Below are 230686 nucleotides of genomic sequence, written 5' to 3'. Positions count from 1 at the left end.
AACGGCTATCTGTGATACAGCATACGCCCGATGGTATTCATGAGGATCTGGGCGGCAAGCGTTGATGTGCAACCGGTCATGTCGTAGTCGGGTGCAACCTCAACCAGATCGACCCCTACGATATCGCCGCGCTGCGCCAGGCCGTCGATCAGTTCCAACACCTCATAGTATAAGAAACCACCGTGGCTCGGTGTGCCGGTTCCCGGTGCGATTGATGGGTCAAATGCGTCGATGTCAATCGTCAGATAGTAGCGCGCGCCCTTTGGAATACGCGCCAACATGCCATCAACACCCAGTTTGCGAAACTGGCGTACCGAATGAATGTCAGACCCCATCTTGCGGGCATCTATATAGCCATCGCGCGCAGTCGAAGAGACGTTGCGAATGCCGATCTGGCTGAGCCCGGTGACATAGGGCTTTTCGGCGGCACGACGCATCGGATTGCCATGGCCGAAGCTGACGCCATGGCGTTCATCCACAAAATCGAGGTGGGCATCGATTTGCACAACATGAATGGGGGCGTGGTCGTCGAATGCGTTGATACAGGGGATGTTCACCGAATGGTCACCGCCCATAACAACCGGCACGGCACCCGCGGCAAGGATCTTGCGCACACCATACTCGATATTGGCATGGCTTTGCATTGTATCCGTGTGGACGATGTCGGCGTCGCCAATATCGACAATCTTGACCTCTGAGGGGTCCAGATAGGTGATATCATCTTCAAAGTCATACGCCCCAGCATGACCGAAGGAAAAAAGTGTCGAAGCTTCGCGGATTGCACGCGGTCCCATGCGCGCACCAGCGCGCCATTGGCAGCCAAAGTCATAAGGCGCACCGAGAACGGCCACATCCGCGTCAATAGAATCCCAATCTTGTATGTAGGGGTACTTGCCAAACGTACAGATGCCAACAAAAGGGAGGTTTAAACGTCCACTTTCATATCCGTGTTCTGACATCTCAGACATCCTTTCGCAGTATTGCTTCGGTGCCCAGCCCGAACGGGCATAGAATCCATATTCTACGCCCTAAAATGCTTGGACAGCTTCAACCCTTGCCCTTGGTAATTCGACTTGATCTCACGCCCATAAAGGGCGGCGGGCAGCGCGGCCATGTTCTCGTACACCAGACGCCCGACAACCTGACCGTGCTCCAGCACAAAGGGCGCTTCGTGGCAGCGGACTTCTAACACCCCGCGCGACCCTGATCCGCCAGCCTCGGCATAGCCAAAGCCCGGATCGAAGAAGCCAGCGTAGTGCACCCGGAATTCGCCGACCATCGCTAGGTACGGTGCCATTTCCGCGGCCTGCATAGGCGGGATCACAATTGCTTCGCGGCTGACCAGAATATAGAACGCTCCGGGGTCGAGGATGATCCAGCCATCTTTGGTATGGACCTCTTCCCAGAACTCTGCCGGATCGTAGTGGTTCAGCTTGGACAGGTCCACGACACCGGTGTGCGGTTTAGCGCGGTAGCCGACCAAGGTGCCTTCTGTGGGCTTAAGATCGACCGAAAAACCAAGGCCATCTGAGATTATTGGTTCACCGGAAACAATGGGTGTCGTCGCGTGAAGTGTGCGTAAATCATCGTCTGACATCAACGTCTTGCCTTGGCGAAAGATGATCTGGTTCAGCATCTGCCCGGGGCTGGCGACAACCGAGAATGACCGGGGGCAAATCTCGACATATAACGGGCCGTTGTAGCCTTCGGGTACGCGGTCGAACTCGACACCTTGGTCTGTGATAATACGGGTCAGTAGATCAAGCCGACCAATCGATGACTTTGCACTTGCAGCGGCGGTCATGCCCTTCGGTAAGGTCAGGCGCTCCATCAAAGGCACAACGTAGACGCAACCTTTTTCCAGCACGGCGCCACCGTTCAGATCAACGGCGTGCATCTGGAACTCTTTCAGCCGTTCTCTCACGCTGCGCTGACGCCCGGCGAGAAAAGAGGCACGCACGCGGAAGGCGGTTTGGCCCAAACGCAGATCAAGCGAGGCGGGTTGAATCTGACCGTCTTCGATCGGGCTCTCAGCCGCGATACCGCCCGAGGCGATCATGTCGCGGATTTGATGGTCGGCCAAGACACCTGCGTTTGTCATTTGATCCCCCAATGGCATGTCAAAACGCCCGCCGTGCTGTTGCAACGACGGGCGGTTATGATTGGTCGGGCTAGCAGGACTCGAACCTGCGACCTTCCGTCCCCCAGACGGACGCGCTACCAGGCTGCGCCATAGCCCGACTGGCAGCGTTCATACCCCAAAACCGTGCAAGGGCAAGCCCGAAAAACACCTACTAGCCGCGCATCCGGGCGCGGACTGCTTCCAGCCGGGCCAAGAGCGGTGCAATCTGCCCTGCACTTGCTTGCAGTGCCGTGGGATCACTGGGCGCGCATCCGATAAGACGTGGGGCCGCCGTTGGCAGGTCGTGCGGCGGCAAAGGCAGATCAATCACAAAGGCGGGTGCTGCGGCTGGTGCAGGCGCGTCGAAGGGAAAGGCGTCTTGTTGTGGGACAGCGGCAGGTGTTGGTGGTACTGGCTGAGGTGCTGATACGGTAGGCGTGGCCTCCGGCGCTGGCTCAGATAAGGTCATCGACTGACCTAAACCTGCCACGTGTTTCACGCCCTTTTCACGCAAGAGCTTTTGCGTGCCTTTTATGGTCAACCCGTCTTCATGCAGGAGCTTCTTGATCCCCCCCAGCAGGTCCATATCGGTGGGGCGGTAATAGCGCCGCCCGCCCGCGCCTTTGACGGGTTTGATCTGGCTGAACTTACTTTCCCAGAAACGCAGCACATGGGTCGGCGTATCCAACCAGTCAGCCACCTCGCTGATTGTGCGAAATGCGTCTTTCGCCTTGGCCATGATCTAGCGTTTGTTCCCTGCCGCCACGCGATCTTTCATCAGATGCGATGGTCGGAACGTCAAGACGCGGCGGGGGTGGATCGGCACCTCTTCACCGGTTTTTGGATTGCGGCCAACGCGGGCCGCCTTGTCACGCACGGAGAATGTACCAAAGGACGATATTTTTACCGTTTCGCCGGACACCAGACTGTCTGAGACATGGGACAGTACGCTTTCAACCAAATCGGCACTGTCGTTGCGAGAAAGTCCAACCTGACTATGCACTGCATCTGCCAAATCCATCCGCGTCAAAGTCTTATCGGTCATCAAACAAACCCTTTACAATTTCCGTCCGAGCATAGGCCCCCGGTAAATTCAGAGTCAATAACAACGGCTTGGCAAACGGGGTTAACAGTGCGTTTCCGCATACCAGATTGGATTTACCAGCGGATCACCACAGCACCCCATGCCAATCCACCTCCGATTGCTTCGGTCACGACCAGATCGCCTTGCTTGATTTGGCCATTTGCGACGCCTACTGACAGGGCGAGGGGAATCGATGCAGCCGATGTATTGCCGTGATCCTGAACCGTGACAACAACCCGGTCCATACCGACGCCCAGTTTCTTGGCGGTCGATTGAATAATGCGGATATTGGCCTGATGCGGGACAACCCAATCCACATCATCGGCACCTAAGTTGACTTTTTCCAAAGCCGCATCAGCCGTCTTTGCTAGTTTTTCGACCGCATGGCGGAAGATTTCTTTGCCTTCCATGCGCAGCATGCCGGTATTCTGCGTTGAGACCCCGCCATCGACATAGAGCAGGTCTTTGTAGCGTCCGTCAGAGTTCAGATCTGTTGAGAGTACGCCGCGGTCTGTATTTTCGCCGGTGCCCTCTTGTGCCTCCAAGATCAACGCGCCCGCGCCATCTCCAAACAGCACACATGTTGACCGGTCTGTCCAATCCATGATCCGGCTGAATGTTTCCGCCCCAATCACCAAAACACGGTCCGCCTGACCTGATATGATCAGCGCATTGGCATTCGACAATGCATAAACGAAACCGGCGCAAACAGCCTGAACGTCGAAAGCATATCCAGTTGTGTTCCCAATTGCGTGCTGCACCATGGTTGCTGCGGACGGAAAGGTCAGATCGGCGGTTGAGGTGGCCAGGACGATGGCGTCAATGTCTTCGCCGGTCATACCCGCCATCTCCAGAGCCGCCTTGGCAGCTTTCGCTGCAAGGTCTGAGGTGGTTTCGCCTTGGGCTGCAAAATGGCGCCGTTCAATCCCGGATCGGGATTTGATCCATTCATCCGACGTATCAAGCGATTTTTCGAATTCAGCGTTGGGGACGACTCTTTCGGGCAGGTAATGACCAACCCCTTTGACCACTGCGCGACGCATCATGCCTATTTGCCTGTGTTTGTATTGAGACTGTCCGTCTCACTTTCTATTGCGGTATCTTGGGCAAGTGACGCAGCGGAAGCAACCCTTGCCGCAAGTTTATCTGAGAAACCGCTTTTCGCGAGGCGATAGGCGAGGTGCAAGGCTGCCGCAACACCTGTGGCATCGGCTGATCCGTGGCTTTTGATGACGGTTTGGTTCAGCCCCAAAAAAACACCGCCGTTCACCCGACGTGGGTCGATCCGCTTGCGCAGGCTCCGCAATGACCCCCGAGCGAGCAGGGCCCCCAGGGCCGACCACGGCGTTTTTGTCAGCGCGCCCCGCAGGAACTCGCTGATCAGGGTTGCGGTCCCTTCGCCGGTCTTCAGCGCCACATTTCCCGTAAACCCGTCGGTGACAATGACATCAACTTTATCTGAGGGCAGGTCGCCGCCCTCGATGAAGCCAACATACTCAAAGTCACCAATTATTGCAGCATTTCCAATAAGTTCATGGGCGACTTTCAACTCGGCCCGGCCTTTGTGCTCTTCTGTCCCCACGTTGAGCAGCCCGACACGCGGGCGTGCTATGTCCAGCCCATTCCGCGCATATGACGCCCCCATAAGGGCATAGGTCAGCAGATCATCCTGATCGGCGCGAATATCTGCCCCGGCGTCAAGCATGACATTAAAACCTGACGGATTGCGCGATGGCCAAAGGCAAGCAATGGCAGGGCGGTTCACCCCTTCCGCCTTGCGCAGACGCAGCATCGACATGGCCATCAGCCCGCCGGTGTTGCCGCAGCTGACGGCAACGGCAGCCTGCCGTTCGCGGACCGCTTCAATGGCTGACCACATGGATGTTTTCTTGCCGTTACGCAGCACATGGCTGGGCTTGTCCGTCATTTTCACGACTTCGGCGGCGTCGTGAATGCTCACGCGATCTGCAATGCCGCTTTTGGCAACAAGCGCTTCAAGCTGCGCCTTGGGTCCGTGCAAGATGGCACGCGCGCCGGGTGTCTTGCGCAAAAACTTGGAAAGGCCCGCAACAACAGTTGCAGGCCCTTGGTCTCCGCCCATTGCATCGACAGAAAGCACGTCGCTGGCAGCATGTCCCTGCATCGGAGCAGTGTCCGTCTGGGATGGTGTCATGCCAGGTGCTTTCTCAGATCGCTCTATGCGGCGTCGTCTTCGAGATCGATTTCAGTTGTGTCTGTGATGACTTCGCGCGACGCATAGTGGCCGCAGGATGGGCACACATGGTGGGGGCGCTTCAGCTCGCCACAGTTGTCGCATTCGTTTGGGTTTGCCGCGACAAGCGCGTCATGTGCACGCCGGTTGTTGCGGCGGGATTTGGATACTTTGTTCTGCTGGACAGCCATGTCTCAACCCTATGTATAAAGGGGCGCTGCCCCAGATTTCTGTGCGTCTGGCGGGGTCCTAAGCCATTGTGGCAGCCCTGTCGAGACACGATGTAAGAGAGGCCGCGAACATACTGCGATTCCCCTTTTGTGCAACCCTTTTTCGCCCTTGTTTCAGAGGGGTTATTTGTCTTTGTTTTCAAGGCTTTCACGTAGTGCGCCCAGACCAGCAAAGGGCTTGGCTTCATCATCAGACATGGGGGTAACACCGGGTTCGGCGAAAACAGCCTGTGACAGATCTGCGCCTTCAACACGTGGATAGGGGGGCAGGGCCAGCGACAGCGCCTCGATCATAACCTGCGCCAGATCCAGGGTCTCCGGCAGGGCTTCAACCGTGTCATCTTCGGGCATTTCGACCTCAGATGCCTCAATCTCCGGGGTGTCGGCGACGTAGCTGCGGAGGATCGCCTCATCGATGCGTGCGGTCACCGGGTCCAGTGTCACCACGCAGTCCTGCACGACAGTGGCGCCCAATTCAGCAGATAAGGTCCAGTCTTGGCGGCCTTGCGGGGTTAGCTTTCCCGAAAAACGCAGCTTCTTGATACCGACAATGTCCAGCGCCGCGGCAACCGCTTTGCGCTCATCCGCGGTTGGAACCAGTTCAAACACGGTCGGTTTGCGCGTTGCAAGGTCGGCTAAACGCAGATGTGACTTCGGTAACTGAGGCATTGCTGTTTTCGATTCTTGAACAGGGGCGGGGTGTGCTGTATCGGGGATAAAAGGCGCGTGGCGCCAAGGCAAGAGGGCGAGCGTGATGAGTGGAACGACAGGCAATCTGCGCAAAACGGTGAAAGCTGTGGGTTTTGTGTCAGTGCTCGCGATTGCGGCTGGCTGCGCGCAGATGGACCGGTTCCATGGCTTCATTCCGCCCGAAGAAGAGCTGGCCACACTGAGCGTCGGTTCGACCACCAAAGACGAAGTGATCGCCCTGTTCGGACCGCCAAAATCCGAACGCGGCTTGCAGAACAACACGGTCTACTATGCCTCCAGCCAGTTCCGGCGGTTCGGCCCTTTTGCCCCGGAAGAGGTAGACCGGCAGGTGCTGGCCATTGATTTCGACGGCAATGATCGGGTCCGCAACATTTCGCGCTATACGCTTGAAGATGGGCGGGTGGTTGTCCTCGATCGCCGTGTGACGGAGGACGGGATCAACGATGTGACCTTCCTCGCACAGTTGTTGGGGTCCTTCGGGCGGATTGATGCTGGACAGTTCTTGGGTGAACCTTAGGGTTGCTTACAGCGGCTGGAGTCACATTGAGTGACTGCTTTGCGGACAAAACCGACCTTGAGCTATTTGAGAAATGAAGGCCCCAATGAGCTTTGGTCCCAACGTTTGTTTAATTCAACAAGTTCTTTGTGCGGAAAACTGTCTCTTCCTTTTTGATAAGACGGTTGCCGCAAGTTCACATGGGTTTTCCATAATTCCGCGAGCAGCATTCCTACCAGCCTCTGCCGCCTAATTCTCGTCGACAAGACAAACTCACCTTCTTGGTCAGCACCAAAGCCACTTAAGGATTTTTTGATCTCGTATATCGATAAAATTACAGTATGCTGTTGTTTTTTATCTGTTTCTATTTCGACAGTGGCCCCACCCGGTTCATCGCATAGCGCTACGCGTATAGAAGAGTTTTCGATAATTGCGCGACAGATCTTCAAAATCTCATGAGGTAGGTCGGTGAAAATACCGCTTACCCTGAGAACGGTAGGTTGCCCTCGGAATACAACAATAAGCTCTGCCCAGCCATGGCAGCCAATATCACAATAAAATTGGGTGACGTCGTCTAGTGGTAAGACTTGAGCGCTCATTTTATTCCACTTAACAAGAGAACAAGTGCGCCACAACTTTTGGTAGGTCAGGGCTCAAACCAGACATTCCGACATTTACGAAGAAGAAGCTAATCTTCATTCCTCCGGCTCAAATTCCAGCGCCACCCCATTGATACAGTACCGCAACCCCGTTGGCTGTGGCCCGTCTGGAAACACATGCCCCAGATGCGCGTCGCAGCGGTTACAATGCACCTCGGTCCGTTTCATGAAGAAACTGCGGTCTACGCTTTCGCCCACCATCTCCCCATCAACAGGTTGATAGAACGAGGGCCAGCCGGTGCCACTTTCGAACTTGGCGTCTTGATCGAAGAGCGGGGCACCACAGCAGACACACATGTAAGTCCCTGCATCTTTTGGGAAGTCCTCATGTGTACCAGCACGCTCAGTGCCGTGTTTGCGTGTCACCTTATAGGCCATGTCGGAAAGTTGTGCGCGCCATTCGGCGTCTGATTTTACGATCTTGTCCATCAGTGCGATGTCCTTTCACTTGTGCTGCCGCATAACGTAGGCGTGCAGAACGTTTTCGCCAAGATGGCAGAAGATGACATTTCCGTTGCGCAGACCGTGGCACTGTCTTAGCAGGCGCATATGGCCAAAACACCGCTTCTCCAAGTCTCTGATATCGCGCTGACCTTCGGCGGCGATCCTGTGTTCGAAGACCTGTCTTTGATTGTGCAGCCGGGTGACCGCGTGGCGCTTGTTGGGCGCAATGGGTCCGGTAAATCGACGCTGATGAAGGTGATGGCAGGGCTGGTGCAACCTGACAGCGGCACGCGCGTCGCGGCGCCGGGTGTGCAGGTCGGCTATATGGAGCAAGACCCCACAATGGCGGGCTTCGCGACCTTGGGCGATTATGCGGCCAGCGGGTTGGACATTGATGAAGCCTACAAGGTTGATATGGTCGCAGAGGGTCTGAAATTCGACCCCGCAGGCGATGTGAACACAGCCTCCGGCGGGGAACGCAGGCGCGCGGCGCTAGCCAAACTGATGGCGGAAGCGCCAGAGCTGATGCTGCTGGACGAGCCGACCAACCACCTCGATATCGAGGCGATTGCCTGGCTGGAAAACGAGCTGAAATCCACACGTGCGGGTTTTGTGTTGATCAGCCACGACCGGGCTTTCCTGCGGGCGCTAACCCGCGCGACCCTCTGGATTGATCGGGGTCAAGTCCGGCGCGCCGAGCAGGGGTTTGAACATTTCGAGGCGTGGCGCGACAAGCTTTGGGAAGAAGAAGACCAACAGCGCCACAAACTGAACCGCAAGATCAAGGCCGAGGCGCGATGGGCTGTCGAAGGTATCTCAGCCCGCCGCAAGCGCAACCAAGGACGCGTGCGGGCCCTACAAGAGCTGCGTGCGCAAAGGGCGGCCCAAATCACACGCCAGGGTACGGCAGCGATGGCTTTCGATGGTGGAACGACTTCGGGTAAAAAGGTGATGGAGGCTTTCGGGCTGACCAAAGCCTTTGATGGAAAATCGATTGTAAAGTCCTTCGACCTGACGGTGCAACGGGGCGATCGGATCGCCTTTGTTGGGCCAAACGGTGTGGGTAAGACGACGCTGATCAAGATGCTGCTGGGGCAGGAGGCGCCTGATGCTGGATCGGTCAAATTGGGCACCAATCTGGATATTGCCGTGTTCGACCAGACCCGTGCCGCGCTGAACGAAGATATGACGCTTTGGGAAAATCTCGCCAATGATCCTGAACTTGGCGTGTCCGGCAAATCCGATCAGGTTATGGTGCGCGGCACCCCCAAACATGTTGTGGGCTACCTGAAGGAATTCCTGTTCAACGAGGCGCAAGCGCGCGCACCCGTCCGGTCACTTTCAGGTGGTGAAAAAGCGCGGCTATTGCTGGCGCGGCTGATGGCGCGGGAAAGCAACCTGTTGGTGCTGGACGAACCAACCAACGATCTGGACATCGAAACGCTGGATTTGTTGCAGGATATCCTCGGCGACTACGAAGGCACAGTGCTTCTCGTCAGTCACGACCGTGACTTTCTCGACCGGGTCGCGACCACCACGATTGCGATGGAAGGCAATGGGCAGGCCGTGGTCTATGCGGGTGGTTGGTCTGACTACCGTGCGCAACGCGGTGGCGATTTTGTTGAGGCAAAAGAAGCCAGCAAGCCGTTGGCCAAAAAGGAAAAACAAGCCACTACGAAGGTTGCGACGGGCTTGTCTTTCACCGAAAAACACCGGTTGGAAGAATTGCCCGGCGTGATCGACAAGATCACAGCCGAGATCGCGAAACTGGAGGAATTGCTTTCCGACCCTCAACTTTTCACCAAGCAGCCCGTGAAGTTTCAAAAGGCAACCGATGCGCTGGTTGCGCGGCAAACGGCGCTCTCTGATGCCGAAGATGAGTGGCTGATGCTGGAAGAAAAAGCGGCAGGTTAGGGCATTCGCAACGCCCCATCCAACCGAATGGTGGTGCCATTCAAATAGTCGCATTCCACAATGAACTTTGCCAACGCGGCAAACTCTGCCGGATCACCTAAACGGGCCGGGTAGATCACGTCCTTCGCTAACCCGTCCATCACCTCTTCGCCCAGACTTTCCAGCATTGGCGTGCGGAATATTCCCGGTGCAATGGCCATCACCCTGATCCCACTGCGGGCCAGGTCACGCGCCATAGGCAGTGACAACCCGGCAATGCCTGCCTTTGAGGCCGCATAAGCGGTCTGGCCTTTCTGCCCATCGAAAGCAGCAACGGAGGCCGTGTTGATGATCACGCCACCTTCCGTCATCCGAGCGGCAGCTAAACGGGCCACGTTGAAGGTCCCATTCAGGTTGATATCGACGGTGCGGGCAAAGCTGTCCTGTCGGTGCGGCCCATCACGGCCCAGTGTTTTCTCGGCCGTGGCGATCCCTGCACAGTTGATTGCGACATTGACAGCACCCGCCTGATCAAGACCCCCGGCAACACTTGCCTCATCGGTCACATCCACTTCGGCAAAATCTGCGCCAATCTCAGCGGCAAATGTGGCGCCAGCCGGATCGCGATCAAAAATCGTCACCTGCGCCCCTGCCGACACAAAAGCCCGCGCCGTTGCAGCGCCCAAGCCCGACGCCCCACCTGTGATAACAGCAATCGCATTTTCTATTTGCATGACACCCTCATCTTCTTATGTTTCCAAATACCTTCGGGGACCCGCCAGGGCGGGGGCAGACCGCCCCGTCGGCACCCGCTTCAAGTGCCTTTCTCAGCGGCTTTTATCTGATCCCAAAGGGCGTCCATCTCGGCCAGATTGCTTTCTGCCGGGGTTTTGTAAGCCGATGCAAGGGCATCTTCAACAGCCGCAAACCGGCGGGTAAACTTGGCGTTCGTGCCGCGCAGGGCCGCCTCAGGGTCGATATCCAGATGCCGCGCCAGATTGGCGACTACGAATAGCAGATCGCCAAACTCTTCCTCGACCTGTGCTTGCGTCAGCTGGTCGCGGGCCTCGACCAATTCACCGGCCTCTTCCACGATCTTGTCGATCACATGGGCTGTGTCCGGCCAATCGAACCCGACGCGGGCGGCCCGCTTTTGCAGTTTGACCGCGCGGGTCAGGGCAGGCAATCCGGCAGCGACGCCATCAAGCGTACGGGTCTGTTCTTTGCCGAGCACGCTCGGCGGCCTTGATCTTTTCCCAATCCGCGGTTTGCTGCTCGACCGATTTGTCGCGCGACTCATCACCAAAGACATGCGGATGACGCGTCACCATCTTGTCGCTAATGGCGCGGACCACGCTTTCAAATGTAAAGTGCCCGGCCTCTGCCCCCATCTGCGTGTGATACACCGTCTGCAACAGCAGATCGCCTAACTCGCCTTCCAGCTCGTCCCAATCACTGCGGGCGATGGCATCCGCGACCTCATAGGCCTCTTCAATGGTGTAGGGGGCGATTGAGTTGAAGTCCTGCTCAATATCCCATGGGCACCCTGTTTGTGGATCGCGCAAACGACGCATGATTTCCAACAGGCGCGGCATGCCGCCATTGGGGTCGTGGATCAACGGGTTTTCGGTCATGTGGCCTCTCACAGATTGGCGCGACGCTAGCGAATTGCGAACGCCGCGCCAAGATGCAAGAGCGATGTTAGAAGTTGAAGGCCGCGCGAATGCCAAATGACTCAATCGAGCTGTCAACGCGGGCGGCAATAGTGTCACCAAACTGGGTGATTTCGTCTTCTGCTGCCAAATCGCGGATCAGATATTCCGCGCCAACAGTGAATTGCGCGTTGATCTGGTAGTCGACGCCGAAGCCATAGTTGACACCGGTTGATGTATCCAAATCGAGCCCGAGGAAGTCCTCTTCCTGGTCAACATCAAGCAGACGCGACTGGGAAAAACCTGCAACACCATAGATCAGCGTGTTGCCCAGATCGTAGCCCACACGCGCTTTGACGTCGATCAGGCGGGCATCTGTTGTGATACCGTCAAAGTCATCAGCCGTCAGGCCGTTGGCTTGTCCAAGCGCGAGTTCACCACCGATCACAAAGTCACCTTGCTGAATTTGATAACCTGCAAAACCCGAAATGACTGAGTCCACGTCAAGCGAGTCCTCTGGCACGGCGATGCCGCCATCGAAGACGGGCGCGATGAAAATGTCATCACCAACCAGCGCATCCAATTGGACACCCGCATAAGCACCGCTCCAGTCGGCTGCCGCAACCGTTGGCGCGAGCAAAATTGCACCCAGGACGGTCTGTTTGAGTGTTCCGCGCAATGTAGTTTCGGCTGTTTTTAGGTTTGGCATAATATACCCCTTTGATATGTGTCTCAGGGTAGCAAAAATGCCGCCCTCAGAAGGCACTACGCGCTGGCCAAGGTATTATTCTCAGCAATGGGAAACTTTTTGCGAGCTGCCGGACGGATCGCCCATTGCGCGCGCGCCTCTGTTGCAGTCAACTGAGGGCAAAAGCAAAAGGATCACTGGAACCACCATGCCCATTATCAACCGCATAGCCGACTACGCCGACGATATGACGGCATGGCGCAGACACCTGCACGCCCATCCCGAATTGCAGTTTGAATGCTTCGAGACGGCAAAGTTTGTCGCTGAAAAATTGCGTGCTTTTGGTGTTGATGAAATTCACGAAGGGATCGCCACATCCGGCGTTGTCGCCATTATTAACGGGCGTGCGGCGGGACCAACAATTGGCCTGCGGGCCGATATGGATGCCTTGCCGATGCAAGAGGAAACCGGCCTGCCTTATGCGTCAACCATTCCCGGAAAGATGCACGCCTGCGGGCATGACGGGCATACGACGATGCTCTTGGGTGCCGCACGCTATCTGGTGGAAACCCGGAACTTTGCGGGCCGGGTCGCGCTGATCTTTCAACCCGCCGAAGAGGGCGGCGGGGGCGGGCAGGTGATGGTGCATGAAGGTGTGCTTGACCGGTTCAATGTGGCAGAGGTTTATGCATTGCACAGCGGTCCCGGCGACCCGGTCGGATCGTTTTATACAACGCCGGGCCCAATCCTTGCAGCGGTTGATACGATGCATATCCATATTACGGGCATTGGCGGTCATGGCGCCTACCCATATGAGACTGCTGACCCTGTGGTAGCCGCTGTCGGCATCGTGAATGCGATCCAGACGATCGTCAGCCGTAACAATCGGGCCTATGACGATCTCGTTGTGTCTGTAACGCAGATCCATACCGGGTCTGCTGATAACATCGTTCCTGAAAAAGCCTATATCAATGGCACGATCCGCACGCTGTTGAAAGAGACCCAAGCAATGGTCCATAAGCGCCTGACAGAGATCGTTGCAGGCCATGCAGCGGCCTATGGTGTCGAAGCGGAACTGACCTATGAGTATGGCTATCCCGCAACGATTAATGACCCAGTAAAAACAGCCTTTGCCGCGGATGTCGCACGTGAAATCTCGCCCGATGTCGATGATGCCCGACAATATGAGATGGGGGCAGAAGACTTCTCTTACATGCTGAATGAACGCCCCGGCGCCTATGTCTATGTGGGCAACGGGGAAAGTGCGGGCTTGCATCATCCGGCCTATGATTTCGCTGATGGGGCGGCACCCGCTGGTGCCTCATATTTTGCGCGCCTGGTTGAGCGGGCATTGCCACCAGCGGACGCGTGATTGGATGAAGAAGAACAAGAGGTGGTTGCATGACACTTTCTAAAGCAAGAGACACCATTGATCGCGCATTTTCGGCGACGGATCGCCGTGGTTTGGCCTATGAGAACGCCTTTGGTGGCGCGACATCGTTCCTGCGCCGGACCTATACCAAGGACCTGACCGGGTTTGATCTGGCCGTGACCGGTGTGCCGTTTGATCAGGCCGTCACGCATCGCCCCGGCACGCGCTTTGGGCCGCGTGCCATTCGGGAAGCGTCGAGTTTACAGCCTTTCGATCCGCCTTATGGATGGGATGGTTTTGATCCTTTGAGTGAATTTGCCATCGCAGATTTTGGCGATCTGGCGTTCGACTATGCCGATGTACCGGGCGTGCCAGACCTGTTGCAGGCGCATATCGCCGGGATTTTGGCACAAGGTTGCGGAGCGATTACCTTGGGCGGTGATCACTTTATCACGCTGCCGATATTGCGTGCCTATGCCGAGAAGTATGGGCCCCTATCAGTGGTCCAGTTTGATGCCCACTCTGATTTGTGGCCTGACGACGATATGAACCGCATTGATCACGGGACGATGATGTATAAAGCGGTCAAGCTGGGCGTTGTTGATGTGAGCCGCTCTATTCAGATTGGTATCCGCACAGAATGCGAAGATTATCTTGGCATGCCATACATCGATGCGCGGACCTGCCATGAAAAGGGCAGCGCTTGGGTAAGCGATCAGATCAAGGCGCGTATTGGGGATCATCCAACTTATGTCAGCTTCGACATTGACGCGCTGGACCCGGCCTTTGCACCCGGTACGGGGACACCTGTTTGGGGTGGGCTGGCCTCTTGGCAGGCGGCGGCAATGCTGCGCGATATGGCAGGGATGAACATGGTCGGGGGTGATGTGGTCGAGGTATCGCCACCTTATGACACGACCGGGGCGACAGCGATTGCGGGTGCACATGTCGCGATGGAGCTGTGTTGCCTTGCGCTTTGGAACAAAAGGAAAAAGTGATGCCGAACCAACCTATATCTGGGAATGATCTGGCGCGGTTTTCGGGGCCGCAAACCTTCATGCGTTTGCCCGAGGTTGATAGCGCCGAGGACTTGGATGTTGGCTTTATCGGGATCCCGATGGACATTGGCACCTCTTGGCGTTCTGGCACCCGCATGGGGCCGAAACAACTGCGCGAACAATCGGCGATGATCCGGCCCTACAACATCCAGACCGGTGCCGCGCCCTTTGACGCGCTACAATGCGCCGATCTTGGCGATGTGGCGATCAACACGTTTTCATTGAGTGACAGTGTCCGTATTATTACAGAGACTTACGCAGCACACCTCAAGCATGATTTCATTCCGATGACGCTTGGTGGGGATCATACTTTGACGTTGCCGGTCTTGCGCGCCATTGCGCAGAAACATGGGCCGGTTGCCCTGATCCATGTCGATGCCCATGCCGACGTGAACGATGAAATGTTTGGCGAGCGTGAAACCCATGGCACGGTGTTCCGCCGTGCTTATGAAGAAAAGATCATCACGCCAGACAAAGTGTTCCAGATTGGGCTGCGCGGCACAGGATATACTGCCGATGACTTTACCGAAGCCGCAGGTTGGGGGTTTAATCAATATCTTGCCCCTGATCTGTGGCATAAGTCACTCTCACCCTTAGCTGCTGATATCAAAGCAGAAATCGGTGATCAGCCATGCTACATCACCTATGATATCGACAGCCTTGACCCGGCCTATGCCCCCGGCACGGGCACGCCAGAGATCGGTGGTTTGACGACCCCGCAGGCGATGGAATTGATCCGTGGCTTGCGCGGGCTGAATATCGTGGGCTGCGATCTGGTTGAAGTTTCCCCGCCCTATGATACGTCAGGTAATACGGCGCTCACGGGGGCCAATTTGATGTTCGAGATGCTCTCGATCCTGCCGGGTGTCCCGTACCGGTAGCGCGCGGGACCTGTACCAACGATTTACTGACAGAAGCGGAGAAACGCATTGCGTATACTGATCACTCTTGCCGTCTTGGTCGCGGCGTTGATGGCCTACATCCGGTTTGCGCCGACTGATACAGCCACATGGCATCAGATGCCTGATACGGCTGCACCGGGCGACACCACTGAAGCGGGGTCGTTTCTCGCGGTGCGACGCATCACTGCCCCGTCCGATCAGGTTCTTGCGGCGGCCGAACAACGCGCGCTGGCGACACCGCGGACCACCTTGGTGGCTGGCAATGTGCAAGAGGGGATGATCACCTTTCAAACACGGTCCCTGTTTTGGGGGTTTCCTGATCATACAACCGTCGGCGTTAAGGATGATCATTTGGTGATCTATGGGCGTCTGCGCTTTGGCCGCTCTGATCTGGGCGTCAACAAGGCGCGTATCGAAAGCTGGCTGGAAACGCTTGGCCCCTTGACCGAGCCGCTCTGATCGGCCACTTCCAAGCCCATGATCGCATCTGACAAAATTGAACAACTCATCGACCGGTTCCAGTTTCTGGAGGCGAAGATGGCAGATGGCTCAGCCGGTAACGAAATTGCAGCCTTGGGCAAGGAATACGCAGAACTGCGGCCTGTTGTTGAAACGGTGACAGCCTACAAAAACCTTGTCACCCAGATCGCCGACGCCGAGGCGATGCTGGACGATCCGGAGATGAAAGAGCTTGCCGAGATGGAGCTGCCTGACTTGAAGGCGGCTTTGGAGGCCTCGGAACATGATGTGCAATTGGCGTTGCTGCCAAAGGATGCCGCCGACGGGCGGCCCGCGTTGTTGGAAATCAGGCCGGGAACGGGTGGCGATGAAGCGGGATTATTCGCCGCTGACCTGTTACGGATGTACCAGCGTTACGCCGAAGGGCAGGGTTGGCGGTTCGAAATTCTGGAAGAAAGCCTGAGCGAACTGGGTGGCGTGAAAGAGGTTGTCGCACGCATCGTCGGCGACGGCGTCTTTGCCAAGATGAAATACGAAAGCGGTGTGCACCGCGTGCAACGCGTGCCTGAAACAGAAAGCGGCGGGCGTATTCATACCTCTGCGGCGACAGTGGCTGTGCTGCCTGAGGCCGAGGATGTAGATATCGAGATTAATCCGGCGGACATTCGGATTGATACGATGCGCGCCTCGGGGTCTGGTGGGCAGCACGTGAACACGACTGACTCGGCGGTACGTATCTTGCATGAACCGACAGGCATTATTGTCGTGAGTTCCGAGAAATCGCAGCACCGCAACCGCGAGATTGCGATGCAGGTTCTGAAGACGCGACTTTTTGATCTGGAACGGCAGCGGGTCGATGATGAACGCTCTGCTGATCGCAAAAGTCAGGTGGGATCGGGCGATCGGTCCGAACGGATCAGAACCTATAACTTCCCGCAAGGCCGCATGACCGATCACCGCATCAACCTGACGCTCTATTCGCTTGGGCAGGTGATGCAGGGTGATCTGGATGAGATTGTCAGCGCTTTGCAAGCCGATGCGCAGGCGACGCTGCTGGCGGAAATGGGCGCGTGAGTGACCGGGTGACGGGCAGCCAACTGCTGACCGCTGCGTCCAAGACATTAACCAAGGCCGGGGTGCCAGACGCGGCGCGCGACGCGCGCAGGCTTTTTGCGTTTGCCTCTGGCGTGGGGGCAAGCCGTCTGACCCTGATCTTGCCCGATCCGGTGACCGAGGAGGTAGCGGCCCGCTTTCATGGGTTAATCGCCCGACGATCCCGGTTTGAGCCGGTATCGCATCTGACGGGCACGCGGGCGTTCTACGGTCGCGAATTTGAAGTGACAAAAGACGTGCTTGATCCGCGGCCCGAAACCGAGACCCTGATCGAAGCCGCACTGCGTGACCCGTTCGCGCGGGTGTTGGATCTTGGAACAGGGTCAGGCTGTATTCTGGTCACCTTGCTGGCCGAAGCTCCAGAAGCGGTTGGTGTGGGGGGCGATGTGTCGCCAGCTGCGTTGGCGGTGGCCTTGCGTAATGCGCAACGGCATAAGGTCGACGATCGCGCGACTTTTGTCCAAAGCGATTGGATGGGCGCGATCAAACGGCGCTTTGATCTGATTGTGGCCAATCCACCCTACATCGCGGCGGACGAAATGGCGGCGCTGTCGCGTGACGTGCGCGCGTGGGAGCCGCGCATGGCCTTGACCGATGAGGCCGATGGCCTGTCGGCCTATCGCACAATTGTCGGTCAGGCGCGTGATGCGCTGATACCCGGTGGACGTTTGATGTTTGAGATCGGCGCAACCCAAGGCCCGGCGGTGGCAAAATTGGTGGCTGCGGCCGGACTGCGCCGGGTCTTTGTGATTCCCGATCTGGATGGGCGAGATCGGGTTGTGAAGGGGCAGATGGCAGATTTTGACGATGATACGCCACGATAACAGGCGAAATGCGCCTTTTTCGCACTTTTGACTTGTCTTGGACCCACCCGAATGGTTATGCAATAGACATCGGATGGGACGAGGCTCGCCACTGACCTCCCCCCGATCAGTCGCCAAACATTGCAAGGCCATCAGATTTTACCCGCGCGAGATAGCGCGACATGGCCCAGCGTAACGACAGCCAAAGGCTTGAAAGCACTTACATGAGATCATCGAAGTCACGGTCGCGGAATAAGAACCGCAACAACCGGCCCTCGGGCGGAAACATCATTAACCGGGTGTTTGATAGCTCCGGTCCTGATGGCAAGGTGCGCGGCACCCCGCAACAGATTATTGAGAAATACAACCAGCTCCACCGTGACGCCGTTTTGTCGGGCGATCGCGTGGATGCAGAGAACTTTGCCCAACACGCAGAGCACTACACCCGCATGCTTGCAGAAGCGCAGCGCGAGGTTGAGGCGAAGCGTGAAGAACAGGAAGAGCAAAACCGCCAGCGTCAGGCCGAACGTGACCGCGAACGTCAGGAGCGTTTAAAAGCGCAAGAGGCGGCAGCGAATGATCCGGCGCAGATGGATCAGCCCGATATACCTGTGGAAGCTGGCGAGAGCGGATTGGTTGAGACCCCGGAAGAAAAGCCGCGCAAGCCACGCAGGCCCCGCAAGCCGCGTCCGAACCCTGATGAGGGAACCAACGAGGGCAATACGCCAGAGGCTGCTGAATGATTTTGAAGCCCTCCGATTTCGGGGGCTTTTTATTTGGTGCGGGTAGGATAGCCTTTGGTGGAGGTTTGAGGCGATATGAAAAACGCTAAGGTCAATCCGCGTCCACTGCGCGCGCCAACGCACAGAATGCTTCTAGGTCAACTTGTTCGGCCCGCTCAGTCGGTTTGATCCCCGCGGCGAGCAGGTGGCCTTCGATATCCGGGCTGACCGACTTGAGCGCCGAGCGCAGCATCTTGCGTCTTTGGTTGAAAGCGGCGGCGACCACCTTGTTCAGCGTGCCGGGCTCTGCGGGGTAGCGCGGTGCTAGGCAGCGCCGTCAGGTGGACCACTGCAGAGTTCACTTTGGGCGGTGGGCTAAAGGCCTCGGGCGGCAGGTCCATCACGATTTTCGGGTTCGTGCGCCATTGTGCCAGCAGCGCCAATCGTCCGTAGGCCTTGGTTCCCGGAGTGGCGACAATCCGTTGGGCAACTTCACGCTGGAACATAAGTGTCAAGCTTTCCCAGAAGGGCGGCCATTGCGGTGGCGTGAGCCAGCGGACAAGCAACTCGGTGCCAACATTATAGGGTAGGTTGGCGGCAATCTTGATCGGTTGGCTCAGATGTTCCAGCGGATTCACGGTGAGCGCATCACCGTTGATGGTTTGCAGCCTGCCGGGATAGGCGGCGGCGATCTCGGCCAAGGCGGGGATGCAACGCGGGTCCTTTTCGATGGCCAGAACACGGCGCGCCCCCTCGGCCAGCAGACCACGCGTCAGCCCGCCGGGACCCGGACCGACTTCCAGTACGTCGGCGCCAGAGACATCACCGGCAAGCCGCGCAATCTTGGCCGTCAGATTGAGATCCAGCAGAAAGTTTTGGCCGAGCGATTTCTTGGCCGCCAGCTCGTGTTGCGCGATGACGTCGCGCAATGGTGGCAGATCATCAATCACGGGCATCGGCCATTTGCGCGGCCATGCGGATGGCGGCGACCATGGAGGTCGCGTCCGCTTTGCCTTGCCCCGCAATATCAAAGGCGGTGCCGTGATCAGGCGATGTGCGGATGAAGGGCAGGCCAAGGGTGACGTTCACACCACCCGAGAAATCTAGCGTCTTGATCGGAATCAGCGCCTGGTCGTGATACATACAGACGGCAACGTCGTAGCGCATGCGCGCGCCAGCATGGAACATGGTGTCGGCTGACAGTGGCCCCGAGATATCCAGCCCTTGCGCGCGGAGGGCTTCGAGAACGGGCGTGATCATCTCAATCTCTTCCTGTCCCATCTTGCCGTCTTCGCCCGCATGCGGATTCAATCCGGCAACAGCAATGCGTGGCTTGGCGATGCCGAAGTCGCGGCGTAGGGCGGCGTGCGTGATCAAAAGCGTATCTGTCAGCAGGCTGGCCGTCAGGGTGTTACGTACCTCGGCCAGTGCGATATGGACCGTCGTGGGCACGACACGCAGTGCATCGCAGGCCAGCATCATCACCACCTGATCCGTACCCGCAAGTGCAGCGAGGTATTCTGTATGGCCAGGATACGCAAAATCCGCACCGTCGATCAGGGCGGCCTTGTGGACGGGTGCGGTGCACAGCGCGCGTGCAGCGCCCGATTGCACCAGTGCGACACCGTCAGCAATGGCGTTAATGACACCTTCAGCGTGAGCGGGGTTTGGTCGGCCAGGTACGGCAGGGCCACCAAAGTCTCGGGCCAGCACGGTTAACTTGAAAGGATGGATGTCTGCGGGATCGGTTGCGGTGTGATAGTCGGTTCCGGATGGCAGGTGACGTGGATCACCCAGCCACAAAAGCGGGACTTCGTTTTTCAGTTCCTTCCAAGCGGCGACAGCGATTTCTGGCCCGATGCCCGCAGGTTCCCCACAACTGATTGCAAGCGGGCGCATTAGGGGCGGATAATCGCAGCGGCCCGCAAATCTTCCAACAAAGCGTCTGCAAGCGCTGTCAACCGCTGACTGCGGATTTGGCCGCGAATGGTGTCACGGTTGACCGTGTCGGATGCAACATTGTTGCGGGCACAAAGCATCAAAAATACCAGCGTTTCGCCATTGTCGCGCGTCAGATTGTAGGAAACTTCGCCGGGATCAAGCCGCGCCAGTTCAAGGGCCACATCATTTGAAATCTCGGCAGGGGCCAGCGTGAGCCTGTCCAGCACTTCGGTTGGTTGATTGCGAGCCACGCCGTAAAGGTCATCACAGGTGTCGACCTGATCGCGTACCTCAGCAGCTTGGCTAAGGCCGGAATCTGTGCGTCCGCCGGGGATGTAATAGGCCGCGTATTCGATGCTGACCGGTGTCTGGGCTGGTCGCACTGCTTCACGGATACCGCGCAATTGGAACAAGGCAATAGCGTTGGGGATTTCGATCGGTTCAGTTACCTCACCGCGCTCCAGATCAAGGATGACGCCACGGATCTGGGGCGGAAAGTTGTTGACCGGGGTCCAGTCCAACCGTCCGCCATTTTCGCGCGAGGGCAGGGCCGAGACCTGACGCGCGGCCGCTTCAAATTCAGCAAACGAGCGCATACGCGAAATCTGATTGGCGGCGTCGGCTGCTGCGGCCTCGCGACCGGGGGGCGGTGCGATAATGATTTCGCTCAGCAGAACTTCTAGTTGTGACGTCGTATTTCCGCGTTGAGCGATCGCCCGTTCAATATCGGCGTCAGTGATTGTCACTTGACGGCTGAACCGCGAACGCACGAAATCCCGCCACAGGATGCCGATCTCGACAAAGTCGCGCAACGTGCTGATATCAACACCATTCTGGGCCAGAACCTGAGTGAATTGCGGAAGTGTCAGATTTGCCCGACCCGCGAACTCCTCCATGGATTGTTGCAGTACGGCTTCGGGCACTGTCACGCCAAAACGCGCCAGTTCCTGCTGCTTCAGTCGGTCCTCAATAAGCGCATTGCGGGCCGCTTCGTTCAGGTCACCGGGCGTGCGGAACACTTCAAGTAGGCGGATCCGTTGTGTCAGCTCATATTGTGTGATGACCCGGTCATTCACCGTAATGACCGGCGTCAACTGGCCTTGCGCCGTTGCGCTGTGTCCGCCCCCCAAGCCTATGCAGAGCGCTACAATCGTGCTTAAGCTATCTGGCGTTTTAGCATCCCAAAACTCTTCATTCGTATCACTGTCCGCATCCTGTTGCGTGGTTCCCAGCTCTTTGCCCTGTCGTAAAGCTGCCGATAGAGCCGGTTACCCCGAAAGTTGTCGTCGCATCAACCGTACTGGAAGACGTAAAGCGGCGCGAGGCCGAAACGGTCACGGTCACGCATTCGTTTTGCCATTGCAGGCTAAGCACCGGCGCGCAACGGCTCATCTGCCGCAATATCGTAGCGACCGTCAATCTCAAAAGTCCAAGCCTGATTCAACACAAAGGCCGCATCGATGGTCCATTCGGATATGGTGCTGGTGCGATCCTCGCCTGAGTCGGGGCCAAGCCAGACATAATTGGCCCCAAGCGACACCCTGTCATTTTGCCAGGCCACCCGGCTGTCCGCGACAGTCAGGCCATCGTTATCATCCCATAGGCTGCGTGCATCAATCAGGAAACCACCAGGCGCGATGACTTGGGCTGCGACAAGCCAGTCGGACTGCAGTCCGTCCAACCCTGATGTTGCCGTGAACCCATCTTGCGCTTCCTGCCGGATCACGCGCCCAAAGCTCAAGGTCGATGTCAGCCCGCTTGGCGCCGAACCGGGTCCAAGTCAGCCCGGCGGCCGCCTGAGGGCCGGTTTCAATGCGGTCTTCACCTGCGAAGCGGGAGGCAGCGGTCAGGTTGGCCCGGTCCAATTCGGTGCGCAAACTGTCCTCGTTCGGTGGCGTGCCGCCATAGCTGTCGGACCAGCTGAGGCTGATGACGGGTTCCAGCAAATGTGACGTTCCATTTCGGCCCATGCGTGCCAATGGCCAGCGCAACGTCAGCCCCGCTGTGGGGGCAACGCGTAGGTCTTCCTGCGCAAATGCGGCATCGTTGTTGACGACATAGACGTCAGCTTGCAACCCGATCTGCGTATCGGCCAGCACACCGTTTGGTAGGACCCAATTGTCCGACCAGTCAATATCGGCGCCTAGTCTGGCCACATCGCGCCCCGCGTCTCCATCGGCGTCGCTGGTGCGATAGGCCAGATCAAAGCTTGTCCCATACCGCAGCAAACCGCCAAAACGCGGCGCAAAGCTGGCCTCATAGGCAATATCGGCAATAAAGGGCGGCAGCGATGCGCTGGGTTCATCGTCGCGCAGCGTTTGATAGTATGTCAGTCGGGCGTTGTAGAGCTCAGTATCGCTGACCCGCAGCAATTGGATCGCGCTGTCCAGCCGGTCTTTGTCAGCATAGCCATAGTCCAACAGATAGGCTTTGTCGCTGACGGTTTCGACGTCAAAGATCAGTTGATACTCATCGCCCAATTCAAAGCGCCCATCTGCAAAAAGGTAAGAGCGGTTGCTTTCGGTGAGCGTGTCGTCACTGATAGCACCTTCGGCTGTGATACGCCCGTTGGTAAAGGCCTGCCGGTAGCGTAGTTCGACAGTGGTTGTCTCGGGCGAGATGTAAGGGGTTACCGTGAGATCACGGTGATCGCCCAAGGTAAAGAAATACGGAAGCTTCAGGCCGAACCCAAGTTGGGTGGTGTTTCGCTGTTCGGGGACCAGCAATCCTGACGAACGTTCCAATGCCGGATCCGGCAGGCGCATGTAAGGCAGCCAAAGTAACGGAACGCCGCGCATCCGGAAAGTCGCGTTGCGAAAGTAAATTTGTTGTTCCTGCGCGTCATAGACAACGCGTTCCGCCCGGATTTCCCACAAAGGCGGGCCTGTGCCACAAACCCGGCATGAGGTGGCGGTTGTCTTATAGAGCTGAGAAAAACGGCCATTGCGCTGGTCAATCTGGGTTGCCGCCAGTTGTAACTGCTGATCCAGCACAATGCGGGCGCTTTGCAAAATTCCATTTTCAAGCCGAGGGTCGAGTGTGGCGCGCTCGGCGGTCAGGATCGTGCCATCGCTGGACTGAATAACGATTGGCCCCTGGATGCGCAAAGTATCACTGGGTTGATCATAGATGATCTGGCTGGCGGTCAGGCGGCTGCCGTCATACAGCGCCGCGACATTGCCGCTGGCGATCAGCTGATCTTCGCCATTCAATTCAACGCGATCAGCCACCAGTGTGGCCGCTCCTTGGGCGCTACCCAGCACGGGGGCAAGCAGCAGAAACAAAACAAGAAAGACGCGCATTATCCGTCCTCATTGTGCAGTAGGAATCCCATCGAAATTCCAATCGCTGCAAAAGGGGGCGCCCATGCCGCCAGAAGCACCGGCAGTTCTCCGTTTTCGCCCAACACCTGCGCAAAGTTACGGATAAAATACGTGACGAAGGCCAAAAGAACGGCAAACATCACCATCAGACCGGTACGCCCGCCACGTTGATGCCGCAGGGTGAAGCTGGCGCCAATCAACACCATAGAGACCAAAAAGATCGGCAAAGCCAGTTCCGTATGAAACCACACCAAATGGCGTTGTGCCGAAAAACCGGCCGTTTGCAAACGATCGATAAAAGCGGGCAATTCCCAGATCGGGATGGAGGATGGTGTCCCAAAGCTGTCTCTGATCTGGTCGGGAGTCAGTGTGGATTGGACTGTGCGATCGGGGGTTAGCTCCGCGTTCGCCTCTGGCGTTGTGACACCAGCCAATTGCCATGACTTCACATCGCGCAAGACCCATGCGCCAGTGGTCAATTCGGCAGAAGCCGCATTGATCCGTGTAGTCGGGCTGCCATCAGGTGCAAAGGTCAAAAAGGTAACGTTAGTCAGGCGCGTACCATCCAGATTGGCGTTCTGGGCGCGAATGACAGTCTGGCCTTCGCTGTTGCCCTGTCGCAACCACAATCCGGACGAGCCAAATGACAGGACCGAGCTGTCGCCGCGCAGCGCGTCGCTGCGGGCCTCAAACTCTTTTGATGTACCAGCCACAATCGGGTTCATCACACCTACGGCAAAGATACCTATCAGCAGCGCAACGAAGAGTGGGGCCAATAGGGATTTCAGCGCCGATCGCCCGGCGGCCCGTGTCACAACCATTTCGGACGAGCGCGACAGGCTGAGAAATAGTGCGATTGTCGCCAGAATCATAATCAGTGGCAGGATGGCGTAGAAGGCCTGCGGAATGTTCAAAAGACTCAGCATTACAAGATCGCCAAATGTTGCGTCTTGGTTGCCAAACCGCCGCAGCTGATCGACCAGATCGACAAACAGCATGATCAAAAAGAACACTGTTGCGACACCCAGAAACGTGCGCAGAAAGCGACCGGCGAAATAGCGGTGCAGGATCATGGGGTGCTCCCCTCGGCCTGTCGGCGCTTAAACAGATAGGGACGACTTGCCCAGAACAGCAGGAACCAGATCATCACGAAGCCCACAGCGCTTTGCAGATAAGCGACCATCCAAAGCTGAGGGTCACTGCGTGCGATGCGCAGCCCGCTGGTTTCCACGGCTTTCACAACGATAATCAGGAAAATCGCACCGACGATCTGTTTCCAGACCCCAAAGCGGCTGTAGCCGCCGACCATCAGGGCCGAAAAGCCCAACAAGGCGGCCACAATACCCAAGATGGATTGGCTGAAGCGGTCATGGCCACGCGCAATCAGCCGGGCAGCGTCGCGTCGGGTTTCTGCCTCTAGCGCGGGCGTCGGGCTTAACAATTCCCATGTAAACAGATGCGAGTCTCTGCGTCCTCTGTTGCGTGGCTCTTCGATGAGATTGCTGATATTATAGGCAAAATCCGCAAAAGTGGTGGTGAACAGGCGCTGATTTTCAGTACGCAAGGTCTGCACCATCCCATCCAGCATCACCAATTGTGTGGCCTCATCATCGCGCACCAGAAACGCCTTTGCCGCCGTATAGGTGATCTGCTCGCTTTCCGAGCGTTTGTCGGACAGAAAAATATCCTGCAATTCACCGGCTGGTGTAATTTCACGGATATAGAAGGTGACACCATTGATCGGCTCCAGAAACTGGCCCTCAGTCAACAAACGTGCGGTGATGTTCTGCGCAATCTCGGCCTGCCGTTCGGCCAGACGTGCGCTGCTCATCGGCACCAGGAAATGCATCAGTGCGGACATCATGAGGGCGACGATGATCCCAAAGTACAGGACCGGCTGGGCCAACCGAAACGGTGAATAGCCTGTGGCCTGCACGACCGTCAGCTCCGACTCTGTCGACATGCGGTTGGTGACATAAACAGCAGCGGCAAAGGCCGCCAAAGGCAAGGCGAGACGCATGACCGATGGCAGCGACAAAGCAGTGAATTCCAGAAAAACTCCCGCCGATTGACCGTCTGCAATCAACTGGTCAAACAGGACAACCGCCCGGTTGATCCAGTAGATCAGGATCAGCACAAGACTGAAGAAACCGAAAAGCACCATAAGTTGCGACAACATATATCTGTCAAATCGCGCCAAATTTTGTGTCCTTTGCGGTGCCTGCCGGTCTCTTTGCGTGCAAACTAGCCTAACGCGGCAGCGGACCCAACAGCTATCTGGTCAATAGCGCGGTCGCGGGCTACCTATTGCTGCAAAGCCATTTACGCGAGAGGAAACCACATGACCACACCCGCCGAAATCCAGTTTAAAGACGTTGATCTTGATGCCGTTGCACAGGCCGCCTAAGCAAGGTGGTTGTCTTTGTCGACGCCGATGGCAAGCTGGATGCAGGTGCGCGCAAGGTGAACACACTGACGCGCAAGGCACTAACGCGGTTCTTGGAAAGCGAAGCTTTCGGAAAAATGTCTGCGGGCGATGTATCTTCGCTCGGGTATCCGGCTGGTATGGCGGCCGTCGCTGTGTGCGTGGTCAAGCTGGGCCGTCGCCCCAGCAGTCAGGAGGCGCGCAAAGCCGGTGCGCAGCTGGCGAAGGTGCAGGCAGGAAAGGACTTTCTTGTGATGGCCGGGACGATCGCGCGTGCTGACGAGATCGCCCTTGGACTGGCGTTGCGCGGTTACCAGTTCGATGCCCACAAGACGGCCGATAGCAAACCCGCTGCTGGTGTCACGTTCATGGTGTCGAAACCCGAGGAGGTGGCGAAATCCGCAACACCGATGGCCGCGATTGCGGAAGGTGTGTTTTTCACACGGGATCTGACAAATGAACCGGCCAATGTTCTGACGACAGACGATTTTGCGGCCCGTTTGGCGGCCATGCAGGAACTGGGGTTGGAGGTCGAAATCCTTGAAGAAGATGAATTGGCCAAGCTGGGGATGCGGACTTTGCTGAGCGTCGGACAAGGCTCTGACAGCCCATCCAAAGTGGTTGTCATGTCATGGAAGGGCGGCGGCAAAGAAGCGCCATTCGCACTGGTTGGCAAAGGTGTTGTCTTTGATACGGGCGGGATCAGCCTGAAACCCGCCGCCGGTATGGAAGACATGACCATGGACATGGGGGGCGCGGGTGTAGTGGCCGGTGTGATGCGCACGTTGGCGTTACGTAAGGCAAAAGCCAATGTCGTCGGCCTTGTCGGACTGGTCGAGAATATGCCGTCAGGTAATGCGACCCGACCCGGCGATGTGGTCAAATCGATGAAGGGTGACACAGTCGAGATCATCAACACCGACGCCGAAGGACGTTTGGTGCTGGCCGATGTGCTTTGGTACGCCCAAGAGCGGTTCAAACCTGTGGGGATGATCAATCTGGCAACTTTGACGGGCGCAATTTTGGTGGCGCTGGGGCATGAGAATGCGGGCCTGTTCTCGAATTCAGATGAGTTGAGCGATGCGATCTTGAAGGCCGCCAAAGCGGAAGGCGAGGGCGCGTGGCGGATGCCGATGGGGCCTGCTTATGATGAGCTTCTGAAATCGCGCATTGCCGATATGAAGAATGTTGGCGGGCGCATGGCAGGCTCGATTACAGCGGCGCAGTTTTTGCAGCGGTTTGTGAAGGAAGATGTACCTTGGGCGCATCTTGATATTGCAGGCACTGCAAGTGTGAAGAAAGAAACCGGGCTTGCGCCTGCCGGGGCGACCGGGTGGGGTGTCATGGCGCTCAACCGTTTGATTGCTGACAAATACGAGGGCTAAGCGTGGGCGCTGCTTTCTTCTATCACCTGACCGACAGTCCGCTTGAGGCGACCTTGCCGATGCTGATCGGTAAGGCCCGCGGTGCGGGTTGGCGCATTCTGGTGCGGGGACGGGATGAAGCACTATTGCAGCGGCTGGATGACGTGCTGTGGCAGGGTCCTGAGGATCAGTTTTTGCCGCATGGGATGGCCGGTGGGCCGCATGATGCCGATCAGTCGGTCTTGTTGGGTGATGGGCCTAGCGACGGGTTCTGTTGCGTGATGAGCGTGGGTGGGGCGGAGGTCAGAGCGGATGAGGTGACGACACTGGAACGCACCTGCATTCTGTTTGACGGGCATGATGGTGCCGCGCTTGAAACGGCGCGCGGTCAATGGAAGGTGCTGACGGACGCCGGGTGCACTGCACAGTATTGGGCGCAAGAGGGTGGCCGTTGGACGATGAAAGCCGAGAAGTAACGCGCCGTTTTTGGCCGATTTCGGCTCTATTCGCATAGGACGTTACCGTTCGAACCCTGCGGCGCTAGACGTGAAACCAATGTAGTTGAAAGGCGGGTTCTATGACCAAAGTTATTCTGACCACCGGGTGTTCTTCTGGGTTGGGCGTCCAATTGGCCGTTGATGCGGCCAAGGCCGGGCACAATGTTTTTGCAACGATGCGGAACCTTAGGAAGCGCGCCGCCCTTGATACTGCGGCGGTCGAGGCTGGCGTCGCGCTGAAGGTCTTGCCGCTGGATGTGCAAGACTTCGATTCAGTGGCGGCCTGTGTGGATCAGGTGCTTGACGATGCCGGGCGCATTGATGTTTTGATCAACAACGCTGGCGCGGGTTTTGTACGATCAACCGAGCAGGCGAGCGAGGCAGATATCTCTTGGGTGATGGACGTCAATTTCATGGGTGTCGTGCGCTGTGTGAAAGCCGTGATCCCGCATTTCCGCAAGCAACGTAGTGGGCATGTGATTAACATCTCTTCTGTCGGCGGCCTTGTCGGCCAACCTTTCAATGAGATTTACTGCGGCGCGAAATTTGCGGTGGAAGGCTACACCGAGGCGATGGCCTCCTACATTTCGCCGAATTTCGGCATCAATTTTACCATCGTCGAACCCGGCGGTATTCAGTCAGAGTTTGCGGCCAGTGTCCTCAAACAGGTCGAAGAAACTGGCGGGATGCTGGATGACGAATACCTGCCGATCCTGCAAAAATACGTAGGTGGGTCGCAGACCCGTCAGGCCGGGTCCGATATCTATCAGACGGCCGCCGAGGTCTCGGCTGTTGTGATGGATTGCATCGCATCGGATGCGCCGCCGATCCGCACCCGGACGTCAAAATGGGGCGAAGCGTTTTGCGCGCTTAAGACCGACCTCGATCCGGATGGAAAGAAGCTGCAGCAGCAGGTTTTTGATCAGTTCCTGAGCGACTAGAATGGGAACGTTGCATCGAAATCTTCGGGCAATTCGGTTGGCTGCGGTGCGCAGGCTGCCAGAAGCAGAAGAACGGCGAAAGCTCTGATCATCTGTTCAACACCAATTGCCCGTTCGAGATTTCGATCCGGTCATAGAGCCCTAGATAGGTCATACCAAGCAGGGACACATCCATCTCGCCGCCGTTAACAACGGCGGGAATACCGCTATCGGTGATGCCGCCTAGAACGACGTCCTCAAGCATGACAGGGGCGGTGCGCACCACACCATTCGCCGTATTGGCAAAGCTGGAGTAGTTCAAAGATGCCAGATCAATCCCGATCCGTGCGGCGTCTTGTTGCGACAGGACCACTTGGCTGGCGCCCGTATCGACCACGAAATCCACGGATGCACCGTTGATTTCGAGCGTCAGGTTGTAGTGGCCATCGTTCCCGCGCGGCACGGCAATTGTGCTGTCATCGATGATGGCTTGGCGTGGGTTCACATCATTGCTGATGTCTTCCCACAGCCCGTAGGCCCCGATGACGCCAACAAAGATCAGCACCCAGATCGCGGCCTGTTGCGCCATTTTCCCCATATTGCTGCGCCCGGCCACGATGGCAGAGCGGCTATCGCCGCCCCCAAGAGGACCAGATAGGTCAATTGCATGATTTGGTCTGTACTCATGGGATTGATATAGGCACTAACCGCCGATCCCAAAACCCCGCAGGCCATCCAGAACAAATTGCACGGCCAACGCGGCCAGCAGCATGCCCAAAACCCGGGTCACGATGTTGAGACCGGTTTTGCCCAAGGCCCGTTCGATTGCAGGGGCGGCAAGAAAGGCCAGAAGAACAATCAACAGCACCGCGATGATCACGCCAGCAATAGCCCCCATATCGGCGACCCCCTGCGCTTCGCCAGCCAGCAGGATCACCGTGGTGATCGCACCGGGGCCGACGATCAATGGCAGCGACAGAGGAAAGACGGACGGGTCGTCGTGGTGTTCGGCCTGGCCTTCGGCAGCGTTGTCTTCGCGGCGGGCTTGCCTGCGTTGAAACAGCATGTCGAGCGCGGTGAGGAATAGCAGAATACCCCCGGCGATGCGGAAGGCGTCCATCGAGATGCCTATGAAACCAAGAACAGCCTCGCCGAGGATCAGGAAGATCATCATCAACCCACTGGCCACAAGGAACGCGCGGATCGCGATGGCGCGCCTCTGGGCCGCATTCATGCCTTGCGTGAGGGCGATGAAAACAGGCGCCAGACCCGGCGGGTCGATGATGATAAAGAGCGTCGTGAAGGCCGCAATCAGGGCAGGGAGTTCGGTCATGATGTTCTGTCTGACAGGGATGGCTTCAAATTTGCAAGACCTTTGATGCCTTTGGTGAGAGTTTCGTGAAGCCGAGAAAGGCCAGTGTCAGCCTTTCTCGGCTTTTTCCAGTTTTTCCAAAGCAGTCATCCACATGGTTTCCGCCCGCTCCAGACCGTCCATGACTTCCGCGTACTTCTTGTTCCAGGTCGCCAATTCGCTTAAGCCTTGCCGTCTTCGTAGAGCACGGGATCGGCGAGCTTTTTGGCCAGTTTGTCGCGCATATCGTTGATTTTTTTGACCCGTTCTTCGTTTTTGCGCACGTCGGAGCGGAGGGCCATGAGTGCTTCGCGCGAGGGTTTTGCGGATTTGACAGGCGTTGGTTTGTTCTTTTCGCGCGGCTTTTCTGGGGTCAGCAGCATTTTGCGATAGGCTTGCAGGTCTTCTTCGTAAGGGTTCACGTGCCCGTCTTTGACCAGCCACAGGCGGTCGGCGACCATGCTGAGCAGGTGCATGTCATGGCTGACGAGGATCACCGCGCCGGAATAGGCAGTAAGCGCTTCAACCAGCGCCTCGCGGCTTTCGATATCGAGGTGGTTGGTCGGCTCATCAAGGATTAGCAGGTGCGGCGCGGGCAGGGTGGCCAGCAGGAGCGACAGGCGTGCTTTTTGTCCACCCGAAAGGCGGCCTACTTCAGTGTCGGCTTGGTCTGCGCCGAGGCCGAACCCGGCAAGGCGGGCGCGGAGTTTGGCTTGGCCTTCGCCGGGGCGTTCACGGAACAGGTGATCAAGCGGGGTTTCTTCGATCCGCAGTTCATCGACCTGATGTTGGGCGAAAAAACCGATGCGCAGCTTATTGGATGTCACCATTTTCCCACGAGCGATGGGCAAGCGGTCGGACAGCATTTTCGACAGCGTCGATTTGCCTTCGCCGTTGCGGCCCAGCAGCGCGATGCAATCGTCCTGGTCAATCCGCAGGTTCAGATCATGCAGGACGATGTTGTTGCCATAGCCTACCGCTGCACCCTCGGTCGCAATGATCGGCGGCGAGAGCTCTTCGGGTTCGGGGAAGGTGAATACGGTGCGCGCAGCATCTTCGGGCGCGCGGATGGTTTCCATCTTTTCCAGCATTTTGACACGGGATTGCGCTTGCTTGGCTTTTGAGGCTTTGGCTTTGAAACGGTCGACAAAGGCTTGCAGGTGCTGGCGTTGGGCGTCTTGTTTCTTGGCCGCTGCCGCCTGCACCGCACGATTGGCCGCGCGTTGTTTGGCAAAGGTGTCGTAGGGGCCCGTGTAGTAGATCAGCCCCTTGTCTTCGAGATGCAGAATGCCACCGACCGAGCGGTTTAGTAGCTCTCGGTCGTGGCTGACGATCAGAACGGTGTGGGGGTATTTGACGAGGTAGGCTTCGAGCCAGAGCGCGCCTTCGAGGTCGAGGTAGTTGGTCGGTTCGTCCAGCAACAAGAGATCGGGTTCGGAAAAGAGAACAGCAGCGAGAGCAACGCGCATCCGCCAGCCGCCAGAGAAGGCGGAGCAGGGCATTTGCTGTTCTTCATGGGTGAAACCCAAACCGCGCAGGATGGTGGCGGCGCGGGCCTCGGCCGACCATGCTTCGATGTCAGCCAGCCGGGTTTGCACCTCGGCAATGCGTGCAGGGTCCGTGGCGGTTTCTGCCTCGGCCAACAGGGCTTCGCGCTCCGTATCAGCGCGCAACACGGTTTTGATCAGCGAGACTTCGTTACCCGGCACCTCTTGGCTGACCCCGCCGATCTTCCAGCCCTTGGGAATGCTGACAGTGCCGGTATCCAGCACCATCTCGCCCCGGATCACCCGAAAGAGCGTCGTCTTGCCCGAGCCATTGCGCCCCACGAGCCCCACCTTATGACCGGTGGGAATGGTGACTGTCGCATGTTCGACCAGCGTGCGGCCATCGACGGAGTAGGTGATGTCAGAAATCTTGAGCATGAGCGGGCTATGATTGATCCTTTGTGCGGGGTCAATTGGGTTTTGGTGGCGCTTTGTTTTGGGTGTGTTTAAGCACGCAACATGGACAACACACGGACCACTTTTCTGGCGAGCATGATCGTCATCGGCTTTGGCGTCCTTTGGGGCTTTTACTGGCTGCCATTGCGCAAGATCGATGCGCTCGGCCTCATTGGTCCGTGGGGTACCGTGTCAATCATGATTGTGGCCGTGGTTTGCTTGCTGCCTTGGGGGTGGACGGGGCGCAAGACGCTTTTTTCCTCACATCCGATGGCGATAGCCTCGCTCATTCTGGGCGGCTGTTCGTTGATGTTCTATTCGCTCGGGCTGCTCTATGGCCGGGTCGCGATTATTGTGATCCTGTTCTATCTGACGCCGGTCTGGAGCACCTTGATCGGGCGTTACCTTCTTGGCTGGCCCATTACATGGCCGCGGGTTGCGGCCCTGCTGGCGGGGGTGACCGGGCTGGTGCTGATGTTGGGCGCCGATGGCGAAGTGCCGCTGCCGCGCGGATTAGGCGAATGGCTTGGTCTGGCCAGCGGATTCTGTTGGGCGGTGGCTTCGATTGGGATCAAGGTGAAATCGACGGCAGGGACGAAAGAAAGCACCTTTGTGTTCGCCGTCGGTGCATTGCTGGGCGGGCTGATCTTGTCGCCCGCATTGGCACCGCTGCCTGATGCGGCGAAACTTACCGATCCGTTTGCCGTTGTGTTCTGGGTGGTATTCACCGGTGCGCTGTGGTGGGTGGTGTCCATCATCGGCTTGCTCTGGGCGACGACCAAGCTGGAACCGGCACGTTTGGGCATTTTGCTGATGTCAGAGGTGCTGGTGAGCGTCGTATCGGCGGCGGTGATCGCGAAAGAACTCTTTTCTGTGACGGAACTGATTGGTGGAACCCTGGTGCTTTTGGCAGGTGTGTTGGAGTTTTTGCCAGCACGCAGAAGCCGTCGGCTGGCTAGCCATGCGTCGGCCACGCGTGATGTTCATCGTCAATGATGAAGGCATGTGCGTGGGCGTGGCCATCTTTTTGCAAATGCGGATGATCGGCGGGCAGGTCGTCATGGGTATGCGGGATCACAACCGGATCGCCTTCTGGCCAGAGCTTCAAAGCCAGTGCGACGCCCATCGCCCCCAGAACACCCAGTATCCCCAACGTTGGGCCCATACCCCAGGCCGTCATCGCTTGTCCCGCCAAAGGGTAGGTGATCAGCCAACAGGCGTGGGACAATGCGAATTGCGCGGTAAAGACAGCGGGTCGGTCTTCGGCATGGGCGGACCGGCGCAGCAGGCGGCCTTGCGGTGTAAGCGTGGTGGCATAGCCGACGCCGGTAAGCGCCCAAAGGATCAGGAACATGGGCCAGCCGGGGGCGACAACGGCTTGGCTGAGCATCAGTAGCGTCAAAAGGCACGCACCGCTGAGCATGACGGGCCGATCACTGAGCCGTTTCAGCAGACCGGGCAAGGCGAGCGCGGCAATCATTGAGCCACCACCAAAACAGGCCAATGCGATGGCCACGTCTCCGTCGGTGCCGTCAAAGCCACTGCGGACCACCACAACCGTATTCACAATGACAAAGGCGCTCGCGGCTGCACCGGTAAGGGTTAGCGCGAGCAAACCGCGTAACCGTGGCGTCGCAAGATAGATGCGAATGCCACGCGTCAGGCGGTTGCGAAACGGGCGGTCCTTGGTGGGTCTGCGTGTGGGCAGGGTAGTGCCAAAGATCAACAAGGCCGAGATCAGGAAACCGATGACCGTGCCACCAAAGAGCCAATGATAACTCATGACCAACAGCAGGACCCCGGCAAGTGCCGGACTTATCAGGTTTTCGAGGTCATAGGCGAGGCGCGAAAGCGAAAGCGCGCGGGAATAGTCATCCTCATCCGGCAGGACGTCGGGGATTGTCGCCTGAAAGGTCGGTGTAAAGGTGGCCGAGGCGGTTTGCAGCAGAAAGATTGCCAGATAGATCTGCCAGATCTCGGTAATGAAAGGCAGCGATAGAGCGACGGCGGCGCGCACGAGATCAGCACCAATTAGAACCGGACGGCGTGGCAGGTGCGCCACGAGTGCGCCAGCGATGGGCGAGAGGCCGACATAGGCGAGCATCTTGATCGCATAGGCCGTCCCAAGAACAGCCCCTGCGGAAGCACCCGCCAGATCAAAGGCCAGAAGGCCCAGAGCGACCGTCAGCAAGCCCGTGCTCAACAGCGCCATGACCTGCGCCGAGAACAGGCGGCCAAAGACCGGGTGTTTGATAAGGGCCCACATGATCCAAGGCTAGCCCAGCAATGGGGTCTGCGTAAATCACTGCTTTTCATGGCCAGATGTGCATGGTAGGGCGCAGCCATCATTTCACCGGGCCCAGACGCCCGCAAATTCCAAGAGGCTTCACATGGCTATCCAGCGTACTTTCTCCATCATCAAACCCGATGCCACCAAGCGTAACCTGACCGGTCAGATCGTGGCCAAATTCGAAGAGGCAGGGCTGCGTATCGTCGCGTCCAAGCGCATTCAGCTGACATTGGCGCAGGCGCAGCAGTTCTACGGTGTGCACGCTGAACGTCCGTTCTTTGGCGAGCTGTGTGAGTTCATGATTTCCGAGCCCATCGTCGTGCAGGTGCTTGAAGGTGAAGATGCGATCGCAAAGAACCGTGAAGTCATGGGGGCGACCAACCCGGAAGACGCCGCACCCGGCACAATCCGCAAGGAATTTGCGCTGTCCATCGGCGAGAACTCCGTGCACGGATCTGACGCGCCTGAGACAGCCGCAGAAGAGATCGCATTCTTCTTCTCAGGTCTTGAGCTTGTAGGCTAAGCCAACAGGTTTGGTTGATCCCAAACAACCGATTTCGAAGCCGTCCGCACCGTTTTGGCGTGGGCGGCTTTTTTGTTAAGATTGCGCTCTAGCGCACGATAGTTACGGATATTTGCGTTGTAGATGACGTCAAAGATGTCACCAATGACCGGCACCATGCCGACAAAAAAGTCGAGAACCGTATTCAGCGTCATATAGGCCAATGTTCCGGGCGAGGCGCCCAGTTTACGTGCTTCATTGATGAGCCAAAGCGAGGGCAGCGTCGTCAGCGCGTCGCCCACAACGGGGACGAGACCGACAATGTTATCCAGACCCACCGAGATATTGGTGCGTGGGATGAAGAAAAGGGCGTCCATGCGCCACGCGACTTTGCGCAGCTTTTCAAGCTCATAATCAATGTTCTGTTGTATGTTCATACCATTAACATACACGATTCTCGCGACCATGTGAAGGGTGTTTACTTTGAAGATCAACTACGGAGACTGTTGCTAAGCGGCGCGGCGGCGGTGCTAGACTTGTCGGGTCAGATCTAATCCAGCGGTGATCGAAAAGCGCCGGACTTTTCAAATGCCGCAATATGAGGCGGCTTGCGCTTCTTAAACCAGATGCTCGACGCCTAGCGATGTGAGTGTGGACGTTTAGTTTAGCGTGCCAAGAACAATCACCATAACGATTGAGTAAAGCGCAACGCCGCCACCGATCAAATAGAGTGGCCAGCTTTTCATTACCGTAGCCGTTGCGATTGAGCGCATCTGGTAGATCAGGTCAGGCCATGTGTAGGAAACGAAATCACCTTGCGTGAACACCGCCTTGATGTGTCCGTTTTCATCAACTACTGGAAGTCGGCGAAACCGCTCATTCGACATGATCCGCAGCCAATCGACCATGTCGTCGGTCTCGTTGGCCAGCCTCGGATTTGAAGTCATGATATCCGACAGTTTGGTTGTCTTGGGATCAAGACCACCACCAACCAGTTTGTTCATGACATCGCGCTCGGTCACGACGCCGGTCACTTGCTGATCTTCATCTGTGACGATGACGCAGCCATAGTTTTTCTCGGACATTTTCGATACCGCCTCAAACACCGTCATGTTGGGTGGGCCGGTCAGAGGCTGTTGCTTAGATTTGTATTCGGGACGGTCCATCAGGCGGTTACCGGGACGTTGGGCTGGCTGTGGCATGTGTTTTCTCCTTTTGTCCTTGATTTGAGGTAGTTCGGAAGATCACCAAGGCGAGCGTGGCCCAAAAAGGACCCTGTCTTCTTTCTTTATACTGTGAGCCAAACCGCCGACGCGACATCCAGTCAGACATGAATTGTGACAGCCGGAAGACTTATGAAAATAGCATTGTTACTCTTCTTGAAGTCGTCGGTGTTCATATGATCGAACATCTCATTGGAGTAACTGCTGCGTTAGCAACGTGCACAAAGCAGCCGACCGCATTTTCCGCGTGGCAAACCGTAGAGGAACCGCAGCGAATAGTGTTTTTTACACTGGTCGTTCTTCAATCCGCGCTAAGAGCCGACGTCGACCACGCCGATCTGGTTGAGAAACCGTTCCAGTTCGGAGCGCTTCTCGTCAAAATTTCCCGCTTTGATCTTATCGAAGCTCTTACGCAGGGCCTTCTTTTCATCGCCTTTACAATCGTTCCAAGGGCGTCCTTGGAGCGCCATATGCAGCACGTAATAGCCAATGAAATGAGGTTTCGAGCCGCCTTCAAGCAGTTTGGCATAGGCGGCATCCGCCCCGAGTTCGCGGAGTTCCTCGGCTGTATTGATGCCGACGGCTTTCAGCGATGCCTCGAAAGCTGGCCCAATATTTCTGATAGAGGTGAGTTCTGTCATGCGCCAAGTTTATCGGCGTTGTGAAAAAAGGCCAGTGAGGTCAGTGGCGGATCGGGGAGGGCGATCCTGCGGCAGCGGCCTCACCGGCCGATAGGCGTCTCGTCAACCTTAGATACTCGCGAAATCGGTATAAACGGGTGTCTGCGGTTTGCCTTGCGTCTGCGGTGCCGGTTGCGCGGGTTTCGGCGCGACGGGCGCTGGCGGGGGTGTTGGTTTTGCTGTGGCCATGTGTCTGGTCCTTTAGCTTGCTCGTGACTTTACACTAGTGAACGTAGGGGCAATTTGACGAGAGCGCTGTGCCGTCAACATGCTTGTGACGTGACAAAAATGTGACCAACTGGTTTGTTTTTAAGGCTTTCGACGCCGAGGGGTCGCATTGCCACCTTTACCTAACCCTTTGCGTGGCTTGGATTTTCCGCCCGGCGGCACGAACCGTTTTGAGGTGTCTTTCGCGTTACCGGCAGGTTTCCCGCCTGGCTTGCCGCCCCCCGGTTTGCGCGGTTTTGTGTCAGAGTTGTAACCTGATTTGCCCTTATGCGGCGGTTTTTTCCCGTCGGATTTGCCTTTGTAAGGTGGCTTGCCGCGCTTTTCAGTCAGTGCTTCACCGTGGTCGCGACGCTCCGGCTTGTGACGTGGCTTGCGCCCCTTGTAGTCATCCGCAGCACCGGGGATCGGCTGGATCGCCGCGATGTCATCTTGTTGCGAAGGAGGGGGCGCGGCTTGATCACGGGGCGCATGGCGCTTTGGCTTGCTGTCGCGCTTCGGTTTTCCGCCATGATCCCGCTTGGGGCCGTTGTCATAGTCGCGTTTGGTTTTGCGCGGCCCACGCTCGCCCAGTTGTGGCGGGCCGTCGAGGGCTGTCAGCGTGCCTTGGTTTTCAAGCGTCATATCGCTGCCCACGGATTTCAGGAAACCGGGGACGGCGGGCGCAGAGATTTCAACGAACGTCTCATTCGGCTGAATGCGGATTGCGCCGATCTCGTTTTTGGTGATCCCACCTGCCTTGCAGATCATCGGGAGCAGCCAACGCGCCTCGGCCTTGCCCTCGCGCCCGATATCGACGCTGAACCATTTGGACGGGCCGAAGCTCTTGGTTTCGCGTGGTTTGCGCTCTTTGGCGGCGGGGCCGTCTTTGTATTCGGAGATGAATTCAGGTGCCGACTGTTTGCCTGCATATAGGCGCAGATAGGCGGCAGCGATTTTCTCGGCGTCGTGTTGTTCGAGCAGGCGTTTGGCGAAAGCTTGTTCATCCTCAGTGAAGTCGGCGGACCATACTTCGTCGGTCAACAAACGCTCTTCATCCTTCGCGCTCACCTCCTCGGCTGTAGGCGGTGTCGACCAGGTTGCGGTCAGCTTCCCCCATTTGAGCAGGTTTTCACCGCGCCGCTTCATCTTGGCCGGGACGATCATCGCCGAAATTCCCTTGCGCCCGGCCCGACCCGTGCGGCCTGAGCGGTGCAGGAGCGTTTCGGCGTTGGTAGGCAGTTCCGCGTGGACCACCAGTTCAAGGTTCGGCAGATCGATACCACGTGCCGCAACATCTGTTGCTACACAGACCTTGGCGCGCCCGTCCCGCATCGCTTGCAGCGCGTTAGAGCGTTCGGATTGGGTCAATTCACCGGAGAGCGCAACAACCGAGAATCCGCGGTTCGACAGCCGCGTTGTCAGGCGGGTGACCATCGCGCGGGTGTTTGCGAAGACGATGGCGTTGGGCGCATCGTAGTAGCGCAACACGTTGATGATCGCGGCGTCGATATCGTGGTTGGCCACAGACAGGGCGCGGTATTCGATATCGCTGTGCTGCTTTTCCTTGGTCGCGGTGGCGATACGCATGGCGTCGCGCTGGTAGGACTTTGCCAAGGTGGCAATCATCGGCGGCACGGTGGCCGAGAACAGCAGGGTGCGGCGGCTTTCGGGCGCTTCGCCGAGGATGAATTCGAGGTCTTCGCGGAAACCCAAGTCCAGCATTTCGTCGGCTTCATCCAGCACGACAGCCTTGATATCAGACAGATCAATCGTGCCGCGCATGATGTGGTCGCGCAGACGGCCCGGGGTCGCGACGACGATATGGGCGCCACGCTCAAGGGCGCGCCGTTCGTCGCGGAAATCCATGCCGCCGACGCAAGAGGCGAGGGTTGCACCAGCGCCTGCGTAAAGCCACTGCAACTCGCGTTTGACCTGCAAGGCCAGTTCACGTGTTGGGGCGATGATCAGCGCGTGGGGGCGACCGGCGGGGCCGAATGTGCCGTCTTCGGCCAAGATCGTCGGCCCAATCGCCAGACCAAATCCCACGGTTTTGCCTGACCCGGTTTGCGCCGACACGAGAAGGTCTTGACCGACAAGCGCCTCGTCCGTCACGGCCTCTTGCACAGGGGTCAGGTCGGTATAGCCTTGTTTGGCAAGGGCATCGGCGAGGGTCGTGATCATGGGTCAGGGCTTTCTGGCGGCGTAAGCCTGCGCCCTACGCCTGTGGTGCGCGTTTGTATAGAGGGAATAACGGATACCACTGTGTTTGCGCCACCTGCGCACCGGCTCAGTCGTCCTTATGCCCTTTAAGATAGGATTGCATCGTCGGGAACTGTGGCAGCCAGTCTTCGCGACGCTTGGCTCATATCTCATAGGCTGGCACAAATTGGTTTGAGGCGGCGAGCGTGCCGAGATGCAATTCGATCTCGTCTTCACTTTTGGCAAAGACGGATGATCCACAATTAGGGCAGAAATGCCGTCCCTTATGGTGATGTGTTTCACCAGTGACTGTCACGTTCGTACTGTCAACGATCGCCGCTGCAAAGAAGACTGCGCTATGATGCTTGCGGCAGTCCAAACAGTGGCAGATGCCAACGCGGATCGGCGCGCCTTTGTGCAACGACGTGGATTTGCCGCAAAGACAGCTACCCGTCGTCTGCGTCGTCCGGCCTCACTAGCGCGTGGCGTTTTGTGAAAACCAATCGTCAATACGTGTTTTGAGTGTGGTCCAAAGCGCGGGGGCACCCCTTTGGACTTTGGTGCCGACGCGGGTTTCGACCTGATCTCTGGTAACGTTGTAGTCGACCCAGCTACGGCCGCCTGTTTCAAGGTTCGCGACTACCGGCTGCACGCGGTCAAGTGATTTGGCAAAGATCGCATCGTCGGTTGCGGCCGCTTCGAATTCGTCCCACAGGGCGCGAAACGCGCGCCCTTGATCTGCGGGTAACAGGCCAAAGATGCGGTCTGCGGCAGCAGCCTCGATGGCCGCCATCGCGGCGGTATCATGATTGCCGTGGATCGGATTATCGCCTGCGTCAATCTCGACCAGATCGTGGATCAGTAGCATCTGGATGACACGGTCAATACGGACGGGGCGTTTGGCATGCTCTGCCATCACCATCGCGTAAAGCGCGATGTGCCAGCTATGCTCGCCCGAGTTCTCGTGCCGCGATCCATCGCACAGCATCGTCGCCCGCAACGTCGATTTCAGCTTGTCGGCTTCGGTCAGAAAGGCGAGTTGGTCATCGATACGTGACATGACCGGACCTATCACGTCCCTTTTTTGTCGTCGCTTTGCAGGAATTCGTCCAATGTGTTGAGCACATCTGCGAATGCGGCGTCTTCTTCGGTTTGCGGCGCAGCGGATTCTTGTGGTTCTTTGGGCGTGGATGATGCGTCGCTTCCCATCTCGATTGGTTCGCTTGTCTCTGAAGCCGCGTTCTCATCTGACAAAAGGCGCGATTTTGCCTGGATCGGTGTCTTAAGCACGTTTGGCCAGAAGTTCACGAGCACGTGCTTCAGCGCGCCTGACCCGCACGGCCGTCAGATAGGCTTCCTGCAGGGTTTGCGAAGATGAGCCCAGGATTTCGCCGATCGTGTCGACGATTTTTTCGTCACCGGTCGCTTCTGCGTCTGCCAATGAAAGATCGGCCAGTTCGCCGGCGACGCGTTCGAGGTAGCTGTCTGCCATGGCTAGCGTGTGTTCTCTGTCAGGCGACGACGCACGTAGGTGCGTACAGTGTCGATCATTGGGTCCATATGCGGGTCTTCGAAGAAGTGACCGGCACCTTCCATTTCGTCATGGGTAATGGTGATGCCTTTTTGTTCGTGCAGTTTGTTGACAAGGCTGACGGTGTCGGCAGGCGGGGCGACGCGGTCATTTGAGCCGTTGATGATCAGGCCGGACGACGGGCAGGGGGCCAGAAAGCTGAAATCGTACATGTTCGCAGGTGGGCTGACCGAGATGAAACCCGTGATCTCAGGGCGACGCATCAGCAGTTGCATGCCAATCCATGCGCCGAAAGAGAAACCCGCGACCCAACAGTGCTTGGCGTTGTTGTTCATCGATTGCAGGTAGTCGAGGGCCGAGGCGGCATCGGATAGTTCGCCAACGCCCTGATCGTATTCACCCTGTGACCGCCCCACACCCCGAAAGTTGAAGCGCAACACGGTGAAGCCCATGTTATAGAAGGCGTAGTGCAGATTGTAGACCACCCGGTTGTTCATCGTCCCGCCGAACTGCGGATGCGGGTGTAACACGATGGCAATCGGCGCGTCCCGGTCTTTTTGCGGGTGATAGCGGCCTTCAAGGCGACCTTCGGGTCCGGGAAAGATGACTTCGGGCATACGTATTTCCGTTGCTGCTATTGGTCCGGTCGCATTCTTGACGAAAATGCTTGGACACCTTAGAAAGATTCTAAATTAGGACAAAAGCCATAATTGTTGTGGTCACGGTGGAGTAATGATGCAGCACCGCGCCGTCAATGAATTTACGCCTGTATTCCGGGGGGATGCTGATGAAATTGAGCACGAAAGGCCGCTATGCGATGGTCGCCTTGGCTGATCTTGCGTTGCAAGAGGAAGGCGCGCTGGTGAATCTGACCGAGCTTTCGAAGCGTCAGGATGTGTCCTTGCCGTATTTGGAGCAGCTTTTTGTGAAACTCCGCCGGGCCGGATTGGTGGACTCGGTGCGCGGCCCGGGGGCGGATACCGTTTGGCACGCCCCCCATCCGATATCCGCGTGGCCGAGATATTAGGCGCCGTCGATGAGACGGTATCCGCCATGCACAAAGGGGCAGGGGCGTCAGGCGCGACGTCTGGTTCGCGTGCGCAATCCATGGCCAACCGTTTGTGGGAAGGGCTGAGCGCCCATGTCTACGTGTTTCTCCACCAAGCGCGCTTGTCAGATGTTGTGAGCAATGAGCTGGCCCCTTGTCCGGCTGTGCCTGCCTTGTTCGAGGTTGTTGACGACGCGACTTAAGGGGCGCTGCCCCCGCCTTCGGCTCCCCCGAGGTATTTTGGAACATGAGAAGATATGAGAGCTTATCTGGATCATAATGCAACCACGCCTTTGCGGCCGCAGGCCCGTGACGCGATGATTGCGGCGATGGATGTTGTGGGTAATCCGTCGTCGGTGCATGCGGAAGGGCGCGCGGCGAAAGGGATCATCGAAACGGCACGGGCCCAAATTGCCGAGGCTGTGGGCGCTTCTGGCGCAGATGTGGTGTTTACCTCTGGTGCGACAGAGGCTGCGGCGCTCGCTTTGGCAGGGCGCGACTTGAAGGCCGCGTCGATTGAGCATGATGCTGTGCATGCCTGGGTTGACCCGTGTTTGCCGCTAGTGAATGGCGCGGTGCAGGTGAGTGATCCTGCGGGATCAACGATGCAACTGGCCAATTCGGAAACGGGTATTGTTCAGGAATTGCCGCAAGGTTTGGCGGTCAGCGATATCACTCAGGGATTTGGCAAGGTACCTTTTGCGTTTTCCTGGTCCGGCGTGGGGATGGTCTTTCTTTCGGCCCACAAGTTTGGCGGCCCCAAGGGTGTTGGCGCGCTCATCTTTCCGCAAGGCACTGATGTTGCTGTGCAAATCAAAGGTGGCGGGCAGGAAATGGGCCGTCGTTCCGGGACCGAAAATGTCGTTGCCATTGCCGGAATGGGCGCTGCTGCGGCGGCTGCGCAAGCCGATCTGGCAGCCGGAAAATGGGACCGAATTGAGAAACTTAGAAATATTCTAGAAACAGCCATTGAGGCCGCCGAAAAGAGTACTATTTTTGTCGGGAAAGGCGTGAAGCGCCTGCCAAACACCAGTTGCTTCGCCTCACCGGGGTGGAAGGGCGAAACGCAGGTTATGGCGATGGATCTGGCGGGTTTTGCTGTTTCGGCGGGGTCTGCTTGCTCCAGCGGCAAGGTCAAGACAAGCCGGGTGCTGCAAGCACTGGGACTAGAGGATGAAGTGGCATCAAGCGCGATCCGCGTGTCACTGGGTATCGAGACGACGGAAGATGAGGTCATGCGCTTTGTGCAGGCCTGGAGCGAAAAACGGGCGCGGCGTAGGGCCGCTTGAGAGGATGAAGAAATGACTGCTTTGGATACGATGGAAGTCAAAGACGGCGTTGATCAGGACACTGTGGATGCAGTGAAAGAACTCTCGGGAAATTACAAATATGGTTGGGAAACCGAGATTGAGATGGAGTATGCGCCTAAGGGTGTGACCCCCGATATTGTGCGCCTGATTTCCAAGAAGAATAACGAGCCTGAATGGATGACAGAGTGGCGTTTGTCCGCATTTGAACGTTGGGAAAAGATCGAAGAACCCACATGGGCGATGGTCAACTATCCTGACATCGATTTTCAGGATATCTACTACTATGCACGTCCCAAGAGCATGGAAGAAAAGCCGAAGTCGCTGGATGAGGTCGATCCGAAACTGCTGGCGACCTATGAGAAACTGGGCATCCCGCTGAAAGAGCAGATGATTCTGGCTGGCGTTGAAGGGGCTGAGGATGCCCCGGCTGAGGGCCGCAAGGTTGCTGTGGACGCGGTGTTTGACTCGGTGTCGGTCGGTACGACCTTCCAGAAGGAACTGGAAAGAGCGGGGGTGATCTTCTGCTCGATTTCCGAGGCGATTGAGAACCACCCTGAGCTGGTGAAGAAGTATCTTGGCACCGTAGTGCCGCCATCTGACAATTTCTACGCAACGCTGAATTCGGCTGTGTTTTCAGATGGGTCTTTCGTCTACATCCCACCGGGTGTCCGCTGCCCGATGGAGCTAAGCACTTATTTTCGCATCAATGCTGAGAACACCGGCCAGTTTGAGCGCACGCTGATCATTGCTGACAAGGGGTCTTACGTCTCTTATCTGGAAGGTTGCACTGCGCCCAAGCGTGACACAGCACAGCTGCACGCGGCGGTTGTTGAGATCATTGTCGAGGAAGACGCTGAGGTGAAATACTCCACCGTGCAGAACTGGTATCCCGGTGATGAAGACGGCAATGGTGGTATCTATAACTTTGTGACCAAGCGCGCCGATTGCCGTGGCGATCGCGCCAAAGTGATGTGGACGCAGGTGGAAACAGGCTCCGCAGTAACGTGGAAGTACCCAAGCTGCATCCTACGCGGGGATGATAGCCAGGGTGAGTTTTATTCCATCGCGATTGCCAACAATATGCAGCAGGCCGATACCGGCACGAAGATGGTGCATCTGGGCAAGAACTCAAAGTCGCGAATTGTCTCCAAGGGGATCAGCGCGGGTAAGGCCCAAAACACCTATCGTGGATTGGTGTCCATGCACCCCAAGGCGAAATCTTCACGGAACTATACCCAGTGTGACAGCTTGTTGATTGGCGACAAATGTGGCGCGCATACCGTGCCGTACATCGAGGTCAAGAATAACTCATCCCGGGTCGAGCACGAGGCTACAACATCCAAAGTGGATGATGACCAGCTGTTCTACTGTCGCTCACGCGGGATGGACGAGGAAGAGGCGGTCGCTTTGGTGGTAAACGGGTTCTGTAAGGAAGTGCTGCAGGCGCTGCCGATGGAATTTGCGATGGAAGCGCAGGCGCTTGTGGCGATTTCGCTGGAAGGCTCCGTCGGCTAGTGATGCCTCGCCCGTATCATGATATTTGTCGTGTCTCTGTCACGTCACGGCCCATTTCTTGCCCCAGTTCGATGCGATTAAGCATTGATAAGGCAATTGATGGGATTGTGACGCATGGCAATGGTAAAACAGGATATCAACGATTTTCGCGCGCGCGTGAAGAATATCCAAAACCCGCGCAACAAGTCGTATTACGATCCCGACCTGGGCATGCATATCCCCAAGCGCGTTTCACGCGACAAGATCAAGAAAAAGGTGCAGCGGGACGAAGACTCTTTTCTGGCCAAGTTCATTGTCGCCATGGTCATCGGCGCCTTCGCAATGATGATCGCACAGGTCGTGCGGATCAGGTTCTTTGGTCTGTCTCTGGATGGCGACGTCGTGATGGCGTTAGAGTTGTTCATGGCGTTTTGGGCGATGCTGATGCTGTCCGTCCTGTTGGGCAAACGCGGGGCATTCGACCGGGTTGGTCAGATTGTAGGGATTGCCGCGATGCTGGTCGCCGGGCACAATCTGATCTGGCGCTGGCCAGACCAGATGGCTTATATCTACACCGCAGAGCATGTCGAACAGGTGATGGAAGCAACGACACAGCATTCCGTCGTGTATCGCGGAACCGTCTACGGCCTTTAAGTCTTAACTCAATGCGCAACAGTTGCCCCGGCGGAAAACTCCGCACCGGGGTATTTGACGTTGTTGCTCCCACTTTTCTTTAGGAGAAACTCATGTTGGAAATCAAAGGCCTAGAGGTCAAACTGGAAGAAGAAGACAAGCAAATCCTGAAAGGTGTCGATCTGGAGATCGCGCCCGGTACTGTGCATGCGATCATGGGGCCGAATGGATCGGGCAAATCGACACTGTCTTACGTGCTGTCCGGCAAGGATGGCTATGAGGTTACGGGCGGGTCTGCTGCTTTGGAAGGTGAAGACCTGCTAGAGATGGAACCGGAAGAGCGCGCGGCGGCGGGCCTTTTCTTGGCATTCCAGTACCCCGTGGAAATTCCCGGCGTCGGCAACATGACGTTCCTGCGCACGGCGGTAAACGCGCAGCGCAAAGAGCGTGGCGAAGATGAGTTGAGCGCGGGTGATTTCCTGAAAGAGGTGCGGGCAAAGGCGAAAAGCCTGAAAATCGATGCTGATATGCTCAAGCGTCCGGTCAATGTGGGTTTCTCTGGTGGCGAGAAGAAGCGCAATGAAATCTTACAGATGGCGATGCTGGAACCAAAGATGTGCATCCTGGACGAGACGGATTCAGGTTTGGATGTTGATGCAATGAAACTGGTCTCAGAGGGTGTGAACGCGCTACGGTCCGAGGGCCGTTCATTTTTGGTGATTACCCATTACCAGCGTTTGCTGGATCACATTAAGCCTGACGTCGTGCACATCATGGCAGACGGTCGCATTGTGAAATCAGGTGGGCCCGAATTGGCGCTGGAAGTCGAAAACAACGGTTATGCTGATATTCTGGCAGAGGTGGCCTGATGGCACTTGCAAAGCTAAAGTGGATACCACAGCGGCGCGACTAGCCGATGTGGAAGTGCCGCAAGGGGCGGCATGGGGCAATGCAGCACGGGCCGATGCAATGGCGCGGGTTTACCATATGGGCCTTCCCACGAAGCGCGATGAGTATTGGAAGTACACTGATCCAACCTCGCTGACCACCGTGGACGCGCCAGAGGCGGCGCTGTTTCACAATGACGAAGGTCCGCTTTTCGATGCGGTAGACCGCGTGAAGATTGTCTTTGTCGATGGGGTGTTTGATGCAGATGCGTCTGATGACCTGACCGCCGAAGGCGTCAAAATCGAGCGCCTTGCAGACGCGATGACGACAGATATCCACTGGGCCAAGGATATCTATGGTGTGCTGGAAGCGCGCGGACAAAGACCTGTTGAGCGTCCTTTAGCGGCGTTGAACACGGCGCTGGCAACCGATGGCGTTGTGATCCATGCGACTGGCAAGGCATCAAAACCAATCAACTTCATCTATTTGCACAAGGACGTGTCCTCGGACGCGATCTTGCACAATGTGGTGAAAGTTGACGCTGGCGCTGAAGTGACGTTGTTAGAAACCGGGCCAGCTGCGGCCCGGTTCTCCAAACAGCTAGAGGTTGAAGTGGCCGAAGGCGGCACGTTTCATCACGTCCGTGCGCAGGGCCGTGATCATGAGCGTCGCGCTGTAACCCATTGTTTTGCAAGGATAGCGGCGAATTCAACGTTCAAGTCATTCACGCTGACCTTTAATGGTGTTCTGACACGCAACGAATGTGTGCTGGAAATCACGGGCGATGATGCCGTGGCCCATGTGGCCGGTGCATGCGTCGGCGACGGCAAGGATTTCCATCATGATGACACGGTTTTCATCACACATGACGCCGTGAACTGTGAAAGCCGTCAGGTGTTTAAGAAGGTTCTGCGCAACGGGGCCACCGGTGTTTTTCAGGGCAAGATCCTGGTGAAGGAAGGGGCGCAGAAGACGGATGGTTATCAGATCAGCCAGTCGTTCTTGCTGGATGATGACAGCGTCTTCCTCGCCAAGCCCGAACTTGAGATTTATGCCGATGATGTGGCGTGTTCACACGGGTCCACCTCTGGGGCGATTGATGAAACGGCCCTGTTTTACTTGCGGTCCCGCGGTGTGTCTCTGCATGACGCGCGCAATCTGTTGACACTGTCTTTTCTGGCAGAGGCTTTGGATGAGATTGAAGACGAGGGATTGGCGGGTGATCTCAGGGACCGGCTGGAAGGCTGGTTGTCGCGCCGCAGCTAATGCCTGTTACCAATGACATAATGCGCACATGGCGCAGGCCGCGTCATGTCATGCGCGACCTGCTGGCGCAGGGGCGGCGTGAAGACCGTGCGATAATGTATCTGATGGTCAGTTGTTTTCTGATCTTCGTGGCGCAATGGCCGCGTTTGCGGCGGGTCGCCGACGGGTATGAGCCTTCACCATGGCCATCCGAGATGAATTTTGAAGGGATGATGACCTATACGTTCTTCAGTGCGGTTATCATTCTGCCATTGTTCATGTACGGTGTGGCCGCCTTATCGCATATGATTGCCAAGGTTTTGGGTGGTTCCGGCACGTGGTTTGGCGCGCGGCTCGCATTGTTCTGGACGCTTCTGGCAACCTCTCCTTTGTTCTTGTTTTATGGATTGGTACGCGGGTTAATCGGGCCGGGCAGTCAGGCCACGCTTGTCAGTGTGATCGGCGCGGTTGTGTTTCTGATCATATGGGTTCAAACCTTGCGCGAAGCTGAAAGCAGATCATGACCGTAGATTTTCAAACATGGATGCGTGCCGTCTGGACCAGCATCATGGAACCGACAGACAGTGCGCGCAAGGTCATTGCAATGGATCTGCCGCGCGATGCGCTTTGGACAGGTCTTGCACTGGTTGCTGTGCTGAACGTGATCCTTGTCGTGCTGCTGCAGATGATATCGCCAGCGCCAGTCGCGTTTCAAGAACAGGCATTCGCGGTGTCGCCGTTCGGATTTGCCGGGATAATCGGTGTGTTTCTGGTGCTCTTTGTGTTTGGTATCTACTACGCTGGCCAGATCATGGGCGGCGAAGGGACGTTACAGGGTTCGTTGGCCATCCTTGTCTGGTTCCAATCCATCAGCCTGACGCTTGAAGCGATCCAGGTCGTGCTTGTTTTGATCATACCAGCAATCGGGGCGATCTTCGGGCTTTTGTCATTGGGTGCGCTGATCTGGTGTTTTCTGAACTTTATCAACGTTTTGCATGGGTTTAAGAACCTCGGGAAATCGCTTGTCGCGATCTTTCTGGCTTTGATGGGCACAGCCCTTTTGGCGGGTATCGCCTTGGCAATTCTGGGCATCGGACCAGCAGGAGGCGTGGCATGACACTTGATGTAACGGGCATCCGTAGGGATTTCCCCATCCTCTCACGCGAAGTGAATGGCAAACCGTTGGTCTATCTTGATAACGGGGCTTCGGCGCAAAAACCACAGGTTGTGATTGATGCGGTCACGCGTGGTTATGCCGAAGAATATGCCAATGTGCATCGCGGGCTACATTACCTGAGCAACCTTTCAACCGAACGGTATGAGGGCGTGCGGGGGATCATTGCCGGTTTTCTGAATGCACCATCCGAGGATGAGATCATCATCAACTCGGGCACCACCGAGGGCATCAATATGGTGGCCTATGGGTGGGCGATGCCACGGTTTGAGGCAGGTGATGAAATCGTCCTATCGATCATGGAACATCACGCCAACATCGTGCCATGGCACTTTTTACGTGAACGTCAGGGCGTGGTGATCAAATGGGTCGATGTGGACGCCAATGGTGATCTGGATCCGCAAAAAGTGATCGACGCTATTGGGCCGAAAACAAAACTGGTTGCTGTCACGCATATGTCCAATGTGTTGGGCACGGTTGTCGATGTGAAAACCATCACTGCCGGTGCCCAGGCCAAGGGCGTGCCTGTGCTGATTGATGGCAGCCAGTCAGCGGTGCATATGCCGGTGGATGTCTCTGACATCGGCTGTGATTTCTATGCCATCACGGGGCATAAGCTGTATGGCCCATCCGGGTCCGGGGCGATCTATGTGCGCAAAGAACGTATGGCCGAGATGCGCCCCTTTATGGGCGGCGGTGATATGATCCGCGATGTGACGCGCGATGCGGTTACATGGAACGACCCGCCGATGATGTTTGAGGCTAAGCACTCCGGGCATCGTGCAAACGATCGGGCTGGGAGTGGCGCTTGAGTACATGATGGACATCGGCATGGCGCAAATCGCAGCCTATGAACAAAGCCTAAGAGATTACACGCGGGATCGCCTAAACGGCTTGAACTGGCTGAACGTGCAGGGACAATCCGCAACCAAAGGTGCGATCTTTTCGTTCACACTGGATGGGGCGGCACATGCCCATGACATCTCGACCGTTCTGGACAAAAAGGGCGTGGCGGTGCGTGCCGGGACCCATTGCGCGATGCCATTGATGGAGCATATGGGCGTTGGGGCCACGTGCCGCGCATCATTTGGGATGTATAACACCACCGATGAGGTCGACGTTCTGATCGATGCATTGGAGCTGTGTCACGATCTTTTTGCCTAAGATCGCTCATTGCCGTTGCGAGGGGCAGGGCGCACAGCTATAGAACGTTTCAGGCACCCGTAGCTCAGCTGGATAGAGCGCTGCCCTCCGAAGGCAGAGGCCAGAGGTTCGAATCCTCTCGGGTGCGCCAACAAAATAACGATATCGTAACCTTGAATTGTTGGTCGGGGTCCCGTTTGGGTCCCGTTTCCGTCGGATTCGGCTACCTTCCGAGCCGATTGATCGCCTCGATAACGCTCTTCTGGTGATCCGGCGAATGGTGTCCGTACACGCGCTGGATTGTCTCCGGACTCGTCCCGAAGTAGCCTGCGGCATCCCAGACAGTGGCACCCGACTGCAAGGCCCATGTGATCGCCGTGTGCTTAAGTGTGTGGGGCGTAACCCCCCTAACTCGGCGTCCCGAACCGCCTTGGCGAAAGCTCGTTTGATGTCTCCCACGCGCGCGCGCCTGTCCGGTAAGCGATGCGCGCGTGGTCGCACCAACCGTTTCTCAAGAGTATCTGCTTTCTCTTGCCAGTTTGGGCTGGCAAGGCTTTTCGCTGCGCTTCTTGGCGGGTCGATACATATGCTTTGGTCCCTCTCAGATTTGCCTTTGAAGGCTAGCCCGGACAGCTAAACGACTTGTTCTGAACGACGTCGTCAGCCCGTCAGATATTGCTGCAATAGCGGGCGGTTATTCTTCTGATGACGTTCAACAATCACTTTTTGGGTCGATCCAGGTGGCATTGTACAGGCGCTGCTTGGCTGGTGTTCGGAATTGCGTAGTTCAGGAAAGATAGTCAGGATTTCGTTTCGCGCTTGTGATGAGAGGGATTTCATCGCTTCAGGCCCGGTAAACAAACTCTCGCTAGGCGCGCCCTCCGCGAAAACGATCTCGTGTCGATCAAAGAGCATGTGATAATACTCAACCTCTTGCGCATTCTCATCAACAAGTATGCCTCGGACCTTCGTCAGCTTGATGGCGGCAATTAGTGCTTCAGTTGTCCCGCAGACTCGCTCTACGATCTTTGATGAAACCAACATCCAGTGTTGTCGCGAGACCCACAAATCGCGCAGAGGAAGACCATGCCCCAATGCCCCGGCACAGATACGTATGGGCAGAAGTTTTGGGTTTTCTGACAAGGCTACCGCACCATACTTGCGTGAACCAATCCAGCGTATCCGGGCGATCCCATCCTGCGTCTTCACAGCGTCGCCTTCGCAAAGTACCTCTATTGGTTTTTGACCTTCGGGCGTTTCTATGAGCGTCCCTTGTGTGAAGCACACCGCTCCGACAATGTCGTCATAGAGCGTTTCATTGCCGGGCCCGGGAACGGTGTTCGATGCGACGTAGGAATAGACCACGCCGGGAACCAATGGTGTTGTCGGTAAGAAACCAACCAACTGTCCCTCAATTTCGATCTGAAACAACATAATTGTCGTCTGCCCCGGGGCCGTCAGCTCGAATTCTGTCTCGGAATAGACGGTTGTTTCACTCCCCGGCTGCAGAGAGCCAACAGTGCCGCCACCCGCAAAAGTCGCCACACCAAACTGGTCGGGATCGATCCCAACTTCGTTGGCCGAGAAATCCCCGTCCAGAACATCGTCATTTAGCAGGGGACCATCTTCAATGGTTAGTATGACGTTGTTTGATGCGTCGTAGCTTAGCGACAAGTGACGCCGTGGTGTTGGTGGCGTCGAAATCCGAAAGATTATATAGTTGGAATACCGGCATTGCAGCTTCCTGAGGATGAGCTTTAAGTCCGTTCTGATCACCGGTCGATATCGGTGCCGGAAGAAGCTGTTCCGGAAATCGTAAAAAGAACATCCGCTATGGTAGTTGTTAGATGTTGGGGGTTCTACCTTTGCGTGTGCCGCGCCGCGAGCTTAAGCTAGGCGAAGTCCGAGGCTAATCTTTGCCAACCAGGTCCGCCGTTAGAGAAGATACGCGATGGGCAAACCTTTACAACGCCTCGATTGTACCAAGAGCCTTCAGCTGTAGGGCCTGCCGTGTTGCCAACGCATCTACCTCTTTCTTTGTCGCGGCACTCAGTACGCCGCCGGGGCGGCGCACAGTGTCATGCGTGATCACGCCCCGCTGCGCCAAAGTGTATTTGCGGATGGCCAGACCCAGCCCCGGCTGCGCCTCATAGCGCACCATGGGCATGTAAGCGTCAAAGATATCGCGCGCATGATCGATGTCGCCGTCGCGATGGGCATTGACGACCTGCGCCATCATTTCGGGGTAGGCAAAGCCGGTCATCGCCCCATCGGCCCCGCGTATCATCTCTTCCAAAAGGAAAAGCCCGCCATTTCCGCAGAGGATCGAGATCCGCCGGGCGCCCGCGTCGGATGCCGCGCGCAGGGCGCTGATCTTTTCCAGCCCCGGCCAATCCTCGTGTTTCAGCATCACACAGGTCGGACAGTCTTCGACCACTTGCAGGATGGCCTTTGTCGGGATCACGACGTTGGTCACCAGTGGAAAATCCTGCAGCACAAAAGGGGTCTCTCCCAGCACTTCTGCTGTGTTGTGATAGTAGGCCAGGATTTGATCATCGGTCTTCAGGCTGCCCGGTGGGGCGACCATGACGCCTGCAGCCCCAAGGTCCATGGCGGCATCGCTCAGCGTCTTCATCGCCGCAAACCCCGGGGCAGAGACACCGACAACAATCGGTACGCTGCTGCGCGCGGTAACACGTTTGACGACGGCAATGGATTCCTCCGCCGTCAGCTTGCCAGCCTCACCCATCATCCCAAGGATCGTGAGGCCAGTTGCCCCTTTTTCGATATAGAAATCAACCATCCGATCAACGCTATCCCAGTCCAATGCGCCGTCTGGCAGGAAGGGTGTTACGGCGATGGTAAAGACACCTTGGGCGGTTTCATCCAGCATGACTGGTTCCTTTATGACTAAGTGTAAGAGCGATCTGGCCAAGCGCCATTGCGGCTGCTGCTTGGCAGGGTTCGACGACTGGCAGACCGGTTTCTGTTTCCAGCAGATGCCGATATTGCGCCATGCCAGCGCAGCCCATGATCAGGACATCGGCGCCGTCTTGATCGCGCAGGCGTTTGCCGGTCGCGATCATGGCATCAAGGCTTTTATCTGCATCGGCGAGGTCCGCAACCGAAAGGCCGAGGGCGCGATCACCGGCAAGCCTGTCCAGCACCCCCATTGCCCCAAAGGCGCGCAAATGACGCGGGATGGAGGCAGGCAGAATTGCAATGACCCCAAACCGCTGACCAAGGGTGAGGGCGGTCATCACTGCCGCTTCTTGTATGCCGACAACGGGCAGGGCGGTTTGATCGCGCAGCGCATGCAGCCCGGGATCGCCGAAACAGGCGATGACATAGCCCGCCGCATCTTTCTGGCTGGCGGCAAGACGCAGCATCGGGCCAATTGTTAGATCAGCCTGTCGCTGGTTTTCAATGCCCGTTGGGCCATCGTTCAGCGTCAGGCACCGAATGGGGGTGCCGAATTTACGCAAAGGATCAAGCGCGAGTTTGATCCCATCCGTCACGGTCTGTGACGAATTGGGATTGATCACTATCAGTGTATCGCCACTCATGCGCCGTCTCGCGTCGCTGTTTGGATTTCGATCTGATAACCCTCAGGGTCGTTGAAGACAAAAGCACGGATGCCGATTTCATCGTTCACGAAAAGCTCTGACAGGCCGTCAAGGTTCTCTTCCCTGGCGTAGGCATACCACGCGTCCACATCAGGCACGCGGATGCACAATTGCACGGTTTTGACCGGCTGCCATTTGTTCATGCCGCGGGTTTCATCCACCAGCCCCACATGTGCGCCGGGGCAAATCTGATAAATCTTGCACCAGCCTTGGTCGATCGCCAACTCTAGCCCGAGAACGTCTTCATAGAACCGCATCGCTGTCGGCAGGTCGCGGTAGTAGAGGAAGGTGATCGCAAGCGTGTTGCGCGTATCGGGGCGGGGCATGTTTATCCTTCGCGCAGAGGTTTGGTGGGCGGTGTGGCCAATGTTGGACGGTCAATCCAATGGCCACTGCCGGGGGAGGCTGTGAAAGTCCCGTTCTGAACGATATGGTTGCCACGCAACCAGACGTCGGTGGGCCAACCGGCGATGGTACGCCCGACCCAAGGATTGTAGCCAACGTTGTCGTGTAAGTCGTTTTCGCCGTAGGTCACGGATTTGGCAGGATCCCAAAGCGTGATGTCGGCGTCCATACCCACGGCAAGGCGTCCTTTGTTTGGCAGCCCGTAGATCTGAGCCGGTGCTGTCGCGGTCAGTTTGGCAAAACCCTCGGGCCCACCGCGCCCTTTGCTGACCATCGCGTCGAACATCAGCGGCAGGCGGGTTTCAAGCCCGGGCAACCCGTTTGCGATATCCTGGAAAGCGGCCTCAGGCCCGGCCGAGAGCTTACCTGTCTCGTCATAGCGGTAGGGGGCATGATCCGACGACACCAGTTGCAGGTCGCCAGCGTTCAGCGCGTCCCATAGGGCGTCCTGATCCGCCGCCGTCCGCTGTGGCGGCGAGCACATCCATTTTGCGCCCTCCAGTCCGGGCTGGTGCAATATGTCTTCGGTCATGAACAGATAATGCGGGCAGGTTTCAGCCCAGATTGGCGCGCCGCGGTCGCGGGCCGCGCGGACGGCTGCGGCCCCTTCGGTTGTTGAAACGTGGAAGATCATCACCGGTTGTCCAAGATATTCGGCAAAGCGGCACATGCGCTCAATCGCCTCAATCTCGGCCATGCGCGGGTGCGAGGCGGCATGATGGTGCGGGGCGGTTTTGCTTACGACGATCAGGGCCGCTTTCGCTTCGGCGATGATGGCGTCCGTTTCCGCGTGCACACAGACCAAGGCACCGTTTTCGCGCGCAATCTGCATGGTTTGCAGGATTTGCGCGTCGGACAGCTGAATGTTGTAGGTCGTGAACACTTTGATCGACCGGTGCCCCGCCTTAATCAATGCGCTCAGATCCGTGGCGAAATCCGGCACGTCAGTATCGCTGACGATCATATGAAAGGCATGATCGATCATCGCGCCCCGTGTGGCGCGGGTTACGTAGTCTGCGACAGTGTCCGAAAGTTTTGCGCCTTTGGCCTGTGCCGCAAAGGAAATCACGCTGGTTGTGCCACCCATCGCGGCAGATTTTGTCGCGGTTTCAAATGTATCCGCATTCATGACACCCATGCCGGACATCTGTTCGATATGGGCATGTGGATCGACGCCGCCGGGCATCACGTATTTGCCTGTGGCATCAATTGTGGTTTTGGCCGGGCCAAGGTTGGTGCCGATCGCCGCGATACTCTCACCGAGCACGCCTAGATCACCGATCAGAACACCTTCCGGGGTGACGATCTGACCGCCTTTGATCAACAGATCAAACGTGTCGGGCATTGCGGCAGCTCCTTGGTATCGCGTTGCTTATATGTTGCCTGCGGCCGGGTGGCTTGCAAGCGCTTTACGTACCGTTTTTGACTTTACCGTGCCTCTGCTTCAAGTCGCTGACCGAGGCGCGGCCAATCATATGTGCGCCAATGGGTGCGGTCAGCATTAGAAATATGATGGTTGCAACGACTCGGGCCGTCACTTCGGTTTCTTGCAGATAGATCGCACCACCGACAAGAATTAGGCTACTGCCCAAAACACCGGCCTTGGTCGAGGCATGCATACGCGTCAGAACATCGGGCAGACGCAACACGCCAATTGCCGCGATCAGGGCAAAAAACCCACCAGAAAGCAGAAAGAGGGCGATGATAATGTCAATCATGGTTCGCATCCTGTTTGCGCGCGTCACGTCGTTCTGCAAATCGAGCGAGCGCTACGGTCGCCAGAAACCCAACCAGCGCCAGCACCAGTGCCACATCCAGCAAGGCAAACACCCCGGTTGCCACCGCAGCAACGCCGCATACAGCGATGATCGACACGGTCATCATATCGAGCGCCACAACGCGGTCAGCTAGACTTGGGCCTCTGGCCAATCGGATGAAGGCAATCGCCAGCGACAGCATCACCATGACGAAGGTCGCATAGATGGACCAGTCCAGAAACTCAGCAGACGTCATTCCTCAAACACCTCTTTGACCATGCGCTCCATACCAGATTTCAGGTTATGGATCACTTCCTCGGGATCATCGGCAAACATGGCATGTACGATCAGCGTTTTGCGGTCCGGGGTGACATCAAGACTCAACGTGCCGGGGGTGAGCGATATCAGGTTCGTGACCAGCAAGATTTCAATATCTGACTTCACATCCAGCGGCATCTCAAGGATCGCCGGTGTGCTGTGGTCTTTTGGTGTCAGGACATCATAGGCCACGCGAATGCTGGATACGCATAGATCATACAGGAAAAACAGGACGAGGCGCACGATGCGGTAGGCGCGCACGTAATAGCTGCTGGGGCCATCAAAAAGCGGTTGCGCGATCCAGAGGGTCAGGAAACCCATTACAAAGCCAAAGGCCAGCTGGGTCAGCGTGAAACTGCCCCAAAGCCCGGCCCACGTAACGGCCAGCAACAGGTTGAGAAGAAACAGGTTCATGACGTCTCTCCGAGTACGGCGGTGATATAGGCCGTCGGATCAAGCAGTTGTTCGGTTGTGCGCTCTGCGAAGATCACGAAGGGGTCGGGGTTGAGGCCGATGATGATGGTCAGCACGGCCAGGCCAGCGACGGGAATGATCTGTGCTGCCTTGTTGGGCAGCGTTTTCATATCCGGTTCGATCCCATCGGGGTGGGGTTTCCAGAACGCCTCGGCCCAGATTTTGGTCATCGAATAGATCGTCATCAGGCCGACAGCGAGGGCGATGAAGGCCACGAACCACATCTCAACGTCCAGCGTCGCCTTGACGATAATGTATTTTGCCCAAAAGCCAGAGAGTGGCGGGAAACCGGCGAGCGAGAAGGCGGGGATCAGGAATAGCACCGCAAGGAAGGGAGCCGATTTGTAAAGACCGCCGATCTGGTAAACCTCTGTCCCGCCCGTCAGCCGTTTCGCGACACCTGCGATCAGGAACAGGTTCGCTTTTACGATGATGTGGTGAACCAGATAGAATACCGCACCCACAATCGCCAGTGGTGTCATCAGCGCCAGACCAAGGATCATGTAGCCGATCTGACTGATGATGTGGAAGGACAGGATCTTGCGGAAATCCGATTGTGCGGCGGCACCCAAAACACCGATCACCATGGTGAAACAGGCGACCCACAACAGCACCGTATGCGTGAACCCGATGTCATGGTCGAAGACCATGGTGAACATCCGGATCAGGGCATAAACGCCAACCTTGGTCAGCAGGCCCGCAAAGACCGCCGAGACCGAAAAGCTGGGTGTGTGATAGGCTGCGGGTAGCCAGAAAAACAGGGGGAAGACCGCCGCTTTCACACCGAAGGCCACCATAAACATCATGGCGACGACAGTTAGCAGGCCTTGGTTTTCGACCTCTTCGACCTTTAGCGCGAGGTCTGCGAAATTCAGCGTGCCGGTCATGCCGTAAAGCAGGCCGATGCCGGTGAGGAACAGGATGGTCGAGATCAGGTTCAGGGCCACATATTTCACACCACCGTCGACCTGCTCTTTCCCACCGTTCAGGATCAGCAGGCCGAAAGAGGCGATCAACATGACCTCAAACCAGACGTAAAGGTTGAAAAGGTCGCCGGTCAGAAAGGCGCCCGTGACACCGGCCAGAAGGATTTGAAACAAGGCGTGGTAGCCCAACTGCGACTGGCGTTCAGTGATATCGCCCAAGGCGTAAATTGCGACGGCAAAGCCCGTGATCGCAGTGATCAGCACCATAACGGCTGACAACAGGTCCGCGACCAGCGTGATGCCGAAGGGTGCTGGCCAGTTGCCCATCTGCCCGGCGATCACACCGGCATCCAGCACCACCGCCATCAAGACGACCGATGCAATCAGCCCGAGCCCCGATCCGATGATCGACACCCACGCCCCAAAGCGCGAAGACCGCAGCAGATAAGCGATGATCGACGCCACAAAGGGAATGACCAGTGGAAGGGTGAGATACCAGCTCATGTATTAGTTTTCTTTAGGTTCGGCGACGCGCATCTCGTCGGTATTCAGGGTGCCAAGGCTTTGATAAGCACGGAAGGCAAGGATGAGGGCGAAGGCAAAGAGGCCAAAGCCAATAACGATAGCGGTCAGCACCAGCGCCTGGGGCAGGGCGTTCGCCACATCGCCGATAGGCGCATTCAGGCCATCGGGCACCAATGGCGGCGCGCCCGGTGTCAGGCGACCGGCGACAAAGATGGTCAGGTTCGCAGCGTTCGATAACAGGATCAGTCCAAAGAGAAAGCGCAACAGATTGCGCGCCAACATCAGATAGACGGCAGACGCGACAAGAACGCCAATCAGAACAGAGAGGAGTTGTTCCATCAGACGGCATCCTCAAGCGCAAAGGTGATCGACAGGATCGCACCAAGAACGACCAGATAGACGCCAATGTCGAAGACGAGCACAGTGGACAGGGGAATGCCCTTGCTATCCTCGGTCGCGCCGATGAACAGCCATTGACCGGTAAACAGCGCGTCACCCCAAAACACAGCCATGATACCGGCCAACAGGGCGATCCCGAGACCGGCACCGGCGATGCTGCCCGGATCAAAGCGCAATGCCTTGCGCGCATCCGCTGTGCCACACGCAATAGCGTAGATCACGAAACCTGTGGCCGCGATCAGCCCACCAATAAAGCCACCGCCGGGCGCGTTATGGCCGCGCAACATCATATAGGCTGAAAACACCAGCAGCAGGACCGCTTGCAGGCGTGCGCCAGCGATCAGGATGACAGAGTTCATGGTTTCTCCTCCTCTGGCTTGCTTTTGAGCAGGGCAAAGATGCTGATCGCGGCAATCAGGACGACCGCGATTTCGCCGAACGTATCCAAGGCGCGGAAGTCGACGAGGATCACATTGACGATGTTTTGGCCAAAAGCCTCGGGCCAGCTGGCAGTTTCAAAAAATGTGGTCAACTCGCGGTCGATCGGACCGGTAGTGACCTTGAGCATAATGACGGTCGTGACCACACCGAGACCAACAGCAATCAGCGCATCTAACCAGCGCTTGCGCAGTGGTTCTGGCGTGAGGTGCGGCAGTTTCAATGCAGCAGCGGCGAACAGAACGACGACCAGCGTTTCCACCAAAAGCTGCGTAATCGCCACGTCTGGCGCGCTGTAGAGGATAAAGATCATCGCCATGCCGATGCCAACTACACCCAGTCCGGCAATCGCCGTGATGCGCGAATTGGTCATCAGGGTCAGGATTGCGCCAAGCAAAACCAGCAGGAACACCAGCCAATCCCAAAGCTCGACCAGCGGGATGCCCATCGCCGGAACGCCCGTGCTTCGTAACCATAGCGTGACCGTAAGGGCCGCGAGCGCTGTGCCAAAGGTTGCAACCATGTAGTGATAGAGGACACCCGTCTGGATCACCCGCGTCAGTGCCTTTGAACCAGAGGCGATACCGGCCATCAGCTTGTCCCAACCGTCGTCAAAGCTGGGGCCGCGTGTGGTCATACCGATCAGGATCTCGCGCAATTTTTGCTTGTAAAAGTAGATCGTAAAGCCCAGCACAAAGGTTGCGATACTCAGGAACAGCGGCAGGTTCACCCCAGCCCATAACTTCAGCTCTTTCGCGGGTTCCGCATTGCCGATGATTGCGGCGACGGTTGGATTGACCAATGTCGTCGCCAAGGTCTCTGGAAAAATCCCAAAGAACGCGCCTAACACGGCCAGCACAACGGGACCAACGAGCATCGGCCATGGGGCTTCTTTGACATGTGGGATGGGTGCGCCGGACTTGCTCCAGAATGGGCGGAAAGACACGATCCCGGCAATCGCGACCATCAAGGCGCTGGAAATCAAGACGGCACCGGCCACAAAGATTGGCTCGGACGCCACTGCGATGGCACCAGCATATTTGAGTTCTTTGCCGATAAAGCCAAGGAAGGGTGGAAATCCGGCCATCGAAAAGGCCGCAATCGCGGCGGCGGCTGCGGTGATGGGTAGCGCGCGCCAAGCCAAAAAGGCTATTGGCATCGCGCGTGCCGGTCTGCGCATCCAGAATGCCGACCACAAGGAACAGGGCGGCTTTGTAAAGCGAGTGCACGATCAGAAAGGTCGCGGCGGCGGTGATGGTATACCCGCTTTCATTGCCCAAAAGCAGCGTCAGCGCGCCAAGCGCCATCAGCGTCGTGTAGGCCAGCGCCAACTTCAGATCAGTCTGGCGCAAGGCCATGACCGAGGCGAAAACCATGGTGATCGCGCCAAAAATCGTCAGGGTCCAGAGCCAGAAATCCGTCCCGGCCAGTGACGGATGCGTGCGTGCCATCAGATAGACACCTGCTTTGACCATTGTGGCAGAGTGCAAATAGGCGCTGACAGGTGTCGGGGCGGCCATCGCGTTGGGCAGCCAGAAGTGGAATGGTATCTGCGCCGATTTGGTAAACGCGCCAGCCAGCACCAGCAGCACGATGGGCAGATACATGACGCTGTCTTTCAAGGCACCGTCCATCGCGTTGATTTCGGACATCTCAAAAGTGCCCGCGGTCGTGCCAATCAGTATGATGCCTGCGAGCAATGCCAGGCCGCCGACACCTGTCATCAACAGGGCCTGCAGCGCAGAACGACGCGCTTTTGCAGTGTCATGGCTGAACCCGATCAGGAGATAGGATGTGATCGTTGTAAGCTCCCAAAAGACAAACAACGCCAATAGGTTGTCAGACACAACTAACCCAATCATCGCCAGCATGAAGCTGGTCAGATAAAGCGAAAAACGCGCTTGATGCACATGCCCGGCCAGATAACGGGCGGAATAGAGCATCACCAGCGCGCCGATGCCCGTAATCAACAAGGCAAAGGTCAGGCTGAGCCCGTCAATATAGATGCTGACGTTCACCCCAAGGCTGGGCACCCATTCCCAAACATAGCGCAGCGTGTCGCCGCCACCGATCACCGGGATCATCTGCGCGAACCAGATAAACAGGCTGCCAGCAATGGCGACGGGAATGAGGCCAGCAGGCGTCATCCAGCGAGTAGGCGTAGAAGTGTCCAAATTGGTATTCCGGTTGGCAAAAATTGCGCGCTTATAGACGATTGAGCGCCTTAGGGGTCAGAAGCATCTTGTGCGCCGGGGCTGCTTGCCCCTTTGCGGTGATGACGGGCAGGGGCGTTTGCCGAGATGCGCCAAACACAAGCGTTAAAATGCGCTTCAGGCTTGTTAAGCCTCGCGCATCAGTGTCACATCCATCATGATTGGTCTTAATATTTTGCATTTATTCCCGACCTGCAAGTCCCTGTGCGTATCGCGCGGATGTGTGCAGGGTCGTCCCTTTCTTTGGCAACCTGCGACTGGATGTAGCACCCAATTTGATATAATGAAGTCAATTACATGTAAAATTTTGATAGGAAAAACCTATCAGAGGAGAAGAGATGTTAAATCTACCAAGCTTGCGTCAACTTCGTTACATTGTTGCACTGTCCGAGGCGCGGCATTTTCGTAAAGCGGCAGAAGCCATGGGGATCAGTCAACCCTCTCTGAGCCTGCAAATCGGCAATCTCGAAGGGCTGTTGGGCGTTCGTTTGGTCGAACGGGGGCGGGGCCCTGTGACGCTCACGCCGGAAGGGCGTGAAGTGGTGGCACGTGCGGCGCGCGTGATGGATGAGGTGCATGGGATCGTCGATTTGACCGCGTCGTTGCAGACGGGGCTTACGGGTACGATCAGACTGGGCACGACACCTACAATAGGCCCCTATCTGATGCCATTTGTCGTAGAACGACTACATGCAAAATATCCTGATCTGCGGCTTTATATTCGGGAAGTCGTGCCCCGCGATCTGCGGGGGGATTTACTGGCTGGCAGCCTCGATGTGATCTTGACGCAGTTTCCCGAAGGGGGGCTGATCTGACGTCACAGCGCTTGTTCCGCGAACCCTTGCTACTGGCGATGCCGGATGATCATGTCCTGGCCACGAAGTCAGAGGTGACAGAGGCCGACCTTGCCGATCAGAACGTGCTGTCGTTGGGGCCGGACTACGCGATGCATGCCCAGATTTCAGCCCTTTGCCAGCAGCATGGCGGTATTCTGGCCCGGGATTACGAAGGCACCAGCCTTGATGCAATTCGTCAGATGGTTGGCATGGGCATGGGAGTTGCGTTTTTGCCGCGGCTTTATGCGCGGTCAGAGATTGATAGCCGATCCAGCAATGTGATCGTGCGCCCGTTCCGACGCAGCACCGTGATGCGATCGATCGGACTGGTCTGGCGCAGGGCGGCAAATGCGGGGATGTTCGAGCGATTGTCAGATGTTATCAAAGATGCGGCCCGCGCAAATCTGCAAACGGGGCAATCGCCGGTTGTTCTTGACTAGCGGTATGATCTAGCCGCGCCAGCTACGGATAGGGCCACAATCCATATGGACAAAGTTTGAGCGGTTGTAACGCCCCACACCACCTGCACGACAGGCTAGCGCAGCATTTGCCATTTGTACTGTCGAGCGACCCGTCAAACGCAGGTCAGCCGCCTGACCGCGCATGTGCAGCGAATTGCGTGCCACACCCCGGTTTGATGAGCTAAGCATCTGATTGGTTCGCGGCGAACGATAGCCTGACAACAGCAAATAAGGTTCGGATGTATCCATCAGGTTCAGCGCGGCGGACATGATGTCAATCGTGCGCAGGTCCATCTGAACGGCTTCGCCCGTACGCCAGTCACGCATGTGCATGTTAATCTCGCGGACGGCTTCGGCGATATATTCGCCCTCAATCCAGTAAATCGTTTCCAGACGTTCGCCGGTGCGGCCAGAGTGCATGGCGATCCGGCGAATGTCGCCTGCGCCGCGCAAGAAACCAGCGGCATTTGAATAGGTTGGTGCGGCGGCAACGGCTGTTGCGGCAAACGCGCCCAATAGCCCACGCCGGGTTAACCCAGAGGAGTTTATATCTGTCATGTGTTTCGCGCCTGTCCCGTCGCTCGACTTAACTAATGCCGCTTTCCAGCAGCTTGATGCCCACATCTCCCCAGATGTAGCGGTTATATGGCACATTTCGATCTGTTGACCAAGGGCTGTTTAAGAGATTCGGATTAACAACGGGGAAATTGGCGATTTTTTGCGCAGATGTGGCGATGAGGACTCTATGCAACATCTTAGGGCTGCATCGGTGCAACACTCACGGGTTGCAGTGCGACCTCTCGTTTTTGTCAATAGACACCGGTTTTGGTAAGGATATGCATACTGCCATATGCCATATCGCTGCGGTATGGTCGAAAAAAATGTAGGGAATCTAGTGATGTCTGCTTATTTTGTGCGGTCCAGCCAAATCGTGCGCCTCTTAGCTGCTGTTCTGACTGCTGCTGTGTTGCTATTCGCTGCGCCGCAAGCGCAGGCGCAGGTGACAGAGTTTCGTCAGGCCGTCGCACAAGCGGCGGCAAATGATCCCGATCTTCTAAGTTTTTACCGCGAACGCAATTTTGACGGGATTTGGAGCACACGTGCCGACCGCAATCGCCGCAATGCTTTGCTTGCAGCTTTCAATGAGGCACCCAATCACGGCTTACCCAGTGGACGCTATGATGCGGAAGGGCTGATTGCGCAGTTGCAAGCGGCCGCGACCGTGCAAGAGCAAGCGCGTTTAGAGGTCGAACTCTCGCGCCAGTTTCTGGACTATGCTCGCGATATTCAAACCGGCCTCCTGACCCCGTCGCGCGTCGATTCCGCTATTCACCGCCAAGTGCCTTTACGCTCGCGTCTCAGCACGATGCGAGCCTTTGCGCAGTCAAACCCAGCAGGTTTCATGCGTGCCTTGCCACCAAGTGCGCCTGAATACACCCGCCTGATGGCCGAAAAGATGCGGATGGAGCGTTTGATCGGTGAAGGTGGCTGGGGCCCTGCAGTTCCGGGTCGCAAGCTTGAACGCGGCGACAGTGGTGCCGCGGTTGTGGCGTTGCGCAACCGTCTGATCGCTATGGGCTTCCTGCCGCGGACCAATACGCAGACCTATGATGATGACATCTATGGTGCTGTTACACGCTTTCAGCAGGCCCATGGGCTGGCCATTGATGGCACCGCAGGCCCCGGCACGCTTGAACAGGTCAATGTTCAGCCAGAGGCGCGTCTGCGCTCGATCATTGTCGCGATGGAGCGGGAACGCTGGATCAACCGTCCCCGTGGCGAACGCCACATCTGGGTCAATATCACCGATTTTACGGCCAAGATTTATGACAACGGTGTTGAGACATTCTCGACCCGTTCGGTTGTTGGGGCCCGCGACCGTGATCGCGTGACGCCAGAGTTTTCGGATGTGATGGAGTTTATGGTCATCAACCCCAGTTGGTATGTTCCGCGCTCGATCATTACTAAGGAATATCTGCCCCAGTTGCGGGCCAACCCCAATGCGGCGCGCAATCTGTTGATTACCGACCGCAATGGGCGCGTCGTTGACCGGAGCACGGCCGACTTCAGTGGCTACACCGAAACAAATTTCCCTTATTCCATGCGTGAGCCCCCAAGTCAGGGCAACGCGTTGGGGCTGGTGAAGTTCATGTTCCCGAACCGCTACAACATCTATCTGCATGACACCCCGGCAAAGAGCCTGTTTGGTCGCGAAGTCCGCGCCTACAGCCACGGCTGTGTCCGTCTTGCTGATCCGTTTGACTTTGCCTATGCGCTTTTGGCCAAACAGGTTGGCAACCCGGAAGAGGTGTTCCAGGCGCATCTGCGGACAGGGCGCGAACGGCGTGTTGATCTCGATGCGCCAGTGCCGGTCCATCTTGTGTACCGCACGGCCGTTGTGCCAGCCGATGGTCGGGTGCAGTTCCGCCGCGATGTCTACGGTCGTGATGCGCGAATCTGGAATGCGCTTTCACGTGAAGGGGTGGCCCTTCGCGCGGTTCGCGGGTAAATCTGACCTCGGAATAATCTCCGGGGGCACCATGGCACATACGATCAAAGACATCGCGACGGCGCTAGGGGCAGAAGCCTTTGGCGCCGTTGATCTTTTGGTGGATGGTGCATCCGAGCTAAGCGAGCGCTAGTCCTCGCGATCTCGCCTTGGCAATGACGCCCGCTTATGGTGACGCGCTGGCCGAAGGGAAGGCCCGCGCCGCTGTTCTTTGGCCAGGTGCGGATTGGGAGGCCTTTGGATTGGAGGCGGCAATTTATGCGCCACGCGCACGTGTCGCGATGTCCGTTCTAACACAAGTCCTTGATCAGCCTTTGCCGGGTGCCGGGATCAGCCCGCACGCGGTGATAGATCCGAATGCAAAAATTGGGAAAAACGCTGTGATCGGCGCGTTTAGCGTTATCGGGGCAGGGGCCGTTGTCGGCCCCGAGTGTTGGATTGGTGACCACGTCAGCATCGCGCCCGGTGTACAGGTTGGATCTGGCTGCACATTGCAGTCGGGGGTGCGTTTGCAGCGGAATGTCACCTTGGGGCACGGCGTGCATCTGCATCCGAATGTGGTGATCGGGGGCGACGGGTTCTCCTTTGTGACCGCGGAACCATCGAATGTCGAAAAGGCGCGCGAAACGCTGGGTGAGGGAGACATGGAAATTCCCGATGATCCCACGTGGCACCGGATCCATTCATTGGGTGGCGTGACAATCGGCGACGATGTTGAGATTGGGTCCAATTCCTGCGTCGACGCAGGAACGATCCGGCCGACGCGGGTTGGGGCTGGCACAAAGATCGATAGCCTTGTTCAGGTTGGCCACAACGTGATTGTTGGCGAATACTGCCTGCTTTGCGCACAGGCTGGGGTGGCCGGGTCCACTGTGATCGGGGACCGCGTTGTTGTTGGCGGCAAGGCGGGTGTGGCAGACAATCTGATTGTTGGTGACGATGTCGTTCTGGGCGGCGGCAGTGTCGTGCTGTCCAATGTGCCAAAAGGCCGCGTCATGATGGGCTATCCTGCGACTAAGATGAAGACGCATATTGAGGGGTACAAAGCCCTGCGTCGTCTGCCACGTATCTTGCGTGAAATGACCAAACGTTAATCGTCTGTTTCAAATCGCGGGCAGAGTGACTACATCCACGCAAATAACATGAGTGTTACAAGATGAGCATCAAAGATCAGGTCATCGCCATCCTTGCCGAGCAAGCCATGCTCGAGCCCGGCGATATTGCCATGGACAACGCATTGGAGGATATCGGGATCGACAGTCTGGGCCTTGTGGAGTGCATCTTTGCGATTGAAGAGGCCTTTGACATCAACGTGCCGTTCAACGCCAATGATCCGCAAGCCGGTGATTTCGACATCACATCCATCGCATCCATCATTTCTGCGGTTGAAAAGCTGAAAGCGGAGCAAGGTGGATAATGAATCGCGTCGTCATCACCGGGGCAGGCACGATCAACCCGCTGGGGACAACCGTGCCCGAGACTTTTGCCGCGATGCAGGAAGGGCGGTGTGGCATCGGCCCCCTGGAGATTGATGATGTGGACCGGTTGTCGATCCAGATTGGCGGGCAAGTCAAAGACTATGAGGAAGCCACGCATTTTAATCGCCAGCAAACAGCGCTCTACGATCGGTTCACGCAGTTCACCCTGCTCGCCGCGCGCGAGGCGATTGGACAATCAGGGCTGGCCTTTTCGGGCGCGTTGGCGGATACGTCTGGGGTTGTACTTGGCACCTCTGGTGGTGGTCTGAACACGCAGGATGAAAACTACCGTGCTGTCTATGAGGCGGGCAAGAATCGGGTACACCCCTTTATTGTGCCGAAGTTGATGAACAATGCGGCCGCCAGCCATGTATCGATGGAATGGAATCTGCGCGGGCCGTCCTTCACAGTTGCGACCGCCTGTGCCTCGTCTAATCACGCGATGGGCCAAGCTTTTAATATGGTGCGTTGCGGCATGGCGAAGGTGATGATCACAGGCGGGTCAGAGGCGATGCTTTGCTTTGGTGGGATCAAGGCCTGGGAAGGGCTGCGTGTGATGTCCAAGGATGCCTGCCGCCCGTTTTCAGCGACCCGCAACGGGATGGTACAGGGCGAAGGGGCAGGAGTTTTTGTCTTTGAGGACTACGATCATGCCAAAGCACGTGGTGCCGAGATTCTGTGTGAGGTCGTTGGGTTTGCGATGTCTTCGGACGCCTCTGACATCGTGATGCCATCAAAACAAGGGGCGGCAAGGGCCATCTCCGGCGCAATCAGCGACGCGAAACTATCGAAAGAGGCTGTCGGCTACGTCAACGCGCACGGCACAGGAACTGCTGCAAACGACAAGACAGAATGCGCTGCGGTTGCCGATGTTTTTGGGGCGCATGCCGACAATCTGATGATATCATCGACCAAATCGATGCACGGACACCTGATTGGTGGCACCGGGGCGGTCGAACTGCTGGCCTGCATCATGGCGTTGAAAGACGGGATCATCGCGCCAACCATAGGGTACGAAGAACCTGACCCCGAATGTGCGCTGGATGTCGTGCCCAACATCGCGCGTGACGCGAAGGTCGATGTGGCACTATCAAACGCCTTTGCATTTGGCGGGTTGAATGCGGTGCTGGCGCTGCGGCGGCACTAGGATGATTGCGTGGTGCCAGAACGCGTTTTCTCTGGGGTGCCAGTTTTGCTGGGCGCAATACCCTTAGGTGCCTTGAGTTTCTGCCAAATCTCCACAAAGGGATGAAATAGTGCTGCAAACAAGGTGGGGTGGGGCTGTTCGATCACGTTGCCTTCACCATCGGCAATACCAAACTCAAGGATTTCGTGGCCATCAGGGATATAGAGCGTCCCGAACATCCAATCCCAAAAGGCAAATATGCTGCCATAGTTCTTGTTATGATGTTTTGGTGCACTCGAATGGTGAATTTGATGTTGCGCCGGTGAAATGAAGATATGTTCCAGTACGGGTCCGTAGCTCAACCAGATATGACTATGGCGCAGGTTGGATCCCAACATGTTAAATATTACAAAACCAGCGTTGGCCGATCCAATGGTCAGGACACTGATCTCGCCAATAAACGCGAACAGCATGACGCCCTGCACGAACCCGACGACAATGCTGAAGATCACTTTTCTTATCAGCAGAAAGACCGGGTGGTTACGGTATGACGTCAGCGGTGTCAGAACCTCAGCTGAGTGGTGGAGCGCGTGAAACGGCCAAAGAAAGCGGTTTTCATGATGAATGTAGTGCGCCCAGTAGACACAAAAATCCAACGTCAGAACCATGATTACGGTGGCAACAACTGTGCGCCATAAGGTGATTTCAATTGGTACACCAGGTTGGCCAAACCACTCGACCAATGTCATCATTGTGCTGTGCGAGAAGGCGGTTGTAAAACTGACAAACGCAAAAAAACCTAACACACCAAACACTATGTTGAAGATGAAGATCTTGATATCGACGATGTTTGATTTGTGGAGATATACACTCGACGGAAAAACCCAGCGCAAGAACGTTTTAGGTCTCCCACGATAAATCCAGAGCCCATAAACAAGCAGAACTGTCGCAGCTAGGTAAACAAATGACAAGCGCGAGTCCCAGCTGAGAAAATTTGCTAAAACAGCGCGACCGAGAGATTGAAATAGTTCTTCCATGCTAGATGCTACCTTTGACCTTCACATACAGTAGCCAAGGATTGAGGAAATTTCATGACAAACTTTTGCTGTTAGACGACACAAGCACCTACGATGGCTTTACTCCTCTGGCGAGACATCTGTCGCTGTGAACCCAGCAGTAAACCCGCTTAGCGATACCTCCAGCACCACCTCTTCGGTCGGCGCTGCAGCAGGTACCAGACGGATCGTGGCGACGTTTCCGCGCTTCATCTCGTCCACTTCGTTCTTGGTGAAACCCAGACGTGCCACGCACCCGGCACGATTACAGAACGTAAACGGATACCGACGGGCGTTTTGTCCATCTACAGCAATCGTCAACTGTTGTGTCAAAAGCGTTTCAAGCGGCACGACAACGGTGGCGCCAGCGGCGGCGGCCTGTTGTCCTTCGGGCAAAGGGAAGACGTTGAACTCTGCCACAGCGACGCCGTCATCATTGCTCAGAAGCTGATACAGGTTGCAGGGATCAGGCGCGCCCTCTTCGGTCTTTATGCAGCGCAGGGCCCAATCCCCGAATTCTTCGCGTACATAGGGTTCGCCGACTTGCGGGCCGACAGGCTGACCAAGGGCCAGATCATCAAGTGCCGGGGCCGGGGTATCGTCCCCTGCTTCCTGTGCGGCGACCAAGCTTGTCTGACCCAACATGGCGACAACAAAGAGAGTTTTGAGGATACTGCGCATTGGTCTTGTCCTTATTGATTTCCCGTGGGCTTAACATGCACATGCCGGGGTGTCAGCGCCAAAAACAAGCTGTTGCGCTGTCTTTCGCTCACGTTTTCGCGGGGCCTAAAAACGAAGAAGGGCCCCCAAAAGGACCCTGCTCCATGTTCTCCCTGCCGGACTTGGCCGACTAATTGCGGAGGAAGCTACGCAAAGCAAATCTATGCGTCAACAGCAAATCTATGACAACTCGGTGATTAGTGTCGCTGTCCAAAGATGAAAAAAACCGTGCCATAAGGCACGGCAAGTCTAACAGGGAGGTCGTATGCCATTCGACGGCCAAGACCGCAAAAGGGCGTGCTTTATTGTGGCATGAATTGGTTAACAATGTATTTTGCTTGAAAAATATACGCAGGGGACGGTTTCATGTCAGAGAACATCTTTATTGGCGGCGGTGGCGAAGGCTATGGCGCGCCACAGAATCTATTGCTGGACAAGGCCAACCGCCACGGGCTGATCGCCGGGGCGACGGGCACCGGAAAAACGGTGACACTGCAGATCATGGCGGAAGGATTTTCTGCCGCGGGCGTGCCGGTTTTCTCTCTGATGTGAAGGGCGATCTGTCGGGGCTTGCGGTCAGCGGCTCGGCCGATTTCAAATTGCATGAACCGTTCGTGTCGCGCGCTGAAACTATCGGTCTTGATCTGCAGTATGACAGTTTTCCTGTCACCTTTTGGGATCTCTTTGGCGAAAAAGGCCATCCGATCCGGGCCACCGTGGCCGAGATGGGGCCGCTTTTGCTATCGCGGCTGATGGATCTGACGGATGTGCAGGAAGGTGTGCTGAACGTGGCCTTCCGCGTCGCCGATGAAGAGGGTCTGCCTCTGCTGGACCTCAAAGATCTGCAAGCCTTGTTGGTTTGGGTCGGGCAGAACGCCAAGGCGCTGTCCTTGCGCTATGGCAATGTGGCTTCTTCGTCTATCGGGGCGATCCAACGGCAGTTACTTGTGCTCGAAAACCAGGGCGGCACCGCGCTCTTTGGTGAACCGGCCCTTGATCTTGCCGACATGATGCGCACCCGCGATGGGCGGGGTGAGGTTAACATTCTCGCCGCGGATCAGTTGATGGGCAGTCCGCGCCTTTATGCGACATTCCTGTTGTGGTTGCTGTCAGAGCTGTTCGAAGAGCTGCCTGAGGTCGGGAACCCGGACAAGCCGAAACTGGTGTTTTTCTTCGATGAGGCGCACTTGCTTTTCGACGATGCGCCCAAAGCGCTGGTCGACAAGGTCGAACAGGTTGCGCGCCTGATCCGATCCAAAGGCGTAGGCGTCTACTTCGTCACACAGAACCCCGGCGATATTCCTGACGATGTGCTGGGGCAATTGGGCAACCGGGTGCAACATGCGCTGCGCGCCTTTACAGCCAAGGACCGCAAAGAACTGAAAACGGCGGCTGAGACCTACCGCGACAATCCGGCATTCGATACCTCCGAGGCGATCCAGGAGGTTGGCACGGGCGAGGCTGTGACGTCCTTCCTCGATCGCAAGGGCATCCCGCAGATCGTTGAACGCACATTGGTCCGGCCACCCTCATCACAGCTTGGCCCGATTGACGGACCGACACGCAAGGCGATCATGAGCGCCTCTGACATGGCAGGTAAATACGACCAAACAATGGACCGCGACAGCGCCTTCGAGATGTTGAGCAAGCGGGCTGAGGCTGCGGCCAAAGCCGCGGAAGAGGCAGAGGCCGACGAAGAACGTCTGGAAGAGAAAGAGCGTGAGTTCAAAGCGGCGCGGCGCTTTGAAGGCGGCCGCAGCTCTGGCCGATCAACCCGGTCGCGCACGTCCTCTGGCAACGGTTTTGGTGGCGCATTGGCATCGGTCGTGGTCAAGGAATTGAAGGGGACAACGGGGCGCCGCCTGGTGCGCGGCATCTTGGGGAGTTTGTTTAAAGGGCGGTAAGGGGGGCATTTCAGCGATACAGTTGACGTAGCGAAGGTCTGGTTTGAGCCCAAAGGGACGGATGCGTCAGGTTCTAGGCAAGGCGGCAAAGCGCATATTGCGGACTTGACAAAAAGCCTGCGCCTATTGACACCAGCAACACAACTTAGAGTAAAAGAGTTATATGAACGATAGACCAACAGGGCAGCGCTTTAGCCTAACTTACCTATCGCGAAGCGACCCTGTGAACGATAGCGATACTATGCGTTATCGCTTGGCGAAGCTGATTGGTAAGGACAAATATCAGCCTCGAAAACGGCTAGGGAACTATGCGCGCAGCGCAAGCAATTATGTGCCTAATCCCTCCAGAATTCACGCGTTGGTAGAAGAAGAGATAGGCGTTCAGTTCAGAACCGCTGTGAATGGTAGAATGCACTCAAGCTGGGTGCAATTTTTGCGGAAAATACCGGCTCACAAGGTGTTAGACACAATCACCGTTGCTTTCAAAGGAATGGTCGAAGTTGGTCGACAAGACGATTTTATCGGCCAGGCCAATCGGATATTTCGGGAAGAGAACATAGCCTATGAGGTGGATGAGGAAGGCGGAGTTCATCCCGTTATCGATGGAGCCTATGCGGCGACAAAGCAATCGGCCATCCTTGGAATGTCTGAGACTAGATATGCCCTGTCTCTTGCCCGTGTGGAAGAGGTCGATGCTGCGCTCATGACGTCACCCCCAAATTATATTCAAGCTATCCGTTCAGTCTTTGGCGCAAATGAAAACCTCTTCAAGCTGATGTTTGGTGCGCATCGTTTGGACGCGCGAAGCGCGAATGACAAGATTGGTCGGCTATTACAAGCAAACTACGCAAATCATACTACTATGCAGAGGTCGAGCGCACAAATTTTGAAATCATTCATGGGGTGGATTGATGCCGCGCATCACTACCGCCACGAAGAAGGAGCGGAAGAGCCAAGCCAGCCCGCCGACGAACTCGCTATTGTGCTGATATCGGAAGGCATGTCTTTTGTGCGTTGGCTTGTTGCTATTGATAAAAATCAAGAGCCTGAGTAACGAAACCTAAGAAAGCTTTGGGTTGACAGCCGTGATTGCTTGGGAAGGAACCGACGGCAGCAAAGTCCGCAAACGGGCCATAAGAATGAAATCACGTAGGAGCGCGCTAAAGCTTCCTGATCTTCAGCGTCGCGATCCGGTTTTCATCTTTCGAGATCACCTCGAACCGGAAGCCGTGGAACGAGAATACCTGTCCTTCGACGGGGATCATCTGCGCTTCATGAATAACCAGACCGGCGACCGTATTGGCCTCATCATCCGGCAGGTTCCAGTCATGCGCCCGGTTCAGGTCGCGGATCGTCATGACACCGTCCACGATATAGGCCCCGTCTTCGGTCGCTTCGATCTGATCTTCCTCGTGGTCATCGAATTCATCGGCAATTTCACCAACGATTTCTTCGAGTATATCTTCCAGCGTGATCAACCCTTGCAAGGCGCCATATTCATCGACCACAAGCGCAAAATGCGTCTTGCGCTTGAGGAAGTTGCGCATCTGATCGTCGAGCGTCGTGGTTTCGGGCACAAAATAGGCTTAAGCATTGAAACCTTCATAACGTCGAAGGCCGCAAGCCCTTGGGGGTCGTCTTTGCCCCCATCCGTCAGCTTGTGCATGGCGCGCAGCAGGTCTTTCGCGTGGATTACGCCAATGATGTTTTCAGGTTCATCGCGGTAAAGCGGTAGACGGGTGCGGGGGCTTTGCAGGATTTGCGCCAGAATATCTTGTGGGGGCAGGGCGGCATCCACCATTTCGATCCCCGAGCGGTGAAGCATGATTTCTTCCACCGTGCGTTCGTTCAGATCAAGCGCACCAAGAATACGGTCGCGATCCTCTTTCTGGACGATCCCTTCAGAATGGCCCAAAGACAATGCGCCAGCGATTTCCTCGCGTACAGCAAGGATATTGCTGTCTGGGTCCGTGCGCACGCCAAAGACAAACAGAACACCGCGGACCAGATAACGGACGGCGGCGACCAGAGGCGAAAACAAAAACACGATAATCCCGATGGGCCGCGCCACAGCCGAAGCGACGGTTTCAGGGTAGGTGATAGCAAAGGTTTTGGGCAGCACCTCAGCAAAGATCAAAACAAGCAAGGTCATGATCAGCGTGGCGGCCGCGACGCCGTTCTGGCCGAAAAGTTTGGTCAGCACAGCGGTTGCTAGCGATGTGGCAAGGATATTCACCACATTGTTGCCCAGCAGGACCGACCCGATCAGCCGTTCGTTGTCTTCGGTGATTTTCAGCGCTTGTTCGGCCCCTTTGGATCCTTTGTCTGCCGCTGAGCGCAGTTTGCCCCGCGAAGCCGCCGTCAGCGCGGTTTCAGAGCCGGAAAAGAAGCCCGAGAGGACAAGGAGGATCAGAATTGCGCCGCATGGTTACCCAGAATGCGGCGTCGAGAGGTGCGGTTTCCATCAGGTGCTTTCGAGCAAAATCATGAGCGTTATGTAGGGTCTGCGCGTCAGCTTCAAGGTTTGGCTGCTTTTGCAAGTGGATGGTGGTCCAGCACAAGCTCTTTGAGGCGTTCATCAAGGACATGGGTGTAGATTTCAGTCGTGGCGACATCCGCATGGCCCAACATTGTCTGGATCGAGCGCAGATCGGCACCACCGGCAAGCAAATGTGTTGCAAAAGCATGACGCAAGGTGTGTGGCGTCACCTTTGCCGGTGAGACGCCACCGGCGACGGCAAACTCTTTGATCAGCCCAAAGAAACGGTGCCGCGTCAGATGGCCGGATTTACCGCGCGACGGGAACAGGAACTTCGATGTCGGCTTGCCCGCTTTTCGGCCTGTGTCCTCCGTCGCATCGCGGTGGGCCAGATAGGCAACAAGCGCTGTGCGGGCGGGCGGGGATAGCGGAACGAGACGCTCCTTATCGCCTTTGCCGCGCACCAACAGCATCCGCGGGTCGCCGCGCGCGGCAGAGACCGGCAGGCTGACCAATTCGGTCACGCGCATGCCGGTGGCGTACAGCAATTCCATCAGGCAGGTATTGCGCAGGGCCTCTTTCGGTGTGCTGCGTGCGGCATCCAGCAAACGGTCAACCTCTTGTACCGATAAGGTCTTTGGCAGGCGTTGTGCGCGCCCGGGTCCTTTGATCTGGATGGCCGGGTTATCATCGCGCCACCCTTCCTCAAAAGCGAAACGGTAGATTTGCTTGATGGCCGACAGACGGCGCGCGCGGGTGGATTTGGCCAGCCCTTCTGCCTCGCAATCAATCAGATAGTTTTCGATGTCGTCGCGTGAAGCCGTGCTGAAATGCCACCCTTGGGCGTCAACCAAGCCGCAAACGTCTGCAAGTCGCGCGCATAGGCCAACTGTGTATTCGTCGCGGCATCCAGTTCGGCGGCTTGTGCCTCCAGAAAAACCTGCACCCAGCGGGCCATCGGTTGATCGTTACGGGTCATGTCGCCCGGTCCAGGATCATCAGTTGCAACGCGGCACGGCGCGCGACGTCCTCCAGCCCCACGGACCGCAAGAGTTTCAATGCGTCGGCAACAGAACGTAGGTCGCCTTCTGATCCGGCTTCAAACAAGGCAAGGGCGCGCAACAGCGCCTCGCCAAGCTTGCCATCATCGACCCTGCTTTGCAGCTCTTGTGGCGGCGGCGCGCTATCAAAAGCGTCTTGGATCGCTTGGGTGCGTCTTGAACTGGCGGGCAGGTTCTGCGGTGTGCCGCGCGCGATCCCGATCAGAAATGGATCGAACCCCGCGTCTGCAGCTGCTGCGGCTATGGCAACGGCCTCGTAGTCAGGGGACAGCAGGCCGACTTCAAAAGCTATGACCGCAGCTTCGCCTGCCAGCGGGAGTTCTTGAAGCGCCGCGCCATAAAGCTTGGCAAACTGGATTTCGGCACGGGCCTGCCGCATGGCGACCCATGCGCTTGGCAATGTACGGGCAACCTCAACTGGATCACCGGCAGTTAGGGCGACATCAAAGTGCTGGATCGCTGCGGCCCGGTCCCAGATGCCTCCTGATGCAGCCGGGGTGCGGGCGGTGTAGTTGCGCAGAAGGACATTTTCGGACACCGCGCCATGGCGGGCGAGGCGTTCTGTTGCCTCAAGCTGTGACTTCCAGGCCGCGGTTGACTGGAGATCGGCATGGGAAAAGGCCAAGGGCAGATTGGCGGTGATCAATGGCTCACCAATGGCCGCATGCATACGGAACGTCAGGGGGCTGACGCGGGCAGGGGGCGTGAGTGCGGGTTCGCCCTCATAAAGCTCGGGATCAAGAAAGCGCGACAAAAGCGCCTCTTCCTGCGGGGTGATATCGCCAAGAACACGGTGCGTGTTCAAGGACAGGGCAGCCGCCGACCAATCGCCATTGCGGGCAAGACAAAAGATGCGGGCAGAGAACGTCGGGGCAATAGAGGGTGTATCGCGCATCGCGGTGCAGGCGTTGTCTTCGGTGCCTGTCAGAAGTGCCACATCAAACCAACGGCGAAAGAGGGGGCCTGTGTTGGGATCCGCTTGTTCGATGAGCGACTGCGCGGGTTCCAATGCGCCAAGGTCCAATAACTTGTCCACGCGCGCCAGAAACAAGGCGCCTTCGCCATCGGCGTCCGATGGTGGATCGGCCTCTGCCAGCATCAGGACTTTGAGGAACTCTTGCAAAGCAGGCAGCGTGTCAACGCGCTCGGCACGCACCAAATCGACCAGCACAGCCTCTTGGCTAGCCGACCAGATATCGCGCGGCAGGCCAGTCACCTCTGGTGGGAGCAAGCCAATGGGATCCTTTGAGGGGCGGTCCAGTGGTGTGACAGTCACATCAGGCGTCGTGGCGTCGCCAACGGCAGGCGGCTCAAACAGAGGCGCGGTTTCCACGCTACGTGACAGCCAATCAATTGCCGATAAAGGTTCACCCTGGGGGGTATCCTGCGCTGACACCAATGTGCCCGTCAGGCAAATTGCGGCCCCAAGTGCCTTAGTTTGTTTCCAACGTAACAGGGCGCGTTACCTCTTCTGAGGGGGCGGCGAAGTCGCCGGGAAAAAACAATGGTCCGACATAGGCGTAGGCCACTAAACCTATCCCCGCGAGTATGATCAAAAACAATAACGCTTTGATGAACCGCCACATGGCCTGCCCCAATCTTCTAATTCTGCCTCAATATGTGGGTTAATGCCCACTTGTTGAAGGGATTATATATGGCCTTTCGTGCAAGATCACGGCATTCATTCATTAATTTTCGCGTTCGGCGCTGGTTAGCCGAGAAGAAAGGCAGTTTTTGCATGGCCGCAGCGCAGCAATATCAGCTCAAACGGACAGTCGTGCTGGTTGGTATGATGGGATCGGGCAAGACAGCCATCGGGCGGGCGCTTGCGGCGGCTTTAGACGTACCGTTTGTGGATAGTGATGCGGCGATCGAAGAGGCTGCAGCAGCGACCATTGCCGAAATATTCGAGCGTGACGGTGAGGCGTTCTTTCGCAAACGCGAGGCAGAAGTATTGCGCAGGCTATTGTCTGGCCCGCCGGGCATTGTCTCGACCGGCGGCGGCGCGTTTCTCGCCCAGGCAAACAGAGAGGCCATCGCACAAATGGGTGTCGCTGTTTGGTTGGACGCAGACCTTGATATCTTGTGGGAGCGTGTGCGCCACAAGGATACGCGCCCGTTGCTGCGCACCGCTGACCCCCAAGCCACCCTGGTTGCAATTTACAACGAGCGCACGCCAATCTACAGCCTCGCAGGATTGAAAATCACCGTTGAAAAGCACGCCAGCATCGAGCAAACCATGATTTCTGTGCGCGACATGCTCACACGCCGCCCTGATGTTCTGGAGACCAAATAGATGACCGCTACTGTCCATGTCGATCTGCCGGGCCGCGCCTATGATATTTTGATTGGCCCAGAGGTTTCACATCAGGCAGGCCATCAAATAGCGGCCATGGGCGGGCGGAAGCATATTTGCATTCTGACGGATGAAAACGTGGCGGGCTTGCATCTGGCGCAGTTGCAATCGGTTTTATCAGATGCCGGTTTGACGTCAGAGGCTTTGGCTTTGCCTGCAGGTGAGGCGACAAAGTGTTGGGCGCAATTAGAGCGTTCAGTGGAATGGTTGCTGGCCCAGAAAGTCGAACGTGGCGACATCGTTGTTGCTTTTGGTGGCGGCGTGATCGGCGATCTGGCGGGTTTTGCCGCCGCAATCCTGCGTCGCGGCGTGCGGTTCGTGCAAATTCCAACGTCGCTTCTGGCGCAAGTCGATAGCTCTGTCGGGGGCAAGACCGGGATCAACTCGCCAAGCGGTAAGAACCTGATTGGCGCGTTTCATCAGCCCAGCCTTGTTCTGGCGGATACGGCATTGCTGGGCACGCTCACGCCGCGTGATTTCCTCGCAGGTTACGGCGAGGTGGTGAAATACGGCTTGTTGGGTGATGCGGCGTTTTTTGACTGGTTAGAGGTCGAGGGGCCTAAATTGGCCGCAGGTGATATGGATGCGCGGGTGCGTGCCGTGACCCGGTCTTGTCAGATGAAAGCCAACATTGTGCAGCGCGATGAGACCGAGCAAGGGGATAGGGCGCTTTTGAACCTTGGTCATACCTTTTGCCATGCCCTAGAAGCTGCCACCGGCTATTCGGATCGCTTGTTGCATGGTGAAGGTGTCGCGATCGGATGTGCATTGGCGTTTGAACTTTCGGCCCGTTTGGGGCTCTGCAGTCAGGAAGACCCAAGCCGCGTGCGCGCGCATCTGCGCGATATGGGCATGAAGGTCGACATCCGCGATATTCCGGGCGATTTGCCAGATGCCACAGGTCTGCTTGATCTGATGGGGCAGGATAAAAAGGTGCTGGATGGCAAGCTGCGGTTCATTCTGGCACGGGGGATTGGCGACGCTTTCATCACGTCCGATGTATCGCGCGAGGCGGTTCTGGGCGTTCTTGAAGACGCCCTGCGCAGGTCCTAAGCGTCGGATCGCCGGATGACCATTGCGGTTTTGTCCTCTGTGCTGAAACCGATGGCTTCGTAGAAACCTGTTGCGGCGCGTTTTCTGCCGGTCATCAGCATGATCTTGAATGCATCAGCGTCCCACGCCCGTGCGATGGCGTGTTGCATCAACTGCTTGCCGATCCCCTTTTTGCGATGTGTCGCCGTGGTGACAACATTTTCGATCAATGCATAGGGCCTGGCCCCCCATGTCACATTGGGCAACAGATGCAGGGTCAGCATGGCGACCAGAGTTTTCTGATCGAACGCGCCCAAAATGGTGGTGCCGGGGTGGGCAACGACCACTTCAAACGCAGTGTGATCGCGTGTTTTCGGGCCAAGGGTGAGCTCATTGTAGAGCGCAAGCGCTGCCTCGCTGTCGGTTATTGTCAGCGGTTTAATATCAATGCCCTCGGTCATTCAGGGCTGTCATCATCGCGGCCATCAAGACGGATACCATGCGTCTTTGCAAAGCGCAGAAACAGTGGCACTTCGATCAATGCGTAGCAAAGGATCGTGAAGACCACCCAATTTGTTTCAAAAAAAGGAGCGTGAATTGTACGCCGCTGCCCCAGAACCATGCGCTTGGCGACAATCAGCGCCAGCACATTCAGGCCGAGATCAATCAGCATCAGCCTGTTGAGGGTCTTTTCCTCAAGCGTGGGAAAGATCCCCAGATAGGCGACCGCCAAGATCAGGCCGACGAGGATCAGGATTTGCGCTTCGGGCGAAACGACCATTGGGTTTAGAACGGGATTTCATCATCCATGTCACCACCGCCGCCGCCTGATGGTGCACCACCGCCGCTATAACCACCGTCATTGCCGCCGTAGCCACCGCCGGACGACCCGCCGCCATAGCCGCCGCCGTAGTTGCCCCCGCCGCCACCTTCGCTGCGGCTATCGAGCATGGTCAGCGTGCCATCAAAGCCGTTTAGCACGACCTCGGTCGAATACCGATCCTGCCCGGATTGATCCTGCCACTTACGGGTTTGCAGCTTGCCTTCGATGTAAACCTTGGAACCCTTCTTAAGGTACTGCTCGGCCACACGGACCAGACCTTCGGAAAAGATTGCAACAGTGTGCCATTCGGTCTTTTCGCGGCGTTCGCCTGTGTTTTTGTCTTTCCACGTCTCGGATGTCGCGATCCGTAGGTTCGCAACCTTGCCGCCATTCTGGAATGTCCGCACCTCGGGGTCTGCCCCCAGATTGCCGATAAGGATAACTTTGTTCACTGATCCGGCCATAACGGCACCTCCGACGATTCTGCTTTGCGCTTTTGTGACAGACCACGCATGCCGCAACAAGGTTAACGGCCGGTTTCCAGAGGTGGGCTTGGCGGATTGGTGGAAAAGACCTAAGTATGGGAGGTCGTAACAAGCGAAAGCGGTACAACGTGACCCGACTGATCCTGACCGTAAGCCTGATTGGTGCCTTCGGCGTTCAACCCGTTCTGGCTGAAGAGCAGGTTTCGACCATGTCGCGCTCGGGCTTGTTGCAAAGCCAGACATCCATTCTGGATGGGCGCGCCGCCGAACAGTATCAGAATTCGGTGCGTTTGCAGCCACCGCGCGATGCAGGTTTTACGATCACGCCAACATACACTGGTGACTACACCGGACCATTCATCCGTCTGGCCCAAGCGGCTGCTGCGAAACACGGTGTGCCAGTTGGTTTGTTTTTGCGACTGGTTGAGCAGGAAAGCGGTTGGAACGCCTCGGCCCGGTCCGTCAAGGGCGCGTTGGGGTTGGCACAATTGATGCCCGAGACCGCGCGTGCATTGGGCGTTGATCCGCTTGACCCCTCAGAAAACCTTGAAGGCGGTGCGCGGTATCTGCGCGCGCAGTATGAGGCGTTTGGATCATGGCCTCTTGCGCTGGCCGCCTATAATGCGGGCCCGGGTGCGGTGACACGGTACGACGGTGTGCCACCGTTTGCAGAAACCCAGAATTATGTGCAGGTGATCTGGGGGCAGTGATTGTCTTCCGCCGAAAGCACGGGGCCTCCGGCGGCGATAGGTTGAAATGCTATTCCGCCGCGATCTGGATGACAGGTTCCATATTCGCCAAGTCCGCATCGCTCAGGTGGCATTTGATCTGATGACCTTCGGCCAACTGTCGCACCGGCGGGACATGTGTCTCGCACAGACCACCTTCAACCTTCGACTTCCAGTTGCAGCGCGTCTGGAACGGGCAACCGCTGGGCGGGTTCATGGCCGATGGGATATCGCCCTCAAGCACGATATGTTTTTTCTCAACGCTTGTGTCCGCGATGGGCACGGCAGAAAGAAGCGCTTCTGTGTAGGGGTGGTAAGGGGGCGAGAAGACTTGATCGGTGCTGCCCAATTCAACCACATGACCCAAGTACATGACCATGACGCGATCTGACAGATAGCGCACGATGGACAGGTCATGGCTGATGAACAATAGCGTCGTTTTATGTTCGCGCTGGATTTCCATTAGCAGATCGGTGACCGCCGCCTGCACCGACACATCAAGGGCCGAGACAGGTTCATCGGCCACAACGATCCGCGCATCCCCTGCAAAAGCGCGCGCGATGCCGACCCGTTGCTTCTGGCCACCCGAGAGCTGGCGCGGCATCCGGTCCGCGAAGGCGCGTGGCAGCTTGACCAGATCAAGCAGGTTGAGCATGCGTTCCCGCCGCTCATTGTCATTGGCGCCGATGCCAAAGATTTCGAGCGCGCGCATGATCTGGCGCCCCACCGTCATTGAGGGGTTGAGCGTATCAAACGGATTTTGGAACACCATCTGGATGTCGGCGACTGTCTTGGTGTCGCGACTTTCGATGGCCGTATCCCCAATGGCTTTGTTGTCGAGCAGGATGTCGCCTTCGGTCGCCGTTTCCAGCCCCATCAGGACCTTGGCGAAGGTGGATTTGCCACAGCCGGATCTGCCCACAATCGCCAGCGTTTCGCTTTCACGCGCTTCAAAGCTAAGGGTTTCGTTGGCCTTCACCACTTTGGTATCGCCACCACCAAACAGCGCATTGGCTGCAACCTCGTAGTATTTCTTGAGGTTATCCATTTTCAGAACAACCTGTCCCGGTTCAGGCTTTTCAGTCTGCGCGCCCACATCAATCGGCGCCTGCCAGTCGATGTCCTTGAACTTCAGACAACGTGACTGATGGCGATCGTTGCCGGGCACAGCTTCCATCGGGATAAAGCCGGCATCGCAGCGCCCTGCCTCGAAGTAGTCGCAGCGGGGGCCGAAGTTGCACCCCTGTGGCCGCTCATGCGGCAAAGGGAAGTTGCCCGGGATCGCCACCAAAGGCCGTGCGTTTTTGTCGGCACCGGGTAGCGGGATCGAGCGGAAGAGTGCCTGTGTGTAAGGATGCTGCATTTCATCGAAGACGTCTTCGATGCTGCCGCGTTCCACCGCTTCGCCGGAATACATCACGCAGATGCGGTCGCAGGTTTCCAGCACGAGCCCAAGGTTGTGGCTGATGAACAGCATTGAGGTGCCGTATTTTTTGCCGAGATCTTTGACCAGTTCTACAACCGCTGCTTCAACAGTCACGTCGAGCGCGGTTGTTGGTTCATCAAGGATCAATAGCGACGGTTTTGACATCAGCGCCATCGCGATCACGATCCGCTGCTGCTGACCACCCGAGAGCTGGTGCGGATAGCTTTGCAGCATCCGTTCCGGGTCTGGCAGCTTTACGTCGGTGACGACCTCCAGCGCCCGCGCGTAGGCCTCTTTTTCGCCAACACCTTCGTGGATCATCGGCACTTCCATTAGTTGTTTGCCGATCTTCATAGCCGGGTTCAGGGACGCCATGGGCTCCTGATAGATCATCGCGATTTCAGAACCGCGGATATCGCGCAGCTCCTCTGGCGTCATCTCGCACAAATCACGGCCTTTAAACTTGATGGAGCCGCCAACAATGCGGCCATTCACGCCAAGGTCCTGCATAACTCCGAGTGCTACCGTGGATTTGCCACAACCGGATCTGCCCACAAGGCCGAGCGCCTCACCGGGCATAACGGTGGCCGAAAAATCCATCACGGCTGGGATTTCGCGCAGGCGTGTGAAGAAGGAAATCGAAAGCTTGTCGATCTCAAGGATGGGTTGTTCAGTCATGGATTAGTCCTTCAAGCTTTCTTCACGCAGACCATCGGCCAAGAGGTTGAGACCCAGAACGAGGCTCAACAATGCAGCCGCCGGTGGCAGGGCAGGGTGTGCGAAAATCAACAAGAGCTTACGCCCCTCGTTGATGGTTGACCCCCAGTCGGGGCTTTCTGAAGACAGACCCAAGCCAAAAAAGCCCAAGGTACCCAAAAGAATGGTCGTATAGCCAATTCGCAGGCAGAAATCGACGATTAGCGGGCCACGTGCGTTGGGCAGGATTTCCCACAGCATGATGTACCATGCGCCTTCACCACGTGTCTGGGCGGCAGCGACATAGTCACGTGTGCGCAGATCCAACGTCAGGCCACGGACGATACGGAACACCGTAGGGGCGTTCACGAAGACGACCGAGACGAAGACCACCAGGATCGAGATATCAAAGAGGTCCATCCATGCAGGTAGGAAGTCGATGACTGTGCCTTTCTGGTTGATGATCGACAGGTAGAGCCAGCCAAGGATACCCAACACAGGCACAAGGATCGCTGTCCGCTTGGCCGGTTGCGTGTAGTAGCGCGAGTTCAGCAGCACGCCAAAGAAGATCAGCGGGAAGACGAACAGGAAAGCGGCCATGTAGGATGGAATACCCGTCAGCACGATTTCCGGTGTAACCAGCAGGTAGAACAGCAGGATCACCGGGAAGGCGAGGATCAGGTTGGCGATGAAGGACAGGAAAGTGTCCAGCTTGCCGCCATAAAAGCCCGCGGGTAGACCTAGTGTGATCCCGACCATGAAAGCAAAGATCGTTGCGAGCGGCGCGATCGCGATCACGAAGACAGAGCCTTGGACAACGCGGCTGAAGATATCACGCGCGAGGTTGTCACCGCCCAGTAGGTAATGCGGGATCAGGCCTTCGGTACCCTCGGGCACGGGCACGCCCGGCCCTTTGTTTTTCAGTCCAGACACCTGGGTCAAGTAGTCATGGGTCGCAATCATATCGAAGAGACCGACAAAGACAGAGGTAAACACCCAGAACATGACAAGGCCAAAGCCGATCATGCCGACCGTGCTGTCAAAGAGTTTCCCGTAAAGACCCAGCTTGCGCTTGTAGATGATCGAAACCGTGTAGAGTGCAATCAGCGAGACCCAGACCGGCAGGAACCGTTTTGAGATTTCGCCCACGATCCCCGCGGACCCATAAGGCATCACTTGGGGGATCACGATATAGGCGACCACAATCGCTAAGACGCCCAAGAAGGTATATTTCACGCCCGTTTCTGCCAGCCCCAAAGGACCAGTGGTTGCGGCAATCGTACCGTCAGGGTTGGACTGCAGGGTTTGTGCAGGGGCAAAGAACCCCAAAATGAGCTGTGCGACAATCGCGATGGCCAGTAAGGCCAAGAGCACCATAAGCACAGGGTTGAGGATGGTGCCGAGGCTGCCTGTCCATGTAAGAGCTTCCATGTCCTGATCCTCCCTTTAAGAAATGCGAATGCGTGGGTTCAGGAACACATAGCCGATGTCAGATATCAGCTGTGTGATCAGGACCACGAAGACGGAAACGATGGACACACCCAGCAGCAGCTCGATGTCGTTATTGCCAGCAGCCTGCACCAGCACCCAGCCAAAGCCCTTGTAGTTGAACAAGGTCTCAACAATGACAACGCCGTTCAAGAGCCACGGGAATTGCAGCATGATCACCGTGAAGGGGGCGATCAAAGCGTTGCGCAGGGCGTGTTTGAGCACGATCTTGGGGAAGCTCACGCCTTTCAGGCGGGCGGTGCGGATGTACTGTGCCGTCATGACCTCGGTCATCGACGCGCGCGTCATGCGGGCGATATAGCCCATGCCGTAAAGGGCGATGGTTATGACGGGGAGAAAGAAGTTCTCGAACGTCGCATCATCCATGGCCCCGGTTGCTGTGCCTTTAAACCACTGCATTCCGAAGGTGGCGGTCGCAAAGACCGAGATGAAGACGACACCGGAGACGTATTCAGGCGTCGCAGTCGAGACGATAGAAACTGTCGACAGGCTGCGGTCGGTCCGTGACCCTTCGCGCATGCTTAAGCCAGCACGCCGATGATCAGCGCGCCGGGGACCATCACCATCATCACCCAGAACATCAGTTTACCTGTCAGGCCAAGGCGGGTGGCGATGATACTGCCGACCTCATCTTTAAAGACGGTTGAATAGCCCCAATCACCTTGCAGAATGCCACAGAAACTCGCGGCGTCCTCTAACGGTTGTCCGGGTTCCTGGCATCTTGCGCGAACTTCACCATCAGAGCCTTCAATGACATAGCCCGGCAAAACGCCCAGCCATTGGCCATATTTAATGGGCAAGGCTTGGCTATAGCCGCGGTTGTCCAACCAGCTGACCACAGCTTCGTCCGACATGCGGGCGTTGCCTTGGGTCTTGGCGAGTTTTTCTAGGTTTGGTGCAAGGTTCGTTAGCCAGAACACAATAAATGTCAGGCATAATGCCGTGAGGAGCATGACCCCAAGGCGGCGCAGAATAAACAATCCCATAAAGGTAAGAGCCCCTGTTGGTGAGCAGCGTCAGGACGTTGCCTGACTATACGTTATATTGCGGCACCGGTGTTCCGGTGATCAGCAAAAATTAGAAAAAAAGGCCGCCCAAGTATGGACGGCCTTTTGTTGTATTAGGCTGCGAATGCGACCTTATACATCTGTGGCAGGTAAGCGATGTGCATGTCCCAACCCACGATGCCCGGCTTGGCGTGGCGATAGAGCGAACGCCAGTATGGCTGGATCGTCACACCTTCGTCGGTCATGATCGCCTGCAGCTTGGCCATCACTTCGCGGCGTGCATCTGCATCCGCGATGGAGTTGGCTTCGGCCAGCAGCGCATCAAACTCTGCATTCGCAAAGCCGCTTTCGTTCCAAGCTTCGCCAGAACGGTACGCCAGACCAAGGATCTGGGTATCAAGCGGGCGGTGGTTCCAGTTGGTGGACGAGAACGGATACTTCGTCCAGTCGTTCCAGAAGGTCGAACCGGGAATGATTGTCCGCTTGATGTTGAAGCTTGGCGTCACGCAACTGGGCGGCAACTGCGTCAGTCGTGTTTTTGCGCCAGTCGTCATCGATAGACACGATTTCCATCTCAAAGTCAGCCATGCCAGCCTCTGTCAGCAAAGCAAGGGCGCCCTCCGGATCGTATGGCATACCGGGAACATCTGCCCATGCAGGGTGCATTGGACCAACGTGCTGGTTCCGCGCGACCTGACCAAGGTTGGAATACCCCAACTCAAGGCAAACGGCATTGTCGACGGCCATTGCAATCGCTTGGCGGACACGCTTGTCCGCATAAGGCTGCATACCATCCACTTCGGCCAATTGGTTCGGGCGGATCACAATAGTCGCAGCAGAGGCGATCTCGGAACGTTCCCAGCCGATGCTTTCAACAACTTCGACAAAGTCACCAACGGTTTCATAAAACATGTCAACTTCGTCAGCCGCCGCCGCAGCCACCCATGCGGATGGGTCTGTACCGTAGTCGATGTATTCGATCCGGTCGAGGAATGCGCCTTTGCCTTCGGCATAGCCCCACCATTCAAACCCTTCGTTGCGAACCAGCACGCCTTTGACGCCGACTTCCAGGCTCTCAGGCAAGTAAGGGCCTGTACCAACCGGGTTGCCGGTCATATTCTCGGCGTCAAAGTCAGCAGGCACAATGGCCGCAGGATAGTCTGCCATACCTGCGATCAGTGAGATGTCAGACCCCGGCAGGTTCAGCCGCACGGTCAGGTCATCAACCACTTCGATCCCGCCTTCGACAGCCGTTCCCGTGGCTTCGTCGATCAGGATCGCAAAACGGCCAGCCATGGAATTGCCTTCCATGTTCTTGTCACACCAGCCTTCGATGTTGCGGGCTACGTCAGCAGCGGTGAAATCATCGCCATTGTTCCATTTCACGCCCGGGCGCACGTTCAGTGTATACTGCGTCGCGTCATCGTTTACTTCCCAGCTGGACAGTAGCATCGGCGTGAATGAGCCGTCATTGTTATACTCAACAAGGTACTCCAGCCACCCATGCGAGAAGAACGCGATCTGTGTCCAGTCATAGGTGCGCGGGTCTTTGAGTGCGCGCACTTCCATTTGCATGCGGATCGTGCCGCCTTGCTGCGCGTGTCCAGCGGCCTGCGCCGGTTGTGCAGCGCCGATCAACCCATAAGCCGCTGTCGCTGTCACACCGAGTGCGGTTGTACGGGCAAGGAATTCGCGACGGTCAATTTTGCCCGCCTTGGCTTCCTCAGCATACATCAACGCTGCCGGGTGGATTGGTTTTTGTGAGTGCGTCATTCGTTTCTCCCTGTGACACATTTCTTTTTGCAGGTGTCATGTGCCGTTGATCGTCCGTCAACTGGCACCATCCCCTGTGCGCGGGCCATTCGGCACAATTTTTGGGCATAGGTCAACCGGACGTTTCACAATTCGGATGACAATTGCGACACATTCATGGGCTGAAAGCGACATATCGGCACACCGCTTTCAAAGCGCTTTGGTGCTGCGCTGCAGCAAATATGGCGGGTCAACGCCGCGCCAAACCAGTCCCTTTTTGTCTGAAATCCCTTGGTGCCTGACCAGATTTTTCCTGAAAACTGCGGGTAAAATATGCCGGTGAGCCAAAGCCAAGATGTTGGGCTATGTCCTGAATGGGGATTTGGGTGTCCTGCAACATCGTGCAGGCTTCGAAATAGACGCGATCATTCAACAAAGACAGGGCAGAGCGCCCGCAGGTCTTGCGGCAGCTCCGCGTCAGATGGGTTGGTGTCACGCCAAGGGCTGCGGCATAGCTGGCAACGCTCCGGTCGGAACGGACGTCTTGTGCGATCATATTCGTGTATTTGGCCACCAATCGCGCCGCTGCCGTTTTGCGCCGCGCATCAACCTGTGCCGGGTCACGATTTTCCAATTGCCGTTCGACAAAGATACTCAGCAACCCAAAGTGGCAATTCGCCGCGCGCAGATCGCCGTTGGGCTGCAGTTCGCGTTCTATTGCCTCGATCAGGGTGACCAGTTCCTTTTGTGGATCGACATCAAGCAGGCGCAGGTGGAAAGGCGCCTCCGGCCAACCGGACACATCGGGCAGGGTCAGGGTTTGACCAAAGACAGTTGGGCCCACTTCGATCCCGTACATCGTGTGGGGTGGGACATAAATCAGGTTGTTTGGGCCATAACCGTTTGTCAGCCCGGCAACCGTGATGCGGCCTTGGCCCTTGGTGATATGGATCAAGCGTCCGCTGGCATGGCTGCGCATCGCCTCGGTCCGCCAGCGCGCGGTAGGTCCGCCAAAACTGATTGTTGCCAGCGCGAGGGCCGGTTCTTGCGTGCTCATCATGTTCATCAACGTGCCTCAATGTTGATTTTTGACAAGTAGAAGAAGAAATCCTTTTGGATTCAATATCCTGCCGGATCGTCGAAGCGGAGTGTTGCAGATAAGTCAGCGCTATCTGCGGCGATATGATGCCAATCCTTGTGTCGGGCACGGAACCATGTGCGTTGACGTTTGGCATATTGGCGCGACGCGATGATGGCCGCCTCGCGGGCCTCTGGAAGGGTGAGTTCGCCCTTGAGATGGGCAATCAGTTCCGGCGCGCCAATGGCTTTGGAAGACAGATGGGCCGGGTTCCAGCGCGGCAGCATTGCGCGCGCTTCTTCCAGGGCGCCTTGCTCCAGCATCACATCAAAACGGTGCGCAATCCGCGTGTTCAGCCAGTCTTTGGGCGCATCAAGTGTAATGCAGGTCGCGTCATGTGGCGCAAGCAAGGGTGGGGGCGTTGCATCCTGCCAGGCGGCCAAGCTCTTGCCGGTAGTTTGCAGAACTTCCCAGGCCCGTTGTACCCGCATCCGATTTTGCTGGTCGAGACGACTGGCGGTTTCTGCATCCAGCGCGCCAAGCAGGTCTGGCAGGCTCAGCGCGTTTCCGGCAGTACGAAAACTGTCTGGTGTGGGCGGGATCTCTGCCAGCCCTTGTGTAAGCGCGCTGAAATTCAAACCGGTGCCGCCCACGATGATGGGACGCGCGGGGCCCGTCAGGTAGGGTGTCACATCACGCAACCACTGCCCGACCGAATAGTTGGCATGAAACGGGACATGTCCGTAAAGCGCGTGATCTGCGGCTGCCAGATCGTCATCATCGGGACGCGCGGTCAGGATGTGCCAGCCATCAAAGACCTGTAGCGCATCCGCATTCACGATCACCCCGCCCTGGGTCTGCGCGATATGCAGAGCCAAAGCGGATTTTCCCGATGCCGTAGGCCCAGCGATCAGTACGGGGCGATCACCCGCGATCCGAACAGGATCAGTGGCCATCACTGGTGCAAAAGATGTTTGGCGGATCAGCGAGACACCGAGAACGCACCGTCATCAAACACCGGTCCTCCATCCATGATGATGTCTGCATCGCCTGCGATGTCATCGGCATCGCCGTTTGTGTCAAGGAAATTGCCCCCAAGCGTGATGGTGGTGTTGTAGCCCGTGCCATCGTCAACAAGAACGCCTTCCAGATCCATGTTGAAGTGATGTCCATTGGCATCAGCGCTGAAATCGGGGTTGAAGTTCCCTGTGCCGAACAATGTTCCATCGACCACTTCGTCGTTGCTTTTGATAAAATTGCCCGCACGTCCGTCGATGCCTGTCGTGTCAAAGTCCACCTCAAGCTGTAACTGGCCGATCATGACAGGGCCGGATGATTCCTGCTGCGCGACGATGGCACCATTGTAGATGGCGCTACCGCTCTCTGCTTCGAGGGTCGCCGTCTCTGATCTGTCCGCGAGGTTTTGCAGATCGCCGTCCTCATCAACATTTAAGTCCACGTCGGCGCTAAACGCATTACTGATATCTGCAAAGTTGGTGTAGGTCGTGTCGAATGCGAAAGGTTCGCTTGCCTCGTCACAACCGGCCAGTCCGATTGCGCTGATAAGAAGAACAGAGGTCTTTGTCGCGATGTGCATAAGGTTGATCCTTTGATTGGTGACTGCCGAAAAAATGCCCGGTTTGTACATAATCTTATACCTGCCCGGAACATAGGGCGGGGCGTTCATGGGGGTCAACGCCGGACGCCATTTTTATGGTCGATGTAGCATTGAAACTATCGCGATTTTCCGACAGGTTGCCGCGCAATCAAACTGACATAGGGGTGCGCCATGAGCGAGACTGAGAAAACGGCATATAAACGTGTAATGCTCAAGATCTCGGGTGAGGCGCTGATGGGCGATACCTCCTTTGGTTTACACCCGCCAACAGTGCAACGTGTCGCCAAAGAGGTGAAGTCGGTTCATGATCTGGGCGTTGAAATCTGCATGGTCATCGGCGGTGGCAACATCTTTCGCGGATTGCAGGGGTCAGCCCAGGGGATGGAGCGGACAACCGCCGACTACATGGGGATGTTGGCGACGGTGATGAATGCGCTGGCGATGCAGTCCGCGCTTGAGGAGTTGGGCATCCATACCCGCGTCATTTCGGCCATCACGATGAACGAAGTGGCAGAGCCTTACATCCGGCGTCGCGCCGTGCGCCACTTGGAGAAGAAACGGGTGTGTATCTTTGCGGCAGGCACTGGCAATCCGTATTTTACCACCGATACAGCTGCAACCCTGCGGGCGAGTGAGATGAACTGCGAGGCGATATTCAAGGGCACCAAGGTTGATGGGGTCTACGATAAAGACCCCGCAAAACATGAAGATGCAGTGCGATACGACAAGGTGTCTTACGATGAGGTGCTGCAAAAGCACCTCGGCGTGATGGACGCAAGCGCCATTGCCCTGGCCCGTGACAATGACCTACCCATCATCGTATTCTCTTTGGATGAACCGGGCGGCTTCCAGGGTATACTGGTAGACGAGGGTACATATACGATCGTGAAGGATTGATCGGAGCGGCTGTGCCGCGTTCTATTTGTGCGAATGAGGGGTGCGGCCCCTCATACACCCCGAAGTCTTCTGAGCATGAGAAGGGGACGTGCACGAAAACTGCACAAACAGGTCAGGTTTGCCCGTCTATACAAGCCGGTCTCTTTGGCCTAAAACGGTGAAAACCATGGGCAAAACCCCGCGAGGAAGAGCAAGAAGAACATGTCTGACGATTTTGAACTTGATACCGACGATCTGACCCGCCGTATGGAAGGCGCCATTGCCAATCTGCGCGTTGAGCTTGCCTCACTGCGCACCGGTCGTGCCTCGGGGTCGATGCTGGAACCTGTGATGGTGGATGCCTATGGAACGATGACACCGATCAATCAGGTCGGTACGGTGAATGTGCCTGAACCGCGGATGGTGACGATCAATGTTTGGGACAAAGGTCTTGTCGGAAAGGTCGAAAAAGCCATTCGTGAGAGCGGCTTGGGGATCAATCCTCAATTGAACGGTACAATTATTATGTTGCCGATCCCGGAACTGAATGAAGAACGGCGCCGCGAGCTTGGCAAGGTCGCCGGGCAGTATGGTGAAAGCGCGCGTATCTCAATCCGCAATCTGCGCCGTGACGGCATGGATCAGATCAAGAAAGCCAAGGCGGACGGTCTGTCCGAAGACGACCAGAAGTTCTGGGAAGGTGCGGTGCAAGAGGTGACTGACGCCCACATCAAGATCGTTGATGAGACGATCGACAGTAAACAAGCCGAGATCATGCAGGTCTAAGCCAAGCAGGAAGGGGCGCCAATGCCCAAGGACGCAGACGCCAGGGCCACGCCGACCCATGTCGCCATTATTATGGATGGCAATGGACGTTGGGCGCAGCAACGCGGACGCCCGCGTTTGTTTGGCCATCACGCTGGGGCGCGGCGCGTGCGTGATGTTTTGGAATCCTGCCCGGCGTTGGGTGTGAAGTACCTGACGATCTTTGCTTTCTCGACCGAGAACTGGAAACGCACCCAGTCAGAAGTGGCCGGGCTAATGAGTTTGTTTCGCAAATACCTTGAACGAGAAGCGAACGAGCTTTTCGATAAAGGCGTTTGCGTCCGGTTTATTGGTGATCGTATCCGGCTGGATGATAAGCTGGTAACGCTGATGGATGAGTTGGAATTGCGGACGGCAGGCAATGATCGTGTTCATCTGACTGTCGCGCTCAACTACGGTGGCCGCGATGAAGTAACCCGCGCGGCCAAGCGTTTGGCCTATGAGGTGGAGCAGGGGCGTCTGAGCCACGAAGATGTTGATGCGGAAACGCTTGCCGGTTTTTTGGACACGCATGTGCTGCCCGACCCTGATCTGGTGATCCGCACCAGCGGCGAGGCGCGGATCTCGAATTTCCTGCTTTGGCAATCTGCCTATGCAGAATACGAATTTGTTGATACACTTTGGCCTGATTTTACTGCAGAAGAGTTTGCAAAAATCCTACAAAGCTATGGAAGCCGCGACCGGCGTTTCGGTGCGGTACGAGCCTGACCATGCCGACCTCTGCGCCACAACCTGCCAAATGGGATGATCTCACTGTGCGCCTGATCTCAAGCGCGTTCATGGTCTGCATCGGTGCAATCGGTGTGATCTTGGGCGGCGTTTGGTTTCAGATGCTGGTGGTCTTTGTCACCGCTGTCATGGTTTGGGAATTGTGGATGATGATCCGCCCCGACGAGCCGACCAAAGGCATGCTGCTGGCGGCTTTGGTGGCCTCGGTTATGTCAGGACAACTGGCAGAAGGTAGCCTGTGGGGCATGCTGTTGTTTTTGGTCGTCCCTGTGATCGGGGTTACGCAATTGAAGACCGAGATTAAGACGTTCTTTGTCTTTGCGTTGGGCATTCAGTTGGCGGGCTGGGGGTTGGTCCATTTCCGGATTGACTATGGGTTTTTTTGGCTGTTGTGGCTCATGTCAGTTGTCATTGTCACCGACATATTTGGCTATTTTGCAGGCAAGGCCATCGGTGGTCCAAAGTTCTGGCCAAAAATCAGCCCCAAAAAACCTGGAGCGGCACGGTTGCCGGGTGGATCGGCGCCGCATTGATTGGCTTCATCTTCACGCTGTTCACGGACGCCAGCGTCTGGATTATTTTGATTTCCATGGTGCTGAGCTTTGCTGGCCAGATGGGCGACATCGCGGAGAGCGCCCTGAAACGGCGGATGGGGGTCAAGGACAGCTCGACCCTGATCCCTGGGCATGGAGGCCTGTTTGATCGCTTTGATGCGCTGTTGGGGGCATCATTGTTCCTGATTTTGGTCGCTGATATCTTTGATGTACCCGGGGTCGTTTGGTGAGGCGGATATCTGTGTTCGGGGCGACAGGGTCTGTGGGGCAAAGCGCCCTTGATCTGGTCGCGCGTGATGCGGGCGCATATGATGTGGTCGCGCTGACCGGGGGGCGCAATGTAGCGCAATTGGCTGCAGATGCGCGGCGGCTGAATGCGGATGTGGCGGTGACATGCTATCCTGAATGCTACAATGATCTGAAAGATTTGCTGGCAGATACTGATGTCGATGTGGCAGCGGGACCAGACGCCATTGCGCAAGTTGCGGCGCGCCCAGTGGATTGGGCTTTGTCAGCGATTGTGGGTGCCGCCGGGCTTGTGCCAGGGCTGGAGGCTTTGTCGCACGGCACGACGCTTGCACTGGCCAACAAGGAATCGTTGGTGACCGCCGGTCCACTGTTGTTGGGCCGCGCCAAAGCGCATGGTGCGACTGTTCTACCTGTCGATAGTGAGCATTCGGCGGTATTCCAGGCGCTTGTGGGTGAGCATATGGCCGCGGTTGAGCGCGTGATCATCACCGCCAGCGGTGGTGCGTTCCGCGACTGGCCGATTGAGAAACTGGCGACAGCGACGTTGGCCGAGGCCTCTAGCCATCCGAACTGGGATATGGGTCAGCGGATCACGATTGACAGTGCATCTATGTTCAATAAAGCAATGGAGCTTATTGAAACAAAAGAATTCTTTAATGTTCCATCAGATATGATCGAGGTGCTGTTGCACCGGGAAAGCCTGATCCATGCGATGGTTGGTTTCAACGATGGGGCGCTGATGGCCCATGTCGGCCCACCGGATATGCGCCATGCGATCGGCTATGCGCTGCATTGGCCTGAGCGCAAGGCGCTACCTGTCGAACGGCTGGATCTTGCAAAGATCGGGAGCCTGACATTTGAGGCACCCGATGACGCACGCTATCCCGCGCTCGGTATCGCCAAGCGTGTGATGGATGAGGGCGGTTTGTCGGGCGCGGTTTTTAACGCCGCCAAGGAACGCGCCCTGGATGGGTTTATCGCTGGTGATATCAGATTTTTAGATATGTCGCGGGTGGTTTCAATGACACTCGACAAAATGTCATCGCAAGGTGGGCTGCAAAACGCGCCAATCACCCTAGATAACGTGATAGAAACTGACAGGCTGGCGCGTGTTTACGCCGCTGAAACCTTTGGCCAATTGGGATAACGCTTTGGATGTAATGCAGTTTGTGCCGATGTTCGGCAATTTCGCCTTTGTGATCGTGGCCTTTGTGGTGGCATTGTCGGTGATCGTGGCGATTCATGAATATGGGCACTACATTGTTGGGCGCTGGTGCGGGATCCATGCAGATGTTTTCTCGCTGGGGTTTGGACCGGTGATTTACAGTCGGGTCGACAAACGCGGGACCAAATGGCAGATCGCGGCATTGCCTCTGGGCGGATACGTTAAGTTCATGGGCGATGCGAACGCGGCTAGCGTCGGTGCAGATGGCACCGTCTCTCAGGTTGATATGCGCCGCACGATGCTCGGTGCTCCACTGTGGGCGCGTACGGCGACTGTGGCTGCGGGACCGATCTTTAACTTTGTGCTGGCGATAGCGATCTTTGCGGGTTCGATCATGTATCAGGGTCAATCGGCAAATCCGCTGACCTTTGGCGAACCACGCCCATTACCTGCCAGCTATGCTTCTGACTTGCGTCAGGGCGATGTGATGGTTGCGGTCGAAGGGGTGTCATTCGACAATCCGGACCGGGAAGGCGCGATTTCTGATTTTATCCCGGTGCGGGAGAGGTTGGATTACACCGTGTTGCGCGGTGAGCAAGAGCTGACAATTGATGGCCCGTATTACTTCCCCGCTGCTGTGGCGAGCGTCAGTCCACGCTCGGCGGCGGATGATGCCGGTATCAAGATCAACGATGTGATTACCGGGATCAATGGTGAGCCCGTTTTTGCATTCACCCAGGTGCAAGAGATCGTGTTGGCCGCGGATGGCGCGCCGTTGACGTTCGAAATCTGGCGCGACGGCGAAACACTGAACAAGACAATCGCGCCGCGCCGCGCGGATTTGCCGACCCCTGAGGGTGGTTTCGAAACCCGCTGGCTGATTGGGATCACGGGAACAATTTTCTTTGAAGAGGAAACGGTCAGCGTGGGCGTGCTTGAGGCCACGCGTATGGGGGCGGAGGGGCTGTGGAACACGGTCACAACATCGCTATCTGCAATGCAACACATCTTGTTTGGCCAGATATCGACCTGCAATCTTTCTGGCCCCGTGGGCATCGCAGAAACCAGCGGGTCGATGGCCGAACAGGGCGCACAAAGCTTTATCTGGTTCATCGGGGCGCTGTCGGCGGCGGTTGGGTTGATCAATCTGTTCCCGATCCCGGTTTTGGACGGCGGTCATCTGGTGTTCTACGCTTACGAGGCCATCACGCGTCGCAAGCCCAGTGACCGTGCGGTGCAGGTCTTTATGTTTGTGGGCCTGTCCTTGATCTTGTCTTTAATGATGTTCACGATCCTGAACGACACGATCCTGTGCCCGTAAAAGTAAGATCACGTCGCGGGTAAAATACCCCTTTTGGCGTTTTGACATCCCCGAGCATTGTCGCTACTCAAATGATCAACGGTGGTATAAGCACGGGCGGTCAAAATGAAGACAGGTGTGGGGCGCGCTTTCGCGCGATGTGTAGCAACAGTTCGGTCCATTTGGATGGCGCTTTGCGTTGTTGTTTTGGTTGCCGGTGCTGCCAATGCACAAAACTTCGCTTTCAACAATTTCAACATTGAAGGCAACCAGCGCGTTGCCGATGGAACAATCCTGACCTTTGGTGGTTTACAGGCCGGTGCGGGGCTCTCGACCGCGGAGCTGAATGCGGCAGGGCAAAACATCCGCGAATCCGGCCTGTTTGAAAGTGTCGATCTGGTGCCTCAAGGCGGCACGTTGCTGATCCGAGTGGTCGAGTATCCGACCATCAACCGCATCAATATCGAAGGCAACAACCGTCTACGCGACGCACAACTGCTGACCCTTGTTCAGTCACAGCCGCGCCGCGTGTTTACACCCGCGCAGGCGGAAGCTGATACCGCTGCGATCACCGAAGCTTACGCGCAACAGGGGCGGATTAATGCGACGGTTACGCCGCGGATCATTCGGCTATCTGAAAACCGCGTTGACCTAGTGTTTGAGGTGGTCGAATCCGCCATCACCGAGATTGAGCGCATCACTTTCATCGGTAACCGTACTTTTTCGGAAGGGCGCTTGCGCCGCGTGCTGGAAACCAAAGAGGCCGGTATCTTTCGCGCCTTAGTGGCCCGCGATACATTCTCGCCCGAGCGTGTGGCACAGGATCGGGAGGTACTGACGGACTTCTACCGGTCACGTGGTTTCATTGATTTCGTCATTCAGAACGTCGACGTGTCACTGACCCGTGAACGTGACGCCTATCTGGTGACCTACAATTTGCGTGAAGGGCAGCAGTACTCAATCGCAAATGTCACCGTCACGAGTGAAATCAATGGCGTCGATCCGGCGGAGTTTGCAGATGCTGCGCGGATACGGACCGGATCAACCTATTCCCCTGTTGCGGTCGACAATGACGTCACCCGGATCGAGCGTTTGGCCGTACAGCGCGGCATTCGCTTTGTGCAGGCCGATGCGCGTATCACCCGTAACCCGCGCGATCTGAGCCTGAATGTGAACTACGTACTGGTGCCCGGCGAACGTGTGTTCGTCGAACGCATTGATATTGAGGGTAATGGTACAACTCTGGACCGGGTGATCCGCAATCAGTTCCGCTCCGTTGAAGGCGATCCGCTAAACCCTCGCGAAATTCAGGAAAGTGCCCGCCGCATTCGCGCACTCGGGTTTTTTCAGGGCGTCAATGTCGATACCCGTCCTGGCACGACCGCCAACCAGCGCATCGTTGACGTCGATGTAGTTGAAGGCCCAACGGGGACGCTGACATTCGGTGCCAACTTTAATACGGACACCGGTGCAAGCCTGCTGGCATCCTACAGTCAAAGCAACTTTCAGGGCCGCGGTCAGGGACTCGACTTCAATCTCTCGACCGCAGAATCAAACCGGCGCTTTGGTTTTCGCTTTACGGAACCTCAATTGCTGGGCCGGGATTTGCGCGGCTCACTGAGTTTGTCGTACAATACGACAGATAACGAAAACGCGCTCTATGACACAGAGACACTGCGGTTTAGCCCCGCGATGAGCTTTCCAGTCAGCGAACTGGGGCGTCTATCATTGTTCTATGCGTTGGAATACACTGACCTGTCTGATGTTTCGAGTTCGGCCAGTGAAGTGATCCGTCAAGAGGCCGAGGTGGGTGGGGTTTGGACCAACGCCCTTGGGTATACCTACAGCTATGATAACCGCCGCACCGGGTTAAATCCGGACGTCGGCGTCGTCTTGCGGTTCGGCCAGGAGTTTGGCTTTGGCGATACGCAGTTTATCAAGACCACCGCCCTTGCAGGTGCGGAAACAAGCATCTTCAATGAAGATGTGATCCTGCGCGCCACCTTGGAGGCTGGATTGCTCAGCTATCAGGATGGCAATAGCCGCGTAACGGACCGTTTCTTTCTTGGAAGTCGGTTGATGCGTGGTTTCGACGCGGGAGGGATCGGCCCCCGCGACGATGCGACAGATGATGCGCTTGGCGGTAACGCGTTTTCCGTGCTGCGCCTTGAAACCGAGTTTCCCTTGGGTCTGCCCAGCGAATATGGCATTTCAGGTGGGGCGTTCATTGACTATGGCTCGGTCTGGGACGTGGGCGAAACCTTTGGCGAGGACGTCATCCTGAACGATTTCGAAGCCCGCGCAATTGCTGGCCTGTCGATTTTCTGGACAACGCCGATTGGCCCATTGCGTTTCAACTTTACAGAACCGCTTGATGTGCAAGACCGTGATGAAACCCGTAACTTCGATGTGACGATCTCGACGAGTTTCTGATGTCAGTCCTGCGCGCGTTTTTTGTTTGGCTGATCCTGGCGCTGCTTAACGTCAGCCCAACAGACATCGCCGCCGGTGCTGATAATCGATAGTGAGCGTTTGTTCGTAGAAACGCTTTACGGGCAACGATTGGCGTCGGAACTGGCTGAGCAAGCGGCAGAATTGCAGGCCGAGAACGACCGCATCGTTGAATCGCTAACATTGGAAGAGCGCAGTCTAACCATCCGCCGCCCGGATATGGAACTCGAAGCTTTCCGCGCGGAGGCGGAGGCTTTTGATCGCAAGGTGCAGGAAGTGCGCCGCGTGCGTGATGCCAAGAATGTGGAACTGCAAGTGGCCAGCGCCGAGGCGCGATCGCGTTTCGAGCAACAGGTGCAGGGGATTGTCGCCAATATCATGTTGGAACGTGGTGCCGCACTGGTGATGGAACAGCGCAACGTCATCCTTTCCGTGCGTGCCGCAAACATCACCGATGACGCCATCGTGCGCATTGATGCGGAACTGGGCGACGGGACCCGCTAGCGCGCTTGCCGCCTTTGACGGGGCTTGCTAGTCATGAGGTTACGGCGGCCCAGGCGCGCCACGATCAATTGCAAGGAGCCGCCCGCCATGACCGACGCCCCGACGACCGCTGACATCCAACTGATCCAGAAGATCCTGCCTCATCGGTACCCGTTCTTACTGGTCGACAAGGTACATAGCATCAACGGCACAACATCCGCCGTGGGCATTAAGAACGTCACCATGAATGAGCCGCATTTTCAGGGTCATTTCCCCGGCAACCCGATCATGCCCGGCGTGACGATTGTCGAGGCGATGGCCCAAACGACGGCTGTGATGGTTGGGACGTCTCTGGGCCTGACCGATGGCAATCTTCTGGTTTACTTTATGGCGATTGATGGCTGCAAATTCCGCCGCAAGGTCGTGCCGGGTGATGTGCTTGAAATGCATGTGGAAACCACGCGCGGCAAACCCGGTGGCAAGGTCTGGCGCTTCAAAGGTGTGGCCACCGTTGATGGTGAGATGGCCGCCGAGGCCGAGTTTACCGCGATGATGGATATGCAAGGCTGATGGCCGATATTCACCCCTCTGCCGTGATCGCGGATGGCGCGAAAATTGGTGCCGATTGCATCGTCGGTCCGTTCTGCGTGATCGGCGCCGATGTGGTGCTGGGCGCGCGTGTGCATCTGAAAAGCCATGTTGTGGTCGAGGGTGACACCCATATTGGCGATGATACGGTGGTGTTTTCTTTCGCGGTTATTGGCGAAATCCCGCAAGACCTGAAATTTGACGGCGAAAAATCCCGTCTCCGGATTGGTGCGCGGAACCGGATCCGCGAACATGTGACGATGAACACAGGCACCACAGCTGGTGGTGGTGAAACCCGGATTGGCAACGACGGGCTGTTTATGGCGGGCTGTCATATCGCCCATGATGCGCAGATTGGCGACCGGGTGATTGTCGTCAATTCCTCTGCCGTGGCGGGCCACTGTATCATCGAAGACGATGTGATTATCGGTGGTCTGTGTGGTGTGCATCAGTTCGTTCGCATCGGACAGGGGGCCATTATCGGTGCTGTGACCATGGTGACCAAAGATGTTGTCCCGCACGGGCTGGTACAGGCCCCGCGCGGGGCGTTGGATGGCCTTAATCTGGTTGGTTTGAAACGGAAGGGCGTGGCACGGTCGGATATCACCGCGATGCGCGCCGCCTTCCAGATGCTTAAGGACGGAGAAGGGACGTTTCAGGACCGCGCTCACCGTCTGGCCGAGGAAAGCGACAGCGCTTACGTTCAGCAAATGGTGGCCTTCATATTGGGTGACACCGACCGCAACTTCCTGACGCCCGGCTGATGTTGGCGCTGATCGCGGGGACCGGCGATCTGCCGCTAGCGCTGGTCGCGCGGTTGCCTGTGCGGCCTTTGGTCTGCGCGATGGCAGGGTTTCGCCCCGCGCTTACACCTGATCTGATCTTTCGGATCGAGCAATTGGGCAGTTTCCTGATCGCGCTGCGTGATCGTGGCGTGACAGAGGTTAGCATGGCAGGTGCTGTGACACGTCCCCCAATTGACCCCTCAGCGATTGATGAAGCAACCAAGCCGCTGGTTCCGCGCATCATGGCCGCGATCGCACAAGGCGACGACGGCGCGTTACGGGCCATCATCGCGATTTTCGAAGAAGCGGGATTGACCGTCAAAGCCGCGCATGAGATCGCGCCAGACTTGTTGCCGCCGCAAGGTGTATTGACCCGCAAACCGGTGACGATCAACAATCGTCAGGACGCTGTAACGGGGGAACAAACCATTGCGGAAATGGGGCAGGCGGATGTCGGTCAGGCATGCATCGTGCGCAATGGCCGCGTGTTGGCGCGTGAACAGCAGGCCGGGACGGATGCAATGCTGCGCCCGTTTGCGCCAAGCGATGATCCTCTGTGGGGGGCGGTCGATGGGCTCGGTGCCGTATTAGGAGGTGCCGCTGAATGGTTGAGCGGTGAAGACGGCGAACCAACCGAAGCGCGTGGCGCGATCCTTTTCAAAGCGCCCAAGCCCGCTCAGGACCGTCGGGCCGATCTCCCTGTGATTGGGCTGGAAACGGCGCGGATGGCTATCGCCGCGGGGTTTGCCGGGATCGTAATTGAAGCGGATGGTGTCATGGTGTTGAACTTGGGTGCAGTTCTTTCGGCGCTTGATAACGCCGATCTCTTTCTTTGGGTGCGCCCCAGAGGTGGCGCGTGAAGGTCTTTTTGATTGCGGGCGAAGCCTCGGGGGACAAACTTGGGGCGGCATTGATGGCGGGGTTGAAGACACTACGTTCTGACGTCGCTTTTGACGGTGTCGGCGGACCGCTGATGCAGGCGGAGGGCCTTGAGAGCCGCTTTCCAATGGAAGAGCTGAGTGTGATGGGGCTGGCTGAAATCCTGCCTAAGTATCGCGCGCTGAAGGCCCGTATCAAACAGATGGCCGATGCGATCCTCGCCGATCCCCCAGATGTATTGATCACCATCGACAGTCCTGATTTCTGTTTACGGGTTGCCCGTTTGGTCAAGGCGGCCAGTGATATCCGCACGATGCACTATGTGGCCCCGACGGTCTGGGCATGGCGCCCCAAACGGGCGGCGAAGATGGCCCATCATATCGATCATGTGCTGGCGCTTTTTCCGTTTGAACCACCTTTGATGCAGGCCGCCGGTATGGATTGTGACTTTGTCGGCCATCCGGTTGTTGCAGAACCGATAGCCAGTGACGCCGAGGCGGCGGCATTGGGCGAAGGGACCGTGGTGCTGGTCCTGCCGGGCAGCCGCAAAGGCGAAGTGTCGCGATTAGCGGACCGTTTTGGCCAGGCTGTTTCAAAAATCGCAGCGGCGTTGCCCGACGCGGAATTTGTCATCCCAACCACCCGTGGGGTGTATGATCTGGTACAGGCCCGGGTCGCGGACTGGCCCGTGCCAGTTGCTGTTCTGCCACCCGGATCAGCCGACAAGGCCGCTTGGTTCAAACGGGCGGATGTGGCCTTGGCGGCATCTGGCACCGTGTCGTTGGAACTGGCGGCAAGCGGGACGCCGATGGTGATTGCCTATGACATGGCGTGGCTCAGCCGGATCATCATCAGCCGGATGCTGATGGTGGATACGGTGACATTGGTGAACCTTGTGAGCGAGACGCGTGCCATACCTGAATTCATCGGTGCGGATTGCGCACCGGGTCCAATTGCCGATGCTGTACTTGATGTGCTGGCCGATCCGCAGGCGCAGTTGCAGGCGATGGCCGTCACAATGGAACGGTTGGGGCAGGGTGGTGAGGCCCCCGGTCTACGCGCCGCGCGCGGTATTGCAGCGCCTTGAAAAGGCGACCATCAAGGATCACTAATCCCAGCGCCAGGATTGTAAAGCCGATGTAAGCGCGCAGTGGCAGGTCCTCTCCCAAAACAATGGCGCCAAGGACAATGGCTACGGGTGCGACAAGCAAAGTGCACAACATCAGATTGCCGCTGCCCGCCATGGCCAACACCCTATAGTAAAGCATGTAAGCAATTGCCGTTGCGACAACTGCGTAGTACCCGATCGCGGCCCATGTCTGCGGGGCAAGATCCAGTGTCATCGGCCCCTCAATCAGCCATGCGGCGGGGATCGTCATAATGCTGGCGCCGGTGAGCATGCCCGCAGCAGCAACCTGCGGCGTGAGATGGCCAAGCTTTTTGCGCGCCCAGACCCCCGCCAGCGCATAGCTGATCGTGCCACCGATCACCGCGAGCTGACCAAGGGAACGGATATCGAAATTCTTGAACGCAGCCAGACCAATTGCAGTTGAGACGCCAAGAAATCCCAAAGTCACGCCAATTACCTTGCGGGCGGTCAGCCGCTCATCCGCAAAGAAAACCGCAGCGGCGATAACGCCAAAGATAGCGGTCGCAGCATTCAGGATCGACGTCAATCCGGTCTCGATATGCAACTGCCCCCACGCCATTAGGCTGAACGGGATCACGTTGTTCAATAAGCCCATCACCAGAAAAGCAGCCCAGACCCTTAGGTCCATTGGTACGGCCAATCGACGGACCAGCACATAGACCCATAAGATCAGCATGGCCCAGCCGGTGCGATGGGCAACAGCCGTCAGTGGGCCAATTTCATCAAGCGCGATGCGGATCGACAGAAAAGATGCGCCCCAGATCAGCGAGAGAAGCAAAAGTTCAGCCCACGCGCGCGGCGAGATGGTTTTCTGGATCGGTGCCATATGTGGGACATGACCGGTTTGACGTGGCCGGGGCAACCCGGATCATGCGAAAGGGCAAAGAAAAAGCCCCGCCGGATGGGGCGGGGCTTGGCTGTTTGTTCTAGATTTGCGGTTTAGAAACTGTAGGCGACTTTAAGGCCAACCCCAACAGCGGTGTTGTCTTCGAATTCAGCATTGATAGTTGTGTCTGCGTCACCGATGTTCACAAAGCGCACACCACCTGACACTTCAACACCAGTTGTCAAGGTGTATGCACCGCCGACCTGTAGGCTGAGATAACCGTCGGTTGGGCCAAGGTTGCTGGTTGGATCGCCGGTTGAAGTTTCGTACCCTATGGCAACGGAACCTGAGAATTCTTCAGAGAACCGACGACCAACGCCGATATTATAGGTAAACACGTCATCGTCATAAGATAGGATGTCACCTGCCACCGTGTCGCTCAATGCAAAGCCATCCCAAGCGACATAGCGGATTGAGCCGAATAATAGAGTGTCAGCTGCAATACCCGTCTGGAAGTCCAGATTTACAGATTCAGGCATGGTTGTGGATAGGTCGCCAACAGTCCCATCAAGTTCCAGATCAACTTCGCTGTTGTAAGTCAGTGCCACCCGTAGTGCGATCTCCGGACGCTCATATGCGGCGCCGACAACATAACCCACGCCGCTGTCTTCTGAGTAGGTTGATGCATATGGTGGTGTCGCCATACCAGGGCCGTCTGGACCGTCAAGATCAGGCAGCGCTGTGACGCGATAAACACCTTTTGCGCTTGTTTGGCGTAAACCACCATGCACGCTGAAGTTCTGATCGATTTCATACCGGGCCAATGCGGTTATGCCGGTCGATTCAACCTCGGCGCCAGAGCCCAAAAGAATGTACCCCGCAGTGTCATAGTCAACATCTGCTCCATAGGGTTGATCAAAGATCAATGCGAGCGAGATTTGCTCATTGATTTGCGCTTTGAACGCAAAGCCGAACTGCGTGTAGTCCGGGGCAATGCCACCGGACTTTTGCGTGCCTCCGGCCGTGGCTAGCGTACCCGTTATGTCAGGGGTGACCTGACCAAAGCTAAGCTCGACATAGTTACCTTCTTCGAAGATTACTCCAATCGGCTGCCCCGACCGATCAAGTCCCCCCGCGCTGGCGATGCTGGTTGTCAGCAGCAAGGCCGCCCCTACCGTCATTACGTTTTTCATGTCCTCATCCCTGTCATGAATAAAATATGTGCGGACCACCCTAGGGAGTGCCCAAGCTTTACGTCAATTATTGACGCCGCGTCATTTGCAATGCCGCTCCGCTGCGTCACAAAATTACAATAACCCGGACCGACTTGCAGTTTAATTAAGTTTGGGGCGCCGCATGGCGTAACTGATGTTCAGGTAGTTGGCGCCGAAAATCAGAATGGCTCCGAAAAAACCCAGACTTCGAGCGGTTCTTGATAAAGCAGCATACCCACGATCGCAATGGTGGGCAGCCGTACAAAGTCTATGGGCATCACAATACTGGCAGGCGCGATGCTGAGCGCTTTGGTCAGGCAGAAATGCGCCAATAGCCCCGCGCATCCAATCAGGATCACCCACGGCAGAGCAGCGGCGGACGGTAGGGCGATATCACCATCATATCCAGCGCAGATCAGCCCGAAAACAGCTTGCATCACTGTGAGATAGAACAGGATCGTTGTGACCGTTTCAGTCTCGGTCAGTTTGCGGGTGAAGATGGCCGTTAGTGCAAAAAACACCGCACAGCTGGCGGCGGCCATCAGCCCCCAGCTGATGTTGGCCGGGTCGGGGCGGGCCACGATCAGGATGCCGACAAAACCAACCGCGGTGCTGAGAAGGCCAATGGCCGTAATGCGTTCGTTCAGGATCAGGGGGGACAACAATATGACCCAGATTGGCGTGGTGAACTCCAGCGCAAAAACTTGCGCGAGCGGGATCATGGTGATCGCGTAGAACCAAAGGTTCTGCCCCGTGAAGTGAAAGATGTTGCGCGTGGCATGCAACCCCAGACGCCCCCGGTTGATTTGTCGCAAGGTCCCGGTTGCCAATGCAACGCTGACCACGATGGCGATACCTGTCAGGCTGCGAAACAGCATGATCTCGAATGTATCAAGCTCGGCGCTGACGATCCGTCCAGCGACGGCCATCAGTGTGAAAGAGGTGATGGCGCCAATCATCCAGGCGGCGGCGATAACAACGGTGTTCATGGGCGCAGTTGTCACCTTGAAATGCGGTTTTGCAACCCCCACCTGGATGTGTTTTGCTGCGAGCAACTAGAATGAGGTGTATCATGCTGCGATGGCTGATGATCGCGATACTTGCTGCGCAATCTGCCGGTGCTGATTCCGTTAGTCAATTCACGCAAGCCACCCATTTGGCCTTTGATCGCCTGCCGGATGTACGCCGCGTTGATCAGATTGCCGGGCACTGTGGGGCGGATGAGACGGTCAATCAGACTGTGGCTTATTGCACCACGCGCAATCAGATTTTTCTCGCAAGTGATGCGATAGATGCCGATAACAATGGCGATGCAAGTCAGGCTCCGAAAGAGCATGATTTCAATTGTATCCAACTCTGTGCTGACGGTTCGGCTAGCGACGGCCATCTGTGTGGAAGAGGTCATGGCGCCAATCGTCCAGGTGGCGGTAACAACGGTGTTCACGGGCGCAATTGTCATCCAGAGATGCGGTTTTGCAACCCCCGCCCTGATATGTTTGTCTGTGGGCAACTAGAATGGGGTGTACCATGCTGCGATGGCTGATGATCGTGGTACTTGCTGCGCAATCTGCCGGTGCTGATCCCGTTAGTCAGGTTACGCAGGCCGCCCATTTGGCCTTTGATCGCCTGCCCGATGTACGCCGCGTTGATCAGATTGCCGGGCACTGCGGGGCGGATGAAACGGTAAATCAAACCGTCGCCTACTGCACGACCCGCAATCAGATCTTCCTGAGGCGTTCAGCGCAAGACGACCCGCAAACACCCTACATGCTAGCCCATGCCTTTGGTCATGCGGTACAAGTCCGGCACGGTGTGGCGGATTTTGCGCTTGCCGAGATCAGGCAGCGGCGGTCAGAAGAGGCGATGTTGCGTGGCCTTGTGACACGGCAGGCTGAGTGCATTGCAGGTTTCATTGTGGCACGTGCGGAGTTTGCGCCGACAGACCTTACCTCTTTGTTTGCGGATGAACCCTTCACCGGCAGCCATTGGGGCCGGGACCCTTTGCATATCGGGCCGGAGGTTTCGATAGGGCTGGCCCCGCGTGCAGAGTGGTTTGCCATCGGTCAGCTGGGGGATTTAGCCGCCTGTGCTCCGGGTGAGTTTACCTCTGACCTCTTACTACAGGCCTTGAACCCTTAGGCCACGCGCGTCGCAAAAACGTTGCCGTCCATTTGCATCGGATCTGTGATCAAGGTTCCGTCCGGCTGGCTCAGGGTGAACTCATGATCGTCCAGTATTTCAAAGACTTGGCGCTGATGGCGCGACACTTCGATCATAACGCTGCGTGCATGCTCCAATACCTGCGCAGCACCGCGCAAAACCGCCAGTTCCGCCCCTTCGGCATCAATTTTCAAGACAGTAGGCCAGACGTTATGTGCGGTCGCATAGGAATCGAGTGTCACGGTGTTCACCTTGCGCGCTCGCACCTGCAGTCTGTTGCGTTGTGCGCTGGCAATATCGCTTGATGCGGCGAAGTTTGCGTCCAGTGAGTTCATAAAGCCGCCCAGATTCTCCTCATAGAAGGTTGCCTTGCCGGTGTGATCGCTGACTGCGGCGTTGATATGCACGCATTGCATGCACCGCGCGATGTTCTTGCGCAGAAAGTGCTGGTTTTCCTGACCCGGCTCGAACACATGGATTTGTCCGGTATGGCCAACCTTTTTGGCGAAAAACTGTGCCAGATATCCGATATGTCCGCCCACTTCGAACACAGTGTCGCCACGGCCCGTCAGTCGGGCAAGCCGCTGCATCGTGGCCGTCTCGCGGTGTTTGCCGTAGAACCAATAGCCCTTATGCGTATAACTGAGCAGGTGAAAGGGCAGGCCAGAGAAGGGGTTGGTGATTTTCATGGGCCGATCAACCCGGCGCAACATAGGCAGCGCGATAGACCGCAAAAGCTTACTTGCGGCGAGCCCTTCTCGAAAAGGGCGGGCGGTCGTCTTGGTTAAAGTCGGTTGCACGATGTCTACTCATCAACTGGGTTTATGCAATTTTCGTTTAGAATTCTTAATAGGTCGTTAAGCGAGACAAAGGGAATGTCCGGTGTGTCACTTTCCCGAGACGATAAATATCAAGCTCGGGCGCAAGGCCGGAAAGATCAGCTGGAGCGGTTTGTGAATGGCGGTGTAGATCACCATCAGAATAAGACTTCTGCGTAGATATCCTGGTGGTTCATCCTGCCGTACGATGGAGAAATCCACATCCAGATCTTCGCAAATTTCCTTGATCTGTCTGGCCGAATTCAACTGATAGTGGGTCGGAAAAACATCAGCCTCAGTGCGTCCACTGCCAAGGGTCCTGATCAGCCAGAACTTGACCGCCTCCGGCACAAAGTCGTTGATCAGACTTGTCCAATAGTACTTTGAGACCGTTGAATGAATAAGAACGCCGTTGTCATCCAATGCCTTCAGCTGTTCCGCGATAAAGCGTCTGCCGTCGTCGATATGTTCGGCAACCATTTGAGAATAGATCACATCAAATCGTTGTGCCCCCACCACGTCAGCAATGTCATAAGCGCTTATGTGGTGTGCCTCATCCAGATTTGGGTTAGCAAGAACACGTTCGTCCAGATCAATACCCACAATCTTCTTGACGTCCGGATAAAGGAAGTTCTGTTTGCCTTTCCCCGAACCAGAACCGATTTCCAGCACGACTGATCCGCTGGTGATGTGTCGTTGCAGTTCTGCGAACCACAGGTCGGGCACCGCGCGGCGATAGAACAGCCTTCGTATCAACGCCAGTTTCTGGTCTCGGTCCATGATGGGGGTCTGCTTTCGTTCAATGCATCAGGAGGCGCGAGTGCCGTCGTGTCTATGGAACCGCTGAGTTGTGGGCATGACGTACCAGACTCGTATCATACGATGAAGGTTAAAAGAGCCTTACCTTCATGGAATGAACTTTGCAGCCTCATTCCCACTCAATCGTGCCGGGTGGTTTGCTGGTGATATCGTAAGTCACGCGATTGATCCCCTGCACTTCGTTGATGATCCGCGTCGCGGTCTCACCAAGAAACTCATGGCTGAAGGGGTAGTAATCGGCCGTCATCCCGTCGACCGAAGTGACAGCGCGCAGCGCGCAGGCAAAATCATAGGTGCGTCCATCGCCCATTACGCCAACCGTGCGCACGGGGAGGATGGCACAGAAGGCCTGCCAGATCTCATCATAGAGTCCGTGCTTGCGAATCTGATCGATGTAGACCGCGTCTGCCTTGCGCAGGATTTCCAGTTTTTCGCGGGTGATTTCGCCGGGGCAGCGGATCGCCAGACCGGGGCCGGGGAAGGGGTGACGCCCGATGAAAGACTTGGGCAGACCGAGTTCGACACCAAGCGCGCGCACTTCGTCCTTGAACAACTCACGCAGCGGTTCGACCAGTTTGAGGCCCATCTTTTCAGGCAGGCCGCCGACGTTGTGGTGCGATTTGATGGTAACAGATGGACCACCTGAAAAGCTCACGCTTTCAATGACATCGGGATAGAGCGTGCCCTGCGCGAGGTACTCTGCGCCGTCGATTTCATTGGCGTACTTCTGGAACACGTCGATGAACAGTTTGCCGATGATCTTGCGTTTCGTTTCCGGGTCGGACTGGCCTTCCAGTTCTCCAAGAAACAGGTTGCTTTCGTCGGCGTGGATCACCTTCAGGTTCATGTGGTCGCGGAACATGCCCACGACTTCTTCGGCTTCGTTCAGGCGCAACAGGCCATGGTCAACGAAAACACAGGTCAGTTGATCGCCAATGGCTTCGTGCAGCAGGGCCGCGGCCACCGAAGAATCCACACCGCCTGAAAGCGCGCAGATCACATGCGCATCACCGACTTGTTCCTTAATCGCCTCAATCGCCTGTTCGCGGTAGGCGCCCATGGTCCAGTCACCGGTAAACCCAGCGAGGCGCACGAAGTTTTCATAGAGCTTGGCCCCATTTGGCGTGTGGTGCACCTCGGGGTGGAATTGCACGGCATAGAAGTTGCGGGCGACGTCCCCTGTGATGGCATATGGCGCATTCGGAGACGTGCCGTAAACGGTAAATCCCGGAGCGATTTCAGAGACATGGTCGCCATGGCTCATCCAAACTTGCTCTTTGTCGGCGGCGAACCAACCGTCCAGCAAGGACAGTTTGCCTTCGGGTGTCACATAGGCGCGCCCAAACTCGGCTGTGCCATGCCCGCTGATCACTTTCCCGCCCAGCTGTTCCATCATGGTTTGCTGGCCGTAGCAGATGCCAAGCACTGGAATGCCCATGTCGAAAAGCGACTGCGGCGCACGGGGGAACCTTCGCGCGTCACGCTGTCGGGGCCGCCGGAAAGGATGACCGCCTTCGGTGCGAATTCCGCCAGAAATGCATCAGTGACGTTCTGATACGGGTGAATTTCGCAATAGACGCTGAGTTCACGCAATCGGCGTGCAATCAGTTGGGTCACTTGGCTGCCAAAATCAATAATAAGAAGGCGTTCGTGGGTGCTGATATCCATGGCGCTTGGCGTAATGGCACGACCGGATTTGTGCAAGAGGGAGGTGATATTCACAGGTGTATTTTTGTGTTACGCTGACCTTATTATTTTTGGAGCGTTTTGATGCAGATATTTGAACATACCTTGGCCCGCGTGGCTGTTTGGAACCTTGCAGGCTTTGGCGGGATAGACACGGATCGGATGAAACGACAAGCCGAGGGGCTAGCGCTGCTCGATGCGGAGCTGGTGACATTGGTCGAGGTGAACCCCGTCAGCTATATTGACGCGCTGGCGGCCGAGATTGGCACCTATGGGCTGCATTATGACACGACGATCGTGCCGCAGCCGGGCAATCTGCACATTGGTTTTCTGCACAAGAAGGGGGTCGAGGTAAAGAATGCCGCCTTGGTGCCAGGGTCCGAAGGTGACTATGCGAATGGTCGTCGTGCTGTTTCGGTTGATGTCAAGATGGGCAAGTTTTCGGCGCATCTGCTGGGTGTTCACTTGAAATCTGGGCGCGACAAGCCCGAACAGAAACTGCGTGATACGCAGTGTATCGCGATTGGTAACTATCTAACGAACCTGCGCGACACGCCCGGTTTTAAGCGCAAGACACTGCTGTTAATGGGCGATTTCAATATGATCCCGGGGCAGGACGTCAGCAATTTCCACCACTTGGGCGGTGATGATCTGATGGATTTTGTATCCTCCTGGGACTTGCAGGATCGTTTCAGCCATATTTTGGACAAGGGCCGCGCGAACCTGCTGGATGGGTTCGCCGTGTCCCGTACCTATGCCACCGACTATGTTCGCGGGTCTTTGCGTTTGTTCCCAATGCACTGGACGATGGATATGGGACGCGAGCGGTTCAAGGATGAGGTGTCTGATCACCTACCGTTTGTGGCCAGTTTTAAGGTCTACTAACGACACATGTCGTTTTCGCGTCTCAGGGGCCGCAATTTTGGTAAGGCGGCACCGGCTGGAGTTGTATCAAGCGGCAACCAGTCAGCGAACCAAAAAGGGGATGGATCATGTCGGACGCAGCAGCACCAGCCAGAGCAGGACGTCGGGGTCGCGGTGGCGGTGGTGCGGCACGTCGCGCCGAGCGGACGGCGGTCAGCGTTGAGACGGCCAAGTATATTGAGCGCAATATCCCAAACTACGAGGTGCTGACCGAAGAAGCACTGGATGTCATTGAAGCGAATGCCGAGACCGTACTGGCCGAGATTGGCGTGGCCTTTGTTGACAATCCCGTCGCGTTGGAGCGCTGGAAGGCAGCAGGTGCGCAGGTTGATGGGGAACGTGTGCGCATCCCACGTGGACTGGCGCGCAAACTATGTTCAACGGCCCCGTCAGAATACACCCAGCATGCCCGCAATCCGGAGCGCAATGTCGTGGTGGGTGGCAAGAACCTTGTACTTGCCCCGGTTTATGGCCCGCCTTTCGTGCGCGATGCCGAAGGTGGTCGTCGTTACGCGACGATGGCAGATTTCGAAAAGTTCGTGAAGCTGGGCTATATGTCCAAATGGCTGCACCATTCCGGCGGCACGGTGTGTGAGCCGACCGATGTGGCCGTGAACAAGCGTCACCTCGATATGTTGCTGACCCATATGGTTTACAGCGATAAGCCGTTCATGGGCTCTGTCACCGAACCCAGCCGCGCACAGGACAGTATTGAGATGTGCGAGATTCTGTTCGGGAAAGACTTCGTGCAAGACCACACGGTCATGACCTCACTGATCAACATCAACTCGCCGCTGACATTCGACAGCATCATGATGGGCGCGTTGGAGGTGTTTGCAAAAAACAACCAGGCCTCAATCATCAGCCCGTTCATTGTGGGTGGGGCGATGGCGCCGGTGTCTGTGGCGGGCACCCTGACGCAAGTCTTGGCAGAAGTGCTGGCCGGTGTCGCCTATAGCCAGATCATCCGCCCCGGATCACCGGTTGTCATGGGGACATTTGTGACCTCCATTGACATGAACTCTGGCGCCCCCACATTTGGCACGCCCGAGGCGTCGCATATCACCTATGGGGCAGGGCAGTTGGCCCGCCGTTTGGGGCTGCCCTACCGCTCAGCCGGGTCGTTCTGCGGATCGAAGCTGCCCGATGCGCAGGCCGCTTATGAGACCGCGAACAGTCTCAACATGGGCCTGCTCGCCGGTGTCAACTTCATGTTGCACAGCTGCGGTTGGCTTGAAGGTGGCTTGGTTGCCTCATTCGAGAAGTTCGTGATGGACGCAGATATGCTGGGCACCTTGCACCATTTTGCACAAGGCGTGGACATGTCCGAGAATGGGCAAGCCATGGGTGCTATTGAAGAGGTGGGGCCGGGTGGGCACTACCTTGGGTGCGAACATACACAGGCCAATTTCAAGACGGCATTCTGGCGGTCCGACCTCTTTGATTACAAACCGTTCGAGACCTGGGACGAAGAAGGCGCACGCGACACCCAGACGCTGGCAACCGCACGGGTGGCAAAGCTGTTGGAAACCTACCAACAGCCCAAGCTGGACCCTGAGATCGAAACACGTCTGCGCGCCTATGTGACCGAGAAGAAAGCCAGCATGCCCGACGCCTTCGGCTAGACCAGCTGCGGTCGGGTGGCGCGCATCAGATGCGCCTCGCCCAGGATCGCGATCAGAACCTCGACATGATGGGCCGGGCGATAGCTGGCGGCCTCATCTTTACGCAAACCGTCCAGTTCGGCCTCTATATCCAAGAGTTGTAAGAGCGCTTGGCCGTGTCTTGGTAAGGTATCGGTTTGCAGGATTCGGCGCAGATGTATGGTGCGCCGGTAATCATCCACGCCGAATCTTGCGGCGCGCGCAAGCAATGTTGGGCGAGTGAGCGTGGCAATCCGGGTGTAAAGATCAAGCATGTGTCATTCTTCCATTACAGGTGCATCAGTTCATCCAGTATGACACAACCTGAACGGGTGTTGCGTAATCGCCATGAGTTGAGAACGCATCGGTTAGGTTTGTTTATCTTTTCGAAAGAATGGTTGACGGGCAATTTACGCCGTTAACAGAAATGTAACCATGCACGCACAGGTGGTGTTACGCCAAGCGCCTATGGTGTGGCGGTCGTCTGTTGCGTCGGACATTTCGACAAAAGGATGAGTGACCATGACAGCACCAGAAGGGCAGACTGCCTCGCCCTGTTTACCACGTTGGGTTCCGGATGCAGCCCGCCACTATCTTGTTCACACAGAGACTGGCCTTTCGATCCGTGCGCTTGCGCGGGCCAGTGACTGTCACCCGTCAACAGTTCTGCGGCAGGTACGCCGTTTTGAAGGGCGCCGTGATGATCCGCTTATTGATGCGGCATTGCGGTCGCTCTCTGCGCAGGTGTCTGCGCGGGAGATTTTGAAAGAGGGGAAAGTTAAGACAATGAAAATGGAGTGTTTGAAGAGTGATGCGCACCAGTCGGTTGGCCTGTCACAGATGCGGATGGACCAAGAGGCAAAGCGCATTTTGCGCCGCTTATGTGAACAGGGCGCTGTTTTGGCTGTCGCACGCGAGATGGAAACCGCGGTTGTCGTGCGTGTCACACCCGAGGGAGAGCAGGTACGCACCGCCGTGGTAGAGCGCGAGATTGCGCAAGCCATGGCACTAAAGGATTGGATTTCCTGTCCCGAACCCGAGGGGCGTATTGCCCGCTATTTTATCACCAACACTGGGCGCGCGGCCTTGCGCCGTTTGACCGCAGAAGATGAAAACCGTGCCGGTGGCTTTGCTGAAAAAAATGTCGATCCACAAGGCGATGCGGGCTGGGATATAGCTGCGATTGAAGGCAATAACCGCCCGCCTTATCGTGGATATCCAAACGAAAGCCCATTGGTTGGATTGTCCCGCCGCAAGGATCGTGATGGCAAACCTTTTTTGGCGCGTGAACTGGTCGCCGTCGGAGAGCGGCTGCGTGAAGATTATGAACTGGTCGAAGTCGGTATGGGTGGCAATGAGAGCTGGGAGGGCTTCATGAATGGTGAAACCCCGGCTGAAGTTATTGAAGGCCCTAAAGGTGCTGTCGCGGCGCATGGTCGGATCAAAGATGCCTTGGCAGAGCTTGGCCCGGGGTTGGGCGATGTTGTGCTGCGCTGCTGTTGTTTTCTGGAAGGGCTGGAACAGACCGAAAAAAAATGGGGTGGTCCGCGCGCTCGGGCAAAATCGTGTTACGGATCGCGTTGCAGCGTTTGAAGCGTCACTATGAAGAAACGCAAGGACGGTATGGTCCAATGATAGGGTAGCTCTCTTGGCCATGCATGCGGCGCAGCCCAGTCATGCGCGGCATTGTGAACATTGGACATATCCCGGGCGCGACGCTAGGTAAGTCGTAACAAGACCGGAGCCTGATATGCCCACACGCGACCTTAAAATCCCAGCGCAGCGCCACCCTGAAAAGCAGCGCCGCCCGGATGCACCGCAACCTAAGAAGCCTGATTGGATCCGCGTAAAGGCGCCTGTGTCGGATGGGTATAAGAAAACCCGTGATATCATGCGCGACAATAAGCTTGTGACGGTCTGCGAAGAAGCAGGCTGTCCTAACGTCGGTGAATGCTGGAGCCAGGGCCATGCAACCATGATGATCATGGGCGAGGTCTGCACCCGCGCGTGCACTTTCTGCAACATTGCCACCGGCAAACCGCCCGAGGCGCTTGATGTCTTTGAGCCGGGCCGTGTGGCCGATGCGGTCAAGAAACTGGGCCTTAATCACGTGGTCATCACATCTGTGGACCGCGATGACATTGAAGACGGGGGTGCAGAGCACTTTGCCCAGACAATCCGCGCCATCCGCCGTCAGTCACCTAACACGACAATTGAAATCCTGACACCGGATTTTATTCGTTGTGATCCCAAAGTATTAGAGGTTGTTGTTAAAGCTAAGCCCGGACGTGTTCAACCATAACCTTGAAACGGTCCCTGGCCTCTATCCGCAAGTGCGGCCCGGTGCGCGGTATTTCCATTCATTGCGTTTGTTGCAGCGTGTGAAAGAGCTTGATCCGACGATGTTCACCAAGTCCGGGATTATGGTGGGCCTGGGAGAGGATAAGCAGTCGGTCACACAGGTGATGGAAGATATGCGCGCGGCTGATATCGATTTTCTGACCATTGGTCAGTACCTGCAGCCGACACCAAAGCATCACAAGGTGGATCGCTTCGTGACCCCTGAAGAATTCGCGACGTATGAAAAAGCGGCCTACAACAAAGGCTTCCTAATGGTTTCAGCCACGCCACTAACCCGTTCATCCTATCACGCGGGCGACGATTTTGCACAGTTGCGTGTGGCACGGCAGGCCAAGCTGGGCGCACTGTAACAGCCACTCATCCAATCAGCCTTACCGGATGCGGCTTTGCGGGCGCATTTGGTAAGATGGCCGATTTGTGCTATGCCATGCCAATCCACTCACGTATTTTGCTCGGCCGATGGTGACATCTGCGGCCTCTTAAACGGAGTCGGCCTTCAGTCATTTCATCCTCGGCCCAAGGGAGGAAGTTATTATGCCTGTGTCCGTTGAAAAGGTTGAAGAGGGTCTGCATTTTAAAGCGAGCTTTGCTGCAGGAACATTGACGCTAAAGTTTGAGGCGCTCGTCGACCACAAACATCGTGTAAAAAACAGTTCAGAAACTATGTCCGACGCCAATCATGGTGTTTTGTTTTCGCGCTCTCACCAGAATGTCGCCAGTCAGGCGGCTTTGCGCTATGATTTTGGTGATGCGGTAGAGGGCCCCCGGTCATTGGTGCTTATCGGTGAGAAATCTCCGTTGAATTCGTTTGTCTATGGTCAGGCGGATGGGAAAGAGCTGCTGCCCATCAGGTATGCGGCACCGGCCTGTGGCTGCCACGATAGCCATGAGGGTGCCGGAATGATGGTTGATCTTGGCGGGGGCGAGGTTGCTCCCGTCAGCATTGCATTCCCCGGCGACTACATCGAAAATTTGCAAGCACTGATCAAGGTTATTGAAGCTGAAATCGCGGCTGAAAGGTATTCCGCCAACAATATCGCTTTGCAGGCCTTTGCCAGTTGTTTTTGGGCAACTGTCGCATGCGAAGTTGCGGCGAAAGCCTGCATTGTTGGATGCGGGGCAACAGGGCCGGGCGTGCCGCTCTGCATAGCCCTTTGTCTTGCTGCAGAGGTTGCATGCCTTCTCGCTGTGAACGAAAGCAAAGAAAGCGCATTGGCCTTCTATCATGCCTGCTGATGCTTGTCGGGGGCTTGGGTCGCTCTAGCGGCGCCCGCGCAGGTCATTTGGGGTCAGCCAATCCGGCCAACCCCAGATGCGCTCGATTGCGAAGAGGATCAAACAAAACAGCAAGATACCTGCGACGAACTTGATCTTTGCAGGTGAGGGCGGATTCTGCGCCCAGCGTTTGGCTTTAAGAAGCCAGCGGGGATTCATGCGTCCTCGACAAAGCGCACCTTACCAATGAAACCTAAATTTCGGTTGCGTTGGGCAAAGTCGATGCCGTAGCCGACGACAAACTCATCGGGGATTTCAAACCCCGTCCAGTCGGCCTTCAAATCCACTTCGCGGCGGGCCGGTTTATCGAGCAGGGCGATGGTTTTCATCCTCGCCGGTTTGCGGGACCCAAGGAATTTCGTCACATGTGACAGCGTGTGCCCGGTGTCGACGATGTCTTCAACAATTAGCACATCACGCCCTTCAATTTGGCCACGTAGGTCCTTGAGAATGCGGACCTCACGGGTGCTTTCCATGCCGTCGCCATAGGATGATGCCTCAAGGAAATCCACCTCAACCGGCAGGTCCAGTTCACGCACCAGATCGGCAATGAAGACGAATGAGCCGCGCAGCAGCCCCACAACAACCAGTTTATCCGTATTTTTGAATTCTGTTCTGATATCTTTGGCCAGTTCTTCGATACGTGCGGCGATGGATTTGGCGCTGATCATTTCGTCGATCACGTAGTTAGGATGTGGCATAGGGGACTCAGTTCCGGGAAATGGGTTGATTTTCAGCGCAGAGTTTACGACATCCTGTGCCGAAGTCACCCGCGAAAGACCCGCATGCCAAGCCATTCTGAAACTAAGTTTCTGCCCTACACAGCCCAACAGATGTACGATCTTGTGGCAGACGTTGCCAGTTATCCCGAGTTCCTGCCGTGGACCGCTGCCGCGCGCGTGCGCAGCGTCACCGACAAGGGTGATCACGCTGAAATGCTGGCCGACCTGGTCATTTCATTCAAAGTTTTTCGCGAAAAATTCGGTAGCCGTGTTCGCCTGTGGCAGGATGAAATGAAGATCGATACCGCATACCTGGATGGCCCAATCCGGTATCTGGAAAGCCAGTGGACGTTCAAGGATGTCCAAGGCGGCTGCGAAGTATCGTTTGAGGTCGATTTTGAATTCAAGAACCGTTTGTTACAAGGTGCAGCCGGTCTATTTTTTAATGAAGCAATGCAGCGTGTCGTCCGATCGTTTGAGCGACGCGCGGCAACGCTTTATCAATGACAAAGGCCCGCCAGTTGGGGCGGGCCTTTCAGGATCACGTTGAGGGCTGCTTAGCTGTTAAACTCATAAGCCCGCTCGCCGTGCACAGCAAGATCAAGCCCCGTGGTCTCGGCCTCGTCATCGACGCGCAACGGTGTGATCGCCTTGCAAATAAAGATCAGCGCGACGGTGACGAGAACAGTATAGCCGCCGACGATCACCAATCCTCCAAGCTGCGCCGCCCATCCGCCTGCCCCGAAGACTGCGATCATGACGGTGCCAAAGATGCCGCCGACGCCGTGCACGGCAAAGACATCCAATGTATCGTCAATTTTAAAGGTGTTCCGGATCAGGTTCACCGCTTCTTGGCACAGGATGCCGGCGACAGATCCGATCACCAGCGCCTCAACCGGGCCAACAAAGCCGGATGCCGGGGTGATCGAAGCCAGACCTGCAATCGTCCCTGTCACCATACCTACAAGGGATGCTTTGCCGAACTTGACGCGCTCCCACAGCGCCCAAGTCAGGGATGCGGCTGCGGCCGAGATATGCGTGACCGTAATCGCCATGGCGGCACCACCGTCGGCTGCCAATTGCGATCCGCCGTTGAAGCCGAACCAGCCGACCCAGAGCATTGCTGCGCCAATCATCACCATGCCCGGATTGTGTGGCGGCTTGGACGGATCGCGCCGCGACCCAAGAAAGATTGCCAGCAGCAGGGCTGCGATACCGGCGGTTTCATGGACGACGATGCCGCCCGCAAAGTCACGCACGCCCGTATCACCAAAGATGCCGCCATCGGCCAGCATCCCACCGCCCCAGACCCAATGCACCACCGGTGCGTAGCAAAATAGCATCCAAAGCGATGAGAAAAGCAGTACAAACCCAAACCCGATCCGTTCCACGTAAGCACCGACGATCAGGGCGGGGGTGATGATCGCAAAGGTCATCTGAAAGGCAAAGAACAAGACCTCGGGCAGGGTGCCCGACAGCGTGTCAGCCGTGATGCCGGACAGGAACATCTTATCCAATCCACCCCAGACACCGCTGGTGTCCGATCCGAAAGCAACGGAATAACCAAAGGCAAACCACAGGATGCTCATCAAACAGGCGATGGCGTAACAGTGCATAAAGACGCTCAGCACATTGCGTGCGCGCACCAGCCCGCCGTAAAACAGCGCCAGTCCCGGCAGTGTCATAAATAATACAAGCGCCGTGGCCACGATGATCCACGCTGTATCCGCTCCGTTCATTGTCCCCTCCTTAGGTCTTCCAGTTTTTTTGTAGGAGGCCTTAGGGCGGATTTGCCGTGCGTGTTAAATGTGCAATAGCTTCTGATGCGGCCTAAAACAGGGGCAATTTGTAAAGTGCCTGCAAATTAGGCGGAATTGACGTTATGAGGCTAAGAATCGTGCTCGATTGAATCTATGGCCCCGCGTAATAGCGCCATGCCGTGATCTCGTGCTGCGCTGCGTACCTTATCGCGGCCCAGGGCGCCGAAGTCGACTGTCGCGGTGGTTACGCCGGTTTTGCGGGCCAGTCCGAAACATACGCGTCCTTCGGGTTTATGCTCTGACCCACCCGGTCCGGCGATGCCTGTGATTGCGACGGCGATATCGGCATCCGAGTTGCGCAGGGCTCCCGCCGCCATTTCTGCGGCGACCTGTTCAGATACCGCGCCATGGGCGGCTAAAGTTGTCTCTTTGACGCCAAGCATCTGTACCTTGGCGGTATTGGTGTAGGTGACAAAGGCGCGGTCAAAAATGGCTGAGCTGCCCGGGATGTCGGTAATCGCGGCACTCAGCATGCCGCCGGTGCAGCTTTCGGCGGTCGCGAGCATCAGGCCCTTTGCCTTTGCAGCCGTTAGAAGATCGGCCGCGCCGCTCACGCCGGATTGACCTGCGCAACAAAGCCTTGGTGTGCGAGCCAGGCAAGGCCGAGCACGCCAAGTGCCGCGAAAATGCCCGCGATGACATCATCCAGCATCACCCCCGTTGGCCCGTCCATGCGGTCGGCCCATCCCACAGGTCCCAGTTTCGTGATATCGAAGAACCGAAATAGCACAAAGGCCGCGATCCAGCCGGGCCAAAGGTCTGTCATTGCAACACCGGCGTTGGCCGCGCCAAAGGCAATGGGCAACAAAGCAATCCACTGGCCGCAGACCTCATCAATCACAATCTCGGAGGGGTCGTGGTCGTCTTTGCCCTTGGTCTCGACCCCTGTAGCCCAGACACCCAGCACATAAGACAGGACAACCCCGGCCAGCAGACCCCATGGCCCTGCAAGCACATATATTGCCCAGGCCGCGGGCAGGGCCGCCAGCGACCCCCATGTGCCAGGGGCCGGGCGCAGGTGCCCTACGTAGAAGAAGGTGGCAATCAGACTGCTCATGTCTTGATCAACGTGACTGTCGCGATGGCGGCAATACCTTCCTCGCGGCCCGTAAACCCGAGCCTTTCAGAGGTCGTCGCCTTGACACTGACCCGATCACTGTCGACGCCCATATAAGCACCCATTACCGCTTTCATCGCATCTTGGTGCGGGCCAATCTTGGGGTGTTCACATACAAGCGTGCAGTCAACATTGCCGATGCTGAATCCTTCGGATTGCGCGAGCGCAACCGCATGCGTGAGAAAAATGTGGCTCTCTGCACCCTTCCACTGTGGGTCAGTGGGTGGGAAGTGCTGGCCAATATCACCTTTGCCCACCGCACCATAGATTGCGTCGGTGACCGCATGCATGCCAACGTCCGCATCTGAATGCCCCTGCAAGCTGCGGGTGTGGGGGATCTGTACGCCGCAGAGCCATACATGATCGCCGGGGCCAAATCGGTGCACGTCATAGCCATTGCCGCAACGGATATCCATGGTCTGCCTCATCAGTTTGGCCGCCCGTGCGAAGTCTGCGGACGTGGTGATCTTGATGTTGTCTTCATCGCCCGCCACGATGGCAACGTCCAGTCCTGCCGCACGGGCCACGGCCACATCGTCGGTTTCTTGCCCAGTGCTTGCGGCATGCGCTGCAAGCAGTGGCGCGAGCTGGAACCCTTGCGGGGTCTGCGCGCGATACAATCCTTCGCGATCTTGAACACCTTGGACCGCACCTTTGGCCCCATGCCACAGGGTGTCGGTGACGCCGATGGCGGGGGCTGCGCCTGTGTGATCTTCCAGGGCCTCAAGAATGCGATCAATCATCGCAATGCTGACCAGCGGTCTTGCAGCGTCATGTATTAGCACGTGATCAATACTTGCATCGACCACCTGCAAACCCGCAAGCACCGATGCGGCCCGGGTGTCGCCACCGATAGCGACGGTCGCGGCAGGTTCACGTGGCCAGAGTGCTGTATCCAGATCATCACGATGCAACACGAGCACCAGCTGAGAAATGGCGGGGTGGGCGGCAAACCGCATCATAGCATGGGAGGCGACAGGGCGGTCATCAAGCATCTGCCATTGTTTGGGGATGTCGCCGTAAGCCCGTGTGCCACGCCCTGCTGCAACAATGATGGCCGCTGTTTTCATCTGAGTTCCATTCATGGTTGCGACAGGTGTAGGACGCGAACCTCGGCGACGCAATTCGGCAGTTTGGGGAGCGGATCGCACAATTTTTGGGCAGTTGCTATTTTTACAGGAGAAAAACGGATTGGATTCGTTGAGACGGTGAAGATATGGCGATAAACACCTCACTGCGCGCAACAGATAAGCGAATGACTATTCCTTTGGCACAAACCGAATCTCTGGTTCTCGACGACGTGGCTTTGACGCCGCCGGTGGCGCTCGCACCGTTGGCTGGTATTACTGACTTACCGTTCCGTCAGCTGGTTGCATCCTTTGGTGCGGGTTGGGTGGTTAGCGAAATGGTGGCCAGTCAGGAGATGGTGCAGGCCAAACCCGGTGTGCGTGAGCGGGCGGAATTGGGGTATGATCAGGCAGGCACCGCCGTTCAGATCGCCGGGCGTGAGGCCTACTGGATGGCCGAAGCGGCGCGGATGGCCGCAGGAAACGGCGCGGCCATTATTGATATCAATATGGGGTGCCCGGCCAAGAAGGTGACAAACGGCTATTCGGGGTCCGCTTTGCTGCGCACGCCGGATCACGCGCTCAGCCTGATCGAGGCGGTGGTCAATGCGGTTGATGTGCCTGTCACCCTAAAAACGCGGCTGGGTTGGGATGATGACAGCCTGAACGCGGCAGATGTGTCAAAACGTGCCGAAGATGCGGGCGTGCGGTTGGTAACGATACACGGGCGTACCCGCTGTCAGTTCTACAAAGGTGCGGCTGACTGGGCGGCGATCCGTAAGATCAAAGATGCCGTGTCCATTCCTGTGATTGCGAATGGGGACATCGTAGACGCGAGCACCGCGCGCAAGGCATTGGACTTATCAGGAGCCGATGGTGTGATGATCGGGCGCGGTGCGCAGGGGCGACCTTGGGTTTTGGCGCAGGTTTCGGCCGCGTTGCACGGTACAAAGATGCCACAGATCCCGCAGGGCCGCGCCTTGATCGATATGGTGTGCACCCATTACGAGGCGATGCTGTCGTTCTATGGGCCCGAACTGGGCCGCAAAGTATCACGCAAACACTTGGGATGGTATATGGACGATGCAGGTACAGGGCCTGCCTTGCGCAAGGCGATCCTGACACATGCCACGCCTGCCGATGTCTTGCGCGACCTGCCAGAAGCCCTGGACGTACAGGTGGCCGCATGATTTTGGGGCAAGCGCTATGGTCGTCGTTGCCGGTGCCGTCTTTGATGCTGGATGGTGACGACACGATCACAATGAGCAACCCCGCTGCGGAAAGCTTTCTCAACCTCTCGGCCAAGGCGCTGGTGGGTGAAAAGCTTTGGCAAAAAGTCATGATTGACGCGCCGCTTGAGGCACCTTTCAGTCGCGCCCGCAAGAACCGCACCTCGCTGTTCGTCAATGATGTAGATGTCGGCAGTGGTGAGCGTGCCCCGATGCTTTGCAATCTGCAATTCGCCCCGTTGCAAGGCTCCGACGACACGATGATCGTCATGATCAGCCCGCGCGAGATTGCGAGCCGCATCAATCAAAACCATTCCTCGGGCAAGGCGGCGAAGTCAGCAATTGGGATGGCCGAGATGCTGGCCCATGAAATCAAGAATCCGCTGGCAGGCATCACAGGTGCCGCACAATTGCTGTCGATGGGGCTGACGCCGGATGATCAGGAGATGACGGACCTGATTGTCGAAGAAAGTCGCCGCATTGTGAAACTGCTCGAACAGGTCGAGCAGTTTGGCAACCTGCGTAAACCTATGGTGAAGCCGGTGAACATTCATGATGTGCTGGATCGCGCACGGCAATCTGCCGCCGTTGGCTTTGGCGCGCATATGCTGTTTGTCGAAGACTATGACCCGTCGCTACCGCAAACTCTGGCCGATGGTGATCAGCTTTTGCAGGTGTTTCTGAACCTGCTCAAGAACGCCTCAGAAGCGAGCGAAGAGGCGGGGTCAATCCGTCTGCGCACATTCTATGATACCGCATTGCGCGTGCACCGTTCGGATGGCACGCAGGCGCGGCTGCCTTTGCAGGTTGAGATCATTGACGACGGGCCCGGTCTGCCGCGCGAGATTGCGGATGATATCTTTGAGCCTTTCGTTTCGGGCAAAGAAAACGGCACCGGGCTGGGATTGGCCCTTGTGTCCAAATTGATCGGTGACGTCGGCGGATGGATATCGGTGGACAGCGTGCCGGGGCGCACGGTGTTTCGCGTATCGCTGCCCGTTGTACCCAAAGACTATGAGACAGGAGAAGACTGATGGACGGGACCGTTCTTGTTGCTGATGACGATCGTACGATCCGCACGGTATTGACCCAAGCCCTGACCCGGGCAGGCTGCAAAGTGCACGCGACGTCTTCGATTGTGACACTGATGCGTTGGGTTGATGAGGGCAAAGGCGATCTGGTGATTTCAGATGTGATCATGCCGGATGGCAATGGCCTTGACCAGCTGCCCAAAATCGCCGAGGCGCGTCCGGGCATGCCTGTGATCGTGATTTCGGCGCAGAACACGATTATGACAGCTATTCAGGCGGCAGAGGCCGACGCCTATGATTACTTGCCCAAACCCTTCGATCTGCCGGATCTGATGAAACGGGCGGCGCGTGCGCTTGAAGTGAAACGCCGTGCACCAACCGCCCGCGCGCCTGATATCACGGCAACAGAGCAGGGCGGCGATCTGCCTTTGGTCGGCCGCACACCTGTGATGCAGAACCTCTACCGGCTTGTTGCACGGGTGATGAATACGCAACTGCCTGTGCTGATCACCGGCGAAAGCGGGACGGGAAAGTCGCTGATTGCGCGTGCGGTGCATGATTTTTCGGATCGGCGTAGCCTACCGTTTGTAGTTGTTTCGGCGGCGGATTTAGAGGGGATGGACGGCCCTTCCACTGTTCTAAGTCGTGCGAAAGGCGGGTCGATCCTGTTTGATGAGGTCAGTGACCTATCTGAACCGGCGCAGGCGCGGATCGTCCGGATGTTGGACAGTTTGGGCGACAACGCCCCGCGGATCATGGCGACCTCGCAATCGGACCTGATGGCGCGGATGGAAGACGGGCAGTTCCGTGAGGATTTGTTTTATCGTCTGGGCGGTGTCACGGTTGATGTGCCATCGCTGCGTGAACGTGTGGATGATATCCCGCTATTGGCCGAACACTTTCTGGCCCGTGCAGAACGCGATGGGGCGCCTCTGCGTCGCTTCGGTGATGCTGCACTTGACCTGGTGCGTGCTTACAGCTGGCCGGGCAATGTCCGACAGTTAGAGAACGCGGTGCGCCGTCTGGTGTTTACCGCTGCGGCCGAAGAAATTACCCGGTCAGAGGTTGAAATGGTTCTGGGCAACCAGCCTGCCATTGAGCCGCTGCGTTCAGGCGGTGAAGGCGATAAGTTAAGCGCCAGCGTCGGCAAGCACCTGCGCCGCTATTTTGATTTGCATGGGGGTGTTTTGCCGCCGCCGGGGCTTTACAATCGAATCCTGAAAGAGGTTGAGGCCCCGTTGATCGAAATTGCGCTTGATGCGACGGGTGGAAATCAGGCGAAATGTGCGGATTTACTGGGGATTAACAGAAATACCCTGCGCAAGAAGATTACAGACCTCGATATCCGCGTGACACGGCGCCGCAAGTTGATGTAAAACCGCAACAGAACCGTGGCACTGCGACGTCAACGTAGCAGAAAGACCACAGCGATTGGCGGTATCGTGGGGGCGACCTCACCTCAATAACAGGGCTTTGCGCGTGGGGCGTACCCTTCTGGGATTGAATATGACGCGACTAACCCGCTGGTTCCGCCAGCGGCATGTGCAAAGTGCGTTCACAATCAGCTTGGTTGTCGTTGCACCTGTCTTGGCTTTGTTGACCTATATTGTCGTCGGTCCTTTGGACAAAGGCGCGTCCTCAACATCGCTACGTTTGGTGCTGCTGCTTGATTTTATCTATGTGCTGATCGTCGCGGCCTTGGTGATGCGTCAGGTGGCGCGGATGCTTTCGGCGCGACGTGCAAAATCGGCTGGGTCGCAACTTAGCTTGCGTCTGACCGGCGTTTTTGCGCTGTCGGCACTTGTCCCTATCGTTCTGGTGGCGGTGTTTTCCGTCACATTGATCTCAATCGCATTGGATGGTTTGTTCTCTGAACCGGTGGGCAATGTCCTGCGCACTTCATTGACCACCGCCCAAGCCTATGAAGAGGAACACCGCCAAGAACTCACACGCGATGGGCGCGGTCTGGCCGCCTATCTTAATCGCGAACGTCAGGCGAACCTCTTTATGGATGATGGCGAGGTGCGCCGGGCCCTTGGCGACGTTCAGGCGCAGGTGGAGCGCGGGCTGAGCGAGGCCTTTGTGATTGACGGTCTTGGCACGATCACGGCACGGGGTGCACGGTCGTATGAGTTTGGATATGAGCGCCCATCAGCACAGGACTTCACACGTGCCGATGAAACGGGTCTGGCGATCATTCAGGACTTTGCCAACAACGAATTCCGCGCGCTGATCCCCCTGAGCGCTTTTCGCGACCGCTATCTTTATGTGACCCGTGCTGTGGATGGCAATGTGCTGTCGCTTCTTGATGACACCACAGAGACAGTCGCCCAGTATGAAGAGTTGCAAAACGAGCGTGGCCAGTTGTTGTTCCAGTTCGGCTTGCTCTACATGGGTTTTGCCGTGATCCTGATCTTGGGTGCGATTTGGGGCGGGCTCTGGTTTGCCGAGCGCTTGTCGCGCCCTGTCGGACGGCTTGTATCCGCGTCCCAGCGCGTGGGGTCGGGTGATCTGGATGTACGTGTGATCGAAGATGATGGCGACGATGAAATCTCGCAATTGGGGCATTACTTTAATCAGATGACCAGCCGCCTGAAAGGGCAGCGTGATCAGTTGATCGAAACCAATCAACGGACCGAACGGCGCGGGCGCTTGTTTGACTCTGTGCTCAGTTCGGTCACATCAGGGGTGGTTGGGTTGGACGCTTTCGGGCGGGTCACCTTTGTGAACCCATCCGCAGGGGGCTTGCTGTCCGCTGGCAATGACCCCGAAGAAACGGCGATCTCTGTTGCGATACCCGAATTTGCTGATCTCTTTGCGCAGGTCTGCGAGACCGAGACGGAAAGCGTACAAGAACAAATCAACCTGATCCGCAAAGGCCAGCAGGAAAGCCTGCTGGTGCGCATGGCGCAGCGGCGTAACAATGACGGAACGCTGGAAGGCTATGTTGTGGCCTTTGATGACGTGACCGATCTGGTTAGCGCCCAGCGGATGGCGGCCTGGGGTGATGTCGCACGCCGCATCGCGCATGAAATCAAAAACCCGCTCACGCCGATCCAACTGTCAGCGGAACGTATCAATCGCAAGTTTCATAAGCAGGTAGGTCTTGATGCCGACAAGCTGGAACAGATGACTGATGTGATTGTCCGGCAGACCAATGATCTGCGGCGCATCGTTGACGAATTCTCTAAGTTCGCACGGATGCCGGAACCGGAACTGCATTTGAATGATCTGACCCAACTGGTGCACGACGCCCTGTCGTTGCAGATAGCGGGTCAGCCGGAGGTGCACTTTGCCGCAAGCATCCCCGAAGAGGCGGTTCTGGTCGATATGGATGACACTATGATCGGCCAGGCGCTGACCAATCTGCTGAAGAACGCCGGCGAGGCGACGGAAACTTACATCAAAAGGCACAGCCCCAAAGACTACCGCCCCGAGATCCAGTTGCGCATGTCTTACGATGCGCGGCAGGTCACAATTAAGATCTCCGACAATGGGATCGGTCTGCCAGAGGACCGTGCCCGCCTGTTTGAACCCTATGTGACGACGCGGGGCGAGGGGACAGGCCTGGGGCTGCCGATCGTCAAGAAAATCATCGAAGAACATGGTGGCACGCTCACCCTGACGGACGCCGACCGCTTTGCAGGCCATGATCACGCCGGGGCCTGCGCCATTATTCAACTGCCTGCCGCAGCGCAAGCTGCGCGGGCACCAAAATTCCAGCATGAGGTAAACCCATGGGCGATATTCTGATCACGGACGATGAGCGCGACATTCGCGAGCTCATCTCGGAAATTCTGATTGATGAAGGCTACACAACCCGGCTTGCCGGAACCTCAGACGAGTGCATGGCGCAGATCGCGGCAGAGCAACCCGCGCTGATGATCCTTGATATCTGGTTGAAAGACAGCAACATGGACGGGATTGATATCCTCAAATCCGTCAAGCGCGATCACCCGGATGTCCCGATTGTCATTATCTCGGGCCACGGCAACATCGAAATCGCAGTCGCGGCGATCAAGCAGGGCGCATATGACTTTATCGAGAAGCCCTTCAATATTGATCAGTTGCTGGTGGTGATCCGGCGCGCGATGGAGACCTCGCGTCTGCGTCGAGAGAATGTGCAACTGAAGCGCGGCGAAAGCCACACAGCCGAAATGCTAGGTGATAGCGCGGCATTTCGCACCCTGAAGTCTCAGTTGGAAAAGGTGACGAAGTCGAATGGCCGGGTCATGCTGACCGGTCCGGCAGGGGCCGGTAAAGAGATTGCAGCGCGGTATATTCACGCCAATTCGAACCGCGCGTCGGCACCATTCATCGTGGTCAATTCCGCATCAATTGAACCTGAGCGCATGGAGGAAGTGCTCTTTGGCCGTGAAGACAGCGGTCGCGGGGTAGAACCGGGGTTGCTGGAAGAGGCCAATGGCGGTGTCGTCTACTTTGATGAAATCGCGGATATGCCCATCGGCACCCAGTCCAAGATCCTGCGGGTGCTGGTTGAACAGCGCTTTCAGCGTGTGGGGGGTGGCGATAAGGTCCAGGTTGATCTGCGCGTGATTTCCAGCACCAACCGTGATTTGGAAGCCGCAATAGCGGCAGGGACATTCCGCGAAGAACTGTATCACCGTTTGAACGTGGTGCCGATTGCCGTGCCGTCGCTGGAAGAACGGCGCGAGGATATCCCGCTTTTGGCGGAACACTTCATCGAGGCCTGCAACAAAGCGCAAGGTCTACCTCTACGCCAACTTGCTGACGACGCCCGCGCATTGTTGCAGACGATGCTGTGGCCGGGCAATGTGCGTCAGTTGAAGAATGTCGTGGAACGTGTTCTTATTCTTGGGGAAAATAGCGGCGACATCAGTGCGAAGGAATTGCCCAATAGCGAAGAAGGCGGCGGCGAAGAAGGCCGGATCGTTCTTGCTGGCGGGCTGGCCACCCTGCCGCTGCGTGAAGCCCGTGAGTTGTTTGAACGCGAGTATTTGCTGACGCAGATAAATCGGTTTGGCGGCAACATCAGCCGGACGGCCGCTTTTGTCGGCATGGAACGGTCAGCCCTGCATCGTAAGTTGAAGTCCTTGGGCGTTGTGACGACCAACAAGGCGGGCGGTCGTGTCGCCTATGTCGAAGGTGACGACGCATGAAAGTGATCATCTGCGGTGCCGGGCAGGTCGGTTGGCAGATCGCGCGGCATTTGTCAGGGGAAAACAATGATGTCACGGTCGTTGACAACAACCCCGAACTGGTACGCCGCGCGACAGATACGCTGGACGTGCAGGGTATCGCAGGTAACGCAAGTTACCCTGACGTACTAGACCGGGCCGGGGCATCGGATGCGGATATGGTCATTGCCGCGACATATTCAGACGAGGTGAATATGGTCACCTGTCAGGTGGCCCATTCGGTGTTTTCAGTGCAGCGCAAGATTGCGCGCCTGCGGGCGCAAAACTACCTCGATCCGGCCTATTCTGACCTTTACCGGCGTAACCATTTGCCCATCGATGTGGTCATTTCGCCGGAACGGGAAGTAGCCGAAGCTGCATTGCAGCGGCTCGCAGCCCCGGCGGCCTTTGATACGGAAAGCTTTCTGGAAGGGCGCGCCCAGCTTTTGGGCATAACCATTGATGAAGATTGCCCTGTCATCAATACGCCACTACGGCAACTGACAGATCTGTTTTCGACCCTGCGCGCTGTTGTTGTCGGCATCAGGCGGGAAGGGACGTTGTTTGTCCCATCAGCAGGCGATCAGATTTTCCCAGAGGATGACGTTTACATCTTCACCGATACGCACGACATGACCCGCACATTAGAAATCTTCGGAAAAACCCAGTCCAAACAAGAGCGTATCGTGATTATCGGGGGTGGTAATGTCGGGCTTGGTGTCGCGCAGGCGCTTGAGGCGCGGACAGAACGGGTTCGCGTGAAGATTATTGAACATCGGCGCGAATGTGCGGAGCGTGCCGCAGATGCGTTGGACCGGACGATTGTATTGAACGGTGATGGCTTGGATAGCGGATTGCTGGAAGAGGCGAGCATCGCGAGTGCTGACGCGGTTCTTGCCGTGACCGATGATGACAAGACCAACCTGCTGGCGGCGGTGCGGTCTAAGGAAATGGGATGTCCGATGGCCATCTCGCTGGTAAACGACCCGACGCTTATTCCGCTGATGGGGCCGCTGGATATTGACGCCTACATCAACCCGCGCGCCACGACGGTGAGCTCTATCCTGCGCCATATCCGCCACGGACGGGTGCGTGGCGTCTATTCCATTGGCGATGCCGAGGCTGAAGTGATCGAGGCGCAGGTGCTAAGCACCTCGCCCATTGCGGGCCAAAAGCTGAAAGACGTGGATTTTCCGGAAGGGACACTGGTGGGTGCTGTGATGCAACAGGGCAAAGTTGTCCGCCTGACGGGTGAAACCCGGATTGAAGAGGGTAATGTGATCGCGATCTTTGCGATGGCGGACGATGTGCCCGAAGTGGAACGCCTGTTGCAGGTTTCGATAGACTTCTTTTGATGGGTTGGGTTGTTCGCCTGCCATTTTTCGTGATCCTGATGGGTCTGGGCGCGATCGCGATGATTGCGCCTGCCGGACATGCCGCTGTGATGGAAGATTACAACACGATGCGGGTGTTCTTTTATGGATTCATCCTGTTTGCGACGCTGACCGTGATGATCGCATTGGCAACCGCCGGATACGCGCCGCGCAGTGTGGCGCGCAGTCAGTTGGTCGGGCTTCTGGCGGCCTTTAGTGCTTTGCCTATCATGTTCGCAGTCCCGTTTCATGAAGCGGTCGGAAATACATCCTTCCTGAATGCCTGGTTTGAAATGGTGTCGAGCTTTACCACCACCGGCGCAACCGTCTACGACACTGCTGGTCGGCTCACCCCGTCGCAGCACCTGTGGCGGGGCCTTGTTGGCTGGATGGGCGGCTTGCTGGTGTGGGTGACGGCGGTCTCCATCTTTGCGCCAATGAACCTTGGGGGGTTCGAGGTGCGTGCAGCCGGCAGTGCGGGAAAGGGCGCGTCGGGCGCGTTTTCGCAGATCGCGCAAGTCGCCGACCCGGCCGAGCGACTGGTGCGTTATACGTTGACGCTGACGCCCATTTATATGGCGCTGACCGGTGCGTTGTGGATCGGCCTCGTGATTGCGGGCGAGTTTCCGTATGTCGCGCTGATGCATGCGATGTCGACGCTATCGACCTCAGGTATCTCGGCCATTGGCGGGCTTTACTTCGCGGCCTCGCGGTTTTGGGGGAGTTGCTGATCTTTTGCTTCTTCGTCTTTGCCCTCTCACGCCTGACGTTCAGCCGCGGGCTGATCGGTGAGCGCGATCAAGGATTGCGGCGCGATCCTGAGTTTTTAACAGCTCTGGTGCTCATCGGCACGGTGACGACGATGTTGTTCTTGCGCCATTTTATTGGTGCCGCAGAGCAGGCAGAACCGGCTGAGGCGCGCGAAGTCGCTGCAGCATTTTGGGGGCCTTGTTTACGGTCACGTCTTTCTTAACCACAACAGGATTTGAATCGCATTATTGGGACGGGGCGACGGAATGGTCAGGGCTCAGCACGCCTGGGCTGTTTTTGATCGGGATGGCGCTGATCGGCGGCGGTGTGGCGACAACGGCGGGCGGCGTCAAACTGTTGCGGATCTACGCGCTTTACCGCCATGGCGAACGTGAGCAAGAGCGGTTGTTGCATCCGTCCTCTATCGGGGGAGGTGGCAAAGACGCGCGACGTATCCGCAAGCAGGGCGCCTACATCTCATGGGTGTTCTTTATGTTGTTTGCACTTAGCATTGCCGCCGTGATGCTGATGCTCTCATTGACCGGCGTGCAGTTTGAAACCGCTATGGTGCTCGCCGTTTCGGCGCTGTCGACCACGGGGCCGCTGGCCTCGGTCGCGGCAGAAACACCGATTGCTTATTCGGGCATACCAGATGCGGCGAAAGTGATTTTGGCTTTTGCCATGGTCTTGGGGCGGTTAGAGGCATTGGCGATTATCGCGCTCTTCAATCCGGAAATCTGGCAGCGCTAAGCGCTTCTTTTGAATTGTATTTTGGGGGTGGAAAGTCCCGGAAACCCGCGACATACTGTTCGGAATACCTCTGGGGGCCGGTTCGCGGCCGTAAGAATAAGAAAAAGGGTGTCGCGATGGCTGCCGATAAAGCAAATCTGCAAGATGCATTTCTCAACCATGTCCGCAAGGTGAAGGTTCCTGTGACTATTTTCCTGGTCAATGGGGTGAAGCTTCAGGGCGTGATCACGTGGTTTGACAGTTTTTGCGTGCTGCTGCGCCGCGATGGCCAATCGCAACTTGTGTATAAAAGCGCGATCTCTACGATCATGCCTGCGCAGCCCATCAGCCTTTACGAAGGTGAAGAGTAGCATTGCTCGAACACGACCGCCCCGTCACGCGGGCTTGGGTGCTGCATCCCGATCTGAAAACTGACCACAGCCGCCGGGCTGCCGAACCGGCGTTGGAGGAAGGTGTGTCGCTGGCCGCCGCTTTGCCGGATTTGGATGTTGTGGGGGCTGATATTGTGCGTCTGCCGCGCATTCATCCGGGCAAACTATTCGGTAAAGGCAAGATCGAGGAACTGCGCAGGGTGTTCCATGATGCCGAGGTCGAACTGGTCCTGATTGACGGTCCGGTAACCCCAGTCCAACAGCGCAATCTTGAAAAGGAGTGGGGCGTCAAGCTGCTGGACCGCACCGGATTGATCCTCGAGATTTTCAGCGACCGGGCCCGCACATCAGAAGGCGTGTTGCAGGTCGAGATGGCAGCACTGTCTTATCAGCGTACCCGTCTGGTCCGGGCTTGGACGCACCTTGAACGCCAGCGCGGTGGTTTGGGTTTTGTCGGTGGTCCTGGTGAAACACAGATCGAGGCGGACCGGCGTGCCATTGATGAACAACTCAATCGCCTGCGCAAACAATTGGCGAAGGTCGTCAAAACCCGCGAGTTGCACCGCGCCTCGCGCGCCAAGGTGCCGTTTCCGATTGTCGCTTTGGTGGGGTATACGAACGCGGGTAAATCGACGCTGTTCAACCGGCTGACAGGGGCCGAGGTCTTTGCCAAGGACATGCTGTTCGCCACGCTCGACCCCACGATGCGCAAGATCGTGCTGCCCGCCGGGGACGAAGTCATCATGTCGGATACGGTGGGTTTCATCAGTGATCTGCCGACCGAACTGGTCGCCGCCTTCCGTGCGACCTTGGAAGAGGTGCTGGATGCGGACCTGATCGTGCATGTGCGCGATATCAGTCACCCGCAGACCGAAGAACAGGCGCAAGACGTGCACGCGATCCTGCAAAGTCTTGGTGTGGCCGAAGAAGCCCCGATCATCGAGGTTTGGAACAAGACGGACCTGCTGGAAGGGGACGCGCGGGATGCTGTCCTCACACAGGCCGCGCGGACGGATGACCTTTATGCCGTTTCCGCAATGACAGGCGAAGGGATGGGTCCGTTATTGGCTGCCGTCCCGGACAAACTCAAAGACCCGCGCCATGAGGCGCAATTGTCCTTGTCGTTTGCCGATGGCAAGAAACGCGCATGGCTCTTTGAGGCGGGTGTTGTCACGGATGAAGCACAGACCGAGACGGGGTATGATTTAACGGTGTTTTGGACAGCCTTGCAGAAAGAGCGATTTGCACGGTTGTAGCGATCCGTTCCACATCGCAAGAATGCCGCGAGACTAGCCGTCATCTTCCTTAACGTTTTGTACCCAGGTGATCAGTGTCATCCGGGCCTCAGCATCCATCTGCACCGCATTGGGTGGGGGCATTGCATGGCTGACGCCCGCTTGCAGGTAGATCGCGCTTGCGTGCCGGGCGACATCGCTGGGTGTTTCAAGGTAGACGCCCTTGGGTGCCCACTGCATGTTGCCCCACACAGGTTCGCGCGCGTGACACATCGAACAATTGCCAATGACGGTATCATAGGCCGCATCAAAACCGGCCGCAGTGGCGAACTGCTGTTCGTAAGGGGTCAGCGCGCGCGCCTCTGCCTCTTGCCATGTGTCGCCTGTGCGCACCGTCGATAACCACGCGATCAGGATCATCAACACCACCGTGACACCCCATGTCCAATGCGGCCCTTTCCCGGTCTTGTGCATCGTATTGAAATAGTGCCGGATCGTCACGCCGGTGAGAAAGATCAGGCTTGCGATGATCCAAGCATACTCCGTGCCAAAGGCCAGCGGGTAGTGGTTCGACAGCATCAAAAACACGACCGGCAAGGTCAGATAGTTGTTATGGGTCGAGCGTACTTTCGCAATCTTACCGTATTTGGCGTCCGGCGTCCGGCCTGCCTTCAGGTCGGCGACAACGATCCGCTGGTTGGGCATGATCTGAAAAAAAACGTTGGCCGTCATAATTGTGGCCGTGAACGCACCAAGGTGCAAAAGGGCGGCACGCCCTGTGAAGATCTGATTGTAACCCCATGACATTGCAACAAGGATCGCAAACAGCAGCAGCATCAGCAGTGTCGGATTCTCACTGAGTTTCGACTTGCACATCGCGTCATACAAAAGCCAGCCAATGGTCAGTGATCCGCCAGAGATCAGGATACCTTGCCACAACGCCAGTTCCGCTTTTGTGGGATCAAGAAGGTAAAGCTCACCACCCACCCAATAGACAATCATTAATAGCGCGGCACCTGACAGCCAGGTCCAGTAGCTTTGCCATTTGTGCCACGTCAGGTGCTCGGGCATCTGTGCCGGTGCGACCATGTATTTCTGTGTGTGATAAAACCCTCCGCCATGCACTTCCCACTCTTCGCCAGAAACGCCGTCAGGCATATCGGGCGCGGGTTTCAGCATCAGATCAAGCGCGATGAAATAGAATGACGCACCAATCCACGCCATAGCGGTGATTACATGAAGCCAGCGGACGGAAAAGGCGACCCAGTCCCATAAAATTGCAAGATCATACATGATCAAGACCCGCGATAGGTGGAATACCCGAAGGGCGACAATAACAGTGGCACGTGGTAGTGCGCAGCCTCTGACATGCCAAAACGGATCGGGATGATATCAAGGAAACGGGGGGCCTCGGGCGGTGTGCCGACGGCGTCCAGGTAGGCACCTGCATGAAAGACCAGTTCATATGTTCCGGTGGCAAAGCTCTTGGCAGGCAATATCTGCTCATCCGTGCGCCCGTCCGCGTTTGTAACCAGCGTTTTAATGCGGACGCGACTGTCGTCCTTGATCGCGAAGAGTTCAATCTTGAGCCCCTGAGCGGGGCAGCCGCGGGCCGTGTCCAGAACGTGGGTTGTAAGATAGCCGCTCATGAGGCTGCTCCTGTCTGTGTGCTCCTTGATTTGTGCCAGAAAGGCACACCGACCGCAAAGTGAATAGACAGGGCGCCTTGGTTTTTGCAGCTTGTTCGACGGGTGTTGTTCTGTAGAAAGAATGCGGACTGACAAAAGGATTGCCCGCCTGTGACCCGCTACCCCCGAGACATGACTGGATATGGTGCCACACCGCCTGCCGCCAATTGGCCGAATAATGCCAAGGTCGCTGTGCAGATTGTGCTGAATTACGAAGAAGGCGGTGAAAACAACGTGCTTCATGGCGATCCTGCATCCGAGGCATTTCTGTCAGAGATTACCGGGGCAACGCCTTGGCCGGGTCAGCGGCACTGGAATATGGAGTCGCTTTATGAGTATGGATCGCGCGCCGGTTTTTGGCGTCTTCACCGCCTTTTGGGTGAACTGCCAGTCACTGTTTATGGCGTTGCCACCGCATTGGCCCGTGCGCCCGAACAGGTTGCCGCTATGCGTTCAGCTGGATGGGAAATTGCCAGCCACGGTCTGAAGTGGGTCGAACACAAAGACATGCCAGAGGACGTGGAGCGCGCGCAGATGGCTGAAGCTATCCGGCTGCATACAGAAGTCACAGGTGCGGCCCCGCGCGGTTGGTACACCGGTCGCTGTTCAAACAACACCGTCCGTTTGGCCGCTGAAACAGGTCAGTTTGCCTATGTCGCCGACAGCTATGCGGACGACCTCCCATATTGGATGCGCTTTGGTCGCCGGGACCAGCTGATCGTCCCGTACACGATGGACTGCAACGACATGCGCTTTGCCATTCAGGCAGGCTTCACCAACGGTGATCAATTTGAGCACTACCTGCGAGACAGCTTTGATATGCTCTCTGCTGAAGGGGACGCTGGCGCGCCCAAGATGCTGTCAATCGGGTTGCATTGTCGCTTAATGGGGCGGCCGGGGCGTGCGGCGGCTTTGGCGCGGGTGATTGACTACATAAAATCCCACGACGATGTCTGGTTCGCGACCCGCTTGGAGATTGCAGAACATTGGACGGTGGAACACCCGCCAGCGGATCGCACCCGTCCTTCTCTGATGGATGTTGCCGATTTTGTTGACGCGTTTGGCGGTATCTTCGAACACAGCCCGTGGATTGCCGAAGCGGCGCACGGGTTGGAACTGGGCCCGACGCATGACACAGCCCAAGGCGTGCATAGCGCATTAACGAGGGTTTTTCGGTCGGCGTCGGAGGAACAGCGGCAAGATGTGCTGACAGCCCACCCCGATCTTGCCGGGAAACTGGCTGCTGCGGGCAAGCTGACCGCTGAAAGTACCGCGGAACAGGCCGGGGCTAAGCCTAGATTTGCTGACCGATCAAGAGCGCGAGACGTTTCAGGCGCTCAATGCACAATATGTGGCGCGGCACGGCTTTCCGTTTATTATTGCGGTGAAAGATAACGACAAAGCTTCCATCCTCGCCGCCTTTCATGCGCGGATTGAAAATGATCGTGATACCGAGTTTGCCGAGGCCTGCCGCCAGGTCGAACGTATCGCTGAACTGCGCTTGATCGAGAAGCTGGGCCGATGAACACGCTGCAACCCGAGCCGCTGACCAAAGAGGCTTTTGCACCCTTTGGGGACGTTTTGGAGGTTGCCGGTGATCCGGATAAGATCATCAATCAAGGGCTGTGTGGCCGCTATCATGACCGTGCCCAAATTGACATCGTGGACGGCAAGGTGGGCATCAGCCTGTTCAACGCGGAACCACGCCAATTTCCGATCGCGCTTGATATGATGGAGCGCCACCCTGACGGCAGCCAGGCTTTCTTACCGATGAGTTTTGATCCCTTCGTCGTGATTGTCGCGGCCGATGCAGACGGCATTCCCGGTCAACCGCGCGCATTTCTGACGGCACCGGGGCAGGGGGTGAACTATGCCCGTGGCACCTGGCACGGCGTATTGACCCCGCTCCATGCGCCGGGCCTTTTTGCTGTGGTTGATCGCATTGGCCCGGGTGCAAACCTGCAAGAGCATTGGTTCGCGACACCCTATCTGATCATGGGTTAGGTGGCCTCTCGGTCAGCCCAACCCGCAAAAATACGTTCTAGAAAAATCACAGCGTAATAAAGCACGATCCCAAGGAAGGCGAGTGCGATGAGGACGGCGAACATCAGCGGATAATCTCCATTCGTCTCGCCTGACTTGAAAAGCGCGCCAAGGCCGCGCCCGTGTGGGCTGACGATCTCGACCAGATTGGTGCCGATGAAGGCGAGCGTGGCAGATACTTTGAGCGCCCCGAAGAACTCTGGCAGCGTCTTGGGTAAGGCGATTTTCACGAAAATCGTGTAGCGCGATGCCCCCAGCGCGCGCAGGATATCGCGGTATTCCGGTTCTAGCGTCGACAGACCAATGCCGACTGACACGGCAATGGGAAAGAACGAGATCATGAAGGCCATCAGGATCGTATTGAAATCATGCTGGCCGATGAACAGGAGCGAAATGACCGGCACAAGCGTGGCCTTTGGGATCGCATTAAAACCGATCAGCAGGGGGTAGAGCGCATCGCGGGCAATGCGTGAAAAACCAATGATCATGCCGATGGCGGTGCCGACGATGACGGCAATGATCAGGCCCACGACAGTACGCCACAGTGTTTGCCAACCCATCTCAAGGAACAACTCGCGGTACTTCCAGAACGCAGGCGGCAGATCCGAAGGTGAGGCCATTTTGAAGTTGGGCCAGCCATTGGCCCAGACCAGCAGCTCCCAAAGCCCCAGGAACACAATGATAGCTATGACTGGTGTTGCGATCTTACTGAACATCAGTGTTCCTCCACCGCGCGGCCCTGGGCGATTTTGATCTGGTCGCGCAATGTGTGCAGCATGTCGGCGGCCTTGGGCGTGAAGAGTGCATCCAATGTGCGATCCGCCTACAAATCAACGTCCATCACATATTGGGTGCGGGCAGGGCGCCCGGACAAAACGATCACCTGATCCCCCAGAAACACACTTTCGCGCAGGTCATGCGTGATCAGCACTGCCGTAAACGGCTCGGCATGGCGTAGATCCCGCATGGTTTGCCACAGGTCTTCGCGCGTAAAGGCATCAAGTGCGCCGAAGGGTTCATCCATAATCAGCACATCGGGTTTGTGCACCAGTGATCGGCAGAGGGAGGCGCGTTGTCGCATGCCGCCGGAAAGCTCTGAAGGGCGTTTGTTTTCGAACCCGGCAAGCCCAACCATGTCCAGCAGCTCCATCGCGCGCTTTTCACGGTCCGCGCGTGGCATCCGAGGGGCCACAATCTCGAGCGGTAAGATCACGTTGTCTAGGATTGTGCGCCATTCCAGCAGCACCGGGTTTTGGAACGCCATCCCCACTGTCTTGCGGGGTCCTTTCACACGCTCACCATGTAACCATACCTCGCCTTCATCAGGTGCCATCAGCCCGGCGACCAGCCGTGTGAGCGTGGATTTCCCACAACCTGACGGGCCGACAACGGCGGCAAAGGTACCCTCGGGTACGGTCAACTCCAAACCGTCCAAAACCTCTAAGGGGCCAGAGGCGGTTTGATAGGCGTGCCTGACGCCTTTGATTTCAATAAGATTTTCGATCTTTGCGGCCTCGTGCTTTGGGCCGCCGCATATGCAACGGCCCAAGCTTTATCCTACTTGAGCATCAGCATTTCAGCGGCGGGCAGGTAGCTGCCATCAAAGTAAATGGATGGGTCTGGTGCGTTGTTGAACTCATACACAGATTTTGTTTGCTCAATGGCGTTCATCATACGGGTGTTATCAATACCCCCCATGCCGTTTGTCATCACGTAGTCAGTCAAAACATTGGCGTCGATCGCCATTTGCAAACGTTCTGTTTCGAGTGCAGCATCGGCTGCGGGGTTGCGCTCCAACAGGGCCTCAATTGCGGCATCTGGCGTTGCGATAGCGTCTTTCCAGCCCATCGCCACAGCCCCAAGAAAGCTGGTGATCAGCTCTGGGTTTGCCTCTGCAAAATCTGTATTCACGATGATCGCATTACCATATAGGTCAACGCCATAATCCGCCATCAACAGCACCGAAATATCATCGGCAGGGATGCCCAGCCGCTTAAGGTTCAGCGTCGATGAGAAGGAAAAGCCTGTGATCGCGGCGACATTGCCTTCGGCAAGCATCGGCTCGCGGGTCGGAAAGCCAACAGGCTCCACAGTGATCGCATCGGCATCGATACCGGTCTCAGCCGCAAAGATCGGGAACTGCGCCCAGGCACCATCTGGGGGCGGTGCACCGAGGATTTTGCCTTCAAGGTCAGCAGGTGTTTCGACACCCAACGATCTGCGGCCAACGATTGCAAATGGGGGCTTGTCGTAGACCATCATTACAGCCGTGACGGGCGCACCGGGGTTTTGGTCCAAAAAGCGCATGAGCGAATTGATATCGGCAAACCCAACCGGGAAAGCGCCTGTCGCCACCTTTGGGATCGCATCCAGCGACCCGGCCCCTTCGCTGATGGTGACCGCCAAACCGGCATCCGCGAAATAGCCAGCATCCAGCGCATGAAAGTAAGGTGCGGATGGCCCTTCAAATTTCCAGTCAAGCGCGAACGGCATGTCAGTTTCTGCCATGGCAGGCCCGGCGAAGAGTGCGGCTGCGAGCGCGAGAAGCTTCTTGTCAAAAATCATACTGATATCCCCTGTTTGTGTTGCTGCTCTTGACCTAGCAGTGGCAGCAATCAAGGAACATGTTAGCCGGATCGCAACGCAGTAATCCACACTGATTTGGCCGCAATCGCACAAAAAACAGGCAACGGCGCATATTTAGCCACTTTATCTTGTCATCATTTGAACCCGCCCAACGCCATATGCCGGTTCACATCCTTGTAAAGCAGATAGCGGAACTGGCCCGGACCGCCTGCATAGCAGGCCTGTGGGCAGAACGCGCGTAACCACATATAATCGCCCGCCTCCACCTCGACCCAATCGTTGTTGAGCCGGTAAACCGCCTTGCCTTCCAACACATACAACCCGTGTTCCATGACATGTGTTTCCAGAAAGGGAATGACGGCGCCGGGTTCGAAGGTGACGATGGTAACGTGCATATCATGGCGCAGATCGGCAGGGTCAACAAAACGCGTTGTCGTCCATTTGCCATCTGTATCTGGCATCACGGTGGGGGTGATCTGATCTTCATTGGTGATAATCACGTCCGGTTCAGCCAAGCCCGGTACGGTCTCATACAGCTTGCGGATCCAGTGAAAGCGTAACGTGTTTTGTGCACGATTGTGCAAGTGCCATGTCGCTGATGGTGGCAGATATGCAAAGCCGCCCGGCTTGAGCTCATATATGGCTCCATCGACGGTCAGCGTGGCCGTGCCTTCAACCACAAACAAAACGCCCTGGGCGCGGGTGTCAGTCTCGGGCTGCTCCGATCCTCCACCGGGTGCTACCTCCATGATGTACTGCGAGAATGTTTCGGCAAAGCCGCTGAGTGGCCGGGCGATTACCCATAGGCGGGTGTCGTCCCAGAAGGGCAGAAAGCTGGTCACGATATCACGCATCGTGCCTTTGGGGATAACCGCATAAGCATCTGTGAATACGGCGCGATCTGTCAGCAAATGGTCTTGGCCCGGGTGCCCGCCGGTTGGTGCGTAATATTTGCCTGGCATGACTGCTCCGATTTGTTTTGTCCGCCTCTCAACTATGCCGCGCCTGTGCTGAAGACACCATGCTGAAATCGTCAGTCACGCGGATCGCTCTGACTTCACGTGCAAATCTGATCATCTCTGTCCCGCGGAAGACGACGCTTAAGCTGATCTTAAGCTGGGGCGTGCATAGAGGCAGAACACGTTCTGGAAAATAGAGGTACCGATGGGGTTCTTTGCATCCGTGGCATTGTCACGAAAACTGCCGACGATCATTGCGGCGCTTTGTGTGTCTGCAAGTGTCAGCATTGCTGCGGTCAGCTATCTGGATTTTCGGGCTGCGATCCAATCGGAAACGCGCCAGAATTTGCAGATTTTGACAGAGGGTCGGGGCGATGCAATCGTAAACTGGTTCGAAAACAAAGGCCAAGGTGTTAGAGCATTCGGCAACGATCCCAGCTTTCTGGCCGCGGTCAGCTCTTTCTCGAGTTCCTACAACCTGATGATTGATAGCGCGGGCCTGCAAGCCGCTTACATTACCAATAATCCCAATCCGCAGGGTGAGCGGGACAAATTCGATCAGGCGTCTGAATCGGTGCCCTATCATTTCCAGCATGGGCAGTTTCACCCCTACTTTCGGCAGATTAAGGAAACCATGGGGCTTTATGATATCTTCCTGTTTAACCTTGAGGGCGATTTGATCTACTCTGTCGCGAAAGAGGAGGATTTTGCCACGAACTTTGCAACCGGTCCCTACGCAAGTTCCGGGCTCGGCAGTGCCTTTGCACAGGCAAGGGATGGGGTTGCTGGCGAAGTCTATTTTGCAGATTTTGAAGCTTATGCGCCCAGTTCAGGCGCGGCTGCGTCGTTTCTGTCGACGGCACTATTTGACCAGACAGGCCAGATAAAAGGCGTGGCCGCCGTACAACTGCCTGCAAGCCAGATCTATGCTGTCTTCAACAATCCGACCGGTTTGGGAGAAACGGGTAAAGTCTATGCTGTCGGACCCGATGGCCTGACCCGTAGCATATCGCGCTTCGAAGGTGGGCAGCCGGTTTTGACGAATGTGGCTGAGTATCAGCAGGTGGCCAACCTTCTTTCGTCTGGCGAAACGGGGCAAGAACTCACGCAGGGGCTGTATGGTGGCTTGGTCTTTGCTGATGGGTTATTGATCGATATTTTTGGCCAGCAATGGGCTGTGATCGGCGAGTTTGGTGTTGCCGAGGTCTTGGCACCCGTTGTTGCCGCGCGGAACAAGAAGTTGTTTGTCACGCTGTTTGTTGCCGGTCTTGCGGCGATTTTGGGTTGGTTGACGGCGCGGTCTGTTGTGCGTCCTCTGTCCCGCCTTGGTGAAGCGATGACAGAGGTGTCTAACAAATCGTATGATGTTGATCTTTCGGATCAAACGCGAGGCGACGAAATAGGTCACTTGTTTCAAGGCCTTGACAGATTCCGTGACAAGCTGATGGCCTCGGATCAGGCCGAGGAGGAACGGCAGACGCTTCAGGCAAAGCAGGTGCAGGTTGTGAACCGCTTGAGCGTTGCCCTGACAAAACTGGCGGATGGAGATCTGACTCATCAGATTTCGACACCATTTGACGGTGAATATGATCAGCTGCGCCAAGACTACAATCGTACGATGCAAAATCTAAATGAAACGATTGGCTCCGTTGTGATCCGGTCGGGGACGATCAGACAGCGTTCCGATGCCATGAGCAGTTCCTCGGATGATCTGTCACGGCGCACTGAAAATCAGGCTGCAACCCTTGAACAGACCGCGGCGGCTCTTGATGAAATGACGGCGAGCGTAAAATCTGCGGCGGACGGCGCGCGTCAGGTCAAGGACGTTGTCACAAGCGCGCGCCAGGATGCAGATGAAAGCGAACCGGTTGTGAAGGACACTGTGCGCGCGATGACCGAAATCGAGGGATCGTCGCAGGAGATCTCACAGATCATCGGTGTGATTGATGACATTGCATTCCAGACGAACCTTCTTGCGCTGAACGCAGGGGTCGAGGCCGCGCGTGCTTACGAAGCGGGTCGTGGTTTTGCGGTTGTGGCGTCTGAGGTCCGTGCTTTGGCGCAGCGGTCGTCCGATGCTGCCAAGCAGATCAAATCCTTGATCAGTGAAAGCTCCAGCCAAGTCGAACGCGGCGTTAGTCTGGTTGGCCAGGCTTACGAGGTACTGACGAAGATCGCAGGTCATATCAATCATATATCTGATCTTGTGGCAGAAATTGCCTCTGGCGCAGAAGAACAATCAATCGGGATTGGCGAAATCAACATCGGGGTCACCCAGCTTGACAAGGTCACGCAGCAAAATGCGGCGATGGTCGAGGAGGCGACCGCCAGCAGTCATGCATTGAACGGCGAAGCTGCTGAATTGGAGCAATTGGTCAAGCGGTTCCGATTGGACGAAGCCAAGGTCAGCCAAACGTCAGTCGTTGACAACATCAGCGAATTTGTCCCGCAACCTGCTGCGCAGAAGCAAGCAGAACCGCAATTGGAAAGACCAGCGGTCGCAGCAGCGGTTCAAGGAGGCGGGCGGCGCGCGACCGATATCTGGCAAGATTTCTGACTAGCAACCTCTGCTCCTATAGCGGCAATACTTTGGGTATTGAGGGACGCTGCATGACCTGCAAACCCGACCAAACCCTTCTCACGCGGGCGCCTGATCGATGCCCATGGGATCAACCTGACGGCTTTTCTGTTGATCTGCGCGGCGACCTTTACCTTCTTGGAGTGCCTAATCCCGAACCGATTGTCAGCCGCCTCGACAAGGAAACCCGAAGAGATTTGTCCGCGCCATGGAGGAATATTCCAAGGACATTCACGCCAAGCTGCTTGATGACCCTGAGCCTGAAAACAAAGCAGCGTGATTTTGCAATAAGGCGAGTGGCCTAAAACGGGCCGCTTGGACCCCGATTTATTGTAGAGCCACCCTAAAACGACAAAACCCCCTCGTGCGAGAGGCCTCAATCGTCTCGTTAACTCTAGGAAAATTGGCTCCGACGGTAGGGATCGAACCTACGACCAATTGATTAACAGTCAACTGCTCTACCGCTGAGCTACGTCGGAACACTCGCGCCCATATAGCAATGCGATTCCGAGAGGTCCAGAGGGATTTATGCTGTTTATGCGAAACTTTTGCCTGACCTGAAAACGGGTTGTCGTCACATCATGCAAGGGCGAAGGTGGCCGCTATCGACAGGTCAGGGCGAGCAGTTACGTGACCTCGTTGATGCAGATCAACGAGATGGGCAAAAACATTGCGTGCCGCAGCCGCCTGAAGGCCCGGCGCGATATCATGATAGACCGCAAGTGTGATGTCCAATACGCGCGCTGGCTGTTCGGATAGCGCTCCCAAAATCTGCGCTTCGCGATTGTGACGGTGGGACACCAGCCAATTAAGACGTGCTTGGGGTTCAGCGATTGGCGCACCGTGGCCAGGGTAGTAAGTGGATGCTTCATAAGTCCCAAGGCGGGCGCAGGATGTCATGAAATCGGTCAGGTCGCCATCGGGTGGCGAGACCAGAGAGCTTGCCCATCCCATCACATGATCGCCGGTAAAGATTGCGTCGCGCCATGCAAAGCATAGATGGTTTCCAATATGTCCGGGTGTATGGATCGCTTCAATCTGTCCCCATGTTGCACGCAGCACCTCGCCATCCCGAAGTCTTTTGTCCGGCTGGAAGTTATGGTCTATTCCTTCGCCACCGCCAGCCAGACCAGCCCTCGCCAATTGCTGCATCACTGTACTGCGGCCCGCGGTACTATCGCCAAACGCATAGATTGGTGCGCCTGTCTGGGCCGATAGCGCCGCAGACAGCGGCGAGTGATCCAAATGGCTGTGGGTGAGCAGAATATGCGACACGGGCCGTCCGGCGATCGCGTGTTTCAAGGCTTGTAAATGCGCCGGATCATCCGGTCCTGGGTCGACAACGGCCAAAGTCGCGTTGCCCAGCAAATAGGTATTCGTGCCAAGATAGGTCATCGGGGACGGATTGGGTGCCAAGACCAGCGTCAGGTCCTCAGCCAGTGCGACGGGTTGGCCTGCTATTGGTGCGAAAGGGGTGCTCACAAGCGCTTTCCGTTTTCGGTCAGGACAGCTAGCGTGGCACCATGTTCTTTGGTTGGCTCAAAAAATATATGCCGCGTGGCATCTACGCTCGGGCGGGGCTCATTCTGGTGTTGCCGATTTTGCTTTTGCAATTGCTGGTCTCGGTTGTGTTCATCCAACGCCATTTTGAAGGTGTGACACGGCTAATGACAAGCGCTGTTAACATCGAGCTGCGGTTTTTGCTTGATACGGTGAATGCGCAGCCTGATTTGGCAGGGGCCCGTGCCGCAGTGGCGCAAATTGATGCACCATTGGAGATTACGACAGTTCTTCCCGCCCGTGATGCTCTTGCGCAAGACGTCAGACCCTTCGTTGATCTGACGGGGGAAACCGTAATCGAGACTTTGCGGGAAGGTCTTGAAAATGTTCTGGCGGTGTCGTTGCAGGATCGCCGACAGCTTGTGGTGTGGGCCGATACCCGCCACGGCCCGATGAAAATGGAACTTCGGCGACGGCGCGTTTCGGCGTCAAACCCACATCAGTTGATTGTGATTATGGTGGTATTGGGCGGGTTGATGACAGGCATTGCTTATGTGTTCTTGCGCAATCAGTTACGCCCGATCAAGCGCATGGCGCGCGCTGCCGCGGATTATGGCAAGGGCCGGATCACCCCATTCACGCCAACAGGCGCGGTCGAGGTGCGCGCCGCTGGGATGGCATTTCTTGACATGCGCAACCGGCTGGAACGCCAGACCCAAAGCCGCACGATGATGCTGTCCGGTGTCAGTCATGATTTGCGCACACCCTTGACCCGCATGCGCCTTGGCCTGTCAATGCTGGATGCCAAAGACGCCGAACCACTGGCGCATGATGTTGATGATATGGAACGGCTGTTGAATGCGTTTCTTGATTTCGCGCGCACGGATGCGGGCGACAGTCTGGAGCCTACCAAACCATCGCAAATCGTGCATGCCGTATTGGATGATGCCAGACGGATGGGGCAGGGTGTTACACTTGGCGCAGTGGAAGGCCCCGACGACCCCGTTAGCTTGCGCCCACTGGCTATCCGGCGCGCGTTGGACAATCTGATCGGGAATGCGTTGCGCTATGGTCAGAAGGCAGAGATCGGTGTCAGCGTCACCGATCGTGCGGTGCGGTTCTGGGTTGAGGACGACGGTCCCGGTATTCCGCCGGAACAACGCGATGAGGCGCTGAGCCCCTTTGTGCGTCTTGATCCGGCGCGTAATCAGGACAAGGGGAGCGGTGTGGGCCTGGGATTGTCTATTGTTGCCGATATTGCCCGGACACATGGCGGCGTGTTGCGTTTGGGAGAAAGCGAGGAATTGGGCGGGTTGAAGGCTGAAGTGGTTTTAGCCCGTTAAGTCAGGTTGTTGTCTGCAATATAGGCGAAAAACGCGTTGATGGCATCCTGATCCGGCTCGTGCCCCAAAAAGCCCCGCAAGTACGGTGTCATCCGCGACATACGTTCTTCCATCGGTTCGAATTCCTTGAGCGCGTGATAGCCAAGCTGCATGAAGTAAAGGATGCGTCCGCGCGCGTCCGCATCTACTGCATCATACCCATGCCGCTGGTACATCTCTTTGACGGCCTGCATCCGTTCATCATCCGCGGCATCAATCCGGGCGCGTAGCCCTTTGTCGCGACGCGCCCATTCGCGCACAGCAAAATCCAGCCGGGTGTCAAAAATCGCAGGATTCACGAAGCATTCAAAGAAGTTGCAAAGTGCTCCGCTCGCATTGCCTGCATCACGTCTGCAATGGGCGACAATACGTGCAGTGTTGCGCTGTGCCCATTCTTCTAGAAGCGCATTCAGCAGGTCTTTGCGGTTCTCAAAGTACCAATAGAAGCTGGAGCGTGAGACGCCCAAGCGTTCGGCCATCTTAAGGATCTTCACCTCGCCGACACCATCATTCACCAGAATATCGCGCGCGATATTCAGCCAGTCATTGCGCGTGACCTTGGTATGTCCGGCAAGTGGTTCAATCTCGGGGTTATCCCGATCCAGAAGAGGTGTATCGCGATGTTCCATCAGCTTTCCGGCGGTGCGCCGCCCTCGTTTGTGCGTTTGGCGACGTAAGCCTTTAGGGCAGCGACCTTATCGGGGTCTACCGCAGGCCGTACATCATCCTCGATGATTTTGGTCCAGACAGCGGTCGCACGGGTGGAGGCATCAATGCTGCCACGTTCGGTCCAGGTGCCAAAGTTGGCGTAGTCGTGAACAACCGGTTCATAAAACTCGGTATTGTAGCGCGCCATGGTTTGAGTTGTTGCAAAGAAATGACCGCTTGGGTCAACCTCGGCAATGGCGTCAAAACCGATCTCATCTGTGCCTGCCGCACGTCCGGCACAAAGCTCTGCAATCATGTTCAGAACTTCAACATCGCAGATCAGTTTTTCGTAGGACACAGAAAGACCACCTTCCAGCCAACCTGCCGAATGAATGATGACCGATGCCCCGGCCATCAAACATCCCCACAGGCCGAACTGGTTTTCATTGGCCGCTTGCACGTCGTTCATGTTTGACGCTGATCCAGCCGCGCTGCGCCAAGGCAATCCCAGGAACCGCGCCATTTGACCGGCGGCGAGTGACGCTTGGAAATGCGCAGGCGTGCCGAATGCGGGTGCGCCTGATTTCATATCCACGTTGGACGTGAACGTGCCATAGCAGACCGGCGCGCCCGGATTGACCAGTTGCGTCAGGGTAAGAGCGGCCAGTACTTCAGTATGGCTGAGCGTGATTGCACCAGCCACGGTAATCGGTGCCATTGCACCCATCAATGTAAAGGGGGTGACAATAGAGAGTTGGCGCGCCTTGGCGAAATCAATCAGGCCTTGCGCCATGGGAATGTCCAATGTGCGCGGGCTGTTGGTATTGATGATAGTATAGCAGTACGGGTCCGCCGCGAAAGCATCGTCAGATAAGCCACGGAAACCTTGCAGCATTTCAAAGCTGTCCATCACCTGCGGCGTACCTCTTGAAAAGAAGAACGGGAACTTGTCGGTGAGTGTCAGTTGCGCCTCGACTGTAAAGTAGTGGCGTAGGTGAATCGCGATATCCTGCGGTTCAACCAGTGGCGATACCATTTGGAATACGTCGAAGTGATGGGTCAGCTGAATCAATTCGCGAAAATCGCGGCCAGTACCAGCGCGCCGCCCGCGTTTGAGGTCGGTACAGTTTGGTGCGCCTGCACCCGGCTGAAACGTCAGCGCACCCAGTTCCATTGTGAAGTCGCGGTGGGTGGCACCCGCTTTGCAAGTAAATGACTTTGGGGCGGAGGCAATGGCCGCCGCTACCAGATCGCGACCGATATACACCATCTCATCGTCGACCCGAGCGCCCGCCTTGGCAAAGACGGCGCGTGCTTGGGGCAAAAGAACTTTCATGCCCAGCTCTTCCAGCGTCTGCAGCGCGGTTTCGTGCATGTTCGCGATTTCATCGCCGGAAAACACATCCATCGGCGGGAAGGGGTTGCGCAACTGACGATAGTTTACCGTGCGGTGCGACGCGGGTGCGGTGCCACGCCCGCGTCTTCCTTTGCGTTTGGGCTGGTCGGTCATCGCTAACCTCGCATCGCCTGCCCCTGTGGGTCATAGGGGGATGGCGCGATGATGGTACATTTACGTTCTACACCGACGATATGAACGGTCAGTTCGGTGCCTTCCATTGCCAAATCACTGTCCACCATCGCCATGGCGAGCGACATATCCATCGTGTGCCCGTATCCGCCGGAGGTGACGAAGCCGACACGCTTGCCATCCTTCCAGATGGGTTCATATCCGCTGGCATCCGCGTCTTCTGCCGCCACATGCAGCGTTACAAGTTGTTGGGCAGGTCCGTTCCCGTCGTGTTCCTGCAACGCGGCGTCTTTGCCGACGAAATCGTCTTTGTCCCATGCAATCCAACGGTCCATGCCGGTTTGCGCGGCCGTGTAAGCTTGGGTGAATTCCGCACTCCAGATGCCAAAGCTTTTTTCCAGCCGTAGCGAGAGAAGTGCATTGAACCCGTATTCACCGATGCCGAGATCGGCACCTGCCTCCAGCAACAGCTTGCGCAGGGCGATGTGATGCACAGCGGGGCAATGGATTTCGTACCCCAATTCACCCGCCACCGACAATCGCCCGATTTTGACTTTGTGCAGACCGATATCAAACGCGCCACACCCCATAAAGGGCAGGGCGGCGATGTCCCCATCTGTCAACTTTTCCAGCACCTTACGGCTGTTCGGTCCCGCCAGAGAAAAGCCAACCATGGCGTCGGAAATGTCCTTCACCATAACATCATCGCCCATATAGTCGTGGAACCAGCGCATGTGCCAATCGCGCAGATAATATGACCCCATGATCCAATAGGTGCCATTTCCCCAGTTGAAGACGGTCAAATCACCCTTCATCCGGCCTTCGGGCGACAGCATTGGTGCCAGACGGGCGTGCCCCGGTGCTGGCAGCTTGGAAGCCATGACATGGTCGAGCCAGGCCTCGCATCCAGCGCCCGAAACTTCGAACCTTGAGAACCCAGAGATGTCCAACAGCCCTACATTCTCGCGTACATTTTTGCACTCAGCCGCGACGATCTCATGCGCGTTTGAACGCTTGAGCGACGGTTTTTCTTCGAAGTCAGGCGTGGGTGCGAAGTAGAGCGGCACTTCCAGCCCCCAGCTTGCGCCCCATTGGCAGCCTGCGGCCGTCATGTCGGAATAGGCCGGGGCCATTTTCATCGGCCTGCCTGCGGGCAATTGTTCGTTGGGGTAGGTCATCACGAACCGGCGGGTGTAGAACTGGCCGGTGGTTTCCTTGATGAATTGTTTGTTCTCGGCAAAATCGCCGTAACGGGCGACGTCCATACCAAAGACATCTGCTTCCGGCTCGCCATGGATCATCCATTCGGCTAGCGATTTGCCAACACCGCCACCTTGCAAGAATCCGGCCATAACCGCACAGGCACACCAATAGCCGGGTTTGCCGCGCACCGGGCCGACCAGCGGGTTGCCATCGGGTGAGAATGTGAAGGCACCGTTGACCCATGTTTTCACACCGACCTCTTGTAAGGCAGGGTAGCGTTCAAACCCCAGAATAAGCTCCTTTTCGATCCTGTCGGGGTCTTCCTGTTGCAGCTCAAACCCATAGTCCCAGGGCGCGCCGTCCATGTTCCAATGCTCGTGATCAATTTCGTAGATGCCGAGCAGAATACCTTTTTGATCCTGGCGCATATAGGTGAACCCTTCGAGGTCCACCGTCATAGGCACTTCGAAATCCAATTCTTCCAGCTCCGGGATCGTATCCGAGATCAGATAATGGTGGTTGAGTGGTGACACGGGCAATTCGATCCCGGCCATACGCCCCACCTGTTTGGCCCAAAGGCCCGCGGCGTTGACCACGTGTTCGGTGTGGATCGTACCCTTTTCCGTCACGACCTCCCAGCCATCTCCGGTCTGGTTCAGCTCTAACACACGATTGTGTTCAATCACCTCGGCACCATGTTTTTTCGCCGCACCGGCATAGGCGTGCACCGTGCCTGTCGTATCGATATAGCCTTCACGGTCAGCCCACATGCCGCCAAGAATACCGTCGGTCGACATGATCGGGCAAAGTTCCTTGGCCTCTTCTGGGCCGATCAGGCGACAGTCATCAATCCCGATGGATTGGAAGGTGCGGTAGGCCGATTGCAGCCATTCCCAGCGATCTGGTGTACCCGCCAGTGTGATTCCACCGGTCATATGCAGCCCGATGTTCTGGCCTGATTCTTCTTCGATCTCACTTAGCAGATCGATGGTATAAGCTTGCAGGCTGGCGATGTTTGGGTCTGCATTCAGCGCGTGAATGCCGCCCGCTGCGTGCCAGCTTGACCCGGCTGTCAGCACCGATCTTTCGATCAAGCATACGTCTTTCCAGCCAAATTTCGCTAGATGGTACAGCACAGAGGTGCCAACAACGCCGCCGCCAATGACCACGGCCTGATAGTGAGATTTCATGAATGGACCCTCCGCATCGTCCCGGCGCGTCTGGCATGCCGGGTATTCTATACATTCCTGTACAGAAACACTGCATCAGTTTAGACAGTTCTGTCTAGGGTTTTGATATTAGCCTGCTGCGATGTCAGCTGTGCGTAAGTTCAGCAAGCTGTCGCGCCCTTTGCCGGTGCTACAACATGCGTGTGATGCCAACGCAGACGATACGGCTTCAGGGTTGCACCACCGCGTCGCTCCAGGCCCTCAGGAATGCGTCGCGGTTCAGCTTGTCAAGGTAGACCAGCAATGCTGGCCCAAGACGGATCGGCCCATAGGCACGGGCCTCGGGCGTATCTGCGGCACCCAAAGGGGGCAGGGCCCAGATCGCAGATGCCTCGCGCATGCCCTCTTGCAACAGCCGGTCTAGGAACAATCCCGCCGCTTCTGTTTCGGTGGCGGTTGCGGGGATCAGAGCGGTCCGCAGCATGACCGTGGCGTAGTCTTCCAACTCAAGGATTTCTAAACGGTCGTCGCGCGCAATTCTTTCAGCAGCATATGACCCCAACACGTTGTATGCCAGCGTCAGTCGGCCAGAGGCCACATCGTCGATCATCTGTGCTGAGCAACAATAAAGCTTGGTCCCGCGTGTGCCCATCAGTTCCGATAGCCGCCAGAATGTATCGGAATTGCGCGCTTCCTGTGTGGCGAACAGATATCCCAGACCACTGGTGCGCACATCATATGTACCAATCGCATTCTCAAAGATCTCAGGGCTTTGGCGTAGAAGGGCAATCAACTCTTGCCGGGTTGTGGGGCGGTCCAAACCGGCAAAAAGATCACTTGAGATGACGGCGACGGCAGGTTCGGCGGTAAAGGCAAAGACCTGATTGCGCCACCGCGCCCAGACCGGCAGGGCTTCGGTCACCGGCGAGGTATAGGGTTGCGCGGTACCATCATTGGCCAGTTGAAACTGCAAATCCATTGCCGAGGAAATTGCGACATCGAATATGGCACCGTCCTTGATGGCTGTATGCAAGGTGGCGCTGGACGTCACAAAGTAGTCAATTCCGATTGTTGGGTTCTCAGTCTGGAATTGCTGAATGAATGGCTCGAAGACATCCAGATCACCGGTGGAAATCACCTTGATGGTTGTGTCGCCGCTTCCGGGATAAAACCTTTGATCCTCAAGCTCCAGCGCAGCGATGGCATCCGCCTGGGCCGTTAGCGCGAGCGCTGCAATCAGGCTGCGGGCAAGATCAGTGAAACGCATGCGCCTGCTCCGTCTGTTGGGTTGGTGAGTTCCAGGCGGCCACCGTGGGCGTCCAACACTTCTTCGGCGATTGTCAGGCCAAGGCCAGAGCCCACGACCATGTCGACATTGCCGCCACGTTTGAACCGCTGCGTCAATTCGGGCAGCGAGCTTGCCGAAAACCCCCGCCCATGATCGCGCACGACCAGCCGCCAGTGGCTGCCGTCCAAACGATCAAGTGTTATCGCGACTTCGGTTTCCGCTGGTGAGTATTTGACAGAATTATCAAGAACATTGCGCAGCGCACTTTCCAAAAGGATCGCGTCACCCGACACAATTGCGGGGCCGTTTGCATCAAGTCGCAAGGCAATATCTTTCATTTCTGCCGTTGGTTGCAGCCCCTCTGTCACACGTGCGGCCAATTCTGCAAGGTCAATCCTGTCTTGTGCCAATGCATCCGCCCGAAAGCTGACGGTCGCATGATCCAAAAGCTGACTTGCCGAGCGCGAGCTTTCGTCAACGGCGCGGATGATCTGGCGCAGCATCTGTTTTTCGTCATCCTTTTCAACGGTATGCAGCGCAATTTCTGCCTGGGTACGCACGGTTGCCAATGGTGTGCGCACCCGGTGCGCAGCTTCGGCGATAAACTCTTCCGAACGGCGGATCGATTGACCCAAACGTTCCATCAGGCGGTTCAGTGCCACTAAAAGAGGTGAAAGTTCATCGGGCACCCGGCGCCGCAAAGGGCGCAAATCAGATGGCCCGCGTCGGGTGACCGCCTGCGCAAAGCTGTTAAGTGGTTGAAGGGCGTTGCCAGCGGCGAAGGCTCCCAAACCAACGGCGAGAATAAAGAGTGCGACGGACAAGACTGCCGCCGTTCTGGACAGCCCCGATCCAATCGCCTCGACCCCCGTTCGGGTTTGCGCGACAGTCACCAAAACCGGAACGGGTTGTTGTCCTGCCAGTACCGTGCGTCTGACCGTCACGGTGCGCACCTGATCACCGCGATAATCGATGGTGCGGACGGTCACATCACCGGGGCGTTCTGGGGTGCTGGGTGGGATCAGATCATCATAACCGGTCAGCGTTTTACCGTCTGCGGCGACGCGATAGAACACGCGATCTTCGCCGATGGCATCCAGCATTGCGAAGGCAGAGTAGGGGAGTTCGAGCAAGATTGTCCCCTGTTCGCTGCGCAAGGCCTCGGCAATTGTGGTGGCCGACGCGACCAATACGTTGTCTTGCGTCCGCTCGGCCGCTTCACGGGCAAAGCTCGTGACCATCCACCATGACAGGATTGCCAAGACCGCCGCGATCCCTGCCAAAAGGATCGTCAGGCGTTGCCCGATGGACCGCCACCAAAAAGGCCCGCTTGCGGTTTCGCTCATGTCCATGTCATCCGGTAGCCGACGCCGCGCACGGTTTCGATTTCAACGCCTGCGGCAAGCAAACGTTTGCGCAGGCGGCCAACATAAACCTCAATGGCGTTTTCGCTAACTTCGGCATCTTGCGAAAAGAGACGGTCCAAAAGCTGGGATTTCGAAAGAATCTGCCCTTTGTTGCGGGCAAAAACCTCTAACAGTCGTAATTCGCGGTTCCGCAAAGGTTTGATTTCGCCTGCATGGCTGAGTGTTCCGCCCGATGGATCAAACAGTGCGTCACCCAAAGGGATAAGCGCTGGCGTCGGTGTTCCGCGTCGCCTTAAAACTGCGCGACATCTGGCCTCTAACTCGGCGAAATCAAAGGGTTTTGTGATGTAGTCATCCGCGCCCAAATCAAGCGTATCTACACGATCTGACACTTGGCTGCGCGCGGTCAGAACGATGACGGGCAACCGCTCAGCCGTGCGCGTCTTGCGTAAAAACTCGCGTCCATCGCCGTCGGGCAACATAACGTCCAGTAGCATCAGGTCATAGTCAGCTACGGCCAGCCACGCATCGGCTTCGGCCAGCGTTTTCGCGTGGTCAACAGCATGCCCATCCAGTGAAAGCCGTGCAGTCACGGCTTCGCCCAATTCGATGTTATCCTCAACGAGCAAAAAGCGCATTGATTTGTGTTCCCTTCGCCCCTGCGATTGTGTTTGCCCCGTGTCAGGCTTGTGTCAGCTTGGCATGCGGTAGTGAAGCATGGGCGGGGAATCTCCGCCTGTCAAATGGGAGGAATACCGATGACAATGAACATGACCCGCCGGGTTGTGATGGCGGCTGCTGCCGTCACGCTGGCTTTTGCAAACCCCGCAATGGCGGATGGCCATCAGGTGATGGACGAGATTAACTTTCTGATCCCTGGCGGCGCCGGTGGTGGCTGGGACGGTACGGCGCGCGGCACCGGTGAGGCGCTGACAGGTGCGGGCCTTGTAGGGAATGCATCTTATGAAAACATGTCCGGCGGCGGTGGCGGTGTGGCAATTGCCCACCTGATCGAAAACGCGGACTCGCTGCAGAACACCATGATGGTGAACTCGACACCGATCGTGATCCGGTCTTTGACCGGTGTGTTTCCGCAAAGTTTCCGGGATTTGACGCTGGTTGCAGGCACCATTGGTGACTATGCGGCGATTGTCGTGAACACAGACAGCGAAATCCAGTCTATGGATGATCTGCTTGCCGCCTACCGGTCTGATGGTGTCAACTTTGCTGTTGGCGGTGGCTCGGTTCCTGGTGGTCTTGATCACCTTGTCGCAGCATCCGTGATGCAGGCGGCGGGTGAAGACCCAACAGCGTTCAACTATATCCCATATGATGCCGGTGGCGCTGCGATGGCTGGATTGCTGTCTGGCGAAATCAAGGCTTTGTCCACGGGTTTCTCTGAAGCTGTCACGCTGGCTCAACAAGGCGAAGTGCGTATTCTGGGTGTGACATCTGATGACCGCGTTGCCGCGTTTGAAGATGCGCCAACCATGAAAGAGCAGGGTCTCGACACCACATTTGTCAACTGGCGCGGTTTCTTTGCAGCGCCCGGTCTGTCTGATGACAAGCTGGCCATGATGCAAGACGCCATTGCCAAGATGTACGACACGCCCGAGTGGGAAGAGGTACGTGCCCGCAACGGCTGGGTCAACATCTACAACAACGGCGATGATTTCCGCAGCTTCCTGGAAGAGCAGGAACAGGTGATCGGTGACCTTATGAAGACGCTCGGCTTCCTGTAAGCTGGAGCCAAAAGGCCGCTCCGCGCATATGCGGGGCGGCTAACACATACGAGTTTTCGGGGAGGGACGTTCATGGCGCTGGATCGTTGGATCGCGCTGATCTTTGTCACGTTTTGCTGCATCTATGGCTATGCGGCATTCTTTACGATGGATCAGCTTCTTCCCCCCTTCATGCAACGCAACCCTGTCTGGCCATCGACCTTTCCCAAAGTGTTGGCCATTCTCGGGATCATCGTTGGTTTGATTGTTCTGCTTGGGATTGAGAAGGCCGAGGACAAGGACGCTGAGCCAAGTGCGACGGACATCAACTACCGCCGCCTTGGGGATTATAAGATCGGACAAGCTCTGATGCTTCTGGGGCTTATGGTGCTTTATGCGCTGATGTTGCGTCCCGCTGGTTTTCTGATCTCGACCACAGTTTTTCTGATCGTCGGTAGTGCAATTCTTGGGGAACGCAAGTTTCACATCATGATCCCAGTCGCAGCCCTTGCGACCGGGTTTGTCTGGTATCTGGTACAAGAGGTGCTTGGCATCTTCCTGCGCCCTTTTCCGTTTTTCATGGGGATATAGGCGATGCTTGAAGGTATTTTTATTGGGCTTGAGGCCGCATTCTCCATTCAGAACATCCTTATGGTGGTCGCCGGGTGTCTGATCGGCACATTTATCGGGATGCTGCCCGGGTTGGGCCCGATGTCCATCATCGCGATCATGATCCCAGTGGCGATCACATTAGGTGATCCGGCTGCGGCTCTGATCCTGCTGGCAGGCGTCTACTATGGGGCCATCTTTGGCGGTTCGACCTCATCCATTTTGCTGAACGCGCCGGGGGTGGCCGGGACGGTCGCGACCAGCTTTGATGGCTATCCGATGGCGCGAAAGGGGCAGGCGGGTAAGGCGCTCACAATCGCCGCCGTCGCAAGTTTCGCAGGCGGTACAATCGGGGCGATCCTGTTGATGATCTTTGCGCCTGCTTTGTCGTCCGTGGCATTGCTATTCCATTCCGCCGAGTATTTCGCGCTCATGGTGGTGGGCCTCTCCGCAATCGCAGCCTTTGCAGGCACGGGCCAGGTCGCTAAGGCGCTGATGATGACGGTGCTTGGGTTGATCCTTGCCACGGTCGGCGAGGGCGCATTGTTCAATATGCCCCGCTTCACGATGGGCCTGATGGACCTGCAATCAGGCATCAGCTTTATCACGCTGGCGATGGCGATGTTTGCTTTGCCTGAAGCGATGTTCCTTGTTCTGAACCCGGCACGCGGGGCCAGCAATGCCGAAGGCGGCAGCAATAAGATTACGAACCTACGGTTCTCTCGCGAAGAGGGAAAGGCGATGATCCCGGTGATCGGGCGTCAATCCGTACAGGGTTTCTTTATCGGCGTTTTGCCGGGGGCAGGGGCAACAATTGCGTCTTTTCTTGGCTACGCGGTAGAGCGCAACATTGCCAAGGGTGGCGAGCAGGAGGAGTTTGGCAAAGGCTCTGTCAAAGGCCTCGCGGCACCAGAGACGGCAAACAACGCCGCTTGTACGGGTTCGTTCGTGCCATTGCTGACGCTAGGTATTCCTGGCTCGGGCACCACAGCTATCCTGCTAGGTGCATTGATCGCACTGAATGTCACGCCCGGTCCCCGCCTGATGACCGACACGCCCGAGATCTTCTGGGCCGTCATTATATCCATGTTCATCGGCAATCTTGTATTGCTGATCCTGAACCTGCCGCTGATCCCTTATATTGCCAAGATTCTCGCGATCCCCCGCAACTATCTGATCCCCTTTATTCTGTTCTTCACGCTGATGGGTGCCTACATCGGGCAGAACAATGCAACAGAACTGTTGTTGCTGGTGGGCCTTGGGGTGATGGCAACGATCTTTCGGTTCGCGGATTACCCGCTCGCACCGCTTCTGATTGGGTTCATCCTGGGAACGATGCTCGAGGACAATTTTGCGCGTTCGATGCAGCTTTATCGTGGTCTGGACTTTATTGTCGAGCGACCCATGACACTTGGCTTGCTTGTACTGGCAGCGCTTTTGGTGCTGTTGCCAAGCTATCGTGCGCGGCGTGCGCGCAAACGGGCTGAAGGCGTGGCAGACGGCGATTGAAGCGATAAAGCGGCGGCAAAAGGGGCGCTGCGTGGCCGACTCGCGACCGTGCAGAGGTGGTTAAGCACTCGTTCGCATTTTGGAAACAAATGTGTCGGCATATTCATTCGAAAGGCGCTGATCTCGTAAATAGAGGCTGCGCAACGGCAGCCCTCATTTGCGATGGGTTCAGCGACCTGCTGAAATAATGATCACAAAATCAATACAATAGACCTGAATCCTGCAGGTTCTTTAGCGGTCATCGCCACTGCCTACCCGTTGTTTTGCGGGCCGCCGCGCCAAGAAATGCCTTAGAAAGAAACAATATTTGGACACAATTTTCGCCAATTTGCCCGCTTTGTTTCCAAGTGCAAGGGAAGCAGGTGCGATGTGCCGGTTTCTGATGGTTTTATCTGGGTCGTAGGTAGCGGGCCAATCACAATAGTAATTTAGGTAGGAGAGAAAACAGTGGCGTTCAATCTCAAGAAACAACTGAAAACGTCGGCAGCGGCAATCGCGCTGGCATCCGGGCTCTTGTTGCCTTCCGCAGGTATCGCTGCAGAAGTCACCCTGAGATCAACAGACGGCACGATTAACGTGACCGGCGAATTCATCGACTTTCGCGATGACACCTACATCGTGCGAACCGCACTTGGCGAGCTGCGCATCGCGGCCAGCAGTATGGTTTGCGAAGGGGCGGCATGCCCCTCATTCGAAGGCGTTTCAGCAGACGTAACCATCGTAGGGTCTGACTCAATCGGTCAAGGTATGATGCCATTGCTGATGACAGGTTTTGCCGCGGCGCTTGACGCTGACGCAGAACTGACCAACGCGTCCGCAGGCGAAACAGTTGCAACACTGATCGACGATGGCGGCTTCGGTGATGAGATCGGTGCCTACCTGGTGTCGACAACAAACGACAACAACGCGTTTGAGGCGCTTCTGGCAAGCGAAGCAAACATCGGCATGTCGTCTCGCCGCATTACAGTTGACGAAGCGCGTGCCCTGCGTGCAGACGGTGCCGAGCAGCATGGTCAGCCCGAACCAGGAACACATCATTGCCGTTGACAGTATGGTTGTTGTGACCCACGCGGAAAACCCGGTTCAGCAGCTGGATAAAGACCAACTGGCTGGTATCTTTTCTGGTCAGATTACAAACTGGTCTGAGGTAGGCGGCCCTGATCGCCCGATCAACGTGATCTCTCAGGAAGAGGGCTCTGCAAGCTACGAATACTTCATGGACTTCCTCTATGGTGAGGAGCGCCCCGCATTCCGTCCGCAGGGTATCTCACCAGACGATCAGGTTTTGTCGAACGTTCTATTCCACGACCGCAACGCCATTGGCTATCTTGGCTACGCCTTCCAGCGTGGTGCGAAGCCTCTGACACTGATCAACGAGTGCGGCATTGCGACAACGCCTGATGCATTCTCGGCCAAGACCGAGGAATACACCTTGAGCCGCCGGATGTATCTGTACAACCGCGCTGACAATCTGAATGCTTCAACGCAGCAGTTCCTTGATTTCGTAATGTCGAATGAAGCGGACGCTGTGATCGGCAAATCAGGCTTTATCGATCTTGGCATCCTGCGTCGCAGCCAGGCTGAGGGCGACGCGCGCCGTGCTGCGTTGATCGCAGAAATGGGACGCTATGACGTTGGTTTCGAAGGCGAAATCATGGGTGATATGCTGGCCGAGATGGATGAGCATGATCGTCTGTCGACAACCTTCCGCTTCCGTACCGGCTCTTCCAAATTGGATGAACGTGGTCGTTTGGACATGCAGCGTCTGATCGCTTTCCTTGAGCGCGTTCCTGATGGCACCGAAGTTACCTTTGTTGGCTTCACCGATGATGTTGGTGCATTTGACGCCAACCAGCGCCTTGCCGAACAACGAGCAGCCGCGGTTATGGACGAGATGCGCAACATTACAGGTGGGTCGCTGAGCAACGTCACCATGTCGACGGCTGGCTACGGTGAAATCGCCCCATCGGCCTGCAACGTCTCTGAGCGTGGCCGTGGTATCAACCGCCGCGTCGAGGTATGGATTTCCAAATCTATCGAGAGCTAAGACCAATGGCGATACGTGTTTCGTAGGCACGTATCGCCAAACCGAATAACCGGACTGACAAAGAGTGAAGTCGACTGCGTATAAACTTGACTGACCTCAGTAAGATGACACAGCAATTTCGTCCCAGAACCGCTTTCACTCGACTTTTTTGTTAAGTGTATTCAGTTCCTGTGCGTCGCCGTTGAAAGTGTTTTCTAGCCTCTGAAAGTCGTCCGCTAACAACGAAGAACCGGTTTTGCCCAAATTGGTTTGATCAGCCCAAGGATCGTATTTTGTCCTTTTGCTTGATCTGTAGGTGCAAAGGCACTGGCCAACGATACGGCTTAACACAAAAGCATGATAGGATTCATGGCATGAAAACTGGAATGACGACCCCCGCAAACACCCCGCGCCGCGCTGCGCCGTCCGGGCGTGCCCTTTCAAAATCACTCTGTGTAGCACTGGCGCTGGTTGCGATGCCCGAATTGGGTGTACTCAGCCCCGACACCGCCACCGCACAATCCATCGACCGCTCGCTCTATAAAGGAGGTAAGGCCCGCGTCAGTCGTTCCGCAAGTTTGCGATCGTTGACCGAGGCTGTCGCTTCAGCCAGCTGCCGTGCAAGTGGCGGTATTGGCGTTGAGACAGCGCAAGCCGAATTGGCGCGATCCTATTCCGACTTTGACCGCATCATTGATGGGTTGGTGAATGGAAACCCTGCGCTAGGTATGCCTGGTGCGGAACAACGCGGACGGACATTGACCGCGTTGAATGAAACCCATGCCCTTTGGGAGCCGATGGAAGCGGCGGCCAAGACGATGGCCAACGGGCCAGCGTCAGCAGACGATGCTGCGGTTATCAACGATGGATATGCCGCCCTGTTTGACCAAACTGAACAGTTGGCGTCTGTGATTTCCGGGCAATACTCTGATCCGCAGCAACTTTTGCAAAGTGACGCAACGGTACTGAACTTCGCGATCCGCCAGCGTGCATTGGCTTACCGTATGACGCGGCAGATGTGTGAGTTGGCAACAGGCACCGGTCAGGCGACAACGCCGGATGGGTTGAAGGAAACGGTTGATCTGTTTCAGCAGACTTTGATCGCATTGCGCGACGGTTTTGCGACCGCCGGGGTGAACCCGCCACCGAATGATGCGGTTCGGGACAGTCTGGTCAGCACATTCGAACTCTGGCAGGCCGAACGGAGTGCTTTTGATGCTGCGATTGCCGGTCAGGTGCCAACCGCGGACATGGTCAATGCCGCTGCTGCCCTGACGCAGACGCTTTCGGTAGCGATGAACAACACCATTACGCTGTATCTGATTGCAACGCCCGGTCAGGATGGTGTTTACCGCATCCCGCTTGAAGCTTACGCACGCGATGAGCTGGCAGGGTGGTTGACGGAGCCAGCTTTGATCGACGCGATCAAGGCGCAAAACATCGCTCACGACGGATTGTCTGAGGATGAAGTCATTGCGCTGGATCAGCAATGGCGCGCAGAGGCTTAGCGATGGTGGCGGCCCATTGATTGAAAAACTGCTGACAACGGCCGTCTCGACCTGGTTGCTGGACAAGCAGGATGCGACAGCGGGATTTGTGACCGAAGTGTTCATCATGGATAATAAGGGCCTTAACGTCGCCCAAAGCGTTGAGACATCCGACTATTGGCAGGGTGACGAGGCGAAATGGCAACAGACTTACTCTGTTGGTCCAGATGCGCTGCACATCAGCGAAGTCGAATTCGACGACAGTACCGGTTTCTATCAGTCGCAGGCCTCACTCGCGATTTCGGATCCGGCCACCGGAGAAGTGATTGGTGCGGTAACCTTCGGGATCAACGTGCAAAACCTGATGTAATCAGATTAAGAACAATAACTAAGGCGAGCCTTGCGGGGCTCGCTTTTTTGCTGCGGCTTCGTTGTTTTGAAACCTATATGCCGAGCAATAGGACAGGAGTATGTCTTGTGCGGGCTTTCGCTGCGGTTGCGCGAAGGTCAGTTTTCACTGTCACTCAATCGCGTAAGTCTTGTTTAGTCTTTGTCTTTCTCGGCACGCCTTTCGGCCTTCAAAGCTCGGCTGGGTGGACAAACCTCTTGCATGAACTTTGCAAGGGTGCCGCCCAAGTTGTCCGCCTTCATTCCGTAGTTCACAAACTGGCCTTCCCGCTTTTTCCAGATCAAATCCGCGGACTCCAAGATTGACAAATGCTTGGAAATAGCCGGTTGCGACATATCAAACCGCTCGGCAACGGCTCCAGCCGATAACGGGCCTTCGGACAGGTACGCTAGTATCCTTCTACGCGTTGTAGAAGCCAAAGCTTCGAATACCTTGTCGGGGCTTGACATGAGTTCACCTTTTAACTTATTAGTTATATATCTAATACTGTAAATGTTTTGACTGGAGTATTCAAGATGCGCCTGCACTCAACAGAACGTGTACATCCCAAAAGTCATACCGACGCGACACAAGGCACCATTCGCTGGGATGCGATAAAGTCGATATGGTTCCTTTTTATGCTCATGGGAGGTGTCCTCGCGATCATCTGGACACCGAGTTGGAGCGGGTGTCTTGTATTTCTGACAACAACGGCAATCACTGTTTGCGCCGGACATTCCGTGGGCATGCACAGGCTCCTCATTCATAGGTCATTCGAAACGCCTAAGTGGCTGGAATACATGCTCGTCTGGCTTGGTACGCTGGTCGGTATGGCGGGACCGTTCGGTATGATCCGAGCACATGACATGCGGGACTGGCATCAACGCCAAACTGTCTGTCCTCCTCATCCAAGCCATGGCGCGGGTTTTTGGCAGGACGCATGGTGGCAAATGCATTGCCGGTTCGATCTGGACCATCCACCAAAATTTGAAATCGAACCAGAGATTGCAAATGACCGCGTATATCAGTGGATTGAACGGCATTGGATGGCACAACAAATTGTCGTGGCCGTCCCACTATTTCTGATCGGTGGTGTTGAGTTTGTGTTGTGGGGAGTTTGCTTGCGCGTAGCAGTTTCTTTGAGCGGACACTGGTTGGTTGGACATTTTGCGCATAGAGGCGGACATCAAGGATGGACCGTCGAAGGCCTGCCAGTTCAGGGGTACAACCTACCTGGTCTCGGATTACTCACCTTCGGCGAAAACTGGCACTCCAATCACCACGCATTCCCGCACTCAGCCAGACTTGGCATCGAAAAGGGGCAACTGGACCCAGGCTATTGGTTCATAAGGTCGCTCGCGGCTATTGGTTTGGCGCACAGAATCCGCGAACCAGAAGACTTACCCGAACGCGACGGCCTCAAAAGGTTAGAGCCCGAAAACATGGGAGTTCCGCAGACATCCTAAGATCGAAAGCACGCCTGATCCGATGTTGCCCAGAGGCAAAGCGGACTTTGGTACACTGTGCAGCATCGGTAAGTCTGGGCTCAAAGCCGTCATTTGAAGCGCCGCGGATTTCAGTCCCGATGCGTGTCACAGCGCCTACGAAAACATCCGAACTTAGTGGAGAACCTCTTCCAGCGGCATTGGCTTCTCTAGGGTGTTCAATGACGACGGTCGGTGATCGTTCCTGAGTATTGAAACACAAGGATAGGAATGGTGGCGGAGAGACAGGGATTCGAACCCTGGGTAGGCTTGCACCCACAACGGTTTTCGAGACCGCCCCGTTCGACCACTCCGGCACCTCTCCGCGGGGATCGTGCGGCGTGGTACTGTGTGCCGCATTCCGGTGCAAGGGCGAAATCTGTGGCGTCTGACAATTCCGTGCACGCTCTTGGCAAAGCCGGGGCGGGGTGCATAACTACCAGTCAACGCATCCTTGATGAGGTCGACCATGATCCGCTTTACTGCCTCTTTTGCCCTGGCCGTTTCAATGGCGGGTGCTCCGCTCTGGGCGCAATCAAGCGATGACGCCAAGGTTGATGCGCTGCTCAAGGCGCTGGCGATGCCCGAGATGATCGAAATCATGCGCGAAGAGGGGCTGGCTTACGGCGAGGTATTGGCTGCGGATATGCTGCCCGGCGGCTCGTCAGAACAATGGGGCGCGGCCGTTTCAGCCATCTATGACACCCAAACGATGTATGAAGAGGTGCGCGGCGCCTTTGGCGAGGCTATCGCAGGAGATGACATAGATGCGATGCTCGCTTTCTTTACATCGGAGCCGGGTATCAAGATCGTCGGGCTGGAAGTCAGCGCCCGCCGCGCATTGCTGGACGATGCGGTGGAAGAAGCCAGCAAGGAAAACGCAGCCATCGCGATGATGGATCAAACACCACGCTATCTGATGGTGCAGGAGTTTGTCGAGGTGAACGATCTGATTGAGGCAAATGTCGTTGGGGCACTCAACTCAAGCTATGCGTTCTACACCGGTCTGATTGATGGCGGGGCAATGCCTGCCGGTGTGACTGCCGAGACCGCGTTGCAAGACGTCTGGGCGCAAGAGCCGGATGTGCGCAATGAGACAACCGAATGGGTCTATTCTTTCCTGATGATGGCCTATCAGCCGCTGTCGGATGAGGAACTTACAGCTTACATCGCTTTTTCCAGGACGGATGCCGGGCAAGATATGAGTGATGCGCTGTTTACTGCATTTGACGGGATGTTCGATGATGTGTCGCGTGGGTTGGGTTTGGCCTCATCCCGGTTTATGATTAGTCAGGAACTTTGATCTTCGCCCCTTGGCATTGACGGATGGTCAGCTATTCTGACATGACCTTCGAATTGATCAGGATGCCCCCAATTGACCTCTCTCAAATACGCCGTTCTTGCCGTCGGCCTGCTTGCCGCTTGTGATCAGACCGCACCCATTGCGCCACAACCCGATCTGCCCGCCGATGATCCGCGTCAGGCCCAGCTGTTAGAGGCAGAATGCACGATCTATTTTGCCGCTGTCACCAAGCTGGAGGCAGAAGGTCGTGAAGTGAGTGGCGATCCGACGCGCGGTTGCCCGCCAGAGGCCGTGGGCATTCCGGCGGACATCAACGCAATGGTCAGCGTTCCACCGGTGACACCGGGTTATCCGCAGACCATGTATGACCGCATGATCGCACGTGGCATTCCCACTGATTTGGCTGACGAGATTGCAAAATCCAAGGCATTCTGGGATCTGGTGGCCAAACGTGACAGCCTGCTGGCCGATTTCTAACCACCATAGACCATCAGGGCTGTGACCAAAGCGCCGGGTGTTGTCTGATACAGCCCCATATCTGATTGCAGTTGAATGATACGGGCGGGGCGGTCGCGTTCTGGAATGCCTGCCGCATCCATCGCTTTGGTCAGGATCGGCCCACCGCCTGCGCGGATGTCGGTTTTGATCGCCTCATAGTTCGATTTGACGACCAGTTCGACCTCGCCCCGCCGCTTTTCATAAGCAGCATTGCCGATCACTGTGCTGACCCCCGAGACGGGCAACATCAGCGGGTTCCCGAGGTGGTTGGCGTCTTGCGAACAACCTGCGGCGAAAAGAACTGTGATCAATGGCCAGCGCATGGGGTTTTCCCTTCTTTTTATGTTGACTTATGCCTGCATTGGTCAGATATAGCGCCATCTCTGCAAGGCTTTTGCAGGGTGATATGCGAAAACTCGCCCAAGGGCGCGCTGTCCACAGGTACCAAACGCCGGATCGAACCGGGGCCTCAGAGACGCGAAAGATAAAGGAAGATCAGATGTTTGCGGTTCTCAAAACCGGCGGCAAGCAGTACAAAGTGGCCTCTGGCGACGTACTTCGTGTCGAAAAGCTTGCAGCGAAAGCAGGCGACAAAGTTCAATTTAACGAAGTGTTGATGGTCGGCTCTACAGTGGGCACACCAACGGTTGCTGGCGCTGGCGTCCAGGCTGAGGTGATTGACCAGATCAAAGGCGAAAAGACGATCAACTTCGTCAAGCGCCGTCGTAAGCACAGCTCGCAGCGCACCAAAGGCCACCGTCAGCAACTGACATTGGTCCGGATTGCAGAAATCCTTGAAAAAGGTGCGGACAAGTCCGGTGTGATGGCCGCTGTGTCCGGTGCTGGTACGGCCTATGTGACTGGTGCAAATGGTGCGCCAACATCCAAGAAGGCCGCTGCTGCGGCTGAGCGTGCATCTACACCGAAGGCGGAAAAGCCAAAGGCTGAGCCAACGGCGAAAGCAGCACCGAAGGCAAAAGCAGAGCCAAAGGCGGCTGCTGGCGCCGACGATCTGAAGAAGCTGTCAGGCGTTGGTCCGGCATTGGAAAAGAAGCTGCTTGAAGCTGGCGTAACAACATTCGCCCAGATCGCGGCATGGACGGAAGCTGATGTGGCTGCTATGGACGAGAAACTGTCGTTCAAAGGCCGTATCGAACGTGAAGGCTGGATCGCGCAAGCGGTTGAGCTCGCTAAAGGCTAAGGAGAGACCAAATGGCACATAAAAAAGCAGGCGGTTCATCCCGTAACGGACGCGACTCTGCCGGTCGCCGTCTTGGCGTCAAGAAATTCGGCGGCGAAGCTGTTGTTGCTTAAGCAACATCATCATGCGTCAGCGTGGCACAAAGATGTGGCCCGGCATGGGCGTCGGCATGGGCAAGGACCACACGATTTTTGCAACTGTCGATGGCGCAGTCAAATTCCATAAAGGCCTGAAAGGCCGCACCTTTATTTCGGTTCTCCCAGTGGCGGAGGCCGCTGAATAAGCCGAGAGTTCCAAGGTAACGAAATTTTGGGGGATCGGTGATAACCGGTCCCCCTTTTTATTCATAGTTTTGCCACCATGTAGCTTTAAGGGGTGGATCAAGACGGAGTTGTTTTCGAGGAGGGAAAGCAATGCGCCATGAAGAGATTACGGTACAAGAGACCATTGAAGCAGAGCGCTTTGTCCTGCGCCCTTGCCGTAAATCGGATGCGGGCCTGATTGCGATGTATGCCGGTGATGACCGTGTGGCCCGTGGTACGCGCGCCATGCCACATCCGCTCCCTCCTGGGTCGGTTGAGGCGATGATCGAACGTGCCAGCAATGCTGAACGCACCGAAGATGTCTGGGTCATTGATGGCTCTGCCCATGGACATGCGGAGGCATTGGGCCTGATCAGTCTTGAACGTATGGATCGCGCCCAATCCGAGATCTTCTATTGGATTGCGCCTGCATTCTGGAACACGGGCTTCGCAACAGAAGCGGTGCGTACGTTGATTGCGGCCAATCCGCACCAGTCTGACCGTATCTTTGCCGAGGTATTTCAGGACAACCCGGGGTCAGCGCGTGTGCTGACCAACTGCGGTTTTGACTATCTGGGCGATGCAGAGGCGTTCTCTGTCTCACGCAATGCCACAGTGCCCACATGGACCTATACGCTCAAACTGGGGTCATGACCGTCCCGACATTGCGGACCGACCGGCTGATCCTGCGCGCACCGGCGGCGCGGGATGCCCGGGTCGTGACCAAAGCATTGAACAACATCGCCGTCAGCCGTTGGCTCACGGTTGTGCCGTTCCCTTATGGGATGACGGATGCGAAGTGGTTCATCAACGAATGCCATCGGGGTCGGTTTGTTGCGTGGTTCATCTGGGCGGAGGATCACTTCGTTGGAACCATCGCCGCCGATGACGGGCTTGGCTATTGGCTGGCCGAGGACGCTTGGGGCAAAGGGTATGCCACGGAAGCGGCGCAAGCGGTTGTGGACCACTATTTTGAAACCACGGATGCTGATCAACTGACCTCGAGTTGTTTCGATGGCAATGCGGCTTCGCAACATGTCCTGACAAAACTGGGCTTTGTCGACGCTGGCGCGCAATTGCATTTTTCCAAGGCCCGCAATGAAGAAGTGCCCGGACGACAAATGGTGCTCTCACGTCAACGCTGGCAAGGTCAGTATGATGTCTGACCTGAGCTATCGGTTTTTAAACGCGGATGACTTCGCCGATCTTCATGCAATGGTTTCGCATTGGTCGGTTGTCCGCCAATTGGGCCGTTGGCCATGGCCGCCGCAAGAGGCATTCACACGAGGCCGATGCAAACCTTATGATGGTAACGGGTTCATCTGGGCCGTCTGTGAAAATGACCGCGTGATTGGCACGATGGCTGTCACCAACGGTGAACTTGGCTATATGTTTGCGCCCGAGGTGCAGGGCAGGGGCATCGCCACCAATGTTGCGCATGATGCGATCACGCACGCCTTTGCCGAACATGACTGGCCGGTTCTGAAAGCCTCGGTTTGGGAAGATAACCCGCCATCGGCAGCCGTTCTGCGCAAATGTGGTTTTGTCCATTGGCAGACGCACTACACCCGCAGTCCGACCCGCTTGCCGACCGTGGTGCATCAATATCGCCTGCCGCGTGCCACATGGGACCGCTTGAGAACCACCGCACAGTAGTTTATCGCGCTGTTGAACAGCCGCAGAAAGCCAGACACATGAAATTCCTCGATCTTGCAAAGGTCTATATCCGGTCTGGTGCCGGTGGTGCGGGCTGCATCTCGTTCCGGCGCGAGAAGTTTATGGAATACGGTGGCCCTGATGGGGGCGACGGTGGCAAGGGCGGCGATGTTGTGGTCGAGGCTGTTGAGGGTCTGAACACATTGATCGACTTTCGCTATCAACAACATTTCTTTGCAGGTAACGGCCAGCATGGGATGGGCAGCCAGCGGACCGGCAAGGATGGCGACAGCAAGGTGCTGCGTGTTCCCGTCGGTACTGAAATCATTGATGAAGACGAAGAAACCGTTGTCGCAGACCTAACCGAAGTTGGCCAAAAGATCGTGATTGCCAAAGGCGGCAATGGCGGTTGGGGCAACCTGCGTTTCAAGACATCAACAAACCAAGCGCCACGGCGTTCAAACCCCGGGCAAGAGGCGATTGAACGCACGATCTGGTTGCGCCTGAAACTGATTGCGGATGTGGGCCTGTTGGGCATGCCGAATGCAGGGAAATCGACCTTTCTTGCGGCAACATCGAATGCGCGCCCGAAAGTCGCCGACTATCCTTTCACCACGCTTATTCCCAATTTGGGCGTCGTCGGGATTGATGACGTTGAATTCGTGGTTGCGGACATCCCTGGCCTGATCGCTGGGGCCAGCGAAGGACGGGGTCTTGGCGATATGTTTCTTGGCCATGTGGAGCGCTGCGCGGTGCTGCTGCATTTGATTGACGGCACCTCGGGTGATCCGGCTGGCGATCTGACCACGATTATCGGCGAGTTAGAGGCCTATGGTGGTGAGCTCGCGGAAAAACCGCGGATCACCGTGCTGAACAAGATCGACACGTTGGACGATGAAGAACGTGAATTCCTGCGCGACGAAATCGCGGCCGTTGCAAATGGCCCGGTCATGATGATGTCGGGTGTCAGCCGCGAAGGTATCCCAGAGGTGCTGCGTGCGCTTCGCGCAGAGATTGACGACAACCGCCTGCGCCACCGCAAAGCGGTGGAGGAGGACCAGGGCGAGGCCGCGCCGTGGCAGCCCTGAGTAACGCCAAACGTCTTGTCATCAAGATCGGCTCTGCCTTGCTGGTGGATGCCGAAACCGGTGCATTGCGTCAGGACTGGCTGACATCGCTTGCCAGCGATGTCGCGCGGATCAGAGCGCGTGGGACCGATGTGATCATTGTCTCATCGGGGTCCATTGCACTGGGACGGGGTATTTTGGGACTACCGTTGACCTCATTGGCGCTCGAGCAATCACAGGCGGCCGCCGCTGTGGGTCAGATTCGATTGGCACGTGCTTATGAAGAGGCATTGACGCCACACGGCATCGTCACGGGTCAAGTGCTTGTGACGCTTGAAGACTCGCAGGACAGGCGGCGCTACCTCAACAGTCGCGCCACGATGGAGACGATGCTGGGCCTTGGCGTGACGCCCATCGTGAATGAAAACGACACGATCGCCACCGACGAAATCCGCTATGGCGACAATGACCGGCTTGCCGCACAGGTAGCTGTGACCGTCGGGGCGGATCAACTGATATTGCTGTCTGATGTTGATGGGTTGTACACGGATAACCCCAAGATAAAGAAAGCCGCAAAACATCTTGATATCGTGGATGAAATCACCCCAGAGGTTGAAGCGATGGCTGGCGATGCAGGGTCAGGCCTGTCGAAGGGTGGTATGATCACCAAACTCATCGCCGCCCGGATCGCGACCGATGCAGGTTGCGCGATGGCTATCGCGCTTGGCACGCAGCTTTATCCCTTAGGCAAACTGGAAAACGGGGCGCCTGCCACGTGGTTCACGGCACAAACGGACCCACAGGCGGCGCGCAAACGCTGGATTTCGGCAATGAAACCGCGCGGCACCGTGACGGTTGATGCAGGGGCATCCGATGCCCTGAAGCGCGGTAAAAGCCTGCTACCTGCTGGCGTCACACAGATCAACGGCAGTTTTGGCCGTGGCGAGGTGGTGGCGATTGTGGATGCGGATGGCTTGCAACTGGGGCAGGGCCTGATCCGCTATACCAGTGCCGAGGCGCGCCAAATCATGGGCCGCCGGTCGGCTGACATTGTTGAAGTACTGGGCTATGAAGGGCGCGCTGCATTGGTGCATCGCGACGATATGGTGCTGTAGAAGGGGTCGATCATGAATGATCACGACGCAATCGGGCCGATGATGGCGCAAATCGGGGCAGATGCCCGTGCCGCCTCTACCGTGCTGGCGACAGCCGGGTCAGAGCGCAAGTATGCCGCTCTGATTGGGGCCGCTGATGCAATCTGGGAAAACCGGATGGCCATTATGGATGCCAACGCTGAAGATCAGGTGTTCGGCGAGGAAAAGGGCCTCAGCGCGGCCATGATGGACCGACTGATGCTGGACGAGCCACGCATCCGCGCCATGGCAGAGGGGCTGCGCAACGTCGCTGCTCAGGCCGATCCTGTAGGCGAGGTGATGACCGCGTGGGACATGCCCACTGGTCTTCATATTCAGCGCGTGCGCACGCCACTGGGTGTCATCGGCGTGATTTACGAGAGCCGCCCGAATGTAACCGCCGATGCTGGCGCGCTTTGCCTGCAATCTGGCAATGTGGTTATCCTGCGTGGCGGATCAGAGAGCTTTCATTCCTCCACAGCGATTCACCAGTGTTTGCAGACGGGGCTGAAACAGGCTGGCCTGCCTGCAGCCGCCATCCAACTGGTGCCAACCCGCGACCGCGCGGCGGTGTCGGCGATGCTGACCGCGACCGACCATATTGACGTGATCGTACCGCGCGGCGGCAAAGGCCTCGTCGGGTTGGTGCAACGCGAAGCGCGCGTGCCGGTTTTTGCTCATCTTGAGGGGATTTGCCATATCTACGTGGGGGCGACGGCTGATCCGGCAATGGCGCTTGAAATTGTACTGAATGCCAAGACCCGCCGCACGGGTATCTGTGGCGCGATGGAATGCCTGCTGATCGACTGGCGGTTCTACACACAGCATGGGACGATGCTGGTCGACGCGCTGCTCAAGGCAGGTGTCGAAGTGCGTGCCGATGGCGAACTGGCGAAGATTGATGGAACGGTTAAGGCACAAGCCGATGATTTTGGAAAAGAATTCCTCGACATGATTTGTGCGGCCAAGCTCGTCGACGGCGTGGATGAGGCGATTGATCATATCCGCATCTATGGATCAAACCATACCGATGCGATTGTGACGTCCGATGATCAGGCGGCCACGCATTTCTTCAAAGAACTTGATAGCGCTATCCTGATGCGCAATGCCTCCACGCAATTTGCCGATGGTGGCGAGTTTGGGATGGGAGCGGAGATTGGGATCGCGACGGGTAAGTTGCACGCGCGCGGCCCGGTCGGTGCCACGCAGCTGACCAGTTTCAAGTACCTGGTCACTGGTGACGGCACCTTACGATCCTAGAAACGCACAACCATATGGTTAGCCTCATGTCGAAACTGCATGGTTCGCCCCGCCTCGGCCAAGACACCGGGGAGCAGTGCAAATTGCACATGGGCGGCTGTGTAAGTGAAACCGATTTGTGGGTCGAGCAGATTGTTCCACAACTCTCGATCCACGGCCAGACGCGGGCCTTCGCCGCGCATCACCCAGTTTCCGCTTTCCTGGGTGATATGGATATCGCCGCCGATCGGCAGGGATGCCTCAATAGCTTGCAGCATCAAAAGAGCGCAGCGCACCAGCCTGCGCGGTTGATCGCCATCAATCTTCCATATGTAATTGATGCGCCCACCACGCGCGATTGCGGACAGGATGGACAGGACTTCTTTGCGGCTAACCATTTGCCCTTCGGTCGCGGCCCCGTAGGCGATCCGGAAGTACCGGATACGGGCGCTGGCGTTCTGGACACTTTCGTTGATCAGGTCCATTTCGGCCCCTGTATCACCATCTGTGAGTGCTAATAGTTCAACACCATTGCCGATTGCGCCAATTGGGCTGATAAGGTCGTGGCAAATGCGCGAACCAACCAATGCCGCGAGATCAGGTTGCATGATGCAGCCTCCGATTTGAGAGAGTTGAGATGTCCGATTTTAATGCAATTCTGGAACCAGGCATGCTGGTACGCCATCCCGACCACCCAGAGTGGGGCACCGGACAGGTGCAATCCAACATTGGGGAAAAAATCACGGTGAATTTTAGGGAGATGGGCAAAGTTGTCATTGATGGTAAACGTGTTCTACTCGTTATCGTTAGTGATTGATATACAACTTAAAGGCGACTACCGCAAGTGCAGTTGGTTAACGCCTTCTTACTACGTCGCGTGAAATGGTTGCCAAATGGTTAATTTCTGGAAAGATAGAGACCGATGATTGCGCAATGGGATGCAAATACTGAGGTGCCTTCGGTGTTTTCGACCATTGTCGCATCGTCCGAGCAGGACGTGTGCGCCGCACAACGCCTGCGCTACAATGTCTTTGTGAAAGAACTGGGCGGTGATGGTCCGTTGGTGGATCATGACGCCTGTCTGGAAAAGGATGCTTTTGATCAATACGCAGATCACATTCTGTTGCGGGATGAATCCCGCGCCAAGTATGATCAGGTGGTCGGTGTTTATCGCGTTATGACAGAACCGATGGCAGCTGCGGCGGGGCGGTTCTATTGTGCCGAGGAATATGACCTAACACCTTTTTATCAAAGCGGAAAACGTCTGTTAGAGTTGGGGCGGTCTTGCTTGCACGCGGACTATCGCGGCGGGCCTTACAATGCTGCATTTGTGGGGTGCATTGGCGGATTATGTACAGGCGCGCAGTATTGACGTGTTGTTTGGCGTCGCCTCTTTTCACGGTACTGATGTGGTGCGGCTGTCTGCCCCGTTGAGCCTGTTGCATCACCGCCATCTGGCCCGCAAAGAGTTGCGCGTGAAAGCCATCGGGCCGACAGCTTTGTCGATGAGTATCACGAGACCCGAAGCGATAGACCGTGTTGCCGCCGTCCGGCAAATGCCCGCACTGATCAAGGCATACCTGCGTTTGGGGGCTACTGTGGGTGAGGGGGCTTTTGTCGATCATGCATTCAACACGGTGGATATCTGCATCATTTTGGAACGTGATGCGATCAATGCCCTGCAAAGGAAGATGCTAGCGGCAGGTGCATCCCGTGGGTGAGACATGGTATAGCCAAACCACCCCGGTCCACGAGGTGCCGGGTTTCAGCGGTTGGATGCGGGTCTTTCTTCGCGCGGTGCCTTTGATCGTTCTGGTCTTTGGTGGATTGCTGATCTTGCTTGCTGTGCGCTTTGTTGAACGCCCGCTTTACGGGTTAGGTCGCCCGGTCACACCTTTTATTACACAGTTTGTGTGTCGCACGGCATTCGTGCTGCTTGGCATCCGCTATACATCCACAGGCACGCCAATGCGGGGCGCCGGGGCTGTTGTGGCCAATCATGCTTCTTGGCTGGATATCTTCGCGTTGAATGCGCGCAAGCGTATCTATTTTGTGTCCAAATCCGAGGTCGCAGGATGGCCCGGCATCGGATGGCTGGCGCGGGCGACAGGTACGGTTTTTATCCAACGCGACCGCAGTGAGGTACAAAACCAGATCACCGTCTTCCGGGATCGCTTGACCGCCGGGCACAAGCTGTTGTTTTTCCCCGAAGGGACCTCAACAGATGGGTTGCAGGTCTTGCCGTTTAAACCGGCGCTCTTTGCGGCGTTTTTTGAACCAGCGCTGAAAGAGACGTTACTAATGCAGGCGGTGTCAGTGGTATATCAGGCACCGCAGGGTGAAGATCCGCGGTTTTATGGTTGGTGGGGTGATATGAATTTTGGCCCACATTTGTTGTCGACCTTGGCAGCAAGGCGGCAGGGCGGGGTGCATGTGGTCTATCATAAGCCAGTCAAAGTGATTGATTATGCCGATCGCAAGGCACTGGCGCAGGCAATGGAAGCGCAGGTGCGCTTGGGTCTATCCCAGCATCGCGCGGCGTAGATCGCCCAGAGCTGTGGCTGGCTTGTCAGCCGACCAGATTTCATCGCCGATCCCGAAGAAATCGGTATGTGGAGACAGTGCGCGGATCAGATCAGCATCCAGCGCACCTTCTGCGACCACCGGGACCTCGATCATCATCGACCACCACTCAAAAAGTTCCAGTTCCGCCTGTCTGCCGTCACCGAGCGGTGACTGGCCGACCGGACCGAAGCTGACATAGTCTGCACCAAGTTCACCGGCGGTCATCCCGTCGTGGCGCGAATTGGTGCAGTAGCTGCCGACGATTGCATCATCGCCCAGGTCTTTGCGCACCTGCCGTACGGAGCGTGCACCATCCGTCAGATGAACGCCGTCAAGCCCCAGACGTTCAACCAGTTGGATATGGCTGTCGATCACAAGCGCCACATCGCGTTCATGGGTGATTTCCCGCAACGCATCAGCCGCCTTGGCAATGCGCCCTTCATCGGTTGAACCGTGGGCCAGACGCACACAACCAACTTCGGTGCTGTCAAGGCAGGCGGCCAACTGTGCCGGAAAGGTCGACAGGTCGAACTCAGACGGGCTGATCAGATAGATTTGGGGATGATCCTGCGCGTCCGACATGGGGGCGTTCCGTTTTCTTTCAATTGTCACGCGGTTTTAGCGGGGAAACTTACGCTTGGCCATGGGTGTTCTTGTCTTGGCAACGTCAGCGGCGTATCAGGCGGCACTCTTTGCAAAGGAAGTTTTATGCCCAGCGCCGACCTTCAGCCTGCCTTCGTCCTGATCCGCCCACAGATGGGTGAAAACATTGGGGCGGCGGCCCGTGGCATGTGGAACTTTGGGCTGGATCGGATGCGCATTATTGCGCCGCGCGACGGCTGGCCGAACCAAAAAGCGGTGGCGATGGCTAGCGGGGCAGGGCGGTTGTTGGATGAGGCACAGATTTTTGAAGACACGGCAGAGGCCGTTGCCGATTGCGACTATGTCTATGCGACCACGGCGCGCCCGCGTGGGCTGACCAAACTAGTGTTGACTCCAGAGGCCGCGATGCAGGATGCGCGCGGGCGCGTTGCCGAAGGGCAAAAAGTCGCGGTCATGTTTGGACCTGAACGCTCTGGTATGGAGAACGATGATATCGCGCGGGCGAACGCGATCATCTCGGTACCCGTGAACCCCGCGTTTCCGTCACTCAATCTGGCTCAATGTGTGCTGTTGACGGGGTATGAGTGGCGGCGCGAAGCGGTTGCGGTGGATGCATCCCGGGTCGATGCTGTAGGCGATTGGGCCGAACAGGTTGAGATTGAAAAGCTGAGCGATCACTATGAAGAACGGCTGCAAGAAGCGGGGTTCTTTTATCCAGAGCATAAGGCCGAAAACATGAAGCTGAACCTGCGTAACATGTGGTCACGGATGCCGATGACCCGGGCCGACGTCCAGATGCTGCACGGGATGATGCGTCAGATGGTGCGGTGGAAAGAACGCGGTTAGGGGCACCTTCGATGGCTCCTGATGTGCGAAACCTGTGGCACGGTGACGCTTGCGGTCGGCAGGCTTGAGTTCTAGGTACTTGCCAAGACCAAGCGGAGACCCACGATGGCCACGAAACGTAATATCTTCGAAGATGTCGGTGATACGCCCAAACAGGTCGCGGCACCCGGTGGCATTGACCGTGCTGGCACCGGCGCACGCGGGTTGATCCGCGGCTGGCTGATGGCGCTGTTTGCTTTGGTTGTTGTGATGATTGTCGTGGGCGGCCTGACACGTCTGACCGACAGTGGCCTGTCCATTACCGAGTGGAAGCCGGTGACCGGGGCGATGCCGCCTATGTCCGAGGCTGCGTGGACCGAAGAGTTTGATAAGTATCGCGCCATTCCCGAGTATCAGTTGCAGAACCGCGGGATGACCATGGCCGAGTTCAAGGTCATTTACTGGTGGGAATGGGGGCATCGTCAGCTGGGCCGCTTTATCGGGTTGGTCTGGGCCGCGGGTTTTGTCTTCTTCGCGGCGACCCGCAAGACGCCGACCGGATGGACGCCGAAGCTGCTATTCATCGGGGCTTTGGGGGGGCTGCAAGGCTTTATTGGCTGGTGGATGGTATCATCCGGCTTGGAAGAGGGGATGCTAGATGTAGCCTCTTACCGCTTGGCAACGCACCTGGGGTTGGCCTTTGTCATCTTTGGGTTCATCGCGTGGTACATTTATCAACTGGGGCGCAGTCAGGCAGATCTCTTGCAGGCTCGCCGGAGCAGCGATGTGGGGTTGGCACGCCTAAGCAGCGTACTGATTGGGTTTGCCTTTCTACAAATCATCCTTGGCGCGTTGGTGGCTGGCATCGACGCAGGCCGTGCCTTCCCCGATTGGCCTTTGATGGCTGGAGGTTTCTTGCCACCAGAGCCTTTGTCCCTGACCCCCGTTTGGCGCAACTTCTTTGAGGATGCAGGTCTGGTGCAATTCATGCACCGGATGGTCGGCTATGCGCTTTTTGCTTTTACGCTCTTTGTGTGGGTCCGCGCCCGCCGGTCCGCCAACACAAACACGCGTTTCGTCTTCAATGCAGTAATGGCGGTGATGGTCTTGCAGGTTGTGATCGGGATTGTGACGGTGATGTATTCCGCCCCATGGCAGATTGCGATTGTGCACCAACTCGTCGCTGTCATTCTCTGGGCACTGATCCTGCGCGGGCGCTTTGTGGCGCAGTATCCCATCGCACAATCCATCAAAGGGGCCTGAGGTTATGACGGCATATACCGAGCTGATGCAATTCCAGCGCGAAACTGAGGCATTGGGCCAGATCGCGGGCCGTTTGGGCTGGGATCAGGAAACGATGATGCCAGACGGGGCAACACCGCAGCGCGCGGAGGAGCATGGGGCGATGGCAAACATCCTGCATGCCCGCCGGATTGACCCGCGTGTCGGTGATTGGCTGGCAGCGGCAAAACCTGCCGATGATGTCGCAAAGGCAAATCTACGCCATATCAAACGCGACTTTGAACGGACTGCCAAGGTGCCCGCGGCGCTGGCTGCTGAACTTGCCAAAACGACATCACTGGCCCATCGGGTCTGGGCGCAGGCGCGTGCGGATGAAGATGTCGCGGCGTTTCTGCCGATGTTGCAAAAGGTGGTCGATTTGCGCCGGGAAGAGGCCGCAGCGGTTGCTGGCAACACAGATACTTACGACGCTTTGCTGGATGACTATGAACCGGGTGCGACGGGGGAAAGCCTTAGTACCATGTTTGCAGCGTTGCGCCCCCGTTTGGTGGCGTTGCGGGCGGCTATTCTGGACCGACCGGCGCCGCAAGCCTTGTCCGGTGCGTTTGATGAGGCAGCACAGCTAGCGATCTCGGAAAAGCTGGCGTTGGCATTTGGCTATAATGTTGATCATGGGCGCATTGATAAGGCGGTGCACCCGTTTTCTTCGGGGTCCGGCCTTGATGTGCGGATCACGACGCGCACAAACGCCGCGGATCCGTTCAACTGCTTTTATTCAACCATTCACGAGGTTGGGCATGCGGCCTATGAGCAGGGGATTGACGAAGCGCATCTGCTCACGCCATTGGGGCGGGGTGTCTCAATGGGCGTGCACGAAAGCCAAAGCCGCATCTACGAAAATCAACTTGGGCGCAGTCGTGCCTTCACCGGATGGCTTTACGGGCAAATGCGCGATCAGTTTGGTGATTTTGGAATCGCCGGTGAAGATGCGTTCTTTGCCACGGTGAACCGGGTCAGCGATGGGTTTATCCGCACTGAGGCCGATGAAGTGCAATACAACTTGCATGTCCTGCTGCGTTTCGATCTGGAGCGCGCATTGATGTCGGGCGATCTGGCGGTAAATGACCTGGAGGCTGCCTGGAATGACCGGTTTGCGGCTGATTTCGGGTATGCCGTCGACAGACCTTCAAACGGTGTCTTGCAGGATGTGCATTGGTCCGAAGGCCTGTTTGGTTATTTCCCGACCTATACGTTGGGCAATGTCTATGCTGGTTGCCTGCACGTGGCCTTGCGGGAGGCTGTCCCGGAGTTGGATGGTGATCTGGCCCGCGGGGATACTTCAAAGGCGACAGGCTGGTTGCGAGAGAATTTGCAGCAGTTTGGAGGATTACGAACGCCGGTTGAGACAATTGCCCATGCGACCGGAACAAGCCCAGATGAAGAACCGCTGTTGGACTATCTTGAGGATAAGTTTGGCGGGATTTATGGGTTGTGACGGCTTGATCGCCTCTGGCGAACGTTTGACTGAACAAAGAACGATCAAGACCAATCCGGCTTTCGTTTTTCCAAGAAAGCATTGATGCCTTCGTTTGTGTCATCAACCAGCATGTTTTGCACCATAATGTCACCGGCGTAGGCGTAAGCCTCTGCCGTTGTCATCTGGGCTTGCGTATAAAACGCTTGCTTGCCGAGCTTCACGGCCGAGGCCAGTTTCCCAGCGATGCTTTGCGCGATCTCGGCTGTCTCGCGCGATAGCGCATCAGAATGGACACTGCGGTTGATAAGCCCAAGGTCCTGTGCCTCGCGCGCGCTGATAAAGCGGCCGGTTGTCAGCATTTCAAATGCGGCCTTGCGATGAATGTTCCGGGTCAGCGCCACCATAGGTGTTGAGCAGAAAAGTCCGATGTTTACCCCATTCACCCCAAACCGGGTTTCGTCGTCCGCGATGGCCAGATCACAGGTGGCAACCAACTGGCACCCGGCAGCTGTTGCGATGCCGTGCACCTGCGCGATCACAGGTTGCGGCATGGATTGGATGCACTGCATCATCGCAGCACAACGGTCAAAAAGACCCTTGAAATAGGCCGCGCCACCATCCCGGGCCTGACGCCCGGCCTGCATCTCTTTCAGATCATGCCCGGCGCAGAAGGCTTTGCCGGTGCCACGCAGCACCACAGCGCGGACAGTGTTGTCTTCTGCAATGTCGTCGAACGTCTGATGCAAAGCGGCCAACATGTCATCTGACAGGGCATTCAGCCGTTCCGGGGCATTCATCGTCAGTGTGGCGACCGACGCTGCGTCGTCTCTAAGAAGGATTGTCATGTTCCGACTCTCATGTTGATCTGCGGGCAGACTATGCGGGAGTGCGTGAATATGGAACCAAAGATGGATATTGCTGCACTTCAGGCTTTTGTCGCACGCGAGTTTCCACAGCTGGGCGATGATTTCCTGATTGAAACCCTGACCGAGGAGGGTGTCACTGTCCGCTTACGGGTGGCGGACCGTCATTTGCGTCCGGGCGGCACTGTATCCGGCCCGTCAATGTTTTCATTGGCAGATGTTAGCGTCTATCTGGCGATCCTTGCGCGGATCGGGCCTGTCGCACTGGCCGTTACCACCAATTGCAGCATTGATTTCATGCGTAAACCTGCAGCAAAGGCCGACCTGATCTGTCATACACGTTTGTTAAAGCTCGGGCGTGTTCTGGCTGTCGGTGACGTGATGATCTTCAGCGAGGGGCAAACAGAACCGGTTGCGCGGGCTGGCCTGACCTATTCGATCCCCAAAAGCGCATAACAACTTCTGTTTGGCCGAATTGAAACTTCGGTGTACGGTGTAGGCTCATTTAGAGTCTATATTTTTTAGGAGTTTTATTATGGCCGAAGCGTCACTTGGTACCGTGCAGCCATCCGCGGATTTCACAGCAGAAATTGAAAAGGCCGAAGCCTTCCTGCGCAGCAGGGTTGAAGGTGAGTTGCTTATAGGGATGCAGGAAAATCCGGTAAAGCGAAACACGTAAGGCCGGTTTTGAAGTGCCCGAAGAGTTTGAATCTGAATTCAATGACATGTTTGCCGTCACGATCATGCCTGATCTGGCGATGGCGAAATCTTCGTTGGAGCAGGAGCTTTTGAGCTGGCCTTCCGCTAAATGCTCGGCCTGTACGATTGTCGTTTGGGCGGTTGCCGGTGCGATCGTGGTTGTTGGTGGTGTTGCGCTGGCCAGTCTGACCACAACATCCGGCTGTGTTGTCGCACTGGCGCAGCTGGTTGGCTGCACCGCCAAAGTGGCACTGCTCTTTATTCAGGGGCTTGGCGCCTATGTTGCAAAAGGGGTGAGCGAAGTCGCTGGAGCGATTTGTACCTGGACCGGCGCGTGCTAGGTGCAAGCTTTACTTAGTAGGTTAGTGGGGTATTTTAATACCTAATTTACAAGTCGCTGATAATGAACAACTTTCTGGGGTGTACTGCACTTGACTGTGTTAGTGCGCCCTTTATAAGGCCCCAATCGCATGACACGTGGTGCAAACCACTCCAAACTTTTGGTGACCTATGAAAACCTTTACCGCAACTCCTGCGGATATCGACAAGAAATGGATCCTGATCGACGCTGAAGGCGTAGTTCTGGGCCGTCTCGCTTCGATCATCGCAATGCGCTTGCGCGGCAAGCACAAGCCATCCTTCACGCCGCACATGGATATGGGCGACAACGTGATCGTCATCAACGCAGAAAAGGTCCAGATGACCGGCAAAAAGCGTGATGAAAAGTATTACTGGCACACCGGTCACCCCGGTGGCATCAAAGAAAAAACCAAGGCTGACATCCTTGAAGGTGCGCATCCCGAGCGCGTCATCATGAAAGCCGTCCAGCGCATGCTGCCCGGTGGCAAGCTGTCACGCCAGCAAATGACTCACCTGCGCGTTTTCGCTGGCACAGAGCACGGTATGGACGCCCAAAAGCCTGAAGTTCTGGATGTTGCATCCATGAACAAAAAGAACACGAGGACTGCATAATGGCCGATCAAGTAAACTCGCTCGAAGAGCTGGGCCAAGTCGCTGAAGGTGTGGAAGCTGCACCAGAAGCTGTGGTTGAAACTGCGCCTGCACGCGAACCTGTGCGCGATGAACTGGGCCGCTCTTATGCGACTGGTAAGCGGAAAGATGCGGTTGCCCGCGTTTGGATCAAGCCGGGTTCCGGTAAGGTCACAGTGAACGGCAAGGACATGGACACATACTTCGCCCGTCCAGTTTTGCAGATGATCCTGCGTCAGCCGTTCCAGGTTGCTGGTGTTGTTGATCAGTTCGATGTCATGGCAACGGTTGCCGGTGGTGGCCTGTCTGGTCAGGCCGGTGCGGTTAAGCACGGTGTCTCTAAGGCGCTGCAGCTTTACGATCCGTCTTTGCGCGGTGCTTTGAAAGCGGCGGGCTTCCTGACACGCGACAGCCGTGTCGTTGAGCGTAAGAAGTACGGTAAGCGCAAAGCGCGCCGTAGCTTCCAGTTCTCCAAGCGTTAATCGCTGGACCACAGATCAAATTGCAAAGGGCGCCCCGGTTGGAGCGCCCTTTTTCAATCACATCACATTAAACATAAACCGCAGCGTCACCGGTGACACGCGGGTGATTGAATCCAGGCTTGCCAGTTCCTGCAACACATCAACGCCCGCATCGACACCAAGGTCTTCTGTGCTGAGGTAGGTCGCTGTATTTGTGCTGGCCATGACCTGACTATCGCTGACACGCAGAATGAACATGTCAAGAAAGACGGGGATGTCTTCACCAAAGAACGACAGATCGCCGTCAACCTCCATCGTCATGCTTTCACCAACACCAAGTCCCTCCAGTGCAGCCATGTCGACCTGTGCAGAGAGGCCCGCGGTCGTCACACCCGCAAAGACATGTTCACCCATCCGTTCGTCGCGGATTTCGATGTTGGTGTTGACCGATGTCAGGTCAATTTCGACGTTTACCATGCCATCGCTGCTAACCGAGCCTGAAAGGCCCGAAAACACATGCGCCTCTCCGGCAAAATCGTTCTTGATCGACCCGAACGAGACAACCGATGACGCCGGATCCAGTGTCCAATCAGCGGCAAATGCAGGCGCGGCGGCCAAGATGCATGCGGCTGTTGTTGTCTTTAAGAATTTCATTGTTGTTCTCCTCCAGCAATTGATTAGCCTGCGTTGGATGCAGGACTTGCTAGGATGACACGCGGCGACCAGGTTTTATTCGGATGAAAGGTGCTGAAAAATCTGCAGCGGCAATGGGGCAGGCCATTGTGCCGCACCTGCCGATGATTTGGCGCTTTGCCTTGTCGCTGTCGCGCAAGCGTGATGTGGCGGATGATCTGGTGCAGGCGACCTGTGTGCGTGCCATCGAAAAGCATCACCAATTTGACGGAACAGGTCGGCTGGAAGCATGGTGCCTGACGATTTGCAGATCTATCTGGCTGAATCAGGTCCGAGGACAAGCTGTGCGCGCAGCCAGTGCAATTGACACGGTACCTGAGGCCGAGTTGCGCGCGATTATTCCCGATCAAGAGTCGAATATTTTCGCCGCTGAGGTGTTATCACAAGTAATGAAACTGCCTCTGGCGCAGCGCGAAGTGGTATTTCTCGTCTATGTTGAAGGATTTCGCTATTCGGAAGCGGCGCAGATGTTGGACATTCCGATTGGCACGGTAATGAGCCGTCTGGCTGCCGTGCGCGGGAAATTAAAGTGGATGCAGAATGAAAGCGCTCAAGCGCAGCAAAAGGGCGAAGCATGACGTGGACTGACAAAGACCTACAAGCCTACCTCGCGGGTGATGCGGACCCGGATATGGCGGCGGCGATAGAGACCGCACTGATCGCCGACACCCTTCTTGAAGACCGCCTTATGGCGCTCGATCCATTGGCGTCACAAATCGCCGGTGCCGCGCAGCTGATTGCGGGGCCGACGGACGGACAGGTTGATGTGTGGGCGCAGCCACCGATCGCACCCCCTCGTATGGGCCGGTTTGGATGGCGGCATATGGCGGTCTCGGCAGTGATTGGTGTATTCGCGGCATCAGCGGTTTGGTTTGTCGCAGATGTAGCAAGTGAGCCCGATTGGCGCGCCGAGGTTGCGACATATCAGGCGCTTTACAGCGCTCAGACGATAGCAAACATTGCGTTTGATGATGCCGCAATTGATCAGCAAATTGCGGATCTGGCTGTGCGCACTGGTTTCGACGACCTTCGGCAAGTGACTGATAGCATTGACAATATGCAACTCTTACGCGGTCAAATTCTTGCTTTTGAGGGGCAACCCTTGGCCCAGATCGTTTTCATGACATCAGATGGCTCACCTGTGGCGCTTTGTGTGATTAAAAAACGAGGAATGGGTGAAGATGCAGCGATCCATATGAAAAACCGCTCTGGTCTTGCAAGTGCGTCTTTTGAAACGGCACATCATAGCTGGCTTCTGATTGGGACGCAGGATAGTGCCTTGATCGCTGGAACAGCCCGGCGGGTTGTTGCAGAATTGGCAAGCTTATAAGCGCTTTCAATCTACGGGGAATACATCAATGCTTCGATTGCGGAGACCACGATTTCGCCGACTTTGGCGTGCAAGCAAAAAACTGGCCCCTCAGAACCGGATGGGTGACAAATACGTCGCCTGGATCAGTTTTAAACAGCATCATGGGCGTTGGCCATCAAAAAACAAAATGATGTTCAATGATGTGCTTTATCGGTTGAAGACCTCTGATGACATCCGAGATCCATTGCGTGTCTTCGTAACCGACAAAGAGTATGCCAAGCAGCACATCATGGCGGTCGTCGGGGACAAATATAATGTGCCGACAATCGCGGTCCTGCATAGCAAACAAGAGGTCGCAGCGTTTGCGTTCCCTGACACATGTTGCATCAAGGCGACCCATGGATGCGGTCAGGTTATTCTGCGCCAAAACGGTGAGGCGATAGATCGCGACGAGATACAAGGCTGGTTTGATGTGAACTACTACCGGAACGGAAGAGAAGAGAACTACCGCTACCTGAAACCTAAAGTCATCGTTGAACCTTTGATTTTTGGCATTGTCGATCCGCCTGAGTTCAAGTTTTTCTGCTGGAACGGCGATCCGAGGTTTGTGCGCGCTGTCTTTGGGCCGCCTGAAAACGTGCAACGCGCATTGTTTGATATGAACTGGACGGATTTGGATTATGGGCTGAAGTATCCGAAGGCTGAAATCTTGCCGCCGCGCCCTGAAACCTTCGATGAAATGAAATCTGTTGTCGCAAAATTGGCAGAAGGGTTTCGGGGGATTATACGTATCGATCTTTACTCGGATGGCCAAACGATCCGGGTTGGTGAACTGACGAATATCAACAGCAATGCCACATCACGCTTCACGCCACCTTCAGCAGAAGAAGAAGCGTCCGCATTTTTCTTTGGGAGCGGCACCTGACCTAATCGAGTTGATAGGTCAGCCTGATCCCCAAAGTTTCAATGCCCGGATTTGTCTCCGACGCATTGGCGTTCGAACGATGGTCAAAGAAAACGGACAGGCTGCCGGTATCACCAAAATTCACCCCTGCACCCAGTGAGCCGCGCCATTGGAGTGGAAACCCAAGATCAGGGCCATCGCCGCGCACATAGATGCCCGGCATGAGAGAAAGCTCGATGAATATCGGGCTATCGCTGATCCGCTCGGTTGACCATTTGCCGCCAGCGCCAAACCAAAAGTCGTTGTCCGTCGTCAAACTGGCCCCGACGGTGGGCTGAACCGCACCATAGCGTTTTGGCATGTCATAGCTGATGAAAATCTCTTCACCGATATCGTCTTCCTGAAAATACGTGTCGCCATACTGGATATGGACACGCTCAGGCGCCTGGGATTGCTGAAAGCAATCGGTGGGGCAATCGTTGAGGTAGGTATCCGTGCCACCTAGGATGAAAAAGAACACGGCAAATCGACTATCCATTTGTTATCTCTTAGTTATCTGGCGCAATCAAACCCAGCCCGCGCAGGTAAATGCCAATGCCCGATTCGAGCAAGTCTTCAGGTGGAAACGGGCTTTGCGTGCCGGGGTTGGAGCGGGCGAAAAGTTCAACCACACCGTGCGACAGCGCCCAGATATGTGCGCTGAACATCTGCGGGGGCGGGCGTTTTTCGGCTGGAATATGCTGCGACAGCTCTTCTGCCGCTTTCTCCAAGACACCCATTGCGCGGGTTGCGACCGCGTTGAGTTCGGGCGTGCGGTTGATCGAGATACCCGATTCAAACATGGCAATGTAGTAGCCGGGGTATTTACGGGCGAAGGCAAGATAAGCGCGGCCCGTGGATTCAAATGCTGCCAAAGCGGATGGCTGTCCGCCGCCATAGGCATGTTCCATCAGATCGCCGAACATCTCATACCCTTGATGCGCCGCAGCCGCGATCAAATCCTCGCGTCCTTCAAAGTGGCGGTAAACTGCGGCAGGGGTCACACCGGCCTCGCGTGCCGCCTCTGACAGGGTAAAGCCGGTCGGTCCGCGCTTTTCGATCAGCGTCAGACAGCCGTTAATCAGCGCCTCGCGCAGATTGCCGTGATGATAACCGCGTTTAGGCATGCCAGAGGTCGGGGCCCCCCAGCACATTTTCATCAAGCGGCGCGAGGGCAGATTTGTCGTAGGGGTCGTACCCCAACCGACCCAGAATATGGCGGATCACCTGAACCCGCGCCCGGCGTTTGTCGTCTGACCGCACAATCGTCCATGGCGCGACCTGGCTATGGGTCCGTTCAAGCATTTCGCCGATGGCATCGGTGTATTCATCCCATTTGGCCAGCCCTTCAACGTCGATCCAGCTGAGTTTCCACTGCTTGAGCGGGTCCTTTTCGCGGTCCAGAAAGCGTTTCAATTGGGTTGCGCGCCCGACATTGAGCCAGATTTTGACCAGTTTGATCCCTTCATTCACCAACATATCCTCAAACTCGGGCGTTTGCGCGAACCAGCGTTCCCGTTGATCTGCTGTGCAGAACCCAAAGACATGTTCAACCACACCGCGATTGTACCAGCTGCGGTCAAAGATCGTAATCTCGCCCTTCGCGGGCAGGTGGGCGATGTAGCGTTGGAAGTACCACTGGTCGGCCTCGACATCTGTGGGTTTTGACAGGGCGACAAGTTTCGCGCCGCGTGGATTAAGGTTGGCGCGCAAGCGTTTGATTGTGCCACCTTTTCCTGCTGCATCACGACCTTCAAAGACGATGGCAATACGTTGTCCCGTTTCCCGCGCCCAAGCCTGCATGCGCACCAGTTCAATCTGCAGGTCGGCCAGCGCCTTGTCGTATTCGCTGCGCTTCCAGCGACTGTCATAGGGGTAGTCGGGGTTGGCGATGTCGCCCTTTTTTGCTGTTTTCACAGTGGCACGCACATCTTCCGGGGCGTCTTCGGTGAAATAGCGGGTGATCCCGCCATCAAAGGGTAAATCCATGAAAACTCTCCCGAACTTCTTGGACAATATATGGGGGCTATTCCACCAAAGCGCAATTCATATGCCGCTGTGCCTATCGGTTTGCTTTGCTTGCGGCGCGGTCGATGGCCGCAACGGCCGCCTCTGGGTTGGCGTGATGCGGCATGTGGCCGACGCCGGGCAGGCGGACTGTGTTCACCTGCGGTACGATCTTGGCGATCTCTTCGGCATGAATATGGATGGGGACGGTTGTATCTTCTTCACCGTGTATAATTTCGATCGGAAGGGTGAGTTCCGGATACCTTTTCGACAGCTCCACCACATGCGGACGAGAGGTGTTCACTTGCCGCGCGTTCGCGCGCATGCTGCCGGGCCGCAAGGTCAGACCTGCACCGATATAGTCGGCATAGCCGTCCGGTGGGCTTTGTGGCGCGAAGGTCGCCTCGATGCTGCTGTCGACAAGCGACGGTGGGACAAAAGCAGAGATTGCGGGGATCGTGACAACCCCGCCAATGGCACTCCCATTCACGGTGTAGTAGCGGTCCAACTCACCGGGCCATGGCATTGTCACCCCTGCAAAAGACACAACACCTCGGGCGTTCACGGGGCTGTCTTTGTCCAACCCGGCGACGGCCCAGGCGTATGACACGATCCCGCCAAAGCTGTGTCCCGCGACAATCGGATCGGTGATCCCGATCTTTTCCGCAGCTTCACGCAACATTGCCGCTTGTGCCTGCGGGCTGTCGCCCTCGGTCGCGGTCAGACCCTTGGCAACACCAGGCACCCTGTCAGTATAGCCCAAACCGGGGCGGTCAAAGGCGGTGACTGTGTAGCGGTCTGTCAACCGGCCCATCAGATCAAAGGTAAACTCGCGCAGATTGCCACCGGCCCCATGCAGCAGGATCACATGGGGGCCGCTGCCTTGTTGAACGTAATGCACCTGACCGCCGGTGACCTCGACAAATTGCCCGATCGGGGAAAGGCTGTCTCGGCCTGAGATGCGCGGTATTGCGCTGTCAGCCCCGTGGCCAACGCGCCAAGTCCAATAACAACAGTGAGTGTCTTAAACGCCAATTTTATCCAACTCAAAATGCGTGGTCTGGTAGATTTCGTTGATCCAGTTTCCATATAGAAGATGTGCGTGGCTTCTCCACCTATTTTGTGGCTGTGCCGTGGGGTCATCCTCCGGATAATAGTTCATTGGCACATTTATAGGCGTTCCGTTGCTGATATCGCGGTCATACTCCTGCTTGAGCGTGCCACTGTCGTATTCGAAGTGATTGAAGATATAGAGCGCGCGATGCGCCTGATCCTCGACCAGCGCTTAAGCCCCGCATCGTCACTGGTGATCAGCGTTGTCAGCCCGCCTGCTGCATCAATCTCATCCTGCCGCATTTCGGTCCAGCGGCTGACAGGGATCACGCAATCGTCAGAGAACCCGCGCAGATAAGGTGAGGCCGGGGCGGTGTTCCGATGACGGAAACAGCCGAAGGCCTTGTGATCCAGCATGTGCTTTTTCACGCCGTGGAAGTAGTTGATCATCGCCATCCCGCCCCAGCAAACGCCGAAGGTGGAATGCACGTTTGTTTGGGTCCAGTCAAAGACCTCGGTCAGCTCTTGCCAGTAGGTGACATCTTCAAACGGCAAATGCTCAATCGGTGCACCGGTGATGATCAGCCCATCGAATTTTTCGCCCTTCACGTCCGAAAAGGGGCGATAGAACTCCTCCATATGCTCGGCGGCGGTGTTCTTGGTCTGATGCTCGGACATCCGTATTAAGGACAGTTCGATCTGCAAGGGCGTCGCCCCGATCAGGCGTGCGAACTGGTTCTCGGTCTGGATCTTCTTGGGCATCAGGTTCAGCAAAGCAATCCGCAGGGGGCGGATATCCTGACGGGCGGCGGTATCTTCATCAAGCACCATGACGCCTTCGTGCGACAGAACGTCATAGGCGGGCAGGGCGGAGGGCAGTTTAATCGGCATCGGTTTTATCCTGATAGGAGGGCAGAGATAGGCGGGTTAGCCGCGCATCTCAAGGGCGTCGGCGATCATGCCAACAAAGCCCTCCGTATCTTTGACCTGTGCGACGGCCGATTGGGGTACCGTAATGCCCCATTTATCTGCCATCGCTTTATAGCGCGGTTGGCGATGTGCCAGCGCCTTGGCAAAGGCCCAGCGGATGAAATCATCCGGGTTCACCTTGTTGGCTGTCACGTTGAATTCAGTCAAATAGGCGTGCCAGGTGGCCAGCAGGAAGGCCGGGTCATAAGACATCGGCTTGGGTTCCTGATCAAAGCGACGGATCAGCTCGGCAGTGTGTTCTTCTGTGCCTTCGATCCACACCATCAGGGTTTTCGCAGCCAGATCCGTCATGATTGGGTCGTTGGCATCGTTCACATCAACCCATTCACAGATCGATCCGCCGGTGTCGCAGACGAAATGCGGGTACTGGTACAGGCGGTTTGAGCGTTCGATGAAGTGCCCTGTATCATGCAGTGCGGCAATCTCGGCCTGTTGAAACAGGTCCTGACGGCGCGTGTACTCATCCCATGGCAAGCCACCCAGTTCAGGATCACCCGGCTTGCCCAGATAGGATGACATCGGGCGCAGATCGTTGAACGAGATGTTGGAACCAATGTAGATACTGTCAGAGCGCAACAAATCCCGCAGGAACGGCACCTTCATCGCCTCACGTTTGGCGTTGTCTGCGATGAGCTCTCCCATGTAGCGCGTCCCGATCCGGTAATCGATGGAATAGTGGAACCAGTCACCGGTATTGCGCAGCATGTTCGACAGATATGTCTTGCCCAAGCCAGACATGGCAAAAAGCAGAACACGTTTCTGCGGCGCGTTACGCCAGTCTGATGCAGATGCATAAATCATGGTGCTGTGGGTAGCGGCCCGCTGGCATGTTTTCCAGTGGTTTTTGCATGGCTTATGCGATCAAAACGGAGCCGGTGCTTTCACGCACCGGACACGGTCTGCAATGCCGCAAGTCAAACGTCAATGCCAGTGGGTTATCAGTTCAAGACACTCGGCCAGTTGGCATCAGCCGCCATGATATGCGCCGGAATGTCACGTTCCCACCGACGGCGCACGCTGGTTGAAAAGTTCAGGTAGAGCTTGTCATCAACAATCGACCACGCCTCTGGCACCGTTGATGCGGTATAGCCCTGGCTGACCGCATAGGCGCAATAGCCACCATATTGTGGCGCATAAGCCACCGGGTCAGCGGCAAAGAGATCGCGGTTTTCTTCGGACGAGAAGCGCCATGTGACGCCCATGTAGTCGTGGGTGACGGTGTCATTGCCAGCAACAGGTTTGCCTTCGGTGAAGTAGGCGACAACGTCAGATCCATCCACGGCGATACCGCTTTCGTTGTAGACTTCCGGTGTTGCCGCGAGTGCACGCAGGGGGACGGCAGCGGCGGCAGGCACGATCAAGGCGACGGATAGCAGTTGACGACGAGAGAGGGTCATAGGGTCATACTCCGAGGGTCAGTGAATTTGCAAAGGCCCGCCAGCACTGGCGGATCTTTGATTGAGCGGTTCCGCTTAAGCCAGAACACCGGGCCAGTTGGCATCTGCCTTGGCGATATTGCCGGGCACATCTTCCAACCAGAAGCCCTGCACTTGCAGCGAAAAGTTCAGATACAGCTTGTCATCAACGATACGCCATGCCTCGGGTACGGTGGTGGCAATGCCGCCCCGGCTGACAGCAAAGGCACAGTAACCGCCGTATTGCGGGGCGTAGGCCTCGGGGTTAGCGGCAAAAAGATCGCGGTTTTCTTCTGACGAGAAGCGCCATGTGACGCCCAGATAGTCATGGGTGATGGCTGCATCACCCACAACAGGCTTGCCTTCGGTGAAGTAGGCGACAACGTCTGATCCGTCGACGGCAATGCCATCTTCATTGTAGACTTCGGGCGACGCAGCCATGGCGCGGGGCGCGAGGGCTGCGGCGGCTGGAACGGCAAGGGCGAGGGTGAAAAGGCTGCGGCGTATGAGGTTCATAGGATGTCTCCGGGATCGGGTGTTTGGGTTGCGTTGATCCCAAATGGGGCAATCTGGCGCGCAAAAGCTAGAGGCCACACAGACATGTGACCTTTCGTTGCAAAGACGTTCGGGGTGGATGGAGCGCTAGCTGTGGATCGCGGAGAATGGGATATTGTTTTGTTGATGGCGCGTAATCATCCGGCTGATCCGCTTGCTCCGCTCAATTGGCCGGGCGGGTTCTGATGTGTCTTCCAGAATGTTGGGAAAGATCGCCAGCAATTCTATAAGCGCCTCATCTGGCAACGCTTTTATGGCATTTGGCCCTGATAGAAGCGTCTCGCTCGGAATGCCCTCTGCATAGATGATGTCGTGCTGGTCGGTCATCAGATGATGGTAGGTCACAGGTTCATCCTGCTCTTCGACAAAGACGCCGGGCAGCTCGGTCAGTTTGATTGCTGGCACCAGAATTTCATTGCTGCCGAACATGCGTTCACAAACCGCAGATGAAACAACCATCCGATGTTGACGTGACACCAAAAGATCGCGGGCAGGGGCATTTACGCCCATTGAACCCGCCAAAAATCGCACCGGCGCCAGTTTCCCAGCCGCTGTGACCTGGCTTTTGCCGATCCAGCGGATGGGTTGCAGGCCATGGTCCCGCGTTTCAACCAGCTCTCCGATCGCGAGGCTTTCAATTGGGCGCGGTCCGTGTTCGGTTTCGATCAGCGTTCCGCCGACGTAACATGTCACAAAGTCCCAGGTTTCACGGTTTCCGGAAAGCCCCGAAAACGACGCGCCATTCACTGAATCCAGCGTGAGTGACCGAATAGCCAATGCTTCCAATGCGGCTTGATCCGTATTGGCCGAGAATTCGGGGGCCCAATACGTATTCCCTGCCGTATCTTGAAAGACGACCGCAGTTACCGTTGCTGTCGTACCGTCAATATAGGTGATTGTCGCATCGTAGATTACTGCTGAGTCGAATGTCTGATTGGGGCCGCCATCAATCGTGAAAGACTCTGCTTAAGCGCGTTGTCCTGATCGTAGGCTGTTCCCGTACCACCCCCAAAGCCGCCGGTGCCAGGCGCCAGTGAAACAGCATCATTCAATAGCGCGTCGTTAACCCCGCCAAAGGTGAGCCCCACCAGAGCCCCAGCATTCTCGGCAAGAGTGTTGCCTTCCGTTGTGTCGATATCAGCTAAGACGCCTAGACTAAAAACATTGAATGTTGTTGGCATACTATTGAACTCTTAATACTACCTGCTGTCGTTAGCCCCCGCAGCCATTGCAAGTTACCCTACAAATTTCAAGACTTCTATAACGTTTTCGCACATCTTGCAAAGTTGGCTATGTACCGCGCCAAATCCACCCGCCACCCAAGATGCGCGTGGTCTCTTGATCATAGAAGACGCAGGCTTGCCCCGGGGATACACCTTGTTCGGCGACCAGCAACTCAACCTCGGCCTCAGTCTCTGAGATCGGGCGCAGAACAGCATCTGTGGGTGGCCGTGTTGAGCGCACACGCACCGCGATGTTGCGTTCAGCAACATCCATCAGTTTGCCCCCGCCGATCCAGTTGATCTCACGGATCGGCACACGGCGTGTTGCAAGTAGGCCTTTGGAGCCAACGATGACCTGTTTTTGGTCAACGTCGAGCTTCACCACATACAGCGGATCGGCCAAACCGCCGATCCCCAGACCGCGCCGTTGCCCCACGGTGTAGTGGATCACGCCCTTATGCGTACCCAGTACGGTCCCATCCATATCAACGATGTTGCCCGGCTCGGCCGCGCCGGGGCGCAGTTTCTCGATCACGGCTGCATAGTTACCATCAGGCACAAAGCAGATATCCTGGCTGTCAGGTTTGTCCGCCACGCTCAGCCCATATTTTGCGGCAAGCGCGCGGGTTTCTTCCTTTGAGGCGTGATGCCCAAGCGGGAACCTGAGGTAGTCAAGTTGTTCTTGCGTGGTTGAGAACAAAAAGTAACTTTGATCCTTGGTCGGGTCAGCCGCAGAATGCAACTCGGCGCCTGCCACCCCCAGCTTGCGTTGGATATAGTGGCCAGTGGCCATGCAATCAGCATCAAGGTCTTTGGCGGTTTCCAGCAGATCCTTGAATTTCACACGTTCATTGCACCGAATACAAGGCACAGGTGTTGCGCCGCCCAGATAGCTATCGGCGAACTCATCCATGACCGCTTCGCGGAATGTGTTTTCGTAGTCCAGAACGTAATGGGGAAAGCCCATCTCTTCGGCGACGCGGCGGGCGTCATGGATATCGCGACCGGCGCAGCAGGCGCCTTTTTTGGCAAGCGCCGCGCCGTGATCGTATAACTGCAAGGTGACGCCGACCACATCATAGCCCTCTTCGGCCAGTTTTGCGGCCACAACAGAACTGTCGACGCCGCCAGACATGGCAACGACAACACGCGTCTGCGCAGGTGGTTTTGCAAAGCCGAGCGAGTTCAGCGGCGAATCAAGTGACATTGGATTTTCCCGGAAACGGCGGATTCGCTTAGAAATATAGGAAAATGCAACGCACTCTCAAGGGGCAGCTACACCAGTCATTAAGTCCTTCATCCGATATTTATCGTCGGAGTGAGATAAAAAGGGGTGCAAAGATGTATTTACGTAAAGTCGAAGGACCAAGATCGGTGACCTTGCCAGATGGAACAGTCATGACGCGGGCGGACTTGCCCAGCGAAAAAACACGGCGGTGGGTGGCGTCGCGCAAGGCGGCCGTGGTGCGCGCGGTGAATGCCGGGCTGATACAACGCAAGGAAGCATTGGAACGATATGCGTTGTCTGATGAAGAGTTTTCTGAATGGGAAACCGCTGTTGACCAGCACGGTGAAGCCGCACTTAAGGCAACATCGCTGCAACGCTATAGACAACCATAGGTGGTAGAGTGCATAAGTGCTATGGGGGTAACGGCTAATTAACCTTTCTTGGTTTAGGTTAACGCACCGAACTCAGAGCGGAGCATACCAATGCGAGTCCTACTTGTTGAAGACGACCCGACGACATCCAAAAGCATCGAACTGATGCTGACCCATGCCAACCTAAACGTCTATGCAACCGATATGGGGGAAGAAGGGATCGATCTTGCGAAATTGTATGATTACGATCTTATTCTGCTCGATATCAATTTGCCCGACATGAACGGACATGAAGTGCTGCGCCAGCTGCGTCTCAGCCGTATTGATACGCCGATATTGATCCTCTCAGGGGATGATGGAACAGAAAGCAAGCTGAAAGGCTTTGGTTTTGGGGCAGATGATTATCTGACAAAACCGTTTCACCGTGAAGAACTCGTGGCGCGCATCCATGCGATTATCCGTCGCTCGAAAGGGCACGCCCAATCAATCATTAAGACAGGCCAGATTGCCGTGAATCTGGATGCCAAAACTGTGGAGGTTGAAGGCAGTACGGTGCATCTGACCGGTAAAGAATACCAGATGCTGGAATTGCTGAGCCTGCGTAAGGGCACAACTTTGACGAAAGAGATGTTTCTCAACCACTTATATGGCGGCATGGATGAGCCCGAGTTGAAGATCATCGACGTGTTCATCTGTAAGCTGCGGAAAAAGCTGAGCGAGGCGACGATGGGCGAAAACTACATCGAAACGGTATGGGGGCGCGGCTATGTGCTGCGCGATCCTGAGCCTGCTTCGGGACAGGAGCCTATGGCGATTGGGGCTTGACGGTTTCGTTTGCGATAATGCCACATCGAAAGGTGAAGCTGGACGTCGCGAGGTTGCCCGCATAATTATGACGTAAACTCCCCAAAACGGGGCGTCAGAATGCGGGGGGCCGTCGTGGTTCAACTAAGCGAAGCAAAACATCCCCAAACTGGCAACATTCCTGCCGCGAAATTGACGTCGCAACAAGCGATTGCAGAATTGGCTTGGTTGGCAGAACATCTAACGGAGGCAAACACGGCATACCACCGTGATGATGCCCCCAAGATCAGCGATGCCTCTTATGATGCGCTCAAACGGCGCAATGCTGCGATTGAGACGCAGTTTCCTGACCTGAAACGGCAAGACAGCCCCAGCGATATGATCGGCGGGGCGGTTGCCGAGGGGTTTGGCAAGGTCAGGCATGTGGTGCGCATGCTGTCGCTGGGCAATGCGTTTGATGATGATGATGTGTGGGAATTCGACCAACGGATCCGCAAGTATCTGGGCCTGGATGCGGGGGCGGCGCTGGCTTATACGGCGGAACCCAAGATCGATGGGCTATCCTTGGCACTGCGCTATGAAAATGGAAAACTGGCACAAGCCGCCACGCGCGGTGATGGTGAAACCGGCGAGAATGTAACGGCGAATGCCCGCACCATTGCGGATGTACCTCATGAACTCGCTAAGCGCGCCTGATGTGTTGGAGGTGCGGGGCGAAGTCTATATGAGCCATGACGACTTTGCCGCACTCAACCAGCGGCAGGCAGAAGTCGGCGACAAGACCTTTGCCAATCCGCGCAACGCTGCCGCCGGCTCTTTGCGGCAACTTGACACCCAAATCACAAAGTCGCGCCCGCTCCGGTTCTTTGCTTATGCGTGGGGTGATCTTTCTGCACCACTGGCCGACACACAATCTGGTGCGATTGAACGGTTGGGCGCTTTAGGTTTCTCGATTAACCCATTGACCCAAAAATGTGACGACCCATCAGCGATGATCACCCACTATAAGATGATCGAGGCGCAACGCGCTGATCTGGGTTATGATATTGACGGTGTTGTCTACAAGGTGGACGATCTGGGCCTGCAACGCCGCCTTGGTTTTCGTTCGACCACACCGCGGTGGGCCATCGCACATAAATTTCCGGCGGAATTGGCGTGGACGGTCCTTGAAGCCATCGACATCCAGGTCGGGCGTACCGGGGCTTTGTCGCCGGTTGCGCGCTTACGGCCAGTGACTGTTGGCGGCGTCGTGGTTTCAAACGCGACACTGCACAATGAGGACTACATTGCCGGGCGCGACGGCAACGGTGACCCCATTCGTGAAGGCCGCGATATCAGGGTCGGTGATTGGGTGCAGGTCTATCGCGCGGGTGATGTGATTCCTAAAATCAACGATGTAGATTTGGCGCGGCGACCCGAGGATGCGGTGCCCTATCAGATGCCAAGGCAATGCCCCGAATGTCATTCGGATGCGATCCGGGAAGAAGGTGACGCTGTGCGCCGTTGCACGGGTGGCATTATCTGTCCTGCGCAAGCCGTTGAAAAATTGAAACATTTCGTATCACGCGCTGCCTTTGATATCGAAGGTCTGGGCGCAAAGCAGGTTGAACAGTTTTACACCGACGGCTGGATCAAGACCCCTGCTGATATCTTCTCGCTGCGGGCGCGTTTTGGTGCGGGCATGCAACAGCTCAAAAACCGGGAAGGATGGGGCGATAAAAGTGCATCAAACCTGTTTGATGCGATTGACGAAAAACGCAACATCCCACTGGCTCGGGTGATCTTTTCTTTGGGCATCCGACATGTTGGCGAAAACAGCGCGGCCCTGCTGGCTAATCACTACACGTCATGGGCAGCTTTTGAAGCGGCAATGACCGCGGCGCAGATCGGTGAGGGTGCGGCTTGGGAAGACCTGACAGGTATCGATGGCGTTGGCGCGGTGATGGCCACATCGCTGGTGACCACGATGCAGCAAGAGGCCGAGCGCGCGTCCATCGACCGCTTGATCGCCGAACTTGATGTGCAGGATGCCGAAGCACGCGATACGGATAGCCCGGTGGCTGGCAAAACCGTGGTCTTCACCGGAACGCTGGAGCGCATGACACGGGCAGAGGCCAAGGCCCGCGCGGAAAGTCTGGGTGCCAAAGTGTCGGGGTCGGTCAGTGCCAAAACTGATATTTTGATCGCGGGTCCCGGTGCTGGCTCAAAGGCCAAGAAAGCGGCCGAACTCGGTATTGAAACGATGGACGAAGATACCTGGCTTGCCTTGATCGGCAGCGCATGAGTGGCCGACCCGAAGTCCTGTTCCCGCTTTTTGGCGGGTTGACCAAGCTGGATGGCATCGGGCCCAAGTCATCGCAGACGCTGGAAAACGTGGGCGTGCATAAGCCGCTGGATGTTTTGATGACCTTGCCATTGTCCGGCGTTGACAGGCATAGGCGCGCCAGCATCCGTGAAGTTATTGCCCCCAACGTTGCTACTGTCGAGGTGACGGTTGGGGCGCATCACCCGCCGCGGACGCGCGGGCGTCCGTATCGGGTTCACGTGGAAGATGCCGAAACATCGTTTCAACTGGTGTTTTTCCATGCCCGTGGTGACTATATGCAAAAGCTGCTGCCAACCGGGCAACGGCGCATTGTGTCAGGCAAGGTGGAAATCTTCGATGGGATCGCACAGATTGTGCATCCTGATCATGTTCTGCCAATTGCTGAGGCCGAGGATATACCAGCATTCGAACCGGTTTACCCGCTTCATGCTGGGATCACGCAAAAAGCAATGTGGAAGGCGACGCGCTCTGCCCTTGGTTTGATGCCGGATTTGCCAGAGTGGACTGATCCAGCACTTAAGGCACGCGAGGATTGGCCGGATTGGGCCGAAGCAATGCACAAAGTTCATGGCCCGCAATCAACATCCGATCTGTCGCCGCATGCACCGGCGCGCGAACGGTTGGCTTACGATGAATTATTGGCGCATCAATTGACGCTGGCCTTGGCGCGCACGGCAACGCGCAAGGCCAAAGGGGTTGCCTCACAGGCGACAGGCGTACTCTCTGATAAGGTGCTTGCGTCTTTGCCATATAAGCCCACAGGGGCGCAGCAACGGGCGTTTGCCGAAATCGCGGCGGATCTCGCGACACCTTTGCGCATGAACCGGCTGCTGCAGGGCGATGTTGGCTCTGGCAAGACACTGGTCGCGCTCATGGCCCTGCTCGACGTGGTCGAGGCGGGCGGGCAGGGTGTCATGATGGCCCCGACCGAGATTTTGGCGCGGCAGCATCTGGATGGGCTGCGACCTTTGGCGGACAGCGCGGATGTTACGCTGGAAATCCTGACGGGGCGCGATAAGGGGGCCGGGCGCGCGGCGAAACTGAAAGCGCTGGCTGCGGGTGAGATCAGCATCCTTGTGGGCACCCATGCGGTGTTCCAAAAAGATATTGCATTCAGTGATTTACGACTGGCTGTGATTGATGAACAGCACCGCTTTGGCGTGTCGCAACGGATGGAGTTGGGCGCGAAGGGTCAGGCGGTGGACGTGTTGGTGATGACGGCCACACCCATTCCCCGCTCGCTCGCCTTAGCGCAATACGGCGATATGGATGTGTCGGTTCTAGATGAAAAACCGCCCGGGCGCACGCCAGTGCAGACGGCCTTGGTGTCGGCATCCCGCATGGATGAGGTGGTCGAAAAACTGCGGCACGCGGTGGCCGAAGGGCGGCAGGCTTATTGGGTCTGCCCTTTGGTTGAAGAAAGTGAAATCGTTGATATGACGGCGGCGGAAGAGCGGTTCAAACGGTTGCGCGCCAGTTTGGGCGAGGGCGTTGTCGGTCTGGTCCATGGACAGATGCCCCCGGTCGAGAAAGATGCGGCGATGGCACGGTTTGTCGCAGGCGAGACCAAGGTTCTCGTCGCGACTACCGTGATTGAAGTGGGGGTGAATGTGCCCAATGCCTCAATCATGATGATCGAACATGCGGATCGCTTCGGGCTTGCCCAACTGCACCAGCTGCGGGGCAGGGTGGGACGCGGGGCTTGCAGCTTCCTCTTGTTTGCTGATCTATCAGGCGCCACTCAGTGAAAGCGGGCGGCGGCGGTTGGAGATTTTACGCGAAACCGAGGACGGCTTTCGGATATCCGAAGAAGACCTCGCCATGCGGGGCGCTGGCGATGTCATCGGCACGGCGCAATCGGGCATCCCGCGCTTTCGGATCGCCGATCTTGAACGGCAGGCGGGGCAGATGGCCGTGGCGCAATCGGATGCACGCGCCCTGTTAAATGACGATCCCAAGCTGGAAACGGCACGCGGAAAGGCGGCCAGAACGCTGCTTTGGCTGATGGAACAAGACAAAGCGATTCGTTTGATATCAGTAGGTTAGGGCGTTGGCTCACAAAATGTTCTCAAATGTTCTATAAAAGTTCTTTACATGGCGTTAACAATATGAGAACAAAGTGGCAACAGAACATTGAGGGAACACAAGCTATGGCAGAAGAGATTAGATCCGTAATCGCACGTTCACGCGACACGATTATTGCTGATGCTTTGGGTGTGGCTGCCTTGATGGTCATGTTGATTGTTGGATTAGCTTTGCCCGGGCTGATCTAACCTGCCGGACGATCCCGGCCCGGTCCATCACATTGCCCTGTCCCAAGAATGCAATGCATGATGACCTGCCTGTCTGACGTCCCAAGCGGGGGTTTTGCCTCTCCTCACGGAACACTGGACCGGGCCCTGATCGTTTCAAACCTGCCGCCGCCATCTTCCCGGATGTGCGGCGGTTTTTTTTATGCTGTCGCTTGTTGAGTGTGCAGGGCGTCCAACGTGGCATCGAAGGCCAGCATGATTGATGCGTGACGATTTTTATAATCCTTTGCGGGCTGCAACACTTCGAGATCACCAAAAGGGGCAGGCGGTACAGGTCCGTCTGATTTCAGCATCGCGTAGAGTGCATCACGACCCGCCTGCACCTGTTCAACGGTCAGGCCAACAATGTTTGCCCCAACAACGGCTGCTGCCGCTTGACCCAATGCGCAAGCCTTCACGTCTTGCCCATAATCGGTGATCACACCATCAGCCACGTTTACATCCACAGTCACGGTCGATCCGCAAAGGGGCGCGCGTTTTTTGGCACTTGCCATTGGATTTTCAATCCGTGTCGTGCGCGGCATATCAGTGGCAAGCGCCAGAATGCGCCCTGAATAGAGTTTGATCAGATCGTTTTCAGCAGACATCGCGTTGCCCTTTTCATTGCCTCTCATTAGATAGTCCCGACCGCACCGCTTGCAAAGGTTTTTGATATGTCCTTCGATCCCGCGACACTCCGTTACAATGACTCAGGTCTGATCCCAGCCATTGCGCAAGATGCCGACAGTGGTGAGGTCTTGATGATGGCATGGATGAACGCCGCAGCCGTTGGCCAGACCCTCGAAACGGGTCGCGTGACCTATTGGTCGCGTTCGCGTCAAGAATTCTGGGTCAAGGGGGCAACGAGCGGCCATACGCAAGAACTGGTCGACTTCCGCGTCGATTGTGACCGCGATTGTCTGCTTGTCACGGTTAATCAGGTCGGCGCGGCTTGCCATACTGGGCGACGCACATGTTTCTATACCGAGGTGCAGAACGGTGACGAAGTCGAAATCATGAAACCTATGGATGCAGGTTAATCGACAAAGCCAATCATCTTTTTGATGTCCTTGGGTGTCGCACCTTCTGCCCTGAATTTTGCCATGGCCTTTGATTTATCGATCTTCGCCAGTCGTTTCCCACTGTCATCTGTCACAAGGCGGTGGTGGTGATAAAGCGGTGTGTCATAGCCCAGCAGGCGTTGCAGCAAGACATGTAGCGGTGTCAGGTCCCGCAGATCGGTGCCGCGCACAACGTGGGTCACGTTCTGTACGGCATCGTCATGCACACAGGCCAGATGATAGGCCGGATCGCCAGTGTCTTTGCGCCTTAGGATCGGATCGCCGATATCGCGGACCAGGGTGTCATGCGTCACGCTGACCTCTTTTGGCAGGCCAGAACTGATCTCGATATAGCGCATCTTTTCGCTGATGAGCGCCAAGGCTTTACTGATATTCAACCGTAGTCCGTCGCCCGCGCGGGCATCATCCAAGGGCCGATCACGGCAGGTACCCGGATAGACCAGACCATCGACGCCAGGAACCGCACCGGCGTTTGCGATGTCGCGCCGCGTGCAGTCGCAAGGGTAGAGTAGCTCTTTCTCGGCAAGCGCGGCCAAGACGGCATCATAGTCCGGGTAATGGTCCGATTGCCTGCGCACGGGGTCCGGCCAATGTAGCCCAAGCCACGCCAGATCTTCATAGATTCCCGCCTCATGTTCAAGCCGCACGCGGGTGCTGTCGGTATCTTCAATCCGTAACAGGGCGGTGCCGCCCAACGCCCGCGCAACCTGCCAGACGGTCAAGGCCGAATAGGCATGCCCCAGATGAAGCGGCCCTGTTGGCGACGGTGCAAAGCGGGTAATCACAAGCGGCGCAGGATAATGACGTCAGAGCCCATGCCGACATCATCAAGATGGGGGCCGTGTTCACGGAAAATCACCTCGGCATTGCCGCTGGAAACCTCAGCTTGCAGCGCATCCTCATAGGAGTGATCCTTGAGTGTTGGATCGTTGAAAGACAGCGCCAAAAGGCCATCAGAGTTTAGTTTGGCAACCAAAGGCGCAAGCGTTTCCGCGGGGGCGGCCCCGAGGCTGATAACGCCAACGGCAACGATGATGGGGTAGGTGCCTGTCTGAAACCCCATATCATCCGGTGTACTGTGCCAGGTACGGCGATAGATACCACGCGCAGCGGCCTTCGCGAGCATTTCAGGTGTGATGTCAGTCCCATCAATTGTCTCGAACCCCGCACGGCGCAAAGCGGCGCCACCGATACCCGTGCCACAGCCGAAATCAAGGATTGCCACAGGTTTGGCTGCATGCGCCGCCAAGGCGGCAGCCAAACGATCCGGCGTCTGATAGCCGCGTGCTGAGACCTCTGCATCATAGTTATCGGCCCAGTTCGCATAGACGGCGATGGTTTCTTCCACAGGACGCGGAGTCCACAATGAAGGTTGCAGGACGTCTTTCTTGTTAGTCATACCCTAGTCTAAAAGCGGGACTCAGGCGGCGTCCAGTGCCGTTTGTCCGAGCCAAGACCGCCAATCGACCTTGGCACGGTCGGTGTAGGCCTTGTAGCGGTCCTTGCGGTTCCGTCGTCCGCCCTTCACACCTTCAAGCGGGGGAAACAGGCCAAAGTTCACATTCATCGGTTGAAAACTCTTTGGCTCTGCGCCACCGGTAATATGGGTGACCAGCGCACCCATCGCTGTTGTGTTCGGCACGGGCGCCAAGGTTTGTCCCGTCAGTTCGGCAACAGCCATGCGCCCCGCCAACAGGCCCATCGCCGCACTTTCGACATAGCCTTCCACGCCGGTGATCTGCCCGGCAAAGCGGATGTTTGGCTAGGCTGCGCAGACGCATTTGATCATCAAGCAGCGTGGGCGAGTTGATAAATGTGTTGCGGTGGATACCGCCGAGACGTGCAAATTCGGCACCCTCCAAGCCAGGAATGCTATTGAAAACAAATTTCTGTGCACCGTACTTCATTTTAGTCTGAAAGCCGACGATATTGTACAGCGTCCCAAGCGCATTATCGCGGCGCAGCTGTACCACGGCATAGGGTTTGTTTTGTGGATCGTTTGCATTGGTCAGACCGACAGGTTTCATCGGGCCAAAGCGCAGTGTCTCGCGCCCGCGTTCGGCCATGACTTCGATGGGCAGACAGCCATCGAAGTAACCCGCAGTTTCACCTTCCTTGAACTCTGTCTTGTCAGCCGCCAGCAGGGCATCAATAAACGCCTCATATTGGTCTTTCGTCATCGGACAGTTGAGATAAGCTGTCCGTTCTTCCTCGGTCTCACCCTTATCGTAGCGCGATTGCATCCAAGCGACATCCATATTGATGCTGTCGTGATAGACAATCGGGGCGATAGCATCAAAGAATGCCAAGGCTTCGGCACCTGTCTCGGCCTGAACAGCCTCAGCCAGACGGCCCGAGGTCAGTGGGCCGGTTGCGATGATCCAATGCCCATTATCAGGAAGGGCTGTGATCTCTTCATAAGACACAGAAATATTGGGGTGCGCTTTGAGTGCAGCCGTCACGCTTTCTGCAAAGGGATCACGATCCACCGCCAATGCGCCACCCGCCGGTAGGCGGTGTTGATAGGCCGTTTTCATAATCAGGCCATCTGCTTGCATCATCTCCCAATGCAGCAGACCCACGGCGTTCTGTGCGTGGTCATCCGAGCGGAATGAATTCGAACATACCATCTCACCCAGATTCCCGGTGCGGTGCGCAAAGGTTTTAACCTTGGGGCGCATCTCGTGGATCACGACCTGCAACCCTGCGTTTGCGGCCTGCCACGCCGCCTCTGGAGCTTAGCCATACCGCCGCCAATGATATTGAGTGTCTGTGTCATGGTGTGGATGTAGTCTGGGGGGTGACAAAGAAAAGGCCCGCAAAATTGCGGGCCCTCATGCTCATTATACGAAGTTAGACTAGCCGCCAAATGATCGCAGCGATCGCGCGTCAAAGAGCGCGCCACGTCCGAATTTGTATTCCGCGCCCACTGTGATGTATTCGCTGGAGTCGACGCCAACGATACGTACATTTGCCTCCCGGTCAGAGCCGAACGCACGGATGCGTCCCGCTTTCGCATAAACAGATGCACCATCTAGGAAGCTATATCGTGCGGTCAGCGCCGTATCAGTGATGTTTGCATCTTCGATATCGCCGGTGTCGACGACAAGGAGGAAATCTTCAACGCGGTAGGACTCGTATTCCAACCCGAGCGAAACGCCTGCTCCGACACCGAACTCAAAACCAAAACCTGCAACACCAAGTACATCAAGATCACCAAAAGCGTCACTATCCGCAGCGCCTAAGTAAGCGTTGAACATGCTGTTGGCAGATGTGAATGCACCCTCGATGCCGTAAAGTGTGGTTTCAAAATCATCAACGTTTTCGACAGAGTAGAACGCCCCGACTGCCGAGTTGGGTGAACTGTTATAGATGCCCCGGATTGTCCCAACAAAAATATCGTCGATAAAGTCATCGCTGCCGATGGTTTCGACATTCGCTCCGATAGCGAAGTTTTGGGTCACACCAAACTCAAGCCCACCGCTCAGGCTCGTAACTTCGAAATCACCGCCATCACCGCCGACATCTTGATAGGCTAACCCTAGGGTCGCGCCGTTGAATTGCTGGGCTAAAGCGGGTGCAGTTGCGATTGTCGACGCCGCGATTACTGCAAGAATATGCGTTTTCATCTGTACAATTCCGGTATGTTATCATTGGCATTTCGATAGTTGACGTTCTGCGGTGCAGCAACGTGCCGCACACCAAAAAGTTGCGCTGTCGTAGTTCGGACACAGCGCGACATATTGGCACGATAGCCGCGCGGCGCACCCTACACAGTTCAGGCTTAGTTATTTACTCAGCTTCGGAGGTGTCGCCCTCATCGTCACCCTGATCAGCGATCCAGGCAACGCTCACAACCGTTTCACCTTTGCCCGTGTCAAAGACTTTTACTCCACCGGCCCCGCGTGAGCGGAAAGAGATCCCCTCAATCGGAACCCGGATTGACTGCCCTGTAGATGTCACCAGCATGATCTGATCCGACAACTCAACCGGGAAAGATGTGACCAGCGGCCCGCCACGCATGGCTTTATCCATGGCCGCCACGCCCATGCCGCCGCGTCCGCGTACGGGGTAATCATGACTGGAAGACAGCTTACCAGAACCTTGGGCCGCAATTGTCAGAATCAGGTTTTCGGCCGCTGACATTTCGGCATAGCGCTCCTGGCTGATTGCGCCCGGTGCGGCGTCTTCTTCGTCATCAACCTCGGCATCGTCAGCCAAACCAGCCATCGCGCGGCGCATTTTCAGATATGCGGCACGTTCTTCGGGGTCTGCCTTGAAGTGACGGATGATCGACATGGACACGACCTTGTCGTCGCCTTGCAACCGGATCCCACGTACACCGACCGAACTACGTGAATTGAAAACGCGCACATCAGTAGCGGGGAAGCGGATGGCACGACCCGAGTCGGTGACCAGCATGACATCATCATCATTCGATGCGATCCGCGCGTTGATCAGCGTGGTTTCCGCATGCTCATCTTCAAACTTCATCGCGATCTTGCCGTTCCGCATAACGTTGGTGAAATCGGACAATTTGTTGCGACGTACCGTGCCAGCCGAGGTTGCAAAGACAACTTGCAAGTCGTCCCATTCCTCTTCGGGCCGGTCGACCGGCATGATGGCGGCAATCGACACGCCCTGCGGGATCGGCAGGATATTCACAATCGCCTTGCCCTTGGCGGTCCGGCTGCCCAGTGGCAGGCGCCATGTCTTAAGCTTGTAGACCATGCCATCGGTGGTGAAGAACAACAGCTGCGTATGGGTGTTGGCGACGAAGAGGGTGGTCACCACGTCCTCTTCTTTGGTTGCCATCGACGACAGACCCTTCCCACCACGCCGCTGCGCGCGGAAATCAGCCAGCGCTGTGCGTTTGATGTAGCCGCCTGAGGTCACGGTCACGACCATGTCCTCTTTCTCGATCAGATCTTCGTCTTCCATGTCGCCAGACCAGTCGACAACTTCCGTACGGCGGGGTACGGCGAACAATTCGCGCACCTCATGCAACTCATCCCGGATGATCTGCATGATCCGTTCACGCGAGCCGAGAATTTCCAAGTATTCCCGTATCTTACCGGCCAGTTCTTGCAGTTCGTCGGTAACCTCTTTGACGCCAATCTGCGTCAGGCGCTGTAGTCGTAACTCAAGGATCGCGCGCGCTTGTGTTTCCGACAGATTATAGGTGCCATCGTCGTTCGCCGTATGGGTCGGATCGTCGATCAGTTTGATGTACTCAAGGATCGATTCCGCAGGCCAACGGCGTGTCATCAGCTTTTCACGGGCCGTGGCGGCATCGGCAGAGGAGCGGATCGTTGCAACGATTTCGTCAATGTTGGTCACAGCAACCGCCAGGCCACACAGGACGTGCGCGCGTTCGCGGGCTTTGCGCAGTTCGTAGGCGGTGCGGCGAGCAACAACCTCTTCGCGAAAATCCACAAAAGACGTCAGGAATGTGCGGAGCGTCAGCTGCTCGGGCTTGCCGCCGTTCAAGGCAAGCATGTTGCAGCCGAAATATGTCTGCATCGGGGTAAAGCGGAAAAGCTGGTTCAGAACCACCTCAGCCGTCGCATCGCGTTTCAGCTCAACGACGACCCGCACACCGTTGCGGTCGGATTCATCCTGCACATGGGCGATGCCTTCGATCTTCTTATCGCGAGCCGCTTCGGCGATCTTGTCGATCATCGCGGCTTTGTTCACTTGATAGGGAATCTCATTGATCACAATGGCATAGCGATCTTTGCGGATTTCTTCGACCGCTGTTTTGGCGCGCACGATGACCGAACCACGGCCCTCAAGATAGGCTTTGCGCGCACCGGACCGGCCGAGAATGATCCCGCCCGTAGGGAAATCGGGGGCAGGGATGTATTCGATCAGCTCTTCGGATGACATATCCGGCTGATCAATCAGCGCCAGCGTGGCATCGACAACTTCGCCCAGGTTATGCGGTGGAATGTTCGTTGCCATGCCAACCGCGATACCGCCCGCACCATTGACCAGCATGTTTGGATAGCGGGCGGGCAGGACCGTTGGTTCGCGGTCTTTGCCGTCGTAGTTATCCTGAAAATCAACGGTGTCTTTGTCGATATCCGCCAGCATATAGGCGGCAGGTTTGTCCATACGCACTTCGGTATAGCGCATGGCTGCGGCCCGGTCGCCATCCATGGAGCCGAAGTTGCCTTGCCCATCTAACAGGACAAGCGACATTGAAAACTCCTGGGCCATACGCACCAGCGCGTCATAGATCGCGCTATCGCCATGGGGGTGATATTTCCCCATCACATCGCCAACGGGGCGGGCAGATTTGCGATAGGATTTGTCGTGTGTGTTTCCGGTTTCCTGCATTGCATAAAGAATGCGGCGGTGCACAGGTTTCAGACCATCACGCAGGTCAGGAATGGCGCGCGATACGATGACGCTCATCGCGTAGTCGAGATAGCTGGTTTTCAGCTCATCTTCGATTGTGACAGATGGTCCATCATATGCAGGGCGCATAGGCGGAATTTCATCATCGTTTTCAGGTGTTTCTGGGGTATCGTTCACGTAATGTGCCTGCTGGATTCTATACTGCTATATTTGGTTGTGCACACTCTATCAGACACTTGATATAGGGCGCAACGACGGATGCGAACCCGTGTTGGCAGCCATGCCGATGCGCTGCTAACAACCTGTTTTTATTAACGGAAATGTTAGCGCTGCATTCATACTCATGTGGTATGAATGAGCGGAAGGAAGAACAATGTCCTCTGAAACCGAAATGATGCTGGCCGGGTATGGGCTGACGACGGCGGAAATGTTTTATCACATGCCCGATTACCCGCATGTGCTCAATACATTTGTCTGGCAGGACTATGACCGCGCGCCAGACCATGACAAGCTATTGAATTTCATCAGCTTTTGGCATGATGAGCTGGATGGCCCATTGCACTCGGTGCGTTTCGTCCACCGCAAGTTAATTGGCCCCGGCGAATGGCGCAATGTGACAGGTGAGTTCACCTACCACTAAGCGTCAAAATTGCCCCGGCGTTGGCTGGGGGATCAGGGGAATATCGCTCGGAGGCGCGCTACATGCCGCAATGCTCAGGAGGGTGAGAATAACGAATAATTTTTTCTGCATTGGTGCACCTTTGTCTTGTACAAATCAGACTAGCCTGACCCGTCCCAGACGCAACAGGTTAGTTTACCTGCGCTTGTTTCCGCTTAGCGCGCCCGTTTGATCATCCCAAAAGGTCTCGCGGATCATCAGGGTCTGCGATCAGGTCCAGATCGATGTAGAAAGGCGTTTCCTTGATCTTCTGGTGGACGTAACGCAGGGCACTGAAGTCCTCGATCGCAAAGCCAACACCATCAAACAGGGTCACTTCGCTCGCAGATTGACGCCCGGTTTGCGCGCCAGTGATGACCTGCCATAGCTCTGTCACCGGGTGATCCTCCGGCATCTGCTGAATCTCACCCTCAATCCGCGTTTGCGGCGGGTACTCCACGAAAACAGAAGAGCGGGCGACAATATCGCGGTGCAGTTCGGTTTTGCCCGGGCAATCGCCACCAATGGCGTTGATGTGGACGCCCGCACCGACCATGTTGTCTGTCAGGATCGTCTGCATGTCTTTGTCAGCTGTGGCGACAGTGATGACATCAGCCCCCTCAATTGCTTCTTCCGGCGTCGCACATGGGGTGATCTGAAAGCCCAGTCCGGCAAGGTTCTTGATACATTTCTCGGTCGCAGCGCTGTCGATGTCATAGAGCCGGATATCGTCGATCCCGCAGACAGCCTTGATCGCAAGACACTGGAATTCGGACTGCGCGCCGTTTCCGATCATCGCCATGGTTTTGGCGTCGGGCGCGGCGAGGTGTTTGGTCGCCACAGCCGACATCGCACCCGTGCGCAAGGCCGTCAGGATGGTCATTTCCGAGAAAAGAACCGGATAGCCACTATCTACATCCGATAACACACCAAAGGCCGTGACTGTTTGCAGGCCTTCCTTCATGTTCTTGGGATGACCGTTGACGTATTTGAAACCGTAAAGTTCACCGTCAGAGGTCGGCATCAGTTCAATCACACCGACATCCGAATGGCTGCCCACGCGGGGTGTTTTGTCGAACAGCTCCCACCGTGCAAAATCCGCTTCGATTTCGCGGGTCAGGTCCGCCAGAAACGTCTCGATTCCCACGTGGTGCACCAGACGCATCATGTTATCGACGCTGACGAACGGCACCATAGCCAGTTTAGATGCTTTCAGGCTCATTGTTTGTCCCTTGTTGGACGGTCGAACACACGACGACCGAGGAGTGAAGCGGTCAAATCGACCATCAGGTTCGCGGTTTTGCCGCGATCATCGAGGAAAGGGTTGAGTTCGACGAGGTCAAGCGATGTGACCAGGTCACTGTCCGACAGGATCTCCATCACCAGATGCCCTTCGCGTACTGTGGCCCCGCCGGGAACGGTTGTGCCGACGGCGGGCGCGATGGAAGGATCAAGAAAATCGACATCAAGTGAGACATGCAACATGCCATTCACAGCAGCGACACGGTCAAGAAACGTCTTCAACGGCGCGCTGATACCTTCTTCATCTATGCGGCGCATGTCGACCAGCATGACATCAGCGTCGGATAAAATAGCATGCTCCGGCGCATCGACAGAGCGGAGGCCAATCATGCAGATGTTCTGTGTTTCCACCTTTGCAGGCAAGTCAGGAAAGGCTTCGAACCCGTCGCGACCTGTCACGTAACCTACCGGCGTTCCGTGCAAATTTCCGCTATCAGTTGTGAGCGGTGTGTTGATATCGCTGTGCGCATCCAACCATAAAACAAAGAAAGGACGGCCTTCCTTTTGCGCGTGTGCTGCCATACCCGCCACGCTGCCAGCGGCCAAGGCGTGATCACCACCCAGAAAGATCGGCATCCCGCGCTGTGCTGTCTCTTGTGCCGCATCCATCAGCGTATGCGTCCACCCAACATTTTCGGCCAATTTGTGGACCAAAGGGTTGGCGGGTTCCGCGACCGTGATGTCTTTGGGAGCGAGGTTGCCCAAATCCTCAACCGTATGTCCCAGTTTGGCAATCGCCTCGGCGATCCCGGCGGTGCGGTAGGCGTCGGGGCCCATCAGGCAGCCTTGGCGGCGCTTTCCGCAGTCGACGGGGGCGCCGACGAGGATGCAGTGTTTTTGTGTCATAGGCGGAGTGTTGTTCAAAACAGGGGGTAGGTTAAGCCATCAAGTTGTGCAAAATGATGATACATTGCACGAAACGGACAGTCATAATGGACAACTTGGATGGACACCTGATTGCAGCGCTCAAACGCAATGGGCGGGCGTCGTTGTCTCAGCTTGCGGATCAACTAGGTGTTACCCGCAGCACCGTGCGGGTGCGCCTCGACAAACTGGTGCAGGGGGGTGAGATCGCAGGATTTACCGTTCTTACCCGATCAGATGTACGCCCTGATGCGGTCCGTGGTCTGATGATGCTAGAGATCGCAGGTCGGGGGGCTGAGAAGACCATGAAGCAACTGCAACGCATGCCAGAGGTTCAGGCCGTCCATTCCACCAATGGCACCTGGGATCTGATCGCAGAGATCGGCACAGAAACGCTTGAACACTTCGACCAGGTACTCTTTGCGATCCGGCGGTTGGAGGGTGTCACACGGTCCGAGACGAACCTGCTGTTGTCGACCCGGCGCTAAGGCGGGCAGCCAAAATCCAACCAATCATGAGGCCAAAAGAGAGCAGGGCGTTCCAACTGGGCATAGATAGCGTGAACAACTCCCAACTGACCTGATCACACATCACGACCCGTGGACCGGTCACGGCCAGCAAATCAGCGCCGCTCAGCCCGTCCAGACTGCCACCGCCCGTACAGCTGCTGGGACCTTCCCAGAACCCTCGTTCAACTCCAGTATGAAATACACCAATCCCAGCTGTTGTTGCGGCCGCGATCGCACCAAGCGCCGGCAGCATGATCTGTCCGGGCAGGCGGAAGGCCACAACGCCGATCAGAATCGCCGCGATATGCGGCCAGCGCTGCCACAGGCACATCGCACAGGGCGGATAGCCCAATGCCTGAAACAGGTAGGCCCCCGCCAAAAGCGCGGCAGAGCCACCCGCAGACAACGTGATCATCAAGTTCCGGGTCATAGCAAACCAATCATAGCAAAGCCGCCAATCAGCAGCACGCAAAAGAGAACAAACATCAATCCAAGCCGCTTCTCGATAAAACCGCGGATTGGTACACCGAACTTCCACAACAAGGCTGCGACAATGAAGAAGCGTAATGCGCGGGCAAAGATGGACGAGACAATAAAGACGGACAAGGGCAATCCCGTGACACCTGATGCAATCGTGATTACCTTGAAAGGCAGGAAGGTAACACCGGCGACAACGACCGCCCAGGCGCCGTACGCGTTGAACACAGCCGACATTTCTTCGAAACTGTCTGCCTTGCCATAGATCTCAAGGATCGGCTGGCCCACCGTCTCCATCAAGGCTGCACCGATGTAATAGCCCAAAAGTGCGCCCGCGACCGAAGCCACGGTCGCAATGCCTGCGATCAGGAATGCGCGCGACGGGCGGGCAATGATCATCGGGATCATCAAAACATCTGGCGGGATCGGAAAGAATGACGACTCAACAAAAGAAACGATCGCAAGCGCCCAAAGGGCATGCGGTGATTGCGCCAGCGATATTGTCCAGTCGTATAACCTGCGTAACATGCTTTGCTCTTTGTTCGCGACGCTTAGGCCATGCGCGCGGGCAGGGGTCAAGCGTCCAATAGCGTCAGGCGCAACCAATCACCAGCGCAGCAAACAAGAGTTTATTGATTGTATCCGTCGATGCCGTTGAAATCGCGATTGACGTGCCCGGGCTGGCGCATTAGGACAGCCCGCGTGGCCGATGTGGCGGAATGGTAGACGCAGGGGATTCAAAATCCCCCGATAGCAATATCGTGAGAGTTCGAGTCTCTCCATCGGCACCACATAATCCATTAAGTAATTGATTTATATAAATAAAATTAAGAGGTGGTCATCTAGTACACCCTTTAGGCCACCTTTCTGGGTGTATTGTGGTGTTTTGCTATGTGTCGCTTTGAGACTTTCCAGCCGCCCTGGGGCAAACTTATGGTGTAAAACGAAGAACAACTTTGGTAGTACGTTGGAACCCTAGGGCACAACCCTCGGGGCATTGCAATGCTCCTTCATCATTGAAAGGAACATTGTGATGAGCATTCTATCGAAGAAGGACTTGAAGTCATACGTGCTTTATTCGCCGCAGCATATCGCCAGACTGGAGAAGGCAGGACTATTCCCAAAGCGGGTACCTCTCGGCCCGAACCGAGTCGGATGGCTCAAGAGTGAGGTTCTGGACTGGCTTCAAGAACGGATTGATCAACGATAGTTTTCGCAAATGCTCCTTTGGAGCAAGACGGCCCGAGGTGCACACTTGGGCCGTCAATATATTGATAGCGAAGCACGGTGACACTCAACTGATTTGACAGAATTCAATTTATAGTGGTATTACCAGAAGAACAAAAAAGAAACATAACGGGAGGACACATTAGGTGCTTTGGCGCTGGTGTTGTCTTTTTTGTTGAAGGATAGCAAATGACTAAGACACAAAACATCTTTATCAGTCATATCCATGAGGATGACGCAGGGCTAAAGAAGGTAAAGCGACTGAGAAATGCGGTCTAAGGCCGAGAGCTGCATCACCCGATCATGGCGAGCTTGTCCAGCGCGAGCCAGTGCATCGCGGTATCGCCCGCCCTCAACGGTATTGCAGAGGAGCGGCGGCGGTGGGATGTCTGGGCTGAGGCCTTCATCCGCAAAGATCGCCCGTCCAACGTTAAGCAATTGGATGCGTAGCGCGGCGGGCGTGCTTTGCGGCCAATGGGCAGACAGCGCGCTATCAATGTCCGCCTCGCTGAGTTCAATGCGGCCACGCAGCGCATGACGATAAAGTTGTTCGGTTTCCTCTTTGGCAAGCCGTTCCAATCGCGCAGGGCTATCCCGCCAAAGCTGAAACGCCACATAGGCAGGGGCACCTACCAAGATCACTGGTGTGACAATCGCGGCCAAAAACAAGATGAGCGCGATGACAATCAGATTGATATAGAGGACACCGAAATTGCGCATGCCTTAGAACTCAATCACGGTGCGGCTGCCCATCTCCGCATTGTCTTCAATCCAAAGTTTGAGCTGGTGCAGCGTGCCGAGCAATTGTTCTTCATAGATTTTAGCCGCTGACGGATTTTCCGTCAGGAACACATCGCGCTTGCCGTTGACGATGTCCGAGACGCGTAACTCGAACTTATCGTCGCGGGCATCAACTTTGGCATTGGCCGGACGCCGATCCGCCAGCTTGGCGTTGAGCAAATCGCGCTGTCTGAGAATTTGAATCTCTTCATGATTAAACTGAACCTCAACTGAAACCTTGGCGGGATACCGCCAGATGATCGCGTGAGATTTTGAGGATTTGCTGGCTATATTCAGCGGTATCAACGACGGCGCGAAAATTCTGTACAACGGCGGCACCAATCAATCCTTGGAACATGATAGCAAGCCCAAGAACAGATGTTCCAAAGCGCGCGAGTATTCCCGGCTGGTATCCAAACTGAGACTGCACCTGCGCGGAGCTGGCAAGCCCGACGAGGATCAAAATCGCACCAAGTATAACGACGGCCCACGACACAAATTCCAATATAGAAAAGATTATGCGCGCCGTGTCATACGAACGAAATCGCTCTGCCATCACAAATTCCTACTCATCAATGAATCAAGTGATGAGGGATCATGGACGGAAACTGCTGGCGCAATCAAGAGGCGAGGTGGGTCATGTTGAAATGCCTATTGATTGTGTTGTATGATTTGGTCTGTGGTGGGAGGACTTTAGCTCTTGCGTGGTTGCCTACCATAGATGCGGAAAAAGTGGGCTTACATTGCAGTTGTGCCAATCACTACGTCGGATAGGCAATCAAGTTGAACAACGGCAGTCCTTTGGCCAGACAAGACCGCGAGATACAACTACGCCAGTGAAGTTCGGTCACAGTAATGGCGGATATACACGCTGATACTCAAACTAAGGGCATGGCAGAATGACAACCAGTAATCCTACCGATCTACCAAATGATGCTAAAAATGGCGACGAAACCAACAGGCGTCCACAACAGCCGGAAAAGGTCACGTCCGTCAAGGTGGTGTAATTTGCCTGGTGGCCTGAGCGCATGATCAGGCGGCTTTGATGCTGAGAATTGGGTCTGTCTCCTCGTTGTCGATCTGGGCGAATGCCTCGACCATCATGTAGCGGCTTGCGGTCTGCCATTCGTCGTTCTGCTCAAATAGCACTGCGCCGATGAGGCGGGTGATGGATGCCTCGTTTGGAAAGATACCGACGACATCCGCGCGCCGTTTCACCTCTTTGTTCAGGCGCTCAATGGGATTGGTCGAGTGCAGCTTCGTGCGATGTTGGCGCGGGAAGGCCATGTAGGCCAGCACGTCGTGTTCGCTGCTGTCCATCAACTCTGCCAACTTTGGCCACCGAGGCCGGAGCTGATCGGCCACCTTGCGCCAGGTCTCTCCAGCGGATGCTCGGTCGGGCTGGTCGAAGGCTTGCCTGATCGCGGCGGCGACAACGGTGTGCTGGCCGCGTGACACATGCGCCAGGGCGTTACGCATCCAGTGAACCCGGCAGCGTTGCCACGTCGCCTCGAAGACGCGCTCGATGGCGGCGCGTAAGCCACTGTGGGCATCGCTGATCACCAGTTTGGTCCCATCAAGCCCACGGGCCTTGAGGCCGCGCAGGAAGTCCATCCAGAACGTTTCTGCCTCTGAGGGGCCAAGACCTAGGCCGATGATCTCCCGGCGGCCATCGGTGTTTGCTGCAACGGCGATTATGGCGGCAACGCTGACGATCCGCCCGCCCTGGCGCACCTTCAGGTATGTGGCGTCGAGCCAGACATAGGGCCATTCCCCGTTGAGCGGGCGGGTCAGGAACTCATTCACCCTCTCGTCAATGTCTTTGCAAAGCTTGGACACGGTGCTCTTGGAGATGCCGCTCAGGCCCATGGCTTGGGCTAATTCATCGACGCGGCGGGTGGACACACCGCCAATCCAAGCCTCCTGGATCACAGCCACCAGGGCTTTCTCGGATGTCTTTCGGGGTTCCAAGAAGCCGGGAAAGTAGCTGCCTTGGCGGAGCTTCGGGACCTTGAGGTTCAAAGTGCCCAAACGGGTATCGAGAGCGCGCTCGATACCCGTTCCGCCACGTGGCGCGGTCATTGCTACGTTCGTGCTTGCCTGCACCGATCAGGCCTTCGACATCGGCCTCCATGATGAGCTGAAGAACGGCCTCGGCAACGCTGCGAAGAAAGTCGCCGCCGTCCTGCTTGGCCAGAAGCTCTGATAAGTCCATGTTGGTTTTGGTCATCGGGGTCTCCGTGTGGTCCGTGGTTGAAGTCGCGAAACTCCGCCCGACCATACACCTCGGTGGCCACCTGGGTTTACACCGTTGACGGCATAGAAATTACACCACGTGCTCGGACACTAACCCGGAAAATGACTCGACGATGGTGAGGCAATCCCCCGTCAGTTTATATGATCAACGTTTGAAGATCATACGGGATCACCTAGAAATAGGGGTGTTTGTTGTTGCAATTTTTTCGGTGATCTTTGGCTTCACTCAGTACTTTCAAGCAAGACAACATGCTCGTCAGGCGAGAATCGACGCAGATACCGACAGAGCTCTACAACTAATCGCGACGTTTTCGACAGCAGTCGAATATGGAGAGTGAACTGGCCCCCATTTCGACCGGACATCTTGGCCTGACCAAGGAGGCTTAAGGATAGCCTTAAGCACATGCTCATGTCTGAGATTGAAATCATTACCGACGGTGGCCGCCGCCGTCGTTGGTCTGCGGCGGATAAGCTGCGGATCGTGGAAGAGACCATGTATGAGGGTGAGAGCATTTCCGCCGTTGCGCGTCGCAATGGCGTGGCCCCGAATCTTCTGTATCGTTGGCGCAAGCTCATGCTCGAAGGGGGAAGCATCGCCGTGGCAGAAGATGACAGCGTCACCGGCAACAAGACCGCGCGAGAGATGGAAACCCGCATCCGGGAACTCGAACGCCAGCTCGGGCGCAAGACGATGGAAGTCGAGATTCTGAAAGAGGCCCTCGACAAGTCACGGGCAAAAAAACCGACCTTGCTTGCGCAGTCGTTGAAACGGGACGATTTGCCATGAAGACCGTCGCTGATGTTTTGGGGGTCTCTCGTTCCAACCTGCACGACCGTGTGAGCGGGAGCGCAAAGCCGCGTCGGGGCTATCATAAAGCCCAAGACGCGGCGGTCCTGCCACGCATCCAGGCGCTTGTGGCGAAGCGCCCGACCTATGGCTATCGACGGATTACAGCACTGCTGAACCGAGAGCTGCGCACGCAGGGTTTACCGGCTGTTAACCATAAGCGCGTGTATCGCATCATGGAGCGCAACAACTTGCTGCTCCAGCGATCCGGCTTTGATCGACCCGAGCGAAACCACGATGGCAAAGTCATCATGATGCGCTCAAACCTGCGTTGGTGCAGCGATGGCCTGGAGTTCGCTTGCTGGAACGGCGACGTGATCCGCTTGGCGTTCCTCATCGATGCCCATGACCGCGAGATCATCTCATGGCGGGCCGTGGCGAATGCCGGGATCGGCGGGTCGGATGTGCGCGACATGCTGCTGGAAGCTGTGGAGAGCAGGTTCGGCACCCACCGTGCGTCGGAACAAGTCGAGGTTCTCTCCGACAACGGCAGCGCCTACACTGCGAGGGACACACGCATCTTTGCGCAACAACTGGGCCTGAAGTCCTGCTTCACGCCGGTGAAAAGCCCGCAATCCAACGGCATGTCGGAGGCTTTTGTGAAGACGCTCAAACGCGACTACGTCCGCGTGAAACCATTGCCAAACGCCGAAACCGTGCTGTCATTGATAGGAGACTGGATCGAAGACTATAACGAAAACCACCCACACAGCGGCCTGAAATGGAAATCGCCTCGCGAGTTCATCAGGGCCAAGACCGAAACCGCTTAGGTGTCCGGTGAAACAGGGGCTGGATCAGAGAGGTTCAAGAAGTCTACAACGACGGTAGGATTGACTACGTTGTCAGAATTCACAACCCCACCGATTACACTGTTCGAGTGACGGCTACATTAGACGATTTGATCTACTGTCCTAAACGTGCATCGCTTGGGGACTTTGGTTCTACCGTAGATGTAAGCTTACCGCCAAACGGCTCTGATATCGTAAGTTTGGGCACTGACCTTCCCGACGCCACCAATGATGGCCGATACTTTGCGCTGTTGTATTATCAGGCGCGATCTCCAATTGCAGAACGTTTAGCTGATCACTATGGTATTGACGTTACGGAGATCGTGACAGCTAGCAGCAGCACCAACTATCGGCGAGCAATTGAAGACATCGCATTTTCGGAGGAAGAAACAATTCCTATTAGCTTTCCTAGCTTTAGTTACCGTCTTCCTGTTCCATTTGAAGTAACCAATAGGATGCCGACTGAAGTCGGCGGGATCGGATGCGACCCTAGAGAAAAATCGCCTCTGCTGGAAAACCATGATCTCTCTGGTGCGCGTGATTGATGTTACGAGCTATCACGGATGTAGAGACATGTTTGCTTCAACTTACCAAGTTGAACAGGTTTGTCTTTTCAATGAAGGTCGTCCGCTTTGGCTAGAACCTTCTCAGGGAGCGTACGTCATCCGGGCTTTCGAACCAAAGGTGGCTTGTACAGCGAACAAGGAAGAGAAATTGAACTTTGCTTGAAAATTAGCTTACCGCGATTTCTCGAAAATAGAATACGAATTCCGCCAATCTGGCGGGGTAATTGTATGCGACTAGCACAAACTGCTTGAATGTGTGGTCAGTATTCCGACGCCAGCATGATTGTGAGAACACGCTTCGATAGAGAGGGGTCGGTTGGATCAAGCGGCGCGATCTCAAGTGACGGGTCATAAACATCGATTTTCCAGCAGCAGGTTTCCTTGTCGAAGGTGAACGACCCAAAGTCATGTTCGCCATGGGGATCGTTGTCTGCAGTGAATTTGTTGAAGGCACGTACTTGTTGGAACAGTCGAACTGCCTCTCGATCATCGTCACCAATCAGATCATGGATGCCGCGTGTGGCGACGATAATACCGGGAACGCTTTGATCTCCACGCCGAAACCGATCATTTAGGGCGCGTATCTTGTGACTGTCTTTGTGCATGTGAAGAACTCCTTTGCTGAAGGCGCTGCCGAGAATTCGGCGACGCCAGCCAACAGCGGAGCTGCTGGACAGGATCAGGAGCGAAGTTGTGCGACCAGTGAAAGAGCCTCGAAGTAGCTCATATTGCGCGGCTCTGGCTGCCAGATCGGCGGTTGTTTCGGTAGCAACCGTTTCATGCTAGGCCAGCGCACAGCCAGCGCCGTCGCCTCGTCGGGCAAATCACCTACCCGAACAGTCGGACGATCCATGCCACCAAAGGGTTCTTTGTATGGACGATAATGGACATAGCAATTGTCGCCGCATTCAGAATCTGGTGAGCATGACGTGCTGCGCCTGCTCTGTCAGTACTGCAGCGTCTGCCGTTGATCCGCTGGTGGCGGGGTTGCTGGTAACGCAGACTGGAAAAATCAACAGTGCTGCGGTGATGAGCAAGAAAAATCTGGCAGTGCCAATCATAGGGAGACCATAGCAGCGGTAAGCATTCGTGAAAACGTGTCCTAAGCCGCCTATACCTATGCGTCGGCCCACGACACTGTGGCTGCTATTGTCTAAAGAAGTAATATCCTATCCCCCAACCGGATCAAAGCGCAGGCGACTTTGGTACTGCAGTGCTTGCCACCTATTGACGTAACCATCACCATCACTAACGACTTCGTACTTCAGTATCTTGAACAGCATATTGCCAAATTACGACCAGCATAAGCTGACAATCGTTTGACTCTAACCTATTTTAGGTTGCGGATTTCCCAAATTACGTAGGCACCCATCGCGGAGACGCACATCCCAACGAAAAAGAATAGCCGATCTACGCTGGCTTCCGTTGTCCTTCGAGTTAACCCCCAGCTGTCTGGTATGAAGATAGGAACAACAAAAGCCAAGATTATACCGATTGCAATAAACGTTACACCCAGTTGAACATGTGCGCCTTTACGAGTGCGCTTAAAGCGTCTTTCAATATTGGATAAACTATCTTCGAAGGTATCGATGAATCGCTTGTTATCCTGTTCATTATTCATATCGCTATTCTCATTCTAATGCTCATCGGTTTGTCGTATTTGGCCCATGGGCGCGCCGCAGCAACAACTGGCTGACAGAATGAAGCATTGATAGCCATCAGGTGTCCGACCCAACAGGAGCGGACACAAAGGTGTTCATGCGCTATTCTTCAAGTTCCGGTGCTGGGTTGTATTGCTCCACTTGAAAACCCCTTGACCGACATCAATCCCACTCTCCTATTGAGTAATGCATCTATAGGTTGTGGGTTGTATTGATGTTCTTTTTTTGGTGTATCTTAGCACCACCGATGAGTCTCAAGTCTCGACTTTTAGGAAAGGCCAAGTGTTTTCGCCACGCGATCCGCAGCATGACCAAAGCCCTCATCTGTGACATTGGCATCCTCCGGCGGGTTCAATGACACAGAGAAGAGGAACTTCTGGCAACGGGTCGCTTTAGAAATGGCATGGGCTTCGGCCATAGCACCATGCAGATCATCAGCCATGAAGCCGTCAATCGCAGCAACGGTCCCATGATCGTTCTCAACCTGATTCATCGGGTGGTCTGCCAACGCTATTGCGCCCGATCTTTGCGAGGCAACGAGGATTATGAAGACCACCTTGAGGTCATTCATCGACGTCACACGCATCCAAGCGACCTCGGCAATAGTTTCTTAAGATCGGCTTCCAACTCTTCAATGATGATCAGTGTCCTTGATGTGAGATGCTTGGCGATCTGATCGAGGTTGTTGGCCGTGCACGACCGTCCAAACCGCGGGAGCAGTTCCGCTAGAAGCTGTTGCTCTGAAACAGGTGGTTTTTCCGTTTGCGGTATGTGGGAGCCGCCTCTGCAAAAACCACGGACTTAATATACGACCCAAGCGGCATTGATCCGGTCTGTGCAACAAGTTGCTGGTGTTCATGAGGTGAAAGCCGCAAAGATAACGGGGCTTCACAGCGTTTCTTATCGGGCAATGCACCGATGGGCGCGACCCTCTTAGACTCGCTTTGGAGCGTTGATCCGACAGCAGAGCAAGCTGTTCTGAAACTGCTTCATCAGCCGCGATAATCTCGGCCCAGTTTTCGATTTCCAAAAGACAGGAGTCAATTAGGCTTGGTTCTAGGTTGGTCCGCCGAGGTGCATCAGAATACTTTCAGGCGAGCCATTTGCGGCATGACCACTTTTGGTAGACATGTTTCGCTTTGCTACAAAATGAGCGCAATTTGGCCGTCTTTGTCGCCAAATCAGGCGCCATACCATCCTTTAGGTAAGCTGGTGTTGGATTGTACTTGCAATATCCATGATCTGTTGACAGGCAGACGCCCAAACAGCGACTGCCGCTCCTCATGACAAGGCGCGGTATGTCAGACAAAAGGGACCAAAAGCAATTGGTTGACTGCTTAAGGTCCGTTAACGGGTCTGGCGTATAAGTGACGAAACGACGGTCTAATAGATCGTGGTGCGGAAAAGGTAGAGTAGTTAGTATGCCTCAGGAATTCCTACAAAAAAGGGCGAACGACGCTGGCAACAGCCTCGCGGGCCGTTTTGGCGACAATACCGCGCTTGATATCCTGAACCTGATTGAGGCTGACGTGGACTTCATCACGTTCGATGCCGCCGACCCTGACGCCGGGATTGTGACCTTTACCAACGGCAATACCATCACATTCGCTGAGATTGACCGCGTCGTGCCATGCTTTACGCCCGGCACCGCAATCGCGACACCAAATGGCGAGATGCCTGTCGAAAACCTGAAAGCCGGTGATCGTATCCTGACGCGCGACAACGGTATTCAGACCCTCAGCTGGGTGGGCATCAAACGGCTTGATTTCGCAGAACTCAAAGCCGCGCCACAGCTGCGGCCAATAAAGATCTCTGCGGGGGCCCTTGGCAACAACATGCCCGAGCGGGATATGCTGGTATCACCCAGTCACCGCATGCTGATTGTATCACATCAGGCTGAGCTCTATTTTGGTCAGTCGGAAATTCTGGTCGCAGCGCGGCATATGTTGGCGATGGACGGGGTGGAGGTGACGGATCAGCCCTATGTCACCTACATCCATATCATGTGCCAAAATCACGAGATTGTCTTGTCTGACGGCACCTGGAGTGAGAGCTTTCAGCCTGCCGATTTTACACTCAAGGGATTTGATGCCGAGCAACGCGAAGAACTCTTTGCGTTGTTCCCAGAGCTTGAAACAGCCGAAGGCATTGCCGCCTATGGTGCTGCGCGCCGCACGCTTAGCAGGCGCGAATCCAAACTGCTTTTTAACGGTTAGACGCCCGCCAAGCAGCCCAATCCTCGGGGGTGTCGAGGTCGAACCGCGCGCGCTGGTCGGGCAATGCCACCAGATAGGTTTCGCTCCTTAGTGGTCTCACGATGCTTTCGCCGCCACGGTCGCCTGACAGGTTGGCGAAAGACGCCCGCAAAGACGCGTCAAACAGAATTGGATGCCCCGGCTTGCCGTCTGCTGTTGCTCCACGCCAGATCAAGTGATCTGAATGCGCGGCGCGGGCGTTGATCACGGCCAGAAAGTCAGATGTTTCCAAGGAAATAAGATCGCCAAGTGTGATCATGAACGCAGGCGCCTGTGGCAATGCCGCCACGGCGCCGCGCATAGTGGCTGACATACCCTCTGTCGCATCGGGGATTGTGATGATTGACGCCTCAAGATCGGCAATTGCCCTTTGCCTCTCATCCGCTGCAGATGGCAGAGCAACAAAAATCGGATGCCCGGTTTCTTGCGCCGTCAGAACCTGTTTGCGCAGCAAAGGCATACCACCCACATCCTCAAGCAGCTTGTCGCGGCCCTTCATCCGTGCGGATTGCCCTGCGGCCAAAATCAGGATCGGGATCATCCGCGCATGACCGTGCCGTCGGGATCAAATAGCGGCGTTGTGATCCGCTTGGCGCGGCACAATTGTCCCATAATCTCGATCTCAACCTCCAGATCATCGCGTGCTAACGCACGTGGTACAAGAGCCAAAGCGATGGACTTACCTGCGTAATGTGAATAGCCGCCAGAGGTGCAAAACCCCTGTACCTTACCATCGATAAACACCGGCTCATAGGCAACCACATCGGCATCATCTGCATCCACTTCGAAAGCGACGGATATGCGCGCGGGGGGATTGGCACGCTCTATTTCAGCCGCAGCCCGACCGATGAAATCGACATTCTTTTTGAAGCTGATGAAACGGTCCATACCGGTTTCGGCGGCCGTATAGTCAGGCGAAAACTCAGACAGCCAAGACCCAAAGAAGCGGTCCAGCCGCAGCGACATCATCGCGCGCATGCCAAAGGGCGTGATGCCCAACGGCTGACCAGCCTGCCACAGCGTCCACCACAGCTGACGCTGGTCCATCGGGTCGCAATAAATCTCGTACCCAAGATCGCCCGTGTAACTGACACGCTGAACCAGGCAGGACACCTGACCGACCGTCATTTCTGCGACGTCCAAAAACGTCATTGCAGCAATGTCGTCACGCGTGCAACGGGACAGCAAATCGCGCGACTTTGGCCCGGCAATCTGGAAGCCGGTCGACTGGTCTGAGATATTGCGGAAGTATACATGACTATCCATGTTCCGCTCGAACCAGCGTTGGTGGATAGCCTGCGCACCGTAGGAGGCGGTCAGTCGGTAGTCTTCAGGGGCAATACAAGAGATTGTAAAATCACCTATCAGGCGCCCCTTCGGCGATAGCATGGGCGACAGCGACACCCGCCCCGGCTGGGGCAGCCGACCGGCCATGATCTTGTCGAGCCAGGGCTGTGCATCCGGCCCCCAGACCCGGTATTTGCCAAAGTTCTGCACCTCGTTGATGCCGACACCGCCGCGCACGGCTTTGACCTCGCGTGCGGTTGCATTGAATGCGTCAGAGCGGCGGAAGGTTGGCGTTTCATAATCCGGTTCACTGTCTTGCGCGAAATAGTTTGCCACTTCCAGCCCGTACTGATGCCCCCAAACGGCACCCAGATCGCTGAAGATATCATACATCGGCGTTGTGCGATGGGGGCGGGCGGCGGGCAGTTCCTCGTTGGGGTAGCTGACCGAGAAACGCCGCTGGTAGTTTTCAATCACTTTGGGCCGCGTGTATCCGGGTGTGATCCACTTGCCATAGCGGCCGACGTCCATCGCGGTCACATCACGTTCGCATTCGCCTTCAACCATCCATTGCGCCAGCATCAGGCCGACACCGCCCCCTTGGCTGAACCCGGCCATCACACCGCATGCTGACCAGTAATTGCGCAAGCCGGGAACAGGGCCCACCAGTGGGTTGCCGTCAGGGGCAAAGGTGAAGGGGCCGTGGATCACGGATTTGACACCTGCGCGTTCCAATACCGGGAACCGCTTGTACGCAAAATCAATCGAGTCGGCGATCTTATCAAGGTTGTCGGGCAGAAGTTCATGTCCGAAATCCCACGGCGTGCCATCCACCGCCCAAGGCTCGCAAGTCTGCTCGTAAAATCCGATGCATAGCCCGCGCCCCTCTTGCCGCAAATAGCTTTCGCCAGCAGGATCCATCACATGCGGATGTTCTGCATCGCGCTCGTAAATCTCGGGCAGGTCGTCCGTGACAATGTATTGATGCTCCATCGGATGCAGCGGCACATAAGTGCCTGCCATCGCCGCGACTTCGCGCGCCCAAAGACCCGCGGCATTGACCACATGTTCGGCATGAATGGTGCCTTTGTCGGTCACCACATCCCACGTCCCATCTGCGCGCTGGTTGGTTGCGATCACCTTGGTATGCAGCTCGATTGTGGCACCGCCCATCCGCGCGGCCTTGGCATAGGCATGGGTGGTTCCCGACGGATCAAGATGCCCGTCGAGCGGATCGTAAAGTCCGCCGACAATACCATCGAGGTTTGTGATAGGCGCAATCTTGGCGATCTCTGCCGGGCCAACAACCTCAGTCTCCAGCCCCATGTAGCGGTGCTTGGCGCGTTCCGCGACCAGCATATCAAAGCGGTCTTGATTATCCGCCAAGGTCACCCCACCCACATGATGCAGCCCACAAGACATGCCCGTGATCTCTTCCAACTCGCGATAAAGCTTGATCGTATAGCCCTGCAACGCAGCCATATTCGTATCGCCATTCAGCGTATGAAACCCACCTGCCGCGTGCCATGTCGACCCCGATGTCAGTTCTGACCGCTCTACCAGCATCACATCGGTCCAACCCAATTTCGTCAGGTGATAGAGCACTGATGCGCCGACGACGCCGCCACCGATGATCAGGGCCTGGGTGGTGGTTTTCATGTTGTGCACTCCTGTCTGGATCATCGCTAATATGGCGTCGAAAAACGGCCAGTCGGTTCAAAAAGCGACACCGCATGTCGGTGAGTGGCTATCGCTGAGGCACACCATTGCAGACGGTGAAGATGTCATCAAACGAAAGGTTTCCAGATGCGCACCCATGCCCAAGCCGTCGTGATCGGAGGCGGCGTGATTGGCTGTTCCATCCTCTACCATCTGGCAAAACTGGGGTGGACCGATGTGGTGCTGCTGGAACGTGATGAGCTGACGTCCGGGTCGACGTGGCACGCGGCGGCGAACATCCACGGATTGCACGACAGCACCAATATCAGCCGTATCCAGCATTATACGATGAACCTCTATAATGCGCTGGAAGAGGAAACAGGACAGTCCTGCGGTGTGTTCCAACCCGGTTCGCTCTATCTGGCGCAGACAGAAGAGCGCGAGCATCAGCTTAGGTTACAGGCCGCAAAAGCCAAGTTTTATGGGATGAACTTCCACGAGGTGGACCGGGCCGAGGCGGAACGTCTGCACCCACTGGTCGATTATGATGGCATCCGCTGCATCATGTACGAGCCCGATGGCGGGAACGTTGATCCTTCGGGCGTGACAAACGCTTATGCGATTGGTGCGCGGCAGAGAGGGGCCAAGATATACCGCTTTACGCCTGTCACCGCCACAGTGCCGCAACCCGACGGGTCTTGGATTGTTGAGACACCAAAGGGCAATATCAGGACTGAATGGGTCATCAATGCCGCTGGTCTTTGGGGTCGCGAAGTGGCCAAACTCGCTGGGATTGAACTGCCGCTCTTACCGACCGAGCACCAGTATTTTGTGACCGAAACCATTGCCGAGATCGCCGCAATGGACTGCCGATTACCATCCGTCGCGGACCGCGATGGTGAATACTACCTGCGCCAAGAGGGGCAAGGCCTCTTGGTTGGCGCTTATGAAAAAGATGTCCGGTTCTGGGCCGAGGATGGCACCCCGCAAGGCTTTGGCCATGAACTCTTTGCCGATGATCTGGAACGCATTGAAGACAATATGATGCGCGCGATTGACCGTGTGCCAGCCGTGGGTGCCGCCGGGATCAAACGGGTCATCAATGGCCCGATGATCTGGTCGCCCGACAGCTCTGTCCTCTATGGTCCACATCCTGACCTGCGCAACTACTTCTGTTGCAATGGCATCATTCCGGGTTTCAGCCAATCTGGCGGTATGGGCCTGATGGCCGCACAGTGGATCATCAATGGTGAAAGCGACTATGACATGTTCGCATGGGACGTGGCGCGATTTGGCCCATGGGCGGACGCGAAATTCACCAAGGCGCGTGTCGGGGACCAGTACGCAAAGCGCTTTGCAATCCATTTTCCCAACGAAGAGCGCGAGGCTGGGCGGCCGGTGCGCACGCGACCCATTTATGAGATGCAAAAGGATATGGGCGCAGTCTTTGGCTTAAACTATGGCTGGGAACATGCGGCTTGGTTTGCCGAGACGCCGGGTGTGGCGGACACCAACGGATTTACCCGGCAGAACTGGTTTGAACCGGTCGGGCGCGAGGCACGGATGCTGCGTGATACGGCGGGGATCATAGATATCTCCAACTTTGCCAAATACGCCGTAAAAGGTGTGGGCGCCGCAGATTGGCTCAACGCGGTCTTTGCCAACAACATGCCAAAAGCCGTGGGACGGTCCTGTTTGACGCCACTGATCGGCGTGAACGGCGGCATCGCAGGCGATTTCACTGTCACACGCCTTGCCGAGGATGAATTCTGGATCATCGGTGGTGGTGCGGCAGAACGTTATCACCAGCGGTTCTGGAAAGAGGTGCCTCTGCCAGAGGGCACTACCTTTGAGAGCCTGACGGACAGGATGTGTGGTTTCAACGTCGCAGGTCCACAATCGCGCGCTTTGTTGTCGCGATTGACCAACGCGGATCTGAGTACCGAGGCATTTGCATTCATGCGGTCGAAAAGGATCACCGTTGCAGGTGTCGACGTCATCGCCTTGCGGGTGTCGTTCACGGGTGACCTGGGGTGGGAACTGCATTGTGCCGAGGCCGATCAACAGGCGCTTTATGAGGCCTTGCTTGTAGCCGCAAAAGAGGTCGGAGCGGGCCCGGTCGGATCACGCGCACTGATGTCTTTGCGCATCGAGAAAGGCTATGGCAGTTGGAGCCGTGAATACTCGCCCGAGTATTGGCCACAAGAGGTTGGTTTGGATCGCCTAATCAGGTTGGAAAAGGATTTCCTAAACAAAGACAGTTATTTGAAGGTCAAAGATAGTGCACCACGCGAATTGCTGTCGCTGATCGAGGTACAGGATGTGACCAACGCGGACGCCACAGGCGGCGAACCCATCTTCTTACCCGACGGCACACCTGTCGGGCGCGTTACCTCAGGGACCTATGGCTATAGTGTCGAGAAGTCCCTCGCGCTTGGGTATCTCAAAGATACAGCACCCGGCACGGCTGTCGATGTCATGATCCTCGGCAAGCCGCATCGCGGTGTTGTTCTGGCGGAGCCACCATTTGACCCCGCCGGAGAGAGATTGCGCGCTTAAGGAATAATACGCGTATACTTGGTGCCTTCCAATGTTGCGCCAAGGCGCAAACCCGTCTGAGCGAAGACAACAGCGATGACCGGCGCGAGCGACGTCGTCGTTTCTGCCCGCAACATCTCGCTTTGATCGCGGAACGCATATTCAATGTCTGCGCCAGCCGCCCAACCGGGGCCGCGGCGGAATTCCAGCAATGCTTCCGGGGTCATGAAGAACAACACGTGGCTGAACTGCTGTGCGCCAATCTGCAAACCGGCACTGCCGGATGTTGCGGAATAGTAGTCAACCGTTGATGACCCCACGCGCAATGCGCCTCGGCCAAATGAGCCGCCAAACCCAAGACCCACTTCAGTCACCAAAGGCATCACCAAGGTACCTGCAGCTTTCGCCGAAAGATCACGGGTTGCGGGATACTGATTGAAGAGCCCTTGCAAAGTGCTGTCGACACGCGCGTCGATTGTCGCAGCACCTGGGCTGCCAATGCCGTTGCTGCATGCCGCCAGCGTGGATGCTGCCAATGTACCCAGCGCAAAACTGCGCCTTGATAGATTTTTCATAATAGATCCGCCTATTTGCCTGTGATGAGGACGTTTTTCGCCTCTTATACGCATGTTTATAGGCGAGACGCCGCGCGCTGTCACGTCGGAAGACACGCGGGATGGCGAAGATTGCCTATGCAGCGTTCAGTTTGTCGTGCGACGGACGATACGCTATGCGCTCTGCATCAGTTTTGCAGCCGCTGGCGCGAAATACGTCAGTATCCCATCACACCCTGCGCGCTTGAACGCCAGCAGGCTCTCCATCATCACCTTTTCCCCATCCAGCCACCCATTCTGCGCTGCGGCCTGCAACATCGCGTATTCACCGCTGACTTGGTAGGCATAGGTCGGCACACCAAAGCTGTCTTTGACCCGGCGGCATATATCCAGATAAGGCATGCCAGGTTTCACCATAATCATATCGGCGCCTTCCGACAGATCGCGTTCAACCAGACGCAGCGCCTCGTCACTGTTTCCAGGGTCCATTTGATAGGTGTTCTTGTCACCGGTCAGGGCAGATGAGGCCCCAACGGCATCGCGGAACGGTCCGTAAAAGCTACTGGCGTATTTTGCTGTATAGCTGAGGATCGCAACGTTCTGGTGGCCATCCGCCTCCAACGCTGCCCGGATTGCGCCGATACGCCCATCCATCATGTCAGAGGGGCCCAGAATGTCTGCACCTGCCTCAGCCTGTGCCAAACCCATTTTGACAAGGGCCTCAACAGTGCGGTCATTGACGATTTCGCCATTTTCGACAAACCCGTCGTGGCCGTTGATGTTGTAGGGGTCCAGCGCAATGTCGGTCATCACAGCGATATCGGGGGCGGCATCCTTGATGGCGCGGATGGCCTGATTTGTCAGATTATCTGGGGCCCAAGCCATCGCGCAGTCTTCGGTCCGAGCCGCCATGCTGGTGTAGGGGAATATGCAGATGGCCGGGATGCCAAGGGTTTGTGCCTCTTTCGCGGCCAGGGCCACCCGATCGACCGTGCGGCGTACAACGCCGGGCATAGAGGCCACGGGTGTTTCGTCATCCTTACCGTCCATCACAAAAATCGGCCATATAAGATCATCAACGGTAAGCGTATTCTGACGTGCCAAGGCGCGCAGGGCCGGGCTTTGGCGCATCCGGCGTAGGCGCGTGGCGGGGAAGGGGGCAAGGGTCGGTTTCATGAGCAGCGGCCTCTTTTTCGGGATGATTTCTTGGTGGCACGGATTTTGCCGCATCACAAGGCTGGGCAAGCCCGATACGGGGCGCTAGGTTCCGCCCACGACGGCAGTTATGACTGGAAGACCCCCTTGGACTGGACCCTAGCACTTGCGCGACTGATCGAACTGCAGACATTCACCAGCTTTTGGTATTGGCTTGTTGTGATTGTGACCTGGTCGATTGCGGGAAATTGGCTGATTGGGGTGCCGTTTGACATGCTCTATCGCGCGCGCAAATGCGCCGAACAGGAACTGGCCGACCTTGAGAGGCTGGTTGATATCAATGTGCGTCGGATTATCTGGACGGATCAGGCCTTTGGCCCGGCGATGGCGGGTCTGATCGGGTTTATACTGTGTTCGCTGGGCGTCGCGGGTTTTGTCTATGGGCTGGAACTGGGACAGGGGCTTTTTGTGCTCGCAGCCCCGCTGATGATTGTTGTGGGGTTCAATCTACGTCTGGCCAGACAGTTGCATGTGGCCCCTTTGTCGGGCCGCCCCTTGGTCAAACGGCTGTTTCTGGTAAGGCTCTGGACGCAGATCATTGCCATGTTTGCGCTGTTCTTTACCGCGATGTACGGGATGTACTACGTCATCACCGCGCAACAGTTCTTCTAATCGGTTGACACCACTGGCGCGCGGGGTAGGTCAGCGGCATGTCTGATCCCAAACACATCACCATTAGCGGCGCACCCGAAGGGTATGACGCACAACTGATCCTTGCTGAATTAAGCGCAGGGCAGCCTGTCCTACATATCGCCCGTGATGACAAGCGGTTGGTGGCAATGCAGGCAGCCCTGGCATTCTTTGCGCCGCATATGCCGGTATTTGTGTTCCCCGCATGGGATTGTCTGCCCTATGATCGGGTTTCGCCGAACACAGATATCTCTGCCGCGCGCATGGCCACATTGGCTGGTCTTGTGCATGGAATGCCCGAGACGTTCATTCTGCTCACATCGCTGTCCGCCGTCACCCAGCGGGTGCCAGCGCGCACACTGCTGCGCGAGGCGGCCTTCAAAGCGACGGTCGGCCACCGCATGGATGAAGATGCCCTGCGCCACTTCCTGATCCGCATGGGGTTCACCCAAAGTCCGACAGTGATGGAACCCGGTGACTATGCGATACGCGGCGGCATCATTGATATCTATCCGCCGGGGCAATCCGGCCCCGTGCGTTTGGATTTGTTCGGTGACGTCCTTGACGGCGCACGGCGCTTTGACCCAGCGACGCAACGCACAACCGAAAAGCTGACTGAGGTCGAACTGGCGCCCGTCTCTGAAGTGATCCTTGATGAGGCTGCAATCACACGGTTTCGCCAGAATTATCGTTTGGAATTTGGGGCGGCGGGCACGGACGATCCTCTCTACGAAGCCGTCTCGGCCGGACGAAAACACGCAGGCGTCGAGCATTGGTTGGGGTTCTTCCAGGATGATCTCGAGACACTTTTTGACTACCTGCCCAAGGCAACCGTTAGCCTTGATGACCAAATGACGCCCATGCGTCTGGCCCGGTGGGACAGTATCGCAGATCAATACGGGACGCGTATGCATGCGCTATCCCAAAAGGGGCGGATGGACAGTGTGTATAAACCCGCGCCGCCAGAGTTGCTCTATCTGGATGACGCCGCTTGGGAGGCCGTAGTCGCCGATCGGCGTGTCATGCAATTCTCACCGCTCAAGCAGGCCACTGGCCCAGGCGCCATCGATGCGGGTGGGCGCATTGGACGTAACTTCGCGCCAGAACGGCAGCAAGAACAGATCAGTCTTTTCAGCGCCTTAGCGGATCATGTGAAAGCTAAACTGAACGATGGACCGGTGGTCATCGCGTCGTACTCGGAAGGTGCGCGCGAACGACTGGAGGGGCTGATCGAAGATGAAGGCGTGGCAGAGGCGATCTCGGTCACCGACTTCAGCCGGGTGGGTAAAAACGGCTTACATCTTGCCGTCTGGGCGTTGGATAATGGCTTTGAGACGCCAGAGCTAACGGTGATATCCGAACAGGACGTCTTGGGCGACCGCCTGATCCGGCAAACCAAACGGAAACGCCGGGCCGAGAACTTCCTGTCTGAGGCCAATAGCCTGTCACCCGGTGATCTGGTCGTGCATGTCGATCACGGTGTCGGGCGCTATATGGGCATGGAGGTTGTGACCGCACTGGGCGCGGCGCATGAATGCCTGTTGCTGGAATATGCCGAAAGCTCAAAGCTTTATCTGCCGGTTGAGAACATCGAGCTTCTTTCAAAGTATGGTCACGAAACTGGGTTACTTGACAAGCTCGGGGGTGGTGCATGGCAGGCGAAGAAGGCCAAACTCAAAGAGCGTATCCGCCAGATGGCAGAGCGCCTGATACGTGTCGCGGCAGAGCGGGAACTGCGGACTGCGCCTGCGCTTGACCCGCCGGATGGGCTTTGGGATCAGTTCCTTGCGCGTTTTCCTTACGTGGAAACGGATGACCAACTGGCCGCGATTGAAGATGTGCTGACCGATTTGGGGGCCGGAAAGCCGATGGATCGTCTGATTTGTGGCGACGTCGGCTTTGGCAAGACCGAGGTGGCGATCCGCGCGGCCTTTATCGCGGCGCTTTCTGGCGTACAGGTGGCGATCATTGCCCCTACGACACTGCTCGCGCGTCAGCATTATCAGAACTTCGCAGAACGTTTCCGCGGCTTCCCTGTCAACGTCCGCCCGCTGTCGCGATTTGTGTCCGCGAAAGACGCGAACCTGACGCGTGACGGGATCACCAAGGGTACCGTTGACATTGTTGTCGGCACACATGCGCTGTTGGCCAAGGGCGTCCGGTTTAAGAACCTTGGCCTGCTAGTTATTGATGAGGAACAGAAATTCGGGGTCCAGCACAAAGAACGGCTTAAGCAATTGCGGACGGATGTGCATGTGCTGACGCTGACCGCAACACCCATTCCGCGTACACTTCAACTTTCGTTGTCCGGTGTGCGTGATCTGTCGATCATCGGCACGCCACCGATCGACCGCCTAGCGATCCGGACCTATGTGAGCGAATTCGACACGATCACCGTGCGTGAAGCGCTGTTGCGCGAACATTATCGAGGCGGCCAGTCTTTCGTCGTCGTACCCCGCATTTCCGACATGGCCGAGATGGAGGATTTCCTCAAACGCGAGGTGCCAGAGGTATCCTACATCTCGGCCACCGGTCAGATGGCGGCGGGCGAACTGGATGATCGCATGAACGCGTTCTATGATGGAAAGTATGACGTGCTGCTGGCCACGACGATTGTGGAAAGCGGCCTCGATATTCCCACGGCGAACACGATGATCGTTTGGCGGTCTGACATGTTCGGCCTCAGCCAACTTTATCAGATCAGGGGCAGGGTAGGCCGCTCCAAGACGCGGGCTTACGCCTATCTGACAACAAAGCCCCGCCAGAAATTGACGGATACCGCACAGAAACGGCTGCGTGTGCTTGGGTCAATTGATACCTTGGGTGCAGGCTTTACGTTGGCCAGCCAAGACCTTGATATTCGCGGGGCTAAAGCAACCTGCTGGGTGAGGAACAATCCGGCCAGATGCGCGAAGTCGGCTATGAGCTTTACCAGCAAATGCTGGAGGATCAGATTGCGGCCATTCGCTCGGGTAAGGCGGAAGGCATTATCGACGACGGGCAATGGGCACCGCAGATCAATCTGGGCGTGCCGGTGCTGATCCCCGATGACTATGTGCCGGATCTCGATGTGCGCCTTGGGCTTTATCGCCGTCTGTCCGAACTGACCACGAAGGTCGAGTTAGAAGGTTTTGCAGCAGAGCTGATCGACCGGTTCGGCAAGCTTCCGCGTGAGGTGAACACATTGATGCTGGTGGTGCGGATCAAGGCGATGTGCAAGCGCGCTGGCATCGCCAAACTGGATGCCGGACCGAAGGGCGCGACCATACAGTTCCACAACGATAAATTTGCCTCGCCCAAAGGGTTGGTCGAGTTTATTGGCGCGCAGAATGGTCTGGCCAAGGTCAAGGACAACAAGATCGTTGTGCGGCGCGATTGGGCCAAGGAACGCGACAAGATTCAGGGCGCGTTCAACATCGCACGGGATTTGGCGCAAAAGCTGGCGGATGAGAAGAAAAAGGCGCGCTGACGCCTGTTCGTTTTACGTCTCACCCGGTCTTTTGATCATATTGGTCAGCCAAAGGGCGAGGGATGCACAGATCAATGTGCCAATCGCCATGGGCATAGGCGTACCATCGAAGGCCAGTGCGATGGGGGCGGCGATGATGACCGCACCAATGGTCGCCACGGCAGCGATGATAGACGCGGCCATACCCGCGATATGTCCCATTTCTTCCATGGCCAGCGCATTGAGGTTCCCGATGGTCAACCCGGCCTGAAAGAAGTTCGCGGTGATCCAGAATACATAGGTGCCAAACGCCAACCAATACGGGCCGTTCGCGGCGGTGATGACGATCATTAAAAGCGTGATGCCGATCTGGACGGTATACATCGCCTTGATGATGGCACGCATACCTAACCGCACCACAATACGGGCATTCAGCACACTGGCGGAGGCCGCAACAATCGCGATCCCGCCGAACCAATAGTGAAAATGCGCGCCTTGCTCAAAGGTGATGTCAAACACCTGTTGGGTGGACGAAAGGACCGTAAACAGCATCCCGAAGGTCAGGGTTTGTATGAAGATTGACAGGCGCGCGGTGCGATGTCTGAACATCTCTGATGCGGCTGAAACCAAAGAGCGCAAGCTTAAGGGGCGCCGGTTTTCAGCCAATAGCGTCTCGGGCTGGCGGATCATCAGCCAGAGCAGCGTAAGGACGGAAAAGAGGATGAATGCCGCGAAAATGGCACGCCAGCCAAAGCCCAGAATGATAAAATGACCGATTGTGGGCGCCAAAGCCGGGACAAGGGAAAACACCACCATCACAAAGGACAATATCCGCGCCATATTAGGGCCAGAGTAAAGGTCGCGGATCAACGCCATCGCGACGACGCGGGGGCTTAGCGGCACCCAAGCCCTGCACAACGCGGGCAATCAGCATCACTTCAAGACTGGAGGCGGCCCAGGCAACGGCACAGGCAATGACATATATGATCGCGCCCCCAACCATAACCGGTTTGCGCCCGAATGCATCAGACAGCGGCCCTGTAAACAGGGTGCCGATCCCCATGCCAAGCACAAAGCTGGTGATGATCAATTGCGCATTATTCAGATTGTCGGGTGTGAGCGCGGCCCCAACCTCAGGCAGTGCGGGCAGCATGGCATCGATTGAGAACGCCACCGTTGCGGCCAGCATCGCCATCAGCGCTATAAATTCGACCTGCGGCAGCCGACGTGGCTCAACTGTGATTGCGGGCGCTTCCGTCATTCAGCAGCGTCGATTTGCTTCATGATGTCCTTGATCACATTGACCCACATGTCAGGCGGTTGTGCGCCCGGAACGGCATGTTGTTGGGCGACAATAAAGGTTGGGACAGAGTTCACACCCATTTCGCGGCTGTGCTTGTCGCGGGCGCGAATATCGTCGACGTCTGAATCCGAGGCCAGCAGTTTCGTCACCATCGCGGCATCCATATCTGCGCTGTCTGCAATATCGGCCAGCACCTCGTGATCGCCAATGTCACGCCCATCGACAAAATACGCTTTGAAGAGCAGATCAACGACAAAAGACTGGCGCTGCTCAATGCTTAAGCCCAGTGGATCAAGCGATGTGCGTTGATCGTGTTGGGCGTTTTCTTGATCGCATCGAAATTGACATGCGCGCCCGAGCGTTC

At 56.5% G+C, this 230686-nt stretch carries 211 protein-coding genes, 5 tRNA genes and 29 pseudogenes (1 of these 245 only partly in view); 116 read left to right on the top strand and 129 right to left on the bottom strand.

The window, feature by feature from the left end; all coding sequences use genetic code 11:
* Positions 1-5: 5 nt before the first annotated feature.
* The 9 genes from speB (QTO30_RS05900) to QTO30_RS05860 all read right to left on the bottom strand — a co-directional run bounded on the left by speB (QTO30_RS05900) (position 6) and on the right by QTO30_RS05860 (position 6317).
* Positions 6-959, bottom strand: a complete 954-nt coding sequence (gene speB, locus QTO30_RS05900) for an agmatinase (RefSeq protein ID WP_340423146.1) — start codon at positions 957-959, stop codon at positions 6-8.
* Between the two features lie 62 nt (positions 960-1021).
* Positions 1022-2101 carry a 2'-deoxycytidine 5'-triphosphate deaminase gene (locus QTO30_RS05895; RefSeq protein ID WP_340423144.1) on the bottom strand — a complete coding sequence of 360 codons (1080 nt, stop codon included), beginning with the start codon at positions 2099-2101 and terminating at the stop codon, positions 1022-1024.
* Between the two features lie 62 nt (positions 2102-2163).
* Positions 2164-2240, bottom strand: a tRNA-Pro gene (locus tag QTO30_RS05890).
* 54 nt (positions 2241-2294) lie between these two features.
* Positions 2295-2861 (bottom strand): MerR family transcriptional regulator, encoded by a 567-nt coding sequence (locus QTO30_RS05885; protein ID WP_340423143.1) that lies wholly within the window; start codon positions 2859-2861, stop codon positions 2295-2297.
* A gap of 3 nt (positions 2862-2864) precedes the next feature.
* A complete protein-coding gene (ihfA, locus tag QTO30_RS05880; protein ID WP_340423142.1) occupies positions 2865-3167 on the bottom strand; it encodes an integration host factor subunit alpha in 303 nt (100 codons plus the stop codon).
* A 113-nt stretch (positions 3168-3280) separates the two neighbouring features.
* Positions 3281-4252 (bottom strand): beta-ketoacyl-ACP synthase III, encoded by a 972-nt coding sequence (locus QTO30_RS05875; protein WP_340423141.1) that lies wholly within the window; start codon positions 4250-4252, stop codon positions 3281-3283.
* 2 nt (positions 4253-4254) lie between these two features.
* On the bottom strand, positions 4255-5379 hold the full coding sequence (plsX, locus tag QTO30_RS05870) for a phosphate acyltransferase PlsX (protein ID WP_340423140.1): 1125 nt from the start codon (positions 5377-5379) through the stop codon (positions 4255-4257).
* 23 nt (positions 5380-5402) lie between these two features.
* Complete coding sequence (gene rpmF, locus QTO30_RS05865; protein WP_340423139.1) at positions 5403-5609, bottom strand: 50S ribosomal protein L32; 207 nt, start codon at positions 5607-5609, stop codon at positions 5403-5405.
* Between the two features lie 162 nt (positions 5610-5771).
* Complete coding sequence (locus QTO30_RS05860) at positions 5772-6317, bottom strand: YceD family protein (RefSeq protein WP_340423137.1); 546 nt, start codon at positions 6315-6317, stop codon at positions 5772-5774.
* 85 nt (positions 6318-6402) lie between these two features.
* On the opposite strand from QTO30_RS05860, the gene QTO30_RS05855 reads away from it, so the two are divergent.
* On the top strand, positions 6403-6876 hold the full coding sequence (locus QTO30_RS05855; protein ID WP_340423135.1) for an outer membrane protein assembly factor BamE: 474 nt from the start codon (positions 6403-6405) through the stop codon (positions 6874-6876).
* Positions 6877-6938: 62 nt separating this feature from the next.
* On the opposite strand, the gene QTO30_RS05850 is transcribed toward QTO30_RS05855, so the two are convergent.
* Together QTO30_RS05850 and msrB are read right to left on the bottom strand one after the other, a co-directional pair.
* The gene (locus QTO30_RS05850) at positions 6939-7454 is read right to left on the bottom strand and encodes a hypothetical protein (RefSeq protein WP_340423134.1); all 516 of its coding nucleotides are present in this window, start codon (positions 7452-7454) and stop codon (positions 6939-6941) included.
* Between the two features lie 96 nt (positions 7455-7550).
* Complete coding sequence (gene msrB / locus QTO30_RS05845) at positions 7551-7943, bottom strand: peptide-methionine (R)-S-oxide reductase MsrB (protein ID WP_340423133.1); 393 nt, start codon at positions 7941-7943, stop codon at positions 7551-7553.
* A 120-nt stretch (positions 7944-8063) separates the two neighbouring features.
* Between msrB and QTO30_RS05840 the strand changes: the two genes are divergently transcribed.
* Positions 8064-9872 (top strand): ABC-F family ATP-binding cassette domain-containing protein, encoded by a 1809-nt coding sequence (locus tag QTO30_RS05840; protein ID WP_340423131.1) that lies wholly within the window; start codon positions 8064-8066, stop codon positions 9870-9872.
* Here QTO30_RS05840 and QTO30_RS05835 read toward each other — a convergent pair.
* From QTO30_RS05835 to QTO30_RS05825, 3 genes and pseudogenes are all read right to left on the bottom strand, one after another.
* Positions 9869-10585 carry an SDR family NAD(P)-dependent oxidoreductase gene (locus QTO30_RS05835; RefSeq protein WP_340423130.1) on the bottom strand — a complete coding sequence of 239 codons (717 nt, stop codon included), beginning with the start codon at positions 10583-10585 and terminating at the stop codon, positions 9869-9871. The genes QTO30_RS05840 and QTO30_RS05835 overlap by 4 nt on opposite strands.
* An 80-nt stretch (positions 10586-10665) precedes the next feature.
* A pseudogene (mazG, locus tag QTO30_RS05830) lies at positions 10666-11485 on the bottom strand (nucleoside triphosphate pyrophosphohydrolase).
* Positions 11486-11552: 67 nt separating this feature from the next.
* Positions 11553-12212 carry an outer membrane protein gene (locus QTO30_RS05825; RefSeq protein WP_340423128.1) on the bottom strand — a complete coding sequence of 220 codons (660 nt, stop codon included), beginning with the start codon at positions 12210-12212 and terminating at the stop codon, positions 11553-11555.
* A gap of 187 nt (positions 12213-12399) precedes the next feature.
* Between QTO30_RS05825 and QTO30_RS05820 the strand changes: the two genes are divergently transcribed.
* The 7 genes from QTO30_RS05820 to QTO30_RS05790 all read left to right on the top strand — a co-directional run bounded on the left by QTO30_RS05820 (position 12400) and on the right by QTO30_RS05790 (position 18641).
* Entirely contained in the window at positions 12400-13563 is a 1164-nt protein-coding gene (locus tag QTO30_RS05820) for a M20 aminoacylase family protein (RefSeq protein WP_340423127.1), read from the top strand.
* A gap of 29 nt (positions 13564-13592) precedes the next feature.
* Entirely contained in the window at positions 13593-14561 is a 969-nt protein-coding gene (gene speB, locus QTO30_RS05815) for an agmatinase (protein ID WP_340423126.1), read from the top strand.
* A complete protein-coding gene (speB, locus tag QTO30_RS05810) occupies positions 14561-15502 on the top strand; it encodes an agmatinase (RefSeq protein WP_340423124.1) in 942 nt (313 codons plus the stop codon). The genes speB (QTO30_RS05815) and speB (QTO30_RS05810) overlap by 1 nt, the downstream gene beginning before the upstream one ends.
* A 48-nt stretch (positions 15503-15550) precedes the next feature.
* Positions 15551-15982: a DUF1499 domain-containing protein gene (locus QTO30_RS05805; protein WP_340423123.1), complete on the top strand. Its 432-nt coding sequence runs from the start codon at positions 15551-15553 to the stop codon at positions 15980-15982.
* 18 nt (positions 15983-16000) lie between these two features.
* Positions 16001-17056 carry a peptide chain release factor 1 gene (gene prfA, locus QTO30_RS05800; protein WP_340423122.1) on the top strand — a complete coding sequence of 352 codons (1056 nt, stop codon included), beginning with the start codon at positions 16001-16003 and terminating at the stop codon, positions 17054-17056.
* Positions 17053-17919, top strand: coding sequence for a peptide chain release factor N(5)-glutamine methyltransferase (gene prmC, locus QTO30_RS05795; protein ID WP_340423121.1), 867 nt, complete (start codon positions 17053-17055; stop codon positions 17917-17919). Before prfA ends, prmC begins: the two co-directional genes overlap by 4 nt.
* A 203-nt stretch (positions 17920-18122) precedes the next feature.
* Positions 18123-18641, top strand: a complete 519-nt coding sequence (locus QTO30_RS05790; RefSeq protein WP_340425878.1) for a DUF4167 domain-containing protein — start codon at positions 18123-18125, stop codon at positions 18639-18641.
* 91 nt (positions 18642-18732) lie between these two features.
* Here the strand turns inward: QTO30_RS05790 and rsmA are convergent.
* From rsmA to lptF, 7 genes and pseudogenes are all read right to left on the bottom strand, one after another.
* Positions 18733-19576: pseudogene (gene rsmA, locus QTO30_RS05785) on the bottom strand (16S rRNA (adenine(1518)-N(6)/adenine(1519)-N(6))-dimethyltransferase RsmA).
* Entirely contained in the window at positions 19563-20519 is a 957-nt protein-coding gene (gene pdxA / locus QTO30_RS05780) for a 4-hydroxythreonine-4-phosphate dehydrogenase PdxA (protein WP_340423119.1), read from the bottom strand. The pseudogene rsmA and the gene pdxA overlap by 14 nt, the downstream one beginning before the upstream one ends.
* A complete protein-coding gene (locus QTO30_RS05775) occupies positions 20519-21655 on the bottom strand; it encodes a peptidylprolyl isomerase (protein WP_340423117.1) in 1137 nt (378 codons plus the stop codon). The genes pdxA and QTO30_RS05775 overlap by 1 nt, the downstream gene beginning before the upstream one ends.
* Before the next feature lie 272 nt (positions 21656-21927).
* Entirely contained in the window at positions 21928-22242 is a 315-nt protein-coding gene (locus QTO30_RS05770) for a hypothetical protein (protein WP_340423116.1), read from the bottom strand.
* Positions 22175-23863 (bottom strand): LPS-assembly protein LptD, encoded by a 1689-nt coding sequence (locus QTO30_RS05765; RefSeq protein ID WP_340423115.1) that lies wholly within the window; start codon positions 23861-23863, stop codon positions 22175-22177. The genes QTO30_RS05770 and QTO30_RS05765 overlap by 68 nt, the downstream gene beginning before the upstream one ends.
* Positions 23863-24957, bottom strand: a complete 1095-nt coding sequence (lptG, locus tag QTO30_RS05760; RefSeq protein ID WP_340423114.1) for an LPS export ABC transporter permease LptG — start codon at positions 24955-24957, stop codon at positions 23863-23865. Before lptG ends, QTO30_RS05765 begins: the two co-directional genes overlap by 1 nt.
* Positions 24954-26063: an LPS export ABC transporter permease LptF gene (gene lptF / locus QTO30_RS05755; protein WP_340425877.1), complete on the bottom strand. Its 1110-nt coding sequence runs from the start codon at positions 26061-26063 to the stop codon at positions 24954-24956. Before lptF ends, lptG begins: the two co-directional genes overlap by 4 nt.
* A 162-nt stretch (positions 26064-26225) precedes the next feature.
* Here lptF and QTO30_RS05750 point away from each other — a divergent pair.
* From QTO30_RS05750 to QTO30_RS05740, 3 genes and pseudogenes are all read left to right on the top strand, one after another.
* Positions 26226-27694: pseudogene (locus tag QTO30_RS05750) on the top strand (leucyl aminopeptidase).
* A gap of 2 nt (positions 27695-27696) precedes the next feature.
* Positions 27697-28149, top strand: coding sequence for a DNA polymerase III subunit chi (locus QTO30_RS05745; protein ID WP_340423112.1), 453 nt, complete (start codon positions 27697-27699; stop codon positions 28147-28149).
* Positions 28150-28250: 101 nt separating this feature from the next.
* Positions 28251-29111: an SDR family oxidoreductase gene (locus QTO30_RS05740; RefSeq protein WP_340423111.1), complete on the top strand. Its 861-nt coding sequence runs from the start codon at positions 28251-28253 to the stop codon at positions 29109-29111.
* 88 nt (positions 29112-29199) lie between these two features.
* Here QTO30_RS05740 and QTO30_RS05735 read toward each other — a convergent pair whose 3' ends face one another.
* The 3 genes and pseudogenes from QTO30_RS05735 to QTO30_RS05725 all read right to left on the bottom strand — a co-directional run bounded on the left by QTO30_RS05735 (position 29200) and on the right by QTO30_RS05725 (position 32366).
* Positions 29200-29679 (bottom strand): retropepsin-like aspartic protease family protein, encoded by a 480-nt coding sequence (locus QTO30_RS05735; protein WP_340423110.1) that lies wholly within the window; start codon positions 29677-29679, stop codon positions 29200-29202.
* A gap of 114 nt (positions 29680-29793) precedes the next feature.
* Positions 29794-30423, bottom strand: a complete 630-nt coding sequence (locus tag QTO30_RS05730; protein WP_340423109.1) for a MarC family protein — start codon at positions 30421-30423, stop codon at positions 29794-29796.
* 87 nt (positions 30424-30510) lie between these two features.
* A pseudogene (locus QTO30_RS05725) lies at positions 30511-32366 on the bottom strand (ABC-F family ATP-binding cassette domain-containing protein).
* A gap of 81 nt (positions 32367-32447) precedes the next feature.
* On the opposite strand from QTO30_RS05725, the gene QTO30_RS05720 reads away from it, so the two are divergent.
* On the top strand, positions 32448-33380 hold the full coding sequence (locus QTO30_RS05720) for a DMT family transporter (RefSeq protein WP_340423107.1): 933 nt from the start codon (positions 32448-32450) through the stop codon (positions 33378-33380).
* Here the strand turns inward: QTO30_RS05720 and QTO30_RS05715 are convergent.
* Positions 33340-34650 (bottom strand): MFS transporter, encoded by a 1311-nt coding sequence (locus QTO30_RS05715; RefSeq protein ID WP_340423106.1) that lies wholly within the window; start codon positions 34648-34650, stop codon positions 33340-33342. The genes QTO30_RS05720 and QTO30_RS05715 overlap by 41 nt on opposite strands.
* A gap of 124 nt (positions 34651-34774) precedes the next feature.
* Here QTO30_RS05715 and ndk point away from each other — a divergent pair, with 124 nt between their 5' ends.
* On the top strand, positions 34775-35197 hold the full coding sequence (gene ndk / locus QTO30_RS05710; RefSeq protein ID WP_340423105.1) for a nucleoside-diphosphate kinase: 423 nt from the start codon (positions 34775-34777) through the stop codon (positions 35195-35197).
* On the opposite strand, the gene QTO30_RS05705 is transcribed toward ndk, so the two are convergent.
* The 9 genes and pseudogenes from QTO30_RS05705 to QTO30_RS05665 form a co-directional block, all read right to left on the bottom strand.
* Positions 35194-35613: a DUF4112 domain-containing protein gene (locus QTO30_RS05705; protein ID WP_340423104.1), complete on the bottom strand. Its 420-nt coding sequence runs from the start codon at positions 35611-35613 to the stop codon at positions 35194-35196. The two genes, ndk and QTO30_RS05705, sit on opposite strands and share 4 nt — an antisense overlap.
* A gap of 222 nt (positions 35614-35835) precedes the next feature.
* Positions 35836-36378, bottom strand: coding sequence for a CBS domain-containing protein (locus QTO30_RS05700; protein ID WP_340423102.1), 543 nt, complete (start codon positions 36376-36378; stop codon positions 35836-35838).
* A gap of 332 nt (positions 36379-36710) precedes the next feature.
* Positions 36711-37040, bottom strand: coding sequence for a TfoX/Sxy family protein (locus QTO30_RS05695; RefSeq protein WP_340423101.1), 330 nt, complete (start codon positions 37038-37040; stop codon positions 36711-36713).
* Positions 37041-37388: 348 nt separating this feature from the next.
* The gene (locus QTO30_RS05690) at positions 37389-39467 is read right to left on the bottom strand and encodes a DEAD/DEAH box helicase (protein ID WP_340423099.1); all 2079 of its coding nucleotides are present in this window, start codon (positions 39465-39467) and stop codon (positions 37389-37391) included.
* A gap of 181 nt (positions 39468-39648) precedes the next feature.
* Positions 39649-39930: pseudogene (locus QTO30_RS05685) on the bottom strand (GFA family protein); the annotation flags it as partial.
* A gap of 30 nt (positions 39931-39960) precedes the next feature.
* Positions 39961-40545, bottom strand: coding sequence for an HD domain-containing protein (locus tag QTO30_RS05680; RefSeq protein WP_340423097.1), 585 nt, complete (start codon positions 40543-40545; stop codon positions 39961-39963).
* 11 nt (positions 40546-40556) lie between these two features.
* Entirely contained in the window at positions 40557-40793 is a 237-nt protein-coding gene (locus QTO30_RS05675) for a hypothetical protein (protein WP_340423096.1), read from the bottom strand.
* Positions 40768-40977: a hypothetical protein gene (locus QTO30_RS05670; protein WP_340423095.1), complete on the bottom strand. Its 210-nt coding sequence runs from the start codon at positions 40975-40977 to the stop codon at positions 40768-40770. The genes QTO30_RS05675 and QTO30_RS05670 overlap by 26 nt, the downstream gene beginning before the upstream one ends.
* Before the next feature lie 2 nt (positions 40978-40979).
* On the bottom strand, positions 40980-41633 hold the full coding sequence (locus QTO30_RS05665) for an alpha/beta hydrolase (RefSeq protein WP_008236002.1): 654 nt from the start codon (positions 41631-41633) through the stop codon (positions 40980-40982).
* A 170-nt stretch (positions 41634-41803) separates the two neighbouring features.
* Between QTO30_RS05665 and QTO30_RS05660 the strand changes: the two are divergent.
* From QTO30_RS05660 to QTO30_RS05615, 10 genes and pseudogenes are all read left to right on the top strand, one after another.
* Positions 41804-42267 (top strand): annotated as a pseudogene (locus tag QTO30_RS05660) (Rrf2 family transcriptional regulator).
* A gap of 54 nt (positions 42268-42321) precedes the next feature.
* Complete coding sequence (locus QTO30_RS05655) at positions 42322-43353, top strand: cysteine desulfurase family protein (protein WP_340423092.1); 1032 nt, start codon at positions 42322-42324, stop codon at positions 43351-43353.
* 12 nt (positions 43354-43365) lie between these two features.
* Positions 43366-44889 (top strand): Fe-S cluster assembly protein SufB, encoded by a 1524-nt coding sequence (gene sufB, locus QTO30_RS05650; protein WP_340423090.1) that lies wholly within the window; start codon positions 43366-43368, stop codon positions 44887-44889.
* Between the two features lie 114 nt (positions 44890-45003).
* Positions 45004-45522: a hypothetical protein gene (locus tag QTO30_RS05645; protein WP_340423089.1), complete on the top strand. Its 519-nt coding sequence runs from the start codon at positions 45004-45006 to the stop codon at positions 45520-45522.
* Between the two features lie 92 nt (positions 45523-45614).
* The gene (gene sufC, locus QTO30_RS05640) at positions 45615-46370 is read left to right on the top strand and encodes a Fe-S cluster assembly ATPase SufC (protein WP_340423087.1); all 756 of its coding nucleotides are present in this window, start codon (positions 45615-45617) and stop codon (positions 46368-46370) included.
* A gap of 19 nt (positions 46371-46389) precedes the next feature.
* Positions 46390-47655 carry a SufB/SufD family protein gene (locus tag QTO30_RS05635; RefSeq protein ID WP_445327134.1) on the top strand — a complete coding sequence of 422 codons (1266 nt, stop codon included), beginning with the start codon at positions 46390-46392 and terminating at the stop codon, positions 47653-47655.
* Between the two features lie 20 nt (positions 47656-47675).
* Positions 47676-48158 (top strand): YIP1 family protein, encoded by a 483-nt coding sequence (locus tag QTO30_RS05630; protein WP_340423084.1) that lies wholly within the window; start codon positions 47676-47678, stop codon positions 48156-48158.
* Positions 48155-48751 carry a YIP1 family protein gene (locus QTO30_RS05625; protein ID WP_340423082.1) on the top strand — a complete coding sequence of 199 codons (597 nt, stop codon included), beginning with the start codon at positions 48155-48157 and terminating at the stop codon, positions 48749-48751. The genes QTO30_RS05630 and QTO30_RS05625 overlap by 4 nt, the downstream gene beginning before the upstream one ends.
* Positions 48748-49972 (top strand): annotated as a pseudogene (locus tag QTO30_RS05620) (cysteine desulfurase). The gene QTO30_RS05625 and the pseudogene QTO30_RS05620 overlap by 4 nt, the downstream one beginning before the upstream one ends.
* Positions 49973-50025: 53 nt before the next feature.
* Positions 50026-50102: transfer RNA gene (locus QTO30_RS05615), tRNA-Arg, on the top strand.
* 509 nt (positions 50103-50611) lie between these two features.
* Here the strand turns inward: QTO30_RS05615 and QTO30_RS05610 are convergent.
* The 13 genes from QTO30_RS05610 to QTO30_RS05550 form a co-directional block, all read right to left on the bottom strand.
* Complete coding sequence (locus QTO30_RS05610) at positions 50612-51625, bottom strand: Hint domain-containing protein (protein ID WP_340423081.1); 1014 nt, start codon at positions 51623-51625, stop codon at positions 50612-50614.
* Positions 51626-51914: 289 nt separating this feature from the next.
* Positions 51915-52844, bottom strand: a complete 930-nt coding sequence (locus QTO30_RS05605; RefSeq protein WP_340423079.1) for a dihydrodipicolinate synthase family protein — start codon at positions 52842-52844, stop codon at positions 51915-51917.
* Positions 52834-53517, bottom strand: coding sequence for an aspartate/glutamate racemase family protein (locus QTO30_RS05600; RefSeq protein ID WP_340423078.1), 684 nt, complete (start codon positions 53515-53517; stop codon positions 52834-52836). The genes QTO30_RS05605 and QTO30_RS05600 overlap by 11 nt, the downstream gene beginning before the upstream one ends.
* Entirely contained in the window at positions 53514-53903 is a 390-nt protein-coding gene (locus tag QTO30_RS05595; RefSeq protein WP_340423076.1) for a VOC family protein, read from the bottom strand. Before QTO30_RS05595 ends, QTO30_RS05600 begins: the two co-directional genes overlap by 4 nt.
* 2 nt (positions 53904-53905) lie before the next feature.
* Positions 53906-55327, bottom strand: coding sequence for a dihydropyrimidinase (gene hydA, locus QTO30_RS05590; protein ID WP_340423075.1), 1422 nt, complete (start codon positions 55325-55327; stop codon positions 53906-53908).
* Between the two features lie 64 nt (positions 55328-55391).
* Positions 55392-55700 carry a monovalent cation/H(+) antiporter subunit G gene (gene mnhG, locus QTO30_RS05585; protein ID WP_340423074.1) on the bottom strand — a complete coding sequence of 103 codons (309 nt, stop codon included), beginning with the start codon at positions 55698-55700 and terminating at the stop codon, positions 55392-55394.
* Positions 55693-55995, bottom strand: a complete 303-nt coding sequence (locus QTO30_RS05580) for a monovalent cation/H+ antiporter complex subunit F (protein WP_340423073.1) — start codon at positions 55993-55995, stop codon at positions 55693-55695. The genes mnhG and QTO30_RS05580 overlap by 8 nt, the downstream gene beginning before the upstream one ends.
* Positions 55992-56471: a Na+/H+ antiporter subunit E gene (locus QTO30_RS05575; protein ID WP_340423071.1), complete on the bottom strand. Its 480-nt coding sequence runs from the start codon at positions 56469-56471 to the stop codon at positions 55992-55994. The genes QTO30_RS05580 and QTO30_RS05575 overlap by 4 nt, the downstream gene beginning before the upstream one ends.
* Positions 56468-57961, bottom strand: coding sequence for a Na+/H+ antiporter subunit D (locus QTO30_RS05570; protein ID WP_340423069.1), 1494 nt, complete (start codon positions 57959-57961; stop codon positions 56468-56470). The genes QTO30_RS05575 and QTO30_RS05570 overlap by 4 nt, the downstream gene beginning before the upstream one ends.
* 3 nt (positions 57962-57964) lie before the next feature.
* Positions 57965-58321 carry a Na+/H+ antiporter subunit C gene (locus QTO30_RS05565; protein WP_340423067.1) on the bottom strand — a complete coding sequence of 119 codons (357 nt, stop codon included), beginning with the start codon at positions 58319-58321 and terminating at the stop codon, positions 57965-57967.
* On the bottom strand, positions 58321-58740 hold the full coding sequence (locus QTO30_RS05560; protein ID WP_340423064.1) for a Na+/H+ antiporter subunit B: 420 nt from the start codon (positions 58738-58740) through the stop codon (positions 58321-58323). Before QTO30_RS05560 ends, QTO30_RS05565 begins: the two co-directional genes overlap by 1 nt.
* Positions 58737-59456 (bottom strand): hydrogen gas-evolving membrane-bound hydrogenase subunit E, encoded by a 720-nt coding sequence (gene mbhE / locus QTO30_RS05555; protein ID WP_340423062.1) that lies wholly within the window; start codon positions 59454-59456, stop codon positions 58737-58739. The genes QTO30_RS05560 and mbhE overlap by 4 nt, the downstream gene beginning before the upstream one ends.
* Entirely contained in the window at positions 59431-60993 is a 1563-nt protein-coding gene (locus QTO30_RS05550; RefSeq protein ID WP_340423061.1) for a proton-conducting transporter transmembrane domain-containing protein, read from the bottom strand. The genes mbhE and QTO30_RS05550 overlap by 26 nt, the downstream gene beginning before the upstream one ends.
* A gap of 377 nt (positions 60994-61370) precedes the next feature.
* On the opposite strand from QTO30_RS05550, the gene QTO30_RS05545 reads away from it, so the two are divergent.
* Together QTO30_RS05545 and QTO30_RS05540 are read left to right on the top strand one after the other, a co-directional pair.
* Positions 61371-61847 (top strand): LysR family transcriptional regulator, encoded by a 477-nt coding sequence (locus QTO30_RS05545; RefSeq protein WP_340423059.1) that lies wholly within the window; start codon positions 61371-61373, stop codon positions 61845-61847.
* An 11-nt stretch (positions 61848-61858) separates the two neighbouring features.
* Positions 61859-62308 (top strand): LysR substrate-binding domain-containing protein, encoded by a 450-nt coding sequence (locus QTO30_RS05540; RefSeq protein ID WP_340423058.1) that lies wholly within the window; start codon positions 61859-61861, stop codon positions 62306-62308.
* 9 nt (positions 62309-62317) lie between these two features.
* Here the strand turns inward: QTO30_RS05540 and QTO30_RS05535 are convergent, their stop codons facing one another.
* Positions 62318-62887, bottom strand: a complete 570-nt coding sequence (locus tag QTO30_RS05535; RefSeq protein ID WP_340423057.1) for a YcbK family protein — start codon at positions 62885-62887, stop codon at positions 62318-62320.
* A gap of 340 nt (positions 62888-63227) precedes the next feature.
* Here QTO30_RS05535 and QTO30_RS05530 point away from each other — a divergent pair, with 340 nt between their 5' ends.
* From QTO30_RS05530 to QTO30_RS05515, 4 genes are all read left to right on the top strand, one after another.
* Complete coding sequence (locus QTO30_RS05530) at positions 63228-64838, top strand: L,D-transpeptidase family protein (RefSeq protein ID WP_340423055.1); 1611 nt, start codon at positions 63228-63230, stop codon at positions 64836-64838.
* A 155-nt stretch (positions 64839-64993) separates the two neighbouring features.
* Positions 64994-65932 carry a UDP-3-O-(3-hydroxymyristoyl)glucosamine N-acyltransferase gene (locus tag QTO30_RS05525; RefSeq protein ID WP_340425876.1) on the top strand — a complete coding sequence of 313 codons (939 nt, stop codon included), beginning with the start codon at positions 64994-64996 and terminating at the stop codon, positions 65930-65932.
* Positions 65933-65994: 62 nt separating this feature from the next.
* Positions 65995-66255 (top strand): acyl carrier protein, encoded by a 261-nt coding sequence (locus QTO30_RS05520; RefSeq protein WP_340423053.1) that lies wholly within the window; start codon positions 65995-65997, stop codon positions 66253-66255.
* Positions 66255-67463 carry a beta-ketoacyl-[acyl-carrier-protein] synthase family protein gene (locus QTO30_RS05515; protein WP_340423051.1) on the top strand — a complete coding sequence of 403 codons (1209 nt, stop codon included), beginning with the start codon at positions 66255-66257 and terminating at the stop codon, positions 67461-67463. The genes QTO30_RS05520 and QTO30_RS05515 overlap by 1 nt, the downstream gene beginning before the upstream one ends.
* On the opposite strand, the gene QTO30_RS05510 is transcribed toward QTO30_RS05515, so the two are convergent.
* Both QTO30_RS05510 and QTO30_RS05505 read right to left on the bottom strand, forming a co-directional pair.
* Positions 67460-68479, bottom strand: a complete 1020-nt coding sequence (locus QTO30_RS05510) for a sterol desaturase family protein (RefSeq protein ID WP_340423049.1) — start codon at positions 68477-68479, stop codon at positions 67460-67462. The genes QTO30_RS05515 and QTO30_RS05510 overlap by 4 nt on opposite strands.
* 99 nt (positions 68480-68578) lie before the next feature.
* A complete protein-coding gene (locus tag QTO30_RS05505) occupies positions 68579-69178 on the bottom strand; it encodes an invasion associated locus B family protein (protein WP_340423047.1) in 600 nt (199 codons plus the stop codon).
* A gap of 405 nt (positions 69179-69583) precedes the next feature.
* Here QTO30_RS05505 and QTO30_RS05500 point away from each other — a divergent pair.
* Positions 69584-71121: pseudogene (locus QTO30_RS05500) on the top strand (helicase HerA-like domain-containing protein).
* A gap of 163 nt (positions 71122-71284) precedes the next feature.
* Positions 71285-72175 carry a hypothetical protein gene (locus QTO30_RS05495; RefSeq protein ID WP_340423045.1) on the top strand — a complete coding sequence of 297 codons (891 nt, stop codon included), beginning with the start codon at positions 71285-71287 and terminating at the stop codon, positions 72173-72175.
* Between the two features lie 106 nt (positions 72176-72281).
* Here QTO30_RS05495 and QTO30_RS05490 read toward each other — a convergent pair.
* From QTO30_RS05490 to QTO30_RS05480, 3 genes and pseudogenes are all read right to left on the bottom strand, one after another.
* Positions 72282-73586 (bottom strand): annotated as a pseudogene (locus QTO30_RS05490) (HlyC/CorC family transporter).
* A gap of 52 nt (positions 73587-73638) precedes the next feature.
* Positions 73639-74579 (bottom strand): annotated as a pseudogene (locus tag QTO30_RS05485) (site-specific tyrosine recombinase XerD).
* Positions 74576-76057 (bottom strand): hypothetical protein, encoded by a 1482-nt coding sequence (locus QTO30_RS05480; protein WP_340423043.1) that lies wholly within the window; start codon positions 76055-76057, stop codon positions 74576-74578. Before QTO30_RS05480 ends, QTO30_RS05485 begins: the two are co-directional and overlap by 4 nt.
* A 342-nt stretch (positions 76058-76399) precedes the next feature.
* Between QTO30_RS05480 and QTO30_RS05475 the strand changes: the two genes are divergently transcribed.
* Entirely contained in the window at positions 76400-76957 is a 558-nt protein-coding gene (locus tag QTO30_RS05475) for a shikimate kinase (RefSeq protein WP_340423041.1), read from the top strand.
* Complete coding sequence (aroB, locus tag QTO30_RS05470; protein WP_340423039.1) at positions 76958-78070, top strand: 3-dehydroquinate synthase; 1113 nt, start codon at positions 76958-76960, stop codon at positions 78068-78070.
* Here the strand turns inward: aroB and QTO30_RS05465 are convergent.
* The 3 genes from QTO30_RS05465 to QTO30_RS05455 are packed head-to-tail and all read right to left on the bottom strand — an operon-like array spanning position 78067 to position 79336.
* Positions 78067-78510 (bottom strand): GNAT family N-acetyltransferase, encoded by a 444-nt coding sequence (locus QTO30_RS05465; protein WP_340423037.1) that lies wholly within the window; start codon positions 78508-78510, stop codon positions 78067-78069. The two genes, aroB and QTO30_RS05465, sit on opposite strands and share 4 nt — an antisense overlap.
* A complete protein-coding gene (locus QTO30_RS05460; RefSeq protein WP_340423035.1) occupies positions 78507-78830 on the bottom strand; it encodes a hypothetical protein in 324 nt (107 codons plus the stop codon). The genes QTO30_RS05465 and QTO30_RS05460 overlap by 4 nt, the downstream gene beginning before the upstream one ends.
* 5 nt (positions 78831-78835) lie before the next feature.
* Complete coding sequence (locus QTO30_RS05455) at positions 78836-79336, bottom strand: single-stranded DNA-binding protein (protein WP_340423033.1); 501 nt, start codon at positions 79334-79336, stop codon at positions 78836-78838.
* A gap of 116 nt (positions 79337-79452) precedes the next feature.
* On the opposite strand from QTO30_RS05455, the gene QTO30_RS05450 reads away from it, so the two are divergent.
* Positions 79453-80067 carry a lytic transglycosylase domain-containing protein gene (locus tag QTO30_RS05450; RefSeq protein WP_445327133.1) on the top strand — a complete coding sequence of 205 codons (615 nt, stop codon included), beginning with the start codon at positions 79453-79455 and terminating at the stop codon, positions 80065-80067.
* A gap of 49 nt (positions 80068-80116) precedes the next feature.
* On the opposite strand, the gene QTO30_RS05445 is transcribed toward QTO30_RS05450, so the two are convergent.
* The 7 genes and pseudogenes from QTO30_RS05445 to QTO30_RS05415 form a co-directional block, all read right to left on the bottom strand.
* Positions 80117-82189: an ABC transporter ATP-binding protein gene (locus QTO30_RS05445; RefSeq protein WP_340423031.1), complete on the bottom strand. Its 2073-nt coding sequence runs from the start codon at positions 82187-82189 to the stop codon at positions 80117-80119.
* Between the two features lie 3 nt (positions 82190-82192).
* Entirely contained in the window at positions 82193-83638 is a 1446-nt protein-coding gene (locus tag QTO30_RS05440) for an ABC transporter permease (protein WP_340423030.1), read from the bottom strand.
* A gap of 15 nt (positions 83639-83653) precedes the next feature.
* Positions 83654-84702: pseudogene (locus QTO30_RS05435) on the bottom strand (ABC transporter permease).
* A 134-nt stretch (positions 84703-84836) separates the two neighbouring features.
* Positions 84837-86496, bottom strand: a pseudogene (locus QTO30_RS05430) (ABC transporter substrate-binding protein).
* A 229-nt stretch (positions 86497-86725) separates the two neighbouring features.
* The gene (locus QTO30_RS05425; RefSeq protein ID WP_340423029.1) at positions 86726-87541 is read right to left on the bottom strand and encodes a helix-turn-helix transcriptional regulator; all 816 of its coding nucleotides are present in this window, start codon (positions 87539-87541) and stop codon (positions 86726-86728) included.
* A 53-nt stretch (positions 87542-87594) separates the two neighbouring features.
* Entirely contained in the window at positions 87595-88509 is a 915-nt protein-coding gene (gene miaA / locus QTO30_RS05420) for a tRNA (adenosine(37)-N6)-dimethylallyltransferase MiaA (RefSeq protein ID WP_340423027.1), read from the bottom strand.
* A gap of 26 nt (positions 88510-88535) precedes the next feature.
* Positions 88536-89150, bottom strand: coding sequence for a hypothetical protein (locus QTO30_RS05415; protein WP_340423026.1), 615 nt, complete (start codon positions 89148-89150; stop codon positions 88536-88538).
* A gap of 192 nt (positions 89151-89342) precedes the next feature.
* Between QTO30_RS05415 and pyrH the strand changes: the two genes are divergently transcribed.
* The 12 genes and pseudogenes from pyrH to lpxB all read left to right on the top strand — a co-directional run bounded on the left by pyrH (position 89343) and on the right by lpxB (position 101142).
* Entirely contained in the window at positions 89343-90068 is a 726-nt protein-coding gene (pyrH, locus tag QTO30_RS05410) for a UMP kinase (RefSeq protein WP_340423024.1), read from the top strand.
* A 201-nt stretch (positions 90069-90269) separates the two neighbouring features.
* The gene (gene frr, locus QTO30_RS05405; protein WP_340423022.1) at positions 90270-90833 is read left to right on the top strand and encodes a ribosome recycling factor; all 564 of its coding nucleotides are present in this window, start codon (positions 90270-90272) and stop codon (positions 90831-90833) included.
* Between the two features lie 21 nt (positions 90834-90854).
* Complete coding sequence (gene uppS / locus QTO30_RS05400; protein WP_340423020.1) at positions 90855-91580, top strand: polyprenyl diphosphate synthase; 726 nt, start codon at positions 90855-90857, stop codon at positions 91578-91580.
* 2 nt (positions 91581-91582) lie between these two features.
* Positions 91583-92385 (top strand): annotated as a pseudogene (locus QTO30_RS05395) (phosphatidate cytidylyltransferase).
* Complete coding sequence (gene dxr / locus QTO30_RS05390) at positions 92382-93551, top strand: 1-deoxy-D-xylulose-5-phosphate reductoisomerase (RefSeq protein WP_340423019.1); 1170 nt, start codon at positions 92382-92384, stop codon at positions 93549-93551. The pseudogene QTO30_RS05395 and the gene dxr overlap by 4 nt, the downstream one beginning before the upstream one ends.
* Positions 93552-93555: 4 nt before the next feature.
* Positions 93556-94890: an RIP metalloprotease RseP gene (gene rseP, locus QTO30_RS05385; protein ID WP_340425874.1), complete on the top strand. Its 1335-nt coding sequence runs from the start codon at positions 93556-93558 to the stop codon at positions 94888-94890.
* Positions 94891-95055: 165 nt separating this feature from the next.
* Entirely contained in the window at positions 95056-97302 is a 2247-nt protein-coding gene (gene bamA, locus QTO30_RS05380) for an outer membrane protein assembly factor BamA (protein ID WP_340423018.1), read from the top strand.
* A 75-nt stretch (positions 97303-97377) separates the two neighbouring features.
* On the top strand, positions 97378-97824 hold the full coding sequence (locus QTO30_RS05375) for an OmpH family outer membrane protein (RefSeq protein ID WP_340423017.1): 447 nt from the start codon (positions 97378-97380) through the stop codon (positions 97822-97824).
* Positions 97825-97911: 87 nt separating this feature from the next.
* The gene (fabZ, locus tag QTO30_RS05370) at positions 97912-98373 is read left to right on the top strand and encodes a 3-hydroxyacyl-ACP dehydratase FabZ (protein WP_340423016.1); all 462 of its coding nucleotides are present in this window, start codon (positions 97912-97914) and stop codon (positions 98371-98373) included.
* A complete protein-coding gene (gene lpxA / locus QTO30_RS05365) occupies positions 98373-99155 on the top strand; it encodes an acyl-ACP--UDP-N-acetylglucosamine O-acyltransferase (RefSeq protein WP_340423014.1) in 783 nt (260 codons plus the stop codon). Before fabZ ends, lpxA begins: the two co-directional genes overlap by 1 nt.
* Positions 99155-100036, top strand: coding sequence for an LpxI family protein (locus tag QTO30_RS05360; RefSeq protein ID WP_340423013.1), 882 nt, complete (start codon positions 99155-99157; stop codon positions 100034-100036). The genes lpxA and QTO30_RS05360 overlap by 1 nt, the downstream gene beginning before the upstream one ends.
* Positions 100033-101142 carry a lipid-A-disaccharide synthase gene (gene lpxB / locus QTO30_RS05355; RefSeq protein ID WP_340423012.1) on the top strand — a complete coding sequence of 370 codons (1110 nt, stop codon included), beginning with the start codon at positions 100033-100035 and terminating at the stop codon, positions 101140-101142. Before QTO30_RS05360 ends, lpxB begins: the two co-directional genes overlap by 4 nt.
* Here the strand turns inward: lpxB and QTO30_RS05350 are convergent.
* The 3 genes and pseudogenes from QTO30_RS05350 to QTO30_RS05340 all read right to left on the bottom strand — a co-directional run bounded on the left by QTO30_RS05350 (position 101069) and on the right by QTO30_RS05340 (position 104234).
* Complete coding sequence (locus QTO30_RS05350; RefSeq protein WP_340423011.1) at positions 101069-102031, bottom strand: DMT family transporter; 963 nt, start codon at positions 102029-102031, stop codon at positions 101069-101071. The two genes, lpxB and QTO30_RS05350, sit on opposite strands and share 74 nt — an antisense overlap.
* 113 nt (positions 102032-102144) lie before the next feature.
* Positions 102145-103224, bottom strand: a complete 1080-nt coding sequence (locus QTO30_RS05345) for an outer membrane protein transport protein (RefSeq protein ID WP_340423009.1) — start codon at positions 103222-103224, stop codon at positions 102145-102147.
* 141 nt (positions 103225-103365) lie between these two features.
* Positions 103366-104234: pseudogene (locus QTO30_RS05340) on the bottom strand (DMT family transporter).
* An 83-nt stretch (positions 104235-104317) separates the two neighbouring features.
* On the opposite strand from QTO30_RS05340, the gene QTO30_RS05335 reads away from it, so the two are divergent.
* Together QTO30_RS05335 and QTO30_RS05330 are read left to right on the top strand one after the other, a co-directional pair.
* Positions 104318-104788, top strand: a complete 471-nt coding sequence (locus QTO30_RS05335) for a hypothetical protein (RefSeq protein WP_340423007.1) — start codon at positions 104318-104320, stop codon at positions 104786-104788.
* On the top strand, positions 104773-105384 hold the full coding sequence (locus tag QTO30_RS05330; RefSeq protein WP_340423005.1) for a hypothetical protein: 612 nt from the start codon (positions 104773-104775) through the stop codon (positions 105382-105384). The genes QTO30_RS05335 and QTO30_RS05330 overlap by 16 nt, the downstream gene beginning before the upstream one ends.
* Here the strand turns inward: QTO30_RS05330 and QTO30_RS05325 are convergent.
* The 3 genes and pseudogenes from QTO30_RS05325 to guaA all read right to left on the bottom strand — a co-directional run bounded on the left by QTO30_RS05325 (position 105381) and on the right by guaA (position 108710).
* Entirely contained in the window at positions 105381-106094 is a 714-nt protein-coding gene (locus QTO30_RS05325) for an FkbM family methyltransferase (RefSeq protein ID WP_340423004.1), read from the bottom strand. The two genes, QTO30_RS05330 and QTO30_RS05325, sit on opposite strands and share 4 nt — an antisense overlap.
* Positions 106095-106292: 198 nt before the next feature.
* The gene (locus QTO30_RS05320; protein ID WP_340423002.1) at positions 106293-107003 is read right to left on the bottom strand and encodes a class I SAM-dependent methyltransferase; all 711 of its coding nucleotides are present in this window, start codon (positions 107001-107003) and stop codon (positions 106293-106295) included.
* A 148-nt stretch (positions 107004-107151) separates the two neighbouring features.
* Positions 107152-108710: pseudogene (gene guaA, locus QTO30_RS05315) on the bottom strand (glutamine-hydrolyzing GMP synthase).
* Positions 108711-108812: 102 nt separating this feature from the next.
* Between guaA and QTO30_RS05310 the strand changes: the two are divergent.
* Complete coding sequence (locus tag QTO30_RS05310; RefSeq protein ID WP_340423000.1) at positions 108813-109613, top strand: GMP synthase; 801 nt, start codon at positions 108813-108815, stop codon at positions 109611-109613.
* 107 nt (positions 109614-109720) lie between these two features.
* A complete protein-coding gene (locus tag QTO30_RS05305; RefSeq protein WP_340422998.1) occupies positions 109721-111277 on the top strand; it encodes a trimethylamine methyltransferase family protein in 1557 nt (518 codons plus the stop codon).
* On the opposite strand, the gene QTO30_RS05300 is transcribed toward QTO30_RS05305, so the two are convergent.
* A complete protein-coding gene (locus tag QTO30_RS05300) occupies positions 111274-111570 on the bottom strand; it encodes a DUF6477 family protein (RefSeq protein ID WP_340422996.1) in 297 nt (98 codons plus the stop codon). The two genes, QTO30_RS05305 and QTO30_RS05300, sit on opposite strands and share 4 nt — an antisense overlap.
* A 247-nt stretch (positions 111571-111817) precedes the next feature.
* On the opposite strand from QTO30_RS05300, the gene QTO30_RS05295 reads away from it, so the two are divergent.
* The 3 genes and pseudogenes from QTO30_RS05295 (at position 111818) to QTO30_RS05285 (ending at position 114892) form a co-directional block, all read left to right on the top strand.
* Entirely contained in the window at positions 111818-112888 is a 1071-nt protein-coding gene (locus tag QTO30_RS05295; protein WP_445327132.1) for a DUF6456 domain-containing protein, read from the top strand.
* 157 nt (positions 112889-113045) lie between these two features.
* Positions 113046-114006, top strand: a pseudogene (gene lipA, locus QTO30_RS05290) (lipoyl synthase).
* A gap of 184 nt (positions 114007-114190) precedes the next feature.
* Positions 114191-114892, top strand: a complete 702-nt coding sequence (locus QTO30_RS05285) for a hypothetical protein (protein WP_340422994.1) — start codon at positions 114191-114193, stop codon at positions 114890-114892.
* A 194-nt stretch (positions 114893-115086) separates the two neighbouring features.
* Here QTO30_RS05285 and hpt read toward each other — a convergent pair whose 3' ends face one another.
* On the bottom strand, positions 115087-115632 hold the full coding sequence (gene hpt / locus QTO30_RS05280; protein ID WP_340422993.1) for a hypoxanthine phosphoribosyltransferase: 546 nt from the start codon (positions 115630-115632) through the stop codon (positions 115087-115089).
* A gap of 84 nt (positions 115633-115716) precedes the next feature.
* Between hpt and QTO30_RS05275 the strand changes: the two genes are divergently transcribed.
* Positions 115717-116160 carry a type II toxin-antitoxin system RatA family toxin gene (locus QTO30_RS05275; protein ID WP_340422991.1) on the top strand — a complete coding sequence of 148 codons (444 nt, stop codon included), beginning with the start codon at positions 115717-115719 and terminating at the stop codon, positions 116158-116160.
* A gap of 50 nt (positions 116161-116210) precedes the next feature.
* On the opposite strand, the gene QTO30_RS05270 is transcribed toward QTO30_RS05275, so the two are convergent.
* The 4 genes from QTO30_RS05270 to QTO30_RS05255 all read right to left on the bottom strand — a co-directional run bounded on the left by QTO30_RS05270 (position 116211) and on the right by QTO30_RS05255 (position 119660).
* Positions 116211-117392 carry an ammonium transporter gene (locus QTO30_RS05270; RefSeq protein ID WP_340422989.1) on the bottom strand — a complete coding sequence of 394 codons (1182 nt, stop codon included), beginning with the start codon at positions 117390-117392 and terminating at the stop codon, positions 116211-116213.
* A gap of 149 nt (positions 117393-117541) precedes the next feature.
* Entirely contained in the window at positions 117542-118027 is a 486-nt protein-coding gene (locus tag QTO30_RS05265; RefSeq protein ID WP_340422987.1) for a CinA family protein, read from the bottom strand.
* A complete protein-coding gene (locus QTO30_RS05260; protein ID WP_340422985.1) occupies positions 118024-118530 on the bottom strand; it encodes a phosphatidylglycerophosphatase A family protein in 507 nt (168 codons plus the stop codon). The genes QTO30_RS05265 and QTO30_RS05260 overlap by 4 nt, the downstream gene beginning before the upstream one ends.
* Positions 118527-119660 (bottom strand): bifunctional 2-C-methyl-D-erythritol 4-phosphate cytidylyltransferase/2-C-methyl-D-erythritol 2,4-cyclodiphosphate synthase, encoded by a 1134-nt coding sequence (locus QTO30_RS05255; protein WP_340422983.1) that lies wholly within the window; start codon positions 119658-119660, stop codon positions 118527-118529. Before QTO30_RS05255 ends, QTO30_RS05260 begins: the two co-directional genes overlap by 4 nt.
* Positions 119661-119845: 185 nt before the next feature.
* Between QTO30_RS05255 and dusB the strand changes: the two genes are divergently transcribed.
* The 9 genes and pseudogenes from dusB (at position 119846) to hflX (ending at position 131576) form a co-directional block, all read left to right on the top strand.
* Positions 119846-120847: a tRNA dihydrouridine synthase DusB gene (gene dusB / locus QTO30_RS05250; RefSeq protein WP_340425873.1), complete on the top strand. Its 1002-nt coding sequence runs from the start codon at positions 119846-119848 to the stop codon at positions 120845-120847.
* Positions 120844-121920, top strand: a complete 1077-nt coding sequence (locus QTO30_RS05245; RefSeq protein ID WP_340422981.1) for a two-component system sensor histidine kinase NtrB — start codon at positions 120844-120846, stop codon at positions 121918-121920. Before dusB ends, QTO30_RS05245 begins: the two co-directional genes overlap by 4 nt.
* Entirely contained in the window at positions 121920-123293 is a 1374-nt protein-coding gene (locus QTO30_RS05240; protein WP_340422979.1) for a response regulator, read from the top strand. Before QTO30_RS05245 ends, QTO30_RS05240 begins: the two co-directional genes overlap by 1 nt.
* Before the next feature lie 130 nt (positions 123294-123423).
* Entirely contained in the window at positions 123424-125670 is a 2247-nt protein-coding gene (locus QTO30_RS05235; RefSeq protein ID WP_340422977.1) for a sensor histidine kinase, read from the top strand.
* Complete coding sequence (gene ntrX, locus QTO30_RS05230) at positions 125655-127058, top strand: nitrogen assimilation response regulator NtrX (protein WP_340422975.1); 1404 nt, start codon at positions 125655-125657, stop codon at positions 127056-127058. Before QTO30_RS05235 ends, ntrX begins: the two co-directional genes overlap by 16 nt.
* Complete coding sequence (gene trkA / locus QTO30_RS05225; RefSeq protein ID WP_340422974.1) at positions 127055-128431, top strand: Trk system potassium transporter TrkA; 1377 nt, start codon at positions 127055-127057, stop codon at positions 128429-128431. The genes ntrX and trkA overlap by 4 nt, the downstream gene beginning before the upstream one ends.
* Positions 128431-129949: pseudogene (locus tag QTO30_RS05220) on the top strand (TrkH family potassium uptake protein). The gene trkA and the pseudogene QTO30_RS05220 overlap by 1 nt, the downstream one beginning before the upstream one ends.
* Before the next feature lie 116 nt (positions 129950-130065).
* Positions 130066-130299 carry an RNA chaperone Hfq gene (gene hfq / locus QTO30_RS05215; RefSeq protein ID WP_008235856.1) on the top strand — a complete coding sequence of 78 codons (234 nt, stop codon included), beginning with the start codon at positions 130066-130068 and terminating at the stop codon, positions 130297-130299.
* Between the two features lie 2 nt (positions 130300-130301).
* Positions 130302-131576, top strand: a complete 1275-nt coding sequence (gene hflX, locus QTO30_RS05210) for a GTPase HflX (protein WP_340422972.1) — start codon at positions 130302-130304, stop codon at positions 131574-131576.
* 33 nt (positions 131577-131609) lie between these two features.
* Here the strand turns inward: hflX and QTO30_RS05205 are convergent, their stop codons facing one another.
* Together QTO30_RS05205 and uraH are read right to left on the bottom strand one after the other, a co-directional pair.
* Positions 131610-132848, bottom strand: coding sequence for a urate hydroxylase PuuD (locus QTO30_RS05205; protein WP_340422971.1), 1239 nt, complete (start codon positions 132846-132848; stop codon positions 131610-131612).
* Between the two features lie 2 nt (positions 132849-132850).
* A complete protein-coding gene (uraH, locus tag QTO30_RS05200) occupies positions 132851-133204 on the bottom strand; it encodes a hydroxyisourate hydrolase (RefSeq protein ID WP_340422970.1) in 354 nt (117 codons plus the stop codon).
* A gap of 150 nt (positions 133205-133354) precedes the next feature.
* Here uraH and puuE point away from each other — a divergent pair.
* Both puuE and QTO30_RS05190 read left to right on the top strand, forming a co-directional pair.
* Positions 133355-134768: pseudogene (gene puuE, locus QTO30_RS05195) on the top strand (allantoinase PuuE).
* Positions 134765-135247, top strand: coding sequence for an ureidoglycolate lyase (locus QTO30_RS05190; protein WP_340422968.1), 483 nt, complete (start codon positions 134765-134767; stop codon positions 135245-135247). The pseudogene puuE and the gene QTO30_RS05190 overlap by 4 nt, the downstream one beginning before the upstream one ends.
* Here the strand turns inward: QTO30_RS05190 and QTO30_RS05185 are convergent.
* From QTO30_RS05185 to QTO30_RS05170, 4 genes and pseudogenes are all read right to left on the bottom strand, one after another.
* Entirely contained in the window at positions 135244-136002 is a 759-nt protein-coding gene (locus QTO30_RS05185; protein WP_340422967.1) for an ABC transporter permease, read from the bottom strand. The genes QTO30_RS05190 and QTO30_RS05185 overlap by 4 nt on opposite strands.
* Positions 136002-136790: pseudogene (locus QTO30_RS05180) on the bottom strand (ABC transporter ATP-binding protein). Before QTO30_RS05180 ends, QTO30_RS05185 begins: the two are co-directional and overlap by 1 nt.
* A gap of 53 nt (positions 136791-136843) precedes the next feature.
* Complete coding sequence (locus QTO30_RS05175; RefSeq protein ID WP_340422966.1) at positions 136844-137851, bottom strand: ABC transporter substrate-binding protein; 1008 nt, start codon at positions 137849-137851, stop codon at positions 136844-136846.
* A 155-nt stretch (positions 137852-138006) separates the two neighbouring features.
* Positions 138007-138834 carry a bifunctional allantoicase/(S)-ureidoglycine aminohydrolase gene (locus QTO30_RS05170; RefSeq protein WP_340422964.1) on the bottom strand — a complete coding sequence of 276 codons (828 nt, stop codon included), beginning with the start codon at positions 138832-138834 and terminating at the stop codon, positions 138007-138009.
* A 202-nt stretch (positions 138835-139036) separates the two neighbouring features.
* Between QTO30_RS05170 and QTO30_RS05165 the strand changes: the two genes are divergently transcribed.
* Positions 139037-141388, top strand: coding sequence for a methyl-accepting chemotaxis protein (locus QTO30_RS05165; RefSeq protein ID WP_340422962.1), 2352 nt, complete (start codon positions 139037-139039; stop codon positions 141386-141388).
* A gap of 425 nt (positions 141389-141813) precedes the next feature.
* Here QTO30_RS05165 and QTO30_RS05160 read toward each other — a convergent pair.
* A tRNA-Asn gene (locus QTO30_RS05160) sits at positions 141814-141888 on the bottom strand.
* A 100-nt stretch (positions 141889-141988) separates the two neighbouring features.
* A complete protein-coding gene (locus QTO30_RS05155; protein ID WP_445327131.1) occupies positions 141989-142891 on the bottom strand; it encodes an MBL fold metallo-hydrolase in 903 nt (300 codons plus the stop codon).
* A 41-nt stretch (positions 142892-142932) separates the two neighbouring features.
* Here QTO30_RS05155 and QTO30_RS05150 point away from each other — a divergent pair, with 41 nt between their 5' ends.
* Positions 142933-144252: an ATP-binding protein gene (locus QTO30_RS05150; RefSeq protein ID WP_340422960.1), complete on the top strand. Its 1320-nt coding sequence runs from the start codon at positions 142933-142935 to the stop codon at positions 144250-144252.
* Here QTO30_RS05150 and QTO30_RS05145 read toward each other — a convergent pair.
* The 6 genes from QTO30_RS05145 to QTO30_RS05120 all read right to left on the bottom strand — a co-directional run bounded on the left by QTO30_RS05145 (position 144249) and on the right by QTO30_RS05120 (position 152132).
* Entirely contained in the window at positions 144249-144920 is a 672-nt protein-coding gene (locus QTO30_RS05145) for a TetR/AcrR family transcriptional regulator (RefSeq protein ID WP_340422958.1), read from the bottom strand. The two genes, QTO30_RS05150 and QTO30_RS05145, sit on opposite strands and share 4 nt — an antisense overlap.
* The gene (locus QTO30_RS05140) at positions 144920-146449 is read right to left on the bottom strand and encodes a trimethylamine methyltransferase family protein (RefSeq protein ID WP_340422956.1); all 1530 of its coding nucleotides are present in this window, start codon (positions 146447-146449) and stop codon (positions 144920-144922) included. The genes QTO30_RS05145 and QTO30_RS05140 overlap by 1 nt, the downstream gene beginning before the upstream one ends.
* A gap of 2 nt (positions 146450-146451) precedes the next feature.
* Positions 146452-148860: a GcvT family protein gene (locus QTO30_RS05135; RefSeq protein ID WP_340422954.1), complete on the bottom strand. Its 2409-nt coding sequence runs from the start codon at positions 148858-148860 to the stop codon at positions 146452-146454.
* A gap of 208 nt (positions 148861-149068) precedes the next feature.
* Entirely contained in the window at positions 149069-150106 is a 1038-nt protein-coding gene (locus QTO30_RS05130; protein ID WP_340422953.1) for an ABC transporter substrate-binding protein, read from the bottom strand.
* Positions 150076-151473 (bottom strand): sensor histidine kinase, encoded by a 1398-nt coding sequence (locus QTO30_RS05125; RefSeq protein ID WP_340422951.1) that lies wholly within the window; start codon positions 151471-151473, stop codon positions 150076-150078. Before QTO30_RS05125 ends, QTO30_RS05130 begins: the two co-directional genes overlap by 31 nt.
* Complete coding sequence (locus tag QTO30_RS05120) at positions 151470-152132, bottom strand: response regulator transcription factor (protein ID WP_340422950.1); 663 nt, start codon at positions 152130-152132, stop codon at positions 151470-151472. Before QTO30_RS05120 ends, QTO30_RS05125 begins: the two co-directional genes overlap by 4 nt.
* A 120-nt stretch (positions 152133-152252) precedes the next feature.
* Here QTO30_RS05120 and QTO30_RS05115 point away from each other — a divergent pair, with 120 nt between their 5' ends.
* From QTO30_RS05115 to QTO30_RS05085, 7 genes are all read left to right on the top strand, one after another.
* Positions 152253-153236 carry a tripartite tricarboxylate transporter substrate binding protein gene (locus tag QTO30_RS05115; RefSeq protein WP_340422949.1) on the top strand — a complete coding sequence of 328 codons (984 nt, stop codon included), beginning with the start codon at positions 152253-152255 and terminating at the stop codon, positions 153234-153236.
* 72 nt (positions 153237-153308) lie between these two features.
* On the top strand, positions 153309-153806 hold the full coding sequence (locus QTO30_RS05110; protein WP_340422948.1) for a tripartite tricarboxylate transporter TctB family protein: 498 nt from the start codon (positions 153309-153311) through the stop codon (positions 153804-153806).
* A 3-nt stretch (positions 153807-153809) separates the two neighbouring features.
* Positions 153810-155333 (top strand): tripartite tricarboxylate transporter permease, encoded by a 1524-nt coding sequence (locus QTO30_RS05105; RefSeq protein WP_340422947.1) that lies wholly within the window; start codon positions 153810-153812, stop codon positions 155331-155333.
* Positions 155334-155780: 447 nt separating this feature from the next.
* Entirely contained in the window at positions 155781-156380 is a 600-nt protein-coding gene (locus QTO30_RS05100) for a hypothetical protein (RefSeq protein ID WP_340422946.1), read from the top strand.
* Entirely contained in the window at positions 156343-157380 is a 1038-nt protein-coding gene (locus QTO30_RS05095) for a phosphate ABC transporter substrate-binding/OmpA family protein (RefSeq protein WP_340422944.1), read from the top strand. The genes QTO30_RS05100 and QTO30_RS05095 overlap by 38 nt, the downstream gene beginning before the upstream one ends.
* A gap of 353 nt (positions 157381-157733) precedes the next feature.
* Positions 157734-158867: a type IV pili methyl-accepting chemotaxis transducer N-terminal domain-containing protein gene (locus QTO30_RS05090; protein WP_340422943.1), complete on the top strand. Its 1134-nt coding sequence runs from the start codon at positions 157734-157736 to the stop codon at positions 158865-158867.
* Positions 158833-159216, top strand: coding sequence for a hypothetical protein (locus QTO30_RS05085; RefSeq protein WP_340422941.1), 384 nt, complete (start codon positions 158833-158835; stop codon positions 159214-159216). Before QTO30_RS05090 ends, QTO30_RS05085 begins: the two co-directional genes overlap by 35 nt.
* Positions 159217-159389: 173 nt before the next feature.
* On the opposite strand, the gene QTO30_RS05080 is transcribed toward QTO30_RS05085, so the two are convergent.
* Positions 159390-159704: a metalloregulator ArsR/SmtB family transcription factor gene (locus QTO30_RS05080; protein WP_340422939.1), complete on the bottom strand. Its 315-nt coding sequence runs from the start codon at positions 159702-159704 to the stop codon at positions 159390-159392.
* A 168-nt stretch (positions 159705-159872) separates the two neighbouring features.
* Between QTO30_RS05080 and QTO30_RS05075 the strand changes: the two genes are divergently transcribed.
* Positions 159873-160700 carry an acyl-CoA desaturase gene (locus QTO30_RS05075; RefSeq protein ID WP_340422937.1) on the top strand — a complete coding sequence of 276 codons (828 nt, stop codon included), beginning with the start codon at positions 159873-159875 and terminating at the stop codon, positions 160698-160700.
* A 253-nt stretch (positions 160701-160953) separates the two neighbouring features.
* Here QTO30_RS05075 and QTO30_RS05070 read toward each other — a convergent pair.
* Positions 160954-161043, bottom strand: a tRNA-Ser gene (locus tag QTO30_RS05070).
* Between the two features lie 144 nt (positions 161044-161187).
* Here QTO30_RS05070 and QTO30_RS05065 point away from each other — a divergent pair.
* Together QTO30_RS05065 and QTO30_RS05060 are read left to right on the top strand one after the other, a co-directional pair.
* Positions 161188-162021, top strand: a complete 834-nt coding sequence (locus tag QTO30_RS05065) for a hypothetical protein (protein WP_340422936.1) — start codon at positions 161188-161190, stop codon at positions 162019-162021.
* 72 nt (positions 162022-162093) lie between these two features.
* The gene (locus QTO30_RS05060; protein WP_340422934.1) at positions 162094-162498 is read left to right on the top strand and encodes a hypothetical protein; all 405 of its coding nucleotides are present in this window, start codon (positions 162094-162096) and stop codon (positions 162496-162498) included.
* Here the strand turns inward: QTO30_RS05060 and QTO30_RS05055 are convergent.
* Complete coding sequence (locus tag QTO30_RS05055; RefSeq protein ID WP_340422932.1) at positions 162495-162842, bottom strand: hypothetical protein; 348 nt, start codon at positions 162840-162842, stop codon at positions 162495-162497. The genes QTO30_RS05060 and QTO30_RS05055 overlap by 4 nt on opposite strands.
* A gap of 176 nt (positions 162843-163018) precedes the next feature.
* On the opposite strand from QTO30_RS05055, the gene QTO30_RS05050 reads away from it, so the two are divergent.
* The 8 genes and pseudogenes from QTO30_RS05050 to QTO30_RS05015 all read left to right on the top strand — a co-directional run bounded on the left by QTO30_RS05050 (position 163019) and on the right by QTO30_RS05015 (position 169138).
* The gene (locus QTO30_RS05050) at positions 163019-163720 is read left to right on the top strand and encodes a 50S ribosomal protein L21 (protein ID WP_340422930.1); all 702 of its coding nucleotides are present in this window, start codon (positions 163019-163021) and stop codon (positions 163718-163720) included.
* 11 nt (positions 163721-163731) lie between these two features.
* Positions 163732-164003, top strand: a pseudogene (gene rpmA / locus QTO30_RS05045) (50S ribosomal protein L27).
* A 130-nt stretch (positions 164004-164133) separates the two neighbouring features.
* A complete protein-coding gene (locus tag QTO30_RS05040) occupies positions 164134-164676 on the top strand; it encodes a GNAT family N-acetyltransferase (RefSeq protein ID WP_340422929.1) in 543 nt (180 codons plus the stop codon).
* Positions 164673-165188 carry a GNAT family N-acetyltransferase gene (locus QTO30_RS05035; RefSeq protein WP_340422928.1) on the top strand — a complete coding sequence of 172 codons (516 nt, stop codon included), beginning with the start codon at positions 164673-164675 and terminating at the stop codon, positions 165186-165188. The genes QTO30_RS05040 and QTO30_RS05035 overlap by 4 nt, the downstream gene beginning before the upstream one ends.
* Positions 165178-165678, top strand: a complete 501-nt coding sequence (locus QTO30_RS05030) for a GNAT family N-acetyltransferase (RefSeq protein WP_340422926.1) — start codon at positions 165178-165180, stop codon at positions 165676-165678. The genes QTO30_RS05035 and QTO30_RS05030 overlap by 11 nt, the downstream gene beginning before the upstream one ends.
* Before the next feature lie 38 nt (positions 165679-165716).
* Complete coding sequence (obgE, locus tag QTO30_RS05025; protein WP_340422924.1) at positions 165717-166766, top strand: GTPase ObgE; 1050 nt, start codon at positions 165717-165719, stop codon at positions 166764-166766.
* Positions 166754-167860, top strand: a complete 1107-nt coding sequence (gene proB, locus QTO30_RS05020) for a glutamate 5-kinase (RefSeq protein ID WP_340422922.1) — start codon at positions 166754-166756, stop codon at positions 167858-167860. The genes obgE and proB overlap by 13 nt, the downstream gene beginning before the upstream one ends.
* A gap of 12 nt (positions 167861-167872) precedes the next feature.
* Entirely contained in the window at positions 167873-169138 is a 1266-nt protein-coding gene (locus QTO30_RS05015) for a glutamate-5-semialdehyde dehydrogenase (RefSeq protein WP_340422921.1), read from the top strand.
* On the opposite strand, the gene QTO30_RS05010 is transcribed toward QTO30_RS05015, so the two are convergent.
* A complete protein-coding gene (locus QTO30_RS05010; RefSeq protein WP_340422920.1) occupies positions 169135-169725 on the bottom strand; it encodes a histidine phosphotransferase family protein in 591 nt (196 codons plus the stop codon). The genes QTO30_RS05015 and QTO30_RS05010 overlap by 4 nt on opposite strands.
* Before the next feature lie 29 nt (positions 169726-169754).
* Here QTO30_RS05010 and QTO30_RS05005 point away from each other — a divergent pair, with 29 nt between their 5' ends.
* From QTO30_RS05005 to QTO30_RS04995, 3 genes and pseudogenes are all read left to right on the top strand, one after another.
* Positions 169755-169934 (top strand): DUF3553 domain-containing protein, encoded by a 180-nt coding sequence (locus QTO30_RS05005; RefSeq protein ID WP_340422918.1) that lies wholly within the window; start codon positions 169755-169757, stop codon positions 169932-169934.
* Positions 169935-170039: 105 nt separating this feature from the next.
* Positions 170040-170838, top strand: a pseudogene (locus tag QTO30_RS05000) (GNAT family N-acetyltransferase).
* Complete coding sequence (locus QTO30_RS04995) at positions 170831-171661, top strand: lysophospholipid acyltransferase family protein (protein WP_445327130.1); 831 nt, start codon at positions 170831-170833, stop codon at positions 171659-171661. The pseudogene QTO30_RS05000 and the gene QTO30_RS04995 overlap by 8 nt, the downstream one beginning before the upstream one ends.
* Here QTO30_RS04995 and QTO30_RS04990 read toward each other — a convergent pair.
* The gene (locus tag QTO30_RS04990) at positions 171638-172264 is read right to left on the bottom strand and encodes a thiamine phosphate synthase (RefSeq protein ID WP_340422917.1); all 627 of its coding nucleotides are present in this window, start codon (positions 172262-172264) and stop codon (positions 171638-171640) included. The genes QTO30_RS04995 and QTO30_RS04990 overlap by 24 nt on opposite strands.
* A 126-nt stretch (positions 172265-172390) precedes the next feature.
* Between QTO30_RS04990 and QTO30_RS04985 the strand changes: the two genes are divergently transcribed.
* From QTO30_RS04985 to QTO30_RS04975, 3 genes are all read left to right on the top strand, one after another.
* Positions 172391-173131 (top strand): RNA methyltransferase, encoded by a 741-nt coding sequence (locus tag QTO30_RS04985; protein WP_340422915.1) that lies wholly within the window; start codon positions 172391-172393, stop codon positions 173129-173131.
* Between the two features lie 105 nt (positions 173132-173236).
* A complete protein-coding gene (gene ctaA, locus QTO30_RS04980) occupies positions 173237-174373 on the top strand; it encodes a heme A synthase (RefSeq protein ID WP_340422914.1) in 1137 nt (378 codons plus the stop codon).
* Positions 174374-174377: 4 nt separating this feature from the next.
* A complete protein-coding gene (locus QTO30_RS04975; RefSeq protein WP_340422912.1) occupies positions 174378-175847 on the top strand; it encodes a carboxypeptidase M32 in 1470 nt (489 codons plus the stop codon).
* Positions 175848-175891: 44 nt separating this feature from the next.
* Here the strand turns inward: QTO30_RS04975 and QTO30_RS04970 are convergent, their stop codons facing one another.
* A complete protein-coding gene (locus QTO30_RS04970; protein ID WP_340425870.1) occupies positions 175892-176704 on the bottom strand; it encodes an enoyl-CoA hydratase in 813 nt (270 codons plus the stop codon).
* A gap of 21 nt (positions 176705-176725) precedes the next feature.
* On the opposite strand from QTO30_RS04970, the gene QTO30_RS04965 reads away from it, so the two are divergent.
* From QTO30_RS04965 to rpsI, 5 genes are all read left to right on the top strand, one after another.
* Positions 176726-177148: a PaaI family thioesterase gene (locus QTO30_RS04965; RefSeq protein ID WP_340422911.1), complete on the top strand. Its 423-nt coding sequence runs from the start codon at positions 176726-176728 to the stop codon at positions 177146-177148.
* A gap of 79 nt (positions 177149-177227) precedes the next feature.
* Complete coding sequence (locus tag QTO30_RS04960) at positions 177228-177371, top strand: hypothetical protein (protein WP_340422909.1); 144 nt, start codon at positions 177228-177230, stop codon at positions 177369-177371.
* Positions 177372-177384: 13 nt separating this feature from the next.
* Positions 177385-177732, top strand: coding sequence for a hypothetical protein (locus QTO30_RS04955; protein WP_340422907.1), 348 nt, complete (start codon positions 177385-177387; stop codon positions 177730-177732).
* Between the two features lie 169 nt (positions 177733-177901).
* The gene (gene rplM / locus QTO30_RS04950; protein ID WP_340422905.1) at positions 177902-178363 is read left to right on the top strand and encodes a 50S ribosomal protein L13; all 462 of its coding nucleotides are present in this window, start codon (positions 177902-177904) and stop codon (positions 178361-178363) included.
* The gene (rpsI, locus tag QTO30_RS04945) at positions 178363-178863 is read left to right on the top strand and encodes a 30S ribosomal protein S9 (RefSeq protein ID WP_340422903.1); all 501 of its coding nucleotides are present in this window, start codon (positions 178363-178365) and stop codon (positions 178861-178863) included. The genes rplM and rpsI overlap by 1 nt, the downstream gene beginning before the upstream one ends.
* A gap of 57 nt (positions 178864-178920) precedes the next feature.
* On the opposite strand, the gene QTO30_RS04940 is transcribed toward rpsI, so the two are convergent.
* Positions 178921-179496: a YceI family protein gene (locus QTO30_RS04940; RefSeq protein WP_340422901.1), complete on the bottom strand. Its 576-nt coding sequence runs from the start codon at positions 179494-179496 to the stop codon at positions 178921-178923.
* Between the two features lie 83 nt (positions 179497-179579).
* Between QTO30_RS04940 and QTO30_RS04935 the strand changes: the two genes are divergently transcribed.
* The 3 genes from QTO30_RS04935 to QTO30_RS04925 all read left to right on the top strand — a co-directional run bounded on the left by QTO30_RS04935 (position 179580) and on the right by QTO30_RS04925 (position 181772).
* Positions 179580-180113 (top strand): RNA polymerase sigma factor, encoded by a 534-nt coding sequence (locus QTO30_RS04935; RefSeq protein WP_340422899.1) that lies wholly within the window; start codon positions 179580-179582, stop codon positions 180111-180113.
* The gene (locus QTO30_RS04930) at positions 180110-180865 is read left to right on the top strand and encodes a hypothetical protein (protein ID WP_340422897.1); all 756 of its coding nucleotides are present in this window, start codon (positions 180110-180112) and stop codon (positions 180863-180865) included. Before QTO30_RS04935 ends, QTO30_RS04930 begins: the two co-directional genes overlap by 4 nt.
* 169 nt (positions 180866-181034) lie before the next feature.
* A complete protein-coding gene (locus QTO30_RS04925; protein WP_340422895.1) occupies positions 181035-181772 on the top strand; it encodes an ATP-grasp fold amidoligase family protein in 738 nt (245 codons plus the stop codon).
* 1 nt (position 181773) lies between these two features.
* Here the strand turns inward: QTO30_RS04925 and QTO30_RS04920 are convergent, their stop codons facing one another.
* From QTO30_RS04920 to mnmA, 11 genes and pseudogenes are all read right to left on the bottom strand, one after another.
* Positions 181774-182289 (bottom strand): acyloxyacyl hydrolase, encoded by a 516-nt coding sequence (locus QTO30_RS04920; RefSeq protein WP_340422894.1) that lies wholly within the window; start codon positions 182287-182289, stop codon positions 181774-181776.
* A 10-nt stretch (positions 182290-182299) separates the two neighbouring features.
* On the bottom strand, positions 182300-182917 hold the full coding sequence (locus QTO30_RS04915; RefSeq protein WP_340422892.1) for a TetR/AcrR family transcriptional regulator: 618 nt from the start codon (positions 182915-182917) through the stop codon (positions 182300-182302).
* Positions 182910-183779, bottom strand: coding sequence for a polyphosphate kinase 2 (gene ppk2 / locus QTO30_RS04910; RefSeq protein ID WP_340422891.1), 870 nt, complete (start codon positions 183777-183779; stop codon positions 182910-182912). Before ppk2 ends, QTO30_RS04915 begins: the two co-directional genes overlap by 8 nt.
* Positions 183780-183852: 73 nt before the next feature.
* The gene (locus QTO30_RS04905) at positions 183853-184698 is read right to left on the bottom strand and encodes an alpha/beta fold hydrolase (protein ID WP_340422889.1); all 846 of its coding nucleotides are present in this window, start codon (positions 184696-184698) and stop codon (positions 183853-183855) included.
* A 123-nt stretch (positions 184699-184821) separates the two neighbouring features.
* A pseudogene (gene metA / locus QTO30_RS04900) lies at positions 184822-185741 on the bottom strand (homoserine O-acetyltransferase MetA).
* A gap of 36 nt (positions 185742-185777) precedes the next feature.
* Positions 185778-186641 (bottom strand): ATPase, encoded by an 864-nt coding sequence (locus QTO30_RS04895; RefSeq protein WP_340422887.1) that lies wholly within the window; start codon positions 186639-186641, stop codon positions 185778-185780.
* Positions 186642-186778: 137 nt separating this feature from the next.
* The gene (locus tag QTO30_RS04890; protein ID WP_340422886.1) at positions 186779-187237 is read right to left on the bottom strand and encodes a YHS domain-containing (seleno)protein; all 459 of its coding nucleotides are present in this window, start codon (positions 187235-187237) and stop codon (positions 186779-186781) included.
* Positions 187238-187312: 75 nt separating this feature from the next.
* Positions 187313-187771: a YHS domain-containing (seleno)protein gene (locus QTO30_RS04885; protein ID WP_340422884.1), complete on the bottom strand. Its 459-nt coding sequence runs from the start codon at positions 187769-187771 to the stop codon at positions 187313-187315.
* A gap of 126 nt (positions 187772-187897) precedes the next feature.
* On the bottom strand, positions 187898-188596 hold the full coding sequence (locus QTO30_RS04880) for a Hint domain-containing protein (RefSeq protein WP_340422882.1): 699 nt from the start codon (positions 188594-188596) through the stop codon (positions 187898-187900).
* Positions 188597-188721: 125 nt separating this feature from the next.
* A complete protein-coding gene (locus tag QTO30_RS04875) occupies positions 188722-188991 on the bottom strand; it encodes a hypothetical protein (protein WP_340422881.1) in 270 nt (89 codons plus the stop codon).
* 109 nt (positions 188992-189100) lie between these two features.
* Positions 189101-190240 (bottom strand): tRNA 2-thiouridine(34) synthase MnmA, encoded by a 1140-nt coding sequence (gene mnmA / locus QTO30_RS04870; protein WP_340422880.1) that lies wholly within the window; start codon positions 190238-190240, stop codon positions 189101-189103.
* A gap of 134 nt (positions 190241-190374) precedes the next feature.
* Between mnmA and sciP the strand changes: the two genes are divergently transcribed.
* The 5 genes and pseudogenes from sciP to QTO30_RS04845 all read left to right on the top strand — a co-directional run bounded on the left by sciP (position 190375) and on the right by QTO30_RS04845 (position 196035).
* Positions 190375-190653 carry a CtrA inhibitor SciP gene (gene sciP / locus QTO30_RS04865; RefSeq protein ID WP_340422878.1) on the top strand — a complete coding sequence of 93 codons (279 nt, stop codon included), beginning with the start codon at positions 190375-190377 and terminating at the stop codon, positions 190651-190653.
* Positions 190654-190743: 90 nt separating this feature from the next.
* Positions 190744-191457, top strand: coding sequence for a response regulator transcription factor CtrA (gene ctrA / locus QTO30_RS04860; protein WP_340422877.1), 714 nt, complete (start codon positions 190744-190746; stop codon positions 191455-191457).
* Positions 191458-191556: 99 nt separating this feature from the next.
* Positions 191557-193720: pseudogene (gene ligA / locus QTO30_RS04855) on the top strand (NAD-dependent DNA ligase LigA).
* Positions 193717-195808 (top strand): annotated as a pseudogene (gene recG, locus QTO30_RS04850) (ATP-dependent DNA helicase RecG). Before ligA ends, recG begins: the two co-directional pseudogenes overlap by 4 nt.
* Before the next feature lie 104 nt (positions 195809-195912).
* A complete protein-coding gene (locus tag QTO30_RS04845; RefSeq protein WP_340422875.1) occupies positions 195913-196035 on the top strand; it encodes a hypothetical protein in 123 nt (40 codons plus the stop codon).
* Positions 196036-196214: 179 nt separating this feature from the next.
* On the opposite strand, the gene QTO30_RS04840 is transcribed toward QTO30_RS04845, so the two are convergent.
* A complete protein-coding gene (locus QTO30_RS04840) occupies positions 196215-196661 on the bottom strand; it encodes an iron-sulfur cluster assembly scaffold protein (protein ID WP_340422874.1) in 447 nt (148 codons plus the stop codon).
* Between the two features lie 66 nt (positions 196662-196727).
* Here QTO30_RS04840 and hisI point away from each other — a divergent pair, with 66 nt between their 5' ends.
* A complete protein-coding gene (gene hisI, locus QTO30_RS04835; protein ID WP_340422871.1) occupies positions 196728-197093 on the top strand; it encodes a phosphoribosyl-AMP cyclohydrolase in 366 nt (121 codons plus the stop codon).
* On the opposite strand, the gene gluQRS is transcribed toward hisI, so the two are convergent.
* The 5 genes and pseudogenes from gluQRS to gyrA all read right to left on the bottom strand — a co-directional run bounded on the left by gluQRS (position 197090) and on the right by gyrA (position 203675).
* Positions 197090-197920 (bottom strand): tRNA glutamyl-Q(34) synthetase GluQRS, encoded by an 831-nt coding sequence (gene gluQRS / locus QTO30_RS04830; protein WP_340422869.1) that lies wholly within the window; start codon positions 197918-197920, stop codon positions 197090-197092. The genes hisI and gluQRS overlap by 4 nt on opposite strands.
* On the bottom strand, positions 197917-198534 hold the full coding sequence (locus QTO30_RS04825; protein WP_340422868.1) for a class I SAM-dependent DNA methyltransferase: 618 nt from the start codon (positions 198532-198534) through the stop codon (positions 197917-197919). The genes gluQRS and QTO30_RS04825 overlap by 4 nt, the downstream gene beginning before the upstream one ends.
* Positions 198535-198555: 21 nt before the next feature.
* A pseudogene (gene trmFO, locus QTO30_RS04820) lies at positions 198556-199914 on the bottom strand (methylenetetrahydrofolate--tRNA-(uracil(54)-C(5))-methyltransferase (FADH(2)-oxidizing) TrmFO).
* Positions 199915-199993: 79 nt separating this feature from the next.
* Complete coding sequence (locus QTO30_RS04815; protein ID WP_340422866.1) at positions 199994-200764, bottom strand: hypothetical protein; 771 nt, start codon at positions 200762-200764, stop codon at positions 199994-199996.
* 163 nt (positions 200765-200927) lie between these two features.
* A complete protein-coding gene (gene gyrA, locus QTO30_RS04810; protein ID WP_340422864.1) occupies positions 200928-203675 on the bottom strand; it encodes a DNA gyrase subunit A in 2748 nt (915 codons plus the stop codon).
* Between the two features lie 196 nt (positions 203676-203871).
* Here gyrA and QTO30_RS04805 point away from each other — a divergent pair, with 196 nt between their 5' ends.
* Positions 203872-204138, top strand: coding sequence for an usg protein (locus QTO30_RS04805; protein WP_340422862.1), 267 nt, complete (start codon positions 203872-203874; stop codon positions 204136-204138).
* 211 nt (positions 204139-204349) lie between these two features.
* Here QTO30_RS04805 and QTO30_RS04800 read toward each other — a convergent pair whose 3' ends face one another.
* Together QTO30_RS04800 and rocF are read right to left on the bottom strand one after the other, a co-directional pair.
* Positions 204350-205378: an ornithine cyclodeaminase gene (locus QTO30_RS04800; RefSeq protein WP_340422860.1), complete on the bottom strand. Its 1029-nt coding sequence runs from the start codon at positions 205376-205378 to the stop codon at positions 204350-204352.
* Positions 205375-206304, bottom strand: a complete 930-nt coding sequence (gene rocF, locus QTO30_RS04795; RefSeq protein WP_340422858.1) for an arginase — start codon at positions 206302-206304, stop codon at positions 205375-205377. The genes QTO30_RS04800 and rocF overlap by 4 nt, the downstream gene beginning before the upstream one ends.
* 86 nt (positions 206305-206390) lie before the next feature.
* On the opposite strand from rocF, the gene QTO30_RS04790 reads away from it, so the two are divergent.
* Positions 206391-206810: an Lrp/AsnC family transcriptional regulator gene (locus tag QTO30_RS04790; RefSeq protein WP_340422856.1), complete on the top strand. Its 420-nt coding sequence runs from the start codon at positions 206391-206393 to the stop codon at positions 206808-206810.
* Here the strand turns inward: QTO30_RS04790 and QTO30_RS04785 are convergent.
* Complete coding sequence (locus QTO30_RS04785; RefSeq protein ID WP_340422854.1) at positions 206767-207261, bottom strand: disulfide bond formation protein B; 495 nt, start codon at positions 207259-207261, stop codon at positions 206767-206769. The genes QTO30_RS04790 and QTO30_RS04785 overlap by 44 nt on opposite strands.
* Complete coding sequence (locus QTO30_RS04780) at positions 207258-207836, bottom strand: YqaA family protein (protein WP_340422852.1); 579 nt, start codon at positions 207834-207836, stop codon at positions 207258-207260. The genes QTO30_RS04785 and QTO30_RS04780 overlap by 4 nt, the downstream gene beginning before the upstream one ends.
* A gap of 177 nt (positions 207837-208013) precedes the next feature.
* Here QTO30_RS04780 and QTO30_RS04775 point away from each other — a divergent pair.
* Both QTO30_RS04775 and QTO30_RS22035 read left to right on the top strand, forming a co-directional pair.
* Positions 208014-208099: transfer RNA gene (locus tag QTO30_RS04775), tRNA-Leu, on the top strand.
* Positions 208100-208341: 242 nt separating this feature from the next.
* Positions 208342-208518, top strand: a complete 177-nt coding sequence (locus tag QTO30_RS22035; RefSeq protein WP_445327129.1) for a helix-turn-helix transcriptional regulator — start codon at positions 208342-208344, stop codon at positions 208516-208518.
* 260 nt (positions 208519-208778) lie between these two features.
* On the opposite strand, the gene QTO30_RS04770 is transcribed toward QTO30_RS22035, so the two are convergent.
* The 3 genes and pseudogenes from QTO30_RS04770 to QTO30_RS04760 all read right to left on the bottom strand — a co-directional run bounded on the left by QTO30_RS04770 (position 208779) and on the right by QTO30_RS04760 (position 211545).
* Positions 208779-209255, bottom strand: coding sequence for a hypothetical protein (locus QTO30_RS04770; RefSeq protein ID WP_340422850.1), 477 nt, complete (start codon positions 209253-209255; stop codon positions 208779-208781).
* A gap of 3 nt (positions 209256-209258) precedes the next feature.
* The gene (locus tag QTO30_RS04765; RefSeq protein ID WP_340422848.1) at positions 209259-209654 is read right to left on the bottom strand and encodes a hypothetical protein; all 396 of its coding nucleotides are present in this window, start codon (positions 209652-209654) and stop codon (positions 209259-209261) included.
* Positions 209655-210347: 693 nt separating this feature from the next.
* A pseudogene (locus QTO30_RS04760) lies at positions 210348-211545 on the bottom strand (IS256 family transposase).
* Between the two features lie 435 nt (positions 211546-211980).
* Here QTO30_RS04760 and QTO30_RS04755 point away from each other — a divergent pair.
* Positions 211981-213188, top strand: a protein-coding gene (locus QTO30_RS04755) for an IS3 family transposase (protein WP_340422136.1) whose coding sequence is annotated in 2 segments (ribosomal slippage) — positions 211981-212305 and positions 212305-213188 — 1209 coding nt in all. Because the reading frame shifts where the segments join, the coding sequence is not laid out codon by codon here.
* 218 nt (positions 213189-213406) lie between these two features.
* Positions 213407-213751, top strand: coding sequence for a hypothetical protein (locus tag QTO30_RS04750; protein ID WP_340422847.1), 345 nt, complete (start codon positions 213407-213409; stop codon positions 213749-213751).
* Positions 213752-214032: 281 nt separating this feature from the next.
* On the opposite strand, the gene QTO30_RS04745 is transcribed toward QTO30_RS04750, so the two are convergent.
* The 3 genes from QTO30_RS04745 to QTO30_RS04735 all read right to left on the bottom strand — a co-directional run bounded on the left by QTO30_RS04745 (position 214033) and on the right by QTO30_RS04735 (position 216019).
* Positions 214033-214377 carry a DUF3768 domain-containing protein gene (locus QTO30_RS04745; RefSeq protein WP_340422846.1) on the bottom strand — a complete coding sequence of 115 codons (345 nt, stop codon included), beginning with the start codon at positions 214375-214377 and terminating at the stop codon, positions 214033-214035.
* Positions 214378-215102: 725 nt separating this feature from the next.
* The gene (locus QTO30_RS04740) at positions 215103-215393 is read right to left on the bottom strand and encodes a hypothetical protein (RefSeq protein WP_340422844.1); all 291 of its coding nucleotides are present in this window, start codon (positions 215391-215393) and stop codon (positions 215103-215105) included.
* Positions 215394-215701: 308 nt separating this feature from the next.
* Entirely contained in the window at positions 215702-216019 is a 318-nt protein-coding gene (locus QTO30_RS04735) for a hypothetical protein (RefSeq protein ID WP_340422842.1), read from the bottom strand.
* Between the two features lie 835 nt (positions 216020-216854).
* On the opposite strand from QTO30_RS04735, the gene QTO30_RS04730 reads away from it, so the two are divergent.
* Complete coding sequence (locus tag QTO30_RS04730; protein ID WP_340422840.1) at positions 216855-217649, top strand: Hint domain-containing protein; 795 nt, start codon at positions 216855-216857, stop codon at positions 217647-217649.
* Here QTO30_RS04730 and QTO30_RS04725 read toward each other — a convergent pair.
* Complete coding sequence (locus QTO30_RS04725; protein WP_340422839.1) at positions 217639-218229, bottom strand: nucleotidyltransferase family protein; 591 nt, start codon at positions 218227-218229, stop codon at positions 217639-217641. The two genes, QTO30_RS04730 and QTO30_RS04725, sit on opposite strands and share 11 nt — an antisense overlap.
* Positions 218226-220634 (bottom strand): GcvT family protein, encoded by a 2409-nt coding sequence (locus QTO30_RS04720; RefSeq protein ID WP_340422837.1) that lies wholly within the window; start codon positions 220632-220634, stop codon positions 218226-218228. The genes QTO30_RS04725 and QTO30_RS04720 overlap by 4 nt, the downstream gene beginning before the upstream one ends.
* A 147-nt stretch (positions 220635-220781) precedes the next feature.
* On the opposite strand from QTO30_RS04720, the gene QTO30_RS04715 reads away from it, so the two are divergent.
* On the top strand, positions 220782-223193 hold the full coding sequence (locus QTO30_RS04715) for a GcvT family protein (protein ID WP_340422835.1): 2412 nt from the start codon (positions 220782-220784) through the stop codon (positions 223191-223193).
* Here the strand turns inward: QTO30_RS04715 and QTO30_RS04710 are convergent.
* Both QTO30_RS04710 and hemB read right to left on the bottom strand, forming a co-directional pair.
* Complete coding sequence (locus QTO30_RS04710) at positions 223190-223747, bottom strand: lipid-binding SYLF domain-containing protein (protein ID WP_340422833.1); 558 nt, start codon at positions 223745-223747, stop codon at positions 223190-223192. The two genes, QTO30_RS04715 and QTO30_RS04710, sit on opposite strands and share 4 nt — an antisense overlap.
* Positions 223748-223900: 153 nt before the next feature.
* A complete protein-coding gene (hemB, locus tag QTO30_RS04705; RefSeq protein ID WP_340422831.1) occupies positions 223901-224902 on the bottom strand; it encodes a porphobilinogen synthase in 1002 nt (333 codons plus the stop codon).
* Positions 224903-225028: 126 nt separating this feature from the next.
* Here hemB and QTO30_RS04700 point away from each other — a divergent pair, with 126 nt between their 5' ends.
* Both QTO30_RS04700 and mfd read left to right on the top strand, forming a co-directional pair.
* Positions 225029-225553 carry a hypothetical protein gene (locus tag QTO30_RS04700; protein WP_340422829.1) on the top strand — a complete coding sequence of 175 codons (525 nt, stop codon included), beginning with the start codon at positions 225029-225031 and terminating at the stop codon, positions 225551-225553.
* Positions 225554-225591: 38 nt separating this feature from the next.
* Positions 225592-229040: pseudogene (gene mfd, locus QTO30_RS04695) on the top strand (transcription-repair coupling factor).
* 12 nt (positions 229041-229052) lie between these two features.
* On the opposite strand, the pseudogene QTO30_RS04690 reads toward mfd, so the two are convergent.
* Positions 229053-230280: pseudogene (locus tag QTO30_RS04690) on the bottom strand (multidrug effflux MFS transporter).
* A pseudogene (locus QTO30_RS04685) lies at positions 230277-230686 on the bottom strand (DsbA family oxidoreductase) (it continues 237 nt past the right edge of the window). The pseudogenes QTO30_RS04690 and QTO30_RS04685 overlap by 4 nt, the downstream one beginning before the upstream one ends.

The sequence above is a fragment of the Yoonia sp. GPGPB17 genome (assembly GCF_037892195.1).
Taxonomy (GTDB): domain Bacteria; phylum Pseudomonadota; class Alphaproteobacteria; order Rhodobacterales; family Rhodobacteraceae; genus Yoonia.
The sequence above is the reverse complement of the archived record's forward strand: the minus strand, read 5'-3'. Positions and strand labels throughout refer to the sequence as shown.

Coding starts and splice junctions, on each gene's coding strand:
- speB (WP_340423146.1), bottom strand. CDS start 959: ATGTCAGAACACGGATATGAAAGTGGACGTTTAAACCTCCCTTTTGTT.
- QTO30_RS05895 (WP_340423144.1), bottom strand. CDS start 2,101: ATGACAAACGCAGGTGTCTTGGCCGACCATCAAATCCGCGACATGATC.
- QTO30_RS05885 (WP_340423143.1), bottom strand. CDS start 2,861: ATGGCCAAGGCGAAAGACGCATTTCGCACAATCAGCGAGGTGGCTGAC.
- ihfA (WP_340423142.1), bottom strand. CDS start 3,167: ATGACCGATAAGACTTTGACGCGGATGGATTTGGCAGATGCAGTGCAT.
- QTO30_RS05875 (WP_340423141.1), bottom strand. CDS start 4,252: ATGATGCGTCGCGCAGTGGTCAAAGGGGTTGGTCATTACCTGCCCGAA.
- plsX (WP_340423140.1), bottom strand. CDS start 5,379: ATGACACCATCCCAGACGGACACTGCTCCGATGCAGGGACATGCTGCC.
- rpmF (WP_340423139.1), bottom strand. CDS start 5,609: ATGGCTGTCCAGCAGAACAAAGTATCCAAATCCCGCCGCAACAACCGG.
- QTO30_RS05860 (WP_340423137.1), bottom strand. CDS start 6,317: ATGCCTCAGTTACCGAAGTCACATCTGCGTTTAGCCGACCTTGCAACG.
- QTO30_RS05855 (WP_340423135.1), top strand. CDS start 6,403: ATGAGTGGAACGACAGGCAATCTGCGCAAAACGGTGAAAGCTGTGGGT.
- QTO30_RS05850 (WP_340423134.1), bottom strand. CDS start 7,454: ATGAGCGCTCAAGTCTTACCACTAGACGACGTCACCCAATTTTATTGT.
- msrB (WP_340423133.1), bottom strand. CDS start 7,943: ATGGACAAGATCGTAAAATCAGACGCCGAATGGCGCGCACAACTTTCC.
- QTO30_RS05840 (WP_340423131.1), top strand. CDS start 8,064: ATGGCCAAAACACCGCTTCTCCAAGTCTCTGATATCGCGCTGACCTTC.
- QTO30_RS05835 (WP_340423130.1), bottom strand. CDS start 10,585: ATGCAAATAGAAAATGCGATTGCTGTTATCACAGGTGGGGCGTCGGGC.
- QTO30_RS05825 (WP_340423128.1), bottom strand. CDS start 12,212: ATGCCAAACCTAAAAACAGCCGAAACTACATTGCGCGGAACACTCAAA.
- QTO30_RS05820 (WP_340423127.1), top strand. CDS start 12,400: ATGCCCATTATCAACCGCATAGCCGACTACGCCGACGATATGACGGCA.
- speB (WP_340423126.1), top strand. CDS start 13,593: ATGACACTTTCTAAAGCAAGAGACACCATTGATCGCGCATTTTCGGCG.
- speB (WP_340423124.1), top strand. CDS start 14,561: ATGCCGAACCAACCTATATCTGGGAATGATCTGGCGCGGTTTTCGGGG.
- prfA (WP_340423122.1), top strand. CDS start 16,001: ATGATCGCATCTGACAAAATTGAACAACTCATCGACCGGTTCCAGTTT.
- QTO30_RS05790 (WP_340425878.1), top strand. CDS start 18,123: ATGAGATCATCGAAGTCACGGTCGCGGAATAAGAACCGCAACAACCGG.
- pdxA (WP_340423119.1), bottom strand. CDS start 20,519: ATGCGCCCGCTTGCAATCAGTTGTGGGGAACCTGCGGGCATCGGGCCA.
- QTO30_RS05765 (WP_340423115.1), bottom strand. CDS start 23,863: ATGCGCGTCTTTCTTGTTTTGTTTCTGCTGCTTGCCCCCGTGCTGGGT.
- lptG (WP_340423114.1), bottom strand. CDS start 24,957: ATGATCCTGCACCGCTATTTCGCCGGTCGCTTTCTGCGCACGTTTCTG.
- lptF (WP_340425877.1), bottom strand. CDS start 26,063: ATGTTGTCGCAACTTATGGTGCTTTTCGGTTTCTTCAGTCTTGTGCTG.
- QTO30_RS05740 (WP_340423111.1), top strand. CDS start 28,251: ATGACCAAAGTTATTCTGACCACCGGGTGTTCTTCTGGGTTGGGCGTC.
- QTO30_RS05735 (WP_340423110.1), bottom strand. CDS start 29,679: ATGGCGCAACAGGCCGCGATCTGGGTGCTGATCTTTGTTGGCGTCATC.
- QTO30_RS05730 (WP_340423109.1), bottom strand. CDS start 30,423: ATGACCGAACTCCCTGCCCTGATTGCGGCCTTCACGACGCTCTTTATC.
- QTO30_RS05720 (WP_340423107.1), top strand. CDS start 32,448: ATGGACAACACACGGACCACTTTTCTGGCGAGCATGATCGTCATCGGC.
- QTO30_RS05715 (WP_340423106.1), bottom strand. CDS start 34,650: ATGTGGGCCCTTATCAAACACCCGGTCTTTGGCCGCCTGTTCTCGGCG.
- ndk (WP_340423105.1), top strand. CDS start 34,775: ATGGCTATCCAGCGTACTTTCTCCATCATCAAACCCGATGCCACCAAG.
- QTO30_RS05705 (WP_340423104.1), bottom strand. CDS start 35,613: ATGAACATACAACAGAACATTGATTATGAGCTTGAAAAGCTGCGCAAA.
- QTO30_RS05700 (WP_340423102.1), bottom strand. CDS start 36,378: ATGCCACAGCCAGCCCAACGTCCCGGTAACCGCCTGATGGACCGTCCC.
- QTO30_RS05695 (WP_340423101.1), bottom strand. CDS start 37,040: ATGACAGAACTCACCTCTATCAGAAATATTGGGCCAGCTTTCGAGGCA.
- QTO30_RS05690 (WP_340423099.1), bottom strand. CDS start 39,467: ATGATCACGACCCTCGCCGATGCCCTTGCCAAACAAGGCTATACCGAC.
- QTO30_RS05680 (WP_340423097.1), bottom strand. CDS start 40,545: ATGTCACGTATCGATGACCAACTCGCCTTTCTGACCGAAGCCGACAAG.
- QTO30_RS05670 (WP_340423095.1), bottom strand. CDS start 40,977: ATGGCAGACAGCTACCTCGAACGCGTCGCCGGCGAACTGGCCGATCTT.
- QTO30_RS05665 (WP_008236002.1), bottom strand. CDS start 41,633: ATGCCCGAAGTCATCTTTCCCGGACCCGAAGGTCGCCTTGAAGGCCGC.
- QTO30_RS05655 (WP_340423092.1), top strand. CDS start 42,322: ATGAGAGCTTATCTGGATCATAATGCAACCACGCCTTTGCGGCCGCAG.
- sufB (WP_340423090.1), top strand. CDS start 43,366: ATGACTGCTTTGGATACGATGGAAGTCAAAGACGGCGTTGATCAGGAC.
- QTO30_RS05645 (WP_340423089.1), top strand. CDS start 45,004: ATGGCAATGGTAAAACAGGATATCAACGATTTTCGCGCGCGCGTGAAG.
- sufC (WP_340423087.1), top strand. CDS start 45,615: ATGTTGGAAATCAAAGGCCTAGAGGTCAAACTGGAAGAAGAAGACAAG.
- QTO30_RS05630 (WP_340423084.1), top strand. CDS start 47,676: ATGCGCACATGGCGCAGGCCGCGTCATGTCATGCGCGACCTGCTGGCG.
- QTO30_RS05625 (WP_340423082.1), top strand. CDS start 48,155: ATGACCGTAGATTTTCAAACATGGATGCGTGCCGTCTGGACCAGCATC.
- QTO30_RS05605 (WP_340423079.1), bottom strand. CDS start 52,844: ATGCTGGATGAAACCGCCCAAGGTGTCTTTACCATCGCCGTAACACCC.
- QTO30_RS05600 (WP_340423078.1), bottom strand. CDS start 53,517: ATGAGTGGCGATACACTGATAGTGATCAATCCCAATTCGTCACAGACC.
- QTO30_RS05595 (WP_340423076.1), bottom strand. CDS start 53,903: ATGCCCCGCCCCGATACGCGCAACACGCTTGCGATCACCTTCCTCTAC.
- hydA (WP_340423075.1), bottom strand. CDS start 55,327: ATGCCCGACACGTTTGATCTGTTGATCAAAGGCGGTCAGATCGTCACC.
- mnhG (WP_340423074.1), bottom strand. CDS start 55,700: ATGATTGACATTATCATCGCCCTCTTTCTGCTTTCTGGTGGGTTTTTT.
- QTO30_RS05580 (WP_340423073.1), bottom strand. CDS start 55,995: ATGACGTCTGCTGAGTTTCTGGACTGGTCCATCTATGCGACCTTCGTC.
- QTO30_RS05575 (WP_340423071.1), bottom strand. CDS start 56,471: ATGAACCTGTTTCTTCTCAACCTGTTGCTGGCCGTTACGTGGGCCGGG.
- QTO30_RS05570 (WP_340423069.1), bottom strand. CDS start 57,961: ATGAGCTGGTATCTCACCCTTCCACTGGTCATTCCCTTTGTGGCGTCG.
- QTO30_RS05565 (WP_340423067.1), bottom strand. CDS start 58,321: ATGGAACAACTCCTCTCTGTTCTGATTGGCGTTCTTGTCGCGTCTGCC.
- QTO30_RS05560 (WP_340423064.1), bottom strand. CDS start 58,740: ATGAACTCTGTCATCCTGATCGCTGGCGCACGCCTGCAAGCGGTCCTG.
- mbhE (WP_340423062.1), bottom strand. CDS start 59,456: ATGACCACACGCGGCCCCAGCTTTGACGACGGTTGGGACAAGCTGATG.
- QTO30_RS05545 (WP_340423059.1), top strand. CDS start 61,371: ATGTTAAATCTACCAAGCTTGCGTCAACTTCGTTACATTGTTGCACTG.
- QTO30_RS05535 (WP_340423057.1), bottom strand. CDS start 62,887: ATGACAGATATAAACTCCTCTGGGTTAACCCGGCGTGGGCTATTGGGC.
- QTO30_RS05530 (WP_340423055.1), top strand. CDS start 63,228: ATGTCTGCTTATTTTGTGCGGTCCAGCCAAATCGTGCGCCTCTTAGCT.
- QTO30_RS05525 (WP_340425876.1), top strand. CDS start 64,994: ATGACGCCCGCTTATGGTGACGCGCTGGCCGAAGGGAAGGCCCGCGCC.
- QTO30_RS05520 (WP_340423053.1), top strand. CDS start 65,995: ATGAGCATCAAAGATCAGGTCATCGCCATCCTTGCCGAGCAAGCCATG.
- QTO30_RS05515 (WP_340423051.1), top strand. CDS start 66,255: ATGAATCGCGTCGTCATCACCGGGGCAGGCACGATCAACCCGCTGGGG.
- QTO30_RS05510 (WP_340423049.1), bottom strand. CDS start 68,479: ATGGAAGAACTATTTCAATCTCTCGGTCGCGCTGTTTTAGCAAATTTT.
- QTO30_RS05505 (WP_340423047.1), bottom strand. CDS start 69,178: ATGCGCAGTATCCTCAAAACTCTCTTTGTTGTCGCCATGTTGGGTCAG.
- QTO30_RS05495 (WP_340423045.1), top strand. CDS start 71,285: ATGAACGATAGACCAACAGGGCAGCGCTTTAGCCTAACTTACCTATCG.
- QTO30_RS05475 (WP_340423041.1), top strand. CDS start 76,400: ATGGCCGCAGCGCAGCAATATCAGCTCAAACGGACAGTCGTGCTGGTT.
- aroB (WP_340423039.1), top strand. CDS start 76,958: ATGACCGCTACTGTCCATGTCGATCTGCCGGGCCGCGCCTATGATATT.
- QTO30_RS05465 (WP_340423037.1), bottom strand. CDS start 78,510: ATGACCGAGGGCATTGATATTAAACCGCTGACAATAACCGACAGCGAG.
- QTO30_RS05460 (WP_340423035.1), bottom strand. CDS start 78,830: ATGGTCGTTTCGCCCGAAGCGCAAATCCTGATCCTCGTCGGCCTGATC.
- QTO30_RS05455 (WP_340423033.1), bottom strand. CDS start 79,336: ATGGCCGGATCAGTGAACAAAGTTATCCTTATCGGCAATCTGGGGGCA.
- QTO30_RS05450 (WP_445327133.1), top strand. CDS start 79,453: ATGGGAGGTCGTAACAAGCGAAAGCGGTACAACGTGACCCGACTGATC.
- QTO30_RS05445 (WP_340423031.1), bottom strand. CDS start 82,189: ATGACTGAACAACCCATCCTTGAGATCGACAAGCTTTCGATTTCCTTC.
- QTO30_RS05440 (WP_340423030.1), bottom strand. CDS start 83,638: ATGGAAGCTCTTACATGGACAGGCAGCCTCGGCACCATCCTCAACCCT.
- QTO30_RS05425 (WP_340423029.1), bottom strand. CDS start 87,541: ATGAACATGATGAGCACGCAAGAACCGGCCCTCGCGCTGGCAACAATC.
- miaA (WP_340423027.1), bottom strand. CDS start 88,509: ATGGCCACTGATCCTGTTCGGATCGCGGGTGATCGCCCCGTACTGATC.
- QTO30_RS05415 (WP_340423026.1), bottom strand. CDS start 89,150: ATGCACATCGCGACAAAGACCTCTGTTCTTCTTATCAGCGCAATCGGA.
- pyrH (WP_340423024.1), top strand. CDS start 89,343: ATGAGCGAGACTGAGAAAACGGCATATAAACGTGTAATGCTCAAGATC.
- frr (WP_340423022.1), top strand. CDS start 90,270: ATGTCTGACGATTTTGAACTTGATACCGACGATCTGACCCGCCGTATG.
- uppS (WP_340423020.1), top strand. CDS start 90,855: ATGCCCAAGGACGCAGACGCCAGGGCCACGCCGACCCATGTCGCCATT.
- bamA (WP_340423018.1), top strand. CDS start 95,056: ATGGCGCTTTGCGTTGTTGTTTTGGTTGCCGGTGCTGCCAATGCACAA.
- fabZ (WP_340423016.1), top strand. CDS start 97,912: ATGACCGACGCCCCGACGACCGCTGACATCCAACTGATCCAGAAGATC.
- lpxA (WP_340423014.1), top strand. CDS start 98,373: ATGGCCGATATTCACCCCTCTGCCGTGATCGCGGATGGCGCGAAAATT.
- QTO30_RS05360 (WP_340423013.1), top strand. CDS start 99,155: ATGTTGGCGCTGATCGCGGGGACCGGCGATCTGCCGCTAGCGCTGGTC.
- QTO30_RS05350 (WP_340423011.1), bottom strand. CDS start 102,031: ATGGCACCGATCCAGAAAACCATCTCGCCGCGCGCGTGGGCTGAACTT.
- QTO30_RS05345 (WP_340423009.1), bottom strand. CDS start 103,224: ATGAAAAACGTAATGACGGTAGGGGCGGCCTTGCTGCTGACAACCAGC.
- QTO30_RS05335 (WP_340423007.1), top strand. CDS start 104,318: ATGCTGCGATGGCTGATGATCGCGATACTTGCTGCGCAATCTGCCGGT.
- QTO30_RS05330 (WP_340423005.1), top strand. CDS start 104,773: ATGCTGCGATGGCTGATGATCGTGGTACTTGCTGCGCAATCTGCCGGT.
- QTO30_RS05325 (WP_340423004.1), bottom strand. CDS start 106,094: ATGAAAATCACCAACCCCTTCTCTGGCCTGCCCTTTCACCTGCTCAGT.
- QTO30_RS05320 (WP_340423002.1), bottom strand. CDS start 107,003: ATGGACCGAGACCAGAAACTGGCGTTGATACGAAGGCTGTTCTATCGC.
- QTO30_RS05310 (WP_340423000.1), top strand. CDS start 108,813: ATGCAGATATTTGAACATACCTTGGCCCGCGTGGCTGTTTGGAACCTT.
- QTO30_RS05305 (WP_340422998.1), top strand. CDS start 109,721: ATGTCGGACGCAGCAGCACCAGCCAGAGCAGGACGTCGGGGTCGCGGT.
- QTO30_RS05300 (WP_340422996.1), bottom strand. CDS start 111,570: ATGCTTGATCTTTACACCCGGATTGCCACGCTCACTCGCCCAACATTG.
- QTO30_RS05295 (WP_445327132.1), top strand. CDS start 111,818: ATGACAGCACCAGAAGGGCAGACTGCCTCGCCCTGTTTACCACGTTGG.
- QTO30_RS05285 (WP_340422994.1), top strand. CDS start 114,191: ATGCCTGTGTCCGTTGAAAAGGTTGAAGAGGGTCTGCATTTTAAAGCG.
- hpt (WP_340422993.1), bottom strand. CDS start 115,632: ATGCCACATCCTAACTACGTGATCGACGAAATGATCAGCGCCAAATCC.
- QTO30_RS05275 (WP_340422991.1), top strand. CDS start 115,717: ATGCCAAGCCATTCTGAAACTAAGTTTCTGCCCTACACAGCCCAACAG.
- QTO30_RS05270 (WP_340422989.1), bottom strand. CDS start 117,392: ATGAACGGAGCGGATACAGCGTGGATCATCGTGGCCACGGCGCTTGTA.
- QTO30_RS05260 (WP_340422985.1), bottom strand. CDS start 118,530: ATGAGCAGTCTGATTGCCACCTTCTTCTACGTAGGGCACCTGCGCCCG.
- QTO30_RS05255 (WP_340422983.1), bottom strand. CDS start 119,660: ATGAAAACAGCGGCCATCATTGTTGCAGCAGGGCGTGGCACACGGGCT.
- dusB (WP_340425873.1), top strand. CDS start 119,846: ATGACTATTCCTTTGGCACAAACCGAATCTCTGGTTCTCGACGACGTG.
- QTO30_RS05245 (WP_340422981.1), top strand. CDS start 120,844: ATGATTTTGGGGCAAGCGCTATGGTCGTCGTTGCCGGTGCCGTCTTTG.
- QTO30_RS05240 (WP_340422979.1), top strand. CDS start 121,920: ATGGACGGGACCGTTCTTGTTGCTGATGACGATCGTACGATCCGCACG.
- QTO30_RS05235 (WP_340422977.1), top strand. CDS start 123,424: ATGACGCGACTAACCCGCTGGTTCCGCCAGCGGCATGTGCAAAGTGCG.
- ntrX (WP_340422975.1), top strand. CDS start 125,655: ATGGGCGATATTCTGATCACGGACGATGAGCGCGACATTCGCGAGCTC.
- trkA (WP_340422974.1), top strand. CDS start 127,055: ATGAAAGTGATCATCTGCGGTGCCGGGCAGGTCGGTTGGCAGATCGCG.
- hfq (WP_008235856.1), top strand. CDS start 130,066: ATGGCTGCCGATAAAGCAAATCTGCAAGATGCATTTCTCAACCATGTC.
- QTO30_RS05205 (WP_340422971.1), bottom strand. CDS start 132,848: ATGTATGATCTTGCAATTTTATGGGACTGGGTCGCCTTTTCCGTCCGC.
- uraH (WP_340422970.1), bottom strand. CDS start 133,204: ATGAGCGGCTATCTTACAACCCACGTTCTGGACACGGCCCGCGGCTGC.
- QTO30_RS05190 (WP_340422968.1), top strand. CDS start 134,765: ATGAACACGCTGCAACCCGAGCCGCTGACCAAAGAGGCTTTTGCACCC.
- QTO30_RS05185 (WP_340422967.1), bottom strand. CDS start 136,002: ATGTTCAGTAAGATCGCAACACCAGTCATAGCTATCATTGTGTTCCTG.
- QTO30_RS05175 (WP_340422966.1), bottom strand. CDS start 137,851: ATGATTTTTGACAAGAAGCTTCTCGCGCTCGCAGCCGCACTCTTCGCC.
- QTO30_RS05170 (WP_340422964.1), bottom strand. CDS start 138,834: ATGCCAGGCAAATATTACGCACCAACCGGCGGGCACCCGGGCCAAGAC.
- QTO30_RS05165 (WP_340422962.1), top strand. CDS start 139,037: ATGGGGTTCTTTGCATCCGTGGCATTGTCACGAAAACTGCCGACGATC.
- QTO30_RS05150 (WP_340422960.1), top strand. CDS start 142,933: ATGTTCTTTGGTTGGCTCAAAAAATATATGCCGCGTGGCATCTACGCT.
- QTO30_RS05145 (WP_340422958.1), bottom strand. CDS start 144,920: ATGGAACATCGCGATACACCTCTTCTGGATCGGGATAACCCCGAGATT.
- QTO30_RS05140 (WP_340422956.1), bottom strand. CDS start 146,449: ATGACCGACCAGCCCAAACGCAAAGGAAGACGCGGGCGTGGCACCGCA.
- QTO30_RS05135 (WP_340422954.1), bottom strand. CDS start 148,860: ATGAAATCTCACTATCAGGCCGTGGTCATTGGCGGCGGCGTTGTTGGC.
- QTO30_RS05130 (WP_340422953.1), bottom strand. CDS start 150,106: ATGCGTTTCACTGATCTTGCCCGCAGCCTGATTGCAGCGCTCGCGCTA.
- QTO30_RS05125 (WP_340422951.1), bottom strand. CDS start 151,473: ATGAGCGAAACCGCAAGCGGGCCTTTTTGGTGGCGGTCCATCGGGCAA.
- QTO30_RS05120 (WP_340422950.1), bottom strand. CDS start 152,132: ATGCGCTTTTTGCTCGTTGAGGATAACATCGAATTGGGCGAAGCCGTG.
- QTO30_RS05115 (WP_340422949.1), top strand. CDS start 152,253: ATGACAATGAACATGACCCGCCGGGTTGTGATGGCGGCTGCTGCCGTC.
- QTO30_RS05110 (WP_340422948.1), top strand. CDS start 153,309: ATGGCGCTGGATCGTTGGATCGCGCTGATCTTTGTCACGTTTTGCTGC.
- QTO30_RS05105 (WP_340422947.1), top strand. CDS start 153,810: ATGCTTGAAGGTATTTTTATTGGGCTTGAGGCCGCATTCTCCATTCAG.
- QTO30_RS05095 (WP_340422944.1), top strand. CDS start 156,343: ATGGTCAGCCCGAACCAGGAACACATCATTGCCGTTGACAGTATGGTT.
- QTO30_RS05090 (WP_340422943.1), top strand. CDS start 157,734: ATGAAAACTGGAATGACGACCCCCGCAAACACCCCGCGCCGCGCTGCG.
- QTO30_RS05080 (WP_340422939.1), bottom strand. CDS start 159,704: ATGTCAAGCCCCGACAAGGTATTCGAAGCTTTGGCTTCTACAACGCGT.
- QTO30_RS05075 (WP_340422937.1), top strand. CDS start 159,873: ATGCTCATGGGAGGTGTCCTCGCGATCATCTGGACACCGAGTTGGAGC.
- QTO30_RS05065 (WP_340422936.1), top strand. CDS start 161,188: ATGATCCGCTTTACTGCCTCTTTTGCCCTGGCCGTTTCAATGGCGGGT.
- QTO30_RS05055 (WP_340422932.1), bottom strand. CDS start 162,842: ATGCGCTGGCCATTGATCACAGTTCTTTTCGCCGCAGGTTGTTCGCAA.
- QTO30_RS05050 (WP_340422930.1), top strand. CDS start 163,019: ATGTTTGCGGTTCTCAAAACCGGCGGCAAGCAGTACAAAGTGGCCTCT.
- QTO30_RS05040 (WP_340422929.1), top strand. CDS start 164,134: ATGCGCCATGAAGAGATTACGGTACAAGAGACCATTGAAGCAGAGCGC.
- QTO30_RS05035 (WP_340422928.1), top strand. CDS start 164,673: ATGACCGTCCCGACATTGCGGACCGACCGGCTGATCCTGCGCGCACCG.
- QTO30_RS05030 (WP_340422926.1), top strand. CDS start 165,178: ATGATGTCTGACCTGAGCTATCGGTTTTTAAACGCGGATGACTTCGCC.
- obgE (WP_340422924.1), top strand. CDS start 165,717: ATGAAATTCCTCGATCTTGCAAAGGTCTATATCCGGTCTGGTGCCGGT.
- QTO30_RS05015 (WP_340422921.1), top strand. CDS start 167,873: ATGAATGATCACGACGCAATCGGGCCGATGATGGCGCAAATCGGGGCA.
- QTO30_RS05010 (WP_340422920.1), bottom strand. CDS start 169,725: ATGCAACCTGATCTCGCGGCATTGGTTGGTTCGCGCATTTGCCACGAC.
- QTO30_RS05005 (WP_340422918.1), top strand. CDS start 169,755: ATGTCCGATTTTAATGCAATTCTGGAACCAGGCATGCTGGTACGCCAT.
- QTO30_RS04990 (WP_340422917.1), bottom strand. CDS start 172,264: ATGTCGGACGCGCAGGATCATCCCCAAATCTATCTGATCAGCCCGTCT.
- QTO30_RS04985 (WP_340422915.1), top strand. CDS start 172,391: ATGCCCAGCGCCGACCTTCAGCCTGCCTTCGTCCTGATCCGCCCACAG.
- ctaA (WP_340422914.1), top strand. CDS start 173,237: ATGGCCACGAAACGTAATATCTTCGAAGATGTCGGTGATACGCCCAAA.
- QTO30_RS04975 (WP_340422912.1), top strand. CDS start 174,378: ATGACGGCATATACCGAGCTGATGCAATTCCAGCGCGAAACTGAGGCA.
- QTO30_RS04965 (WP_340422911.1), top strand. CDS start 176,726: ATGGAACCAAAGATGGATATTGCTGCACTTCAGGCTTTTGTCGCACGC.
- QTO30_RS04960 (WP_340422909.1), top strand. CDS start 177,228: ATGGCCGAAGCGTCACTTGGTACCGTGCAGCCATCCGCGGATTTCACA.
- rplM (WP_340422905.1), top strand. CDS start 177,902: ATGAAAACCTTTACCGCAACTCCTGCGGATATCGACAAGAAATGGATC.
- rpsI (WP_340422903.1), top strand. CDS start 178,363: ATGGCCGATCAAGTAAACTCGCTCGAAGAGCTGGGCCAAGTCGCTGAA.
- QTO30_RS04940 (WP_340422901.1), bottom strand. CDS start 179,496: ATGAAATTCTTAAAGACAACAACAGCCGCATGCATCTTGGCCGCCGCG.
- QTO30_RS04935 (WP_340422899.1), top strand. CDS start 179,580: ATGAAAGGTGCTGAAAAATCTGCAGCGGCAATGGGGCAGGCCATTGTG.
- QTO30_RS04930 (WP_340422897.1), top strand. CDS start 180,110: ATGACGTGGACTGACAAAGACCTACAAGCCTACCTCGCGGGTGATGCG.
- QTO30_RS04925 (WP_340422895.1), top strand. CDS start 181,035: ATGATGTTCAATGATGTGCTTTATCGGTTGAAGACCTCTGATGACATC.
- QTO30_RS04920 (WP_340422894.1), bottom strand. CDS start 182,289: ATGGATAGTCGATTTGCCGTGTTCTTTTTCATCCTAGGTGGCACGGAT.
- QTO30_RS04915 (WP_340422892.1), bottom strand. CDS start 182,917: ATGCCTAAACGCGGTTATCATCACGGCAATCTGCGCGAGGCGCTGATT.
- ppk2 (WP_340422891.1), bottom strand. CDS start 183,779: ATGGATTTACCCTTTGATGGCGGGATCACCCGCTATTTCACCGAAGAC.
- QTO30_RS04895 (WP_340422887.1), bottom strand. CDS start 186,641: ATGATTTATGCATCTGCATCAGACTGGCGTAACGCGCCGCAGAAACGT.
- QTO30_RS04890 (WP_340422886.1), bottom strand. CDS start 187,237: ATGACCCTCTCTCGTCGTCAACTGCTATCCGTCGCCTTGATCGTGCCT.
- QTO30_RS04885 (WP_340422884.1), bottom strand. CDS start 187,771: ATGAACCTCATACGCCGCAGCCTTTTCACCCTCGCCCTTGCCGTTCCA.
- QTO30_RS04875 (WP_340422881.1), bottom strand. CDS start 188,991: ATGCCAACAACATTCAATGTTTTTAGTCTAGGCGTCTTAGCTGATATC.
- mnmA (WP_340422880.1), bottom strand. CDS start 190,240: ATGTCACTTGATTCGCCGCTGAACTCGCTCGGCTTTGCAAAACCACCT.
- sciP (WP_340422878.1), top strand. CDS start 190,375: ATGTATTTACGTAAAGTCGAAGGACCAAGATCGGTGACCTTGCCAGAT.
- ctrA (WP_340422877.1), top strand. CDS start 190,744: ATGCGAGTCCTACTTGTTGAAGACGACCCGACGACATCCAAAAGCATC.
- QTO30_RS04845 (WP_340422875.1), top strand. CDS start 195,913: ATGGCAGAAGAGATTAGATCCGTAATCGCACGTTCACGCGACACGATT.
- QTO30_RS04840 (WP_340422874.1), bottom strand. CDS start 196,661: ATGTCTGCTGAAAACGATCTGATCAAACTCTATTCAGGGCGCATTCTG.
- hisI (WP_340422871.1), top strand. CDS start 196,728: ATGTCCTTCGATCCCGCGACACTCCGTTACAATGACTCAGGTCTGATC.
- QTO30_RS04825 (WP_340422868.1), bottom strand. CDS start 198,534: ATGACTAACAAGAAAGACGTCCTGCAACCTTCATTGTGGACTCCGCGT.
- QTO30_RS04815 (WP_340422866.1), bottom strand. CDS start 200,764: ATGAAAACGCATATTCTTGCAGTAATCGCGGCGTCGACAATCGCAACT.
- QTO30_RS04805 (WP_340422862.1), top strand. CDS start 203,872: ATGTCCTCTGAAACCGAAATGATGCTGGCCGGGTATGGGCTGACGACG.
- QTO30_RS04800 (WP_340422860.1), bottom strand. CDS start 205,378: ATGAGCCTGAAAGCATCTAAACTGGCTATGGTGCCGTTCGTCAGCGTC.
- rocF (WP_340422858.1), bottom strand. CDS start 206,304: ATGACACAAAAACACTGCATCCTCGTCGGCGCCCCCGTCGACTGCGGA.
- QTO30_RS04790 (WP_340422856.1), top strand. CDS start 206,391: ATGGACAACTTGGATGGACACCTGATTGCAGCGCTCAAACGCAATGGG.
- QTO30_RS04785 (WP_340422854.1), bottom strand. CDS start 207,261: ATGACCCGGAACTTGATGATCACGTTGTCTGCGGGTGGCTCTGCCGCG.
- QTO30_RS04780 (WP_340422852.1), bottom strand. CDS start 207,836: ATGTTACGCAGGTTATACGACTGGACAATATCGCTGGCGCAATCACCG.
- QTO30_RS22035 (WP_445327129.1), top strand. CDS start 208,342: ATGAGCATTCTATCGAAGAAGGACTTGAAGTCATACGTGCTTTATTCG.
- QTO30_RS04770 (WP_340422850.1), bottom strand. CDS start 209,255: ATGCGCAATTTCGGTGTCCTCTATATCAATCTGATTGTCATCGCGCTC.
- QTO30_RS04745 (WP_340422846.1), bottom strand. CDS start 214,377: ATGCACAAAGACAGTCACAAGATACGCGCCCTAAATGATCGGTTTCGG.
- QTO30_RS04740 (WP_340422844.1), bottom strand. CDS start 215,393: ATGAATAATGAACAGGATAACAAGCGATTCATCGATACCTTCGAAGAT.
- QTO30_RS04735 (WP_340422842.1), bottom strand. CDS start 216,019: ATGCGTGTGACGTCGATGAATGACCTCAAGGTGGTCTTCATAATCCTC.
- QTO30_RS04730 (WP_340422840.1), top strand. CDS start 216,855: ATGCCTCAGGAATTCCTACAAAAAAGGGCGAACGACGCTGGCAACAGC.
- QTO30_RS04725 (WP_340422839.1), bottom strand. CDS start 218,229: ATGATCCCGATCCTGATTTTGGCCGCAGGGCAATCCGCACGGATGAAG.
- QTO30_RS04720 (WP_340422837.1), bottom strand. CDS start 220,634: ATGAAAACCACCACCCAGGCCCTGATCATCGGTGGCGGCGTCGTCGGC.
- QTO30_RS04715 (WP_340422835.1), top strand. CDS start 220,782: ATGCGCACCCATGCCCAAGCCGTCGTGATCGGAGGCGGCGTGATTGGC.
- QTO30_RS04710 (WP_340422833.1), bottom strand. CDS start 223,747: ATGAAAAATCTATCAAGGCGCAGTTTTGCGCTGGGTACATTGGCAGCA.
- hemB (WP_340422831.1), bottom strand. CDS start 224,902: ATGAAACCGACCCTTGCCCCCTTCCCCGCCACGCGCCTACGCCGGATG.